Annotated in this window: 194 protein-coding genes, 2 tRNA genes, 1 other RNA gene, 1 pseudogene and 2 riboswitches (2 of these 200 running past the window's edge); of the genes and pseudogenes, 86 read left to right on the top strand and 112 right to left on the bottom strand. The window is 37.5% G+C overall.

Translation table 11 applies throughout. The annotated features are described in order from the left end of the window. Both ACZZZW_RS16355 and ACZZZW_RS16350 read left to right on the top strand, forming a co-directional pair. Positions 1–138 carry the 3' end of a hypothetical protein gene (locus tag ACZZZW_RS16355; protein ID WP_463494984.1) on the top strand. Its footprint begins 471 nt before the window's first position, so 138 of the gene's 609 nt are visible here — the last part of the coding sequence; the start codon falls outside the window, past its left edge; its stop codon occupies positions 136–138. A 63-nt stretch (positions 139–201) separates the two neighbouring features. Further along, positions 202–900, top strand: a complete 699-nt coding sequence (locus tag ACZZZW_RS16350; protein ID WP_463494982.1) for an endonuclease V — start codon at positions 202–204, stop codon at positions 898–900. A 2-nt stretch (positions 901–902) separates the two neighbouring features. On the opposite strand, the gene hemF is transcribed toward ACZZZW_RS16350, so the two are convergent. The 3 genes from hemF to ACZZZW_RS16335 form a co-directional block, all read right to left on the bottom strand. After that, positions 903–1,817: an oxygen-dependent coproporphyrinogen oxidase gene (gene hemF, locus ACZZZW_RS16345; RefSeq protein ID WP_463494980.1), complete on the bottom strand. Its 915-nt coding sequence runs from the start codon at positions 1,815–1,817 to the stop codon at positions 903–905. 81 nt (positions 1,818–1,898) lie between these two features. Then, on the bottom strand, positions 1,899–3,131 hold the full coding sequence (locus ACZZZW_RS16340) for an MFS transporter (protein ID WP_463494978.1): 1,233 nt from the start codon (positions 3,129–3,131) through the stop codon (positions 1,899–1,901). Positions 3,132–3,234: 103 nt separating this feature from the next. Next, a complete protein-coding gene (locus ACZZZW_RS16335) occupies positions 3,235–3,459 on the bottom strand; it encodes a coproporphyrinogen III oxidase (RefSeq protein WP_463494976.1) in 225 nt (74 codons plus the stop codon). 217 nt (positions 3,460–3,676) lie between these two features. Here ACZZZW_RS16335 and ACZZZW_RS16330 point away from each other — a divergent pair, with 217 nt between their 5' ends. The 3 genes from ACZZZW_RS16330 (at position 3,677) to ACZZZW_RS16320 (ending at position 7,097) form a co-directional block, all read left to right on the top strand. Beyond that, positions 3,677–4,162, top strand: coding sequence for a DUF4442 domain-containing protein (locus ACZZZW_RS16330; protein ID WP_463494974.1), 486 nt, complete (start codon positions 3,677–3,679; stop codon positions 4,160–4,162). A gap of 10 nt (positions 4,163–4,172) precedes the next feature. Continuing rightward, entirely contained in the window at positions 4,173–4,802 is a 630-nt protein-coding gene (locus ACZZZW_RS16325) for an AlbA family DNA-binding domain-containing protein (RefSeq protein WP_055913705.1), read from the top strand. 933 nt (positions 4,803–5,735) lie between these two features. Next, positions 5,736–7,097 carry an MATE family efflux transporter gene (locus tag ACZZZW_RS16320; RefSeq protein ID WP_463494972.1) on the top strand — a complete coding sequence of 454 codons (1,362 nt, stop codon included), beginning with the start codon at positions 5,736–5,738 and terminating at the stop codon, positions 7,095–7,097. Positions 7,098–7,296: 199 nt separating this feature from the next. Here the strand turns inward: ACZZZW_RS16320 and ACZZZW_RS16315 are convergent, their stop codons facing one another. The 8 genes from ACZZZW_RS16315 to ACZZZW_RS16280 form a co-directional block, all read right to left on the bottom strand. Beyond that, on the bottom strand, positions 7,297–8,031 hold the full coding sequence (locus ACZZZW_RS16315) for a hypothetical protein (protein WP_463494970.1): 735 nt from the start codon (positions 8,029–8,031) through the stop codon (positions 7,297–7,299). A 38-nt stretch (positions 8,032–8,069) separates the two neighbouring features. Further along, positions 8,070–8,753: a pseudouridine synthase gene (locus tag ACZZZW_RS16310; RefSeq protein WP_463494968.1), complete on the bottom strand. Its 684-nt coding sequence runs from the start codon at positions 8,751–8,753 to the stop codon at positions 8,070–8,072. 42 nt (positions 8,754–8,795) lie between these two features. Continuing rightward, on the bottom strand, positions 8,796–9,698 hold the full coding sequence (locus ACZZZW_RS16305; protein ID WP_463494966.1) for a histone deacetylase family protein: 903 nt from the start codon (positions 9,696–9,698) through the stop codon (positions 8,796–8,798). Further along, positions 9,698–10,558 (bottom strand): bestrophin family protein, encoded by an 861-nt coding sequence (locus ACZZZW_RS16300; RefSeq protein ID WP_463494964.1) that lies wholly within the window; start codon positions 10,556–10,558, stop codon positions 9,698–9,700. The genes ACZZZW_RS16305 and ACZZZW_RS16300 overlap by 1 nt, the downstream gene beginning before the upstream one ends. A 3-nt stretch (positions 10,559–10,561) precedes the next feature. Then, the gene (kynU, locus tag ACZZZW_RS16295; protein ID WP_463494962.1) at positions 10,562–11,860 is read right to left on the bottom strand and encodes a kynureninase; all 1,299 of its coding nucleotides are present in this window, start codon (positions 11,858–11,860) and stop codon (positions 10,562–10,564) included. Between the two features lie 66 nt (positions 11,861–11,926). Next, positions 11,927–12,415 carry a pyridoxamine 5'-phosphate oxidase family protein gene (locus ACZZZW_RS16290; RefSeq protein ID WP_463494960.1) on the bottom strand — a complete coding sequence of 163 codons (489 nt, stop codon included), beginning with the start codon at positions 12,413–12,415 and terminating at the stop codon, positions 11,927–11,929. 54 nt (positions 12,416–12,469) lie between these two features. Beyond that, a complete protein-coding gene (locus tag ACZZZW_RS16285) occupies positions 12,470–13,075 on the bottom strand; it encodes a DNA-3-methyladenine glycosylase (RefSeq protein WP_463494958.1) in 606 nt (201 codons plus the stop codon). Positions 13,076–13,086: 11 nt separating this feature from the next. After that, the gene (locus tag ACZZZW_RS16280; RefSeq protein ID WP_463494956.1) at positions 13,087–13,566 is read right to left on the bottom strand and encodes a GAF domain-containing protein; all 480 of its coding nucleotides are present in this window, start codon (positions 13,564–13,566) and stop codon (positions 13,087–13,089) included. 128 nt (positions 13,567–13,694) lie between these two features. Between ACZZZW_RS16280 and ACZZZW_RS16275 the strand changes: the two genes are divergently transcribed. Next, positions 13,695–14,384 carry a DUF3291 domain-containing protein gene (locus ACZZZW_RS16275; protein ID WP_463494955.1) on the top strand — a complete coding sequence of 230 codons (690 nt, stop codon included), beginning with the start codon at positions 13,695–13,697 and terminating at the stop codon, positions 14,382–14,384. 21 nt (positions 14,385–14,405) lie between these two features. Then, complete coding sequence (locus ACZZZW_RS16270; RefSeq protein ID WP_463494953.1) at positions 14,406–14,657, top strand: hypothetical protein; 252 nt, start codon at positions 14,406–14,408, stop codon at positions 14,655–14,657. A 584-nt stretch (positions 14,658–15,241) separates the two neighbouring features. Here the strand turns inward: ACZZZW_RS16270 and ACZZZW_RS16265 are convergent. The 11 genes from ACZZZW_RS16265 to ACZZZW_RS16215 all read right to left on the bottom strand — a co-directional run bounded on the left by ACZZZW_RS16265 (position 15,242) and on the right by ACZZZW_RS16215 (position 27,132). Beyond that, the gene (locus ACZZZW_RS16265) at positions 15,242–15,607 is read right to left on the bottom strand and encodes a Dabb family protein (RefSeq protein WP_463494952.1); all 366 of its coding nucleotides are present in this window, start codon (positions 15,605–15,607) and stop codon (positions 15,242–15,244) included. A gap of 63 nt (positions 15,608–15,670) precedes the next feature. Then, a complete protein-coding gene (locus ACZZZW_RS16260; RefSeq protein ID WP_055913742.1) occupies positions 15,671–16,171 on the bottom strand; it encodes a YMGG-like glycine zipper-containing protein in 501 nt (166 codons plus the stop codon). Between the two features lie 131 nt (positions 16,172–16,302). Beyond that, the gene (locus ACZZZW_RS16255; RefSeq protein WP_463494950.1) at positions 16,303–17,028 is read right to left on the bottom strand and encodes a Dph6-related ATP pyrophosphatase; all 726 of its coding nucleotides are present in this window, start codon (positions 17,026–17,028) and stop codon (positions 16,303–16,305) included. Next, positions 17,018–17,704 carry an SIR2 family NAD-dependent protein deacylase gene (locus ACZZZW_RS16250; protein ID WP_463494948.1) on the bottom strand — a complete coding sequence of 229 codons (687 nt, stop codon included), beginning with the start codon at positions 17,702–17,704 and terminating at the stop codon, positions 17,018–17,020. The genes ACZZZW_RS16255 and ACZZZW_RS16250 overlap by 11 nt, the downstream gene beginning before the upstream one ends. A gap of 26 nt (positions 17,705–17,730) precedes the next feature. Beyond that, positions 17,731–18,672: an ABC transporter substrate-binding protein gene (locus tag ACZZZW_RS16245; protein WP_463494946.1), complete on the bottom strand. Its 942-nt coding sequence runs from the start codon at positions 18,670–18,672 to the stop codon at positions 17,731–17,733. Between the two features lie 199 nt (positions 18,673–18,871). Further along, positions 18,872–19,462, bottom strand: coding sequence for a DUF6580 family putative transport protein (locus ACZZZW_RS16240; RefSeq protein ID WP_055913755.1), 591 nt, complete (start codon positions 19,460–19,462; stop codon positions 18,872–18,874). 40 nt (positions 19,463–19,502) lie between these two features. Then, positions 19,503–21,371: a TonB-dependent receptor plug domain-containing protein gene (locus tag ACZZZW_RS16235; protein ID WP_463494944.1), complete on the bottom strand. Its 1,869-nt coding sequence runs from the start codon at positions 21,369–21,371 to the stop codon at positions 19,503–19,505. 98 nt (positions 21,372–21,469) lie between these two features. After that, positions 21,470–21,661: riboswitch (cobalamin riboswitch) on the bottom strand. A 212-nt stretch (positions 21,662–21,873) separates the two neighbouring features. Then, on the bottom strand, positions 21,874–22,977 hold the full coding sequence (locus ACZZZW_RS16230; protein WP_463494942.1) for a DUF5074 domain-containing protein: 1,104 nt from the start codon (positions 22,975–22,977) through the stop codon (positions 21,874–21,876). Positions 22,978–22,995: 18 nt separating this feature from the next. Then, positions 22,996–23,928, bottom strand: a complete 933-nt coding sequence (locus ACZZZW_RS16225; RefSeq protein ID WP_463494940.1) for a PKD domain-containing protein — start codon at positions 23,926–23,928, stop codon at positions 22,996–22,998. Positions 23,929–23,971: 43 nt separating this feature from the next. Next, positions 23,972–25,099, bottom strand: a complete 1,128-nt coding sequence (locus tag ACZZZW_RS16220) for a YncE family protein (protein ID WP_463494938.1) — start codon at positions 25,097–25,099, stop codon at positions 23,972–23,974. Further along, complete coding sequence (locus ACZZZW_RS16215) at positions 25,096–27,132, bottom strand: TonB-dependent receptor (protein ID WP_463494936.1); 2,037 nt, start codon at positions 27,130–27,132, stop codon at positions 25,096–25,098. Before ACZZZW_RS16215 ends, ACZZZW_RS16220 begins: the two co-directional genes overlap by 4 nt. Positions 27,133–27,229: 97 nt before the next feature. After that, a riboswitch (cobalamin riboswitch) is annotated at positions 27,230–27,424 on the bottom strand. Positions 27,425–27,647: 223 nt separating this feature from the next. Between ACZZZW_RS16215 and ACZZZW_RS16210 the strand changes: the two genes are divergently transcribed. Together ACZZZW_RS16210 and ACZZZW_RS16205 are read left to right on the top strand one after the other, a co-directional pair. Next, positions 27,648–28,847 carry a serine hydrolase gene (locus ACZZZW_RS16210; RefSeq protein ID WP_463494934.1) on the top strand — a complete coding sequence of 400 codons (1,200 nt, stop codon included), beginning with the start codon at positions 27,648–27,650 and terminating at the stop codon, positions 28,845–28,847. A gap of 103 nt (positions 28,848–28,950) precedes the next feature. Then, positions 28,951–30,354: a sigma-54-dependent transcriptional regulator gene (locus tag ACZZZW_RS16205; RefSeq protein ID WP_055913782.1), complete on the top strand. Its 1,404-nt coding sequence runs from the start codon at positions 28,951–28,953 to the stop codon at positions 30,352–30,354. A gap of 475 nt (positions 30,355–30,829) precedes the next feature. Here the strand turns inward: ACZZZW_RS16205 and ACZZZW_RS16200 are convergent, their stop codons facing one another. The 5 genes from ACZZZW_RS16200 to gatB all read right to left on the bottom strand — a co-directional run bounded on the left by ACZZZW_RS16200 (position 30,830) and on the right by gatB (position 37,031). After that, positions 30,830–32,620, bottom strand: a complete 1,791-nt coding sequence (locus ACZZZW_RS16200) for a chloride channel protein (protein ID WP_463494932.1) — start codon at positions 32,618–32,620, stop codon at positions 30,830–30,832. A 76-nt stretch (positions 32,621–32,696) separates the two neighbouring features. Beyond that, positions 32,697–33,419, bottom strand: a complete 723-nt coding sequence (locus ACZZZW_RS16195; protein ID WP_463494930.1) for an RluA family pseudouridine synthase — start codon at positions 33,417–33,419, stop codon at positions 32,697–32,699. Positions 33,420–33,662: 243 nt separating this feature from the next. Next, on the bottom strand, positions 33,663–34,352 hold the full coding sequence (locus ACZZZW_RS16190) for a response regulator transcription factor (RefSeq protein WP_055913791.1): 690 nt from the start codon (positions 34,350–34,352) through the stop codon (positions 33,663–33,665). Positions 34,353–34,455: 103 nt separating this feature from the next. Continuing rightward, the gene (locus ACZZZW_RS16185) at positions 34,456–35,568 is read right to left on the bottom strand and encodes a TlpA disulfide reductase family protein (RefSeq protein WP_055913794.1); all 1,113 of its coding nucleotides are present in this window, start codon (positions 35,566–35,568) and stop codon (positions 34,456–34,458) included. Beyond that, positions 35,568–37,031, bottom strand: coding sequence for an Asp-tRNA(Asn)/Glu-tRNA(Gln) amidotransferase subunit GatB (gene gatB / locus ACZZZW_RS16180; protein WP_463494927.1), 1,464 nt, complete (start codon positions 37,029–37,031; stop codon positions 35,568–35,570). The genes ACZZZW_RS16185 and gatB overlap by 1 nt, the downstream gene beginning before the upstream one ends. A 319-nt stretch (positions 37,032–37,350) precedes the next feature. On the opposite strand from gatB, the gene ACZZZW_RS16175 reads away from it, so the two are divergent. The 3 genes from ACZZZW_RS16175 (at position 37,351) to ACZZZW_RS16165 (ending at position 39,271) form a co-directional block, all read left to right on the top strand. Beyond that, positions 37,351–38,031, top strand: coding sequence for a hypothetical protein (locus ACZZZW_RS16175; protein WP_463494925.1), 681 nt, complete (start codon positions 37,351–37,353; stop codon positions 38,029–38,031). Between the two features lie 107 nt (positions 38,032–38,138). Then, on the top strand, positions 38,139–38,636 hold the full coding sequence (locus ACZZZW_RS16170) for a hypothetical protein (protein ID WP_157255500.1): 498 nt from the start codon (positions 38,139–38,141) through the stop codon (positions 38,634–38,636). Between the two features lie 128 nt (positions 38,637–38,764). Continuing rightward, entirely contained in the window at positions 38,765–39,271 is a 507-nt protein-coding gene (locus ACZZZW_RS16165) for a hypothetical protein (RefSeq protein WP_463494923.1), read from the top strand. 82 nt (positions 39,272–39,353) lie between these two features. Here ACZZZW_RS16165 and alaS read toward each other — a convergent pair whose 3' ends face one another. After that, the gene (gene alaS / locus ACZZZW_RS16160) at positions 39,354–41,972 is read right to left on the bottom strand and encodes an alanine--tRNA ligase (RefSeq protein ID WP_463494921.1); all 2,619 of its coding nucleotides are present in this window, start codon (positions 41,970–41,972) and stop codon (positions 39,354–39,356) included. Positions 41,973–42,088: 116 nt separating this feature from the next. Between alaS and ACZZZW_RS16155 the strand changes: the two genes are divergently transcribed. From ACZZZW_RS16155 to ACZZZW_RS16130, 6 genes are all read left to right on the top strand, one after another. Beyond that, positions 42,089–42,424 (top strand): MerR family transcriptional regulator, encoded by a 336-nt coding sequence (locus tag ACZZZW_RS16155; RefSeq protein WP_463494919.1) that lies wholly within the window; start codon positions 42,089–42,091, stop codon positions 42,422–42,424. Positions 42,425–42,732: 308 nt separating this feature from the next. Beyond that, positions 42,733–44,754 carry a helix-hairpin-helix domain-containing protein gene (locus tag ACZZZW_RS16150; protein WP_463494917.1) on the top strand — a complete coding sequence of 674 codons (2,022 nt, stop codon included), beginning with the start codon at positions 42,733–42,735 and terminating at the stop codon, positions 44,752–44,754. A 100-nt stretch (positions 44,755–44,854) separates the two neighbouring features. Then, a complete protein-coding gene (locus ACZZZW_RS16145; RefSeq protein WP_463494915.1) occupies positions 44,855–46,843 on the top strand; it encodes a ComEC/Rec2 family competence protein in 1,989 nt (662 codons plus the stop codon). Position 46,844: 1 nt separating this feature from the next. Continuing rightward, complete coding sequence (locus ACZZZW_RS16140) at positions 46,845–47,621, top strand: enoyl-CoA hydratase/isomerase family protein (RefSeq protein ID WP_463494913.1); 777 nt, start codon at positions 46,845–46,847, stop codon at positions 47,619–47,621. Between the two features lie 21 nt (positions 47,622–47,642). Continuing rightward, positions 47,643–48,326, top strand: a complete 684-nt coding sequence (locus ACZZZW_RS16135; RefSeq protein ID WP_463494911.1) for a DUF4412 domain-containing protein — start codon at positions 47,643–47,645, stop codon at positions 48,324–48,326. 98 nt (positions 48,327–48,424) lie between these two features. Beyond that, complete coding sequence (locus ACZZZW_RS16130) at positions 48,425–50,593, top strand: S9 family peptidase (protein ID WP_463494909.1); 2,169 nt, start codon at positions 48,425–48,427, stop codon at positions 50,591–50,593. Positions 50,594–50,626: 33 nt separating this feature from the next. Here the strand turns inward: ACZZZW_RS16130 and ACZZZW_RS16125 are convergent, their stop codons facing one another. Both ACZZZW_RS16125 and ACZZZW_RS16120 read right to left on the bottom strand, forming a co-directional pair. Further along, on the bottom strand, positions 50,627–51,337 hold the full coding sequence (locus ACZZZW_RS16125) for a DUF3307 domain-containing protein (RefSeq protein WP_463494907.1): 711 nt from the start codon (positions 51,335–51,337) through the stop codon (positions 50,627–50,629). Beyond that, complete coding sequence (locus ACZZZW_RS16120) at positions 51,337–51,948, bottom strand: SatD family protein (protein WP_463494905.1); 612 nt, start codon at positions 51,946–51,948, stop codon at positions 51,337–51,339. The genes ACZZZW_RS16125 and ACZZZW_RS16120 overlap by 1 nt, the downstream gene beginning before the upstream one ends. A gap of 155 nt (positions 51,949–52,103) precedes the next feature. On the opposite strand from ACZZZW_RS16120, the gene ACZZZW_RS16115 reads away from it, so the two are divergent. From ACZZZW_RS16115 to pdeM, 4 genes are all read left to right on the top strand, one after another. Then, positions 52,104–53,132, top strand: coding sequence for a ligase-associated DNA damage response exonuclease (locus ACZZZW_RS16115; protein WP_463494903.1), 1,029 nt, complete (start codon positions 52,104–52,106; stop codon positions 53,130–53,132). Between the two features lie 2 nt (positions 53,133–53,134). Further along, positions 53,135–54,724: an ATP-dependent DNA ligase gene (locus tag ACZZZW_RS16110; RefSeq protein ID WP_463494901.1), complete on the top strand. Its 1,590-nt coding sequence runs from the start codon at positions 53,135–53,137 to the stop codon at positions 54,722–54,724. A gap of 398 nt (positions 54,725–55,122) precedes the next feature. Further along, positions 55,123–57,600 carry a ligase-associated DNA damage response DEXH box helicase gene (locus ACZZZW_RS16105; protein ID WP_463494899.1) on the top strand — a complete coding sequence of 826 codons (2,478 nt, stop codon included), beginning with the start codon at positions 55,123–55,125 and terminating at the stop codon, positions 57,598–57,600. Between the two features lie 59 nt (positions 57,601–57,659). Further along, a complete protein-coding gene (gene pdeM / locus ACZZZW_RS16100; protein ID WP_463494897.1) occupies positions 57,660–58,298 on the top strand; it encodes a ligase-associated DNA damage response endonuclease PdeM in 639 nt (212 codons plus the stop codon). On the opposite strand, the gene trxA is transcribed toward pdeM, so the two are convergent. From trxA to ACZZZW_RS16075, 5 genes are all read right to left on the bottom strand, one after another. Further along, entirely contained in the window at positions 58,295–58,591 is a 297-nt protein-coding gene (trxA, locus tag ACZZZW_RS16095; protein ID WP_463494895.1) for a thioredoxin, read from the bottom strand. The two genes, pdeM and trxA, sit on opposite strands and share 4 nt — an antisense overlap. Before the next feature lie 95 nt (positions 58,592–58,686). Continuing rightward, on the bottom strand, positions 58,687–59,301 hold the full coding sequence (locus ACZZZW_RS16090) for a hypothetical protein (RefSeq protein WP_463494893.1): 615 nt from the start codon (positions 59,299–59,301) through the stop codon (positions 58,687–58,689). Between the two features lie 73 nt (positions 59,302–59,374). Next, on the bottom strand, positions 59,375–60,733 hold the full coding sequence (locus ACZZZW_RS16085; RefSeq protein WP_463494891.1) for a dihydrolipoamide acetyltransferase family protein: 1,359 nt from the start codon (positions 60,731–60,733) through the stop codon (positions 59,375–59,377). 56 nt (positions 60,734–60,789) lie between these two features. Then, complete coding sequence (locus ACZZZW_RS16080) at positions 60,790–62,034, bottom strand: competence/damage-inducible protein A (protein WP_463494889.1); 1,245 nt, start codon at positions 62,032–62,034, stop codon at positions 60,790–60,792. 3 nt (positions 62,035–62,037) lie between these two features. Continuing rightward, positions 62,038–64,698 (bottom strand): putative LPS assembly protein LptD, encoded by a 2,661-nt coding sequence (locus ACZZZW_RS16075; protein ID WP_463494887.1) that lies wholly within the window; start codon positions 64,696–64,698, stop codon positions 62,038–62,040. 74 nt (positions 64,699–64,772) lie between these two features. On the opposite strand from ACZZZW_RS16075, the gene ACZZZW_RS16070 reads away from it, so the two are divergent. The 3 genes from ACZZZW_RS16070 to ACZZZW_RS16060 all read left to right on the top strand — a co-directional run bounded on the left by ACZZZW_RS16070 (position 64,773) and on the right by ACZZZW_RS16060 (position 67,543). Further along, the gene (locus tag ACZZZW_RS16070; RefSeq protein ID WP_055914027.1) at positions 64,773–65,636 is read left to right on the top strand and encodes an N-acetylmuramoyl-L-alanine amidase family protein; all 864 of its coding nucleotides are present in this window, start codon (positions 64,773–64,775) and stop codon (positions 65,634–65,636) included. A 10-nt stretch (positions 65,637–65,646) separates the two neighbouring features. Next, positions 65,647–66,423, top strand: a complete 777-nt coding sequence (locus ACZZZW_RS16065) for an N-acetylmuramoyl-L-alanine amidase family protein (RefSeq protein ID WP_463494885.1) — start codon at positions 65,647–65,649, stop codon at positions 66,421–66,423. Positions 66,424–66,589: 166 nt separating this feature from the next. Continuing rightward, entirely contained in the window at positions 66,590–67,543 is a 954-nt protein-coding gene (locus tag ACZZZW_RS16060; protein WP_463494883.1) for an MlaD family protein, read from the top strand. A gap of 885 nt (positions 67,544–68,428) precedes the next feature. Here ACZZZW_RS16060 and ACZZZW_RS16055 read toward each other — a convergent pair. From ACZZZW_RS16055 to ACZZZW_RS16040, 4 genes are all read right to left on the bottom strand, one after another. Next, positions 68,429–69,334, bottom strand: coding sequence for a ribonuclease Z (locus ACZZZW_RS16055; protein WP_463497770.1), 906 nt, complete (start codon positions 69,332–69,334; stop codon positions 68,429–68,431). Positions 69,335–69,403: 69 nt separating this feature from the next. Beyond that, positions 69,404–69,781 (bottom strand): STAS domain-containing protein, encoded by a 378-nt coding sequence (locus tag ACZZZW_RS16050; protein WP_055913865.1) that lies wholly within the window; start codon positions 69,779–69,781, stop codon positions 69,404–69,406. Positions 69,782–69,824: 43 nt separating this feature from the next. Further along, positions 69,825–70,769 carry a phosphoribosylaminoimidazolesuccinocarboxamide synthase gene (locus ACZZZW_RS16045; RefSeq protein ID WP_463494881.1) on the bottom strand — a complete coding sequence of 315 codons (945 nt, stop codon included), beginning with the start codon at positions 70,767–70,769 and terminating at the stop codon, positions 69,825–69,827. Positions 70,770–70,912: 143 nt separating this feature from the next. Next, positions 70,913–71,872, bottom strand: a complete 960-nt coding sequence (locus ACZZZW_RS16040) for a PhoH family protein (RefSeq protein ID WP_029275135.1) — start codon at positions 71,870–71,872, stop codon at positions 70,913–70,915. 103 nt (positions 71,873–71,975) lie between these two features. Here ACZZZW_RS16040 and ACZZZW_RS16035 point away from each other — a divergent pair, with 103 nt between their 5' ends. Next, positions 71,976–72,755: an SAM hydrolase/SAM-dependent halogenase family protein gene (locus tag ACZZZW_RS16035; protein ID WP_055913876.1), complete on the top strand. Its 780-nt coding sequence runs from the start codon at positions 71,976–71,978 to the stop codon at positions 72,753–72,755. Between the two features lie 224 nt (positions 72,756–72,979). Further along, positions 72,980–73,498, top strand: a complete 519-nt coding sequence (locus ACZZZW_RS16030; RefSeq protein WP_463494878.1) for a hypothetical protein — start codon at positions 72,980–72,982, stop codon at positions 73,496–73,498. 227 nt (positions 73,499–73,725) lie between these two features. Here the strand turns inward: ACZZZW_RS16030 and ACZZZW_RS16025 are convergent, their stop codons facing one another. The 7 genes from ACZZZW_RS16025 to ACZZZW_RS15995 all read right to left on the bottom strand — a co-directional run bounded on the left by ACZZZW_RS16025 (position 73,726) and on the right by ACZZZW_RS15995 (position 82,605). Beyond that, the gene (locus tag ACZZZW_RS16025; RefSeq protein ID WP_200912343.1) at positions 73,726–74,676 is read right to left on the bottom strand and encodes a D-2-hydroxyacid dehydrogenase; all 951 of its coding nucleotides are present in this window, start codon (positions 74,674–74,676) and stop codon (positions 73,726–73,728) included. A 77-nt stretch (positions 74,677–74,753) separates the two neighbouring features. Continuing rightward, positions 74,754–75,827 (bottom strand): 3-phosphoserine/phosphohydroxythreonine transaminase, encoded by a 1,074-nt coding sequence (serC, locus tag ACZZZW_RS16020; protein ID WP_463494876.1) that lies wholly within the window; start codon positions 75,825–75,827, stop codon positions 74,754–74,756. A gap of 278 nt (positions 75,828–76,105) precedes the next feature. Continuing rightward, positions 76,106–78,532: a TonB-dependent receptor gene (locus tag ACZZZW_RS16015; protein ID WP_463494874.1), complete on the bottom strand. Its 2,427-nt coding sequence runs from the start codon at positions 78,530–78,532 to the stop codon at positions 76,106–76,108. A gap of 135 nt (positions 78,533–78,667) precedes the next feature. Continuing rightward, on the bottom strand, positions 78,668–79,339 hold the full coding sequence (gene rpe, locus ACZZZW_RS16010; protein WP_463494873.1) for a ribulose-phosphate 3-epimerase: 672 nt from the start codon (positions 79,337–79,339) through the stop codon (positions 78,668–78,670). A gap of 292 nt (positions 79,340–79,631) precedes the next feature. Then, positions 79,632–81,767, bottom strand: a complete 2,136-nt coding sequence (gene pnp / locus ACZZZW_RS16005; protein WP_463494871.1) for a polyribonucleotide nucleotidyltransferase — start codon at positions 81,765–81,767, stop codon at positions 79,632–79,634. A 177-nt stretch (positions 81,768–81,944) separates the two neighbouring features. Continuing rightward, positions 81,945–82,229 carry a 30S ribosomal protein S15 gene (rpsO, locus tag ACZZZW_RS16000; RefSeq protein WP_055913898.1) on the bottom strand — a complete coding sequence of 95 codons (285 nt, stop codon included), beginning with the start codon at positions 82,227–82,229 and terminating at the stop codon, positions 81,945–81,947. Between the two features lie 172 nt (positions 82,230–82,401). Next, entirely contained in the window at positions 82,402–82,605 is a 204-nt protein-coding gene (locus tag ACZZZW_RS15995; protein WP_463494869.1) for a hypothetical protein, read from the bottom strand. Positions 82,606–82,703: 98 nt separating this feature from the next. Here ACZZZW_RS15995 and ACZZZW_RS15990 point away from each other — a divergent pair, with 98 nt between their 5' ends. From ACZZZW_RS15990 to ACZZZW_RS15965, 6 genes are all read left to right on the top strand, one after another. After that, positions 82,704–83,123, top strand: coding sequence for an acyl-CoA thioesterase (locus ACZZZW_RS15990; RefSeq protein ID WP_463494867.1), 420 nt, complete (start codon positions 82,704–82,706; stop codon positions 83,121–83,123). Between the two features lie 272 nt (positions 83,124–83,395). Beyond that, entirely contained in the window at positions 83,396–84,820 is a 1,425-nt protein-coding gene (locus ACZZZW_RS15985; RefSeq protein WP_463494865.1) for an MATE family efflux transporter, read from the top strand. Positions 84,821–85,044: 224 nt separating this feature from the next. Then, positions 85,045–86,832 (top strand): translation elongation factor 4, encoded by a 1,788-nt coding sequence (lepA, locus tag ACZZZW_RS15980; protein WP_463494863.1) that lies wholly within the window; start codon positions 85,045–85,047, stop codon positions 86,830–86,832. Positions 86,833–86,916: 84 nt separating this feature from the next. Beyond that, the gene (locus ACZZZW_RS15975; protein ID WP_463494861.1) at positions 86,917–87,837 is read left to right on the top strand and encodes a bifunctional 5,10-methylenetetrahydrofolate dehydrogenase/5,10-methenyltetrahydrofolate cyclohydrolase; all 921 of its coding nucleotides are present in this window, start codon (positions 86,917–86,919) and stop codon (positions 87,835–87,837) included. Positions 87,838–87,977: 140 nt separating this feature from the next. Further along, positions 87,978–88,238 carry a DUF6364 family protein gene (locus ACZZZW_RS15970; protein ID WP_463494859.1) on the top strand — a complete coding sequence of 87 codons (261 nt, stop codon included), beginning with the start codon at positions 87,978–87,980 and terminating at the stop codon, positions 88,236–88,238. Between the two features lie 3 nt (positions 88,239–88,241). Continuing rightward, the gene (locus ACZZZW_RS15965) at positions 88,242–88,661 is read left to right on the top strand and encodes a type II toxin-antitoxin system VapC family toxin (protein ID WP_463494857.1); all 420 of its coding nucleotides are present in this window, start codon (positions 88,242–88,244) and stop codon (positions 88,659–88,661) included. A gap of 40 nt (positions 88,662–88,701) precedes the next feature. Here the strand turns inward: ACZZZW_RS15965 and ACZZZW_RS15960 are convergent, their stop codons facing one another. After that, on the bottom strand, positions 88,702–89,037 hold the full coding sequence (locus ACZZZW_RS15960) for a Rieske (2Fe-2S) protein (RefSeq protein WP_463494855.1): 336 nt from the start codon (positions 89,035–89,037) through the stop codon (positions 88,702–88,704). A gap of 107 nt (positions 89,038–89,144) precedes the next feature. Between ACZZZW_RS15960 and ACZZZW_RS15955 the strand changes: the two genes are divergently transcribed. The 3 genes from ACZZZW_RS15955 (at position 89,145) to ACZZZW_RS15945 (ending at position 92,211) form a co-directional block, all read left to right on the top strand. Next, positions 89,145–89,768 (top strand): 7-carboxy-7-deazaguanine synthase QueE, encoded by a 624-nt coding sequence (locus tag ACZZZW_RS15955; RefSeq protein ID WP_463494853.1) that lies wholly within the window; start codon positions 89,145–89,147, stop codon positions 89,766–89,768. A gap of 70 nt (positions 89,769–89,838) precedes the next feature. Beyond that, complete coding sequence (locus ACZZZW_RS15950) at positions 89,839–91,692, top strand: OmpA family protein (protein ID WP_463494851.1); 1,854 nt, start codon at positions 89,839–89,841, stop codon at positions 91,690–91,692. Positions 91,693–91,794: 102 nt separating this feature from the next. Further along, positions 91,795–92,211, top strand: a complete 417-nt coding sequence (locus tag ACZZZW_RS15945) for a DUF6526 family protein (protein WP_463494849.1) — start codon at positions 91,795–91,797, stop codon at positions 92,209–92,211. Positions 92,212–92,266: 55 nt separating this feature from the next. Here the strand turns inward: ACZZZW_RS15945 and ACZZZW_RS15940 are convergent, their stop codons facing one another. From ACZZZW_RS15940 to recQ, 3 genes are read right to left on the bottom strand one after another with little or no spacing between them, the layout of a single operon-like run. Further along, positions 92,267–92,983, bottom strand: a complete 717-nt coding sequence (locus ACZZZW_RS15940) for a YqjF family protein (protein ID WP_463494847.1) — start codon at positions 92,981–92,983, stop codon at positions 92,267–92,269. 2 nt (positions 92,984–92,985) lie between these two features. Continuing rightward, a complete protein-coding gene (gene kdsA, locus ACZZZW_RS15935; RefSeq protein ID WP_463494846.1) occupies positions 92,986–93,798 on the bottom strand; it encodes a 3-deoxy-8-phosphooctulonate synthase in 813 nt (270 codons plus the stop codon). 54 nt (positions 93,799–93,852) lie between these two features. Continuing rightward, positions 93,853–96,042, bottom strand: coding sequence for a DNA helicase RecQ (gene recQ / locus ACZZZW_RS15930; protein WP_055913931.1), 2,190 nt, complete (start codon positions 96,040–96,042; stop codon positions 93,853–93,855). Positions 96,043–96,133: 91 nt separating this feature from the next. On the opposite strand from recQ, the gene ACZZZW_RS15925 reads away from it, so the two are divergent. Together ACZZZW_RS15925 and ACZZZW_RS15920 are read left to right on the top strand one after the other, a co-directional pair. Further along, positions 96,134–97,102 carry a KpsF/GutQ family sugar-phosphate isomerase gene (locus tag ACZZZW_RS15925; RefSeq protein WP_463494844.1) on the top strand — a complete coding sequence of 323 codons (969 nt, stop codon included), beginning with the start codon at positions 96,134–96,136 and terminating at the stop codon, positions 97,100–97,102. A 14-nt stretch (positions 97,103–97,116) separates the two neighbouring features. Next, the gene (locus ACZZZW_RS15920) at positions 97,117–98,208 is read left to right on the top strand and encodes a mannose-1-phosphate guanylyltransferase (protein ID WP_055913938.1); all 1,092 of its coding nucleotides are present in this window, start codon (positions 97,117–97,119) and stop codon (positions 98,206–98,208) included. 238 nt (positions 98,209–98,446) lie between these two features. Here the strand turns inward: ACZZZW_RS15920 and rlmB are convergent, their stop codons facing one another. Then, a complete protein-coding gene (rlmB, locus tag ACZZZW_RS15915; RefSeq protein ID WP_463494842.1) occupies positions 98,447–99,214 on the bottom strand; it encodes a 23S rRNA (guanosine(2251)-2'-O)-methyltransferase RlmB in 768 nt (255 codons plus the stop codon). Positions 99,215–99,414: 200 nt separating this feature from the next. Between rlmB and dnaB the strand changes: the two genes are divergently transcribed. Then, a complete protein-coding gene (dnaB, locus tag ACZZZW_RS15910; protein WP_055913943.1) occupies positions 99,415–100,977 on the top strand; it encodes a replicative DNA helicase in 1,563 nt (520 codons plus the stop codon). 440 nt (positions 100,978–101,417) lie between these two features. Here dnaB and chrA read toward each other — a convergent pair whose 3' ends face one another. Continuing rightward, on the bottom strand, positions 101,418–102,635 hold the full coding sequence (gene chrA / locus ACZZZW_RS15905; protein ID WP_463494839.1) for a chromate efflux transporter: 1,218 nt from the start codon (positions 102,633–102,635) through the stop codon (positions 101,418–101,420). A gap of 35 nt (positions 102,636–102,670) precedes the next feature. Next, positions 102,671–103,006: a tetratricopeptide repeat protein gene (locus ACZZZW_RS15900; RefSeq protein ID WP_463494837.1), complete on the bottom strand. Its 336-nt coding sequence runs from the start codon at positions 103,004–103,006 to the stop codon at positions 102,671–102,673. A 131-nt stretch (positions 103,007–103,137) separates the two neighbouring features. On the opposite strand from ACZZZW_RS15900, the gene ACZZZW_RS15895 reads away from it, so the two are divergent. From ACZZZW_RS15895 to ACZZZW_RS15875, 5 genes are all read left to right on the top strand, one after another. Then, complete coding sequence (locus tag ACZZZW_RS15895; protein ID WP_055913952.1) at positions 103,138–103,875, top strand: electron transfer flavoprotein subunit beta/FixA family protein; 738 nt, start codon at positions 103,138–103,140, stop codon at positions 103,873–103,875. A gap of 93 nt (positions 103,876–103,968) precedes the next feature. Next, positions 103,969–104,937 (top strand): electron transfer flavoprotein subunit alpha/FixB family protein, encoded by a 969-nt coding sequence (locus ACZZZW_RS15890; RefSeq protein WP_463494835.1) that lies wholly within the window; start codon positions 103,969–103,971, stop codon positions 104,935–104,937. A 106-nt stretch (positions 104,938–105,043) separates the two neighbouring features. After that, a complete protein-coding gene (locus tag ACZZZW_RS15885; protein WP_055913958.1) occupies positions 105,044–105,658 on the top strand; it encodes a bifunctional nuclease family protein in 615 nt (204 codons plus the stop codon). 182 nt (positions 105,659–105,840) lie between these two features. Further along, on the top strand, positions 105,841–107,220 hold the full coding sequence (locus ACZZZW_RS15880) for a nucleoside permease (protein WP_463494833.1): 1,380 nt from the start codon (positions 105,841–105,843) through the stop codon (positions 107,218–107,220). A 14-nt stretch (positions 107,221–107,234) separates the two neighbouring features. Further along, a complete protein-coding gene (locus ACZZZW_RS15875; RefSeq protein WP_463494831.1) occupies positions 107,235–108,356 on the top strand; it encodes a DUF3667 domain-containing protein in 1,122 nt (373 codons plus the stop codon). 155 nt (positions 108,357–108,511) lie between these two features. Here ACZZZW_RS15875 and ACZZZW_RS15870 read toward each other — a convergent pair whose 3' ends face one another. The 8 genes from ACZZZW_RS15870 to ACZZZW_RS15835 all read right to left on the bottom strand — a co-directional run bounded on the left by ACZZZW_RS15870 (position 108,512) and on the right by ACZZZW_RS15835 (position 115,141). Then, the gene (locus ACZZZW_RS15870; protein WP_055913968.1) at positions 108,512–109,801 is read right to left on the bottom strand and encodes a citrate synthase; all 1,290 of its coding nucleotides are present in this window, start codon (positions 109,799–109,801) and stop codon (positions 108,512–108,514) included. A 241-nt stretch (positions 109,802–110,042) separates the two neighbouring features. Beyond that, entirely contained in the window at positions 110,043–110,447 is a 405-nt protein-coding gene (locus ACZZZW_RS15865) for a DUF3347 domain-containing protein (protein WP_463494828.1), read from the bottom strand. A gap of 96 nt (positions 110,448–110,543) precedes the next feature. Continuing rightward, a complete protein-coding gene (locus tag ACZZZW_RS15860; protein WP_055913976.1) occupies positions 110,544–111,095 on the bottom strand; it encodes a hypothetical protein in 552 nt (183 codons plus the stop codon). Between the two features lie 152 nt (positions 111,096–111,247). Beyond that, a complete protein-coding gene (locus tag ACZZZW_RS15855) occupies positions 111,248–111,748 on the bottom strand; it encodes a hypothetical protein (protein WP_055913979.1) in 501 nt (166 codons plus the stop codon). A gap of 134 nt (positions 111,749–111,882) precedes the next feature. Further along, on the bottom strand, positions 111,883–112,797 hold the full coding sequence (gene miaA, locus ACZZZW_RS15850; RefSeq protein WP_463494826.1) for a tRNA (adenosine(37)-N6)-dimethylallyltransferase MiaA: 915 nt from the start codon (positions 112,795–112,797) through the stop codon (positions 111,883–111,885). Continuing rightward, the gene (locus ACZZZW_RS15845) at positions 112,797–113,579 is read right to left on the bottom strand and encodes a hypothetical protein (protein ID WP_463494824.1); all 783 of its coding nucleotides are present in this window, start codon (positions 113,577–113,579) and stop codon (positions 112,797–112,799) included. The genes miaA and ACZZZW_RS15845 overlap by 1 nt, the downstream gene beginning before the upstream one ends. Positions 113,580–113,631: 52 nt before the next feature. Then, positions 113,632–113,994 carry a hypothetical protein gene (locus ACZZZW_RS15840; RefSeq protein ID WP_055913987.1) on the bottom strand — a complete coding sequence of 121 codons (363 nt, stop codon included), beginning with the start codon at positions 113,992–113,994 and terminating at the stop codon, positions 113,632–113,634. Between the two features lie 52 nt (positions 113,995–114,046). After that, positions 114,047–115,141 carry an MBL fold metallo-hydrolase gene (locus ACZZZW_RS15835; RefSeq protein ID WP_463494822.1) on the bottom strand — a complete coding sequence of 365 codons (1,095 nt, stop codon included), beginning with the start codon at positions 115,139–115,141 and terminating at the stop codon, positions 114,047–114,049. A 551-nt stretch (positions 115,142–115,692) separates the two neighbouring features. Between ACZZZW_RS15835 and ACZZZW_RS15830 the strand changes: the two genes are divergently transcribed. Further along, the gene (locus tag ACZZZW_RS15830; RefSeq protein ID WP_055913993.1) at positions 115,693–116,709 is read left to right on the top strand and encodes a LacI family DNA-binding transcriptional regulator; all 1,017 of its coding nucleotides are present in this window, start codon (positions 115,693–115,695) and stop codon (positions 116,707–116,709) included. 25 nt (positions 116,710–116,734) lie between these two features. On the opposite strand, the gene ACZZZW_RS15825 is transcribed toward ACZZZW_RS15830, so the two are convergent. Continuing rightward, positions 116,735–117,670, bottom strand: a complete 936-nt coding sequence (locus tag ACZZZW_RS15825) for a helix-turn-helix transcriptional regulator (RefSeq protein WP_463494820.1) — start codon at positions 117,668–117,670, stop codon at positions 116,735–116,737. 103 nt (positions 117,671–117,773) lie between these two features. On the opposite strand from ACZZZW_RS15825, the gene ACZZZW_RS15820 reads away from it, so the two are divergent. After that, on the top strand, positions 117,774–119,855 hold the full coding sequence (locus ACZZZW_RS15820) for a TonB-dependent receptor plug domain-containing protein (protein ID WP_463494818.1): 2,082 nt from the start codon (positions 117,774–117,776) through the stop codon (positions 119,853–119,855). A 19-nt stretch (positions 119,856–119,874) separates the two neighbouring features. Next, complete coding sequence (locus ACZZZW_RS15815) at positions 119,875–120,963, top strand: HmuY family protein (RefSeq protein WP_463494816.1); 1,089 nt, start codon at positions 119,875–119,877, stop codon at positions 120,961–120,963. 366 nt (positions 120,964–121,329) lie between these two features. Here ACZZZW_RS15815 and ACZZZW_RS15810 read toward each other — a convergent pair whose 3' ends face one another. The 4 genes from ACZZZW_RS15810 to ACZZZW_RS15795 form a co-directional block, all read right to left on the bottom strand. Continuing rightward, positions 121,330–121,509 carry a hypothetical protein gene (locus ACZZZW_RS15810; protein ID WP_010602585.1) on the bottom strand — a complete coding sequence of 60 codons (180 nt, stop codon included), beginning with the start codon at positions 121,507–121,509 and terminating at the stop codon, positions 121,330–121,332. 183 nt (positions 121,510–121,692) lie between these two features. Continuing rightward, positions 121,693–122,277, bottom strand: a complete 585-nt coding sequence (locus tag ACZZZW_RS15805; protein ID WP_055906665.1) for a biliverdin-producing heme oxygenase — start codon at positions 122,275–122,277, stop codon at positions 121,693–121,695. An 81-nt stretch (positions 122,278–122,358) separates the two neighbouring features. Beyond that, a complete protein-coding gene (locus ACZZZW_RS15800; RefSeq protein WP_055906668.1) occupies positions 122,359–122,778 on the bottom strand; it encodes a response regulator in 420 nt (139 codons plus the stop codon). A gap of 2 nt (positions 122,779–122,780) precedes the next feature. After that, complete coding sequence (locus tag ACZZZW_RS15795) at positions 122,781–124,994, bottom strand: ATP-binding protein (RefSeq protein WP_463494814.1); 2,214 nt, start codon at positions 124,992–124,994, stop codon at positions 122,781–122,783. Between the two features lie 145 nt (positions 124,995–125,139). On the opposite strand from ACZZZW_RS15795, the gene ACZZZW_RS15790 reads away from it, so the two are divergent. Further along, positions 125,140–125,508, top strand: a complete 369-nt coding sequence (locus ACZZZW_RS15790; RefSeq protein WP_055906907.1) for a response regulator transcription factor — start codon at positions 125,140–125,142, stop codon at positions 125,506–125,508. Positions 125,509–125,512: 4 nt separating this feature from the next. Here ACZZZW_RS15790 and ACZZZW_RS15785 read toward each other — a convergent pair whose 3' ends face one another. From ACZZZW_RS15785 to ACZZZW_RS15775, 3 genes are read right to left on the bottom strand one after another with little or no spacing between them, the layout of a single operon-like run. Further along, complete coding sequence (locus ACZZZW_RS15785) at positions 125,513–126,319, bottom strand: mechanosensitive ion channel family protein (protein ID WP_055906674.1); 807 nt, start codon at positions 126,317–126,319, stop codon at positions 125,513–125,515. Positions 126,320–126,340: 21 nt separating this feature from the next. After that, a complete protein-coding gene (locus ACZZZW_RS15780; RefSeq protein WP_463494811.1) occupies positions 126,341–126,493 on the bottom strand; it encodes a hypothetical protein in 153 nt (50 codons plus the stop codon). 14 nt (positions 126,494–126,507) lie between these two features. Then, complete coding sequence (locus ACZZZW_RS15775; protein ID WP_055906680.1) at positions 126,508–126,876, bottom strand: SpoIIAA family protein; 369 nt, start codon at positions 126,874–126,876, stop codon at positions 126,508–126,510. A gap of 145 nt (positions 126,877–127,021) precedes the next feature. Here ACZZZW_RS15775 and ACZZZW_RS15770 point away from each other — a divergent pair, with 145 nt between their 5' ends. Then, the gene (locus tag ACZZZW_RS15770; protein WP_463494809.1) at positions 127,022–128,140 is read left to right on the top strand and encodes an alpha/beta hydrolase; all 1,119 of its coding nucleotides are present in this window, start codon (positions 127,022–127,024) and stop codon (positions 128,138–128,140) included. 97 nt (positions 128,141–128,237) lie between these two features. Here ACZZZW_RS15770 and ku read toward each other — a convergent pair whose 3' ends face one another. Next, positions 128,238–129,008 carry a non-homologous end joining protein Ku gene (gene ku / locus ACZZZW_RS15765; protein ID WP_463494807.1) on the bottom strand — a complete coding sequence of 257 codons (771 nt, stop codon included), beginning with the start codon at positions 129,006–129,008 and terminating at the stop codon, positions 128,238–128,240. Between the two features lie 129 nt (positions 129,009–129,137). On the opposite strand from ku, the gene ACZZZW_RS15760 reads away from it, so the two are divergent. After that, positions 129,138–131,408 (top strand): glycosyltransferase family 4 protein, encoded by a 2,271-nt coding sequence (locus tag ACZZZW_RS15760; RefSeq protein WP_463494805.1) that lies wholly within the window; start codon positions 129,138–129,140, stop codon positions 131,406–131,408. Between the two features lie 1,501 nt (positions 131,409–132,909). On the opposite strand, the gene ACZZZW_RS15755 is transcribed toward ACZZZW_RS15760, so the two are convergent. Next, a complete protein-coding gene (locus ACZZZW_RS15755) occupies positions 132,910–134,376 on the bottom strand; it encodes a glycoside hydrolase family 130 protein (protein ID WP_463494803.1) in 1,467 nt (488 codons plus the stop codon). A gap of 154 nt (positions 134,377–134,530) precedes the next feature. Here ACZZZW_RS15755 and ACZZZW_RS15750 point away from each other — a divergent pair, with 154 nt between their 5' ends. Next, entirely contained in the window at positions 134,531–135,607 is a 1,077-nt protein-coding gene (locus ACZZZW_RS15750) for a sensor histidine kinase (RefSeq protein ID WP_463494801.1), read from the top strand. Here the strand turns inward: ACZZZW_RS15750 and ACZZZW_RS15745 are convergent. After that, entirely contained in the window at positions 135,593–136,696 is a 1,104-nt protein-coding gene (locus tag ACZZZW_RS15745) for a metallophosphoesterase (protein WP_055906698.1), read from the bottom strand. The two genes, ACZZZW_RS15750 and ACZZZW_RS15745, sit on opposite strands and share 15 nt — an antisense overlap. 263 nt (positions 136,697–136,959) lie before the next feature. Here ACZZZW_RS15745 and ACZZZW_RS15740 point away from each other — a divergent pair, with 263 nt between their 5' ends. Then, on the top strand, positions 136,960–138,162 hold the full coding sequence (locus ACZZZW_RS15740) for a DUF763 domain-containing protein (protein WP_463494799.1): 1,203 nt from the start codon (positions 136,960–136,962) through the stop codon (positions 138,160–138,162). A 512-nt stretch (positions 138,163–138,674) separates the two neighbouring features. Here ACZZZW_RS15740 and ACZZZW_RS15735 read toward each other — a convergent pair. Both ACZZZW_RS15735 and gltB read right to left on the bottom strand, forming a co-directional pair. After that, entirely contained in the window at positions 138,675–140,141 is a 1,467-nt protein-coding gene (locus ACZZZW_RS15735) for a glutamate synthase subunit beta (RefSeq protein ID WP_463494797.1), read from the bottom strand. A 3-nt stretch (positions 140,142–140,144) separates the two neighbouring features. Beyond that, positions 140,145–144,644, bottom strand: coding sequence for a glutamate synthase large subunit (gene gltB / locus ACZZZW_RS15730; protein ID WP_463494795.1), 4,500 nt, complete (start codon positions 144,642–144,644; stop codon positions 140,145–140,147). 422 nt (positions 144,645–145,066) lie between these two features. Between gltB and ffs the strand changes: the two genes are divergently transcribed. Then, an RNA gene (gene ffs, locus ACZZZW_RS15725) (signal recognition particle sRNA small type) lies at positions 145,067–145,166 on the top strand. 91 nt (positions 145,167–145,257) lie between these two features. Further along, entirely contained in the window at positions 145,258–145,917 is a 660-nt protein-coding gene (gene fsa / locus ACZZZW_RS15720; RefSeq protein ID WP_010602758.1) for a fructose-6-phosphate aldolase, read from the top strand. A 332-nt stretch (positions 145,918–146,249) separates the two neighbouring features. Here fsa and ACZZZW_RS15715 read toward each other — a convergent pair whose 3' ends face one another. The 3 genes from ACZZZW_RS15715 to ACZZZW_RS15705 form a co-directional block, all read right to left on the bottom strand. After that, a complete protein-coding gene (locus tag ACZZZW_RS15715; protein WP_463494793.1) occupies positions 146,250–146,756 on the bottom strand; it encodes a D-glycero-alpha-D-manno-heptose-1,7-bisphosphate 7-phosphatase in 507 nt (168 codons plus the stop codon). Between the two features lie 250 nt (positions 146,757–147,006). Further along, positions 147,007–148,293 carry a sugar MFS transporter gene (locus tag ACZZZW_RS15710; RefSeq protein ID WP_463494791.1) on the bottom strand — a complete coding sequence of 429 codons (1,287 nt, stop codon included), beginning with the start codon at positions 148,291–148,293 and terminating at the stop codon, positions 147,007–147,009. Positions 148,294–148,397: 104 nt separating this feature from the next. Further along, positions 148,398–149,480: a formylglycine-generating enzyme family protein gene (locus tag ACZZZW_RS15705; RefSeq protein ID WP_463494789.1), complete on the bottom strand. Its 1,083-nt coding sequence runs from the start codon at positions 149,478–149,480 to the stop codon at positions 148,398–148,400. A gap of 220 nt (positions 149,481–149,700) precedes the next feature. Here ACZZZW_RS15705 and ACZZZW_RS15700 point away from each other — a divergent pair. The 3 genes from ACZZZW_RS15700 (at position 149,701) to ACZZZW_RS15690 (ending at position 151,794) form a co-directional block, all read left to right on the top strand. Beyond that, positions 149,701–149,773 (top strand) — tRNA-Lys (locus ACZZZW_RS15700). A gap of 256 nt (positions 149,774–150,029) precedes the next feature. Next, positions 150,030–151,268 carry a site-specific integrase gene (locus tag ACZZZW_RS15695; protein ID WP_463494787.1) on the top strand — a complete coding sequence of 413 codons (1,239 nt, stop codon included), beginning with the start codon at positions 150,030–150,032 and terminating at the stop codon, positions 151,266–151,268. Next, positions 151,261–151,794 (top strand): ORF6N domain-containing protein, encoded by a 534-nt coding sequence (locus tag ACZZZW_RS15690; protein ID WP_463494785.1) that lies wholly within the window; start codon positions 151,261–151,263, stop codon positions 151,792–151,794. The genes ACZZZW_RS15695 and ACZZZW_RS15690 overlap by 8 nt, the downstream gene beginning before the upstream one ends. Before the next feature lie 99 nt (positions 151,795–151,893). On the opposite strand, the gene ACZZZW_RS15685 is transcribed toward ACZZZW_RS15690, so the two are convergent. Further along, the gene (locus ACZZZW_RS15685; RefSeq protein ID WP_463494783.1) at positions 151,894–152,295 is read right to left on the bottom strand and encodes a helix-turn-helix domain-containing protein; all 402 of its coding nucleotides are present in this window, start codon (positions 152,293–152,295) and stop codon (positions 151,894–151,896) included. A gap of 405 nt (positions 152,296–152,700) precedes the next feature. Here ACZZZW_RS15685 and ACZZZW_RS15680 point away from each other — a divergent pair, with 405 nt between their 5' ends. Beyond that, on the top strand, positions 152,701–153,327 hold the full coding sequence (locus ACZZZW_RS15680; RefSeq protein WP_463494781.1) for a HEPN domain-containing protein: 627 nt from the start codon (positions 152,701–152,703) through the stop codon (positions 153,325–153,327). Positions 153,328–153,485: 158 nt separating this feature from the next. Beyond that, entirely contained in the window at positions 153,486–154,073 is a 588-nt protein-coding gene (locus ACZZZW_RS15675) for a hypothetical protein (RefSeq protein WP_463494779.1), read from the top strand. Positions 154,074–154,378: 305 nt separating this feature from the next. Here the strand turns inward: ACZZZW_RS15675 and ACZZZW_RS15670 are convergent, their stop codons facing one another. The 8 genes from ACZZZW_RS15670 to ACZZZW_RS15635 form a co-directional block, all read right to left on the bottom strand. Next, positions 154,379–154,990, bottom strand: a complete 612-nt coding sequence (locus tag ACZZZW_RS15670) for a hypothetical protein (RefSeq protein ID WP_463494777.1) — start codon at positions 154,988–154,990, stop codon at positions 154,379–154,381. Positions 154,991–155,002: 12 nt separating this feature from the next. Continuing rightward, on the bottom strand, positions 155,003–155,956 hold the full coding sequence (locus tag ACZZZW_RS15665; protein ID WP_463494775.1) for a relaxase/mobilization nuclease domain-containing protein: 954 nt from the start codon (positions 155,954–155,956) through the stop codon (positions 155,003–155,005). Continuing rightward, positions 155,946–156,320, bottom strand: coding sequence for a plasmid mobilization protein (locus ACZZZW_RS15660; protein WP_463494773.1), 375 nt, complete (start codon positions 156,318–156,320; stop codon positions 155,946–155,948). Before ACZZZW_RS15660 ends, ACZZZW_RS15665 begins: the two co-directional genes overlap by 11 nt. 152 nt (positions 156,321–156,472) lie before the next feature. Then, entirely contained in the window at positions 156,473–156,784 is a 312-nt protein-coding gene (locus tag ACZZZW_RS15655; RefSeq protein ID WP_463494771.1) for a hypothetical protein, read from the bottom strand. Continuing rightward, on the bottom strand, positions 156,777–157,043 hold the full coding sequence (locus ACZZZW_RS15650) for a helix-turn-helix domain-containing protein (protein WP_463494769.1): 267 nt from the start codon (positions 157,041–157,043) through the stop codon (positions 156,777–156,779). The genes ACZZZW_RS15655 and ACZZZW_RS15650 overlap by 8 nt, the downstream gene beginning before the upstream one ends. An 11-nt stretch (positions 157,044–157,054) precedes the next feature. Continuing rightward, the gene (locus ACZZZW_RS15645; protein WP_463494767.1) at positions 157,055–157,321 is read right to left on the bottom strand and encodes a helix-turn-helix transcriptional regulator; all 267 of its coding nucleotides are present in this window, start codon (positions 157,319–157,321) and stop codon (positions 157,055–157,057) included. A 155-nt stretch (positions 157,322–157,476) separates the two neighbouring features. Further along, entirely contained in the window at positions 157,477–158,247 is a 771-nt protein-coding gene (locus ACZZZW_RS15640; RefSeq protein ID WP_463494765.1) for a hypothetical protein, read from the bottom strand. 500 nt (positions 158,248–158,747) lie between these two features. After that, positions 158,748–158,948, bottom strand: a complete 201-nt coding sequence (locus ACZZZW_RS15635; RefSeq protein WP_463497765.1) for an AIPR family protein — start codon at positions 158,946–158,948, stop codon at positions 158,748–158,750. 337 nt (positions 158,949–159,285) lie between these two features. Here ACZZZW_RS15635 and ACZZZW_RS15630 point away from each other — a divergent pair, with 337 nt between their 5' ends. The 6 genes from ACZZZW_RS15630 (at position 159,286) to ACZZZW_RS15605 (ending at position 164,030) form a co-directional block, all read left to right on the top strand. Then, positions 159,286–159,495 (top strand): hypothetical protein, encoded by a 210-nt coding sequence (locus ACZZZW_RS15630; protein ID WP_463494763.1) that lies wholly within the window; start codon positions 159,286–159,288, stop codon positions 159,493–159,495. 310 nt (positions 159,496–159,805) lie between these two features. Further along, on the top strand, positions 159,806–160,519 hold the full coding sequence (locus ACZZZW_RS15625) for a hypothetical protein (RefSeq protein ID WP_463494761.1): 714 nt from the start codon (positions 159,806–159,808) through the stop codon (positions 160,517–160,519). Next, complete coding sequence (locus ACZZZW_RS15620) at positions 160,498–160,782, top strand: hypothetical protein (protein ID WP_463494759.1); 285 nt, start codon at positions 160,498–160,500, stop codon at positions 160,780–160,782. Before ACZZZW_RS15625 ends, ACZZZW_RS15620 begins: the two co-directional genes overlap by 22 nt. Further along, the gene (locus ACZZZW_RS15615; RefSeq protein WP_463494757.1) at positions 160,779–161,411 is read left to right on the top strand and encodes a hypothetical protein; all 633 of its coding nucleotides are present in this window, start codon (positions 160,779–160,781) and stop codon (positions 161,409–161,411) included. The genes ACZZZW_RS15620 and ACZZZW_RS15615 overlap by 4 nt, the downstream gene beginning before the upstream one ends. Positions 161,412–161,774: 363 nt before the next feature. Then, complete coding sequence (locus tag ACZZZW_RS15610; protein WP_463494755.1) at positions 161,775–163,250, top strand: AAA family ATPase; 1,476 nt, start codon at positions 161,775–161,777, stop codon at positions 163,248–163,250. Continuing rightward, entirely contained in the window at positions 163,251–164,030 is a 780-nt protein-coding gene (locus tag ACZZZW_RS15605) for an HNH endonuclease (protein ID WP_463494753.1), read from the top strand. A 231-nt stretch (positions 164,031–164,261) separates the two neighbouring features. On the opposite strand, the gene ACZZZW_RS15600 is transcribed toward ACZZZW_RS15605, so the two are convergent. The 6 genes from ACZZZW_RS15600 to ACZZZW_RS15575 all read right to left on the bottom strand — a co-directional run bounded on the left by ACZZZW_RS15600 (position 164,262) and on the right by ACZZZW_RS15575 (position 175,137). Beyond that, a complete protein-coding gene (locus ACZZZW_RS15600; protein ID WP_463494751.1) occupies positions 164,262–169,607 on the bottom strand; it encodes a reverse transcriptase domain-containing protein in 5,346 nt (1,781 codons plus the stop codon). 521 nt (positions 169,608–170,128) lie between these two features. Further along, positions 170,129–170,914, bottom strand: coding sequence for a hypothetical protein (locus ACZZZW_RS15595; RefSeq protein WP_463494749.1), 786 nt, complete (start codon positions 170,912–170,914; stop codon positions 170,129–170,131). Positions 170,915–170,948: 34 nt separating this feature from the next. Beyond that, positions 170,949–172,406: a protein NO VEIN domain-containing protein gene (locus tag ACZZZW_RS15590; RefSeq protein ID WP_463494747.1), complete on the bottom strand. Its 1,458-nt coding sequence runs from the start codon at positions 172,404–172,406 to the stop codon at positions 170,949–170,951. A 68-nt stretch (positions 172,407–172,474) separates the two neighbouring features. Beyond that, a complete protein-coding gene (locus tag ACZZZW_RS15585; RefSeq protein ID WP_463494745.1) occupies positions 172,475–172,801 on the bottom strand; it encodes a hypothetical protein in 327 nt (108 codons plus the stop codon). A gap of 302 nt (positions 172,802–173,103) precedes the next feature. Continuing rightward, the gene (locus ACZZZW_RS15580) at positions 173,104–174,303 is read right to left on the bottom strand and encodes a hypothetical protein (RefSeq protein ID WP_463494743.1); all 1,200 of its coding nucleotides are present in this window, start codon (positions 174,301–174,303) and stop codon (positions 173,104–173,106) included. 192 nt (positions 174,304–174,495) lie between these two features. Then, on the bottom strand, positions 174,496–175,137 hold the full coding sequence (locus ACZZZW_RS15575; protein ID WP_463494741.1) for a hypothetical protein: 642 nt from the start codon (positions 175,135–175,137) through the stop codon (positions 174,496–174,498). An 82-nt stretch (positions 175,138–175,219) separates the two neighbouring features. On the opposite strand from ACZZZW_RS15575, the gene ACZZZW_RS15570 reads away from it, so the two are divergent. From ACZZZW_RS15570 to ACZZZW_RS15515, 12 genes are all read left to right on the top strand, one after another. Next, positions 175,220–175,303: transfer RNA gene (locus tag ACZZZW_RS15570), tRNA-Leu, on the top strand. Positions 175,304–175,697: 394 nt separating this feature from the next. Next, complete coding sequence (locus ACZZZW_RS15565) at positions 175,698–176,831, top strand: hypothetical protein (RefSeq protein ID WP_463494740.1); 1,134 nt, start codon at positions 175,698–175,700, stop codon at positions 176,829–176,831. 88 nt (positions 176,832–176,919) lie between these two features. Then, complete coding sequence (locus ACZZZW_RS15560) at positions 176,920–177,990, top strand: ComEC/Rec2 family competence protein (RefSeq protein WP_463494738.1); 1,071 nt, start codon at positions 176,920–176,922, stop codon at positions 177,988–177,990. Beyond that, positions 177,987–182,888, top strand: a complete 4,902-nt coding sequence (locus ACZZZW_RS15555) for an NACHT domain-containing protein (RefSeq protein WP_463494736.1) — start codon at positions 177,987–177,989, stop codon at positions 182,886–182,888. Before ACZZZW_RS15560 ends, ACZZZW_RS15555 begins: the two co-directional genes overlap by 4 nt. A gap of 4 nt (positions 182,889–182,892) precedes the next feature. After that, entirely contained in the window at positions 182,893–183,927 is a 1,035-nt protein-coding gene (locus tag ACZZZW_RS15550) for a DUF2971 domain-containing protein (RefSeq protein WP_463494734.1), read from the top strand. 48 nt (positions 183,928–183,975) lie between these two features. Then, a complete protein-coding gene (locus ACZZZW_RS15545; RefSeq protein WP_463494732.1) occupies positions 183,976–184,581 on the top strand; it encodes a hypothetical protein in 606 nt (201 codons plus the stop codon). 15 nt (positions 184,582–184,596) lie between these two features. Next, positions 184,597–184,854, top strand: a complete 258-nt coding sequence (locus ACZZZW_RS15540) for an RloB domain-containing protein (protein ID WP_463494730.1) — start codon at positions 184,597–184,599, stop codon at positions 184,852–184,854. Positions 184,855–184,865: 11 nt separating this feature from the next. Beyond that, the gene (locus ACZZZW_RS15535) at positions 184,866–186,128 is read left to right on the top strand and encodes a GTPase-associated system all-helical protein GASH (RefSeq protein ID WP_463494728.1); all 1,263 of its coding nucleotides are present in this window, start codon (positions 184,866–184,868) and stop codon (positions 186,126–186,128) included. 2 nt (positions 186,129–186,130) lie between these two features. Beyond that, entirely contained in the window at positions 186,131–187,096 is a 966-nt protein-coding gene (locus ACZZZW_RS15530) for a TRAFAC clade GTPase domain-containing protein (RefSeq protein ID WP_463494726.1), read from the top strand. Between the two features lies 1 nt (position 187,097). Further along, positions 187,098–187,949 carry a TRAFAC clade GTPase domain-containing protein gene (locus tag ACZZZW_RS15525; protein ID WP_463494724.1) on the top strand — a complete coding sequence of 284 codons (852 nt, stop codon included), beginning with the start codon at positions 187,098–187,100 and terminating at the stop codon, positions 187,947–187,949. Then, a complete protein-coding gene (locus tag ACZZZW_RS15520) occupies positions 187,939–190,473 on the top strand; it encodes a GAP1-N1 domain-containing protein (RefSeq protein ID WP_463494722.1) in 2,535 nt (844 codons plus the stop codon). The genes ACZZZW_RS15525 and ACZZZW_RS15520 overlap by 11 nt, the downstream gene beginning before the upstream one ends. Positions 190,474–190,475: 2 nt before the next feature. Continuing rightward, positions 190,476–191,495, top strand: coding sequence for a phosphorylase family protein (locus tag ACZZZW_RS15515; RefSeq protein WP_463494720.1), 1,020 nt, complete (start codon positions 190,476–190,478; stop codon positions 191,493–191,495). A gap of 116 nt (positions 191,496–191,611) precedes the next feature. Here ACZZZW_RS15515 and ACZZZW_RS15510 read toward each other — a convergent pair whose 3' ends face one another. Together ACZZZW_RS15510 and ACZZZW_RS15505 are read right to left on the bottom strand one after the other, a co-directional pair. Continuing rightward, positions 191,612–191,662: an SEC-C metal-binding domain-containing protein gene (locus tag ACZZZW_RS15510; protein WP_463497762.1), complete on the bottom strand. Its 51-nt coding sequence runs from the start codon at positions 191,660–191,662 to the stop codon at positions 191,612–191,614. Positions 191,663–191,689: 27 nt separating this feature from the next. Then, positions 191,690–192,703 (bottom strand): RES domain-containing protein, encoded by a 1,014-nt coding sequence (locus tag ACZZZW_RS15505; RefSeq protein WP_463494718.1) that lies wholly within the window; start codon positions 192,701–192,703, stop codon positions 191,690–191,692. Positions 192,704–193,130: 427 nt separating this feature from the next. Here ACZZZW_RS15505 and ACZZZW_RS15500 point away from each other — a divergent pair, with 427 nt between their 5' ends. Further along, positions 193,131–193,376 (top strand): recombinase family protein, encoded by a 246-nt coding sequence (locus tag ACZZZW_RS15500; RefSeq protein WP_463494716.1) that lies wholly within the window; start codon positions 193,131–193,133, stop codon positions 193,374–193,376. Positions 193,377–193,450: 74 nt separating this feature from the next. Here ACZZZW_RS15500 and istB read toward each other — a convergent pair whose 3' ends face one another. Further along, a complete protein-coding gene (gene istB, locus ACZZZW_RS15495) occupies positions 193,451–194,182 on the bottom strand; it encodes an IS21-like element helper ATPase IstB (RefSeq protein ID WP_055903061.1) in 732 nt (243 codons plus the stop codon). Between the two features lie 11 nt (positions 194,183–194,193). After that, positions 194,194–195,768 (bottom strand): IS21 family transposase, encoded by a 1,575-nt coding sequence (gene istA / locus ACZZZW_RS15490; protein WP_463492071.1) that lies wholly within the window; start codon positions 195,766–195,768, stop codon positions 194,194–194,196. A 268-nt stretch (positions 195,769–196,036) separates the two neighbouring features. Between istA and ACZZZW_RS15485 the strand changes: the two are divergent. From ACZZZW_RS15485 to ACZZZW_RS15450, 8 genes and pseudogenes are all read left to right on the top strand, one after another. Beyond that, positions 196,037–196,271, top strand: a pseudogene (locus ACZZZW_RS15485) (recombinase family protein); the annotation flags it as partial. A 626-nt stretch (positions 196,272–196,897) separates the two neighbouring features. Beyond that, on the top strand, positions 196,898–197,629 hold the full coding sequence (locus tag ACZZZW_RS15480; protein WP_463494714.1) for a helix-turn-helix transcriptional regulator: 732 nt from the start codon (positions 196,898–196,900) through the stop codon (positions 197,627–197,629). Positions 197,630–197,687: 58 nt separating this feature from the next. Continuing rightward, positions 197,688–198,092: a VOC family protein gene (locus tag ACZZZW_RS15475; protein ID WP_463494712.1), complete on the top strand. Its 405-nt coding sequence runs from the start codon at positions 197,688–197,690 to the stop codon at positions 198,090–198,092. Positions 198,093–198,553: 461 nt separating this feature from the next. Continuing rightward, positions 198,554–199,636 (top strand): family 16 glycosylhydrolase, encoded by a 1,083-nt coding sequence (locus ACZZZW_RS15470; protein ID WP_463494710.1) that lies wholly within the window; start codon positions 198,554–198,556, stop codon positions 199,634–199,636. Positions 199,637–199,950: 314 nt separating this feature from the next. After that, positions 199,951–201,651, top strand: coding sequence for a ribulokinase (locus tag ACZZZW_RS15465; protein ID WP_463494708.1), 1,701 nt, complete (start codon positions 199,951–199,953; stop codon positions 201,649–201,651). Then, positions 201,648–202,349 carry an L-ribulose-5-phosphate 4-epimerase gene (locus ACZZZW_RS15460; RefSeq protein WP_463494706.1) on the top strand — a complete coding sequence of 234 codons (702 nt, stop codon included), beginning with the start codon at positions 201,648–201,650 and terminating at the stop codon, positions 202,347–202,349. Before ACZZZW_RS15465 ends, ACZZZW_RS15460 begins: the two co-directional genes overlap by 4 nt. 422 nt (positions 202,350–202,771) lie before the next feature. Then, a complete protein-coding gene (araA, locus tag ACZZZW_RS15455) occupies positions 202,772–204,262 on the top strand; it encodes an L-arabinose isomerase (protein WP_463494704.1) in 1,491 nt (496 codons plus the stop codon). Positions 204,263–204,364: 102 nt separating this feature from the next. Next, a protein-coding gene (locus ACZZZW_RS15450; RefSeq protein ID WP_463494702.1) for an IS3 family transposase occupies positions 204,365–205,602 on the top strand; the annotation gives its coding sequence in 2 pieces (ribosomal slippage) (positions 204,365–204,707 and positions 204,707–205,602; 1,239 coding nt in all). 642 nt (positions 205,603–206,244) lie between these two features. Here the strand turns inward: ACZZZW_RS15450 and ACZZZW_RS15445 are convergent. The 16 genes from ACZZZW_RS15445 to ACZZZW_RS15370 form a co-directional block, all read right to left on the bottom strand. After that, a complete protein-coding gene (locus ACZZZW_RS15445; RefSeq protein ID WP_463494700.1) occupies positions 206,245–207,261 on the bottom strand; it encodes a zinc-binding alcohol dehydrogenase family protein in 1,017 nt (338 codons plus the stop codon). 71 nt (positions 207,262–207,332) lie between these two features. Continuing rightward, complete coding sequence (locus ACZZZW_RS15440) at positions 207,333–208,121, bottom strand: L-fucose dehydrogenase (RefSeq protein WP_463494698.1); 789 nt, start codon at positions 208,119–208,121, stop codon at positions 207,333–207,335. A 94-nt stretch (positions 208,122–208,215) separates the two neighbouring features. Next, positions 208,216–210,372 carry a DUF5703 domain-containing protein gene (locus ACZZZW_RS15435; RefSeq protein ID WP_463494696.1) on the bottom strand — a complete coding sequence of 719 codons (2,157 nt, stop codon included), beginning with the start codon at positions 210,370–210,372 and terminating at the stop codon, positions 208,216–208,218. Between the two features lie 214 nt (positions 210,373–210,586). Continuing rightward, positions 210,587–212,014: a sialate O-acetylesterase gene (locus ACZZZW_RS15430; protein ID WP_463494694.1), complete on the bottom strand. Its 1,428-nt coding sequence runs from the start codon at positions 212,012–212,014 to the stop codon at positions 210,587–210,589. Positions 212,015–212,112: 98 nt separating this feature from the next. Next, positions 212,113–214,137, bottom strand: a complete 2,025-nt coding sequence (locus ACZZZW_RS15425) for an aceric acid hydrolase (RefSeq protein WP_463494692.1) — start codon at positions 214,135–214,137, stop codon at positions 212,113–212,115. A gap of 3 nt (positions 214,138–214,140) precedes the next feature. Beyond that, positions 214,141–217,512, bottom strand: a complete 3,372-nt coding sequence (locus tag ACZZZW_RS15420; RefSeq protein WP_463497759.1) for a glycosyl hydrolase — start codon at positions 217,510–217,512, stop codon at positions 214,141–214,143. 128 nt (positions 217,513–217,640) lie between these two features. After that, a complete protein-coding gene (gene fucP, locus ACZZZW_RS15415; RefSeq protein WP_463494690.1) occupies positions 217,641–218,933 on the bottom strand; it encodes an L-fucose:H+ symporter permease in 1,293 nt (430 codons plus the stop codon). Between the two features lie 70 nt (positions 218,934–219,003). Continuing rightward, entirely contained in the window at positions 219,004–219,444 is a 441-nt protein-coding gene (locus tag ACZZZW_RS15410; RefSeq protein ID WP_463494688.1) for a MaoC/PaaZ C-terminal domain-containing protein, read from the bottom strand. A gap of 58 nt (positions 219,445–219,502) precedes the next feature. Continuing rightward, positions 219,503–220,585: a Gfo/Idh/MocA family protein gene (locus tag ACZZZW_RS15405; RefSeq protein ID WP_463494686.1), complete on the bottom strand. Its 1,083-nt coding sequence runs from the start codon at positions 220,583–220,585 to the stop codon at positions 219,503–219,505. Next, positions 220,582–221,820, bottom strand: coding sequence for an extracellular solute-binding protein (locus ACZZZW_RS15400; RefSeq protein WP_463494684.1), 1,239 nt, complete (start codon positions 221,818–221,820; stop codon positions 220,582–220,584). Before ACZZZW_RS15400 ends, ACZZZW_RS15405 begins: the two co-directional genes overlap by 4 nt. Then, complete coding sequence (locus tag ACZZZW_RS15395) at positions 221,813–222,976, bottom strand: CaiB/BaiF CoA transferase family protein (RefSeq protein ID WP_463494682.1); 1,164 nt, start codon at positions 222,974–222,976, stop codon at positions 221,813–221,815. The genes ACZZZW_RS15400 and ACZZZW_RS15395 overlap by 8 nt, the downstream gene beginning before the upstream one ends. Before the next feature lie 97 nt (positions 222,977–223,073). Then, positions 223,074–224,225 (bottom strand): CaiB/BaiF CoA transferase family protein, encoded by a 1,152-nt coding sequence (locus ACZZZW_RS15390; RefSeq protein WP_463494680.1) that lies wholly within the window; start codon positions 224,223–224,225, stop codon positions 223,074–223,076. Continuing rightward, complete coding sequence (locus ACZZZW_RS15385) at positions 224,222–225,382, bottom strand: ABC transporter substrate-binding protein (RefSeq protein WP_463494678.1); 1,161 nt, start codon at positions 225,380–225,382, stop codon at positions 224,222–224,224. The genes ACZZZW_RS15390 and ACZZZW_RS15385 overlap by 4 nt, the downstream gene beginning before the upstream one ends. Before the next feature lie 261 nt (positions 225,383–225,643). Then, positions 225,644–228,226, bottom strand: a complete 2,583-nt coding sequence (locus ACZZZW_RS15380; protein ID WP_463494676.1) for a glycoside hydrolase family 2 TIM barrel-domain containing protein — start codon at positions 228,224–228,226, stop codon at positions 225,644–225,646. Between the two features lies 1 nt (position 228,227). Continuing rightward, the gene (locus ACZZZW_RS15375) at positions 228,228–229,340 is read right to left on the bottom strand and encodes a glycoside hydrolase family protein (protein ID WP_463494674.1); all 1,113 of its coding nucleotides are present in this window, start codon (positions 229,338–229,340) and stop codon (positions 228,228–228,230) included. Continuing rightward, a protein-coding gene (locus ACZZZW_RS15370; RefSeq protein WP_463494672.1) for a family 78 glycoside hydrolase catalytic domain crosses the window boundary here: on the bottom strand, positions 229,337–230,686 show its 3' portion. Its footprint extends 1,410 nt past the window's final position; only the last 1,350 of its 2,760 coding nucleotides appear in the window; the start codon falls outside the window, past its right edge — the gene reads right to left on this strand; the stop codon is at positions 229,337–229,339. The genes ACZZZW_RS15375 and ACZZZW_RS15370 overlap by 4 nt, the downstream gene beginning before the upstream one ends.

Below are 230,686 nucleotides of genomic sequence, written 5' to 3'. Positions count from 1 at the left end.
CCATTTTCAATAACCAATAAAAACGAATTAGAAAGACATTTCATAAATGGTGTTTTGAAGTTCCGATCTGATTTGAAAGTCTCACCAAGAGTTCTAGACCTATTAAATTTGAAGTATTCATCAGCTTTGCAGGACTAGATTTAACTAGATCAATATCTGTATATAACACAAACAATTTACAGCCAGCCTTGTACTAAAATCATGTACGATCACTATAGCTTTGAAGATGCTACCGCATATCAAAATGAATTAGCCAAACAGTTAAAGTTTCAGCCAATTAACAAAATAGAAACCATTGCCGGTGCAGATATTTCATTTAATAAAAACAGTACAACCATGTACGCTGGAATTGTGATCTTAACTTATCCAGGAATGGTTGTAAAATCATTTGCATTAGAAACTTACGAAACCAGTTTTCCCTATAAAGCAGGGTTTTTAGGATTTAAAGAAGTTCCGGCGCTATTAAAAGTTTGGACCTTGATAAATGATAAGCCCGATGTTGTTATATTGGATGGTAACGGAATTTTGCATCCACGCCGCATGGGTGTTGCTTCACATTTTGGAATTTTAGCAAACCAGGCTTCAATTGGTTGCGCTAAAAGCCTTTTGTGTAGCGAAAACCATGTTCCGGAAAATAAGAAATTAAGCACTGCTGAAATCATCAGTCATGGTGAAACCTTAGGTTTTGCATTGCGTACAAAAATTAATTGCGAATCCGTGTATGTTTCTGCCGGTCATTTAATTACGGCTGAACAAAGTTTGGAAATTATGAAAAATAGCGTTGGGAATTATCGAATTCCTGAGCCAACGCGTATGGCACACAACATTGTAAATGATTTTCGTATGGGGAAATTAAAACCTGGTTTTCATAAGGTATCGGCACCGCTTATTTTATTTTGATCCTAAATCCAATTAATTCCTTTTTTTAGCAGTTGCTGGGTTTTATATTCATCAGAATTGATCTCAGGCTGAACATTATAACCCCAATTGGCCTGCGGCGGTAAACTCATTAAAATAGATTCTATCCGGCCGTTGGTTTCTAATCCAAATTTGGTCCCCGAATCGTAAACTAAATTAAACTCAACATAACGGCTACGGCGTTGATATTGCCATTCTTTCTGAGCCTCGGTAAATTCTTTATCACGGTTCCGGTCAATCAGTTCTGTATAAATAGGTAGAAATGTTTCACCAATATTTGCAGAGAAATCTAAAATCTGTTCCCAGCTTAGGTTGGTATTTTCTGGTTTTAGTCGGTCGTAAAAAATCCCACCAATTCCACGGGTTTCTTCACGGTGTTTAATAAAGAAATAATCGTCGGCGTGCGTTTTAAATTTCGGATAAAAATCAGTGCTGAAATCGTCGCAAGCTTGCTTTAGTTTATGGTGAAAAAAGCGGGCATCATTTTCAAACACATAATGCGGCGTTAAATCTATTCCACCACCAAACCAACGTGTTTCTTCATTTAATTCGAAATAGCGGATGTTCATGTGAATAATCGGAACCAATGGATGATTCGGATGAATTACAATCGAAACACCAGTTGCAAAAAAATCATCTTCAGTAACATTAAAAGCTTTTTTTACTGATTCGGGCAGTTTACCATAAACGGCAGAAAAATTTACACCACCTTTTTCAATAATTGCTCCTTTTTGCATAATCCGCGTACGGCCGCCTCCCCCACCGGTTCGCTCCCAAAGTTCCTCTTCAAATTTTCCCTTGCCGTCGGCAATTTCCAATCCCCTACAAATTTCATCCTGTATTTGCTTATAACGCGCTGCTACTTCTTCTTTGAACATGATGGCTCCTTCTATTTCCATACAAATTTAAGGCTATTAAAGCAGCTATATTGATTTATGTTTAGATAGTACATTTTATTGACATTGGTTATGGCCGATCAATTATTCTTCTAAATAATTGAGATCTTTATTAAAGCTTTCTTTCAAATAAGAAACTGAAATCATAGCAACAACTGTTACAATACCCATTACGATAAATGCGGCTGGGACTATACTGTAATGGTGAACAAAAAATTCGAATACGAATGTGATTGGAATTAAGGCCCCGCGTACAAAGTTTGGAGCTGTTGTGGTTACGGTAGAACGGATATTTGTGCCAAACTGCTCAGCAGCGATGGTTACAAAAGTTGCCCAATAGCCAACGGCAAACCCCATAAACAAACAAATTAAGATAAATGTGCTTTCAGTTAAACCTGTGCTGGTAAGGTATATAATGACGGTAACCACAGAGAGACTTTGGAAAATTAATACCGTTTTTTTTCTTGATTTTAATACCTGTGCTAAAAAGCCACAAACCACATCACCAATGGCAATACCGAAATAGGTATACATAATACCCGTACCTGCATTAAGTAAATCTTTCGCCCCCAATGCTTTTCCAATTTCTGGTGATTGGGTTACTAAAATGCCTACAATAAACCAAAGTGGAAGACCTAAGCAAATACAGGAGAGATATTTCAAAAACCGTTTTCGATCAGAAAAAAGCATAAAAAAATTACCTTTAGAAACTTCAGTACTTTGTTCGGCGTGTTTAAACATGCCCGATTCGAAGGTGCCTACACGCAAAAGCAATAATAAAAGGCCCATGCCCCCTCCCACAAAATAAGAGGTTTGCCAGGTGAAATGTTTGCCTATTGTAGCTGCTGCTGCTGCGCCTAACAAGCCAATCCCCGCAACAACCATTGTTCCGTAACCACGTTTTTCTTTATCCATAGTTTCGGTAACCAGTGTAATTCCAGCACCTAGCTCTCCTGCAAGGCCAATACCAGCTATAAGTCTGATAATGGCGTAAGTATGAACATCAGTTGCGAAACCATTGGCAATATTAGCAACAGAATACATTAAAATTGAACCAAACAGCACTTTAATTCTTCCAAATTTATCGCCAATAATGCCCCATATTAATCCTCCGATCAATAATCCGAACATTTGCATGTTGATTACATATTCGCCTTCAGTACGCATGTGTTCTGCGGAAACACCGATATCTGTAAAGCTTTTTAAACGTACAACAGAGAATAAAACGAGGTCGTAAATGTCAACGAAATAACCCAGAGCGGCTACAATGACTAAGAAAATTACATTACGGTTGTTGGTTTTGGCTTGAGAATCCATTTAATATTTGGTTTAAAGGCTGAAAGTACACAATAACCCAAATATTTGAAATAGATTTTATAAAAATAAAAGCCACTCTATTTCTGGAGTGGCTTTTATCATCCTACATTGGAGGATTTTTTTTAGTAGTATCAGGTGGCATTTTTGTTGTGGTATCAGGCATTTTTTTCGATGCTGTGTCAGTCATCGTCTTTGTGCTGTCCATTACTTTTGTAGAATCCGTCATTGTACTGTCTGAAGAACCAGCCATATTTTTTGACGAATTGCATGCTGAAGTGGCTATCATAAGAGAACCCGCGAAAGCAAGACTTAAGATTATTTTTTTCATAGTTTTTTATTGTTATCTATCAACCAAACAACAATGCAATCATTTGGTTTTAATTTTTTTACTTCTTGTTGACTATTTTAATTCTACATCGCTCGTTGATAAGTTCGCGAAGGTGAATGCCAGCTATAATAACATTCAACGCTTAATTACCAAAATATTACCAAATCAAGCGGTGTAAGACTTTAAAAGGTGGCAAAACTTTCTGATATTAGTATGTATGATTATTTCTCAAAATACCCTGAAATGGGTAATGCGCCTTTACCCTCCATTGTTTTTTCAGCGCATTTGGGTTCAGAAATTTGAAAATGAATTTAGAAGCTGCACAGTTAAGCTGAGTAAAAGTTTTTTAAATAAGAATTATAACGGATCTATTTTTGGTGGAACTATTTATGCCGCAACCGATCCGTTTTACGCCCTATTATTCGATCAGTTGATGCAAAGGCGGGGTTTTAAAGTCCGTGTTTGGCTAAAAAGTGCTTCTATACAATATTTAAAGCCGGGCCGTTCTACTTTGTATTTTACCATTACTGTAAGTGATGAGATGTTGAATGAAGCAGAACACGCATTAAAAACCGTTGGAAAATTTGTAAAAGCTTATCCAATGGAAATTACCAATAAAAACGGTGAGCTTTGCGCCACTGTTATGAATGAAGTATATATCCGAAACTTACATCAGGGCGAAGCGCCCAGAGTTGCTTACTAATTTTTAGATTATGCCGAGTATTAAGAGTTTAATTTTGCAGGGCGAAGGTGTGATGCTCGATTTTAAGAAAACCATTACCAGTACCGAAAAAATAGCGAAAAGTTTAGTGGCCTTTGCCAATAATAAAGGTGGTAAATTATTAATTGGTGTGGCCGATGATGGATCTATAAAAGGTGTAAAATCAGAAGAAGAAGAAAAATACATGATTTTAACTTCTGCACACCAGTTTTGCAAGCCAGCTATAGAGCCTTATTTTGAAGAAATTTATGTAGATGATAAATTGGTGCTTGTTGTAAATATTCCTGAAAGTGATACAAAGCCACATTACGCGCTTGATGACCAGAAAAAGTGGTGGGCATATATCCGTATTGATGATAAAAGTGTTTTGGCCAGTAGAATAATTATTGAAGTGCTTAAACAGGAATATAAAAGCAATGGTGTACTGATTTCTTATTCAGAAAATGAGAAAAAACTACTCGAATACCTGGAACAGAATCAAAAAATCACATTAAAAGAATTTAGTAAGCTGTTACGAAGTTCTTACCGGAAGGCACAAAAAGTATTGGTTAATTTAATTCTGACCAATGTGATCAAATCGCACACCTCAGAAAAAGAGGAATATTTTACTGCTGTAAGGTAAATATTTACTAAAATATTTTTATAAATCGTCTTCCTGAACTCGTTTCAGGATATTCAATAACAAAATTTCTTTTAGTAAAATCGTCTTCCTGAACTCGTTTCAGGATCTTTAAATCGATTTGTTCTTTTGAAATAGATGCTGAAATAAATTCAGCAAGACGCATACGTTGAAAACTAAGAATGGAAGATAAAATCGTTTTCCTGAACTTGTTTCAGGATCTTTAATAACAAAATTTCTTTTAGTAAAATCGTCTTCCTGAACTCGTTTCAGGATCTTAAAATCGATTTGTTCTTTTGAAATAGATGCTGAAATAAATTCAGCAAAACGCATACTTTGAAAACTAAGAATAGAAGATATAATCGTCTTCCTGAACTCGTTTCAGGATCTTTAAATTGCTTTGTTCTTTTGAAATAGATGCTGAAATAAATTCAACAAGACGTCTACTTTGAAAACTAAGAATGGAAGATATAATAATCGTCTTCCTGAACTCGTTTCAGGATCTTTAAATTGATTTGTTCTTTTGAAATAGATGCTGAAATAAATTCAGCAAGACGCATATTTGGAAAACTAAGAATAGAAGACATAATAATCGTCCTCCTGAACTCGTTTCAGGATCTTTAATAACAAAATTTCTTTCAGTAAAATCGTCTTCCTGAACTTGTTTCAGGATCTTTAAATTGATTTGTTCCGTTGAAATAAATGCTGAAATTAATACAGCAAGACGCATACTTGGAAAACTAAGAATGGAAGATATAATCGTCTTCCTGAACTCGTTTCAGGATCTTTAAATCGATTTGTTCCGTTGAAATAAATGCTGAAATAAATTCAGCAAGACGCATACTTTGAAAACGAAGAATGGAACTCCACCCCTTCTATATTAACTTTTCTACATAGCTGTAATTTCAACATTAAAAACGCGACCTTTGCAATCTTATGTTTTCTAAAATTTACACCAAGTATAAACCTTATTATAAAGAAAACCTTCATTTGGCCTTACCAATTGTAGGATCTCAGGTTGGCCATACGCTGGTACACATGGCCGATAGTATTATTGTAGGTCATTTCACTGATACCATTCAATTGGCAGCTGTATCGTTGGTTAATAGTATTTTCATGCTCATTTTAGTAATTGGGCTGGGTATCTCCTATGGATTAACACCGCTTATCGCACAAGAAAACGGACGGCAGAACTATGATGAATGCGGAAAACTTTTATCCAACAGTTTAATCATTAATATCTGTGTAGGCATATTTCTGTATATTTTGGTTCAATTGGGTATATTTTTCGTGATCGATCGCCTTGATCAAACTCCAGAAGTTGTACGTTACGCAAAACCCTACTTAAATCTTTTATCAATTTCAATTATCCCATTGTTGATTTTTCAGACTTTTAAACAGTTTGCAGAAGGATTAGGCTTTACCAAACAAGCCATGTTCGTTTCCATCTGGGGAAATGCGCTCAACATTATCCTGGGAATTATTTTCGTAAAAGGAATTTTCGGGATTAAATCTATGGGGGTTAGCGGCGTAGGGTTAAGTACATTAATCGACAGGGTTTTAATGGCAACAGTAATGTGTTTTTATGTATTACGCTCTAAGCATTTTAAAAAATACCTCATCAGTTTTAAAGCTACTTTTATTGATAGGCTAAGGGCTATCAAAATTGCAAAAATCGGAATGCCTGTTGCGATGCAATATTCTTTCGAAATTAGTGCTTTTAGTGGTGCAGCAGTATTAATTGGCACAATTGGAGCTGTAGAGCAGGCTGCGCATCAAATTGCCATTAGTTTAGCCGCTATGACCTATATGATTGCCAGTGGGGTGGCATCGGCCGCTACCATTAAAACAGGTAATAACTTTGGAAAGAAAAATTTTGATGATTTACGTAAATCTGCAATTGCCAGTTATCATGTTATTTTATTGTTCATGTGCTGTACAGCGGTAATTTTTGTTTTAGCAAACAATATTATGCCATTCATTTATACAGAAGATGCTGCCGTTATTCCAATAGCAGCGCAGTTATTAATTATTGCGGGCTTTTTTCAATTGTTTGATGGTACCCAAGTAGTAGGTTTAGGCGTACTGCGTGGTATCGGTGATGTAAATATTCCTACTTTTATAACATTTCTGGCTTACTGGGTAGTAGGAATTCCTATCGGATATGTACTCGGATTTAAGTTTGATTTAGGTGTTAATGGCATTTGGTACGGATTAACCCTGGGTTTGTTAACAGCTTCTATCCTATTGTTTTTAAGGTTTCAGAACAAGACGAGGGCACTGAAGGTTGATCTTTAATTTATTTAATAGCAAATGAGTTTTTAAGCGTTGATCATTATCGAGTGATCGTCATTCCAAACATGATTCGTAATGCAATAAGCTTAAAGATTTCCTCCTGCGCGGGAAAGATGATAGTTCTTTGCAATCTGTATGTGATGGTCTATAAAAAAAGCCTTTACTCATCGTCTCTTTATAACATTCAGTATGACAGCAGCTATTACTTTCCACCAACATTAACCACAACACCAATAGTAAAGATCGAATTTCCTGCAGACATGTATTTACGGTTTTTCAAACCGATATTACTACTCGTGGTATATTGTAATTGAAAGGTTTTACTCAGCGCCATGCGGGTAAAGAAAACTGGCTCAAAGAAAATATTATCTTCTTTTGGCTGAACAACGCCATTTAAAAAGAACCTATCCATTTTAACATGGCTAATTCTTAGTGCAGTACCATAATTGATCGGGAAATCTGTGCCAAATAAACGAAGGTTGTTTTTCTTTTTCGAGCTGTAGTTTACCTGTAAAAATGTTTTTCTGTAATCTACTTCCTGTAATTCGCTGCTAATCAGTACATCATTTTTATAATCGCGGAAGGTAATGTCACTCCATCCTTTTCCTACACCTGCATAAACCTCAATAATCCGATTGTTATCCGGACCAAAAGTATCGAAATATCCGCCGCCAATCTCAATTAGTTTGTGTCCGAAATCTTTACTTTTTCTTTCACTGTTCATTCTTGAGCCGCTAAAAAGCACACCAATATGATCGGAAACGGCATAAGCACCATTAACACTGGCATTGCCTTTTAAAGAGATGTGTGCACCACCACTAAATTCACCCTGTTTGCTTAACATTGGTGTATTTGGAACGTTTGGCATATAAACTGAAGAACAACTTGCTGCAAAAAGCGCTAAAACTGGAAGTGTAAAACGTAAGTATTTAATCATAGATGTTATATAAACAGATTTTAAGGGTAAAAATTGTGTTAGTAAGCCATTTTCATGAAATCCATTACCCGCTTAAATTCATCGTGTATAGTGGCTTTTAAATAGATTCTTTCTTTGGTAACCGGATGCGCAAACTCCAATTCAGATGCGTGTAACAACATGGTGGTCATTTCCCACTGATCTTTAAAAAATTTATTCTGCTTGTTGCAGCCATGTGTCCTGTCGCCTATAATTGGATGCAGAATATGACTGAAATGCCTTCTTAATTGGTGCATCCTGCCTGTTTTTGGTGTGGCTTCTATCAATGAGTATCTTGAGGTTGGATGTTTGCCAAAAGCTACTGGGATTTCTGCTCGTTGTAGGGTAATAAATGAAGTGAAAGCATCCTGCATGGTGCCATTTTCTTTTGCAAGAGGATAATCGATATCCATAGCATCAGGTGCAAAACCGCGTAAAATAGCTAGGTATTTTTTATTTGTTTCAGTATTCATAAATTGCTGATGCATAGCAATTTCAGATGGCTTATCGAAAGCAAATAACAATATTCCGCTAGTCTTTCTGTCAAGACGATGAACCGGACTCACATGTTTACCAACCTGATCTCTTAACAACTGAAGGGCAAATTCTGTTGCATCTCTGGCAATTGGTGATTGATGCACCAACAATCCATGAGGTTTGTTAATCGCAATTAAATGCTCATCCTGATAAATAATCTCCAACATATTGCCGCGAAGATAAGGATATTATGGTTTTTGCGTCATTGCCTAAGTAAATAAATCAAAAGCCAGGCGATAGGTGTTGCAATGTGCATCTACAATATCCTTAATTTCTGTAGAATAACCACCGCCCATACTTACCTCAACCGGCAAATTTTTATCCTTACATGCTTGTAAAACTAACCTATCACGTTCTTTACAGGCAGCCTTGCTTAATGCGAGCTTACCCAACTTATCTGTAGAAAGAACATCCACTCCTGATAAATAAAACACAAAATCTGGTTTGGCACGTTCAAAGGCCTTTTTGAGGTTTACTTTTAAAATGGCAAGGTATTCATCATCCTGCACACCATCGTTTAAAGCAACGTCGAGACTGGAAATTTCTTTCCTAAAAGGAAAATTTTTATCTCCATGCATCGAAAAAGTAAATACTTTAGGCTCTGATTGAAAAATTTCTGCTGTTCCATTTCCCTGATGTACATCTAAATCTATGATTAAGATCCGATTTGATAAACCATTATTTAATAAATAGTTAGCTGCTATTGCCTGATCATTTAACATGCAGAAGCCTTCGCCCCAATCGCTACCCGCATGATGCGTACCTCCTGCCACATTAAAGGCAATTCCATTGTTTAATGCATAATGTGCAGCATCAATTGTACCTTGTGTAATCCTTAATTCCCGTTCCAATAATTGCGCATTAAGAGGGAAACCGATCCTTCTTTGATCTTTTGCTGAAAGTGTCAAGTCTCTTAACTGCTCCCAATAGGCTTTTTGATGCGTCAATAGAATGATATCTTCCGTAACTGGCTCAGAGCTGAATAAATTGTGCTCATCTATCGTACCTTCATGCAAAAGCTGTTCAGGTATCAATTCGTATTTCAACATTGGGAAACGATGGCCTTCAGGTAGCGGATGTGCATATAACGGATGCCAGGCAATTTTAATCATCAGCCCAAAATCTCCCCTACATGTTTTTCAATATTCGTGCAGATCTGATCCACTGGAAGATCGTTTGCATCGTAGCCGAATGGGTTTTCTATTTCTTCAGCTATCAGCTCCAAACTTGCTAATACATAGAGAATAAAGGGAACAATTGGTATAACGAAATAGCCTAAACTGTATACCCATCCAAATGGTAGCGTAACCACATAAATGAAAATAAATTTTTTGATGAAAGCACTGTACGAAAATGGAATTGGTGTATTTTTAATCCGTTCACAAGCACCGCAAATATCCGTAAACTGGTTAAAATCGCTTGATAGCACGATGAATTGTTCTTGTGAAATTGCACCCTTTTCCAATAAACCATATAGTCTGTTAATCAGGCTTCCGGCAATTTGGTTTGGGATATGTTTTCCTTCTTCAACTTCGATTAAAAGACTGTTTTTTCCGAAATATACTTTTCCACGCAGGTGCTCTTTTAAACCGAAAGCATATTTAGGAATACCATATTCGAAAAATTTAACATCCTCATCTGTTAATTTAAGTGCCTTAATCTTCATTGCAAGGTTACGGCTTACATTGGTTAAAGATCCGAGCAACTTTCTACCTTCCCACCATCTGTCGTAAGCTGTATTTGTTCTAAAAACCAGTAGCAATGACAACACGAAGCCCAATAAACTATGCATCATTCCAACATTGGTTACATAGCTGCTTTTGGAAAGTTGGAAAAAACTCAATTCGGCAAAAGCAACCAATCCCGAAAAAATAGCTACAGCAAGCATCAATGGCCATAGTTTTCTGAACGTATCGCTTTTGTGAATATGAAAAATGAATGTACTCCAGTCTTTAGGGTTGTAGTTGATCATTTTTTAAATTTTTATTTTCAAAATATCTAAACTGACTTTCAACAGTGCTTGGCCTGCCAGAAAAACATCTTCAAATGAATTATATAAAGGCACGGCACTTAATCGGATTACATTTGGTTCGCGCCAGTCGCCAAGTACATGATTTGCCATCAGGCCATCGAAAATCAGTTTACCTTCTTGCTGTGCGATAATTGAAAGTTGAGCACCCCGATCTTCTGGTGTTTTAGGGGTAATAATTTTATATTGCGCAACTCCTAATATTTTATTTACTTTATTAATAATGAATTCAAGGTATTTGGTTAAAGTTATACTTTTGATCCTTAAAGGCTCAATAAATCCAGCTTGTTCAAAGAGTTGAAGTGAGGCATGGTATAAAGCCATGGGCATTACCTGCGTGCAGCTCACTTGCCAACCATCTGCCCCAGGTTCAGGAATAAAGCCTTTTTCCATCTTAAAGCGTTTGTTCTCCTGGTAGCCCCACCATCCTGCAAAGCGATTTAAATTGTTATTGTTAAAATGCTTTTCATGAACAAAGATACCACTTATGCCCCCCGGACCTGAATTTTGGTATTTGTACGAACACCAGCATGCAAAATCTACATCCCAATCGTGCAATTTCACAGGTACATTTCCAGCCGCATGTGCTAAATCCCACCCCACAATGGCACCTATTTCATGGCCGGCTTTGGTAATGGTTTTCATGTCGTACCACTGGCCCGTATAATAATTTATTCCGCCAAATAGCACAAGAGCTATATCATCGGCATTTTCTTTGATTTTAGCTAAAATGTCATCAGTATGGAGTATTTCTTCGCCTTCCTTAGGGAAAACCTCTATAATCGCTTCTTTTGGGTCGAAACCATGAAATCTCACCTGGCTTTCTATCGCATACTGATCTGAAGGGAACGCGCCCCCCTCCATAATAATTTTAAAACGTTTTCCTTTTGGTTGATAAAAGCTTACCATCAACAGGTGAAGATTAACCGTTAAGGTATTCATTGGGCAAACTTCAGCCGGTAATGCACCCACAATAGGTGCCATTAATTTTTTTAATTCCTTATGGTAGAACATCCATGGCTCATTTCCATCAAACCAGCCTTCTACGGCATAGTTGGCCCAGTTATCAAGCTGCCCTTTTAAGACATCAGCTGCAACTTTAGGTTGTAGCCCTAAAGAATTGCCACACAGGTAAATAAAATCTTTATTATTATGCTTTGGAAATATAAATTGAGACCTGAAATGACGGAGCTGATCAGCTTCATCAAGTGTTTGCGCGAATGATAAGTTATTTTCGAAATTCATTGGCTCAAAACTACAAAAAAAGCAGGCATTGTTTCCAATCCTGCTTTTCTATTTATTTAATGATTATTAAAATTTAATTGTATCGTGTTTGCCTAAATCTGGCGTATCGCCGGTAACAACTGCTTTTAATATACTGAATAATACCACAATTTTTGAAGATGAAGCATCCCAGTATTCGGCCTCTTCTGGTGTAACTTTTATCAGGATTAACCTTGGGTCTTCAACTCCATCAGGAAACCATGCCTTAACAAATGGAGAGAAATATGCTTCTTTCCTAACCTGATCATCAACTAGCTCAGCTTTTCCTTTAACAGTAAGGTATGTATTATTCGATGGATCGCTGTAAGCCAACAGCACGTTATTTTCTTTTGAAATTTCTTTTGATTTAGGCGAATATTCGTTCGTGTAAAACCACAAACTGCCATCGTCTTCAATTTTTGCAGTTCCCATTGGTCTGCTACCCAATTCATCTGATGAAGAAAATGTGGTAAACATACATGTTCTCACACTTTCGGCCATTTCTTTAAGGATTGCTATGTTTTTCTCGTTTTTCATCTTTATTTTAGTTTTATAAAGACAACAGGAAGTGTGCAAAAATGTTTCTGTAAATTAAGCCTTATTTGGTTTACTTACATATTTATTACCTTTAACATAAAACCGCCATGGCAGCAAAGCGTGTTCTTTGGCATATGCAATTCCAACGCGTGGGCTTGCAACGATATCTTCTTCTTTATAATTTATGGAATGGTCTTCTATCCAGATCTCATCCCCATTAAGGTCTTTTGTGTTAAATGTCCTGTCAATTCCCAATGCTTTTGCAGCTGAGCCGGGCCCGGCAGAAATAGCACCTTTTGTGTACGGCATATTCCTTCTTTCCTCAATAATAGCTATGCCAATTAAAGGTTCAATTCCTCTAATAAGTACTGCATGGGGATCATTTTCCTTTGAACTTACAATGTTGAAAAGGTTGTGCATGCCATAGCAAAGGTATACATAAGCAATTCCGCCCTTGCTGTACATGGTTTCAGTGCGGTTTGTGCGTCGGCCACCATAAGCATGAGATGCTTTATCTTGTATTCCAAAATAAGCTTCGGTTTCTACAATAATTCCGGCAGTTATTTCATTATCTATTTTAGTGTACAAAACCTTTCCGAGCAGATCTTTGGCCAAGCCAACAACATCTTCATTGTGGTAATATTCAGGGTTTAACTTCAAAATAATATTAACTATCTGTTTAATATAATTGACATAACTTGCTCTAAATAAGCTCTATCCGTATCATTGAATTTATTTAGTACTTCACTATCCACATCTAAAACGCCAATAACTTCGCCATTTACAATGAGTGGCAAAACAATTTCTGATTTCGAAGCAGATGCACAAGCAATATGTCCAGGAAACGCATCAACATCAGGCACAATAATGGTTGCTGCCTGCGCCCACGAAGTTCCGCATACACCTTTTCCTTTTTTAATGCGTGTACAGGCCACCGGACCTTGAAACGGACCCAATACGAGTTCATCATGTTTTACCAGGTAAAAGCCTACCCAAAACCAATTAAATTGTTCTTTTAGCGCAGCAGCAACATTTGCCAGGTTTGCAATAAAATCTGTTTCGCCATACAGCAGTGCTTCAATTTGAGGGATGATGGACTGGTATTGTTCTTCTTTTGATGTGTTCCGGGTAATGGTTAAATCTTCTGCCATATTTAATGCGTTTAAGTCAAAGTTAATCATGATTTGCAAAATGCATGCTTAAAGGTGATTTAATGACGAAAATTTGAACGACAATCTATTTTTAAAATTATTAGTTTTGAGCCTTATCAATTCAATTAATGATTGTAGCCCTAACCATCACGAAATTTCATCGCTTAACCATTCCTTTTGCATTTATCGGCATGGCTGTTTTAAGGTTGCCTTTATGGCTGACAAAAACATGTAGATTTTGGAAATTAATGGGGAGTGGAAAAGATGCCCAGGTTGATCTTGCGCCAGATTATAAACATTGGGCGGTACTCACTACCTGGGACAATAGAGCCGATTGCGATCATTTTTACCGTAATTCTTTTGTAGTGAAGTGGTTCAGGTTTTTTGGAATAGAGCATTTTACAATGTTATTAGATCCTTTAGCTAGTCACGGCTTATGGTCAGGTAAACAGCCATTTATTATTTCAAAAAATAAAAGCCAACATCAGGGTAAAATAGCAGTGATTACCCGTGCTGCCATTAAATTTAATAAGTTAAAAGAGTTTAGGCAAAACATAAAACGTGCAGCAAATGCGATGAGAAATGCTCCGGGATTTGTGCTCTCTGCCGGAATTGGTGAAAACCCATTTTTTGATCAGGCTACATTTTCCATCTGGACAGATGCAGATAGCATGAAAAATTATGCTTATAAATCATTTGATCACTCGGATGTGATTAAACTCACCAGGGAACGCCAATGGTACAAAGAAGAACTGTTTGCCCGTTTTGCTATTATAGATAGCTGGGGAACATTAAACGGGGTTTCTATCGATATATAAAAAAAATTAAATCATAATACAATGAGAGTAGTAGCGGAGCTTCCACACCCGGAATGTAAGATTACCATTTTTTCAATGAACCAGAAATTCATCATCAAGTTTGAGCAGGGTACTTTTGAGCAAAGTTATAAACTGGCCGAACTAGACTTGAGTGGAGGGGGCGTTAATGATGTTTTCGAAATTATTGACGAAGCGTTTATACAAACAGTAGTGTCTAAGTTTAAACTCATGCGCGCTGATTTTACTGCTGCGTATAACAGGCATCAATACTAATGGATTAGCGTGTAAGTTATTGATTTATAGCGTCTTTTGTGTTGTATCAGAATTAAATTCTGACTTTTAGCCTTATTCTATGTTAATATTTGACTTGTAAGGTCTAAATTTGTTTAATTGAACGAATTTAACTGATTGATATAATGATCATTATTTTATCTAACAGAATATAATTTTCTAATGCATTTTTGCCAAATAAATGGGAAGTTTAGAGGATTTTGGACTTGAATGGTAAGTTTTATTTGTATTTCAGTCTTCAACCTAATTTTGAAAGATTTTAGGCCAATTAAATGATTTCTCCGCTACGGTTAAATGACGATTCGATCGAAATAAAATTTTCTCAAATAGTGATTTAGAATAAATAGTTTTAGTATAGTTAAAGATTTCTCCGCTACGGTCGAAATGACGGATTTGTCGATATTATATTATTCTTAATGGTAATTGAGTTTAGTTTAAAGATTTCTCATCTATGGTTGAAATGACGGATTTATTGATGGTTTTACAAATCTGTAAGTCAATTATATAATACAAAAAATGCGCATAAATAAATCTGTGTTTATCTGTGCGCATCTGTGGTTAAAAGATTAAGAAAGCACAGTATCGTGCACCACCACTCTATACCAGTTTTTAGAGAACTTCTCTACAGCGTCTAAATGTGTTTTATCTTCCTGATAGGCATTATGATCTGCAATATTGGCAAAGGTTATGGTAAGTGAATAGGTAAATGAGTTATCGGTAACCGGGCGTACAGGTGTATTGGCTGCCAAGCCGTAACTTATGGTTTTAATGTATTTAATTGGTTTCAAACTTTCGAAGAAATGGGCGAAATCTGCAATTTCAGTTTTAGTGAGTTGAGGTTTTAGCCAGAACATTACGAAGTGTTGGATCTGACCTTTATCAATGGTAGGGATTTCTGTCATGCTTTTTTTTTCTTTAAATATATCAATCATTTTTTATTGGGCATAAAAAAAGTCCTGATGTAAATCAGGACTTTTAATATCTTTTAAAAAAGATTAGTTTTTAGGTTGTACCCTACCAGATTTTCTGTCTTCACCTCTACCGATTAAATAACCGCCACCAGCTCCAACTAATCCACCTATAATAGCACCTCTACCTTTTTTCTTATCAATTAATGCACCACCAACTGCACCACCAACACCACCAATTACAGCACCTTTAGCTGCATCGCTCCATCCTTTTTTCTTAGCTGTTGGTTGTGTACCACCATATGCAGCACTTGAGCTACCACCTGAACTTGCATAAGATCTTGATGAATTTGCACCTGCTCTTCTTGCTGCTGCTAATTCTGCCTGATGCTTAGCTTCTTTTTCTTGTTCTACTTTAGCTACTTCTGCTTTTTTAAAGCTATCTAACCTTAAACTGTCTTTTACTGCTTTAACTGCTAATTCCTTTTCGGCCTGTTGTTGCTTTAATGCAGCTTCTTCTTTTGCCTTGTTGTTACAAGCAAATAAAACTGAAGAACTTAATGCGATTACTACCAATATCTTTTTCATAACTTTTAATTTTTTAAATGACACTTGTTCAGCTACCTAACCTCGCTAAACAGGTTTCAATTGGATGTGTGATTTAGTTAATTACTTGTACTAAAGAAAAAATGATGCCAAAATGTTTTGGAAATGGAAAATTATTCCTCAAGGTCGATATACCAAAAGCCAGAAAGTGCTGTGGTTGAGCATGGTGAATCTTCATTTTCTTCTTTTTTTGCTGGTGTATTATAAGTCCTAAATACCTTCTCACCTATTGTAAAATCGATTTTATTCCTGAAAATTGGTCCCTCAAAGGCAAAAGTATGAAATTCTCCGTTTTCTCCGCAGGGGTCAATTTCGGCGGGCAATTGATTAATTAAATCTAGGCTGATTACTTTTCCACAAAAGTTTTCGAGATTTTGCTGGGTGCAAACAATGATGGTTTTATAGCTCAGGTTTAAGAATTCTACAATTAATTGTTTGGTATCTTTTTGCCACAAAGGGAGAATTGCGGTCATTCCTATTTCTGCCAATTTATTTTCACGGTATGTACGTAAATCTTCCAGAAAAATATCACCAAAAATGGAATGCGTAATGCCTTCTTCTTTAAACCTTGTGAGGTGATGCTTCATTGTACTATCATAGGTTTCCATATCAGGCATTTCGCCCAAGCGGATCTGGTACAACGGAATACCTATGCTTTCAGCCTGTTTAATCAGCAGGGCTTCTCTAACACCGTGCATGGAAACCCTGTTGTATTTTTCGGTAACCGTTGTAATGAGGTAACGGATTTCTATAGTTGGATCTTGCAGGGCATAATGAAGTGCCAAAGTACTGTCTTTACCTCCGCTCCAGTTAAAAATGCAAATCTTTTTACCTGGCATCTGATAAGATATCTTTTAGTTCTGCAACGCCTTCTACTGCGTTTTTTTCGATATTAATTACGTTTTTATAACGTTTTACATCTGGTGTTTTCGGATCAATGATGTATTTATCTATAACAGAAGGTACAAAATCTATCAGGCCTGCTGCCGGATAAACGGCCAATGAAGTACCTATAATTACAAATATATCGGCCTGTTTGCAAAGTTTGGCTGCTACTTCGATCATTGGAACGGCTTCGCCAAACCAAACTACATGGGGCCTTAGCTGCGAACCAAGTTCGCACAGTTCGCCCATTTTAATTTCAGCTCCCTCAATGGGATATACTAATTCAGATTTGATATCGGATTGCGATTTGGTAATTACACCATGAAGGTGGGTAACTTTGGTTGAACCTGCCCTTTCGTGCAAATCATCAATATTTTGAGTAATAATTTCAACATCAAAATCTTTTTCCAGTTCAGCCAGCAGATAATGTGCATGATTGGGTATTGCCGCTAAAACCTGACTCCTTCTTTCATTATAAAACTGCTGAACGAGTATTGGGTTTCTTTCCCAGGCTTCTGGCGTAGCCACATCGTATACATTATAACCTTCCCAAAGGCCATCAGCATCCCTAAAAGTTTTTAACCCACTTTCGGCACTGATCCCTGCTCCTGTTAAAACAACTAATTTCATAAATGTGATTGCTGTAATTTATATGGTTACACTATTTTTAGTGTTTTAACTGATTGATTGTAATTGATGAATTTTTTGGATAGGTGTTTGTCCGCCTTAAAAATTTCGGGGTGAAACATGCATGCAAGTGCTTCAATACCTTCTACCAATGTACCTATGCTCGGTTGAGTAAACATATCAAAATCGGCAATGTATACCTGCTTGTTTTTTACAGCTTCAAGATTATCCCAGCCAGCTTTCGAAGTCAACAATTGCACTTCTTCCAAACTCCTGATCTGATCGAAACCGCAAGGGGCAATTACCAAAACTTCCGGGTTGTATCTTACTACTTTATCCCATTGGGTAACGATAGAGTCTCCTGCGGGATTGGAAAGCATATCTACCCCACCGGCTGCAGCAATCTGAAATGGAATCCAGTGGCCGCAATTATAAATCGGTTCAATCCACTCCATCAGCATAATTCTTTTTAAAGGTGCGCGGTTGGCCCTAAGCTGGTCTAATATGTAATCGGTTTTAGTTTGTAGGCCTGCAAGGTATTTTAATGCTACTTCTTCTTTCCCCAGTGCTTTGGCAATGGTTATGGCACATTCGAAAACATCTTTTAGGTTGTTAGGTGATAATGGTACCAGTGTAGGCTGCTTACTGAGCTTCATCACTGCAGTTTCTGTACAAACGGTATCAATATTACATACCTCGCAGATATCCTGTGTAAATACCACATCAGGTGCAATGCTTTCCAGTAATTCGTCATCAACCCAATACAAGCTTTTACCCTGTGCTTTTGAAGCTGAAAATATCCGATCGATCTCGATACTCGAATAGTTTTTACCTTCGAGTATGCAACGTACTACCTTTGGCTGATCTGCAGCCTCTTTAGGGCATTCGAATGTTACGCCATGCAAATATTCCTGCAGACCCATATCGTAGATCATTTTTGTAGCGGCCGGTAAGAAGGAAACAACTTTCATATCAATATTTTTTTTGCGTTATCCTGTTTTTGTTTAACATCAGGATCAGAAACCTATAGTCTTTATAAAATGCTGATCCGGATTGTTCAGAAGAGCGCGACGAAAGTTCTAAGTTAAAAAAAATCCTCTTTTGAATCGAATCAAAAGAGGATTTCTATGTTGTTTTTTAATATTTAGTTATACCAAATATTGAATATTTCTACAATTCTTGTGTTTGTAATTTCAATACCGGGTACTTTGCCTTTAGCACTTCAAAAGCACCGAAAAGCAATGCGCCATAAATAACTGTTCCTTCAAGGAATCTGATTTCGAAAGGAATTGCCTTTACCAAACATGCCCAAAAACCAGCTACATCTTGCGTGTATGCAGGATTGTTATACCAAACACCGATATCGCTTACAATCCAGTGGATAAAAACAATAACCAGGGTTGAGGCCAGCAGATTTACAACAGTAACATTTTTTAACATTGTTCTACCTACCAACACCATTAAGGCAAAGGCAAGATAAGTCCAATACCAGCCTTCATAAAGAAAACCACTGCTGTATTTGCTGAATATAGTGGCCGATAAAATAAAATCACTTAAGAATAAGCTTAATAAAGGAAAGGCAAATGCTTTTAAATTATCTTTAAAATAGGCTCCTCCAAATAAAGCTACAGCTCCTATTGATGAGAAATTAGCAAATTTTAATTCATCTGAATTGAATGTTACCAATAAACGGAATGCCGTTATGGCCAATATCATCAACAGCAAAATTAAGGTGCGTGGATTAAATTTTAAATGAGACATTTTATTTTGGTTAATATTTATAGTGCAAAGTTAATTCTTATTAGTGTATATTAAAAATTACACCGGTATTAAAGTTGAAACCTAAACTATTGTAGCCAATAATTTCGTTATATTTTTCGTTAAGAATGTTCTTCGCATCAAAAAATAACTTCACTCGTTTTTTAGCCAATGCATATTCTGCGTAAGCATTAAATAGCTTGTAACCCGCTAAATCATCAACGGTATAGGTTACAAAATTTCCATCTTTACGTTTACCAAAATAACGGAAGTTGGCACTCACAAATAAGTTGCTGGTGGCTTGTGCCCCTGCAGTGATACCAAAAGTATGCTTTGGTCTGCGGAAAAGATAGTTGGCAACAGCATTATCTACAAAGTTAAACTCATTACCTTCTACATATGCGTAATAACCGTTAATTGTAAATACACTAAATTTAGTTGCTGGTTCTACTTCAAAACCTTTGGTTTTCTGACTCACCTGATTGATGTATCCATTTGGAAAAGCATAAAGAATTGCATCCGTTAAATCGCGTTTGTAACCTGCCAGGCGCAAGCTAAACTGATCATCAGCAAAACTAAAGTTAACTCCTGCCTCGTAATTTTGTGATTTCTCCGGCTTTAAATCAAGGTTGGCTCCAAACTGACCAAAAAGCATATTTAGTGTAGGCACTTTAAATGCAGTTGAAACTGTTCCGAATAATTTTATCTCTTTAATAATATTAATGCTTGGGGTAATTGAGTAGGTATAGTTTTCGCCATATTGTTTGTGTTTATTGTAACGTCCGCCAATTTCAAGATTAAAAACACTTAAATCATGTAAAAATAATGATCCGTATGCGGCAAAAATATTAGTTTCGGGCTTGTTTGCTGCTGATGATAATTTCATCACGCGATTATCAATCCCTACTAATAAATCGAGTTTATTGTTTATTTTTTGGTTATAAAATAAATCCAGCAATGATACCCTTCCCTCATTAAGGCTCGAAAACTGACTATGTGCATCGTTTCTTGTACTCTCAAAACTATAATTTAATGTTACTTTACCTGTAGCAAATTTGTACTTTGCATTTGTACCTGCGGCAAAGTTTTTAAGGATAGAATAGTTGTTTGCATCGGTAAATGCACCACCATCAAACTTATAATCGCCATAATAATAACGTACAAAAGGATTTACGGAAAAATGGTTATCTAATTTAATTCCAAAATTTGCGTTTAAGGCATCGGTTTTAAAACCGTCTTTATCAAATGCAGCATTACTTGTTGCAGGTGTTGCCGCTTCAGAAATTCCATCTGTTTTTGCGTGGGTATAGTTGATGTTATAAGTAAATCCGTCAACACCACCGTTTAAACCAATTGTTCCTTTATAAGTTTCGTAACTGCCAGCACTGGCTACGCCGTAAATGGTATTTCCTTTCGGACCAGCTTTTTTTGTAATGATATTGATTACACCTGCAACAGCATCAGAACCATAAATGGTAGATTGGCCACCTCTTAAAATTTCGATATGGTCAATCTGATCGATGGAAATCAACCTTAAATCGAAAGCGCCTCCGTTGCCTGATGGATCGTTTTGTACAATACCATCAATTAACACTACAGCATAAGCACTTCCTGCACCCCTGAAAAATACTGATTTGTTTAAACCTGGATTGCTGCTTGCACCCGCAACAATAATTCCGGCTTGTTCGCTAATTAGTTCCGGCAATGATTTACCATTGCTGCGTTCCAATACCTCGCGACTGATAATGGTAACAACTTTACCTGTTTGAGATTGTTTCTGATCGTTTTTAGTTGCAGAAATTACAACATCTTTAAGTTGCAAACTATCTTGAGTTTGCGCATTAGCCACCTGGCTAATCATTAACTGTGCAAAGCCTAAACCGGCTACAGTTAGCATTGTTTGTTTGTTCATTTGATTGTGGTTTTGCCCACAGCCAACAGATTAGAAAAGGAAATGAAAATACGAAAAACGTTAAGTACCTCAATCCTAGCTTCAATCCCCGAAAGCTATGAAATTAAACGCTAAAGGCAGGTCTTCTGACTTACTCCCGGTTTTCTGTCTTCCCGTAACGGATACCGAAACAGTGACTTATAGATTGAAAAACGTTATAGAGCTTACAGCTGCGGGACAGTTACAGATTTACACTGTATTCCCTTTTAATTCCGGGTGTAATGCCGGAAACCAAAAGCAGCGCAAATGTAGTAAAAAAAGTATAGAGCAAAGCGTAAAAAACATGGACTAGCTTTGTTGGCATTTAAATCTCTTAGGATACTGTAGCTCCGATGAAAAAAATCGGAAGCTGCCGCTACTATCGGGTTTATATAGGAGGGCTTGCAGTATTAAAATCCAGCATCATAAAAAAGGCCTGCAATGATGATTTTGCAGACCTTTAAGATTGAGGCATTATAATTTTTTAGTGGAAGATAGCCAAATCATTAAAAAATATCTTTGTAAAATCGGTAGTAACGCCATCACCACCATATTTAATTCTTTTTACCAACGCACCTGTAGAGGCATTGTAAATCAGTAAGTAGTTTACGGTAGCGGCTGCGCCATAATTTTGGATTCCATTAATTACGATATAATCTTTATTTCTATCGTAACGGATCGCTCCGTAAACCATAAAAGGATCTTCAGTAATATTGATAAACGGTTGCGATAACGATGTTTTATCACCATCAACGTATTTATAAATAGCCTTTCCTGAATGGTAGAAAACCGCATTTTCTTTTGTTGAAGCGGTAATGCGTGTTGGTGCATCCAGCCCAAAGGTTCCTATAGACACTGGTAAAGCCACTCCTGTAGTATCAAGGTTATTATCTATAGCGATTAACCTGCTACCTGTAGAAGCCCAAACTTTGCCATTTGGTGTTTGTGCAAACCCACGGTTAATATTAGAGAAACTTTTTACCAGTGAATAATTATTAGCGGATACAATTTTTGCACCATTGCTCTGTAAAAGATACACATAATCGCCTTTTTTCCACATATCACCGGTATTTACAGCACCAACAGAAGTCAGTTTATTTTGTACTGCCAATGTATTTAAATCAATCTGGTAAACACCATCATTGGCACTTACCAATCCCCTGTTTCCATCAACCTTTATAATGCTTCTCCAGTTACTGGCTTCCTGTACATATCTGGCCTCTTCTTTTAAAGTGTATTCGTTTATTTTTACAATTGGGCCATTCACCTTGCACATTAAATAAATGCTTCCGTTTATTACCGATGCAAACTGCAATGTACTCGTTTTGGCTGCATTTGATAACAGCTTACCCGGGTTTTCCTTCTCGTATGCCCTAATGTTAAGGGTATCATCACCGTAACGGTAAAAGCTTACTGCGCCTGCGTTTTGTCCGTAAGATCCTTCCCCAATTACAAAAAAGCCATTGTCGTATTTACCTGCAACCGGATCTATTTGTATGTTTTCTACAGTGTCCTTTTTACAAGCGTATAAACCTGTGGTTAAAATTAATGCCCCGATCAGAAGCTGTTTAAAGTTTAATTGTTTCATTATAATATATTGTGTTATTTATTTTTTTAAAATTTTAAGATCAACTGCCCCACCAAATTCTGTTGAGATTTCTCCCAAATAGCGCGACCGTTCATTGTCATTATCAGGGCTAAAAGGATTCCCATTATTATTTTGTGCAGTGTATACCTTTACAAAATCGACTGAGCTAAGGCTTACTTTTTTACCTGCATTATCTACCGCCCAATCAATATCAAAGGTGTTATATCCCCTTCCTAATGATTCCTGCAAAGTAATGTACTCGCTCGATCCGTTATCTGAATAGCCAAAAGCAAAAGGTTTATTGGTTATGATATCTCCGGGATTTAATGTGTTTTTAAGTAAAGTTCCGGTGAAAGAAATTTCGTTTTTAGTAGCCCATGAAGGGAAATAATCTTGCGTATGGAACTGGTTTTTCAATATAAATCCCTCCTTACCCTGATTATCTGCCCAACGGATATCATCTATTAATTTCGCAGGTTTATAATAGGTAATTTTATAATTTTTGAGGGTGGTTGGGGCATTGTATTCACTTCCCGCAAGTTCATACCAAACATCATCCGGAATTCCATTTTTGTTTACATCCTGCATTACAGACACAATGCCTGGTTCAGAAAATTCCATATCCACTCCAATTAATGGATTACCGTAAATGCCCAGATCGGCTCCAGCTGAATTGGTTACGCTATGATCAAAACCAAATACGATAAAACCCCCATAACCACCAAGTGAAATAAGACCATTGCCAGCACTACCAATTAAGATGTCGGTTTTAACCAGATCATTTGTAAACTGCCCTGGAGCTTGTTTAAATTCGTATATTTTACTTAAATAAGGAGATTGATTAGCAACGGGTTTATCGCCTCCGTTATCTTTTTCTACCGCGCTTTCCTTTTTACAGGAAAATAACACAGCTGATAAAAGTGTTAAGATTATTGTAAATTTTGTATTCATATTCAGTTAATTAGGTTTTTAAAAAATTCTTCATGGTATATATTTAATTTATAAATGCAATGTGGGCTGGGATATCGCCAGTAGTAACCGACCATTTTAAGCGACCTTCTGAGCTGTAACAGTGTAATTTTCCGGGGGTAACATAATCTTTAGCGTCGGTTACATATACATCTTTACTGGTAGGGTTAACCGCAATTCCGTAAGGGATTTTAATGTCCTTTTCAGTACCATCCGTAATAAATTTGCGATCCATTATTGTTTCGTCCTTTACGTTGATCATGTTGTAGCTAATTTTGTTTTTACCCGCTATATAGTTCCATTCTGTGCTGTAGATATAAGCGTAATCATCATCAATAACCAGGTTACCAGCGGCAATATTGAATACCTTTTTAATTTGGTCGGTTTGGGTATCAATTACAAAAAGCTTTGATGGGATGCTATAATAATCTCCACGTGAAGTCACATACAAATCACCATAACGATCAGCTTTAACGCGATGCAGATTTATAGCAACCTCGATGCGCTTGATTTCTTTAAAACTGGGCAGATCAATCACTGACAGGGTATGCTCATAATCGGGCGGACTATAACCACCTGAATTTGCTACATATAATTTACTGCCGATAATGGCCATTTCTTCTGGCTGTCGGCCAACCTCAACTGTACGGTTTATGCTAAGTGCCGCAGTGTCTATCTCGGCCACAATTCCATTAGGTGCCTTCGGATCGCCTACTTTGCCTAAATAAGCACATATATAAGCTTTCCCTCTATTGAATGTGATATAGCGGCAATTGGTGATGTTGATCTGTCCGATTTTCTTTCCTGTTTTTACATTCAACACTTCAACCTTATTTGATACGTTAACCACTACGTAAAGCTTGCTACCATAACGGCCAATATCATTACCTACATCTCCCAAACCTTTGGTAACCTCTGGGTTGACCTGATTGTATAGATTACGGGTATAAATGCCATTAACCAGGTCCATATAATCCAACGAGGCCTTATTCATGTTCATATTACCTTCGTTAACCAGGTAAAACCCTTTCACAGCAGAAGTTGGATCTGGTTCTAACCTGCTAATTTCTGAAGGCAAAGGCTTGGGGTCTTTTCTACAGGAGGCCAAAACCACCAAAAACAATATGTTTATCGTAAATTTTAAATGCTTCATAGTTTATAATTTAACGTTAGCCTGTAATTTCTACCTGGCATAGGGAAATTTGGAATAAGGTCGTAATATTGGTTTAGCAGGTTATTTACTTCTCCGTTGATATTTATACTTCCGTTTTTCAGCTTAAATTCATAACCAATGGCCGCATCATGCGTGTACCAGGGTTCCATATAATTATAAATGTTGTTCGCTTTTTGATTGTAACGGAAGCCGGTATAGATAAAACCGTAGTTGGCGTGCCAGTTATGGTAATCTATCCGGGCTAAAAATGAACCACTGTTTTTTGGGATGTAAGGAATCTGATCTCGATAAGTTTCCTCCTGTTTTGAAGTCACATCAACCGCCTTTTGATATGTATAATTTAGCCCTATATTAACCAGTAATGCAGTACAAGGCTCAAATGCGGTTTTGGCATTAATTTCCAAACCATGGATGTTTACCAAACCTATATTGTACATTATCCAGCGGTACAGGTTTGCACCCGGCTGTGCCACAATTTTATCTTTTATCCGGTTGTAGTAAACATCAGTTTGGAAATCGATAAATTTTATTCGCTTATCATTAAAATTTTTAAAATATGTTATGCCAACATCATATTGTTTGGTGTATTCAGGATTTAAAAGCGTATTGCCAATGAAAGTATAAAACAAGTCGTTAAAAGTAGGCATCCGGAAAATGTCTTTATAAAATGCCCTTATTCTGATGTCTTGATTATTTAACAACTTCCACGAAAGCATAACTGTTGGACTGAAAACTTGCTTATTACCCGCCGAAGAATATAATTTTACCTTCTCAATTACAGTGGTGCTCAATACATTTGCCTGGATAGTGAGCTTTTTTAACGTTAGTGATGAGCTTAACACATTTAAAAAGGTATTCCTGTTTGGATAAGGAAAACGGTAAATATTGGCATCTAAAGTTTGATAGCTATAATCAGCTGCATAAGCTGCTTCCCAAACCGAATTGATTTTATATTTCCCCGAAAAAGATAAGTAAGCTTCCTGCTCTTTAAATCGGTTATCTAAAAAGCCAGTGGTGGTTACATAATCCGGGTCTAAATAACGCTGATAAACGTAACCATATTTTCCATTTATAAGAATACTGAATCCATCGGATAGTTTTTTCTCCATACTCCCCTGGATAAAGAAATCGCGGTCCCATATTCTTTGCGTAAACTCAAACCTATTGGATACAATTGCACCGGGTAATCCCCTATCTGATAAAAAGGAATACGCTTGCGCATGCCATTTTCCGTTTTTAAATTTGCCAAACAATGCAGCCTGTAACCGAAAACGTTCTACATCGCCATTATTTCTTACCGCAGTGGTATCAAAAACTCCGTTGGTGTACCTGAATTTATATTTCCCATCAGCATGGATATATTCAGTATTTATACTTGCACTTAAATTCTCGCTAACCTTATAGCGGTAAATTAAAGAAGGATTGATCAATCCAAACGAACCGCTTTTTAAAGTTAGCTCAACCTGTTTGCGCTGGTTTTCTTCAAAATCAGGTGCTTTGGTTTTTAAATAAATGCTACTTGCAGAAGCATATCCCTTAGCCGGAATAAGCAATTCTGGCTTTTGTCCGCTATATAAGGCAATTTCATCGAGATTACTGAGTGAGAATTTCCCCAAATCTACCTGTCCGTTTTGGGCGTTGCCAATCTGAATGCCATCTAAAAAAACTGCGGTATGGTTAGTGCCCAAGCTTCGTACATTTACTGTTTTCAAACCACCTATGCCACCATAATCTTTTAATTGTACACCCGAAAAGTAACGGATAGCATCAGCAACGGATAAACTGTTAATTCTTTTCAGATCTTCGGATGATAAGATCTGAAGCGGTGTTGGCGATTTGCTTTGCTCCGTTAATCGGTACTCCCTGATCTGAACCTCTTTCAGCTGGGTTGCTTTTTTTGTACTGTCAGTTTGTGCCCAGGTATTTAAAGGCCATAAAAATCCTGTCCATAAAATGGAAGAACATAGAAAAAACAGCATTGTGCCCGCATAGGCAGAATGTTTTTGTGTCATTTTGATTGTGAGTTTAACCCACAGCCAACAGATGGAAAAGAAATGAAAATACGAAAACCGTAAGTACCTCACTCCTTAGCTTCAATCCCCGAAAGCTATGAAATATATTGCTAAGGCAGGTCTTCTGACTTACTCCCGGCTTTCCTGCCTTCCCATCCCGAGGTATCAGAACAGTGGCAAATTGATTGGAAATCCGTTAAGGAGCTTACAGCTGCGGGACAGTTACAGATTTACACTGTATTCCCTTTTAATTCCGGTTGTAAGGCCGGAAACCAAAAGCAGCGCAAATGTAGTAAAAAGAGCGGATAGCAGAAATTTTGTTGTTTAATTGCGATGAATATTGAAAATAGGGTAAGATATACAACATCCAAGTTATCGTCAATTAGAACGGGTTATAATGTAAAATGCATGATGGAAAATGGTGCTATTAACAGAAAAACCTAAATTAGGAATCAAAATTTACATACATGAGCAGGATTTTAACCCTAATATTTTCGTTATTCAGCTTGAACACTATGGCACAAAAAACCGATACCGTTTTTCTGAAAAAGTTAATGGAAAGCAAACCAGAACTATTTTCTGCCATTCTTCAACATCCAGATCATAACCAGATCCAGGTATTATATACCCAGATTAACCGCGATGTAAAGAATACTGCTACGTTTAAAACCTTTAGCTACAATTTAAATCCGCACCATTACTTTTATCCCGCCAGTACCGTTAAACTCGCCGCTGTAATTTTCGCTTTAGAAAAAGTGAACCGATTGAAAAGTACAGGACTAACGCTTAACAGTACAATGATTACGGATAGCGGCTATAAAAATCAAACAAAGGTTTTAGCAGATACGAGTGCGAAAAACAAACTTCCCTCAATAGCGCATTATATTAAAAAGATTTTGCTTACCAGTGATAATGATGCCTTTAACCGGTTATTCGAATTTATTGGCCGTGCCGAAATTAACGAAAAACTCAAAGCAAATGGATTTAACGATAGCCGTATTCTTAACCGTTTGGCCATTGGCGATGCAGGAGAATCGGCTAAGCATACCAACCCAATTAAATTTTATAACGGGCAGCAATTGGTGTACAATCAGCCTGCGCAATACGACCCTAAAGAATATGAACTTAAACTAAATAATTTGGTTATGGGTACGGGTTACCTGGACAGTACAGATAAACTGGTTAATAAACCTTTTAGTTTAGCAGGCAAAAATGCTTTCGCCATTAACGACCAGCAAAAATTAATGCAAAAATTGATTTTTCCGGAAGCTTTTCCAACTAAAGAAAGATTTAAACTTACCGCAGAAGATTATAAACTCATTTATACTTATATGAGTAAATATCCAACAGAAAGCGATTTCCCTAAATATGATGCTAAAGAATTTTGGCCAACTTATGCTAAAATGCTGTATTACGGAAGAGCGCAGGTTAAACCTGATGCTGATATTAGAATTTTTAATAAATATGGCGACAGTTACGGTTTCATTATAGATAATGCTTACTTCGTCGATTTTAAAAACGGAATTGAATATTTCCTTACAGCCGTGGTTCAAAGTAATGAAGACGGTATTTATAACGATAATAAGTACGAATATGATACCGTGTGCTTTCCGTTTATGAAGAATTTAGGACGAACAATTTATGATCTTGAATTAAAAAGAAATAAAAAGTTTAAACCTGATTTAACTAAATTCAAAATGGATTACACTTATTAAAACCTTTAAGGTGTTTTAGGGTTTATAGCCTATAATTGTATAAAAAACTATACATTAATTAAAAAATAATATATTCGCATCTGAAATATAGAATACATCTCTAATGGCTAAATTATTAATAATTGACGATGAGCGTGCGATAAGGAGTACCTTACGCGAAATTTTGGAGTACGAAAATTACGATGTTGAAGATACTGATAACGGTATCGATGGACTCGAAATGATTAAAAAAGGGAATTTCGATCTGGTACTTTGCGATATCAAGATGAATAAAATGGACGGTATGGAAGTGCTCGAGCAGGCACAGATCATTAAACCCGATCTCCCTTTTATTATGATATCCGGGCATGGAACAGTAGAAACTGCCATTGAGGCCAGTAAAAAAGGAGCTTTTGATTTTATTTCCAAACCACCAGATTTAAACCGTTTATTAATTACTGTTCGTAATGGTTTAGACCGTGGAAACTTAGTTACCGAAACCAAAGTATTAAAACGCAAAGCGAGTAAAACCCGCGAAATATTAGGTGAATCGGATAGTATTTCTAAAATTAAAGAAACTATTGAACGTGTTGCACCAACCGAAGCCAGGGTATTAATTACCGGGGCAAATGGTAGTGGTAAAGAACTGGTTGCACGTTGGCTACACGAAAAATCCAACCGTGCTGATAGTCCTCTAATTGAAGTAAATTGTGCTGCTATTCCTTCAGAATTAATTGAAAGTGAATTATTTGGCCACGAAAAAGGTTCATTTACCTCTGCTGTAAAGCAGCGTATCGGTAAATTTGAACTGGCCAACGGTGGTACATTATTTTTAGATGAGATTGGTGACATGAGCCTATCTGCACAGGCAAAGGTTTTGCGTGCTTTGCAGGAACACAAAATTTCGCGTGTTGGTGGCGAAAAGGAAATAGAAGTTAACGTACGTGTTTTAGCGGCAACCAATAAAGATCTGTTAAAAGAAATCGAAGATGGTAATTTCCGTATGGATTTGTACCACAGGTTGAATGTAATTAATATCCATGTGCCACATTTAACAGAACGTACCGATGATATTCCTGTTATTGCACAAAACTTTTTAGAAAGCATTTGCAGTGATTACGGTATGCCTGTTAAAAAGATAAACGAAGGTGGTATGGCAGCTTTGCAGGCTTTACCATGGACAGGTAATGTACGTGAGTTGCACAACATGATTGAGCGTTTAATTATTTTGAGTGATAAAGTAATTACAGAAAACGATGTTCGGGCATTTGCCAACCCAGGCGGTGGAACAAATATTGGCGCGGCAAGCAGTGCTCAAATTGCAGGTGCGGGCGGTTCAGCCCTAGCTTCTTCTTTCGATTCATTTAATAACTTCCAGGATTATAAAGATCACGCTGAACGTGAGTTTATAAAATTTAAATTGGAAAAAAATAACTGGAACGTATCAAAAACTGCTGATGAAATTGATATTCAAAGAAGTCATTTATACAGCAAAATTGAAAAATTTGGCTTAAAAAGAGCTGAGTAAGAATATAATAAGATTGGAACAGAACTACAGCAAAGAAGTCAAGTTTTTAAAACTTGACTTCTTTTATAATGATTAGATGGAATAACTATTTAAATAATTCATCTATATAGCAAAATCGAAAAGTTTGGCTTAAAAAGATTGGAATAGAACTATAGCAAAGAAGTCAAGTTTTTAAAACTTGACTTCTTTTTTTTAAAGATTAGATGAAATAAATATTTAAATAATTCATCTATATAGCAAATTGAAAAATTGAGCTTAAAAAGATTGGAATTGAACTACAGCAAAGAAGTCAAGTTTTTAAAACTTGACTTCTTTTATAAATATTAGATGAAACGAATATTTAAATAATTCATTTATATAGCAAATTGAAAAATTGAGCTTAAAAAGATTGGAATAGAACTACAGTAAAGAAGTCAAGTTTTTAAAACTTGACTTCTTTTATTAATGACATTTCTCCTCTATTTATGGATCACAATTAGCCCATGTAATCATTCTGTCTCATCAGCAATGCGCGGTATTTGTTAAAAATTGCTGTTTTAGATACAAAACCTAAATATTGGTTTTGCACATTTAACACTGGCAAAATCCAAACATTATTTTGTTCCATTTTTTCAAGAACCATTTTCAGGTCATCATTTTCATTAATGGTATTTGGTGCCGGCTGAACCAATTGCGAAGCCATTAAATGCGCTTTATCAGGGTGGTTAATCATCTCGTTAAATAACTCTTCGATATAAATTACACCTTTAAAGTCGCCCAACTCATCAGTTACTGCACAAATGTTTTTATGCGACTGCAGAATTTCATTCATCTTAATCGAAATCAAATCGTTCATCTGTAACTGAGGATAACTTTTCTCAATCAGATACCTTAATTTCATTTGGTTCAAAACTGTAGTATCTTTATCCTCGTGTGATAAGAGCTCGCCCTTATCTGCCAATGCTTTAGTATAAATAGAATGTTTTTGCGAGCTGCGGTTAATCGCATAAGAAATTGCTGTGGTAATCATTAATGGAACCATTAATATATAGCCACCCGTAATTTCTGCAATAAGAAAAATGCCCGTTAAAGGCGCATGCATAATTGAGCCTAATGCAGCCGCCATACCAGCAACGATAAAGTTAGAGACATTTAATTGTGCCAGGCCCGATAAATTAACAATATAAGCGAAAATAAATCCGATTAAGCCGCCCATAATTAAACTTGGTGCAAACGTACCACCATTACCCCCTGCACCTAAAGTTACCAGGGTGGCTATCGATTTCATAAAAATGGTTACCACCGTAAATAACACAACCAATGCCGGGATGTTATTGTAATCAGCAAAGATACTGTTGTTTATAACCGTTTGATAATCACCCTTTAATAAACCTTTAATGGTAATGTAGCCTTCGCCATATAGCGTTGGAAAGAGGAATACCAATGCCCCAAGCATTAAACCGCCCACCACAACTTTGGTATAAGGATGTTTAATTTTATAAAATAACCCTTTAACAGCGTAATTGGCTTTTGTAAAATAGATAGAGAATAAGCCAATAAAACAAGCGAGTATTACATAATAAAATAATGCATTTACCTTCCACCCTTCTGTAACCAAAAAGAAAAGTTGTTGAGTATAAAATAACCTTGCCACCACAGCTGCGGTTGCTGCTGAAAGCAATAAAGGAATAAATGCAGGGATGGTAAATTCAGGCAATAGAATTTCAATAGCAAAAACAATTCCCGCAACAGGACTATTAAAAGCCCCTGCTATACCTGCAGCAGCACCACAGGCCACCAACATGGTAATTTCCCGGTAAGATAACCCCAATAAACGTGCTAAATTAGAACCAATTGCCGACCCGCTGGTAACAATTGGAGCTTCCAAGCCTGTTGAGCCACCAAAGCCTACTGTTATGGCTGCGGTAATAATCTGCGAATAAATATTGTGTGCTTCTACCTTGCTCGATTTTTTTGAAATTGCATAAAGCAAAGGTGTTAAACCCGTTTCGAACTTTGATTTGCGAATAAAATATTTAATGTAAAGTACGGTTAAGAAAATACCGATCATCGGAAAAATAAAATACAGGTAGTATTTATATTTCCAGTGCCAATCTGATTGAAGAAATTCTTCGATATGATGGGTTAAACTTTTTAATGCGGCGGCTGCGAGGCCAGCTAAAATCCCAACAATTACAGCTAAGATAATTAAGAAATTACGGTTTGATATTTTAGATTTTCGGTATAGGTTAATCTGATCAAGGTAATTTACAAATCTAATGTACATTCTATTGTTTTTTAATAGATAGCGAATAAGCCAAAAGTAACAAAAACAACGAAAAGAGCCAATTTAAAGGCTTGTTTTATGCATCAAATTTATCTAACAGCTTTATTAGTGTAGCAAAATCTTTTGGGTATGGTGCATCAATTACAATATCCTGATCATTTAATCCCTTAAAAACCAGGTGTCTGGCATGTAAGGCAAAACGTTTCATGATGGGTTGCTCCTCTTCGCCTTTGGCTAATTTATAGCCCCTCTTAATTGAAGAAAGAAAAACGGGTTTCCCTTTATACATGTCATCACCCACAATAGCAGCCCTTTGTGTGGCCAGGTGGATGCGGATTTGGTGCATCCGGCCAGTTATTGGTCTACACTCTACCAAAGTATAATGTTTGTAGTATTTTAACGAATCAAAAATGGTTTCGGCCCTCTTGCCTTCAGCCCGATCGATGGTTACATTTTTATTTCCATCGTTTAAGATTGGTAAATCAACCGTAAGCTGATCAAAAATTACATGTCCATCAACGACGGCATGATAGGTTTTATTTACCTTTCTCCTTTCAAACTGCATGGAAGCGTGGCGGTAACCTTCTGGGTTTTTTGCAACAATTAAAGCTCCTGATGTTTCTTTATCTAAACGGTGACAAACCTGTGCATCATCGCTATACTGTTTAGCAAGGCGTAATACATTGGTTTCTCCAGATCCGCCACGCTCATCAAGTGAGGCTAAAAAAGGAGGTTTATTGATAACTATGAAATCGTTGTCTTCGAAAAGAATAAGATCTTTAAAATTTGGAAACTTCAAACTGTGCTGTAATTAATGAAGCGCAAAAATACGATTTTATTTTTTTAAGCTGGTCGTCACACTGAATTTATTTCAGGGCCTTGCTTGAGAAAGTCAGTAAAATGAATTCAGCTGGACAAATTTGTTACCGGTATCATACTCCTAAATTTGTTTCAGAATCTAATTAACGAAAGCAAAAAAAACACAGATTAATCACCAGAAAAGATCTGTGTTAATCTGTGTTTATTGGTAATGAAAAATTATTTAAGATAGCTCAAACTTATAACCTACTCCTTTTACGGTTGATACATAAGTTTCACCTAATTTTTCTCTTAATTTACGGATATGTACATCAATAGTTCTGTTGGTTACTACTACCGAGTCTTCCCAGATGTTTTTAAGAATGGATTCACGGGTGTAAACTTTTCCAGGTTTCGAAGCCAGTAAGTATAAAAGCTCAAATTCTTTTTTAGCCAAGACCACTTTATTTCCACCTTGAAAAACCAAATAAGCTTCACGGTCGATCACTAAATCGCCAATCTCTAATTTGTTTTCAGATATTTCTTCCGTTCCGGTGTTTCTCCTCAAAATTGCATTGATTCGGCTAACAAGTGCACGTGGTTTTATCGGCTTTGCAATGTAGTCATCAGCACCAACGTTAAAACCTGCAATTTCAGAGTATTCCTCACTTCTGGCGGTTAAGAATACCATAAATGTATTTTTGAACTCGGGTATTGCACGCATTAAGCGGCAAGCCTCTATCCCATCCATTTTAGGCATCATAATATCCAGTATAATTAAATCCGGATGTACCTTTTTCGCAACTGTAATTCCTTCCTGGCCATTGGTTGCTGTGAAAACCTGATAACCCTCTTTTTTAAGGTTATATTCAATAAGCTCCAGAATATCTGGTTCATCATCAACAATTAATATTTTCTGACCTGCGTTGTTCATAGTTAAATATTTGTTACGAAAGTAGTGTCTATGATGCAATATATAGTTAAGCCTAAGTTAAGAAATTGTTAATTACTTAAATTAGTTTAACATGGAATTTGTTTTAACGTAACGTTTTAGCTAAAAATGCCTCCAGTTCATCGCCACGCAGGTTTTTAGCAACGATTTTTCCGGCAGGATCAACAAGATAAGAAGTTGGTATGGCTTGCACCTGGTATTTTTTAACCGTTTCGCCATTAAAATCTTTCAATTCCGAAACATGTGTCCAGGTTAGTCCGTCAGCTTTTATTGCACCTAACCAGGCTGCTTTATCTGTATCTAAAGAAATACCGATAATGTCGAAGTTCTTTTCTTTGTATTTATTGTAAACTTTAACCACATTAGGGTTTTCCTGGCGACAAGGCTGACACCATGATGCCCAAAAATCAATTAATACGTATTTACCTTTATAATCAGATAAATTTACGGGTTTATTGTCTGCCGTATTGATTGTAAATGCAGGCGCAACCTGGCCTACCTGTACAGCCTTTAATAAGGCCATTTGCTTAACAAAAGCGTCTACTGTAGCATTTCCTTTAATTTCTTCTTTAACTTCATCAGCAAATTTTACCAATTCAGCTTCATATTCCTGCGGACTTAAAGTGTTCATTGCATAGAAACTAGCAAGCGTTCCTTTGTTATCTTTAGCAAATTTAATAATCTCTGTATTCAACTGGTTAATATACGATTCATACTGTGGCTTCATCGATTCAAGCACAGCAGCCCTGTTCTCCGGCTGTTTTGATACTTTGGCTTCAAAATCAGCCTGCAGTTTTTCTACTTGTTTTGCAAAATTGTTTCTAATGGCATTTAACTCTGATAATTTATCTACTTCATTTGCGCCCGAAATTTTATATGCCATAGTTTTATCAGCCAAATCAGCTTCCAATTTAATGTCATCGCCATTTTTTGCAATCAGCATAAATTCGTGGTTACCAACTGATACCCTGAAGAAATCGACAGATGGTGTTTTACGGATAAATTTGAATTCTCCTTTTTCTGATAAATTGGTCGAATCAATTGCAACCATATTACTGTTCTGCATGCCGTATAAAAAAACTTTCTTTTCCGTTCCGGGATTCTGAAAAGTTCCATCAATGGTAAAGCTATCTTTAGGTTTACATGCAGTAAAAGCAATAGCGATCAGCATGATAATGCTCAATTGTTTTAGTCTCATTATTTCAATTTTTCAAGTATTAATTCATTTAATTTTTTGGCGTCTGCTTTACCTTTGGCGAGTTTCATTACCTCACCAACAAACAAACCTAAAACGCCCTTTTTACCTTTCTTGTACGCTTCTACCTGTTGCGGGTATTTATTTAACACTTCATCAATAAAAGTGCTTAATTCATCTCCATTTTCGGTAATAAGGAGATTTAATGACTGCGCCAAGTCTGCCACTTTTGTATTTTCATGCAATTCAATAGCAGGTAACAACTGTTGAATGGCAATTTGTTGTGTTATTTTTTTATCATCAACCAAATTAATGGCTTCTGCCAATTGCGGCGGATTTACCTTAAAATCTGTTATGGTGATTCCTTTTTCATTTAGCACAGCTCTTATCGGGCCAATTAGCCAATTGATCAGACTTTTTTTATGGTTAACAAGGGGTTGTGCCTGATTGAAATAATTTAAAAGTTCTAAATCCTCAGCAAAAAGTGCTGCATCTGCCTTACTTATTCCAAATTCTGAGATCATTTGTTTAGAAATTTCATTTGGTAATGCAGGCATCAACGATTTAATTTCTGCTAACCAGGTATCAGAAATATAAATCGGTTGTAAATCCGGATCTGAGAAATAACGGTAATCGTTAGCTTCCTCTTTTGTACGCATTGGTGAAGTGGTGCCTTTATCAGCATCAAAATTCAATGTGCTCTGAATAATCCGGCCTCCATTGCTAATCACTTCTACCTGACGGCCAAATTCAAAATCCATGGCTCTACGTACGTTACGCATTGAGTTTAGGTTTTTTACTTCACATCGTGTACCAAATGTTGTAGTACCCTTGGCACGGATAGAAATATTGGCATCGCAACGCAAACTGCCCTCTTCCATGTTGCCATCACTTACGTTTAAGTGTCTTACCAGTTTTCTGATTTCACTCAGCAAAACTGAAGCTTCTTCCGAACTGCGGATATCAGGCTCGGTAACAATCTCAATTAACGGAACCCCGGCACGGTTTAAATCAACTAGAGAGTAATTTTCATCCTGATCGTGGATACTTTTTCCTGCATCTTCTTCCAGGTGAATGCGGTTGATCCCTATTTTTTTTGTAGAACCATCTGCCAATTGAAGTTCCAGAAAACCATTTATACAGATAGGTTGATTATCTTGTGTAATCTGATATCCTTTAGGCAGATCAGCATAGAAATAATTTTTTCGGTCGAAATGATTAACCTGGTTAATTGTACAGTTTAAAGCCAAGCCGATACGGATAGCTTTTGCCACTACCTCTTTGTTCAATTTAGGCAATGCACCTGGCAGGGCCAGCGAAACAGTAGATATATTTTGATTAGGCAAAGCCCCGAAAGATGCACTATCAGCTGAAAATATTTTTGTATTTGTATTTAACTGAACATGAATTTCCAGTCCTGAAACGAGTTCGAAAGTATTTTGGGGGCTTGTTTCTTGTAAAGGCATTTAAAGCTTCGTGATGTTATAAGTTTAATCACCACAGTTTTCAATCTGTGGTGAATATTAATGTGTCAAATATAGTTATTATTTAGTCTTTCGTTAAAAAAGGCTTGAAGGAGAAATTTTTAAAAATTCATGCCATGGCAATTACTCAATTTATTGAGTAAATGAAAATAATCATAAATTTTAGTGATTAATTGTTAAAAGCAGCAAATTAAAAGAATTTGTAGTATAAATTATTTAATAAACCGCTGTAAATATGGTTTTTACAGTTGTTTCTGCATTTTACTCAATGGGTTAGGCAATCGTTAAAGAATGTTAAATTATGATGCTACAATTAAACTTGGTTATGTCTGTTTTGTCTATCTCAGCAAATACACACAAAGAAACCTTTAATTTAAATGTTATGAAAAAGTTAGTTTTATTTGCTGCAGTTTTGATGGTTTCATTATTCAGCATAAACAATGCAAAAGCACAAGTTAGCTTAAATATCAATATCGGTTCTCAACCAGTTTGGGGTCCTACAGGATATGACCATGTAGACTACTATTATTTTCCTGATATAAATGCATATTACTATGTACCATCCGGCCAGTATATTTATGCTAACGGTAGCCGTTGGATTTCAGCCAACAACTTACCACCTCAATATGGAAACTTTGATCTATATCGTGCCTATAAAGTGGTAATTAATGAGCCAAAACCATATTTAAGAAACAATGTTTATGCAGCGCGGTATAGCAAATACAAAAACTATAGTGGCCGTCAAACTATTATAAGAGATAGTCGCGATGCTAAGTACTATGTGGTTAAAGGCCATCTAAACTACAATCAACGGCCAAATAATAATGTTGTTGTAGTTAGAAATAATAACCGTTCTACCCGAATTGTAGAAAGAAATGTTACAAGGCCAGCACAAAACAACGCCCGTCCGCAACGAAACAATAATGGCAATAGTCGCTCAGAGGGAAATCGTAATGATAATAGAGGTAATGATCGTCATTAAAAATAATATCTAATTGTGAAAAGGGAGTTTCGGGAGAAGCTCCCTTTTTATTTAATATTTTTTGGCACGTGTTTAGTACTAAACAAAAACACACAAATTAAATTTTTATGAAAAGATTATTTTTAATTGCTGTAGTAATGATGGTTTCATTGCTAAGTACTCAAGTAAAAGCACAGTTAAATGTAAATGTTAACATTGGCTCACAACCATTATGGGGCCCTACCGGGTATGATCATGTAGATTATTATTACCTTCCGGATGTAGAAAGTTACTACAGTGTTCCGCGCAAACAATTTGTTTACTTAAATGGAAATGATTGGGTTTTTTCAAATTCTTTACCGGGCAGATATGGTAATTATGATTTATATAATGGATACAAAGTTGTTGTTAATTCGCCAAAGCCTTACCTGAATTTTAAAAATGATAAGGTAAAATATGCGAAGTACAAAGGCAATAAAGGTCAGTTAATTATTAGAGATAGTGATGACAGTAGATATTACGTTGTTAAAGGCCACCCTCATGGTATGCCTCCCGGACAAGCAAAAAAAATCTACGGGAAAGAAAATAAGGGACATGGCCATGGAAAAGGTAAAGACAAACATTAGGCTACTGTTTATAGGTTAAAAGGTAAAGGAGTTTCGTTAGGGAGCTCCTTTTTTTATATCTCTGTTACAATAGAAATTTTGGCACAGCGTTTGAATTACTGAAGTACACACAAATTAAATAGATTATTATGAAAAAGTTATTTCTCATCTCCGCGATTGTAGGTATCGTGGCTTTAACATCTAATCAATCTAACGCTCAGGTAAGTATTAATGTAAATATTGGTGCTCAACCTGCCTGGGTTCCGGCGGGTTATCAAGATGTTAATTATTACTATCTCCCAGAAGTTCAATCTTATTATTACGTTCCACAAAGGCAATTTGTTTATTTAAATGGAAACAGATGGACCAGATCGAGGTATTTGCCAGCCAGATATAGAGGATATGATCTGCATAGAGGTAGAAAGGTAGTGGTATATGGAAATAATCCTTATCGCAATTACAATTCTCATCGGGTAACTTATTCTCATCATAACAATTATTACCGTTCATCGTACGGTGGCGGTGGTAATAGAGTCAGATACAGTTCGCCAAGAAATAATTATAGATCATACCGCGTAGATAACAGGTATCATGACAGAAGAGTAAATTCCAGTTTATTCTCTAGAGGACACCGTGAAAAACATGGTAGACATTAAAATAAAAAAGAGGCTTTAGGGCCTCTTTTTTATTGCTGTATCATTGTGCTGAACTTATTCTAACACTTTAATGTTTATTAGGTTAGTGGTGAGGAATAAAACGCTCCGCTTTTTCCAAAACTATCGGTAAACCTGCTGGGTTTTTACCTCCGGCTGTAGCATAAAACGGCTGACCGCCTCCACCTCCCTGAATTTCTTTCCCAAGTTCGCGAACAATATTTGATGCATTTAATCCTTTTTTAACCAGATGATCAGAAAGCATTACCGTTATTCCTGGTTTGCCATCAATTTCTGTGGTAAAAACCAGGAAAAGATTATCGATCATATCTTTAAGAGAGAACGCTAAGTTTTTAACTGCGTCAGCACTTTGTAAATCGATGTGTTTCGCTATCAAATTAATACCGTGAATGCCTCTAACATGGTGTACAATTTCGTGTTTTAAAGTATTAACACGCTCTAAAGTAGATTTTTCTATTTCTTTTTTCAGTTTTGCATTTTCGTCCAATATAGCCTGAACAGATGCTGATAAATCTTTACTTCCGTTTAATAAAGCTTTTAAATGTCCAAGTTCTTTTCTTTGATCCAAGAAATATTGCTCCGCTTTATCGGCAGTAATGGCTTCGATACGGCGAACACCAGCAGCAACTGCACTTTCAGAAATAATTTTGAAAGATCCGATTTGTCCGGTTGCTTTTACGTGGGTACCACCGCAAAGTTCTTTTGAAAAATGATCGTCAAATGTAATCATCCTTACAAAATCACCATATTTTTCGCCAAATAAAGCGGTTACGCCACTTTCTATTGCATCCTGATAAGGAACATTGCGTTGTTCTTTTAATTTGATATTTTGTCTAATCTTTTGATTTACAATTACCTCAATCTGCGCCAATTCTTCGTCAGTTACTTTAGCAAAGTGAGAAAAATCGAAACGTAGGTAATCTGCATTAACCAATGAGCCTTTCTGGTTTACATGTTTACCCAAAACCTGCTTTAAAGCAGCATGGAGTAAATGTGTTGCAGAATGGTTATCTTCTGTTAACACACGTTTATCTTCGTCTACAACAGCCCAAAATTTACCTTCCAAATTATCGGGTAATATATCTGCAAAATGTACAGTTAGTCCATTTTCCTTTTTTGTATCGGTAATATCAACCCAAAACTGGCGGCTGTGATCTTCCAAACGGCCTGTATCTCCAACCTGGCCACCGCTTTCTGCGTAAAAAGGTGTTTGGCGTAAAACAATCTGATATTGCTCTTTTCCTTTGGCTTTTACTTTACGGTATTTTAAAATCTCCGTTTCTACTTCCAGATCATCATAACCCACAAATTCACTCTGATCTTCTGTATTCACAACAATCCAATCACCAGTATCAATTGCGGTTGCAGCACGGCTATCGTCTTTTTGTTTTTTCAAAGCTTGATCATAGCCAGCTAAATCGACACTCCAACCCTTTTCTCTGGCCATTAATTCTGTTAAATCGATCGGAAAACCAAAGGTATCTGATAACTCAAAAGCAAAATTACCTTCAACAAGATTATTAGCAGCCTGATATTTTTCGAAACGCTGAATTCCTGTTGATAAAGTTCTTAAAAACGAAACTTCTTCTTCCAGAACTACTTTCTGTACAAAATCCTGTTGCGAAATCAATTCATCGAAAACGCCTTTAAATTGTTCAGCCAATAAAGGTACCAACTGATTTAAAAAAGGCTCCTTGAAGTTTAAGAAGGTATAAGCATAACGAACAGCGCGACGCAAAATCCTGCGGATAACGTAACCAGCTTTGTTATTTGAGGGTAACTGACCATCGGCAATAACGAATGATATGGCACGAATGTGATCGGCCATTACACGCATTGCGATATCTGTTTTCTCATCAGCACCATAGTGAATTCCAGATTTTTCTGCGATAAACTGAATCATCGGTTGAAAAACATCGGTGTCGTAATTAGAGGTTTTTTCCTGTAAAACACGTACCAAACGCTCAAATCCCATTCCTGTATCTACATGTTTAGCAGGCAAACTTTGCAGCGAGCCATCCTTTAAACGGTTAAACTGCATAAATACATTGTTCCAGATTTCGATAACCTGAGGATGATCGGCATTTACAAGTGTAGCACCATTAACGGTAGCCTTTTCCTCGTCGGTACGGCAATCTACATGGATTTCAGAACATGGTCCGCATGGTCCTGTATCGCCCATTTCCCAAAAATTATCTTTTTTATTTCCTGGTAAAATGTGGCTTTCGTCAACATACTGTTTCCATAGATCGTAAGCTTCTTGATCTTTTTCCAATCCCTCTTTTTCATCACCTTCAAAATAGGTAACATATAACTTATCTTTTGGAATTTTATAAACTTCAGTTAATAATTCCCAGCTCCAGGCAATGGCTTCTTTTTTGAAATAATTGCCAAAACTCCAATTGCCCAGCATTTCGAACATGGTGTGGTGATAAGTATCAATACCTACTTCTTCCAAGTCATTATGTTTACCCGAAACCCGTAAACAACGTTGAGTATCAACCACCCGGGCATATTTTATAGCAGCTTCTCCAAGAAACAAATCTTTAAACTGGTTCATCCCTGCGTTGGTAAACATTAATGTTGGGTCGTTTTTAACCACAATCGGTGCGGAAGGAACAACATGATGTTGTTTCGATTCAAAAAAACTAAGGAATGCCTGTCTAATCTCTTTTGCTGTCATTTCAATAATATTGGAGGGAACAAAATTAAAATTTTATTGCGTTAATAAGGAAAATTCGAGCTACATTTGAATACTTTAATTAATCGATATAAGACACTCATAATCAAGCACAAAATATGCCGTATAAAGAAAGAGACATTAATAAGATGTATTATACCATGGGCGAAGTGACTGAAATGTTTAATGTAAACGCATCCCAAATCCGTTTTTACGAAAAAGAATTCGATATTCTTCAGCCTAAAAAAAACAAAAAAGGCAACCGTCTATTCACTCCTGAAGATATCGAGAATTTAAAAATTATCTTCAATTTGGTAGATGAAAAAGGCTTTACTTTAAAAGGTGCCAAAGATTACCTTAAAAATAATAAGACAGGCGTACGCGAAAATCAAAAAATTATTGACTCGTTAGAAAAGCTGAAAGGTTTCCTGGTAAATCTAGCTGATGAGCTTTAAACCATCCGCTGCTTTATACTACAATAAATAATATTCAAAAATACTTATATTGTAGTTTAGTAATTATTTTCTGTATACTTGCACAAGTAATACAATAATCTCCCCCATTTTCTTTAATAGTTTAATTACTGCTTATGAAAATATGGTATTTATTGTTGCTTGTCTTTTTTTTCCTGTTATTAACTACTCTAAATAACCTGATTTATCGTTTAATGCGATGGATTGGTGAAATCTCCCGGTTATCAAAACCAGGATATTCCTGGAAAATCTTCTTAAAAACATCATGGTTAAAATTACGGCCTAAACTAATGGTTGTTGTTTTTGTAATTGCTGGCTCCAATTTAACTTATGCGCAGAGTAATGGACAGGAAAATGATATCCGCGATATATTGGAGAGTATGGCTGAAAATCTTCCTGAAGATTACGACATGAGCGAGCTGATTGATGTTATGACGAAGTATCGTAAACATCCCATTAATTTAAACCGCACATCTCCCGAAGAGTTAAAAACGTTTATTTTTCTATCACCACTGCAAATCAGTAATTTTTTCTCTTATGTAAAAGAAAACGGTCAATTTGTTGATGTATTGGAATTACAAAGTATAGATGGCTTTGATGCCAAAACTGTTCAAAGTTTATTGCCTTTCGTAACCTTAACAAATAACAGTGAATATGAGCAAATCACCTTAAAAAACGTTTTCAGAGATAGTGAACATGATTTCATGATGCGCTTTGCTCAAAACCTCCAAAAACAAAAAGGCTTTACCGATTTACCCGGGAACAGATATTTGGGTTCACCCGAGAGGTTTCAGGCCCGTTATAGGTACAATTATAGCACAATTTTATCAGCAGCAATTACCTTGGATAAAGATGCTGGAGAGAAATTTGGAGGCAAGCCTTTTGATTTTTACTCAGGAAATTTGGCTTTGTTCAAATTAGGTAAGTTAAAAAAACTTATCCTGGGCGATTATACTTTGCAATTTGGACAGGGTTTAACATTATGGTCTGGCTTTTCTTTTGGAAAGGGCCCTGATGTGACGAGTGTGGCTAAAAAAGATTTGGGCTTAAGACCTTATAACTCTACAAATGAATATTCATTTTTTAGGGGAGCCTCCGCAACAATAAACCTGTTTAAAAATATCGACATTACCCCTTTCCTTTCTTTTAGAAATCTCGATGCCAGTCAAAAGAAGATAGACGGGCAAGGTGATTTGGTTCAGTCAACAATTAATCAAACCGGGTTGCACCGAACGCCGTCTGAAATTAAAAATAAGAATGTGCTTTCGCAAAGAATTTATGGCGCAGTAGTACAATATGCTCAAAACGAATTTGCAATCGGTGCAATTGCATATCGAAGTAATTATGGAAATAGTTTCATTACGCAAACAGCTGCCTATGATCGATATAGTTTTACCGGTAAATCATTAACAAATTTGGGTTTGTTTTACAACTACACGTATAAAAACCTGTACCTCTACGGTGAAGGTGCGAAAGGTTTAGGTGGTGGTTTTGCATACGTTAGTGGTGTACTTATCAGTTTGTCAAGGTCCTTTTCTGCTGCTTTAACTTACCGTAATTATGCTAAAGATTATCACAGCTTCTTTAATCAAGCCGTATCCGAATCCAGCGAAGCGATAAATGAAAAGGGCTTGTATGCCGGTTTAAATTTTAACCCGAATCAACACTTCGCGTTTTCATTTTACGGCGATTATTTTCGGTTTCCGTGGTTAAAATACCGTGTTGATGAACCTTCAAAAGGTTATGAAATACTCGGACAGGCAGTATATATGCCATCTAAAGGTTTTAAGGCTCTGGTTAGATTTAAAACTGAGCGAAAACAACAAAATACCGATTTAGATGTGCCTGTAAATTTTCTGGATAATGTAATTAGGACTGGATACCGGGCCGAAATAAACTGGCAATTGAACAAAAGCTGGAGTTTCCAGAACCGTGCTGAGCTTTCACAATTTAAAAAAGGGAATACTAAAGGCGAGTTTGGTTACCTGATTTATCAGGATGTTGATTATTCTCCCATGTTTTCTAAACTCACTGGGAATATACGGCTGGCATATTTCAACACAGCGAGCTACAATAGCCGAATTTACGCCTATGAAGATGATGTTTTATATAGTTTTAGTTTCGGAATGTATAGTGGAAAAGGATACAGAACTTATTTAAACCTAAAATATAATGTGGCCAAAAAATTAAATATCTGGCTTCGTTACGGCTTGTTTATTTACAAAGATGTAGAAACCGTTGGCACCTACCTTGATGAAATTAAGGGCAATAAAAAATCAGAATTAAAAATGCAGTTGCGGTACCAGTTTTAGCATGTTAAAGGCTGAATATGTTTTTGTAAGAATTCTATTGCCGTTTGTAACTGGAATTGTTGTATGCTACTTTTTTGCGACAAAAAGTTGTTTGCAGTTTTTGCAGATTATTACAGCATTATGCTTTGCAAGCATTATAATCATAAATTCTACCTACAAAAAGTTTAAAGCATATCAGTATAAAGGAACAATTGGTATTTTATTTTTTGTGTTTTTTTTCAACCTTGGAGGATTACTCTGCTTGCATAATAATGAAACGCTAAAGGATAATTACTTTGCAAATAAAAAATATACCAATTTAAGGGTATGGGTTAAAGATGAGCCCCAGATAAGCAATCATATTTTAAGATTTAAGGCAGAAGTAATATCAGGATACCAAAATGAGCAACACATTAAACTGTCAGGCCATTTGCTTTTTGCAGTAAGATTAGACAGTGTAACTCCCCTCACGATAAATTACGGTGATGAAATTATGGTTTCGACCCAATATGCTGAAGTTGAGCCACCTTATAATCCGGCAGAATTTAACTTTAAAGCCTGGTTAGCCAATCAAAACATTTACCATCAGGCATTTATAGATGATAGCCATTTGATAAAAACAGGTAAAAACAAAGGTAATGTGCTTATAGCATTTGCATTGAAGCTAAGAGAAAAACAAGTTAGAAAATATCGAAAATTAATTAAGAGCGATGAAGCATTTGCAGTAGCCTCTACGTTAATATTGGGGTATCGAGCAGATTTAAATAAAGAAACCCTTTCTGCTTATAGCAAAACAGGAACAATCCATGCACTTTCTGTATCGGGCGCACATGTTGCAATTATTTACGTTGTATTAGATTTTCTATTTCTTTTCATGAATAGGAAACGCCCTTTAAAAATTCTGAAATTAATATTAATCTGTACATTAATCTGGGGATATGCTTTGTTAACGGGCTTATCTCCTTCTGTTGTTCGATCGACAATTATGATCAGCATTTTAATTACAGCAAAAGTTTTATCCAAAAACACAAATAGTTATAATATTTTGGCTTTCTCCGCTTTTTGCCAACTGATTTATAATCCATTTCTAATTTGGGATGTAGGATTTCAGCTTTCTTATCTCGCGGTTTTTGGATTGATTTATTTGCAACCTAAGATATACAACCTGATTTACGTTAAAAATAAATGGGTAGATAAATTGTGGAATTTTACAGCCATGTCATTATCTGCACAATTGGTTACATTTCCATTAAGCATTTACTATTTTCATCAATTTCCTGTTTATTTTCTTTTTGGAAATCTTTTTATCACCATTCCCCTCGTATTAATGATGTATTTGGGAATTGCGATACTGGTACCATGGCTTAGCTTTTTAGCGCCAATTTTCGAATGGATAATCAATTTTACAAACTCAGTACTCAGGTGGATCGCTGAACTCCCCTACGCAACCTTTTCATCAATATGGATTGATCTCCCTGAATTTATATTGCTGAGTTTAGCTTTAGGTTTATTTATTTATGGTCTGGCAAAATTTAACAAACAGTTTATATTTTCATCACTATTCTTTTTTGTCTGCTATCAAACCTTAATTATAAACGATGATTTGAAGACTTATCATCAGCAAAAGATCATTTTCTTTTCACTCAGAAAAAATTATGCAGCTGCATTCATTAACGGAAGAAATTGTGTTTTGGTTACAGATTTAAATGAGGCTGACAAAAACTATGATTTTTTTGTTAAACCAGCATTGTCGCAACTACAGATTGATAAGATTTCTTTAATTGATTTAAAAAGAGATACCATTCAGGGCAATTTTATATTAAAAAATAATCAAATTGTATTTGCTGATTATAGAATATTAATAATAAATGATGCATTAAATTATAAAAAATTAGAGGGGAATGGAGATTTTTCTACCCTGTGGATCAGTGGAAATACAAAATTTAAGCTGGCAACATTAAGTACCAGCATAAAGTATAAAAATGTTTTAATTGATGCCACTAACAAAGATTATAAGATTGAAATTTTTAAAAAAGTTGTGAAAAATAATCATTTGGGTGCCTATGTTTTAAAGAAAAATAAAGCATATTTGGTGCAACTAACTCAATAACATGGAAAATCTGGTTTTATATCATGTTGCAGATAGAATTGCAACAATAACCATAAATAGACCTGAAAAAAGAAACGCCCTAAATCCTCAGCTCATTGCTGCACTAACGGAAGCCTTAATCATTGCATCAGAAGATGACTTTGTTAAAGTTGTTGTATTAAATGCCAATGGAGATTCGTTTAGTGCCGGCGCAGATTTAGCTTACCTGCAACAGTTGCAACACAATACCTTCGAAGAAAATGTTGCTGATTCCAATCACTTAAAAAAACTCTTTACAACCATTTATTATTTGCCTAAAGTTGTTATTGCTCAGGTAGAAGGGCATGCTATTGCCGGCGGTTGCGGTTTGGCCACAATATGCGATATTGTTTTTGCAACTCCTGAAAGTAATTTTGGCTATACCGAAGTTAAAATTGGTTTTGTTCCGGCTATTGTATCTTGCTTTTTAAAACAGAAAGTCAGCGAATCTGTGGCTAAAGAAATATTGCTTACCGGAAAAACCTTTTCTGCCGAACAGGCATTAAAATATAATTTGATCAATTTTGTAACAAATTCCTCCGAAATTCATCAAAAAGTAAGAGAATTTGCACTAAGTTTGTGTAACGGAAGCTCTAGTAATTCGTTAATGATTACTAAACAGCTCATTACGCAAACGGCCAATCCGCTTTTGGAAAAATGCCTTGAAACTGCAGTGCAAATTAATGCCCGTGTTAGGGAAAGTGACGATTTTAAGAAAGGGATCTCTGCCTTTTTAAATAAAGAGAAAATTAACTGGTAAATAACTAAACAGAAATAAAAAATGTTCAAATCAATCAAAACAAGCGTTGTTGCTTTAATCCTGGTAAGTAGTGCAATCATCGCCCATGCGCAAAAGAAAATGACTGAAGGTACAATTACCTACGGCCTGACTTACAAATTAACAGAAGAACAAAAATCAGCAATGGGCGGACAAGAACCACCTGCTGAACTGAAAATGAAATTTAACAATGGTTTAACCAAAATTGAAATGGAACAAGGTCCGGCTTTAATTGGGATCGTTTCTGATAACAATGAAAAAACTGGCTTACTTTTAATTGATGTGCCAGTTGCTCAAAAGCAATTTGCCGTTAAACAAACTAAAGCTGATATTGAAAAAGCAATGGGTGCTATCCCGAAATATTCTGATTTTAAAGCTACTGGCGAAAAACAGACTATTGGTGGTTTTAGCGCAGAAAAATATACTTTTAAAGATGAAAAAGGTACTGCACTTGAACTTTGGGCTACAAAAGATGTCGAATTACCAAATGTAGGTTCTCAAAACTATTTCCCTGGTTTAGCTGCTTTTCCAGTAAAATATACTTTGGTTCAAAGAGGTGTAGAAACCACTACAACATTAAAATCTGTTGTCGAAGGTAAAGTTGGTGTAATTTCTAAAGAAGTACCAACAGGTTACGAAGTGGTAACAATGGAAGATCTAGCAAAAATGCAGGGTGGCGGTGAATAATTAACCAATTACTGCTAATTATTAGCTTTTTAACTGCAGGCTTTTTATTTAAATTAGCCCGAAAGTTGAAAAGCTTTTTTTATGTCCAAAACTTATATATGATTAAAAATTTATTATTCAGATTATCAGTTATTTGCATGGTTTTTTGTGCATTAACTGATGCAAAGGCTCAAAGTATCAACTGGGCTAAAGACGGTAACGCTTACTATCAGATTGCAAGTGGAGAAATTGTTTCGGTAACACTTCCTAAAAGCGATCGGAAAACTATTATATCAAGAGCATTATTAACACCCGCAGGCAAGGATAATGCAATTGCGGTAAGAAGTTTTCAGCTCTCAGATGATGGCACCAAAGCTTTGATTTATACCAATAGCAAAAAAGTTTGGCGTTACGATACCCGCGGTGATTATTGGTTGGCAGATTTAACAGCCAATAAAATTACCCAGATTGGAAAAGATAAGCCGGCCTCTTCACTAATGTTCGCAAAATTATCTCCGGATGGAAGTAAAGTGGCTTACGTTAGCAAACACAATTTGTATGTAGAAAATATTGATGGGTCAGGCTCCAAAGCCCTAACTACAGATGGTACCGACCGCATGATTAACGGTACTTTCGATTGGGTTTATGAAGAAGAATTTGATTGCCGTGATGGTTTTAGATGGAGCCCTGACGGAAAATCGATTGCTTATTGGCAAATTGATGCAACAAAAATCAAAAACTTTTTAATGATCAATAATACTGATTCTATTTATCCATACACCATTCCTGTTGAGTATCCAAAAGTTGGCGAAAATCCATCTGCTTGTAAGGTTGGTGTAGTTGATGTAGCAACCGCCAAAACAAACTGGCTGGCTGTTCCTGGTGATAATATTCAGCATTACATCCCGCGTATGCAATGGGTACCAAGTAGTAATGAAATTATTTTGCAACAGCTAAACCGAGAGCAGAATGAAAGTACAGTTTTTATCTGTAATGCAGCTAGCGGCAGCGCAAAAGCAATTTATACTGAAAAGGCCAAAGCTTGGATCGATCCGCAAGATGAATGGAAATGGTTAAACGACAATAAAGAGTTTACAATTGTATCTGATAAAGACGGCTGGAACCACCTTTACAGAATCAGTATTGACGGAAAAAAAGAAACATTAGTTACAAAAGGAAACTATGATGTAACTGATGTAAAACTGATTGATGTTAAAAATAACATGGTTTATTTTCTTGCCTCACCAACAAACGCAACCCAGAAATATCTTTTTAAAACCAAGTTAGATGGAAAAGGAAAATTAGAGCAGGTTACCCCTTCTATTTTACCAGGTACACACAGTTACGATATTTCTCCAAATGCCGCTTTTGCCCGCCACACTTATAATAGTTCTATTGTTAAACCGATTACAGAATGGATGAACTTTACAACTGGTAATCCATTTACTATGGACGGAAGCATTACTACTCAATTGGCCAAACAAGAAGCAGCTAAAAATAAGGTTGAGTTTTTTAAAGTAACTACTGAAGATGGCATTGAAATGGACGGTTGGATGAAAAAACCTGATAATTTTAATCCTGATAAGAAATATCCGGTTGTATTTTATGTTTATGGTGAACCTGCTTCGGCAACAGCATCTGATACCTATGGTGCAGGAAGAAATTTCCTTTATGCAGGTGATATGGCAAAAGATGGTTATATCTATATCTCGATGGATAACAGAGGTGCACCGGTTCCGAAAGGCAGTACCTGGCGTAAAAGCATCTATAAAAATATTGGTGTAATCAATATCCGCGATCAGGCCATGGCCGCTAAAAAATTATTGGCTACCAATGCTTTTATGGATAAAGACCGTGTAGCTGTTTGGGGCTGGAGCGGTGGAGGTTCTTCAACTTTAAACCTGATGTTTCAATATCCTGAAATTTACAAAACAGGTATTGCAATTGCAGCAGTTGGCAACCAGTTAACTTACGATAATATTTATCAGGAACGTTATATGGGTACACCTTTTCCAAGTAAAGAAGCTTATGTAAAAGGCTCTCCTGTTACTTATGCTAAAAACTTAAAGGGTAATTTATTGTACATCCATGGTACTGGCGATGATAATGTGCACTATCAAAATGCCGAAATGTTAATTAATGAATTGATTAAAAACAGAAAAGTTTTTCAATTGATGAGTTACCCAAACCGTACCCACAGTATCTCTGAAGGAGAAGGAACAAGCGAGCATTTATCCTTAACTTATACCAAGTTTTTAAAGGAAAACTGTCCTCCGGGAGCAAGATAAAAATTTTGAAAAGCAGCTTTCGGGCTGCTTTTTTTATGCAATAAACATTTGAATAAGCATGGCAGTTACAATTGCAATTCCAAAGCTTAACAAAGTTCCAATCAATACATATTCTGTTAATTTGAGGTCGTGTGCTTCTTTCAGATCTCCAAATCTAAAAATTGATTTAGCTGCAAGTAAAAAACCGACAGCCTCAAAATGGTTGGTAAGAATAAAAAGAAAAATAAGTACCCGTTCTAATATTCCAATGTACTTACCTGCATTCTGTAACGATTTTGGGCTATCTGGCTGATTATCCGGAATCCATTTATCGATAATCACTTTCATAATGATTGAGGTGGGCATGGTTAAAAACATTGCACCCGAAATTAAAGCCCATGTGCGGGTTTCATTTAAAAAACTGATATCTAAACTTCCTTTGTAAAAAATATGCCATACCGCTACTATGGAGGTAAAATGTAAAACCTGGTCAATAAAAAACAGTATTTGTGCATTTTTCTTCGTCTGAAAAATTGATTTTAGCGCATCGATAAGCAAATGGATAACTCCGATCAATAAAGCAACTTTCCATACGCCAAAACTCAAGAAAATAAGAAATATCAAAATTACATGGATGGCCACATGCAGGTATAATTTTGTTGATTTCAATTTCTTGCTTTCCTTATCTTTTACCCAAGTGCTGGGCTGCAAAAAGAAATCTCCAATTAAATGGGCAATAATCAGTTTAATCAAATATATATCCATTATTTTAAAATCATTTGTTTCAATTTTTTACGGTAAAGCCTATCCATATCCATAATTTCGATATAACGTGCTCGTTTAAGTGCTTCACTTACTGATGATTGTGTTCTTCCAGAAATAGCTGCTAATTCACTTTGTAACAGATTTTCATTTTCCAGGGCAAGTTTTACCATTTCTGCAGCTACCACTCCCCAGTTATCCATTGCAATTAACGACAGTTTAATCATTATATTAATCTCTTCATCAAAATCAGGAAAATCTGTTTTAATGGCTAAGTTAGTTTTCGCCTGTTTCAAACTGTCGAATGCCGCTCCTGAGTTAATAAAAGCCTCTCCACTGGATTCTGAAAGCTTTTTCCTTTTATTTTTGATGCCTCCTATACCTATTCCCATTCTTACATCCGCAGGTTTATTTGTCCTGACACATGCTTTTAAATAAGCAACAGTTATAATTGCATCTTCTGGGAGAACCTCAACCTGGAAACTATCCCCACGAAAGATTTCCCACTTGCCATGCTGCCCCGAAACTACTTTTAAAGCATTTTTTAAACTCAATAACCAGCTATCTTTAATCTTTCTTGAGCCTATTATATCGCCTGTTATAATACAAATCATGATACAATATCGTGCTAATTATTCATATTTCAAAGTTCATATCGGGTAATTAGCCGATATTCCGTTTTATCGGGTAATTAGCCGATATTTTAAATTATCGGGTATTTAGCCGATATTGATTTAAAACTAATCAACAAATTTATTGTTTAGTACCTATGGCATTAATCGAATTTACTAAAAGAGGCATTTATTGTAAACAAGGTGATTTTTATGTAGACCCTTGGTGGCCTGTAGATTATGCTGTAACTACCCACGGACATAGCGATCATGTTCGCTTTGGTAATAAATATTACCTCTGCCACACTTTAACCAAACCTATAATTAAACGCAGGATAAGTGAAGATTTAAACGTAGAAACTTTAGAATACGGTGAAAATATAATTAGAAACGGCGTTAATATTTCATTTTTTCCTGCCGGACATATCATTGGATCAGCACAGGTTCGTTTGGAATATAAAGGAGAAATTTGTGTGATCTCTGGTGATTATAAAATTGAAGATGATGGCATTACTACGCCCTTTGAGCCAGTTAAGTGCCATTCTTTTGTATCCGAAAGTACTTTTGGCCTTCCTGTTTACAAATGGCAAAAGCAGGAAATGGTATTTAATGGTATAAAAAGTTGGGTAAATGATAACATTACTCAGCAGAAAACAAGCGTATTAATTGCTTATAGCTTGGGCAAAGCGCAACGTTTAATCAAAAACCTGGCTGGCGATATACCAATTTATGTACACAATAGTATTGCGAATTTAAATGAAGTAATTATTGCTGCCGGTGTTAATCTTCCTCAAACCATTAGGATTACACCAGAAACCACAAAAGATGAATTGCAGAAAGGCATTGTAATTGTGCCACCTGCCATGCGCGATAGCCGATGGATTAAAAATTTATCACATCCGGTTACCGGTATATGCTCTGGCTGGATGCAGGTAAGAGCACACCGCCGTTGGCAAAGTGCCGATGCAGGTTTTGCGCTAAGCGACCACGCAGATTGGCCTGGCCTAATGGAAGCCATTACTGCAACCGGAGCCGAAAAAGTATATGTTACCCATGGTTTTACAGCTGCATTTAGTCGGTTTTTAAATGATGAGGGCATAGAAGCTGCTGAAGTATTAACCAAATTTGGGCAGGAAGACGATGAAGAAAATAAAGTGGATTTAGCCGATCAAAACGAAAGTAAATAACTATGAAACGTTTTGCAAAACTGATCCAACAGCTCGAACTGAGTAATAAAACCAACGATAAAATCGCAGCATTGGTTGATTATTTCAATTATGCCGATGATAAAGATAAAGTATGGGTAATTGCCTTATTTACTGGTAAAAAACCCAAAAGGCCAATTAAATCGGCATTACTTAAGTATTGGGCGATAGATATAACCGAAACTCCGGAATGGTTATTCGCCGAAAGTTATTCGAATGTTGGCGATTTAAGTGAAACCATTGCATTGTTGTTGCCACCAGCCGAAAACACCTCAGATTTTCAGCTGCATAAATGGATAGAAGATCTGCACAATCTGGAAGGTAAAGACGACGAAACAAAAAAAGATTTTATTTTAAATGCCTGGAACAAACTCGAAACCCAGGAACGTTTCATCTTTAATAAATTAATCTCCGGTAATTTCAGAATTGGTGTTTCCAATAAAATGTTGGTAAATGCATTAGCCAAGCAAAGCAGTTTAGATAGCGCGCAGATTATGCACAGCATCATGGGAAAATGGAATCCTTACGAAATTACCTTTAATGAACTGATAAACGGCATTCATGTAAATACCGATAACTCCTGGCCTTACCCCTTTTGCCTGGCTTATGCTTTAGAGCAAGAACCGGAAAAGCTGGGGGATGTTTCAGAATGGCAGGCCGAATGGAAATGGGACGGCATCCGGGGGCAAATTGTAAAAAGAAACGGCGAACTTTTTATTTGGAGCCGTGGCGAAGAACTGGTTACCGAACAGTTTCCTGAACTGCATTTTATGATTGATGTTTTGCCGGATGGAGTGGTTTTAGATGGGGAAATATTGGCTGTACAAGATAAACAGGTTTTATCATTCAGCACTTTACAACAACGTTTAAACCGTAAAACAATTAGTAAAAAACAACTGGAAGATGCACCTATTGGATTTTTTGTTTATGATATTTTAGAATATGAAGCCAAAGATGCCAGAGAGGAACCTTTGAGTGAAAGACGGAAAATACTTGAAAAGTTAATTGGTGGCTTAGCTGAAAGCCCCGTAATAATATCTCCTGTAATTAAATGCAGTTCGTGGAAAGAACTTGCCGAATTAAGGCAAACTTCGAGATCAATCAACAGTGAAGGGATTATGCTTAAAAAGCTAACTTCTCATTATCATAGTGGTAGAAAACGTGGTGATTGGTGGAAATGGAAGATTAATCCATATACGGTTGATGCCGTAATGATATACGCACAAAAAGGAAGTGGCAGAAGGGCAAATTTCTTTACTGATTATACTTTTGCGGTTCGTGATGGCGAAAACCTCGTGACGATTGCTAAAGCTTACTCAGGTTTAACAGATAAAGAAATTAAAGAAGTAAATTCGTTCGTAACCCGAAATGCAATTGAAAAATTTGGACCTGTACGCACAGTAAAACCCGAATTGGTTTTCGAAATTGCATTTGAAGGAATTGCTGAAAGTAAAAGGCATAAAGCAGGTTTGGCTTTGCGCTTTCCACGTATATTGCGGTGGAGAAAAGATAAAAAAGCCGATGAAATTAATACTTTGGAAGATTTAAGGCAGTTGCTGCAATCTACTTTATAATGCGATTCCATGGTTTGTGTCTATACGGACCTATTAGTCGAAAATTGAAAATTTCGGTCTTTGGGGACACAGACCGAGGAAATAGGTATTTTTAAACCTGCGAGGTTTTGATAACACAGACTGAGGGGGTGGTTTAGCTTGAACAGCTTGCCTCGCGATTTTAAACCCGATAGTAGCGATACCCTTTTTTGCTGGAATATAGTTGATGTTAAAAGAAAAATCACAAAAAAGGTAAAGCGTATGGCGGGGCTGCTGTAACCGAAGGACTACTATTATTGCTTTTCAAAAAAAAATAAGCCATGCTTTGTGTCTGTACAGACTATTATTTATAATTTGAGAATTTTCGGTCTGTGATTACCCAGACCGAGGAATATAACTATAAGAAACAGTATTTAATCATGGACCAAACCAAAACCAAAGGTTATAAAAAGATAAAAACCTGGCTAAAGACTAAAAAACGTAAGCCATTTCAGTTTCAGGAAGATGCCTGGCAATATTATCTTAATGGTTATAGTGGTTTGGTAAATGCACCTACAGGTTTCGGTAAAACCTTTTCTTTATTTTTGGCAGTGGTTATTGAAGCTTTAAACGCATCAGAAGCGAATAATAAAAAAGCGAAAGACCGTTTACAGTTAATTTGGATTACCCCTCTCCGCTCATTAGCAAAAGACATTGCAAGGGTAATGCGCGAAACCTTATTGGAGTTGGAACTGGATTGGCATGTTGGTGTACGTAATGGCGATACTTCTCAGGCAGAAAAATTACAGCAGAAAAAGTCGATGCCGGAAATTTTGTTGATTACCCCCGAAAGCATGCATTTATTACTCGCACAAAAAGGTTCATCAACTTTGTTCAGAAACCTTAAATGTATTGTAGCTGATGAATGGCATGAACTTTTAGGGAGTAAACGCGGCGTACTGGTAGAACTTGCGGTATCTCGGATAAAAGGGTTACAAAAACTAGAAAAAAATCAGTTTTTAAGAATATGGGGCATTTCTGCCACTATTGGTAACATTGATGAGGCTCTGGATGTATTAGAACCCAATTTAGAGGCTAAACGCATCATTGTAAAGGCCGATTTAGAAAAGAAAATTGTAATTAAATCAATTTTACCTGATGATATTGAAACATTGCCATGGGCAGGCCATTTAGGTTTAAAACTCGCTTACAAACTCCTGCCTATCATTGAGAAAAGTAAAACTACCCTAATTTTTATCAATACCCGTGGACAATCAGAAATGTGGTATCAACATTTGTTGAATATCGAACCTGAACTGGCCGGACGGATTGCCATACACCATGGATCTATTGATTTTGAGCTTCGAAACTGGATTGAGGATGCGCTACATACAGGGCAGCTTAAAGCGGTTATCGCAACCTCATCGTTAGATTTAGGTGTAGATTTTAAGCCTGTTGATACTGTTGTTCAGGTGGGTTCGCCGAAAGGGGTTGCCCGTTTTTTGCAAAGGGCTGGCCGCTCTGGTCACTCCCCGCATGAAACTTCGAAAATATATTTTCTACCTACTCATGCTTTGGAATTGGTAGAAGCTGCTGCGATTAAAGAAGCGGCCAAAACAAACAATATAGAGAGTCGTGAGCCCTTTATTATGGTTTTTGATACCCTGGTTCAATATCTGGTTACATTAGCCATAGGTGATGGATTTGATGATAAAATTATATTTGAAGAAATTAAAAATACACACGCTTTCAAACTTATCTTACCAGAAGAATGGACCTGGGTAATGCAATTTATTACCTCGGGTGGTGAAAGCTTAAGTGCCTATACGGAATTTAAAAAGGTAGTAAAAGACGAAGATGGGCTTTGGAAAGTCAAAAGCAGGCAGTTGGCTATGCGGCACAGGTTGCATATTGGCACAATTGTAAGTGATGCAATGCTGAAAGTTAAATTCATTTCTGGCGGTTACATTGGCATGGTGGAAGAATATTTTGTTACCCGTTTAAAAGCCGGGGATAATTTCCGTTTGGCTGGCAGGGTTTTAGAATTTATCCAGGTTAAAGATATGACAGTTGTGGTGAGGGTGAGCAAGCAAAAAAATGCAGTTTCGCCAAGCTGGAATGGTGGCCGTTTGCCTTTATCCTCTAACCTGGGATCGGTTTTGCGGAAAAAATACAATGAAGCACTGGATAAAACGCACCAGGATGAAGAGTTGGATGTTATTTACCCTTTGTTTCTTCTACAGGAGGAACGCTCGCATGTACCCAGAAACGATGAGTTGTTAATTGAGCTGATTAATAACAAAGAAGGTTTTCACTTATTTGCTTATCCTTTTGAAGGCCGGTTGGTACACGAGGTTTTAGCAGCATTAGTAGCCTATCGTTTAAGTAAACTTTTACCAATCAGTTTTTCAATTGCCATGAACGACTATGGTTTTGAACTACTTAGCGAGACAGAAATCCCTATGGATGAATCAATTGCGTATGAAGTTTTTTCGCCAAAAAACTTAACTGAAGACATTACTTTAAGTATAAATTCTACTGAAATGGCCCGACGTAAATTCAGGGATATTGCTTGTATTTCCGGACTTGTGTTTCAGGGTTATCCTGGTAAATATGTCGCAAATAAACATCTCCAGTCATCGGCAGGTTTGTTTTTTAATGTTTTTAGCGATTATGATAAACAAAATTTACTTTTGCGTCAAGCTTACGATGAGGTATTTTATCAGCAGCTGGAAGAGCCAAGGTTGGCAGCAGCGTTAAACCGGATACAGGATGGTGCGATTGTGATTACCAACCCAAAAAGTTTTACACCATTATCGTTTCCAATTAAAGTAGATAGCTTACGTGAAAACATGAGTTCGGAAGAATTGGAACAACGGATTGCCAGGATGAAAGCCGAATCTGAAAAATTTAAATAGAGATTTGAAGCTTTCGAATAAATATTTCGAAAAGCTCAAAAAAACAATAATTACAATAAATGACCATTACAAGCCAGGGTGAAGAATTGATTTTAGATAAAGAAAGGGCTTTGTTTTTACCAAAACATCAACTTTTAGCCATAAGTGACCTTCATTTAGGGAAATCGGCTCATTTCCGTCAGGCGGGATTACAAGTACCGGCCACCATTGCCCAAACTGATCTACAACGTTTAAGTTTGTTGATTAAACATTACAAGCCTAAAACATTGTTAATCAATGGCGACATGTTTCACCATGGACTTAATACGGATATTGATGAATTTTCTGCCTGGAGAAAGCAATACCAGGAGCTTAATTTTTTATTGGTAAAAGGCAATCATGATCGACTTTCGGATGCAAATTATGCTGCAATGAATATCGAAATACACGAACCAAGTTTTTGTTTAGGTCCGTTTTGTTTTATCCACGATGCACCTAACTGTACTGAAGAAGAATTATACCCAATTAGTGGACACATACACCCCGGAGTTACTATTGTTGGAAAAGCAAAACAACGGTTAAAATTTCCATGTTTTTATTTCGGTAAAGAATATGCTGTTTTGCCGGCGTTTAGCTTATTTACCGGACTTTATAACATTTACCCAAAAACTAGTGAACGTATTTTTGCGGTAACGCCCAAAAGTGTTTTAGAAGTTTAGGAATGGTTATCAATTACCTGTTTTAACTGTGCAGCTTGCAAAACACCGCTTTGCCTCCACACTTGTTTACCTTTTTTGAAAAGAATTAAGGTGGGAACGCTCTGAACATTAAATGAAGATGCAGCTGGCTGATTTTTATCGATATCTACTTTAATAATAGAAACTGAATCACCCACCTGCGATTTTAATTGTTCCAAAATTGGTTTCATCATTTTACAGGGACCACACCATTCAGCAAAAAAATCGACCAAAACAGTTTTATCGCCGTTAATTAATTCTGAAAATTTAGCCATGATATTTGTGTTTATATAGAAACAACAAAGAATTAGATTGGTTTAACTAAAATTAGTCTGCTAAAAAACCTTCTCGTAATAACGACTATGAGAGATTAAGCACTCACAGGCAATTCAGCAGCTAAGGAAGTAACCCAATCCTCAAACAATGCTTTTTCGATTTTTATCACCTCGGCCGCATGATTTTCCCAATCGTCAGAAAAACTTACCAATTGGTTCATCATTTCTTCCAAATGGCCCTCTTCTTCAAGGATAATCGACTTTACATTCACCTTGCTTTTTGCTTCATCCAAAGCAGCCTGATAAATTGGATACAATTCATCAGCACGAACTTCAATGGCATAAGTAACAAATAGATAGGCTGCGAATTTTAATTCGTAACCAGATAGATTAAATTCAGCTTTTAAATAACGGCAAACTGCAATATCTAAAGCATGCAGATAATATTTTGTATGGTTTGGAGATAATAATTCGGCATTGGTATAAGTTTTACAAAGTGCCTCATCAATTTTCGAAATCTGCTTTTTTAAATAATATGCATGGCGATGCTCTTCAGCAGCATGTTTAAGAATAATCAGATTTACATTCTCTTTGTGCTCTGAAGCTGAAATCTTCTTTGCACCTGCATTTTCCATATAAGACAATGTATTTAACCATTTGGCGTGCAATACATTATCTGAAACTATTGATTTTAAATTTGAAGCTAACATTCTTAATTATTAAACTTGTAAATTGTTTAATTGTTGGCATTAATCCAACTTAAAACTTTTAATTGCAAACAGACTAGATTTCCCTGTTCAGGTCCCAACCTTCTAAATAATCTGCAACTCTACGCACAAACATCCCACCTAATGAACCATCCACTACCCTATGATCGTAAGATAAGGACAAAAACATCATGTGCCTGATCGCAATCACATCGCCATGTTCGGTTTCTAAAACAGCTGGTTTCTTTTTAATGGCACCAACTGCTAAAATAGCCACCTGTGGTTGATTAATAATAGGTGTACCCATTACATTTCCAAAGCTACCCACGTTGGTTAACGTAAAAGTACCACCTTGCGTTTCATCTGGTTTTAACTTGGAGTTTCTAGCTCTGCCTGCCAAATCGTTAACCGCTTTTGTTAAACCAACCAGATTTAACTGATCGGCATTTCTTATTACCGGAACGATTAAATTTCCGCTAGGTAAAGCCGCGGCCATACCGATATTGATATTCCCTTTTTTGATAATCTGCGTTCCGTTTACAGAAACGTTAATCATCGGAAAATCCTTTATTGCTTTGGCAACTGCTTCCACAAATATTGGGGTAAAAGTTATCTTTTCGTTTTCGCGTTTTTCAAAGCTGTTTTTAACCTTATTGCGCCACAATACCATATTGGTAACATCGGCCTCTACAAACGAAGTTACATGGGGAGAAGTTGTTTTACTCATTACCATATGATCGGCAATAAGTTTACGCATTCTATCCATCTCTATAATTTCGTCAGCGCCATTAACGCTTGTTGTAGATGGTTTATTTGCAATCGGAGCCTGGTTGGTTGCTTCTGTTTTATGTGCTGCAACTTCGTTAACCGGCGGAACGGGTGGCGTTATTACAACTGTGGCCGTTTTTACCACGTCGCCATTTTTCCTGGCAATATAATCCAACAGATCATCTTTATTTAAGCGCCCATCCGTACCAGAACCTTTAATTGTATCCAGCTCAGCAAGTGAAATATTTTCCTGTGCGGCTATACTTTTAACCAATGGAGAATAAAAGCGCTCAGAGGTACTGAAATCAGTTGTTGCTGCAGGTTTGTTTGCTATTGGAAGTTGTTCAATTCCAGGTATTGTTTCAGTTTTTTCTTCTGCTACTGGCTTTTCTGCAACCGGAGTTTCATCTGTTGTGGTATCTCCACCTTCAGTTTCTATAATTGCTATTACATCGCCAACCTGGGCAACCTCATCGGCTGCGAATAACTGTTTTACCAATTTACCAGCAACAGGAGAAGGCACTTCAGAATCTACCTTATCGGTGGCGATTTCTAAAATGGTATCATCTAACTCAATAGAATCACCAGGTTGTTTTACCCATTTAATCACTGTTGCTTCCGCAACACTTTCACCCATTTTTGGTAACAATAGTTCGTATTGAGCCATATTAAATTACAGTATTTTATCTTGGTAACGCCACAAAAATACAGTTTTTATTCTTTCTAAACTGTTTCTTTAAGTAGATTTAACAACAAGGTTAATGCCGAGGCTGCCGACCGTTCGATGTTTTGAATGCGTTTGTTGCTGAAATTAAACACCTTAGCCACTGTTTTATCTTTAGAAGATATGGCTATCCACACTGTGCCCACTGGTTTATCTTCCGTTCCACCATCAGGACCAGCTATTCCGCTTACCGCAATTGCATAATCTGTTTTAAAGTGTTTTATTGCACCTTCGGCCATTTCAGTCACGGTTTGTTCACTTACAGCACCAAAGGTAGATAAGGTATTTTCTTTTACGCCGAGGATTGATTCCTTTAATTCGTAAGCATAGGCTACAGCCCCGCCCCAATATACCGAAGAACAACCAGGATGCTGAGTAATAAGATGGGCAATGTAGCCTCCTGTACAACTTTCGCCTGTAGATAAAGTTAAGCCTCTGGCTTTCATGATATTCAGTATTGCTTTTTCCAGCGGAATATCTTCATCAATTACCACAAAATTATTAACTTTTGAAATAATCTGTTGTGCGTAAGTCTCCACTTCTGCCTTTAAAGCGGCTTCATTGTCGCCCTTAGCTGATAAACGCAATCTTACCTGACCTAGCTTTGGTAAATAGGCTAATTTGATGTGTGGTGGCAAACTATCTTCAATCTCTTCAATTTCCTTTGCCAGAAATGATTCTCCAATGTTGGCCGTAAGAATGGTTTTATGTACAATTGAGGGTAACTTAAATCTGCCGGTTATTCTCGGTAAAATTTCGTCGTCCATGAGGTACATCATCTCGTAAGGAACACCAGGCATCGAAACAAAAATCTTCTCATTTTGCTCGAACCACATGCAAGGAGCAGTTCCATTTTTATTTACAATTACTTCGCAACCATCAGGAACATCTGCTTGCTGAATATTGATATCCAACAACGGGCGTTTGTATTTTTCGAAAATCTGGCGGACCATCGCGAGTGCACCGGCATCATTTCGGAAACCCATGTTGAAATATTTCGCCAAGGTTTTTTTGGTGATGTCGTCTTTCGTTGGGCCTAAGCCACCTGTAATTAAAATAATATCTGCACGTTTTTCTGCCTCACTAAGCGCTTGGATAATGTGTTGTTCATCATCCGAAACAGAAGTAATTTGTTTAACTGAAACACCAATTAGATTTAACTGTTTGGCCATCCAGGCTGAGTTGGTATCAACGATCTGGCCAATGAGAATCTCATCGCCAATGGTAATAATTTCGGCTAGCATAATTTATTGGTATGTGCTGTAAAAACCTTGTCTTTTACTCAATTTCAAATCCTGTAATATCGATGCTTTAACTTTAATGGTTACAGAGTAACTTTTGTAAGCACCGTACGGCACCCAGTTTACACTCATATCCCAACAGTGCAAATCGCGATAAATTGCCAGATTCATTGGTGTTAAACCGTTATTTTTAAAATCATAACCTGAGTTAAAAGTAACCTTCCATTTTGGGGTTAAATTAACATCGCCATTAAAGTTTAAAGTATTTGAAGTTGTTGTGGTATTTCCATCGTTCGTATATTGAAAACTATAAGAAAATGAGAAATTCCACGGAATATTAAAATCGACAAATGCATTTGGATCGCGGCTGATTGCTGCCAGTTGTTCGGATTGAATATCGGTTAAACCTTTTTTATTGGCTGCTTCGCCCAGTTTATCATTGGCTTCGTTCTTACGTTTTAAAGCTTCTGGATTTAAACTATAATCAAATGAGAATCCAAAATTGGCCAGGCGGGGTAAAAATTTACCACTTTGCCAAAAATAACGGTCCTGCCTGATCCTTCTTGTAGAACCCGGTATCGTATCGGCAGCAAGAGAATAAGGATCTAATGTTCCATTATAGTTTATACCCAGTTTGTCGGTAAATTGTGATCGTCCGCTAAAGCCAATGGTTGATAGTTTATAAGATGTTGCCAGGAAATTATAAGATCCACTAAAGCTCAAGCCTTGAATAATCGGGATTTTTTTTGAACCCGTTCCTGTGGTGTCGTTTTTATTCCTCACTTTTAATTCGACGGTATTGTCTAATCCAAAGCCAATCGAAGCATTTGGCCCACCAAAAGAGCCTGGTTGAGCCATACCGTCAAAAATGGAATATTTAAGCGGTAATCCATTGGTTAAAATCGGATCTCCATTTTGGTTTATTGCCGGTCTGTAAGGCCCTGACCCCGCTTTGGTAAAATCTGGTGAGTAAGAGAATGAAACATTGGGTGTCATTACGTGCCTCAATGCCTGAATTTTCCCCTGTGGATTGAAATCTCTTCTTCCGTATATTTTTGTCGATAAACTGGTTGATAAGCTATAACTACCAGCCCTTTTGAAACCGCTTAAGGTATCTTCTCTAAAGCTAAAAGTATTATCAGCATATTCAGTATATCTTCTATTTACACTCTGGAAATTCCAAACCTCGTTGTAAGTACCACCTACACTGAAATTTAGGTACTTTAAGGCGGTAAATGACATATTTACAGGTATACTATGAGAAAAACCACTTCTTAAGCGCTTTAAACCATCATTTTGGAACAATAAACTATCAAAAGTATCAATCCGGTTTGTTCCTTGTAAGCTGTAACCAACGGTAATTTTTTGATACCACTTTTGATCCCCCACTGCATCTTTTGCTTTAAACGGATTAAATGTAGGCACATTAAAAGTCATCTCTGGCAACCTGAGCGATATTGCCCTGGTACTTAAAGTTTGGTCACTTGATGCCGCCAAAGAGAAGTTCATTCCATTGGAATAGGATTTGGCATAACTTATACTACTACTTGTTGAGTTGGTTGCAATGGTATTAATATCATAAGTAGTACCAGCTGCTGTATTTTTGTAGTAGCCCTTGCTTGCGGTTGATACCAATCTGACGCTTGCACTAAAGGTAGTTCCGGGGTTGGCATTGGCATTTTGGCTATGGCTCCAGTTAATACTAAAGTTTTTTGTAGGGTTAGCGAATGCTTGGGTACCTTCCAAACCATCTTTAAAGCTAGAATAAGCTAAATTGATGTTACCATTATATTTGTATCGTTTGGTGTAGTTACTTAATACACTCGTTTCATACGAGCCATTGGTATAAATAGATCCCATCAATTTGGCGTCCCAATAATCGTTCAAACCGAGATAATAACCACCATTCTGAAGAAAAAATCCCCTGGTGGCATCCTCACCGGGAGTTGGTAAAATTACACCTGATGTTCTTTTATTCGGCTTTGGAAAAAATGCAAATGGAAGCCCGAAAATTGTAGGTACATCCTCAATAATCATGTAAACCGGACCTGTAATAATCTGTTTTTCGGTCACCACTCCTTTTGATATCATTAATCCAAAGTGCGGATGAGGAAGATTACAGGTGCTGTACATTACATTTTTGATGTGCAGCTCATCATCTATTTGCTTTTTACTTTGTCCACCGGAAAAGAATCCTCCCTCTTGTTCAGAAAAAACGCCATAAACTTTCGCACGGGTTGTTTCAGAATTGTAAAAAATCGAATCTGCAATTGCGGTACCATCTGTTCCTGATTTAAAAATCGGCCTGCCAGTGTATCTTCCTGTTTTAGGATCTTTTATTCCTCTTGCAAATATGGTATTTTGCTTTTTATCATACTTAATATAACTTGCATCTAGCTCAAAATCACCATAGGTAACTCTGGCATTGCCATATAAATAAACAATGCTTTTATCGGCACTCATTTTAACGGAGTCGTCCGCTTTGTACTCAACTTTCTGATCAATGCTACTATTATTTTTACCTGTCTTTTTAGTAGTATCCTTTTTGGTTGTGTCTTGCTGAATGATTTGTTGCAATGAAAAATGAGAAAATGCGTTAGCTTTACCAACAACAAGTGTTAATAAAATGACAGAAATTAGTAAAATAGAGCTCTTAAGAAGTTTCAAATTCGTATTTGAATGTTATTTTTGCACAAATGTTTAATCAAAAACGTTCAAAATTAGTGAAAAATATACCATTGATGTATCTTAAATCCATTTTAACATTTATTATTTATCTAGTACTGTCAAATTCAGTTGATAATCAGGTGTTTGCGCAAGAATATAAAATCAAAACAATTGTGATCGATGCTGGTCACGGTGGTAAAGATGGTGCAACACATGGCGTGTATTCCAAAGAAAAAGATGTAGCCTTAAAAACTGCTTTAAATTTGGGCCGCGCACTTCAAGACAGCTTAAAAGACATAAAAGTGATTTTCACCAGGCAAACTGATGTTTTTATCCCTCTATATGAACGTATAAATATTGCAAATAACGCCAAAGCGGATTTATTTATCTCTATCCACTTAAATGATATGCCGGTTCGTGTTTCGAGAGTGGTTGATTATTATAAAAAAGTTCGCGGACGGAAAGTTCCTGTTTATAGAACGGTTACTTCAAAAAGTACATCAACAAGAGGAACTGAAACCTTTGTATCAGGAACAGGCCGCTTGGGTGAACAGGATGAGGTAATTAAAAGGGAAAATGCTTCGATGTTTTTGGAGGATAATTATCAGAAAAATTATGAAGGTTTTATCGCAAATACGCCTGAAAGCGATATTATGTTGTCGTTAATGAAACAAACCAATAGAGATAGGAGTTTAAAGTTTGCTTCTATGTTGCAACAAGAATATGTAAATGCCGGGCGGACTAATCGTGGCGTACAGGAAAAAAGCCTTGCGGTATTGGCGCGTGCAGCCATGCCGGCAGTATTAACTGAAATTGGTTTTGTAAGTAATCCTGAAGACGAAGATTATATGAATTCGGAAGATGGGCAAAAAGAAATTGTGAACGGCATCATTAAGGCAATTAAAAATTACAGGCGCATTGCCGAAACCTCATTTTAATATTTTATAAATGAAGATTAAACTTCTGATTATACTGATTTTATTTTCATTAACCATTGTCAATCAATCGTTTGCCCAGGGATACAAAATTAAAACCATAGTAATTGATCCAGGTCACGGTGGTAGAAAACCAGGTGCTTCCGGCAGCTTTTCAAAAGAAAAAGATATATCATTAAAAGTTGCATTAAAACTTGGTGAAATTATCAAAGAAGAATTGCCGGATATTAAAGTAATTTTTACGCGTAAAACTGATATTGATGTTGATTTATACAGACGGGCAGAAATAGCCAATGATGCCAATGCAGATCTTTTTATATCTGTACACTGCAATTCTATGCCGCCCGGAAATAAACACATTAAAGGTGTAGAAACTCTGGTTGCTGGCTCCCATCGGTTAAAAGAGCAGGATGCAGCCATCAGGGAGAATGCCGATATTAAATTAGAAAAGAATTACAAAAGCAAATACGATGGTTACGACCCCAATAACCCCAGTAGTTTCATTCTTTTATCATTGCTAAAAAATACCTTTCGGGATAAAAGCATTAAATTCGCGAAATTAATTCAGAACAGCTATGTTAACAGAGACGATAGATTTAGTCGTGGAGTTAAAGAACAGGGGGTTTTGGTATTGCAAAGATGTGGTATGCCTGCTGTATTAACAGAAGTTGGTTTTATATCAAATACTGACGAAGAAAAGTATATTAATTCGCAAAAAGGACAACGTGAGATTGCGAATTCTATTTTTGAAGCAATAAAAACGTATAAAAAAAATATTGAGGTTAAATAAGTGGCATTATAAATGATAGTTATTTTACCTTTACAGAAAATATAAAACAGATACCAAACAATTGATGTAAGCTTTGTGTATTTATAAAGTTTAACATTGAAAAAGAATTACGCTCTAGCAGGTTTTAAAAATGCTTTAAAATCTGCAGCCATAAAATAAAACACTCATGAAGATTAAGAACGAAACCAAAGTAGGTATTTTAGCTGCATTTGCCATTGCTTTATTGATTATTGGATATAATTTTTTAAAAGGGAACTCCATTTTTTCAAGCGAAACAACATTATATGCAAAATATACCCGTGTTGATGGTTTAACAGTATCAAAACCTATACTTATTAACGGTTACCAGATTGGCCGTGTTGCAAAACTGGAATTACAACAGGACGGTACGGTAATTGCAACTTTAAGTGTAAACAGTAAATACGAAATTCCGGAAAATAGTATTGCCCGTTTAGAAGGTACTGATCTTTTAGGAAGCAAAGCCATTGTAATGTCGTTAGGCGATTCAAAAAAAATGGCTGAAGATGGTTATACCTTAAATGCCAACGTTGAAAAAGGATTAATGGAACAGGTTCAGCCAGTTCAAAAGAAAGCTGAATTAATTATTGGTAAAATGGACTCTATTTTAAGCAGTGTGAATTCCATTCTTAATCCTAATTTCCAGAAAAATGTAGATAAAAGTTTTAACAGTATCGCGGGTACACTGGCTTCATTAGAAACCACTTCGAAAAAAGTTGATGGTTTGGTTGGTTCAGAAAGTAAACGTATAGAAGCTATTTTTAGAAATGTTGAAGGGATAACTGCCAACTTAAACAATAATAATCAGAAAATAAGCGATATTTTAACTAATATTAATACGGTTACCGATAAATTTGCAGCAGCCAATTTTAAACAAACTTTGGATAACGCGAACAATGCAATTGCTGATTTGCAAAGTGTAATTTCGGGTATTAAAGATGGAAAAGGAAGTTTAGGTTTATTGTTAAATGATGATAAAATGTATCAGAATTTAAACAACGCTTCAAAAAATCTTGATGAGTTGATGATTGATTTAAAAGCTAATCCTAAACGTTACGTTCACTTCTCTGTATTTGGTGGTGGAAATAAAAGAGATAAATAGTAAATTTTTAATTTATGAAAAAGCCTTACATTTTTAAATTGTAAGGCTTTTTTTATGCGCTTTTAATTTCGATGCGCTTCAGTCGAGAAGGACGGCAGTACTTAGAAATGTGGAATTCTCAAGTGCCATTTTGAGCGGAATTGAAGGATAATTATTGGAGAAAAGTATTATTCTAAACGCCAATTTATTTTATAAAAATCAAAAGCATTAGGATTCCCGCATGCGCGAGAATGACGATTTTGCTAAGTAAATTTGTTTATGATACTGAATGAAACGTAGTCGAGAAATGTGTTTAAATAAATCTCCCGCTTCGCTTAAGCAAATATAAGTTAAATCGTCATTGCGAGAAGGCTTTTTCAACCGACGAAGCAATCTTTATGGCAAGGCTCACTAGCATGAAAGATTGCTTCATACCTGGCACTGACGACCGCTTTACTCAAGCCTGTTAATGGTAGCGGAGTCGAAAGATAATTATTGGAGAAAAGTATTATTCTGAACGACAATTTATTTTATAAAAATCAAAAGCATTAAGATTCCCGCATGCGCGAGAATGACGACTTTGTTAGATAAATTTGTTGAAGATACTGAATGAAACGTAGTCGAGAAATGTGTTTAATAGATCTCTCCGTTTCGCTGCGCTTCAGTCGAGATGACGGCAATACTTAGAAATGTTTCATTCTCAAGTGTCATTTTGAGCAAGGTAGAAGGATAATTATTGGAGAAAAGTATTATTCTAACCGCCAATTTATTTTATAAAAATCAAAAGCATTAAGATTCCCGCATGCGCGAGAATGACGACTGTGTTAGGTCACGCAAAAAAATCAGTATGACGAATGGCCTTCCATCCTCTCTGTGCATTCCTCTGTAAACTTTGTGGTAAAAAAATTATAACTGGAAAGTCCTGCCTTCAACCGCCAACTCCGTATTTTCAAAAACATATTGTGCTTCTTCCAAGAGCATTTGTAAGGTTTTGTAACGCGAAGAAAAATGTCCGATGAGTAATTTCCTTACCCCGTTGATTTTAGCTACCTCTCCTGCCTGCAAAGCGGTAGTATGATGTGTTTCATTAGCTCGATCTAAAAGCTCGTGTAAAAACGTTGCTTCATGATATAACGTATCGCAGTTTTTTATAGAAGAAAAATAACTTTCGTCAAACAAAGTATCAGAACAGTAGGCATAACATCTCGGTGGATCAGCATCTGTGGTATAATCTGCACTTCGCAGGATCTCTCCATTTGGCAGTTCTACATCCACTCCTTTTTTTAAGGCCGTGTAATAAGCAACGGGTACATCGTTTGTTTTTTCTTTAATTAGCTTACGTTGACGTTTTTTTTGCTGAAAAATGAAGCCCGTGGTAGGGATACGATGATTTAAAACAATTGTTTTAACTGTTAAATCACTATTCTCGAAAATTTGTACCGGTTGATCTGCTTCGATTGGAAAAAACTCGATTGGATACCTCAATATGGTATCGGAATATTTGAATTGAACTTCAAGAATTTCCAACAACGGTTTAGGTCCAAATATCTGCATGGGCTTGGTCCGGCCGTTTAAATGCAGACTTGATAATAACCCGATTAATCCGAAATAATGGTCGCCATGTAAATGACTGATAAAAATATAGTCAATCCGGGTAGCCTTTAAGTTGTATTTGGTTAATTGTTGCTGTGTGCCTTCCCCACAATCAATCAGGTAATATTTTTCATTACAATTTAAAAGCTGTGCCGATGGGTTCCTGTTGAATACAGGTGTAGCAGAACTGCTTCCTAAAATTGTAACTTCAAATTTCATCATGGTAAGATATAAAAAGCCTCGTAGATTTTTATAAACTACGAGGCTAGAATGTTATGTAAATTATAGTTATTTAGCGCCTCTGAACTCTTTCTCCAACTCATCCATAAAAATGAAATCAGTTGCTTCCTCTAATGTATTAACAAACGTTACAGACTGGAATATGTTTGATAATTCTATAATTGAAGCAAGCTCGTCGTTAATTCCGGTTACAATAAATAAACCTCCGGCTGATTTACAAAGTCGATCACCCACCAATAAACAGCTTAAATCCTGCGCATCATTACACTCGGTAACATGACTTAAATCAACGATAATATTCTGAAATCCTTCTGCATTAAGTAAATAGAATTCGGATTTTAAGCCGGGTGCATTATCGTTTGTAAACTTAGTTTCTTCTAACTTTAAGGTTACATATTTATCGTGTTTATCTACTGAAAATTTCATCTCTCTGATCTTTATTTTACTAATGTATAAATTTCTTTCGAATTTAAAGTGTTTCTAAAGCCTTTAAAACATTCGCTTCAATACGACTTGAAATGGCATCAGCATCAGCTTTTATAAATGTTTCTCTAACAATTTGTTCGTAAAGTTCAATGTACCTTTCTGAAATTGAATTAACAATTTCTGGTGACATTTCTGGCACAACCTGACCATCTTTTCCCTGAAAACCATTTTCTATCAGCCATTTTCTTACAAATTCTTTCGAAAGTTGTTTCTGAGGCTCATTACTGTTTTGGCGATCCTGGTATCCTTCTTCATAAAAATACCGCGATGAATCCGGGGTATGAATCTCATCTATCAGGTAAATTACACCATCAGCAACTCCAAACTCATATTTTGTGTCTACCAATATCAATCCACTTTTTGCAGCAATCTCAGTTCCACGTTGATACAATGCATAGGTATAATCTTCTAATTTCTCGTAATCGGTAATAGAAACTATACCCTTTGCCAAAATATCTTCTTTTGAGATATCTTCATCATGCCCTACTGAAGCCTTTGTTGTTGGGGTAATAATAGGGTTAGGCAATCTGTCGTTTTCTTTTAAGCCATCTGGTAAGGCAACGCCGCAAACCGATCGTTTTCCAGCACTGTATTCTCTCCATGCATGTCCGGCTAAATAACCTCTGATAACCATTTCTACCTTAAATGGTTCGCAAATACGGCCAATGGTAACCATCGGATCTGGAACAGCTAAAACCCAGTTGGGAACGATATCTTGAGTGGCTGCTAAAAATTTAGCTGCAATTTGGTTTAATACCTGTCCTTTAAATGGAATGGCTTCGGGCAATACAACATCAAAAGCAGAAATGCGATCTGATACTACCATAACCATAAATTGATCGGCTATTGTATATACATCCCGAACTTTACCTTTGTAAAAATTACTTTGATTTGGGAAATTAAAATGGGTTTCTTTTAGTGCTTTCATGAGGGGATAAAAATAGGAAAAAAGTACGAAAGTCCGAAGAATGGAGTCAGATGATAAAAGGTGTAAAAAGCAAAAGTCCGAAGTCGACCTGTTACAAAACTTAAACTTCGGACCTCGGACTTTGCTGGCTGCTAACCTTTAGCTTACTGAATATCTCCGTAAGCTTTCAAAATATCTTTTACCAACTTATGTCTTACCACATCTTCCCCACTTAGGTAGATAATGTCAATTCCTTTAATATCCTCCAAAATTCTCAAGCCGTTAAATAAACCCGACATTTGTTTCTTAGGCAAATCAATCTGGGTAACATCTCCCGTTACAATAAACTTAGCGGTTGGGCCCATACGTGTTAAAAACATTTTTAACTGCATGTCTGTTGCGTTTTGGGCTTCATCTAAAATCACAAAGCAGTTATCTAAAGTACGGCCACGCATAAATGCCAATGGAGCAATTTCAATTGTACGGTTTTCGATATAGAATTTTAATTTTTCTGCAGGAATCATATCATCCAGCGCATCGTAAAGCGGGCGTAAATACGGATCAATTTTTTCCTTTAAATCACCAGGTAAAAAACCAAGGTTCTCTCCTGCTTCAACAGCCGGACGGGTTAAAATGATGCGTTTAATTTCCTTGTTTTTTAAAGCCCTCACGGCTAAAGCTACTGCGGTATATGTTTTTCCTGTTCCGGCAGGACCAATGGCAAATAAGATATCATTTTTGGCAATACTGCTCACCATTTTACGCTGATTTGCTGTTCTTGCCTTAACTAAAAGACCATTTGTACCAAAAACAATAACTTCTCCACCGCCTCCGGTAGGTTGTTCTACATCTTTTTTTACTACACCGGCTGCTTTTGCACCAAGTATAGATTCTACATCATTATTGGTAAGTGAGCTATATTTTTCGAGGTGTGCAATAAGCTGGTTAAACTTATCCTCGAAAGCCTTAAGTTCCTGTTCATCACCGAGAACCTTAACATCACTTCCTCTCGCTACCAGTTTCAACTTCGCGAAAGCACCTTTAATCATTTCGTAATTCTCGTTATTCGGGCCCCAAAAGTGAGCGGGATTTACGGTATCCAGGGTTAATTTTAATTCGTTCAAACTGTAGTATTTTAAAAAGTTATCGGGGTATATTAATTAAAATTTGAATATTTGCAGACGCTTAGGCCTGTACACAAGAATAAGCAATAATAATGAATTTTTAATGGGGATAATTACTTTAACAACAGATTTAGGTTCAAAAGATTTTTACCAGAGTGCCCTTAAAGGTAGTCTGTTGAGTCTTATGCCTAATGTTAATTTAGTTGATATTACCCATGAGGTTCCATCTTTCAATATTTCATACGCGGCATTCGTATTAAAAAACGCATATCCCTACTTTCCAAAAAATACGGTACATTTAATCGGTATCGATTCTGTTTACAGCGAAAACACTAAATATATTGCCGTAAAGCACCGGGATCATTATTTTGTAGGTGCCGATAATGGTATTTTTTCACTTCTTTTTGATGACATTCCAGAAGATGTAGTAGAGCTGAATATTATGCAGGATCTGAAATATTTACACTTTCCGTTGGTTGATATTTTCGTTAAAGCAGCCACACATCTTGCCAAAGGCGGGAAGCTGAAAGATATAGGTTTACCTGTAGCAGAGATTGAGCAGAAGATGCTTTTACATCCTGTTATTGAGCGTGATGTGATCCGTGGAAGTGTGGTTTATATAGATACTTTTTGCAACGTAATTACGAACATAACGAAAGATCTTTTTACTAAAATTCAAAAAAACAGGGATTTTACTTTGTACTTTAGAAAGAGTGAAACCATTACCCAGTTGAGCTGGCATTACAACGAAGTGCAGGAAGGTGAAAAACTTTGCCTTTTTGGTATAAGTAACCATTTGGAAATTGCCATTAACAAAGGAAAAGCCAGTGGATTATTGGGTTTACATTTAGGTGATATTGTACGGGTTGAGTTCCATCCTTAACAAGCTGAAAGCCCAAAGGTAAAAAACCAAAGAAAAAATTGAAAAAAGGAAATTTCTCCAATTGCCGTCATTTTGATTGGATGAAATAGCGATCTTGGCCAACAAAGTCGAGAATCTGTCTAAATAGATCTCTTCGTTCTGATATCGCTACCGTCCGAGACGATCATTTTTTTGAGCCAATTAACCAATAAAACAACTTCTACCCTTTTCGCGTTTATATCCACATGAAGAAATATTTTTATCTGCTCTCGGTTATCTTTTTTAGTTTTCAGGCTTTTGCACAGCAAGATACAGTTGCTTATGCAGCTCAACGCGCAAAAGTAAATTCTTTATTAACGGAAAGGAGTACAAGATTTGGACAATATGATGAAAGTTTAAATCAACGTACAGGCATATTTGGCTGGCAAACAAAAAGGGATATCAAAAATTCAAATGAGATCCTCCGTCAGGTAGTGTTAACCGATAATAATATTTTTAAGGAACTTAAGACCTTAATGGATTATAAGGATTTGCAAAATCAACAGAAAGTAGCGGTAGCTGATCATTCGCAAGAACGCATTGAACGTTATATGCAAACCATTAAAAAATTGCAGGATCAGAATGCACAGCTTAAAGAAGATTTAGAAAAAAAAAATAAAGGCGGCTTATCAACCTATATTATTGCTTTTTTAGTTTTAGTAATGGCAAGTGGGTTTTATTTTTTCAATAGAAAACTACAGAGGTATGAAAAAAGGACTGTTTAAAATCTTGGCAAAGATAAACAAGGCTGTTCTGCCAAGCTTGTATAAAAAAGACCCGAATAAGCTCACTACTTTTCAGAAAGCGATTTTAGGCTATCGGTATTGGGTTACAACAAACGCGTTAGACTAATTAAAAAACCCTCACAGGTTTAATTCGTAGGTATTTATGTTTTACAACGGCCTCATTAAGGGCTGTGCCGTTTTAAAACCTGTGAGGGGTTAAAATATTATTATTTCTTAAAATGCTCAATAATCAATGTAGCCAATTCCGTACCAATACGTTCTTGTGCTTCGTTGGTTGATGCACCAATATGGGGTGTCAATGAGATTTTAGGATGTGTTAAAATTTCTGCCAATGGAGTTGGTTCGTTATCGAAAACATCTAAGCCAGCAAAAGAAACTTTGCCAGAATTTAAAGCTTCGATTAAAGCAGGCTCATCAATCGTTCCTCCACGAGAACAGTTTACAATACCAACTCCGTTTTTCATTTTAGCAAATTCTTCTGCACCTAAAATTGGTTTATCCGCAAATGGGGTGTGCAAACTAAAGAAATCACTACCTGCAATTACCTCGTCTAACGAAACAGTTTTAATTGGAATACTTACTGATTTTCCGCCTTGAAACTCTAATGTAATTTCAGATTCTGAAGGATATAAATCGTAAGCCAACACATTCATGCCTAAGCCTAAAGCCACTTTAGCAGTAGCGCGACCGATACGACCGAAGCCGATAATACCAATGGTTTTACCACTTAGCTCAGTTCCTTTGGCATAGGCTTTTTTGAGGTTGTTAAATTGTGTTGAACCTTCTACAGGCATTTTACGGTTAGCATCCTGTAAGAATCTGATACCTGTAAACAAGTGTGAAAATACCAATTCAGCAACTGATAATGATGATGCAGCTGGCGTATTTACCACATTAACACCTTGACTGCGTGCATATTCCACATCGATATTATCCATACCAACTCCACCTCTTCCAATTAATTTGATATTTGGAACGGCATCAATTAACTCTTTCCTAACTTTTGTTGCACTACGAACAGTAATTGCATCGTAGTTTTTTAAAGCTTCTGCTAATTTATCTTGAGGAACGGTTTCAGTATCAACCTGAAAACCGGCTTTTTCTAATAATTCTTTTCCGATCGGATCAATCCCATCGTTTGCTAATATTTTAATCATTTTATCTATGATTGCACAGCGTTAGTTGATTACTTCGACTAAAAAATCGCAGTAATTATCTGTGGTTAAAATTTAAATTAATTTGCTTTTGCTTGTTGTTCTTCAAATAGTTGCATGGCATCAATTAATGCATGTACACTGGTAATCGGTAAAGCATTATACATAGATGCTCGGAAACCGCCAACACTTCTGTGTCCTTTAATACCCACTATACCTTGCTCTTCAGCATATTTTAAGAATGGTTTTTCTAATTCAGCATTTTCCATTACGAAACAAATATTCATTCTGGAACGGTTTTCAACTGCGCAAGTTCCTTTAAATAATGGATTGCGATCAATTTCTCTGTAAAGTGCTTCTGCTTTCTGTTTATTTTCTTTTTCAATTTCAGCAACACCACCTTTTGATTTTAACCAGCGAAGATTTAACAAAGCCACATAAATTGAAAAAACAGGAGGTGTATTGTACATTGAATCATTATCAATATGAGATTGATAGTTCAACATTGAAGGAATTTTACGGTCAATTTTACCTAAAGCATCATTTTTAACAATAACGATAGTTAAACCCGCCGGACCTACATTTTTTTGTGCTCCTGCATAGATTAAATCAAATTGGGAAACATCAATTACGCGGCTCATGATATCAGATGACATATCGCAAACAACAGGTATATCCGTTTTTGGTACTTCAAAAAGTTCAGTTCCATAAATGGTGTTATTCGAGGTATAGTGGAAATAAGCACTATCAGCCGGAATTTCGAAATCTTTTGGAATGAATGTGTAGTTTGCATCTTTTGAAGAAGCTACAACGTTTACATTGCCAACAAATTTAGCCTCTTTTAATGCTTTGGTTGCCCAAACACCAGAATCTAAGTAACTTGCTGTTTGTCCGTCTCCCAATAAATTCATCGGAACCATTGCAAACTGTAAACTTGCACCACCTTGTAAAAATAAAACGGAATAACCCGACGGCACATTTAATAATTCCTTTACCAACTTCTCAGCTTCAGCAACAACTGCCTCAAATTCGGTTGTTCTGTGCGAAATTTCTAAAATTGATAATCCATCGTTAAAATCTAAAACAGCCTGAGCTGCTTGTTTAAACACTTCTTGAGGTAAAATACAAGGGCCTGCGCCAAAATTATGCTTCATCTTATTATATAATGTTTTATGGCCGTAAATGTAAAATTTTTAAAGCAGTTATGCCTATAAAATCGTATCATAAAAAATTAAATTTTGTTAAAAAAAGCCCGGAATTCATAGGATTTATTGCAGTTTTTGCAATTAAAACGTTTAACTAGAAAACTTGCATTTCTTTTGATTTTTGGAAGGTTATAGCCCCGGCTTTATCGATTTACACATCCAAACTCATAGATTTTTTTGCCTGGATGGTTCGCAATAAAAGATCTTAAAAATTCAAAATCTAAAAACTACGGCTTGTTCTTCAACTTCACGATCAGTTTTAAGTTAAACTGCCTGCCTGTTAAATAATTAGGAATTGCATATTGTACGTTATCTACATCTTTTAGCCATAGATAAGAAACCGTATTGTCGATATTAAGCATGTTAAAAACTTCAATAAACAGAATAACCGAGCTGAAATTTTTATCTAAAAATTTAGGTTTATGCAATGCAGCATCATCCAGAAAATCTTTAGAAAAACCAATATCCACACGTTTATAAGAAGGAATAAAAAATTTGTCCAAATATCTTGGCGTTTGCGATGGCCCAATGGGTAATCTTGAACCATAAAGTGCATTGAGGTGTACTTTATAGGTTGGACTATTCAATAACCTATCCTGAAAAAATATTGAAAAATTTAAACGCTGATCAGTTGGTCTTTTTAAATATCCCGGATAAATTGTTGTGCCATTCTGAACATAGCTATCGCCGATAATATCCTCATTGGCATGCATTACCGACATTCTGAAATAAGATACCAAATCCTTAACAAACTCCCCTCCTATACTGAAATCCGCACCATAAGCATAACCTCTGGAAACTTCGTTAGCCAGATACTTAATTCTTAAATTATCGATTTTATAAGGAATTAAACGATCAGAATATTTAAAATAAGCCTCAGATGTGAATTTTAACCGCGTACCAAAAGCATCAAAAGCATACTCGTAACCCAAAGAGGTGTTGTAAGAACTTTGCGCTTTCTGATCGGTATTCAATATTCCAGAAAAATCTCGAATGGTGCGGTATGATGGTGGCTGTTTGTAAACGCCAGCTGAAAATCTCAATATTTTGTTGTTGGAGTTCGGCCTGTAGGCAATTAGCATCCTCGGACTGATTAATAACTGCTTACTTAATGAACTGTAAGTAGCACGAGCACCAAGCTGTAAATCAGCAGAATTTGAAAGGGAATAACTATCTTGTATGTAGGCACTAAAGTTTTTAATGTCTAAATTATTTTGGACATTAATTACATTTTGCAATGTGATATTTTTTGAATTGTTTGGAAGAATAAAACCGGCAGAATCCGTATAGTTATATTCATTCAACTGATCATTGTATTTGGAGTTGTCAAATTTTAAACCCCAGGAAAAAACATGGTTGTCGAAATTCTGATCTACCTTAATTTCTGAAGCAAAAATCTTCGTATCAAGGCTATTTCTTCCATAGTTATAATAGCTGCCAAGGCCCCTGTTTTTATTGATTACGCCAAAATTTTCTCCCGGAAAAGTATTATCTATTTCGTCAAAAATATAAGTGCCGTTGATATCGAACCGCTCTCTCTCAATAGTATTGAAATAACTGTTAATAAACTTAATTACGAGGTTTGGTTTGGGCGAATAGGTTGCTGTAACCGCACTTCCTAGCGTTTGGTAATCATCAATCTCCTGGCCAGTATAATCAACATTTAACCTTAGTGTAGTACTTAAAGTTCCGAACTGCGTTTCCCTGTTGGTGGGCACCAGCTTAAATTGACCGAGATTAAAACTGCCCAGGAAACTGATATTGAATTTTGAAGAAAAATCATATTGGTAAAGTAGTTGTGCATCGGCAAAATTTGGACTGTAACTGCCTTTCTCGTCTTGTTTGATTAATACGCTGGAATTGTTTTTATAGCGTAACCCAGCCAATAGAAAACTATTTTTAAATATTTTTTTGGTACTTAATGAAGTATTTAAGAGGCTTGTGCTGAAAATAGTTTGATTGCTATCCGGTTTGTCGTATTTAATATCTAAAATAGAAGAAAGTTTATCACCATATTTTGCCTCAAAACCTCCGGCAGAGAATTTAGCTTTACTCACCAGATCTGAATTGATGAAACTTAATCCCTCCTGCTGCCCATTGCGGATCAAAACCGGCCGATTGATTTCTACATCATTGATGTAAATTAAGTTTTCGTCGAAATTACCGCCTCTAACACTATATTGAGCACTTAATTCATTATTTGTAGATACCCCGGGAAGCGTTTTGAGCATGGTTTCAAAATTGCCAGAAACCATGGGCATTGCAGCAACATCAGCAATGTTAATCGTGGTGGTATTGCTTAACTGATTTTGTTTATTTGTAATATTTACTTGTTCTAGTTCGTTGATATTGGCTGTTAAATTTACTTGTTTGATAATTCTTGCCCCCGAACGTTCACTGAATTTCAACGTCTGCGGCTGATAGCCCAAGAGGGAATACTTAATGCTAAAATTTTTCGATTTGGAGTAAACAGTATAAACCCCGAATTCATCTGTTACAGTTGATTGTGCCTGCCCTAAAACAATTACCGTAACTTGTGCTAAGGGTAATTTTTCATCACTATAAACTATCCCCGAAACCCTAACTAATGGCTGAGCAACAGCAAAACTGCAACCGGCAATTAATAGGAACAGGATTAGCCGAAATTTGAGCATGGATTACGCGTAGAGATTTGGTTAATAAGCCACAGATAAACACAGTTATTTTACTTTAAAATATAGTAAAAGATTAATTTGAACCAAAATAAATGGCTTAAATCATACTTTAGCGCTAATATCTGTGTTTAAAATTTATGCGTTTACGCTTGTGGTAGTTAAGCTTTTCATTTTAGAAATGGTTTCCATTGGATTATCTGTTGCGAAAATTGCATTTCCAGCTACAAAAGCGTTAGCACCTGCGGATACTAATGTAGCAATATTTTGTAAACCAACACCACCATCAACCTCGATAATTAAGTTTTCGTTTACGCCTTGAATCAATGCTTTTAAATCCTTTATTTTTTTGTAAGTATTGTGGATGAATGCCTGGCCACCAAAACCTGGATTAACTGACATAATCAGTACCATGTCTAAATCTTCAATAACATCCTGCAGTAAAGTTACCGGAGTATGCGGATTTAGTGCTACACCCGCTTTGCATCCAGTTGCTTTGATTAACTGGATAGTTCTGTGCAGGTGAGTACAGGCCTCGTAATGCACGGTAATCCTATCCGCTCCTGCTTTGGCAAATTCATCTACGTATTTATCTGGCTCAACAATCATTAAATGAACATCCAGCGGTTTAATAGCATGTTTTTTTACAGCAGCCATTATAGGGAAACCGAAGGATATATTGGGAACAAAAACACCATCCATCACATCAACATGAAACCAATCGGCATCACTATGATTAATCATTTCAATATCGCGTTGTAAATTGCCAAAATCGGCAGAAAGTATGGATGGGGCAATGATGTATTTCATTTAATGATCTCTTAGTATTAAAGTAACATTTTAAAACGACCGTCACCCTGAATTCATTTCAGGGACTTATGATTGGGTAAGATGCTGAAATAAATCCGATAGCTATCAAATCAGCATAACAGTATGTTGCAAGTTACAAAAGAACTGTGAAAATTTTTAAATTAGAAACAAAGATGCTGAAATAAATTCGGCAAAATGAAGCACATTAATTCCATTTATAAATAAAAAACCCTTTCAGCTAAAAACTGAAAGGGTATAAATATCTAAAAGTCCCCTTTAGGGGATTTAGGGGTTACGCTTGCGGAGCAGCTGGTTTTTCTGGTCTTGGCAATAAAACTTTGCGCGAAAGTTTCATTTTACCTTGTTTATCGATGTCTAATAATTTAACCTCGATTTTATCACCTTCTTTTAGCACACCATCCATAGTCTCTAAACGTTCCCATGAAATTTCAGAGATGTGTAATAAACCATCTTTACCTGGCATAACTTCAACAAATGCGCCAAATGGCATAATTGATTTTACCTTACCTTGGTAAACTTCGCCAATTTCTGGCTTAGCTACGATGTTACGGATACGGGTAACTGCTGCATCAATAGCTGCTTTATTATCAGCAAATACTTCTACAATACCTTTGCCCTCAACTTCTTCGATAGAGATTGAAGCACCGGTTTCACGTTGCATTTCCTGAATAATTTTACCTCCAGGGCCGATAATTGCACCAATAAATTCTTTATCAATAGTTAAAGAAACAATACGTGGAGCATGCGGTTTGTAATCCTCATTAGGTGAACTGATCGTTTTCTTCATCTCGTTTAAGATGTGTAAACGACCTTCTTTAGCTTGTAACAAAGCTTTTGTTAAAACTTCGTAAGATAAACCATTGATTTTTAAGTCCATTTGACAAGCAACAATACCGTGTTCAGTACCAGTTACTTTAAAGTCCATATCACCCAAGTGATCTTCATCACCTAAAATATCAGATAGAATTGCATATTTACCAGTTTTCTCATCAGTAATTAAACCCATTGCAATCCCAGAAACTGGAGATTTGATTTTAATACCTGCGTCCATAAGTGCCAATGTACCAGCACAAACTGTTGCCATTGATGATGAACCGTTTGATTCCAAAATATCAGAAACGATACGGATTGTATATGGATTTGCTTCGCCCTGAGGCAATACTTTCTTAAGTGAACGTTGCGCTAAAGCACCGTGGCCAATTTCGCGACGGCCAGCACCTCTGTTTGGTCTAACCTCACCAGTTGAAAAACCAGGGAAATTATAGTGCAATAAGAATTTATTGTAACCATTGAAGAATGCACCATCAATCATTTGCTCATCATCTTTGCTACCTAAAGTAACTGATGTTAATGATTGTGTTTCTCCACGTGTAAATACAGCCGAACCGTGAGCAGCAGGTAAATAACCAACTTCACTCCAGATCGGACGGATTTCTGTTGTTTTACGGCCATCTAAACGGATACCTTCATCTAACAATAAGTTTCTGATGGCATCGTATTGAACATCATGGTAATAATGTTTAGCCATTGCTTTGGTTAAATCTGCAGTATCTTCTGGCATTGCCTCGAAGAATTCATTAATGATTGCAGTAAAACCTTCTTTACGAACATCTTTATTGCCACCAGCTTTAGCTACAGCATAAACTTTATCATAAGTATCAGCATAAACTTTAGCTTTCAAATCAGCATCGTGGTCTTCGTGGTTATATTCACGTTTAACGGTTTTGCCTGTAGCTTCAGTTAATTCAACCTGAATAGCACATTGAACTTTAATTGCATCGTGTGCAAATTTTAAAGCCTCAACCATTTCATCTTCCTGAATTTCATCACACTCACCTTCAACCATGCCTATATCATTTGCTGATCCGGCAACCATGAACTCTAAAGTTGCACGCTCTAATTGGCTAGCTAATGGATTGATTACCAATTTGCCATCAATTTTTGCAACACGTACTTCAGAAATCGGACCGTTGAAAGGAATATCAGATACTGATAATGCAGCTGAAGCTGCTAAACCTGCCAAACAATCTGGCATAATATCTTTATCAGCAGAGATTAAAGAAATCATCACCTGTGTATCAGAGTGATAATCACTTGGAAACATTGGACGTAAAGCTCTATCTACCAAACGTGAAATTAATACTTCGTAATCAGATAATCTAGCTTCACGGCGTAAAAAGCCACCTGGAATACGGCCAGTAGCCGCATATTTTTCCTGATAATCAACCGATAATGGTAAAAAATCAGTACCTGGTTTAGCACCAACAGTTGAAACTACAGTTGCAAGCAACATCGTATCACCCATTTTTACTACAACCGAACCATCAGCCTGTTTAGCCAATTTACCAGTTTCAATTTCTACAATTCTGCCATCGCCCAAATCGAACGATTTTTTTATTACATTCATTTAATTAGAATTATGGTGTGTTTTCCTCTTTCTACACACCGTTGTTTATATATGTTTTGTTTTTTGCAAACGAAGATAGTATTAAAAAAGCCTATCTATAATAAAACCCGTTAAAAAAATTAACAGGGAATTAAAAAGCCATTCCCTGAAGAATGGCTTTTAATGATAAACTTGCGCTTATTTTTGTTTGATGATATCACGAAGCGATAAAGCTTTGATGATAGCACGATAGCGCTCAATATCTTTTTTGTATAAGTATGCCAAAATACCGCGGCGTTTACCTACCAATTTTTGAAGTGACAACTGAGTAGAGAAATCTTTACGATTTTTCTTTAAGTGTTCTGTTAAGTGCGCAATACGGTATGTAAATAACGCTACTTGACCTTCTGCAGAACCCGTGTTGGTTTCTACCTCGCCGTGCTCTTTGAAGATTACAGCTTTTTTCTCTGGACTTAAATACATTCTTGAATAATATTAAAGCAATAAAAATTAATTAATTGTGGCGCAAAGATAAGGTTATTTTTAATTATAAGCAAGTGTTTAATTAACGATAAAATTAACGACATCAAATTGCTGAAACGTTTCCAATAACAAGAGCATCTCTGGATTTTCCTTATCGAACGACATATGAAAATTATCTGGTTGGCTTGCGTGTAATAATACCTTTTCCTTGTGGAGATTTTACAGGCTTACCACCATTCATGACAACGGAGATGTGGTTAAGTTGCAGAACATCGAAAAAGCGTTGCTCTGGCGTACGCCTTAAATAAACGTTTGCACGCTCCTCAATTATTGTTTCGCGTGGAAGTGTAATATCACATAAAGTGAGCTTTCCCATTTCATATCGAAAATACGAAAAATAGATGATATATCTTTACATCAATACATCTTTATATAAAGCCATCAAAAGCTTACTTTTGCACAAAACATTTAGACTTGGAAAAGAATCAATATAGCATTTTCGAAAGCGAATTACGTGTCCGTCCGGATGATATCGATATGTTTAACCATGTACATAATAGCAAATACCTGGATTATGTACTGGCTGCACGTTACGAACAAATGGAAAAGTTTTATGGCATGCCTTGGGAATATTTTACTAAACAAGGCTTAGGCTGGGTAGTAAGTCATGTCGATATTAACTTTAAACGACCACTTCTGATGAACGATTTAATGCTGATCAGGACCGGAATTTTAACAATGAATGATAAAGGTTGCGCTGTTCAATTCGAAATTATTAACCAAAAAACAGGCAAAGTGGCATCTGATGGTATTTTTGATTATGTTTTAATTGATTTGAATACAGGCCGTGGAACAAAGGTTTCAGAAGAAATGATTAAAGCCTACAGTATTTAATACTCATTAAGCAGATTATAATTCTGAGAATTCTGTGTTTCTGTGGCAAAAAGAAATCGCAAAATTTAATCAATCCTTTGAAAATTGGTCATCAAAACTTGACAATTCAAAATTTTAGCTATCTTTGTTACATCAAAAAGACCAGAGCCATGATAGTATCTGCAATCCGTTTTAGGTTCTAAACAACCGAGGATTTCCTTCCATTTCAATTTTAGGTATGTGCGCTTAATGCGTAACATTGGTTTTATACATTATACTTTATTATATATTATATGTCACAGTCTACAAAGACACAGGGCAAACTTTCGTCTTTTTTCGATATTCTCCTGCAATCTTTAAAAGGTCATGAGGTTGACTTAACTTCAATCAGTATTAAACGTGCAATTATTTTATTGGCCATTCCGATGATGTTGGAAATGGCTATGGAATCAGTTTTTGCCCTGGTCGATTTATATTTTGTTGGCCATTTAGAAAATAGCAGTTATGCAATACAAACCGTTGGCTTAACAGAATCGGTTTTGACTATTATTTACTCTCTTGCCATTGGTTTAAGTATGGCTGCAACCGCGGTGGTTGCCAGGAGAATTGGTGAAAAAAATCCAGAAGCGGCGTCAAAGGCTGGCATGCAGACGATTGTAATTGCGGTTTTCGTTAACATTATAATTAGTATTCTAGGCTTAATTTATGCAAAGGATATTTTACTGCTAATGGGCGCTTCAACTGAAACGGCGAATCATGGTACTACTTTCGTTCGGATAATGATGGGTGGAAGTATTATTATTGTACTTTTATTCCTAATCAACGGGATTTTTAGAGGTGCAGGCAACGCAGCAATTGCGATGCGGAGTTTATGGATTGCCAACATTGCAAATATCATCCTCTGCCCTATTTTTATTAACGGTTTCGGACCTATCCCGGCTTTTGGTTTAACAGGTGCTGCAATTGCCACCACAATCGGACGAGGTTTGGGTGTTATCTACCAGGTTTATAGTCTGTTCAGTGGAAAAAATGCATTAAAAATACGCATCAGTCATTTTGTACCTGATTTTACACAAATTAAAGCCATTATAAAGATTGCGGCCCCAGCTATTTTCCAGTTTGTGATTGCGAGTTGTAGCTGGGTATTTTTAGCGGAGCTGGTTGCTACTACAGGCGGTGACGAAGGTTCTGCAGGTTACCAAACTGCATTGCGCCTAATGATGTTTTTTATGTTGCCCGCATGGGGATTAAGTAACGCAGCTGCAACATTGGTAGGTCAGAATTTAGGTGCAGGCCATGTAGACCGTGCTGAAAAATCGGTTTTCCAAACCTTAGAGTATATTTTGATATTTATGGCAGTTGTAAGTGTAATTTTTCTTACCTGCGGACATCTTTTTGCTGCGTTTTTCACTTCCGATGAAAATGTAATTGCCATAGCAAGTAGAGCGTTAAAAATTTTAAGCATTGGTTTTGTAATTTACGGAGCCGCAATGGTATTTAGTAGCGCATTTAATGGTGCTGGTGATACCTGGACGCCCACTAAAATTAATATTTTTGCATTCTGGCTTTTCCAGATTCCATTGGCTTATTTTTTAGCTAAATTTTTAGATATGGGCCCAACAGGTGTTTTTATTGCCATTCCAACCGCCGAGGCAGGTATTGCAATAGCAGCTTTTATCCTGTTTAAAAAAGGTAAATGGAAGAAAACAATGGTTTAATTTTTTTATGGAATAAATAATAAAAAACTTCATAAAATTTCGCCATTGCGAGGCACGAAGCAATCTTAATGCACACGCAAGGGATGGTACTCACTCAAAATATATTTTACAAACCATCTCTTCGATAATAGAAAAGTCACTGTATTTGCTTTTCAAATCAAAGTGTTTTGTAGCAATATTTTCTAGATTAAAAATTACCTTAAAAAACATATCTTTGCGCAAAGATGAAGCATATACGTAATTTTTGCATTATTGCACATATCGACCATGGTAAAAGTACTTTGGCTGATAGGTTATTAGAATACACCGAGACAATTTCTAAGCGCGAAGCGCAGGCACAATTGCTCGATAACATGGATTTAGAGCGTGAGAGAGGTATAACGATTAAAAGTCATGCCATACAAATGAACTATAAAGTTGGTGATATTGAATACAATTTTAACCTTATTGATACACCCGGACACGTAGATTTTTCTTACGAAGTTTCGCGTTCGATTGCTGCCTGCGAAGGGGCATTGCTTATTGTTGATGCTTCGCAAGGTATTCAGGCACAAACGATTTCCAACTTATATTTAGCTTTAGAGCACGACCTTGAAATTATTCCGATTTTAAATAAAATGGATTTACCGGGGGCAATGCCAGAAGAAGTAAAAGACCAGATTATTGATTTGATCGGATGTAAACGGGAAGATATTATTCCAGCATCTGGTAAAACCGGATTGGGTATTCCTGATATTATCCAGGCCATTGTAGACCGCGTTCCTGCACCTATTGGCAATCCGGAAGCACCCTTACAAGCTTTGATTTTCGATTCAGTTTTTAACTCTTTCAGGGGGATTATTGCTTACTATAAGGTTGTTAATGGCGAGATTAAAAAAGGGGATAAAGTAAAATTCATCAACACAGGAAAAGAATATTTAGCTGATGAAGTAGGTATTTTGAAACTGGATATGGCACCACGTAATGTGGTTAAAACCGGAGATGTGGGTTACATTATTTCCGGGATTAAAGAAGCCAGAGAAGTAAAAGTTGGTGATACAATTACAACAACAGCAAGACCGTCACTGGATGCAATACAAGGATTTGAAGAGGTAAAACCAATGGTTTTTGCAGGTATTTATCCTGTTGATACTGATGAATTTGAAGAACTTCGCGAGGCAATGCACAAATTGCAACTCAATGATGCATCTATCGTTTTCGAACCTGAAAGCTCTGCAGCACTAGGTTTTGGTTTCCGTTGCGGATTCCTGGGCATGTTGCACATGGAGATTATTCAGGAACGTTTGGAGCGCGAATTCGACATGACGGTAATTACTACCGTTCCCAACGTATCTTACATTGCGCATACCACTAAAGGTGATGAAATTTTTGTAAATAATCCATCTGATTTACCTGATCCAAGTAAATTAGATTCTGTTGAAGAACCATTTATCAAAGCCAACATTATTACCAAAGCCGATTTTGTTGGCCCTGTAATGTCACTTTGTATTCAGAAAAGAGGAACAATTGTAAATCAATCCTATTTAACATCTGACCGTGTTGAATTGGTTTTTGAAATGCCAATGGGCGAAATTGTATTCGATTTTTATGATAAATTAAAAACGATTTCAAAAGGCTACGCATCTTTCGATTATCATCAGATTGGTTACCGTAAATCCGATTTGGTTCGTTTAGATATGTTAATAAATGATGAACCGGTTGATGCACTTTCCTCATTAATCCACAGAAGCAATGCTTACGATTTCGGAAAGAAAATTTGTGAAAAATTAAGAGAATTAATCCCTCGTCAACAGTTCGAGATTAAAATACAAGCCTCTATCGGTGCGAAAGTTATTGCGCGCGAAACATTAAGTGCCTTACGTAAAGATGTAACCGCCAAATGTTATGGAGGTGATATTTCACGTAAACGTAAATTACTGGAAAAGCAGAAAAAAGGTAAAAAACGTATGCGCCAGGTTGGAAATGTAGAAATTCCACAAAGTGCATTTATGGCGGTTTTAAAATTAGATTAACCCCCTAGCCCCCTGAAGGGGGAATTATTGGTGAGTTTTATTAAGTTAAATCTTAAATTATAAAATTATAACGAAGCAAGTTATATGAGCGATGCAAATTCAAAGTCCCCTTCAGGGGATTTAGGGGTATTATTAGACGGTAAATACGTATCAGAAAAAGTTAAAGTTCAGATTGCAGAAGAAGCTGCAGAATTTTTGAATAAAAGTGGTCGCAAACCACACCTAGTTGCCATTTTAGTGGGTAATGACGGTGGTAGTGAAACTTACGTAGCGAGTAAAATGAAAAACTGCGAAAAGGTTGGTTTTAAATCTTCATTGCACCGCTATGATAATTCGGTAACTGAAGCAGAATTGCTGGCAAAAATTGAAGAAATTAATCAGGATGATGATGTGGATGGCTTAATTGTTCAATTGCCTTTGCCAAAACATATTGATCCGGAGAAAGTAACCGAAACGATCGATCACCGAAAAGATGTGGATGGTTTCCACCCTGTAAATTTAGGTAGGATGATGCGCAATCTTCCATGCTTTATTCCGGCAACGCCCTATGGCATTTTACTGATGTTGCAAGAATATGGCATTGATACAATTGGAAAACATTGTGTTGTAGTGGGAAGAAGTAATATTGTTGGTAGCCCAATGAGTATTTTAATGGCTCGTAATGCTAATCCCGGCAATTGCACGGTAACACTCACCCACTCGCGTACAAGGGATTTGAAAGAGCAAATTCTTCAAGCTGATATTGTGATTGCAGCTATTGGTAAAAAGAATTTTGTTACTGCTGATATGGTTAAAACCGGGGCAATTATAATTGATGTAGGCATTAACCGTGAAACTTCTACCGAAACGAAATCTGGATTTAAGTTATATGGTGATGTAGATTTCGAAAACGTTGCACCTAAGGCTTCTTACATTACGCCTGTTCCTGGAGGAGTTGGTTTGATGACCATTGTTGGTTTATTGAAAAATACACTGGCATCTGCACGGAAAGAGATCTATTCTTAAATTAGAATCTTCAGGGCTTAAGGTTAAAGCCATAGCCCATAAAAATATTAAAGCGGTTCAATTAATTGAACCGCTTTTTTTACGTATGAAATTTTTTATTATCACGTATAATATTTATTTTTGAATAAATACATTATGATATGGATACCAAACTAACTTTAAGCTTTGATCAGGATGTTGTAGCAAAGGCAAAAAAATATGCTTCCGATAACAACATTAGTTTATCGCGTTTAATAGAGCATTTACTAACGCAGGTAACCGCCAAAGAATACAAATCTTTAGAGGATTATCCTATTGCAGATTGGGTAAGTATGGTTGCTGAAGGTGAAGTTGAGTATAAAAAATCACCAAAAAAAACTCGTCGGGATTCGAAAGATGAATTTTTTGCATCTAAAAAATAACATATGAAGATCTTTTTAGATGCTAATGTTTTAGTTTCAGTATTAAATAAGGAATATCCACTTTATACCTACTCCTCCAGAATTTTAAGTTTAGCATCTCACCCAAAATTTGAAGTATATACCTCTCCGCTTTGCTTAGCTATTGCATTTTATTTCGCAGAAAAGAAGCACAATGCACAACTTGCAAAACAGAAAATAGATTTACTCTGCCGATATATTAAAATTGCTCCCAACGCTTCTGAAGGGGTTTCAAATACCTTGAAAAATAAATCAATACATGATTTTGAGGATGGTTTAGGATATTATGCCGCTAAAACAGTTGGCAGTATGTGTATTGTAACTGAAGACATAAAGGATTTTTATTTTTCAGAAATAGAAGTTTTAAATTGTCAGGATTTTTTTAAAAGATTCTTGCTTAATTAGTTCTTCAGCATCTAATTAAATGTGAAATAGCTTTTTATATTTATCCCCACAGTTTACTCCACCAGCTTTCTTCAAAACCTATATATAATCCATCTTCGCGCAATTCTGTCGGGTAGATATTAATATAATCTCCTTGCCCTTCTGCACCCCTTCCTGTGCTTAAACTGTACTCGTACCGATGGATCGGGCAAACCAAATTTCCATTTTTGCACCAAGCACCACTAAAATGACCGCCTGCATGAGGACAATACGATTGTGTTGCAATAATCTTGTTTTCATTATTAATCAGACAGATCTGCTTCCCGGCAACTTCAATGGTTTTGATAGTCTCCAGATGGGGAATCTGATTATTATTTAGTGCCTTAAACCACTTCATGTTGCTAAAATACAGCAAATAAATATCACTCTTATTTCATCTTTACATTAAATTTCAAAAGAGAAACTGCTTCACCATATTTTTTTAAGATATTTGCATCCTCAAAAATGAAACAAGACATACCAGAAGACGGCACATTACTTCCTTTAATGGAAGAGTTTTACACCATACAAGGCGAAGGATTTAATACTGGTAAAGCAGCGTATTTTATCCGTTTAGGGGGCTGCGATGTAGGTTGCCACTGGTGCGATGTTAAAGAAAGCTGGGATGCTGAGATGCATCCGCTTACCCCATCAGATGTTATTGTGGAAAATGCAGATAAATTTCCGGGCAAAGCAGTTGTAATTACTGGCGGTGAACCTTTAATCTATAACCTGGATTATTTGACAAGTAAATTAAAAGAAAGAGGTATTTTAACTTTTATAGAAACTTCTGGAGCTTATCCGCTATCGGGCAATTGGGACTGGATCTGCTTATCTCCAAAGAAATTTAAAGCACCGAGACCAGATATTACGCCTTTTGCACACGAATTAAAGGTGATCGTTTTTAATAAAAGCGATTTTAAATGGGCAGAAGAATATGCAGCGATGGTTTCCCCTACCTGTAAACTCTATCTTCAGCCAGAGTGGTCTAAATCAAAAGAAATCACGCCTTTAATTATTGAATACGTAATGGCTCATCCTAAATGGGAAATTTCTTTACAAACGCATAAATTTTTAAATATTCCTTAAAAATAATACATTAGCTTTATAACCAAATGTTAATGTAATGAAATTTCGTCTCTTCCTCATCTTTAGCATAATGAGCTTTTATTGCTTTGGGCAAAGCTCATCCAATAAAAAAGCACAATCTTTTTTCGAAAAAGAAGGTCCGCTGATTGAAAAACTCGATTATGCAGCGGCAGAAATGGCATTAAAAAGTGCGGTTGAGGCCGATCCATTGTTTCAGGGCGCTTACATTGCACTTGCTAATGTTCAAAAAGCACAAAAGAAATATCCTGATGCTAAAGCTGCTTATGAAAAAGCAATTCTGATCAATAAATCTGTAACTCCCGCAGTAATTTATGGCCTTGCTGAAATGGAATTTGCCACTCAGGATTATACAAAAGCAAAGCAACATTTTGTAGAATTTTTATCGTTGGATGCGTCTTCAGAAAAGGCGAAAAAATCAAAAAAATATCTTTTGGATTGTGATTTTGCACTTCCGGCAATTGCAAAACCTGTCAAATACAGTCCTGTAAATTTAGGTGAAGGTGTGAATACGGCTGATGCAGAATATTTTCCTGCATTAACTGCTGATGGAGAAACAATGGTTTTTACCCGTCAGATAAATGGAAATGAAGATTTTTGGACGGCTCAGCTCAAAAATAATAAATGGGAAACTGCTACTCCTTTATCTACTAAAATAAATACAGCACGTTACAATGAAGGCGCACAAACAATTTCACCTGACGGAAAATATTTGTTTTTTACAGGTTGTAACCGTCCAGATGGTTTAGGGCGATGTGATATTTATGTTTCACATCGTGAAGGAAAAGACTGGGGCGAACCTTACAATGTTGGTAAACCCGTTAATTCCGAATTTTGGGAGTCGCAGCCTGCAATCAGTCCAGATGGAAGAACTTTATATTTTATCAGCAACAGGCCCGGCGGATCCGGAGGTTATGATATTTGGAAAAGCACCATTACAGATGATGCCAAATCGGGACCGGCAATTAATTTAGGACCGGATATTAATACCGCTTTCGATGAAAATACGCCATTTATGCATGCTGATGGCAGAACCTTGTATTTCTCGTCTGACGGTTGGCCAGGTTTCGGAAATAAAGACATTTATTATAGCAGGCAGGAAATTGATGGCAAATGGCAAAAACCTATCAATATGGGTTATCCGATAAATTCTTTTGAAGATGAAAGCGGTTTAGTGGTCAGTGCTGATGGAAATTATGGTCTTTTTTCTTCCAATTTAAAAGGTGGATTTGGCATGCAGGATATTTACAGTTTTGGCATACCTGAGGCGGCAAAGCCTATGAAAGTTTCATACGTGAAAGGAATTGTTAGGGATAAGGATAGTAAAAAAACGATTGAAAGTAATGTACAGGTAGTTGACTTAAAAACCAATAAAACAGTTTTCGACGATTATACTGATCCCGAAACAGGTCAATTTCTCGCTGTAATGCCCGTTGGAAGTAATTATTTGTTTAATGTTAATGCCGAAGGTTACATGTTCTATTCTGAAAATTTTGAACTTAAGGCAGGCGATATCAATAAACCTTATCAGGTAGAGGTTTACATCGAAAAAATTAAGCAGGGTGGTAATGTAACCTTAAGAAACATCTTTTTCGATACCAATAAATTTAACCTTTTACCAGCTTCAATACGCGAATTGGATTTGTTGATTGAATTTCTACATCAAAATGAAAACATTCAAATCGAAATTCAAGGCTATACTGATAACGTTGGAGACGATAAGCTGAATGAAAAGTTATCATTTAACCGTGCAAATGCAGTTTACGAATACCTGATTAAAAATAGTATTGATGGAAAAAGGCTAACGTTTAAAGGTTTTGGAGCCAGTAAACCAATTGCCGACAATAAAACTGAACTTGGAAGAAAAAACAACCGTAGAACATCATTTGTGATTACTAAAATATAACAAACATATTTAAAATCAGAATTGAAGGTTTCAAGTCGGATTGATTAGATTGACATCAAGACCTTACTAGAAAACTCATATTAAAGATTAATTAAAATAACAATGTCTCAAGATTATAAAAATCATAAAAGGTTTTATCCATTATTTCATTTCTTCACAATACCGTTGGCTTTTTTAGCCTTAATTTTTACACTTTATTTGTGTAAAACCACTCAAAATCCATTTTTGTGTTTAATTTTCTTTGCATTTCTATTAATAACCATCGTAGCAATTATGGCGAGAACATTCGCATTAAAAGCACAAGATAGGGCAATACGTGCTGAAGAAAGTCTTCGTTATTTTATCCTTGCTCAAAAATCATTTCCCATCAGTATCAAATTGAGTCAGATTTTAGCTTTACGTTTTGCAAGTGATGAAGAGTTTTTAGCTTTGACAGATAGAGCTGTTTCAGAAAATTTATCTTCCGACGAAATAAAAAAAGCCATTAAAAATTGGCGTGGAGATTACCATAGAATATAATTTTGCTCCTAAATGCCCTTTTATTTTTTAGAAGTAGGAAAAAAGGTTTACAATCTTAAAACTTCTTCCCTTTCAACACCCTTATTTCCGAACCTTCTGCCAGCATTACCGAATCTGGTTTTGCATGGTTGAGGAAAGTAAAATCAGCTCCGTAATTAACGCCAAAATCAACATTTATTGTGTAATCTCTCACCGGGTAAGCTTCCCAGCGTGGGTGCTCAACGCCATATTCAGAGGTGCGGTTTAAACCTATTTTTGTGTAACCCCAATAATGTTCGGTAATAAATTCTTCCTCACTGTCTATTAAAATTTCCTTTGCTTCTGGATCTGCCGTGACTGAAAAGTTATGCCAATTTTTATTTTTCCAATAATAATTTACCTCCAACTGATGCTCTTGTTCAACCCAGAGATGTTTCATTGGCAATGTTTGGTAATTTTCTTTATAAAGTGTATTGGCAACAAAAGTAATTGCAGGTTTAGGCACAATTTCTTTTATAAATACCACTCCACGCTTCCAGATATTTCCCTCTTTAAACTTTACATAAAACCTCAGATTCACCTCTTCAAAATTGGTATGAAAAGGGATATTAAAACCACGCAGTTTAACATCAAGAAACATAAACCCTACTAAGCTGACATAATATTTGCCCTGCCAATCGTCGAGAACTGTATTTGGAGGTAGGTATTTTGAAAGTATTTCTTGCGGTACAGCGTACTGTGCCAAAGCAAGTTTGCGCCATTCGGCTGTGAGAAACACTTTGGAGTTATTCAAAATTATAGTATTGCTTGTCTGATTCTGATCAGCTTGGTTAATGTTTCTTCCAGTAAATCTAAATGCAACATGTTAGCCCCATCTGATTTTGCATTTGCAGGGTCAGGGTGTGTTTCGATAAATAAGCCATCCGCTCCTACTGCAATCGCAGCTTTTGCAATGGTGGATATCAATTCAGGTTTGCCACCTGTAACGCCGCTGCTTTGATTGGGTTGCTGTAAAGAATGGGTACAATCCATTACTACCGGAACGCCAAAACTCTGCATTTCTGGTAAACCACGGTAATCAACAATTAAATCCTGGTAACCAAAAGTATTGCCGCGATCTGTTAAAATAACTTTATTGTTTCCGGCTTCTTTTACTTTTTCTACAGCAAATTTCATCGAACCTGCCGATAGAAATTGCCCTTTTTTAACATTCACCACTTTTCCGGTTTCTGCGGCAGCAATTAATAAATCTGTTTGCCGACATAAAAACGCAGGAATCTGCAACACGTCTACGTAAGCAGCAGCCATTGCAGCCTCGCCACTTTCGTGGATATCGGTTACCGTTGGTACGCCAAATTCTCTGCCTATCCGCTCCAGGATACGTAAAGCCTTCTCATCGCCAATGCCAGTAAAAGAACTTCCTTTACTCCTGTTTGCTTTACGGTACGAGCCTTTAAAAATATATGGAATTTGAAGTTTATCAGTTATGGTAATAATTTTTTCAGCAATTTTCATCGCAATGTCTTCGCCTTCAATCGCGCATGGACCTGCCATTAAAAAGAAATTTCCTGAATCTGTATTTTTTAATTTATCTAAGTAGTTTAACATAGTTGAGATTTGAGAGGAGAGATTTGAGTTTTTCTCATGTCTCTCATCTAATTTTTAATTTCCTAGTTCTGACATGAATTTAATCCGCATCAGTTGAATTTCTTCACGGGTATAGTCGGTTTCACCCAGTTCATTAAGTGCTTCATCAATAGAATCACTTTCTGCAGCCCTGAAATAGTCAAAAACTTCATCCTGACGATCGTCATCAATTACTTCATCGATAAAATAGTTAAGATTAAGCTTTGTGCCAGAGTTTACAATAGACTCTACTTCTTTCAGAATTTCCTCGTAAGTAATGCCTTTTGAATCTGCAATATCTTCCAAACCAATTTGTCTGTCTATATTTTGGATAATGGAAACTTTCATCTGCGATTTATTCGCCTGGGTTTTAATAATCAGGTCGATAGGACGTTCGATATCATTATCTTCAACATATTTTTTGATTAATTCAAGAAAGGGATTGCCGAATTTCATCGCTTTTCCAGAACCTACACCAGAAATCTGACGAAGTTCTTCCATAGTAATCGGGTAATGCGTACACATTTCCTCTAAAGATGGATCTTGAAATACCACAAATGGGGGTACACTTTTCTGTTTGGCGATTTTTTTACGCAGATCTTTAAGTAACGAGAGCAGATGCGTATCTAATGCACCTGTACCTTGTTTTACATCGTCATCATCATCATCAGTGCCGCTTTCTATCGGTTCATTTAAGATGAATTTAAGGCTGTAAGGATTAACGATAAAATCTCTGCCTTGCTTTGTTAACTTTAATAAGCCGTAATTATCAATATCTTTATACAGGTAATTATTTAAAACAGCCTGGCGGATAATTGATTTCCACATCAGTTCGCCTTCTTCTTTTCCAATTCCAAATTCAGGAATTTTACTATGTTCGTAGGCGATGGTTTGAGCGGTTTCTAAACCCAAGAAAACGTTAAGCAAGTGAGCATCATCAAACTTTTCGCCCGATTTTTCGATAAATTTTAAAACAGTTGATAACTGACTTTCTGCATCGAATTGTTTTTTAGGCTTTTTGCAATTATCGCACATGCAATTACAACCCGTCTCATTAAAATTCTCACCGAAATAATGAAGGATTTGCTTACGTCGGCAAACGCCGGATTCGGCGTAATCGATTACTTCTTTTAATATTTGCGTGCCAATTTCGCGTTCAGAAACTGGTTTATCTTTCATAAACTTTGCCAGCTTATCTACATCCTTTTGGGCGTAAAAAGCAATACAAACACCTTCGCCTCCATCACGGCCTGCCCTACCTGTTTCCTGGTAATAACCTTCCATGCTCTTCGGTACATCATGGTGAATAACGAAACGGACATCTGGTTTATCAATGCCCATACCAAAGGCTATAGTAGCCACTATAACCTCCGCATCCTCCATTAAGAACCTGTCTTGGGTTTCTGCCCTCACTTTTGGATCTAAACCGGCGTGATAGGGCAATGCACTAATTCCGTTAAGATTTAGTGCTTCTGCAACTTCCTCTACCTTTTTACGGCTCAAGCAATAAATAATACCCGATTTGCCCGGATTAGACTTAATATATTTAATGATTTCTTTAGTAATATCTCTTTTCGGGCGGATTTCATAAAACAGGTTTGGTCTGTTAAATGAAGATTTAAACAAAGTCGCTTCCGTCATTCCAAGATTTTTCATGATATCCTGCTGCACTTTTGGTGTAGCAGTTGCGGTTAAAGCAATAATTGGAATATTGTTGCCTAAACCAGCAATAACTTGTTTAATCTTACGGTATTCCGGTCTAAAATCATGTCCCCATTCCGAGATACAATGTGCTTCATCAACTGCAACGAAAGAGATTTTAATCAGATTTAAAAATTCAATATTGTCTTGCTTCGCCAAAGATTCGGGCGCAACATACAATAACTTAGTCTGTCCGCTTAACAGATCAGATTTTACTTGGGTAATTTCAGATTTATTTAGAGATGAATTTAGAAAATGAGCAATACTGTCATTTCCACCAAAAGCCCTTAATTGGTCTACCTGGTTTTTCATCAATGCAATTAACGGAGAAATTACAATTGCCGTTCCCTCGCTCATTAAAGCGGGCAACTGATAGCAAATAGACTTCCCTCCGCCTGTTGGCATAATAACAAAAGTGTTATTGCCTTCTAAAATATTTGTAATGATCGACTCCTGATCACCCTTGAAATTATCAAACCCGAAGAAATTTTGTAGGTTATCAAATAACGACTTTTTCACGTCCATTTTGTGTAATAAAATATGCGATGCTATTTTTGTATCCAAAATAACATAATTTTACAAGAATTTCAAGTATTAACAGACAATTATTTTCTCTTTGAAAAGTAAAAAATCAATTATCCAATCGGCTGTAAGCACATTAGAGCTTGAAGCAGCGGCAATATTAAATGTTGCGAAGAATATTAATTACGATTTTGAAAAAGTCGTATCGAGCATTTTACATGGCAATGGACGGGTAATAGTTACGGGCATTGGAAAAAGTGCCATAATTGCACAAAAAATTGTGGCCACTTTTAATTCTACAGGTACACCGGCAATTTTTATGCATGCTGCAGATGCCATTCATGGTGATTTAGGAATGATCCAGACGGATGATATTGTTATTTGCCTATCTAAAAGTGGAAACACGCCCGAAATTAAAGTGTTGGTTCCCCTATTAAAAACGGCCAACAATCTTTTAATCGGAATGGTTGGCGAATTAAATTCTTTTTTAGCAGAACAGGCTGACCTAATTTTAAATACATCTTTCGAAAAAGAGGCTTGTCCGCATAATTTAGCCCCTACTACAAGTACTACTGCACAATTGGCCATGGGCGATGCATTGGCGATCTGCTTACTTGAGTGCAGGGAATTTAACGAATCTGATTTTGCCAAATTTCATCCAGGTGGATCATTGGGTAAAAAACTTTATTTAAAAGCAAGAGATTTAGCGCTTTCTAACGAAAAGCCTTCCATTAGCCCCTCTGCTCCGGTAAAAGATGTATTGATAGAAATTAGTAAAAACCGTTTGGGTGCTGTGGTTGTTGTTGATAACGAAAATAAAGTATTGGGCATAATTACAGACGGCGATATTAGAAGAATGTTGGAAAACAATAATTCCATTTCTGATTTAAAAGCCGAAGATATAATGGGGAGAACACCAAAAAGCATACAGTTTGATGCCCTGGCAGTTGAAGCATTAGACATTATTAAACAAAATAACATTACACAGTTGTTAGTTCTAGAACAAAATACTTACTTTGGCATTATTCATTTACACGATCTCCTTAATGAAGGCATAGTGTAATTTTTAAAATAAAAATGAACAAAAATTATTATGCATTAATTATGGCTGGCGGCGTAGGTAGCCGCTTTTGGCCAGTAAGCAGAACAGAATACCCAAAACAATTTATTGACTTTTTTGGTGTTGGAAAAACGCTGATTCAAAGTACCTACGAAAGATTTTTAAACATCTGCCCTCCTGAAAACATATTTATCGTTACAAACGAGATATATTCAGATCTAATTAAAGAGCAATTACCCCAGTTAACAGATAATCAAATTCTGGCTGAACCTTTAATGAGGAACACAGCACCTTGTGTGGCTTACGGTAGTTTAAAAATTGCGGAGTTGAATCCAAATGCCACTATTGTGGTTGCACCATCTGACCATACTATTGCCAATATTGACGGTTTCGTAGAATCTATTCAACAATCTTTAGAGGCAGCATCTAAAAACGATTGTTTAATCACACTGGGGATCAAACCAAATCGTCCTGATACTGGCTATGGTTACATACAACATACCGATTATGTACTTAATACGGATACCGACCTGCATAAGGTTAAAACTTTTACAGAAAAACCAAACCTCGAACTGGCAAAATCATTTTTACAAAGTGGCGATTTCCTATGGAATGCCGGTATATTTATTTGGTCGGCAAAATCAATTTTAAATGCTTTTGAAAAACACCTGCCTGATATGTATGAAATATTTAATGTTGGTAGGTCTGAATTAAATAATGCAGGTGAAAAAGAATTCATCAATAATGCTTATTTCCAATGCACAAATATTTCCATCGATTTTGGAATTATGGAAAAAGCCGAAAATGTTTATGTTTTACCTTCCGATTTTGGCTGGTCTGATTTAGGTACCTGGGCTTCTATTTATGAAATGGCCGAGAAAGATTATGTTGGTAATGCGGTTATTCCATCAGAGCAGGTAATCATGTTCGATTCATCAAATTGCATGGTAAACGTACCAAAAGATAAACTTGTTATTCTCCAGGGGCTTCATGATTATATTGTAGTTGAAAATAACAATATGCTGATGATTTGTCCACGCGATGAAGAGCAAAAAGTTAAAGAATTTGTTGCAGAAGTTAAATCCAGATTTGGAAATAAGTTTATATAATGCAAATAATTTAGGAACAAAAATGGATGATTAAACCTTGTTTAATCATCCATTTTTGTTTTAGACTATTTTTTTAAGATCTCAAATTATTTATTTTTTTTAAAAGATCCTGAAACAAGTTCAGGAAGACGAGTTTTTTAGGGGATGAAATTTTTCTGGAAGCCGAGTTTTCTGGTCGGATGAAATTTCAGGAAGACGAATCTTCGTGTTTTTATCACAAAAACCTGTATTATTTACATTAAACAGTTCTTTGTCTAACTGCTTCGTATAAAATTACACCGGCAGCAACCGAAACATTTAACGACTCAATTTTACCTGCCATTGGTATTTTGGCCAAGTGATCTGCAACCCTTAAAAGATCGTTTGATATCCCTTCATCTTCCGATCCCATCACAATTGCGGTTGGCATGGTATAATCCGGAGCATAAATAAAGTCGCTTGTTTTTTCGGTGCAGGCAACAATCTGTAAACCACTCTCTTGTAAAAACAAACAGGTTTTATGCAGATTAGCATGTCTGCAGATTGGAATACTGAATAAAGCACCAGCCGAGGTTTTTATGGCATCAGCATTAATTTGTGCAGCATTTTTTAAGGGTACAACAATGGCATGAACGCCAACACAGGCCGCGGTGCGCGCAATGGCACCCATATTACGTACATCGGTTACGCTATCTAAAACCAAAATTAGGGGTACCTCTCCTTTTTCAAAAACAGCAGGAACAATATCTTCAATATTTTGATAAGTTATAGGTGAAATTACCGCAATTACACCTTGGTGGTTTTTTTGCGACATGCGGTTCAGCTTCTCAATCGGAACTGAATTTAAAGGAATTAAGGTATCTTTTAAAAGTGCCTTTAGTTCTAAAAATAATTCACCACCCAGACCGCGTTGCTGATAAATTGTTTCAATATCTCTGCCTGCTTTAACGGCTTCTATTACGGCTCTAATGCCAAATACAAACTCATTATTCTCTTTTGCGCGTTGCGGTCTTCTAAAATTATCCATGTTTTGAAATTGTTAGGCAAAAGTATTCAAATAAATGTTTTAGCCCTAATCTATATTGATCCTTATTAACATTTAATTGTTTAAAATTTTTTTGATATTTTAAAATCCTATAATATTTAATCTGATTATGCTTCAATTTGTTAACAAACAGCTAGTAACTAATTCAAACAACCACGTCAAAATTTAATTACTTTTGTAGCATGAGTAGCGATAATGAACAAGGCGGAAAGAACAGTATGACTGCTAGAAAAAGCAGATTAAGCAATACGATTAGTTCACAGGGTAAAATCCCACCTCAGGCTTTAGACCTTGAGGAAGCTGTTTTAGGTGCATTAATGCTCGAAAAAGATGCCCTTTCGGCCGTAATCGACGTTTTAAAACCAGAAGTTTTTTATAATATTGCCCACCAAAAAATTTTTGAAGCGATCCATATTTTATTTCAGAAATCAAGACCGGTTGATATTTTGACCGTAACAGCCGAGCTTCGTACCTTAGGTTCGCTGGAAATTGTTGGTGGTGCTTATTACATTACTAATTTAACAAACCGTGTTGCCTCTGCAGCCAATATTGAGTTTCACGCCCGTATTATTTCTCAGAAATATATTCAGCGTGAGTTAATTCGGATCTCAACCGAAATTATCACAAATGCCTACGAAGACACAACTGATATTTTTGATTTATTGGATCAGGCAGAAAAAGGTCTTTTCGAAATTGCCCAGAATAATTTGCGTAGAGATACACAAAAGATGGACGATATCATTAAGCAATCTTTAGCTACCCTCGAAGAACTTCGTACCAAAACAGATGGTTTAACAGGTGTACCAACAGGTTTTACTGGGTTGGATCGGATTACCGGTGGATGGCAAAAGCAGGATTTGGTAATTATTGCAGCTCGTCCGGCGATGGGAAAAACAGCATTCGTACTAACGTGTGCAAGAAATGCAACCGTAGATTTTGCTAAACCAACCGTAGTATTCTCACTGGAGATGTCATCTGTACAGTTGGTGAATCGTTTAATTTCCGGTGAAGCAGAAATTGAGCAGGAAAAAATTAGAAAAGGAAATTTACAGGAGTGGGAATGGCAACAATTACACAGTAAAATAGGCCGTTTAACCGAAGCTCCCCTATTAATTGATGATACGCCTGCACTAAATATATTCGAATTCAGGGCAAAATGCCGGAGATTAAAGTCTCAATACGATATACAACTTGTAATTGTCGATTACTTGCAGTTAATGCATGGGAAAGGCGAAGGAAAAGGTGGTGGTAACCGCGAGCAGGAAATTGGTAGTATTTCGAGGGCATTAAAATCCGTTGCGAAAGAACTTGATGTTCCTGTATTGGCCCTATCGCAGTTAAGTCGTGCGGTAGAGAGCAGGCCAGGTTTACAAGGGAAACGACCAATGTTATCCGATTTACGTGAATCGGGATCCATTGAGCAGGATGCGGATATGGTATTGTTCCTTTACCGCCCCGAATACTATGGTATTACAGAAGATGAACAAGGAAGATCGCAGGCCGGTATTGGTGAGGTTATTATTGCAAAACACCGTAATGGTGAAACCGGAATTGTACCACTTAAATTCGTTGGTAAATTTGTGAAATTCGTCGATTTGGAAGATGATTTTAATGCACCGCCGAATTCATTTGCTGCAGATCCATCAGCAGGAATGTATCCATCTCAAGATTTTGAAAAACAAAGTAACGTAATTATCCGTCCTTCAAAAATGGACGATTACAGCGATGATGATCCTCCTTTTTAGTAGTTATTGTTAAGTTTTAGCTTTTTTGCCCTTTAATAATCTACAACTATATATTCTAAAATTTAAGGATCGTCATCTCAATTGAAGTGCAACGGAATGGAAAGATCTTTGAAGTAAACTATTAAAATTGAATTACCATAGATATAATCCATTAGCAGGGTCGTCATTCCCGCGTAGGCGGGAATCTTAAAGCGTTTGATTTCCTAGCTTTTTTTCCATTCCACAAGCTACAACGACTTATTCTACAATAAAAGAATCGTCATCTCGACTGAAGTGCAACGGAATGGAGAGATCTTTAAAGCAAACTATTAAAATCACATTTAAAGATTTCTCCACTACGGTCGAAATGACGATATCTTCATCGGAAAAGCATTAATAGCTGACAATATTAATCTTATCTGCTTTCCTGATGATTCATATTGTTAATTTAAAAAGCAATACTAAAACAAATACCCAATCAAAATTCCAGCAAGTACAATAATTGGCGGACTTACCTTAGTGAAATTAAGCAATAAAAATGTTGCCAGCATAATGCCTAAAAATACCCAGTTAAAGCCCATGGGGATTAACAACAATACAAATGCAGCAATTATAAAACCAACACTAACTGCATTTATTCCCGAAAGACTATGACGGATTCTTGAAATCTTTTTAAGATCGTCCCAAAAAGGAACAATAAACAAAACGAGGATCAATCCTGGTAAATTAATGCCGATTACGCCAATTAATCCACCTAAAATCTGTCCCCACATCCCATAACCGAAATTTTTCATGCTCAACGCCCCTAAATAGCTGGTAAATGAAAACGTAGGTCCAGGCAAAGCTTGTTGCAGTGCGAAACCAGATAAAAAGCCTGATGAAGGTAAATAGTGTTTCATTTCTACAAACTCTGTAAACATCAGTGGTACAAGTACTTGTCCGCCTCCAAAAACAAGTATTCCGTTACGGTAAAAATTTTCGAGCAAACGGATAGGTAAGCTGAAAGGAGAAGTACGGTTAATAATTGCACCCACCAAAGCAAATAACAACAAGGCACCAATAAAGTAAATTAGTTTTTTAGGGTTGATGTTTGAAAAAAGTTTAACCCTTAATTCCGTTTCTTCTTTTGGTGTTTCTATGGCAGATGAAATCATACCCCCGATTAATATAGATAATGGAAATACATAAGCATTTCTCAACACCAAAGTGGCAATAACTGAAGCTATGGCTAAAAATATAGAAACCTGGGATGATAAAACCTTTTTGCCTAGTTTCCAGGCACCATAAGCCACAATGCCCAATGCAATTGGCTGGATATATTCTAAAATATCATTAAACTTTTGCTTCTGATCGAGCAATGCATAACTTATGGCCGCAAAAGTCATAACAGCTGCAGTAGGTAAAATCCAGATGAGGAAAGTAATAATGGCGAGTTTCAGTTTCCCTACTTTCCAGGCTATACCCACCAAAGTTTGTGTAGAGGCTGGCCCTGGCAGTACTTGTGCAAGGGCATTAAGTTCCAAAAGTTCTTCCTCAGAAATAAACTTAGTGTTATGAACAAAATATTTAAGCAACAAGGCTAAATGGGCCTGCGCACCGCCAAAAGAAGTAAAGGTAAAAAAGACTACGTTTCTAATAAACAGCCACTGTTTTTTAGCGGCAATGGGTTTGGTCTGCATGGGTTCAAACTGAAAATTGATAACTGCAAATGGAATTAATCATCTTCGTAATCCAATCCTGCGGCAGAATTGTATGCACCCTGCAATTCTGAAAATGCATGCATATCTCTTTTATTTCTGGCTACCTGCATTCCCTTTTGATAAATTTCGATTGCTTTCTCTTTTTGATCGTCTTTTTCCAATAATTTGCCAAAATGATAGTAAGTTCCAACATAATCTGGATGTTTATCAGTTAACTGAAGGTAAAAAGAATAGGCTTTTTCCTTATCATTTTGAGCGTTATACTCTGTAGCTAAGGCATATAGTATAAATGGATCGTTAGGATCACTCTCTAAAAATTCTAATAACTTACTTAAACGGGTGGATGACATTTTAATTCCTTGCTTTTTTAATTAAATTTGCAGAAAGACCTTATATAATAATGATATCATATATGAACCGATCAACAACTAAACAATTACAGTTCTAGATCGTTCATAGCAATAAAAACCACTATTAACATATGAAAATATTAGTTTGTATCAGTAACGTGCCAGACACGACGACAAAAATAACTTTTACTAATGATAATACCGAATTCAATACGTCAGGAGTGCAATATATTGTTAATCCATACGATGAAATCGCTTTATCACGTGCAATTGAGTTAACTGAAGGTGGTAAGGGAACGGTAACGGTAATTAATGTTGGCGAAGCGGCTAACGATCCAACCATCAGGAAGGCACTCGCAATTGGTGCCGATGATGCGGTAAGGGTAAATGCTGTACCTAGAGATGCTTATTTTGTAGCGAAACAAATTGCAGAATACGCAAAAGATAAAGATTTTGACCTGATTTTAACTGGTCGCGAATCTATTGATTATAATGGTAACCAGGTTGCGGCTATGGTTGGCGAATTCTTAGACATTCCATCGGTTTCAATCATTAAGAAACTAGAAATTGATGGTGATGTTGCAACAATAGAAAGAGAAATTGAAGGCGGTAAAGAAGTTTTAACTGTTTCTGGCAAATTTGTTGCCAGTTGTGCAGAAGGTGTAGCGGAGCCAAAAATTCCGAATATGCGCGGAATCATGAGTGCCAGAACAAAACCTTTAAACGTTGTAGAAGCAGTTTCTATAGAAGAAGTAACCAAGGTAACCAAGTATGAAACCCCTGCCCCACGCGGAACTGTTAAGCTTATTGCTGCCGATCAAACCGAACAGTTAGTCAGCTTATTACACAGCGAAGCCAAGGTAATTTAGTTGGCAGCCAGGAGTTTTCAGTTAAAAAAGAGATAGTTAATCGAATTAATTTAATGTAAATTCCCATATAAGGGAATCTAGGGAATAAAATATATGTCAGTATTAGTATATGTAGAACAAGCTGAGGGCAAATTTAAGAAATCTGTTTTCGAAGCAGTATCTTATGCCAAAGCCATTGCCGATCAGCAATCAACTCATTTAACCGCTATTTCTATTGGTGATGTTGCAGAAACAGAATTAAAAGAACTAGGTAAATATGGTGCATCAAACGTTTTAAATGTAAGTACCGAGCAATTAAAAACTTTTGTAAATCAAGCGTATGCAAGTGTTATTGCTTCAGCAGCTGAAAAAGAAGGTGCTGATATCGTTGTTTTATCTAATTCATTCTCTGGTAAAGGTTTAGCTCCACGCATTGCAGTAAAACTTAAAGCTGGTTTAGCCGATGGTGCAGTTGAGTTGCCTAGCAATGATGGTAAATTTTCAGTTAAGAAAACCGCATTTTCAGGTAAAGCATTTGCCATCACTGAATTAACCTCTGCAAATAAAGTTATTGCCTTAAACCCAAATGCTTTTGGCATTAAAGAAAATGCAACTGATGCAACAATAGAGAACTTTACAGCTGATATTAAACAATCAGATCTGGGTACTGTTATTAAAGATATTGTAAGAGCAGCTGATAAGGTATCGTTACCTGATGCAGAATTAGTTGTATCAGCAGGCAGAGGGCTTAAAGGACCGGAAAACTGGGGAATGATTGAAGAATTAGCAGGTTTATTGGGTGCAGCTACCGCTTGTTCAAAACCAGTTTCGGATGCTGATTGGAGACCACATTCAGAGCACGTAGGACAAACAGGTATTTCAATCAGTCCTAATTTGTATATCGCCATTGGTATTTCAGGAGCAATCCAGCATTTAGCGGGTGTAAGTTCATCAAAAGTTATTGTAGTGATCAATAAAGATCCGGAAGCACCTTTCTTTAAAGTGGCAGATTATGGTATTGTTGGTGATGCTTTTGAAGTTGTACCAAAATTAATTGAAGCATTAAAAGCGCATAAGGGATAAAAATAAACCTTTAAATCTCGCAGTTTTTAAAATGGCGATAGCCTTCAATGAGTTAGAAAAAAGACTTATTAACCAGAATTAAACCTGCGAGGTTTGAAAAACAGATATGAAAAAAGTAAAATTAGATATTGTAGGTTTATCTTACAGCCAGACTCAATCTGGTGCTTATGCCCTTGTTTTAGGAGAAGTAAATGGACGTCGCCGGTTGCCAATCATCATTGGAGCCTTTGAAGCACAGGCCATTGCTATAGAAATTGAGAAAATGACTCCAAGTAGGCCATTAACACATGATTTATTTAAATCTATGGCCGATACTTTTCATATCAATATTCAGGAAATTATTATCTACAACCTCGTTGATGGTGTGTTTTATGCCAAACTGATTTGTAGCGATGGTAAAAATACACATGAAGTTGATGCCCGGACATCTGATGCAATTGCTTTGGCAGTTCGCTTTAATGCCATGATTTATACCTACGAATTTATTTTGGCTTCCGCCGGAATCGTTATTGAAGGAAATGACTTTCTTTTTCTCGAAAATATGGATTCTATCGCCAAAGAGCCTGAAGCCGATAGTTTGCCAACCTCTACCAAACAACAAGGCTATGGTGACCTTACCTTAGAAGAACTTCAGCAAAAATTACAGGAAGCCATTGCTGATGAAGCTTATGAGAAAGCTGCACGCCTAAGAGATGAACTTAACAAACGCGGAACTTCTTAAACTGTCTAAAAAAGACATTTTCTACAAAATCCAATGAGATTTTTTCTAAAAATCACTAAATAAAAAGCCAAATCTCAAAATAGCCCAAATTGTTTAAAATAATTTGGGCTCATTTTGGATTATGATTCAAAATAGTTCTATATTCAGCTTTTACTTTCAATAAATCAAACTAAACTATTATTATGAACGTTAAGTTTCGCTTAACTATAATGAGTTTCATGCAATTCTTTGTGTGGGCTGCCTGGTTAATTACGATTGCAAATTACTGGTTTGGAACCAAACAATGGGATGGTGCAGATTTCGGAATCATCTTTTCTACAATGGGTATTGCTTCGTTATTTATGCCAACCATAACCGGTATTCTTGCCGATAAATGGATTAATGCAGAAAAACTTTACGCCATTTTACATATTCTATATGCTGCTACCATGTTTTATTTACCTCAGGTAGAAAATCCGCATACTTTCTTTTGGGTAATGCTGGTAGCCATGTGTTTCTATATGCCAACCATAGCATTAAGCAATTCGATTAGCTATACAACCTTAAAAAATGGCAATTTTGATGTAGTTAAGAACTTTCCTCCTATTCGCGTTTGGGGTACAGTAGGCTTTATTGCTGCCATGTGGCTTACCAATTTAACAGGAAATAAAGCAAGTGCAAATCAATTTTATATCGCCGGCATAAGTGCCTTATTTTTAGGTGTATATTCATTTACACTTCCGGCATGTAAGCCACTTAACTTAATTAGCGAGAAAAAAACATTTGCACAAAAACTCGGATTAGAATCTTTTAAATTATTTTCTGATTACAAAATGGCATTGTTTTTTATCTTTTCGATGTTTTTGGGTGCGGCTTTGCAATTAACCAATGCATATGGAGATGTATTTTTAGATGAATTTAAACTTTTTCCTGTTTTTGCAGAATCATTTGTAATTAAATATTCTACAATTATTTTATCCATCTCCCAGATCTCTGAGACATTGTTTATTCTGGCAATTCCATTTTTCTTAAAAAGATTTGGGATTAAATGGGTAATTGCAATCGCGATGTTTGCCTGGGTATTACGATTTGGCTTATTTGCATTAGGCGATCCTTCTACCAATTTATGGATGATCATTACTTCATGTATTGTATATGGTATGGCTTTCGATTTCTTTAATATTTCAGGTTCTTTGTTTGTAGAAACATCAACTACGCCTAAAAATCGATCATCAGCACAAGGTTTATTTATGATGATGACCAATGGTTTTGGTGCTGTATTTGGTAGCTTGGTATCTGGATGGATGATTAATAAATATTTCACCACCTATTACAGCAATATCGGTTCATTATCAAAATATGTTAAAAGCGAAGCAGACAATGTGCACCTGCTTAAATTTTTAAATAATAAAGGGATAAGTGTTTTACAAAATGGAGATTTAAGTCGCGCTTTGGACGTAAAAGACTGGCACAACATCTGGTTGTCTTTTACCATTTATGTACTGGTTATTGCAATAGTTTTTGTAATTATATTTAAACACAAACATACGCGAGCCGAAGTAGAAGCCATTAACCATTTATAAGATCGATTTATCCCATGTCAGCCGGTAAGTATAGAAAAGAACACAATTGCTTAAACTGCGGTTCGCACGTTGAGAAACATTATTGCAGTGATTGTGGCCAACCAAATTTAGAATTAAAAGAGAGTTTCTGGGGCTTTATAAGCCATAGTATTGCACATTATTTTCATTTCGACAATAAATTTTTTCAAACCCTCTCTCCTCTTTTAACTAAACCTGGGCAGGTTACACTTGATTACCTGGCTGGTAAAAGAGCCCGGTACATTAACCCGGTAAGCATGTATATTTTCGTATCGATTGTATACTTTCTCGTGGTTTATTCTCCAAAGCATGTAACAAAAGATTCTGATGAAAACCATGTCAATATTGTAAAGAAAAAAGACCGGAATGTTACCGATAGTGTAAAAAAAGCATTAAAACTGAGTGGAATCTCAAAAGAGATTGCTACTAAAGCAACAACTACAATAGATGAGGCCATTAAAAAGCAAGAATTTGTAAAGCTTGGTTTTGCTGATCAGGAAAAAGAACTGAGCAGATTACATGCAGAAAATGCAAAGTTAAAATCAGACTCACTTGCGGATATTATTGAAGAATACAATGATATCCATATCGAAAGGAATGATAGCACTTATGCTGCTTATTTATCCAGACAGAAGAAATTGCCGCTTTCTGAACAAGATGGTTGGTATGAGAAATTAATTAAAAAGAGAGCAATAACAATTGGCGAAAAATCGGAAGTAATTCAGGAAACTTTGGAACATAACCGGCCAAAACAATTTTTCTTGCTTATGCCATTATTGGCGTGGTTTATTATGCTCAATTTCAGGAAAAACCACATCTATTACCTTGATCACCTGATTTTTACCATTCATGGCATGATGGTTTACTTTATCGTGTCTATTTTTACTCAGCCCATCATGAAACATGTGTTTGGTGAAAGTTCTTTAATAAGTAATATTATTGAAATTGCAGTTACTGTATACTTATTCTGGTATATGTTTAAGGCACTTACAGTCTTCTACCAGCGTAAAACATGGAGTACAATTTTTAAAATATTCTGGATATTGATCCTTTATGCGGTTGCTTTCAAATTATCAGAAATGGTGATGATCAACCTGATTTATTATGTAGCTACATAAATTGTAATACTCATCAAATGTAACCATTGGATTTATTCAAGGCTCGATGAAGCAAGATGCTTAAATAAAATCAGCATGAGGATTGCTTGATAAAAAATAACACAAAAAAAACCACTCGAAATATCCGAGTGGTTTTTTTTATATGTTTTACAGTATTATTTTCTGTCTTTCAATTCAACAAATTCTCTATCCGTTTCGCCAACATAAATCTGACGGGGACGACCAATCGGTTCCTTGTTTTCATGCATTTCTTTCCATTGTGCAATCCATCCTGGTAAACGGCCTAGCGCAAAAAGAACAGTAAACATTTCTGAAGGGAAACCTAAAGCACGGTATATAATACCTGAATAGAAATCTACGTTTGGATATAATTTACGATCGATAAAATATTGATCAGTTAAAGCTGCTTCTTCTAATTTTTTAGCAATTTCTAAAATTGGATCATCGATACCTAAATTCTCTAAAATATCGTCACAAGCCTTTTTAATGATTTTTGCTCTTGGATCGAAGTTTTTGTAAACACGATGACCAAAGCCCATCATACGGAAAGGATCGTTTTTATCTTTTGCCTTTGCAATCCACTTTTCTGTATCACCACCGTCTGCTTTAATTAGTTCAAGCATATCGATAACAGCTTGGTTAGCACCGCCATGTAATGGCCCCCAAAGTGCAGCAATACCTGCAGCGATAGAAGCATATAAATTACAATCAGAAGAACCTACAATACGTACTGTAGAGGCTGAACAGTTTTGCTCGTGATCTGCATGCAGAATAAGCAATTTGTTCATCGCATTAACAACAATCGGATTTACATCATAATCCTCTGTACGTTGTCCAAATGTCATCCAAAGGAAATTGGTTACATAGTCATATTTATTTTTTGGATAAATAAGCGGATGACCTAATGATTTTTTATAAACAAAAGATACAATGGTAGGGAATTTAGCCAAAAGTTTAATAATGGTTAAATCCTGTTCTTCTGCAGTTTGATTTGGCTTTAAACACTCTGGATAAAAAGTAGATAAAGAGAAAATTAACGAGCCCAGTTGCCCCATTGGATGAGATCTTGATGGATAACCATCAAAAAATTTCTTCATATCCTCATGGATCAACGTATGCTTGCTGATATCAGCCTGTAAATCTTCCAATTGTTGTTGCGTAGGAAGATCACCATAAATGATCAGGTAAATTACTTCTAAGAAACTTGATTTTGCGGCAAGTTCTTCGATAGAATAACCTCTATATTTTAAAATGCCTTTTTCACCATCTAAAAAAGTGATTTTACTTTTTGTAGAACCAGTATTTTTAAAACCAGTATCTAAAGTTACAAAGCCCGTAAGATCTCTTAATTTTGAAATATCAATGGCTTTTTCATCTTCTGTTCCTGTTATTACTGGCAATTCTATTGTTTTACCATCAACTTTAATCTCTGCAATATCTGACATATTATTGTATTGTGTTTATAGCTTCTAAATTATATAAAAATTAATATACATGCATAACAAATCTGTTAAATTAATATGAATAATTGGTCAAAATGACGTAACAATCATGCTTAATTTAACGGCTTCTGCAATCTATTTTGACTTGATCTCTTCTGCAACCCTACCACACTCCAGCATTTCATTTCCGTAATAAGGATTTCTGATTTCCTTTTCTGTTGATAACCAGTCTCCTCCATCACCTTTATTTGCCATCGGGCAGTGTTGAACATAAATTGTGCCTCTTTTCGATTTCAGCATTTTTTAACAAAGCAATTAAATCGGCACTTAAAACGGTAAAATCTTTTCGTTGGGAACCAATGTTATTACTGGCTGCAATTTTACTGGCTACACCAGCAGTGGGTTCGCAACCTTTATATGCAGCCAAGCTGGTTTGTAACTGAGAAGCAGATTTTTGGGCAGCGGCAGAATCTGATTTCACCAATGCATCTTTTAAGGTTATATATTGGCTAAATATTTCAGATTTTTGTTTGTCTTTTATCGAAACCTCATTTTTAACAGTTAATGAATCTGTTTTTGTGGATTTTTTATCAACCTGATTGCAGGCCATTAAAACGGTGAGTATTGCTATTCCGAATATTCTTTTCATTGTATTTGGTTTTCGGCTCAAATTAGCAATTAAAATGGTAAATAAACAAAAAAGTCCCGATTTTCATCGAGACTTCAATATTATATGATCTTTTAATTATAATTTAAAATTATAAGCTAACCTCAGGTTAAATTGTCCTGTTTTCATGAAATAAAGATCTGAAGCGCTATTGTTTACATAACCTTCATATTTCACGCCAAGGTCTAAACCGTTTTTCCATTCGTAACCTAAACCACCTGTGTAGATAAAGTTCATGTTAGCACCGTCTTTAATTGCTAAACCAGAACCTAATTCAGTAGCAAGGTACATTCTTTCGATCGGGAATACCCTTACACCACCTAATAATGGAATAAATTCGAATTTAAGTGGACTTCCTTTCCATTTTAAGCGGGTATAACCACCAGATGCTGTAACAGCTACATAAGGGCTTAAATCATACTGAAGTTTAACATCAGCACCATAACCGTAATCCATTTCAGATTTATCAGGAAATATACCATAGTTTACACCTACACCAATTTTGAAAGCCATACCACTTCCTGTCGTCATAGGCTCGGTAGAACTCATTGTTTGTGCTTTTAAATTAGATGTGGTTAAAATTGCAAGAGCTGTTAATGTCGTTGCAAAAAGTTTAGTAACTGTTTTCATTTTAAGATATTTTAAGTTATTAATTAAGGGTTTGGGTTATATACGATAAAATATCTTAAACGGATTTTTAAATTTTCATTTTTTTCAGAATCTTATGAAATAAAAAAAGCCCCCTTAAAAAGGAGGCTTTTAACTATTTAGTGAGTAAGTGATTACAAGCTAAATCCGTAAGCTAAACGGATACCTGCAAAACCAATACTACCATTATTTGAATAACCTTCATATTTTGCTGCTAAATCTAAGCCGTTACTCCATGCATAACCAATAGCTGGAGAATAAACAAATGAAGTACCTGCACCTTTATTAGTGCCAAAACCTGCACCTAGTTCAGCTAAACCATAGGCACCTGCGCCAGAATCGTTAAAGAAATACTTAGCACCTGCTTTAACTGGAATAACTCCAAAGCTTCCACCTCCGTATGAATCTTTAATTGAAAAATTATTGTAGCCAGCTGTTACAGGTATAGATAGTTGCTTATCTACGTTAAACTGATATCTGATATCTCCACCAAGGACAAGACCATAGCCAGTTGAAGTACCTGCACCAACGTTTAGTCCGATTCCTAAATTACGAGATTGTGCATTAGCATTTGTAGAAAAGAAAAGTGCCACTACAGCTGCTGAAGTAGCAAGAATTTTAGTAATTGTTTTCATTTTTAAGGATGATTTAATGAGTTAAATATATTATGCCTCAACAATTACAAAGGCTGTGCCAAAAGCTAATTTACACAACAATTTAGGTGATAAACCAACGCTTAAATGACTAAAAACAGCTAAATTGTTTTTTATCAAACTTTTTCTATTACGAGGTGTTTTAGGTTGTTCGTTTGTGATGCCGCATCAAGCCAAATAACGTTTACACTGTCCTTTTCCATCTTCCTGAAAAAAGTATTTTGCCGTTTGGCATATTGGCAAATGGCTATGCCAAGTTTTAATTTTAACTCATCTAATGTATATAGGCCATCCAGATAGTTTACAATAAATTTATATTCTAACCCATAAAAAGTCAGAATTTCTTTGCTAATTCCATCTTTAAGCAGTTGTTCTACCTCCTCAATCAAACCAGAATTGAATCTTTGATCTAATCTCGCCAAAATTTTTGCCCGGGTGATTTCCACTTCATTTTTTAATCCAAAAACGATGGGTTTTAAAACCGGTCGGTCTATAATTTCGAGTTGATTGTATTTTAAGAAATCTGATATTTCCAGTGCCCTGATCACCCTCTTTTTTGATGATAAATCAACATGACCCAGGCTTTTGTGGTTATTGCTTTGCAATTGATCTATAAGTTCTTCTTTGGATAAAAGATTCAATTGATTTCTTAATTCTTCATTTACCGGAATGGCTGTAAAAGTTTGATTTTGCAAAAGACTATGGATGTACATGCCAGTACCTCCACAAAGAATTGGCATTTTATTTTGCTGTGTTATTGATTCGAAGGCTTTGTAAAAATCATTTTTAAAAGCATCAACATGATAGCGTTCACCTGGTTCCAAAATATCAATAAGATGATGGGGAATTGTTTTATGATGAATCTGATATTCCTGAAGATCTTTCCCGGTTCCAATATCCATGCGTTTAAAAACCTGTCGGCTATCGGCACTTATTATCTCCCCATCCAGTGCATCAGCAACCTGTACAGCAAGTTTGGTTTTACCTGATGCCGTTGCGCCTAAAATGATGACGAGATTTGCCTTTTCCATTAAAACCTGAGAATAAATTTTAAACTTCCTGTATTAAACACCTCTTGTCCAACTGTTTGATTATCCTTTTTTATTAACCGTTTCAAATTTTCATCCAATAAATAAACCATAGGTTCTAAAATATCAGTTTGTTCGAATCCCAATTTGGTATAGGCCTCTCCTGCCGACCAATCACGGTCTGCATAAGTCATTAAATCATTCGGTTTGTAGGTTTCTGAAAAATGGGATATTAATTTACTCAATCCACCGGTTATGGAATAACCCGCTTTAACACCAAATCTGATCAGTTCTGCTGAGCGGTAATTTTCGCTATGATTCATTTTTCTCAAAGCTGAAAAAGTGGCCACCGCAACCAACTCTTCCTTTTCGAATAAGCCAAGCTTATAACGGCTGCTTACAGAACCTTGCAAATGGTTTTGATTTAAAAACTCATCTGCTTCGGGCTTTGTTACTTTAAATATTTTTGTTTTTCTTCCGTGAATGCGTACGTTTTTTCCAAGTAAGGATTTAATGCGTGCCAACACTAAAATAGGCCTGGAGAGCCAGAGATCTTCCCAAAGATGCACAAGCTTAATATTATTGATGGCGTAAATTTCTTGTAATTGAATGAGTTTTTCTGCTGAAAACGGATTTTGCAAACTTACCAAATGAATAATAATGTGCTGGTTTAATTGCAAGAGTTGAAATCCATCTTTTAAAAAATAGCGGCACTCAATTTGGTTGTTGGCTAGTGCTATGCTTAAATGATGATGCCAGTTATCTTCAGCGTTTAAATTATTCAATCAGCAGCAGGTTATGGAGAAATTATTTGCCGCAAATTTAACGATCAAATCATTAAATCCATTGTTTTTCTTTAAAGTTAGTGTGGATAATTTCGATTAGCGTTTCTACTTCCTTTAACTTGTTATCATCAAGTGTAGTAATTTTTAAGCCAGCTGTATCGCCTCCAAAATCAACCAGCTGTTCATTTTTTGAAGTAAATTCTGACGTATTTATTTTTACTTCCACCTCGCTCCCGTTAATGTAAACGCCAGTAAAAAATCGTTCTGTGATTTTCTTACCATCCAGCTCGATATTTTTTTCACTATATAAATCGTAACCGGTTTCAGAATTTTCATGCACTGTATAACCCATAGCTGCGTAAGGTTGTATGCTTGCCCTAATGGTTTGAAAAATTTCTACAAGATCAGTTTTCATAATTCTATTCGATTTTAGAAATTAAACAGCGTACAGCCATTATTGTTTAGGTTTATTGTTCGAGCCACCAGTTTTCGGTAGGTAAATATTCATTTAGAATCACTGTTTCTCCTAATCTGGGGGTAACTAAAGGCAATTGTTTCAGTGAGGCGGCCTCTACAATTCTTTTTATTGGCTCGTTCCATGGGTGCATGGCCAGGCTAAATTTACCCCAGTGAACTGGCATTAAAACCTTTGCTTTTAAATCGATCGCCGCCTGAACGGTTTGTTCAGGAAACATATGGATGTATGGCCAATATTCGTGATATTGCCCACATTCCAATAAAGCGAGATCAAACGGACCAAATTCTTCTCCAATTTTGGCAAAATGTGTGTCATAACCCGAATCTCCACCTAAAAATAGTTTGTAGTTGGAAGTTTTTAGCACAAATGCAGACCATAGGGTTTGATTTCTTTTAAACTTCCTGCCTGTAAAATGCCTTGCAGGAACAGCCGTAAAATTAAGCTTGTTAAATAAAGTAATGGATTGATTCCAACCCAATTCGTTGATCTTTTCGGTTATAATGCCCCATTTTTCTAAATGTTCTCCTACACCAAGTGAAGTAACAATTGATTTTGCTTTAGGTGCGATTTTAAGGATACTTTGATAATCAAGATGATCGTAATGGTCATGTGTTATTAAAAGGATATCGATATTTTCAAATTGATCTGCATTTACCACATCTGTACCCAAAAAAGCTTTGCCACCGATAAAAGAAAACGGAGATGGCGTTTTACTAAAAATCGGATCAACCAGTATTCTAAATCCATCCACCTTAATCAGGTAAGATGAATGTCCGAACCAGATAATTTCAGGATTGTTGTTTTTGGTTTTTCCGGCAATATCGGGTGTAATAAATGGTAGTGCTTTATCTGGCGATTTTCCAGGGTTTTTCTGAAAAAAGAATGCTTTTAAAATTGTAAAAAAACTCACCCCTTCAGGCTGCATAGGTGTAATTGAAAGGTTTTGCAAAGCACCATCACGGTAATTAGGCATTTGATGGATTTTATTCATCCGTAAACCTTTAGGTAAGCGACCGAAAACCGGTAAATTTATGATGATGATAAAAAGCACTACTATGGAAAGTAGGATATATATAATAGCCATTTTGAAAATTAATGCAACCAAAGTAGCAATATGATTTCAGAAATAAAGCGTGGCGAGTATATATGACGTATGAATTACTTCTTCTTGAGTCAGAAATTCAAAATGTTTACACATTCAGGCATGATAATACCACAAATGGAGCTATTTTAAATAATCATTTAATTAAAAATGATTTTATACCTTTGAAACGGGTTAAACATATAGCTTAGATAACTTATTGTACCTGCATGCAGGAAAATAACCCAAATTGGCGAGGAGTGGTACGAACACTTCTCGTTTTTTGTTTAAATACCCCTCCCAACCGGAGGGGCATTTTGTTAATCATTGGGGTATGTTTTATCGTAATGTTAATTCAATTTTCGAGTGCTGGAATTAATTTATTTTTATAAAAATTCTAATCTAATTTTTCAGTCGTTAAGAATTGATTATTTGTCGAATGTATTGATATTTACATCATGAAGGAAAGAATCGACAAAAAAAAACAACGCAAACGTTTGATTAATTTTGTATTATTACATATTGAAGAAATTTAATGTAGTTTAGCAATTACAATGCAATCGAAACCAACAACCATTAAAGAAATAGCCAGAATTTTAAACATTTCTCCTTCCAGTGTTTCCAGGGGATTGCACGATCATCCCAGCATCGGAGCGGTAACAAGAGAGAAAATTAAACAACTGGCGAAGTCTCTAAACTATGAGCCAAATAACGCTGCGATCTTATTTCAAAAAGGAAAGACTTACACTATTGGCGTAATTTTACCTGAACTTTCTGAGCATTTTTTCTCTATTGCCATTTCTGCAATTGAGGATGAAGCAATTAAGAAAAACTATACGGTTATTTTTGCGCAATCGCATGATAACTATGACCAGGAGGTTAAACTCGTAGAAAAGATGAAAAATCAGCGGGTAGATGGTTTATTGGTTTCTATCAGTAAAGACACTTCAAAGTTCGATCACTTTGAAAAGTTAAATTCTTTCAATATCCCAGTAGTATTTTTTGATCGCATCCCTCCTTTTAAGAACGTTCATTATGTTGCTTGTAGTTTGGAAAGTGCAACCATTAAAGCAGTTAATTATTTGCTAAAAAAAGGACATAGAAGTATTGGGATGATTAATGGACCAACTACATTGTATGCCAGCGAGGAACGTAAGGATGGATACATGCAGGCCATTACTTTTAATCGCTTAAAGTTCGATCCTTCATTGGTTGTAAATTGCGATTTAACTGAACAAGGGACTATTGAAGCTGCCGACCATTTTTTAAACCATAAAAGAAAACCTACGGCGATTGTTACTTTTAACGATTATGTTGCGCTCTTTTTAATTAAGTATTTTAAAAAGCTTAATGTAATCAACGATTTTGATGTGGTGAGTTATGCAAACCTGCCCATTATCAGTTATTTAGATAACTCGCCTGTAGCATCGGTTGAGCAATATCCTTATCTCCAGGGACAAAAAGCCGCAAACATTTTGCTGGATCTTATTCATAGTCCGAATTCCGAAAATCAGGCTTATTACAATACAATTGTAGAATCTGACTTAATTGTGAATGAGGTTAAAGATTAGAGAAACAAACGTTTGCGCTAAGTTTTTAGTTTTTATTTAAAATTCCGGGTAAAATTTGATACTTTTTTTTGAAAGCTACTATAAAATGCTGTGCGTTTTTATAGCCTACAAGAAAGGCCACTTCGTTTACGGTTCTTTTTTCTTTTGCCAGCAGATCATGGGCTTTTTCCATCCTGATTTTATATAAATAACCAAAAACAGTATGTCCGGTTAATTCTTTAAAACCCTTTTTAAGTTTATAATCATTGATTCCGGCTTTGCGCGATAACTCCATTAATGAGTACGGCTTTTGTACATCCTGTTCTACCAGGTATTTAGCCAACATAATCTTATTCACATCTTCTTTTTTTAAGCTAAACTTAGGCTGCTCATGCTTTTGATTCATGTAAATGATCAACAGTTGAAATATTTTTGCTTCTATAAATAAGCGCTTTGCCCTTCCCTCGTGGTTATGGAACATCAAATCCTTTAGTAATAAAGCGATCTCTGGAGAAATTGATTGCTGTTTATGGAAAGATGTAATGTTATCGAATTGATAACCTGTTATTTGATTAAAATATGTTTTTGTAAATTGTAGATATAAATATTTGCTGTTTTCAGTCAGGCTAAAATTGATTGCAGAAATTTTGCCTCCATTGATATTTTGTTGATCCCTGGTGAGGGATAAAATACTATCTTCCTGATGGTTAAAATAATAATCGATTATACCATTTAGGCAGAATAAAAAGCCAACATTCGAATTGGAAGTTTCGAATAAAAAAGCTTCCTTCTTATTGGTTTCAACCTCCATTATACTCATGTGGACTCCATTAAACCACTTTTCTTTTAAATTTAATGCTGCATTTCCCGTGCGTAGGTCTGTTTCCTGCTCACCGATATCTTCATTACTATCAAAATTTTCAAGGTAGCTTTTTTGGTAAATAATATTTCCGTTTAAGCATGTTGAGAGTTTAAATTCCATAAATGATTTAATCCGTTTGGCGGTATTAATTATCCGTTTAGCGTTATCTGCTTTTTGTGATTATGTACAAATTTGCACAATTATTTATAATTAGTCTAAATAAATGAAAATATATTTATCAATTGCTTTATCGCTTTTTGGATTTGTAACTGTTGCTCAGGAAATTAAAGTTGATAGCACGAAGGCAAATGATTTAAAAGATGTTGTGGTTACGGGGCAGTACAACCCGCAAACATTAAAAAATTCGGTTTATAACATTAGAACGATCACTGCTGAGCGGATAAAACTTAGAGCTGCCAACAATGTGCAGCAGATATTAAATACTGAATTGGGTTTTCGCTTTAGTAATGATTTAACCTTAGGAACTACTGAAATACAGTTAATGGGGATGACGGGTAGAAATGTTAAAATCCTTTTGGATGGTATACCTATGGCCGATCGATCGGATACGCGTGAAAGTTTAAACCAGATTGACATCAATACGATTGAGCGGATTGAGATTGTGGAAGGACCGATGTCGGTAATATATGGAGCAGATGCACTGGCGGGAGTGATTAATATTATCACCAAAAATCCGGATAAAAAATCACTAAACCTTTCTGCAAGGATTCAGGAAGAAACCGCCGGCGAGGAATATGAAGCTTTAACAGGGAAAGGAAATCACACGCAAAATTTTAGCGCGAACTGGAAGAATAACCATTGGAGTGTGTTGGCCGGCTTTACGCATAACGATTTTGGCGGCTGGAATCTGGCAAGTAAAACAGCAACTATAGATGAAGTGAATGCTGTTACAAACCGGTGGAAGCCTAAGCAACAAGTATTAGCCAATACTAAAATTGGTTACCGGTATAATAATTTTAATATCTGGTACCGTTTAGATGGCCTAAAAGAAGATATTGATGTACGAAACGGGCTTAACCCAAACAATTACAAAGGTTTACTTCAAACATATACCACACATCGCTATACACAACAGCTTCAATCAGAATATAAAATTAGCAATAAGCTGTTTCTTTCTGCCGTTGCGGGTTTCACCAAACTTGATCGTGCAACTAAAACAGTTATTCATGATTATGCCAATAATACCGAAGAATTATCAAGTGGCGCCGGAGCGCAGGATGTTGCAAAATTTAATGCGACTAATTTCAGGGCAACTGCAATTTATAATTTAAGTCAATCAGTTTCATTTCAACCAGGCATCGAATATAGTAGAGATGCAGCAAGTGGGCAGAGAATTAAGGGTTCGCCTGTAATTAATGATTATGCGGCATTTTTTACTGCTGAAATTAAATTGGCTGAAGCGATAAATATCAGACCAGGAATAAGGTTGATCAAAAATTCAGTTTATGATGCTCCTCCTGTTATCCCATCACTTAACGCTAAAATCATCCTGACTAAAGATCTTGATTTTCGTTTAGCATATGCAAAAGGTTTTCGTTCACCTGCGCTAAGAGAATTATATTATGATTTTGTAGATGCCAGTCATAATATTTTAGGTAATCCAAATTTAAAAGCAGAAGAATCGAATAGTTTTAATGGCTCGCTTGTGTGGGTGGTTAATCACGACCGCGATATTGAGTTCCGTTCTTCTTTAACCGGTTTCTACAACCTGGTAAAAAACAGGATTGATTTTGGCCTGTCTCCAACAGATAATTCAATTACCACGTTAATTAATATTTCTAAATACAAAACCACTGGTGGTACTCTTGATAATGTTATCACTTATAAAAAGAATCTACAGGCTAGTTTAGGGCTATCTTACATTGGCAGGTATAACGATTTAAGCGGAAACAATACTATAGAAACTCCTCAATTTGCCTGGGCTACAGAAATAAATTCGAATATTACTTATACACTTGCCAAACTACGCGGAAGTATCAGTTTGTTTTACAAATACACAGGCGCACTGCCTAGTTACCAGCTTATTACCGAAAACAGTACCAGCACAGTTAAACTGGTAAAGATCAGCGGTTTCCATACAGCTGATTTAATGCTGAACAAAAATCTATTTAAATCTTTAACCATTAATGCTGGTGTTAAAAATCTATTTAATATAACACAATTAGCCAACAGCTCAACAGCAAGTGGCGGGGCACACAGTACTGGTGGTGCAACTGTACCTTATAGCTATGGCCGCACTTACGTTTTGGGCTTAAGTTATAACCTGGATATAATTAATTTATAATAACATAATCACAATAAACATGAACAAATTTAACTCAATGACCGCTATTGCTTTTTTAGCAATAACATTTACAGCTTGTAAAAAAGATTCGGATGAACCTATTATAGTTGTACCGCCATCTGATGGAAGTACTTTAACACTTAACGGATTAATTGGTGCTGAAGCAGGAAGTGCTGCTGGTAATAGTGTTTATGTTGATTTTAGTGCCGATAAACAAACTTCAGCAGCGAGAGCATCGTGGGATTTAGGCTTTTACAGCGGGGCCGATTTCAGGGTTATTTTGAACAATACTACTAGTGCAGGTGCAAAAGTAATTACTACTGCAAGTGCGAGCCTTGCCACAGTGGGCGAAGCAGATACATTAGGTTTAACCCTTGCCGTTAGTCAGGCAAATCCAATACCTGCACACTTTGCTTTTTTTGATGCCATTGACGGTAATCTTTCTAACACGGTAATTCCTGCTGTTTCAGCTACAGCTGCAGATAATAAGGTAATCATTTTAAACCGTGGTACAGGTGGTGCTACTCCGGCAAAATCATGGATAAAACTTAAAGTTACCAGAAATGCTTCAGGAGGTTATACTTTACAATATGGTAAAATCGAAGAAACCACCAATTTTACAACAGTTGATATTCCGAAAGACGGAAACTTTAACTTCAAATTTGTATCACTTACAAACGGCACTGTTGTAAATGTAGAGCCTGAAAAAGCAAACTGGGATCTGGTATGGACATATTCTGTTTATCAGACATTATTTGGCAGCGATCTTGTTCCATATAATTTTTCTGATTTAATATTCATTAACAAACTTGCTGGTGTTACCGCAGCTGTGGTAAATACCAAAACAACAACGAAAACTTACGCCGGTTTCACAGAGGCTGATATTGCAAGCGCTACTTTCTCTGCTGACAAGAACACAATCGGTTCAACATGGAGAACTTCTCCAAATCAGCAAGGTGTTGGAGGAGGCGTTAGCCCAGATTTTTTCTACTTAATTAAAGATGCTTCAGGTAATGTTTACAAATTGAAATTTGTAAGCTACATTTCTAGCGATGGTGGTACACGCGGTAAGCCGGTTATCGAATATAAATTGATTAAAAAGGGATAAATAAGATTACCGCTCACTGAATTTAAAAATATGTTTTGTTAGTTGGATAAAAGCTCTCCGCGATGGGGAGCTTTATCTTTTTGGGGCCAAGCTATAGACTTTAGAGGTTTGATATTCATGTTGCTTTTTAACCACAGTAAGTATGGCTCAAGATAGATACCAATGCATTAGAGCGCAAAAGTTTATATTCTGTTTAGCGTTAGCTAATTAAGATCCTGAAACAAGTTCAGGAAGACGATTGGTGGCTTCTTGAGATTTTGGAAATATAAATGGTACGGCTCTATCGACTTCATAAGTCAATTTTGCCCTAAACGCAAAAAGGGCCCTGGCATACCAGAACCCTTTTTGTTTCTTACTCGCGAAATATTATTTTCCAGAGTTTTTCTTGTCAGTTACTTCTGCACGGATTTCTTGTGCTAAAACTTTAAGATCTTGCATTGCTTTACGCACACGAGTACCAGCAGCTGCATTGCCAGCATTATAAAATTTTTCTACATCTGCTTCAATAGCAGCAACAGCAGCTTTAACTTTTGAGAATTTTTCCATCGCTAATTGATGTTTTTAAGGTTTAAAAAATTTATTTTTTTCAATAATACATATTTACCTTGAATTAACAACAGAAAGCAAATATTTATTTGAAAGAAGTTTTGCACATTTACACAATCAAAAAAATGCCCTGGAAGTATTATAGACGTATTTTTTTGAATTTCAACGATAAATTACAACAACTTAGTTGAGCTGTTTGGATAAGTTGATCAGGTTAGCGAAGGTTTGGTTTGCACTATTAACGCAACGTTCGTAATCTGCTTCTGGAACACGTTCGTTTATTACTGAAACAAATTTTTTCCATTTTGCGCTAAGTGCTTCACCATAAACCCCGTAATAATTTAAACCACTTTCATGGTCATTAAAATTTGGGTTGGCCAATATATGCTTCTTAATCACGTTTCCGCCCAGTGTTGCCCCTTCCAGCACATATAATGCACCCAGCACTTCTGCCGTATTCTTTTGAGGTACAAATAGTTCGAAATTTAAACCAGGTAATGTTAAACTATCGATTTCCCAATAATTGAGGTCGCTTTCCAATGCAGATAATTTTAACCTGCCGTTCATTTCCAGCTCTGCTGCAATTTCCGCATCGAGCATATTGGCGAGCATATTTTCTAATTTCTGGTGGATGATGTAATTGATGGTCAGGAGTTTTTTATATTGATCAACTGTTAATGAATTGTTCATAATCTCATTCACAAACATTAACGATTCTAAAGCTTTGTGGTTTTCGGCGGTTTCTGTTCTCAATAAATTGGCAATCATATCTTTCAATAGTATTATAATAAGTTTAAAAAGAAAAGATCCGGATAATGATACCCGAATCTTTCTATATTTTTTATAAATCTAGTTTAACCTTAAATGTTGATTAAACCAGAAATCGTGGACTGAATGTACACATTTTACGAGGTTTTCATATCCGGTAGGCTTGGTTAAATAAGCATTGGCACCAAATTCTATCGAGGCTTTAACATCATCCGGATTATCGGAAGTGGAAAATAAGATAACCGGAATTGTTTTAAGGTAAGGAATATCCTTAATGAATTTTAACAGATCTAAGCCTGATAAACCCGGCAGGTTAAGGTCGAGCATTATCAATTTCGGTTTTGTTTTAGTATCGGCAAAACTTTGAAGTTTTTGTAATGCTTCTGCCCCATCTTCAACAATAGTTAGGTTAAGCGTATCTTTTACTTCCTGCACGGCACTTTGCATAAAAAATGCATAGTCCACATCATCTTCAACATAAAATATATCCGGCGTTTTCATTTTTATCTATTTTTAAAAGCTACATAAAAGGTAGAACCGATGTTTAACGTACTTTCGAACCAAACTCTTCCGTTGTGTTTTTCTACAATCCTTTTTACTATAGCAAGCCCTACTCCTGTTCCCTCAATTTCTTTAACATTGTCCATACGTTTAAAAAGTTCAAAGACTCTGTCGTAATATCGGTTATCAATTCCTATACCATTATCTTTAACGGCATAAATAATCTCACCTTCATCAATATAACCAGAAACCTCAATCTGTGGTTTATCAACCTTTGCAGAGTACTTTACGGCGTTACCAATGAGGTTTGTAAATAATTGAGGAATCATTGTCTTATCACCTTTTAAGTTAGGTAATTGCCCTAAAATAAACTCAGAATTGTCTGCTTTAAAAGCCGTCCACACTTCTTTTTTTATTTCCTCTAACAAGGATGGCATATTAACAATTTCAAAATTAAGTTCTGAGCGGCCCACTCTGGCCAGGTTAAGAATTTCTTTGATTAAAAAATTCATTTTATCTGCCCCGGTTAAAATGCGCGATAACATTTTTTTACCGTTTTCATCAATGCTTTTATTTTTCAGCATCAATTCTGCATAGGTTTTAATAGATGTTAAAGGCGTTCTTAAGTCGTGAGAGATGGTATAACTAAAGGTATCCAATTCCTCGTATGCTGCGTGTAGTTTTTCGTTAAGCAACCTAATTTCGTTTGCTTTTTTATTGATATCGGTAATAATGATCTCCCTAATTCTTAAAACAGATGCAATTTCTTCGGGCATCCATTTATCGGAAGTATTATTTACCACTTCAGACCAGGTTTCGAAAGATTTTCTTGGTGATAAGTTTAATAATCCGTTTTCTGATGGTGTAGCCGGCTTTTCGGGGTTTCCTGCCCAGTTTACATTGCTGATCATTTCGGGTTTAAACCAAATAATCATTTCGCCAAGTTCTTTATTTAAGATACAGGAAAGTATTCCGGAAGCCGTTGATTTGTATTTTTTTGCCTGGGAGTGGATTTCTGGCAAACGGTGCGTATAATAGATGGATTCGTCGCTATTAATTTTAAGCCATTCGGTCAGTTCCCATATTTCATCTACCGTTGGAACATTTCCAAGGGTTTTAAGTTCGTTTTCAAAAATAACAGCTACACCTTCAGCCTTTGTTACATCTAAAATGCTGGTTTTATGCGTTGTTATGGCTTCCAGGAGGTATTTATCCCGTGTTAAATGATCCGTTAGTATATTTGCAGTATCCTTAAACTGTTCGATCACTTTGGCATCTTCTTCTTCTTCGCGGTATTCTAAGGCAGAAGAAAGTATCTGTCCGATTAATTTTGAACCTTCCCGGGCTTTATAATCTATAAATTTTGGACTATAGTTGTGGCAGGCAATCAACCCCCATAATTCGCCATGTGATATTAGTGAAATACTAAAGCTGGAATGCACGCCCATATTTTTAAGGTATTGTATATGGATGGGCGAAACTGCACGTAAGCCGCTATTTGTTAAATCGAGTGGTTCATTTTCTTTAAAGGTAATAATGGCCGAGTCTTCAGCATTAACATCAGCAATTAACCTGGTTAAGTTTAGTTTATAAAGTTCCCTGGCTTGTTTAGGAATATCGGATGCGGGGTAATGGAGTCCGAAAAATGGTTCTAAACGATCTTCTTTTTCTTCTGCTACAACTTCGCCATGTCCATCATCTAAAAATTTATAGATCATGATCCTATCGTAGTTGATCAGCTTTTTAACTTCCAATGCGGCACCGCTTAATAAAGCAGAAATGGTTTTGCCCTGCAGCATGGATGATGCCGAACGGCCTATCATACTTTGGATATCATATTGAAGGGTAACGGGTTCGAATTCCAGTAACCAATCATTTACAGCCGCGGAGATAATCAGATAAAAAGGTTTGCCATTTATCTCGATGGGATACGGACTGATGGCATCAAAGCTTTTCCGGATAATGCCAAGTTGCAGCAGATCTTCAATGTTAAATGCCACATCCTGCTGTTTAATTAAGCTGCTTAAATCGGTGAGGGTTTTATTTAAAAGATCTTTTGCCTGTTCTTTCAGAAAATCTCCTGTATTTTCACTAAGATAGGTAATTGAGAGGTCGGTTTTATCAACAGCGATAAGAAAACCATGTGATTGAATCTTACCAGGAATGTGGATGGGTTCTTTATCACAGTTGGTTAAATCTACAGAAAATTTGATCATATTAAATTTTGATATTGCAAAAGTATTAGATTTTAACGATAAACAAATATTGCGCCCATTTTAGAATGCCTCTAATTTGACAAATTCGGTTTATGAATTTACTTTTTATTCTATATTTGTTAGAAATTTAACAATTATCCCAAACTTGGCAAAGAAAAACATTTTGGTTATCGAAGATAATCATGCAATCCTAGATGTTATAACCCTTATTTTAGAAAGTGAAGCTTTTAATGTTGCCGGACTAAACAAAGGTGCAGAATTTATAAAACATGTACACGAGTTTAAACCAGACGTTATAATTATGGACATTATGCTGCCGGATACCGATGGAAGAACATTATTGAAAGAGCTTAAAGATACTGCTGCAACCCAACACATACCCGTTCTAATGATCTCGGCACGATATAATGCATCTAATTATTCATTAGATGGTGTTGAAGCTAACGACTTTATGTCTAAGCCGTTTAATATTGATGAATTAATGGATAAAATTTACGCACTGCTCAAAAATTGATTATTTAATCGGGCATTCCAGGTAATTTTATTCCTCCAAGCTTTAAGTTTTTCATTAATACTTCTAAAAACGACAGTTTAGTATCGGTAAAACCATGCGAATTTACCCAAACATTGAGGTTTACTTTAAATCCGCTGTCTTCTAAAGCGGATACTCCTACTCTTCTTTCAGGAGTTTTAAGGCAATCTTTAAACTCATCAACAGTTTTATTAAAAATACTTACAATTTGGTCGTAATCTATACCATAACTAAACTTCATTTCAATATCCAATCTTCTACTTCCTTCCCTGCTGATGTTGATGATTACCTCGTTGGATAGCTTACCATTGGGGATTACAACCGTTCTGTTATCGAAAGTTTGAACAATGGTATAAAATATCTGGATGGATTTTACGGTACCTTCCTGGCCTTGTGCAATAATATTATCACCAACCACAAAAGGTTTTAAAAGTAATATCAGTACTCCGCTGGCAAAGTTTTGTAAAGTGCCCGATAGTGCTAAGCCGGCTGCAACGCCAATACCGCCTATTAATACGGTTAAAAAGGTAAGCTGTATGCCGATTATTTGCATTACAGTGAGTACCAGTAAAATGCGTAAGGTAATAAGCATTAAACTTGTAAGAAAAGGCCTTAAAGATGGGTTTACATCTTTACGGTGCATTCCATTCTGCATCCACTTTCCTAACAATTTAATTAACCAAAGCCCTAAAATAAGTATCGCTATACCTAAAATTACAGCTGGTCCTTTATCAATTATCCAATCGTATGCTTTATTATAGAAATGATTAATATTACTGGCATCAGCTTTCATAAAACGGCAAATTTTTAACTTTTATGATTTTTTATGTTTAACGGGAGCATCTTTAGTTACATTTACTTTTTTTGCATCTTTTGCCGATGTTACATTATCATCAGCACCTTTTGCTTTTGTATTTTTTGGAGCGGTAGCCTTGCTACTTTCCTGTGGTGTTTTAGAACTTTTCATAATCAATTTTTGTTTTAGTCTTCGGTATTGAGCCATGCTTTGGCTTCTTCTATTTCTTCGGGTTTAAATCCTTTTGATTTACCCGGTGTGGCGATTGTAAAAACATCAGTAAACCACTCCACTCCTTTTTCTGCACTTACAACTGCAATTTTTTTCCATTTGGTAAAATTTTGTAAACCCGCTTTAGCATCCTGAACCCAGGCACCAGCAGTAAAATTTTTAACATCGGTTTCCAATACGAGTAGATATCGGATTTCTTTAAAACGTTGTGCTGTCCGTTTCAGGCCTGTTAACAATACATCTTTAATATCGTCGCTGGTTACTTCACCTGTAGCCCTTACGCCAAAAATATGGTCTGGCAGCCCTGTTATTTCTGTTAACATACTTAGTTGTTTATGTTAGAACATACTAAATCATAAAGATGTTTGCTGTTTCATTAAATTCTAAAAAGTTGTAGAGATGCAAAAACTGTATCTCACTGATACTGTTATAGAAGCATATCATTTAAAAAACAAAAAAAATAACCTTATGAAAACCAACTCATTAAAACTTGGTGCGCTCATTTGTGGTGTGGCAGTTTCGCTCGCTGCTTGTTCTGGTGGAACTAAAACCACTACCACAACGGATTCTACAATAACTGATTCTACTGCTGTAGCAGGATTAAAACCTGGTGGACCCGCACCAGAGTGGGGTAAAACCATCAAGCCAGAAATGCAAACGATAATCGAAAAATTGAGTACTTATGGTGATAAACCTATAGAAACTTTAAGTGCGACCGATGCCCGTAAAAACCATACACCAACTGATGCGGTGATGGATTTAGTAAAACAAAATAACATTAAGGTGCCAACACCAAAGGTGGATACAACCGGGAAAGATATTGATGTGAGTGGAGGCAAAATACATTTAAGGATTTATACACCAAAAGAAGGAAGCGGCCCCTATCCATTAATTGTTTATTATCATGGTGGCGGTTTTGTTATTGCTAATTTAGATGTTTACAATGCTTCTGCACAAGCGTTAGCCGAGCAGGTTGGTGCAATTGTTGTATCTGTAGCTTATCGTTTGGCTCCGGAAAATAAATTTCCGACAGCGCATAATGATGCATTTGCTGCTTATGAATGGGCTGTAAAAAATGCTGTAAGCTTAAAAGCTGATCCTGCTAAAATAGCGGTGGTGGGCGAAAGTGCCGGGGGAAATTTAGCTGCTAACGTATCGATTATGGCTAGAGATAAGCACATTATGATTCCGGTACATGAGGTTTTGGTTTATCCAATTGCTCAAGCCGATATGAATACAGCCTCGTATAAAATGTACGAAAAGGCGAAACCATTAAATAAAGCGATGATGGGTTGGTTTACTGAAAAGTATTTAAATACCATGATTGAGGCACAGAATCCTAAAATTTCATTGGTTAATGCTGATTTAAAAGGTTTACCCCCAACTACAATTATCACTGCAGAAATTGATCCTTTACATGATGATGGTGTAATGCTCGCTGATAAATTAAAAGCTGCCGGCGTAAAGGTAGACAGTAAAAATTACGAAGGTGTTACTCACGAGTTTTTTGGAATGGCTATCGTTGTACCCGAAGCGAAAGCTGCGCAGGCCTTTGCTGCAGATCAGTTGAAAGCTGCATTTAAATAGCAAAAAGGCATTGAAGTGGTAAACACTTCAATGCCTTTCCTGTATAACGTTTATTAGAACCTTTTTATCTCTGACTCAAACGCTCAACTCCAGCTGATTAAGCACCTTTTTTCGAGCTTAAACTTTGCATCAATTGATCGTATAAATCATCGCTGGTTGCTTTTTGAGGTTTCATCTTTTTAACGGTGGCTCGTTTTCCTTTGGCTTTTGCTTTAATTATTTTTAATAGTTCGGAACTATAATCATCTTTAAAAGCACTTAGATCGAATTTTGAACTGTATTGTTTAATAAGTGCCAAACCTACATCCATTTCTTTTTTTGTGATCGTAATATCATCTACCTTATTAATTTCGGACAAGCTCCTGATTTCTTGTTCAAATCTGATTTTAGTAATTACCAGAACATGTTCCATAGGATGGATTACACAAAGATTTTCAGTATTTCTTAATACAAATCTTGCTACCCCAGCTTTACCCGATTTTTCTAAAGCTTTTAATAATAATCCATAAGCTTTTTTGCCTTGTTTTTCGGGCTCGGTATAATACGAAGTTTCGTAATAAATAGGATTGATATCTTTTATGTCTACAAAATTTTCGAGTTCAATGATCTTTGTTTTCTCAGGTGCTGCTTCTTCAAAGTCGTGCTTATCCAAAACTACATACCTATCATTTAAAAAGTAGCCTTTAACTATTTTTTCATAGGGCACTTCTTTATGGGTATGTTCATTTACCCTTAAAAATTTAATTCTGGCCTGATCGCGTTCGTCAAGCATGTCCAGATCGAGATTACTGTTTTGGATACCAGAAAATAACTTAATTGGAATGTTTACCAAACCAAATCCAATCGAACCTTTCCATATTGATCTCATAGCTTAATTTTTACTTACTAACAAGCACCCAAATCAGAATGTTTTGGCTTTATTAACTGCAAATTAATGAAATCACAAACTATTTAGCTGATATAATGTTGTTCAAGTATCAACTCTATTGAAATACTTATGAAAATAGCTTATATTTCGACCTATCCCCCACGCGAATGCGGTTTAGCTACCTTTAATCAAAATTTGGTTAATGCTTTAAGTTTAAATCCAGATTATAATCCGAAAAATAGCTTTGTTGTTGCTTTAAATGAATCGGATGATATCAATGAGCATCAATACCCCGATGAGGTAAAATTTGTGATCAGCCAGCAAAACCAGCAAGATTATATCGAGGCGGCAGATTTTATTAACAACAGCGATGTAGACAGTGTAATTATTGAACATGAATTTGGTATTTATGGAGGCAATAGTGGCGTATTTTTACTTTCATTAATCAATAGATTAAAGAAACCATTTATCACCATTTTGCATACGGTTTTAAAGGAACCGAATTTTATGCAGCAAACTATTATTAAGGAAATTGCTGTAAAATCTGCCAAAATTGTGGTGATGAGTAAAAAAGCTGTGTTATTTTTAACCAGCATCTATCAGATTCCAAAAGCATCTATTCAATTGATAGAACATGGTGTGCCAGATTTGGAACCAGTTTTAAACAATGAAATTTCCCGTAGCGAACTTTTTAAAAACCGCAAGGTACTTTTTACTTTCGGTTTAATCAGCCGCAATAAAGGCTTAGAAACTGTAATTAATGCCTTGCCTAAAATTGTGGCGCAGCATTCCGATGTTTTATACGTGATTTTAGGGAATACACATCCAGGAGTTGTAAAACACAATGGAGAAGAATACCGCGACAGTTTAAAAGCACTAGCAAAAGAGCTAGGTGTAGAAAACAACATTGCTTTTGTTAATAAATTTGTTTCTGAAGGCGAACTTCATCAGTATTTAACTGCTTGTTCGTTATATATTACACCATATTTAAATGAGGCACAAATTACCAGTGGTACATTATCTTATGCGATTGGTGCAGGTGCAGCAGTAGTTTCAACTCCATATTGGCACGCACAAGAACTTTTAGCCGAAAACAGAGGTAAATTATTCGATTTTAAAAATGATGATCAGTTGGCAACAATTGTAAATGAGCTTTTAAACGATAATGATAAGTATCAAAAACTTAGACAAAATGCTTATGAATATGGCTTAAAGTTGCGTTGGCCAGCCATAGGTAGTGTTTATTTAAAGGTATTGAAAGATGCCGTAATTACAGGTAAAAAACCAGAAAGGGTTACTCCACCAATTATTGATGTTGAAAGTATGCCTGCTTTAAATTTAAATCATATTTCGTTATTAACAGATGATACCGGAATTATACAACATGCACGCTTTGGGATTCCAAATCTTAAAGAGGGTTATTGTATAGATGATAATGCCAGAGCATTGATCATGGCGTTAATGGCTACAGAAAGGGATAAAAATCCTAAAGCCTTAAAATTTATGCCTGTTTACCTTAGTTTTATACAGTACATGCAGACCGAGGATGGTAACTTCAGGAATTTTTTAAGTTTTAACCGTAATTATCTTGATGAAGTAGGTTCTGAAGATTCATTCGGAAGAACGATTTGGTCACTTGGTTATTTAATTAGTGCAGCACCAAACAATTCATACCGCGAATTTGGCCGCGAATTGTTTTCACATTCAATTCCACACTTCAAAGAATTAAAATATCTCCGTGGAAGGGCAAATACAATTATTGGTCTTTCTTATTTCTTATGCGCTCATCCTGGTGATGAGTTGATTGTTAAGGAAATTAATATGTTAGCCAACTCGTTGGTAGCCTCATACCAGGAAAACAAAGACGGCGATTGGCATTGGTTCGAGGATATTTTAACTTACGATAATGCAATATTACCGCTTGCTTTGCTTCATCATTATGAAGTTACCGGTAATGCTACCTCTTATAAAATAGCAATGGAAAGCGTTGCATTTTTAAATAGTTTTTCTTTTGAAAATGGTTACTTAAATCCAGTTGGCAATGCAGGCTGGATGAAAAAACATGGGAAAAATCCTATTTACGATCAGCAGGCTATAGAAACGATGGCCATGGTATTATTGTATGCCAAAGTTTTCGAAATTACGAAGGATAATCAGTATCTGAATTTAATGCATATCAGTTATGAATGGTTCCTTGGTAAAAATAGTCTGCATATTCCTTTGTACGACTTTGAAACCCATGGTTGTGCCGATGGGTTACAATTTAACAGTGTAAATAGAAACCAAGGTGCAGAAAGTACGTTGGCATACTTTATCTCCCACCTTGCTATTTTAAAGGCTGCCGAAGCTGAATATGAAACATTATCCTCCCCCTTAGTGGAAGCAGATAAATGTAGTTAAGAATTAATTTGTCTTGGAAATATTAAGGCTGTTTCAGAAATGAACCAGCCTTTTTTTGTGTTGTTATTGTGTGAGGTAAGATTTTATGCTATTCGTCACCCTGAATTTATTTCAGGGACTAAACTTAATTGCATTAGATGCTGAAATAAATTCAGCAGGATGACTCGATAAGTTCAACGCGGATAGTTTATACTATGCGTAACCCTGATTTATCTCAGGGACTATCTCATAATATTAAATGCTGAAATAAATTCAGCAGGACGACTCGATAGGATCAACGCGGAGACTTTATGCTATGCTTCACCCTGAATTTATTTCAGGGAATAAACTTAATTGCATTAGATACTGAAATAAATTTAGCAGGACGATTTACTATAACACATGTCATCCTGAATTTATTTCAGGGACTAAACTTTAGTTGCATTAGATGCTGAAATAAATTCAGCAGGACGACTCGATACGTTCAACGCGAGAGTTTATACTATCCGTCACCCTGAATTTATTTCAGGGACTAAACTTAATTACATTAGATGCTGAAATAAATTCAGCAGGACGACTCGATACGTTTAACGCGGAGATTTTATACTCCGCGTCACCCTGAATTTATTTCAGGGACTGAACTTTATTTGCATTAGATGCTGAAATAAATTCAGCAGGACGACTCGATAAGTTCAACGCGGAGCGTTTATACTATGCGTCACCCTGAATTTATTTCGGGGACTAAACTTAATTGCATTAGATACTGAAATAAATTCAGCAGGACGATTTACTATAACACACGTCACCCTTAATTTATATCAGTGCGTTAACTTTAATTGCATTAGATGCTGAAATAAATTCAGCAAGACGACTCGATAAGTTCAACGCGGAGATTTTATACTATGCGTAACCCTGAATTTATTGCTGGGTCTAAATTTAATTGCATTAGATGCTGAAATAAATTCAGCAGGACGACTCGATAAGTTCAACGCGGAGAATTTTTACTATGCGTCACCCTGAATTTATTTCAGGGCCTAAACTTTAATTGCATTAGATGCTGAAATAAATTCAGCAGGACGACTCGATAAGTTCAACGCGGAGCGTTTATACTATGCGTCACCCTAAATTTATTTCTGGGTCTAAATTTAATTGCATTAGATGCTGAAATAAATTCAGCAGGACGACTCGATAAGTTTAACGCGGAGATTTTATACTCCGCGTCACCCTGAATTTATTTCAGGGCCTAAACTTTAATTGCATTAGATGCTGAAATAAATTCAGCAGGACGACTCGATAAGTTCAACGCGGAGCGTTTATACTACGCGTCACCCTGAATTTATTTCAGGGCCTAAACTTTAATTGCATTAGATGCTGAAATAAATTCAGCAGGACGACTCGATAAGTTCAACGCGGAGCGTTTATACTATGCGTCATCCTGAATTTATTTCAGGGACTAAACTTTAGTTGCATTAGATGCTGAAATAAATTCAGCAGGACGATTCATACGTTAAAACACGAATGATTATTTATTATCCAATAACCTATCTAACAGCAATTCTAAATTAACAGTTGCGAATGAAGAACTATAATCAGATAGGCCGTAAGGAATAATCAATTCGCCATTGCTGATGATTGATCCGCAGGAGTAAACCACGTTCGGTACATAACCTTCACGTTCTTCGTTGTTTGGCATAATTAGTGGCTCTTTTAAGTGACCGATCTCTTTGCTTGGGTCGTCGAGATCTAATAAACTCACGCCAATACAATATTTGCGCATAGGCCCCACGCCGTGTGTAATTACTAGCCAGCCTTTCTCGGTTTCTATTGGTGATCCGCAATTGCCAATCTGCACGAGTTCCCAATCATATCGTGGTTGTTTCAGTAAGATGGGATTTTCCCAAACGTTCACTTTGTCAGAGAACATGAGGTAATTGTTCCAGCCATCAATCCTGCTCATCATAACATATTTGCCATTAATTTTCCGCGGAAACAAAGCCAGGTTCTTATTCTGGGCACCATCGCCATAAAGTGGAATAACTTTAAATTCGTAAAAATCTTCGGTTTGTACCAGTTTCGGTATAATTAATGAACCATCAAATGCAGTATATGTGGCATAATACAATATTTTGCCATCATCTTTGATGAATTTCACAAAGCGGGCATCCTCAATCCCCTTACGTTCAAATTCTGAAATTGGGAAAATTACGCGGTCAGAAATATCAGTATCTTTAGAAAAAGTGATCGTATGGTAAGTATCAGATAACCAAAGCACTTTATCATATTCAATTAAACGTGCGGGATTTTCTTTATTCAGTACTTTGGAATCTTTAATGATATTACTCAAACTTGTATATTCAAATTTGTCATCCAGTTTCGACTCAATTTCTTCCAGTACTGAGGTATCAATCTGTGCGTAGGCAGCTTTTTTTAAAAATAATTTTTTTACGTAAATGGCATTCTTAACTACCTCTGCCTCATCTACATAATTGCCTACAGGTAAAACCTGGATGTTGTTGTTTTTATCAATAAGTGCCCGCCTGAAAACGATTGATGAAATATGGCCCTCGCCTACCGCCCTAAAGCTAATAATTACACGTTTTTCTCCCTCAACAAGGTCAGACTGGTCTGGATCATCAACGATACTTGGATTAAAAAATGCTGCTGATTCTATTGAATATTCGTGAGTAAAATAGGCACCGATTAGTAAACGAGTATATTCGTCGAGATCTTCAAATTCGGTTCCAAGGGCAATAAACTGTTTTTTTAATTTTTTGCAGTGGCGGGTTAGTATTTTGGTAATATTTCTATGCCGTTTAGAATATTCTTGTAAGATGGGTGATATCAGTGAAAATACTTTGTCATCAGAAAACTCTAAAACCTTTTTTATTACTTCTAATGCGCGCTCCTCCCCGTTAAAAAAAAAACGGGCAATAACTCTTTTCGTATCTGGGTTTACCTTAACAGGTTTACGTTCTATATATAATCTCATTATTTAAGTTATTTGGGTGATAATTTTAACGCTTATCCTCAATCGCCTACAAAATATACTAACGGAATTTACGGTTGAATTGTTTATATTATTTACTTATTAATCATAATCTTTACCTTTAGTGTTTCATTGCCACCGAATAAATATATAGTAAATGCAGATTAAAAAAGCCGAACCGATTAAGCATACAGATAAAGATATGCTTTTTACCAAATTAGCATCCTACGAAATTCTGAATACCCCGGCTGAAAGTGCTTTTGATCGGATAACACAGCTTGCTGCTCAAATATTTGATGTGGCGCATGCAGGAATAGGCTTTATGGCAGTAGAACAGATGTTTGTGAAATCACAATATGGTTTACCTGCAAACCATGCATCCGCTTTTTACAAATCATCGCCAATTGTTACCGCAGATGGTTATGCTATCGGGTTAATATATGTGGCTTCCGATTCGGCCCAAAATGCTGATGAGAAACAATTGGAGATGTTAGGTACTTTGGCCGATATGGTAATGGAGAAGCTTGAATCCAGAATCGCAATCAGAAAAACGTTCAGGGCTTATGATGACCGCCTGCATGTATTGGTTCATGATCTTAAAAATCCTATGACTACAATTTCATTACAATCGGAACTGCTGGGAAGAATACCCGGTATTGATGAGCGCGCAGCGGTAGTTGCAGGTAAAATCAATATGCAATCGAAGCGGATGATTGATAATTTAAATGGAATTTTAAGCAATGCACGTAAAGAAAGTCATTCTTTTAAACCGCAAAAAGCAAAGGTAGATTTAAAAGCAATTATCGAACAGGCAATTGATGATCTGAGATTAAAACTCAACCATAAAAACCAGAAAGTATTGATCGGTATTGAAAATTCTTTGGAAGTTTTTGCAGATGCTGATAAAGTAAAAGTTGTTTTTGAGCATATTATCGATAATGCAGTTAAGTTTTCTCCTCAGGGGACTGAAATTGTTATTTCTCATCAAATCCATGAAAATGAAATAACCGTTGCGATAAAAGATAGTGGTGTGGGTTTAACTGAAGAAGATCTTGATAAAATTTTCTTAAAATTTGCGCCATTGAGTGCTAAAGCGACCAATAATGAAAATAATTACGGCTTAGGATTGATTGCCGTAAATGCAATAATTGATATACATAAAGGAAAACTGTGGGCAGAAAGTAGTGGAAAAGATTTAGGTACAACTTTTTATGTTACGTTACCCATTAAATAACTTTAAATCAGATAAATCACTGAGTTTCATTTCTTCAAGTAATATTCTTTTTGGGATATCATTTTCATGGTACGACCACTTTATCAGCCTGATCATACCAGATTCGATTTCAATTCCGGTAATATCTCCATCGTTAAAACAACAACAGCCGCTGTTAAAGTAGCTGGGCTGGTACTTCCCTAAACGTGGTGCTTTATCGCCTTCTTTAATGCGTTTATGAAGTTCTACTTCCAAAAACTCGAGATCTTTTACGTTTTTCTCTTTTTGAGCCCGATCTAATTTTACATAAATCCGCTCCAGGTGCGTTAAAGATGCAAATACTGGCTGGTGGGTATGTCCGGTAATCAATGCCATATTCTCCTGTTCAGCAATCCAGCTGTACATCATGGTATTGTGCACCGTTTTAAGCTGATTATCGTAAGCGGGTGTATTTGGGTTAATTTGTAGGTAGGCTTGCAGTGGTGCCCAAATGGTACTTACAAACCATTTACTAAACCAATTACCATCGCTTTGCAAATCACCCTGATGACCGTGTGTAAGGAAAATATCCAGTTTGTTTTCTCCAATTTGCGCCCGGAGGATTGCGCCTTCATAAATGCGGATTTTTTTTCCATAAATTCTGTTCAGGTTAAATCCTGCCAGTGGATCATTGTCCCAATATAAATCGTGATTGCCGAATATTTTTGTGAAACGGTTTTTATTAATAAATAATTTTTCTGCTTCAAAAGTATCTTTATTGTGTTTGATTACCGATTCCATTAAATTTTCCCAAAGCTCTTCACTATCGCCAAGGTTTATATAATGGAAATCCTTTTCGTTGTAATATTGGAGTGCTTTTAAGTAATTTTTTTCTGATAATGAAAAATCGTCAGCGTAATCACGGGCACCTTTATGTTGGTCGGACAAAATGATAAATTTATCTTCATTGGTGATTTCAAAAATAAGTCCTCGTTTACCAGGGTCCTGATTAATGGTTTTGTATAATTTGCTTAGGGCTTCATGAATACGTTTGCGATCTGGTCTTGAACCGAATCTATTCGACATGCGGATGATCCAGGCACTCAGTAAACGTTGTAAGAGTTTTCGCATGTATAATTGGGAACTCGCTTTAATATTGGGTTGTGTATCAAAGTAACAAAAAATATTGTTAATCGTTTTATTTCATTGTAACTGTGGTTCCAAAAGATAATTAGGGCAGAAAACCAAAAGAATTTGTAGGGTAAAAATCTTTTCAAAGATTAGCAACCATTTTACAATATTCCATTTACACAACTAAAACATTTTCTGTAATAGAGAATTAGCTGATTAAAATTCTATAAATAGTTAAAAATATTTTACTAAATTTGTTAGTATTGAAAAGATCAGGAAGTGCAGATTTACCCTTACACTATGGCCATGTACCACCATGGTTGGCTCAACGCATGGCTACACTCGGCCTGGCCATTACTGAAGCGATATTGTTAGAGTATGGCAAGGCAGAAGTTATCCGCCGTTTAAGCAGTCCGTTTTGGTTTCAAAGCCTCGGGGCTGTTATGGGTATGGATTGGCATTCATCTGGCATTACCACATCGGTAATGGGTGCTTTAAAAAAATCAATCAATCCGTTATCTAAAGAATTGGGCATCTATATTTGTGGTGGCAAAGGGAAATACAGCAGGGAAACGCCAAATGAGCTATTAAAAATAGCCGATAAAACAGGTTTAAACGGAACAGAATTGGTACGGGCGAGCAAACTCAGTGCTAAGGTAGATAATACTGCCATACAAGATGGATTCCAGTTGTACCTTCACAGTTTTGCTTTAAGCAATGAAGGCGATTGGGCTGTGGTGCAGCAAGGCATGAGCAATAGCAGTTCTACTGCAAGAAGATACCACTGGCATTCTGAAAACCTGAAATCTTTTGTGGAGGAACCGCACACCGGAATTTGCGGAATAAACCAGGGCCAGATATTAAATCTGACTTCAAATGATGCAGGTAAAACAAGGCAGAGCATGATGGATATCACGGCTGAATCGCCCAACAGGATGCTTGCCGAAATACAAAAACTGGTCATGCCGAATCACCATGATGTAAAATCGAAAGATGTAGATTTAAAACGTTTAGGAAGTATTTTGTGGCTGGCGCAAGAAAAAAAGCCGAGTGATTTTGAAGAATTGTTGTTATTAGAAGGTATGGGCCCTCGAACCTTGCAATCAATGGCTTTGGTGAGCGAAGTAATTTATGGCACGCCATCACGTTTTACTGATCCTGCACGTTATTCTTTTGCACATGGAGGTAAAGATGGACACCCCTTCCCAGTTCCTGTAAATGTATTTGACGAAACAATAAGCGTTTTGCAAAAGGCAATTGATAAAGCTAAAATTGGAAACTCAGATAAACAACAGGCAATAAAGTCATTGCATCAAATTGCACGCAATGCAGAAAATGATTTTATTCCCAATATGGATTTTGATAAGGTAATTCAGAAGGAGCGTAACGAAAGCTGGAAATATGGTGGCAGAACGGTTTTTGGAAAAGAGCAACCACCAAGAGACGAGCAGTTGAAGTTGTTTTAGTATTGTTTTTTAGACTCAGAGGCACGGGATTTTATTAAAAATCTTACAGGAAGCATAATTGATGAGTTTTAGGGGCGATACAATCGCGTTTCTCGTTCATCCTCGTTACAAACGAGGACGATAGACCAGTAGATACTGAAACAAGTTCAGTATGACGACTTATATATATTGAAAAAAAAATAATTCCGTGTTTTCAGTGTTTCCGTGGCAAAAAAGTCAATAGATAATGATCTATTTAGATAGCTGCTGAAATAAGTTCAGCATGACGACCTGCTCACATACGGATCGCTACAACAGAATTCAAATCCGTGATTTCAGTGTTTCCGTGGCAAAAAAATTAATAGATAATAATCTAGTTAGATAGATACTGAAACAAGTTCAGCATGACGACCTGCTCACATACGGATCGCTACAACAGAATTCAACTCCGTAATTTCCGTGTAAAGACTGCATGAAAACAAAAAAGGTCGTGATTTGCACCACGACCTAAAAAATATAGAATTTAAACTTAATTAAGCATAAGCGACAGCATCTTTCGATGCCAGTTTGGTTGTTCCCATTAAGTATTCGTCTACCTTGCGGGCAGCCTCTCTACCTTCAGATATGGCCCAAACCACTAATGATTGTCCACGGCGAACATCACCTGCTGCAAAAATCTTTGCAATATTTGTTTGATAAGTATGTTCTGAAGCCTTTACGTTTCCGCGGTTATCAAGCTCCACCCCTAACTTTTCAATTAAACCTTCTTTTTGAGGATGTAAGAAACCCATTGCTAAAAGCACCAGTTCGCAAGGAAGATCTCTTTCGGTACCTGCAACTTCTTTAAAAGTAACCGGCCGTCCGTTAGCATCAATTTCCCATTCAACATCCACCACTTTTAAAGCCTTAAGATTTCCATTTTCATCAGCAATGAAGTTTTTCGTATTTACCGACCATGCCCTTTGTGCACCTTCTTCATGTGAGGAAGTATTTTTTAGCAACATCGGGTAATTTGGCCAAGGCATATTTTCATTACGTGTTTGAGGAGGCATTGGCATAATTTCAAACTGTGTAACAGATTTCGCACCGTGACGGTTTGAAGTACCAATACAGTCTGATCCGGTATCACCACCACCAATTACAATTACATTTTTACCTGTAGCCATAATCTCTTCCACTTCGACAGCCCTGCTTGCAACGCGTTTATTTTGCTGTTTTAAGAAGTCCATAGCATAATGCACTCCTTTAGCCGAACGGCCAGGGATTGATAGATCGCGAGGAATTGTAGAACCACCAGCTAATACGACGGCATTAAAATCTCTAAGCAAAGTGCCTATTTCAACATTTTCGCCAACGTTAGCATTACATCTGAAGATAATTCCTTCTTCTTTCATCAAATCGATTCGGCGGTCTACCACATTTTTCTGCAATTTAAAATCCGGAATACCGTATCTCAATAAACCACCTGGTGCATCATCACGTTCGAAAACGGTTACTTCATGCCCAACTTTATTTAACTGAGCAGCAGCAGCCATACCTGCAGGGCCTGAACCGATAACAGCTACTTTTTTACCGGTTCTGATTAATGGTGCTTTAGCCTTTATAAAACCTTTTTCAAAGGCAATTTCAATTATGTGTTTCTCAATCTCCTCGATTGAAACAGGCGGACGGTTAATGCCTAACACGCAGGCAGATTCGCAAGGTGCAGGACAGATCCTTCCTGTAAACTCAGGAAAATTATTGGTACTTAATAAAATATTTGCTGCCAATTCCCATTGACCCTGATAAACGGCATCGTTAAATTCTGGAATTACATTGCCTAATGGGCAACCTGACTGACAGAATGGAACGCCGCAATCCATGCAACGTGCAGCTTGATTATTTAATTCTTGTGTGGGCAATTCATTTAAAAATTCCCCATAGTGTTTTACACGAGTTGCAGCCTCTTCTCTAGTGGGCGCAACTCTATCGTATTCTTGAAATCCTGTTACTTTTCCCATGGCTTAGTGTGTTTTTACTTGTTGATTACGTTTGCTTAAAACTGCTTTGTATTCTTTAGGGAATACTTTAACAAAATGTGCAGATTGAGATTTCCAATCACTTAAGATAAACTCTGCTACTCTACTATCTGTTAAGCGAATATGTGTTTTAAGTAAAGCTAAAATACGTTCTTCATCTTCAGCCTGTAGTGGATCAAGATCTACCATTTCCTTATTGCATTTGCGTGCAAAAGTTCCATTGGCATCATAAATCCAGGCCACACCGCCACTCATACCTGCTGCAAAATTACTTCCGGTATCGCCAAGGATCAGCACTTCACCACCTGTCATGTATTCGCAACCGTGATCGCCCACTCCTTCTACAACAGCTGTTGCGCCAGAGTTACGAACAGCAAAACGTTCACCTGCCTTACCGCGTGCAAATAATTCGCCCGAAGTTGCACCATAAAGTGCCACGTTACCAATAATAATATTTTGCTCTGGAACAAAAGTAGAATTAGCAAAAGGATAAATCGCCAATCTGGCACCTGATAAGCCTTTACCTACATAATCATTAGCTTCACCTTCTAATGATAGCGTAACTCCACGGGTATTGAAAGCCCCGAAACTTTGTCCGGCTGAACCTACAAACTTAAAGTTGATGGTATCCGGAGGTAAACCTGCACCTAAATGAACTTTCGAAATTTCATTCGATAACATCGTTCCTAAAGCGCGATCGGTGTTTTTAACTTCGAAACTCGCAAATACAGGCTCATTATTAGCTATGGCTGGTTGTGCCGCTGCTATTAATTTATGATCTAAAACATGATCCAAACCATGATCCTGACCTTCTGTATTAAATAAAGGCAGGCCATTGTCTTCAGCTTTATATAATATTGCTGATAAATCAAGGTGTTTCAATTTCCAGTCTTCAATAGGCAATTCTCTTACTTTTAAAATATCGGCCTGGCCAATCATTTCGTGGATGGTTCTGAAACCCAATTCAGCCATAATCTCACGCAATTCTTCAGCAAGGAAATAAAATAAGTTAACCACATGATCGGCATCACCGGTAAATAATTTTCTCAATTCAGGATCTTGCGTTGCAACGCCAACCGGGCAAGTATTTAAATGGCATTTACGCATCATGATACATCCTGAAGTTACCAAGGCAGCTGTTGCAACCCCCCATTCTTCGGCGCCCAATAATGCAGCGATAGCAATATCTTTACCAGTTTTAAGCTGTCCATCAGTTTGTAACACAATGCGGTTACGCAATTTATTTTTCACCAATGTTTGATGCGCTTCTGCTAAACCAAGTTCCCATGGTAAGCCTGCGTGTTGAATTGATGTTAAAGGAGAAGCTCCTGTTCCACCATCAAATCCCGAAACCAAAATTACATCGGCATGTGCTTTAGCCACACCAGCTGCGATTGTGCCAACTCCTGCTTTTGAAACCAGTTTTACATTAATTCTGGCAGCACGGTTCGCATTTTTTAAGTCGAAAATCAGCTGTGCTAAATCCTCGATAGAATAAATATCATGGTGAGGTGGAGGAGAAATTAAACCAACTCCTGGTGTAGAGTGACGAACTTTTGCAATCCAATCATCTACTTTATGCCCCGGCAACTGGCCACCTTCTCCTGGTTTAGCACCTTGAGCCATTTTAATCTGTAACTCGTCAGCGTTGGTTAAATAATAACTGGTTACACCAAAACGTGCTGATGCTACCTGTTTAATCGCTGAGCGCATACTGTCGCCATTTGGCAATTTAGTATAACGCATTTCATCTTCACCACCTTCACCGGTATTGCTCTTTCCGCCGATGCGGTTCATTGCAATGGCTAAAGTAGAGTGTGCCTCGTGAGAGATTGAACCGAAAGACATAGCCCCTGTTGCAAATCTTTTCAGAATTGATTCAGTGGATTCAACTTCGTTTAGCGGTACCGACGGACGGCTATAGTTAAATTCAAACAATCCGCGGATGGTATAAGCTTGTTGCGTTTGCTCATTAACCAGTTTAGAGTATTGTTTAAAGATATTGTAATCGTTTTTGCGGGTTGCATTTTGAAGCAAGTGGATGGTTTGCGGATTAAACAAATGCGCCTCACCTTTACGACGGAATTTATAAGTTCCTCCGGCAGGCAATAAATGCTCTGTTTCAGTCAGCGGACCAAAACTGCGGTGGTGTTTGATTAATGTTTCTTTAGCAATTTCATCCAGACCTAAGCCACCGATACGGGAAACTGCGCCAGTGAAATAAGTGTTTACCACCTGTTTATTTAAACCTAAAATCTCAAAAATCTGCGCTCCCTGGTAAGATTGCAGGGTAGAAATACCCATTTTAGAAAAGATTTTAAGCAAACCACTGTTTACGGCGTAAATGTAGTTTTTTGTTAATTGCTCTGCTGATAAACCAGATTCTTTTTGAAAACCGTTTATGGTTTCTAAAGCTAAATATGGGTTAATTGCAGTTACACCAAAACCTAATAAAGTAGCAAAATGGTGTACCTCCCAGATGTCGCCCGCTTCAATTACAATACCTACAGCACCACGATACCCTTTGCGGATTAAATGGTGGTGTACTGCAGAAACCGCCAATAATGATGGCATAGCAGCATGTTCTGAATCGATTGCCCTATCTGTTAATACAATTACCTGGAAACCATCTTCCACGGCATCAACAGCGTAACGGCACAAACGGTCTAAAGCTTTTGCCATTGCACCTGGTTTGCCATCAGCCCTAAAATAAGTCTGTAAAGTTTTCGCCTGGAAAACTCCGGTATCAATACTTCTTAACTTTTCAAGCTCCTGATTGGTTAAAATTGGGTGTTTAATGGCTACGCAATGCGATTGTAATGGATTTTCTTCTAAAAGATTTCCGTTACTGCCCATAAAACTTGCCAAACTCATTACCACTTTCTCGCGGATAGGATCAATAGGCGGATTGGTAACCTGTGCAAATAACTGCTTAAAATAAGAGGATAAGTGCTGAGGACGCTTAGATAAAATGGCCAGAGGGGTATCAGTTCCCATTGAACCAATTGGCTCTTTGGCTTCTATAGCCATTGGTTTAAGCAAAAGATCAACGTCTTCCCTGCTGTAACCAAAAACCTGTTGATATTTAAAGATAGATTCTTCAGATAAGCCGGTAAACATTACACGTGGCTCAGGCAATTCTTCCAAACGGATCTGGTACTGATTAATCCAGTCAGCATATGGGCTTTTACCACAAACCTGTTGTTTAATTTCGTTATCGCTTATAATTCTACCCTGCTCCATGTCTACTACGAACATTTTGCCAGGCGTTAAACGGCCTTTTTCTATTACTGTACTTTGATCTATCGCAAGTGCACCAGCTTCTGAACCCATGATTACACGGTCATCAGAGGTGATGGCGTAACGCGATGGACGCAGACCGTTACGATCTAAAGTAGCACCAATTAATTTTCCATCTGTAAATGCAATTGCCGCTGGTCCATCCCATGGTTCCATTAAAGTAGCATGAAACTCATAGAATGCCCTTTTAACAGGATCCATGTCTTCATTGCCATCCCACGCTTCCGGAACCAGCATCATTAGTACGTGTGGTAAAGTTCTGCCTGCATGAAGCAACAATTCAATAACGTTATCTAAACATCCTGAATCTGAGTTGGTTTCATCGATAACTGGCAATAACATATCAAGTTCTTCCGGAGTAAAATATGCCGAAGCAAAAGATTTAACACCAGCCCTGAACCAGTTTAAATTTCCCTGTAAAGTATTAATTTCACCATTGTGGGCAATAAAGCGGAATGGCTGGGCCAATCTCCACGAAGGGAATGTATTTGTGGCAAAACGTGAATGTACCAAACCTAAAGCAGAAACCATTCGCTTATCGGAAAGATCGGTAAAATAAGTACGAACCTGCAATGAAGTAAGCTGACCTTTATATATAATGGTTTGCGCAGAAAGCGAAACAATATAAAAATCTTTACCGCCATGAACGGTATTGACGATTAGCTTAATGAGGTAGTTTTTAAAAATATAAAGTTTTCGTTCGAAATCTGCTCCTGGAGCAACTGTATAAGGGCGGGCAATAAATACCTGCTCAATTTCGGGTTCTACAGAAAGTGCCATATTGCCAATATCTGTTGTATCAACATCAACTTTTCTGAAGCCTAAAATTTCAAGGCCAAGTTTTTCGGCGGCACGGTAAATTAATTCTCTGCACTCTTCTCTGGATCTGATATCCTTTGGCATAAATAACATACCTACACCATAATTATTGGTTTCAGGTAAGCTAAAGCCAGCTTTTAAACATTCATCATAAAAAAATTCATGGGGAATCTGAATCATTATACCAGCACCATCGCCAGTATTCGGTTCTGCTCCACATGCCCCTCTATGATCTAGATTTTCTAAAATAGTAAGTGCATCGGAGATGATTTGATGCGATTTTCGCCCTTTCACATGTGCAACGAACCCAATACCGCAGGCATCGTGTTCAAATTGCGCATCGTACAATCCACTGTTTGGTTCCATTCTTTGCTCGTTAGTTGTTAGTGTATAGGAAACACTAAGATACGAAAAACAATCTTTAAATTACAGAGTTGACATGTTTTTTAGAAAAATTTTAGCCCTTATGTAATTTAAAGTCTTAAAATTAAAATAATACTAATATAAGCTCAATATAATTATCATATTAATAATGGTAAGATTATACAATAAATTCAATTTTAAACGCAAAAATCAGCCTAAAACGTTTTATTTAAGTATTTACATATAAACAAACTATTTATAAATGAAAATATTAAACCTGCCTGCTTAGACATCTATATTTTTAGTGCATTTTAAATTTACACATTTAAATTTTATTAATTTACTAATCAACAAGATAGCGCATTTGATAAAAAAAATAGAAAAATGCATTTCGGGAAACAACTTCTTTTTCTACCTTTGTGGCCGGGCAAGTCTTTTACGACCAGCTCCCTTTGAACTCCCCCAGGGTGGGAACACAGCAAGGGTAGAAGGTTGTAGCGGTGCGATAGAAGGTGCTTGCCCTTTTTTTTACCCCCTTACCCCCTGAAGGGGGGATATTAAATTCTTCAGGGGTTCTTGTAACAGAACCTAGTAATCATTTTAAGAATTTATAAGCATGAAATTTTTTATTGACACAGCAAATCTTGATCAAATCAAAGAAGCGCAAGATCTTGGCATTTTAGATGGAGTAACCACTAATCCTAGCTTAATGGCTAAAGAAGGTATTACCGGCGAAGAAAATGTAATCAATCATTATAAAGCCATCTGCGATATCGTTGATGATAACGTTAGTGCTGAAGTAATTTCTACAACTTTCGATGAGATTGTTAAGGAAGGTGAAGCTTTAGCAGCTTTAAATCCAAAAATCGTTGTTAAAGTTCCGATGATTAAAGATGGTGTGAAGGCCATTAAATATTTTTCATCTAAAGGAATTAAAACCAACTGTACTCTAATTTTCTCTGCGGGCCAGGCTTTATTGGCTGCAAAAGCTGGAGCTACCTATGTTTCTCCGTTTTTAGGTCGTTTAGATGATATTTCAAGTGATGGTTTGGTTTTAATCGAAGATATCAGAACTATTTTTGATAATTACGGTTACGAAACTCAAATTTTAGCAGCATCAATCCGCGGACCATTGCACATTGTAAACTGTGCTAAATTGGGAGCTGATGTTATTACTGCACCATTGGCAGCGATAGTTGGTTTATTGAAACACCCATTAACCGATAGCGGTTTGGCTACATTCTTAGCTGACCATGCTAAAGCAGCTGGTAAATAAGTTTGGAGATTTTAGTTTGGAATGTTGAGTTCCAAATGTATAAAAAAGACCTAAGTTAGTATTTAACTTAGGTCTTTTTTTGTGTTATAGAAAGTGTAACTGGACAGGTACTTAATGTGTTTTATTGCGTTTGCCACGGAAACACAGAATTCACGGAAATTTATTATGTTTTCTAAACGCGTTACTCAATTTGGTGATTTCATCCTAAGCCCTCACGCGTCTTCCTGAACTTGTTTCAGGATCTTAATCATAAGTTGACCACAGTTACTCATTAAGAAGTTAAGATCATATGGCAGTTTGCTTATTCCAAACTCCAAGCCCTAACCTCCAAACTAAACTAAAGATTCCCGGCTTAAAGCTTCCTTAATCTTTTCATAACTAATATGCTCATCCGGCGCTATCAAAATTCCCTTCACTCCTGCCCCGTTTGCGGCTTCAACATCTCTAGGTTTATCGCCAATCATGATAGATTGTGCAGGGTCGATATCGTACATTTCAATTGCATCCAAAATCATACCTGAAGCTGGTTTTCTGCATTTGCATTCGCCGCCTACTGTTGGGTGATGTGGACAGTAATAAAACGCTGCAATATCTGCCCCTTTTGCTAAAAAAGCATTTCTAAGCATTTGATGCATTACCCCTAATTCCTGTTCTGTATAACGTTTTAAGGCGATACCACCCTGATTTGTAATTACAATGAGGAGATAACCTTCATCGAATAGCTTTTTTAGTACTGGTATCTGATAGTTTAATATTTCGAAATCTTCTACGCGGCAGATGTAATCATATATTTCGTGGTTGAGTACGCCATCGCGATCGAGAAAAATAGCTTTATTCATTATTGTGGTTTGAGATAAGAGTATTGTGATTAGAGCATGTATCATAAAGGTAGAATTGTCACCCGCCCTATCAATGACCTGTTTAAATGCCTATCAGCATTTAGACATGCTCGACGTGACATAATTTGAATGGAATTGCTACAAATGATACATTTTCTTTATAATCGCCAAAATAAGGAAAAATTAAGGACAAAAGAAAGCCCAATCTTTTTAGAGACCGGGCTTAATCATATAATTTATTTGGTTGGGTTTATTTTAAATTCAATCCGGCTTTGTGTCCTTTTATGGCGAAAAACAAGATATATAAATAACAAGGCAATACGGTTAGCAAATAAGCCAACTGGAAGTTTACATGGAGTTTTTCATTTAGAAATGCATATAATAACGGCATAATTGCACCGCCGGCAATACCCATTACCATAATAGCTGAACCGATTTTAGTAAATTTACCTAAATGGCTGATGCCGAGTGGAAAAATCGCAGGCCACATTAATGAATTCGCCAATCCTAATAAAGCCACAAAAATTACAGCGAACCAGCTCGAAATCGCAAAAGATAATACCGTGAATATGATACCTAATATTGCACAGATCCTCAATGCTTTTTGTTGTGAAATGTATTTTGGAATGGTAATTATACCAACAATATAACCAATTAACATACTAAATAGCGTAATTGAGGTTAATTTCCCACTAATTTCGGTACTTATTCCCAATTCGCGACCATAAATACCAATAATATCACCTGCCATAACCTCAGCACCTACATATACAAAAATACAGAGTGCGCCTAAAAATAAATGCGGAAACTGAAATATGCTTTGGTGTTTAACAATGGCTCCTTTACTTTCGTCAACAATATCTTCTTCTACCTCAACTTCCGGTAAATCAGTAAATTTGATAAAAATGGCGAATAGCGAAAAAACTATGGCTAAAACAATATATGGCATGTTTACACGGCCTAAAACGTCGTTTAATAAGTGCTCGTGCACAGCACCGGTAGCTGCCTTAATTTTCTTTTCTACTTCAGATGCATTTTTCAAGAACAGGCTTCCCATAATTAAAGGCACAATCATTCCTGCAAATTTGTTGCAGATACCGGCTATGCTGATGCGTTTTGCCGCACTTTCTATGGGGCCAATAATTGTTAAATATGGATTTGAAGCGGTTTGAAGCAAGGCCAATGCAGCACCCTGAACAAAAATCCCTGTTAAAAATAAACCAAATGTTCTGGTTTGTGCAGCCGGAATAAAAATAAGCGAACCTACACCCAAAATTACCAAGCCTAACACGATACCATTTTTAAATCCCACTTTTTTAAGTATCCATGATGATGGTAATGCCAAAAAAAAGTAAGCCATATATGAAGCAAACGTTACAAAAAATGCCTGTAAGTTTGATAAGCCAAAAGATAATTTAAAGAAAGGAATTAATGTTCCATTTGCCCAGGTTACAAAGCCAAAAATAAAAAATAGGGCACAAATAATTAGGAGTGGTTTAGGGCCCTGTGCTTGACCCGATTTTGTTGTTTGTTGCATAAAATTTGGTTCGGTTTAAGTTGTAGCGACCAAACTAAACAATAATATTAAATAATGTGTAGGGCAAACGTTTGCGTGATTTCATCTTTGATTGATAAATAAACTTAATTGGTGCTTACGCATCTGAAACCAGTATGTTCAAGGCCGGTATCTGCTGAGGTTTTCATTCTTGAAGTTACACGATATCCTTTACAATAAGAGGCATTACACATAAAAGAACCGCCCCTTACAACCCTTTTGGGTATAGTAGGCTCCATAGGATCGTAGCTATCTTTTGGCCCTTTTGGATTGTTGGTTAAGCCGGTAAGCGTTCCGTAATAATCAGGACGATACCAATCACTGCACCATTCCCAAACATTACCTGCCATATCAAATAATCCGTAACCATTCGATTTAAACTGTTTTACAGCTGCTAAACCATTGTATCCGTCCCAATCCGTATTTTTAACCGGGAAATTACCTTGCCAAGTATTGGCTTTCGCATTACCTTTTTCTATATCTTCATTTCCCCATGGATACTTTTCGTTTTTCAAAGCACCTCTTGCTGCATATTCCCACTCTGCTTCTGTTGGTAAACGTTTTCCAGACCATTTGCAATAAGCCATCGCATCATCCCAAGAAACATGTACCACAGGATAATTTTCTTTTCCTTTAATATTACTTTTAGGTCCGTGAGGATGTTTCCAGTCTGCTCCTTTTACCCAGCGCCACCATTGCGAAGCATCGTTTAATGAAGTAATGCTTTTTGGTTGGTAAAAAACCAGAGATGCAGCAACAAAAACACTATCTGGTGGTTTTGGCGTGCCTGCAGGAAGCTGTTTTTTCATTTCTTCCCAGTCTGGTTTGCGTTCGGCAGTGGTTTTATATCCGGTTGCATCAACAAATTTTTTGAAACTTGCATTGGTTACTTCAGTTACATCAATCCAAAACGAAGCAAGTTTTACCTGATGTTGCGGATATTCATCATCTCTACCCTCTTTATCGGATGCACCCATGGCAAATTCTCCGGCAGGGATTAAAACCATCCCTTCATGACTAACCTCATTCGAAGCAAAACTCGAAGAATCTTTTACTGCACCAAAACGGCTTGGCATATTTTTTTCGCAGGATGCTAATGAATCTTGTTTGTGCTTCGCCTGTTCTTCTTCTTTAACTTTATTGGATTGGCAGGAAAATATAGTGAGCATCGGCAAAAAAAGTAAGACGGCAAGAGATCTACGCATAGGATAATATTAAATTATGAGCCATAAAAATATCAATTCTAATTAAAAAAGAGAAGGTAAATAATTAATTCGCCTATAAATCAATACACTAACGCATTTGATGATTTTTTATTTGCAGGAAACACTCCATAACCCTATATTTGCACCACTTTAAATGAAACGGATAACGTTTTTAAACAAAGTAGATTCCGTAGCTCAGCTGGTAGAGCATTACACTTTTAATGTAGTGGTCCTGGGTTCGAATCCCAGCGGGATCACAAAGTCAATGTCAAAAACGCTAAAAACCTGCAAATCAAACATTTGCAGGTTTTTGTTTTTTACGGAAATGTCATTTTATGCATCGTTTATGCGTGTTTTGGCATAGTCTGGTGAGTAATCTGGTGAGTTGAGCTAAATTTCAAATTTACTCACCAAAACGGCTTAACGAATTGAATTACAAGCCGTTCAACTCCCGCACATCTTGTAAAGGTCTTACTGCAATGCTAATTTTGTTTCACTCTTAATGTTATCATTATGAAAACCAATTTTAGTGTGCTTTTCTATCTGAAAAGACAAAAAAACTATGAAGGTGATGTAGCACCGATTTACATCCGACTCACACTCAACGGTAAACGGGCAGAGATTTCTACTGCACGTTCCTGTCATCCTAGCCTGTGGAACTCGTTTTCCGGTAGAGCCAGTGGTAAAAAAGAAGAATCAACGACTCTGAATTTTCAGTTAGACCAGCTGCAACGAAAGGTCTACGATGCATACAAGTCGCTGTTAAATGCAAATGAAGAAATTTCAATTGCTTCAATCAAAGCAAAATTCCAGGGCAAGGAGATTAATATGTTGTCCATCCTTGACGTTATCGATGAACACAATGATGAAATGAGGTCTCTGGTTGGAAAAGATTATGCGCCAGGTACGCTCAAACGTTTTCTAGTCCTTAGAAAACATGTTCAAGAATTCATTCAAAGAAAATACAAACTGGATGATCTTGATCTGAAAAAGGTAGATCAGAAATTTATAAGTGATTTTGATTTTTACATCCGCTCGGTAAAAAAGTGCTCGAACAATTATACTGTTAAAGTATTAAAAAGCGTCGGCAAGATCATCAACATAAGCCACCACAATAAACTAATTGAAAATAATCCATTTGTAGGATATAAAGGCAAAACAAAGAAGACCGACAGATTTTTCATGGACGAGGACGAACTTCAAAGAATTACTGAAAAGGAATTTTCAACTCAAAGACTTGGCACGGTTCGCGATGTATTTTTATTCTGCTGCTATACTGGTCTGGCGTATACAGACGTCAAAAACTTAAGAAAAAACCATATCAATAAAGGTATTGACGGTGAGCAGTGGATAGTCAAGGTAAGGCAAAAAACTAATACTCGTTCTGCAATACCGATTCTCCCGCAAGCACAAGTCCTGATAGACAAATATGCTGATCATCCCATGTGCGATGGGAATATGCTACTACCGGTTCTCAGTAACCAAAAAATGAATGAGTATCTGCACGAAATAGCGACGATATGCGGGATAAATAAAAACCTAACCACTCATATTGCCCGCCATACCTTTGCAACAACTGTAACGCTGTTAAATGGGGTCCCAATTGAAAGCGTGTCCCAGATGCTGGGCCATACCAATATCAGAACCACTCAGCAATATGCGAAAGTTGTGGACATCAAGGTTGGTGCCGACATGGCCAAACTAAGAGAAAAATTATCTCAAAAATTAAATAAGAAAAGATCAGATGGATAATCACATAATTACTGATGAATTGGTGCTTAACCGGATTTATCTTATTAGAGGTTACAAGGTAATGATTGATTCAGACCTTGCTAACCTTTATGGCGTAGAAAATAAACAGCTTAAAAGACAGGTTAGAAGAAACATTGAACGTTTTCCTGATGATTTTATGTTTGAAATCACGGCTGAAGAGTATTATAATGCAAGGTGCCAATCTGGCACCTTGGAATCTGGGACTAATCTGAAGTACCTACCTATGGCCTTTACAGAGCAAGGCGTCTCAATGCTTTCGAGCGTATTATCAAGTACAAGAGCGGTACAAATGAATATTCAGATTATCCGAATTTTCACAAGGGTCAGAAACGTATTACATGATAACATCGAAATTAAACTCGAAATCGAAAAGATAAAGAAGAAGTTGGATAATCAGGATAAGAATATGGAGATAGTATTTAAATATCTTGATGAATTATTGGATAAGCCAGAATTACCGAAACCAGTCAGGAAGCGAATAGGATTCAAACCAGATGATTTATAAAATTCACCTAATTTTTAACGGCCAAAAGTCTATGTCAAAAAAAGCAAAAGGGCTTATCACAATTTGTGATAAGCCCTTTTGCTTTCTAGTTTAAAAACGTTAAGACTTCTTTAGAAGATCGATCTTTTCACGCTCGCTTGCTAATAATCTTTCATATAATTCGACGATTTTCTCTATAGTATTAAAAGTAGGCTGATAATTCAGAGAGCTAGCAATTAGGGTTGAGTTGTCACTGCTCGTGTTATGGAAAGTGTTAGATATAACATTGAATACTGCTTCATCAGAATATTGTTTAATTCCCTCGGCAGTTACACCCAAAACTTTAGCGACTTTATCTAATGTCGAATCTTCAATATCTTCACTCTGTTCAAGTTTACTTATAGCTTGTTGACTAACCCCCAATTCATTGGCAAGCGCTTCCTGTTTCATACCACGTAATTCACGTATACGAGAAATTTTACGTCCTAGGTGCATTCGAGTGTTTTTTTCAGATGTTTCCATAACCAAATATACCTATTTTTTTCTGACCGTTAAAAACAACTCGTTTTTCGTATTTAACAACCCACTTGTGGTTCGGCACACTTGGATTGATTTGCAAATTCGATGCAACTTAAAAGTCGTATAGTAATGAAAACAAATCAATCTACACCTACCCATCGAGTTGACAGCATCATGGATATTGTAAAATTACTGGTTGAAAAATTCAAGCCAATGTATATTTACTGTTTTTGCAGGATTACCAAAAGCGCTACCAAATCCGGATGTTTTGGTTCCAACTATATTGTAACTGAACACCATTACTTTCTCCTAATGGTTATGGAAAGTAAAACAAGAAACGAGCATGAAGCGCAGGATTTTTGCAATACAAGATTTTATTCTGGAAAAACCACAATATTATCGCATAGCATGGAAACCATTCAGGAATGCATTTCAAAAAACAACCGTTTTTTCATTTCCATTATAAATAACTCACAGCAATTGTATAGCGCTAATGGTATTTTCAATATAGCCGAAAAAATTAATTTTGATCCATCTAAAGATTTGGAAAAGGCAACTAAGCATTATGCCCACAGAATTAAACTGGCTTCTGGTTTTTTGGAAGGCGCAGCAGACTGTTACAGCAATGAACATTTTGCGGTCTCACTCTTTATGGCGCATCAGGTAATAGAGCAATGCACTATAGCATTATTACGCATTCATCTATCGTACCGCTCAGACATCCACCATCTTGGACGACAGCTTGACTTATGCTTGAGCTTTTCATCATTACCCTACGAAATGTTTAAATCAACCGCTGAAGATCGAAGACTATTCGAAATTTTGCTTAAAAGTTATTCTCAGGCCCGATATAATGATACGTTTAAAGTCGAACAGGATGATGCTGATAAAATTCTATCTAAAGCTTACGCTTTTGAAAAATTGACAAGAAGTCTGTGCGAGGAAAAGATAGCAGAATTTGAAAGACAAGAAAACATTGTAAATGAAATTGATTTTAGCAATAACGTTCAGATGCATGAATTTCAGAGCACTTAAATATTTATTAAATGAATTTTTATTTATTCCAATTAAACCAATAACTCTTCATTTGATTAAAAAAACCTTCCTAAATGATCTGAGTAAATCAACTATTCTTCATATAACAGCTTACGAACAATGGCTTTGATGATAGAACCACAATAAAAAACATCACTATGAAAACTAAGATAAAACAAAAATGTAAGAACCGGATTAATTTCCTTGAAGATAAAGAAATAGACATGCCAATGAACCCCATAACAGCTTTCTTCGATGCCGCATGGTTGCCTCAACATTTGGAAATGTTAAGGGATTGGCGAGATGATGTTTCATTTGAATCAAGTCATCCGATCAAAAGTAGTCCGTCAGACAGGTTATATGATCATGAACTTACCATGAAGCTTATTGAAGCTGCCTGGTTAATTCGAAAAAAAACAATTGGAAAACTTGATATTGAGAATGATGAAGATAATGTGATTAAAGAATGGTGCATAAAAAATGAAAGGAAACAATTACGGGATTACCCAAGCCATCTGGAGGCAGATGAAATTATAAATCCTTCTACGGTGATTAAAAAGTTTTTTAAAACCAATAAACTGCGCCACTACAAATCTATTCTGAGAGACTGGCTATATGATGCTTTAAGTCATAATTATATGGAGGAAAGTCTATCCAAAGAACAAATTATTCCCATTTACGAAAACCTAGTTTGCCTGTTTGAAGCAATGTGGTTAATTAGTGAACGAAACAAAATACGTTCTTAAAATTTGTTCGATTGCTCTCGGCGAGCTTTGTAAGCGGGGTATTGTTGAGGATATTCATTTAAAATCCTTACTAGCTATGTATTATTTTTCAATAACGTTATTTATTGAGCAATCACGGTAGTAGAAAACACACTAACAATATGTGGACAATACTTTCTGTTTTAGTAAATATGATGGCTTGCAGAAAGATTTAAGTTGTGAAATTGTTTATTTTTTCTGACTACAGTAGTAAAAGCAATTTTGGGGAATATAGAACTAATATCAAAAGAGCCAATCGATGGCCCAAATTTGTTTGATTCAGGAACCTATCTTCTCTTCTTAATATTATTTGGCTTTAGAGCTTTGGTTTCAGCTTTGGCTTTCTGATAGGCAGACTTTGCATTCCGTTCTTTTTCGAAAGCTAGTATTGCCTGCTTATGCATTAAAATTTGCTTATCAGCTTCTTTCATAATGTTATCTCGATCAATCAGATATAGTGAATCAATTATCGCAGCTAATCCAGGTTCACTACCTCTTATCACTTTAAACTTATCAGCCTCAGCTGAGATATTCCAGTTTTGAGAAAACATATAGAGAGCGAAACCAAATGAAAAAATGGAAGCAATTATGATAATCGCTAAACCGGTAAAATAAGGTTTTGATCTGAAATCAAAATTATGATAGTGCCTGACTGGAATTACTGCCGGCACCGAAGCTGATTTGTTAATTAAAACTTCCATGCGGTGATTTAAAACAGAGAAGTCCCCTTCATGTTTCTGCTGTAGCAAAATCTCTATGATCTTTGAAAAAGATTTTTCGTAGTTGACCGGCTCATTGTTAATAAGCACATCCAATTTTTCTTCGTAGATTTTTTGTTTACTGATGAAAAGCTCAATCAGCTGCTCTATGTTTTCTAATTTTTCTTCAGTATTCTCCATAAGTTTATTTTTCTAGCGACCTCTTGCCTGACTTTGTTCTTCTTCCTCTTCACCATCGTAAATTCCTTTTTTTCCTTTACCTCTTGGGTCTGCTTCAGGTTCATTAGCAGCTACTGGAAATGCCGAAGGAGAAAAAAGGATATTAACTGCTTTAAGCAATCCCATCGGCTTAGGCAAGGAATTTATTTCAGGCGAATAGCCAGATTGCTTCCCTCTGGTTTTTGCACTCCTAAGTATATTGGATTTTGATATAAAGTGGTCTGAGAGCTTACCAAAGCTCAGTGACCTGTCGATTTGGGAGCCTTTAAATGTATAATTTCCAGACTTGAAGGATATTCCCTGAATTTCTGCGCTGTAAGCTTTATATTTAAAAACCACATCAATACCTGAATTTGATAAACCCAAAACAAAGTCGTGCCAATCCTTACTTCTTTTTTGCGCTTCCTTTATCGAATCAAAAAGTTCATATTTTATTTTATCGCTTCCCTGCAAGGCCTTGCGATTGACCATATTTCTATTATTTGCTACAAATAAACCGTGGTTTAAAGTTATGCTCCTGCACGCCGCTACGTTTTTTTTAAATTGAAACTGATCCGAAATCACCTTACCTTCATTACTAATCCTATTGTAGATAATATGTAAATGAGGATGATGGTTATCATGATGCCGAACTATTAAGATTTGTGTATTTCTAATCCCCATCAGCGCCAGATACTCTTTTGCCATTACCAGCATATTCTCATTATTCAGTTTATCCGAATCCTCTTCACTCCAACTAAGGGAAATATGGCCAACTGCTTTTGAAAGCCCTGGATTCATTTGCCGCTGCAAATCAAAATCCTTGACAATCAAGGATGGATCAGCTAACCTTATTCCATCCCCATAAAGTAACTGTGCATCCTTTTTATTGACCACATAACGAACGCAGCCTCCAAAACTTTTCCCAATAACCACCTTACCGATCATTTTTAAAAAGTTTAGCTATTATTTCATTTATCTCATCAATAAGTACTCTGCACTTTTTCTGAAACAGCAACAGACCCTGCTCATGAGATAACTTAGTTAACTGATTAAGATTATTAGCCATACCGGCTAGTATCCTGAAGATTTTGAGTTCTTCGGGATTCAGTCTAGGAGAAACCTTGGCCGATTTTGCTGCTTGGCGAAACCAATCGCTGATTCTCATACCGGCCTGTTTTGATTTCTGCTCAATCATAAAATACTCTGTTTTACTTAACCTCACTCTTACTCCTGAATCTTTTTTTACTTTCTTTACCGGCCTACCGCCTTTGGATCTTAGAGATCTTTCTGATGTATCTAACTCTTTCATACGCTTTGTTCTTCCTACTTTTTGCGACCATCGGGAGTAAAAAGACAAGTTCTTTTTCGCTCATAGCGGAAAAGGTTTTTGTGTAACAAAAACACAAACTTGCTCCCTCATAGTTTTAAAAAAACTACAGTCTCCTAGTTCAGCAAAAAATATCAATTTTTACTCCGATTACCCCACGTCACAAGACTACCTTTTCTAGGATGAAAAGACGGCTGATAAATAATATAGCCAAGCTGATCTAATTCTTTAATGCATTTGTGATATGTAGCAATTGAAGAAATTTTGGAAAATGACATTAATATTTTCCGGGTTATTGAAAACGTATTTTTTTGTCCTTCTTGAGTCCAACAAATAATTAAGCCGGCAAATAAAGCTAGGTGGGGCATCTTAATCTTATCATCCCTACTGATACGTTTTATTAAAAAATCATGATCTGCTCTGATCTCAGGTTTAGAATTATTCATTTTTCTCTCCTTCCATTATGGCATTAATGTCGTCCAATCTGTAATAAAAAATACTGCCCACTTTTGTAAAAGCGAGTACCCCGTTAATTCGCAGGTTTTGTAAAGTCCCTGGCGAAATCTTCAACATCTTTCTGACCTCTGCACTTCTTAGCCATTTCTTTTGCTGTGTACTGCCGCCCTTTAATAATTGTTCAATTGCATTTATCATATCCACTTTGAATTCTGATAAATCTTCTTTTGTAATAAGGTCTAATCTCATTTTTTAAAAATCTAAAGTTTGATTTCTTGCTGCATCGCATTAACTATTTCGCTGCGTTTAAAATAAATTCTTTTATGGAGCCTCAAAAAAGGAAGACCTTTCTTCATCCAGAGATTTAGCGTTACCAGCGAGATACCCAGTTCGTCTGCCAGGTCAGTCTTAGATAAAAGCCTTTCTGAAATTTGAATATCAATGTTTTTTGTAAAGTGTTCGTGTAGTTCTGTGCGTACCGCGTCACGTATACATGCACTGAGATTTTTTTGATTGATAATTTCCATATGATTTGATTTTTGAATCAAAAGTGTGGTTTATGGAAATTTAAAGATTACCATACGGAATCGCATGGTAAGAATGGTGCCTTATGTAATAAGAAAATTTAGTTAGCCACATTAACGAAATAACATAACTGACCACGAGAATGAAAAGATAGACCTTAGGACCGTTTATTGGAAAGGCTTATCTGAAATACTCTATGTTTACCAGGAATAGATGCTGAACGCCTGCTAGGATCGCTTCTATTGGCGGGGAAATACCTTCGAACGGTATCGAAATTTATTTCTTTATGATTATGTCGGAAATATTTACAAATCATCTTTACCCAGACAATCTGGGTTTGGGAAAATACTAGCTCTTTATCTCCATCAATTTTGATATCCTGTATCTTATGAAAAAGATCCAAAAGTTTGAGTAAGTGGCCATCAGAGATGTTAACGTAATCTCCAGTCTCATGCCTTCGAGCTTGATCAAGTTGTAATTTTAACTCAATCAGATTCTTTTTAAGGGATTCTATTTCTAAAGTTTGCCTTGAAATTACCTCGTCTTTTGCCTCAAATGCTTGGTCGTCATAAAAACTGTTATCTAGATAATCAAGGAAAGCACGTAGTTTAATTTTACTTTCATTTATCTTACCATGCCTATTAAAAAAAGACCCCGGTTTATCATTCTTTAACAGGTCTGTGATACCATCTTTAATCAAATCCCTCACATGCTTATAGAATTCAGAATCGTTTGAACCTCCATTCACCAATCTGAAGTATTCCAAATGATAACTATAAAGAGCATCGAATTCGTGGTTTTCAGTATCGTAAACGACGTTTAAAAAATGTTTATCATAGTGGGTTTTGTACCAAGAATATGAATTTCCGATATCATACGGATGCTCTCTTTTTCTAAATGGCTGAACAGGTTTAAAGTATTCCTTCATAAGATAAGTTTTGTAAAAATAAAGTAGATGCTTAAGAATTAGACTTCCATAGTATACATTCGTTACAACACTCGTATTCAGCTAATGTAGTCGATAAGACGTTGATGCATTTTTGGAACAAAATAGCCTGGATTTAAGTTTATGGGAGTAAACCAATGATGTCACGAAAAATAGGAAAAATATTAACTGTTTTGACAAACAGCTTTGAGATAACAATTTGCAAGGTTAATGTTAACTGTGTCTCGAGGCGCGGGAATCTGCCGAAATTCTCCAAAATCGACGTTTGGTGCAGTGACTGTATAAACCGTAGCCCTGAAATAAAGACGACCCGGCAACTTTTTTGAAAAATCCTTCTCCACAGAAAGCATGAACTTGGGATAGTTCTTTTCAGCCCCAAGGAAACAAAATAAGGTAGATGCCTCCATGTGTTCAGATATTTGCACATCTCCGATTTGACGAACTTTTGGTACAGCGGATACTTAAATTTAAAGGCATCCTGGCTAATTAGTAGACTCCTTGGTGAAAAGCTCTCGATACTGGCCCTTCACTCGTTCAAAAAACCAAATCGTTTGCTTGTTGTGATCACAAGGATGACTAGCATAGGTAGTCCTCGAAAGCTGCTCTATACGCTGCAAAAATGGATGATTGGAAGAATGATCAAGATCGGAAACCCTGTTCTGGGTGTTAGAAAATCTTGAGATATTAGGAACCTAGTTTACCCTTTCAGTGCGATCAATTTCAAAAATTTATCGCCAATGTGCCACAAATATAATTCGGGAAACAAAAGTTCCAAAGATCCCATTGAGCATATCAATGGCAGAAAATTGGCTTTTTATCCTTACGTGAGCCAGCACCCGGAAATCGAATTCAGTTTCAAACTCACTATACCAAGGATTGTTGGCAAACTCTCCCCTTCAGATTATCAGCTTGTGATAACCTGAGCGGCGGGCAGTGAAGAACTTGAGTCATGGAAACGGCTTTTCAAAATCGAAACCGGCTATAAAAAAGATGGTTCTATTGATTTTTATAGACGTTACGATGAATTTTTTTTGCAATAAACACAATGCCAAGGAGTGGTTTGAGGATATTTATGAATATTTTGGAAATGCCAGTATGCTCGAAGGGATCGAGCAGGCAGAGCAATATTTCAAAAAGGTGCTACGGGCGACCACAAGGAATCCCCGCTCGCCAAAGGATATCCTGAAAAGAAAGTTCCTGGAAGAATGCCGTTCAGCGGGTTTACTTTAAGGATCGGCTGAGGGGATTTCAACGGACTGTTACCACAGCGTCTTGTTGAACAATGCGTTGCCGCAAACGCAAATGACGCAGGCCGGCGGCCTTTTTACACAGCCTTTCATGCGGTTTCCCAATTTGTTGTTGTGCTTTCTCCCTGGCTTGGAAAACATTCAGGTTTTACTTACAGTAATACAGTTCCCGATAGGCAATTCTTGGAGTCCTGTGCTGATCCAAAGGGCCACAAACGGCTCAAAAAACAAATCTTGGATAAACTCACCGAAAACTTCTATCTTGTTGCTTAAAACCAAATTAACCTCTCTTTATGCAAAATCAAGAACAAAATGCCAGTGTTAACTTAAATATCTATGTGATCCGCTTTAAAGCCAAGGGTAGTTCAGATAAGGAGCTGCTAAAAATCAACGATGTCCTGGGCGATAAAACCTTTGGTCAAAAAATGCAGGACCTGATCCGTCATTTTGATACGCCATACGTTTCCAGTGGGAACGAGCGTATGCTTTACTTCCAACAACTGGATCCGGACTACAAGAAGAACACCCTTTATGGACTGATGCGCAAGGGCATCAGCAGTGAGGAAAGATATGTGGAAGAGGTGAAAATGGTGGGCCGGATAAGGAAGGCTGCTCAGGTTGCGGTAATTAGCACTGATCAATATACCTCGAGCCATTTTTTCTTTAGTCTGTGCCAACCTGAAAAGGATTCCAAAGGAATCCTGCTGATCGCGCAAAGTTTTAAACAATACGGCTTCAAGGAGATTTTTGAAGAATCTTTCAAGGATTATGTTGCCAGATTCAATCCCGATGTGAGGTGTTTCATTACCCAACTATCGATTCCGGCGCTCTATGACAAGATCATTGATGAAAGCACAATCAAAAAACTGACTTTTAAACGCCATGGCCTCTCGCCTGAATTTGAGGACTCCTTTATCACCAAGGCTGCAGAACCGGGGAAGAATTTGAGGTCAGTCTATCCGTTCAGGCAAAAAAAGGTGGATTCATGGGCTTCAAAAAAACCCTGAAAACATTCAAGGATAGCGATACCACTTTCATGGAAATTTTTCCGCTGGAAAAATTCGATTACCATGACCTGAGCGCCGAGGTTTTTCTCGGCGGTAAGAAACGTGTCCTGAACATGAGCCGGCCGCAGGACCTGGGCACTTATTATGACATTACAGCGGATATCGAATTTGATGATAAAACCAAACATCCCGTTTATGCCAGCATCAAGGATCAGGCGAAAGCGATCATGAACGATGACATCCTGCCCAATGTTAAATTATGATGAAATTCATTAAATCAGTCTTCAGCAGGGTGAATGTTTGGCCTATCGTATCCGACCACCTGAGCGCCTTTTATGATCATAACATTTTGATCAATCAGAACCGCAAGGTGATTCCGCGGACGGATATTTTCCTGTTTCTGATCCTGCCCGGGCTTTTAGCCGGTGCATTGATCGGATTGTTCCATATTTCTTTCGATAAAGATGTGATTAATATCCTCATCACCTCGCTATCTATCTTTCTGGGATTATTGCTGAGTTTGCTTGTGCTGGTATTCGATCTTGGCAGAAAGGAAAATGAGCAGCTCAACACTGCCGATCCAGAGAAGATCAATCTGGTAGGCAAGATCAAGGATAAGATCAAGCTGGTAAGGGAGATTTTCTCTAATGTACTTTTTACCATCCTACTGGCAAGTGTTGCAATAATCAGTGCTCTGGGTACCCAACTGATCACCCTGGATTCGTACATTGTGCTGCCGGCATCCAAAATATTGGACGGGATTACGCTTGTCTATTTTTATCTGTCACATTTTATAGCGCTGTTTCTGATTATTGAGTTCATGATTTCATTGCTGATGATTTTAAAGCGTTTTAAAATTCTCTTTGAGATTGAGTTTAAGTCGATGGACTGACCTTGTTTGCGAAAAAAAAGCCTGGTCCATTCGTCAAAATTAGAAGTCTGAATTTCTCCTTTTTAATGATCTAAGTTTGCAAACTGCGAAATGAAAACAAACCGTATAAGGGGAATTCCAATGGGTTGCGGCCATTGATCAGGGGCTGATTGGGATAAAAAGCAGTGTGTAGGATTTGGCGCCTGAGTGGAATTCAAAATGTGGGCCAACTCAGGAATTCTGTAATTTTTTAGTTAATATTGTCGTTGAACTTAAATCGGGCTTACTTACATCTAAATCTCGTATAAGACCAGCAAGTAATCTTGAATAGGCTCCCCCTTGGGATCGCGTTGCGCACTTGAATTTATTTAATTTTAACAAACGATGAACTTACTAGAGACACATTTTAACAATTTCCGCTGTTTTACCGATTACTCTATTCAATATGGCAGTAAAACCACTGTTATTATCGGGAAGAACGGCACGGGGAAGTCCAGCATCCTCTCTGCCATCAGAAGGGGGATGAGTTTCATGTTTGCAAAGCCAAAGGCCCTGAAACTGAACCTTGCTACATCCAACGGTGCATCGGTTAAATCGTTTACTGAAATTGAGGCGAACTACGACCCATTGTCAAGATCCTATAACTATCCAATTAGAAACGATTTCCGGGCAATCTTTAACGATGGCGAAATCGAATGGTCTATGGCAAAGTTGAGTATGAATGGTGGGCTGGCTACGAGCCAGTATGCTCAGGCATTGAACACGATATTAGAGCAGTACAACAGCGATTTTACGATGCCTCTGCCCGTTTTGATGGTGATAGCAGACTCCTTTCCGCACCGAGAAGCCCTGGCTGGTTCAAGGATAAAAGAAATATTTGGCTTGGATTCCCCGCCACGGGATCTGGGCTATTATGCCTGGGACGCTCGTAAGGATTGCAGTGAGCTGTGGATCGACCGGCTTTTTAAGATCAGTGATTTTGAAAGGGGACTTAAAGATGACATCGACCAGGTAGAGGAACAGATCGCTTTCTATCAGGCACAGCTCAACGATAGCAAGAGCGTTAATACACATAAAATAGCTGAATGGTATGATAGTATTGATGAACTTTCAGCAAATCTGGAGCGATTGCGCAGTGACCAAAGACTGGAAAATTTTTCAAAGGAAAAGGATTTTGTGTTTCAAAAACTGATTAATTTTACCAAGCCTCTGAGAAAAGAATACGATTTTATCAATGAGAATTTTGAACTTTTCAGGGTAAACATTGCCCGGCCGGATCAGAAAGAATACAGTCTGCAGTTTTCTTTCAACGATGGCCGCTCGATTGCCTATAATGGGCTGCCGATGGGCTACAAAAGAGTGTTCTCTATGGTCCTGGATATTGCTTATCGTAGTTATGTATTAAATGGGGAGAACCAGAGTTCAGGGATTGTGATGATTGACGAAATAGAACTTCACTTACATCCAAGTCTGCAGCAGGAGATTCTGCAGCGGCTTAGAAAGAGTTTCCCCAAAATCCAGTTCATCATTACCACCCACTCTCCCCTGGTGGTTTCCAATTACAAAGTAGACCGGGAAAACGTGCTGCTTAATCTGGAGAATAGCGGAAATAAATATTCAAATGAAAGGGTTGAAAATGTTTTTGGCTTAGATTATTCAACCAACCTGACCGAGGTAATGGAGGTGTCCTCCCGTCCCTCGACTATCGATAAATACATCAATGGATATCTATTTTTGTTCGGCAAGGGCAAAAACAAAGAGGCAGATGAAATACTGCAAAAGCTGGAAGCTTATGTTGGTGGTGAGCTTCCCCCGGCTTTATTAAAGGAAATTGAAGAGAAAAAGCAAGAGTACCTTTAAATGAATTACATTAACAAAAAAATGCACCATGCGCAAGGCAATCAGGTCATTGATGAGTTGCTGGAACATTGTTGGATTGACGCTCAGGGACAATATCTAAATGCTAATTATGATGACGGTCTATGCGATAGCCGCGAGACATTCCGCCAACGGCTAACTGAGGTTCTTTTGGAAAACCAAGGATCCTTATGCTGCTATTGCATGAAATTGATTTCCCCGCAGGACGCCACCCTGGAGCACATCATTCCGCATAAAACCAAATCTCAGTCAGAATTTGACACCTATCTGATTTGTGATGAACTTCAGCAAAACGTCGTTTTTGCCAGAACATTCGATAAGCTGATCAAGATCATTCCACCCAGTAAATATTCGCATGAGATTGCCTACTACAATCTGGTGGCGTCCTGTGCAAAAAATGCACATTGCAACCATTACCGGGGAAATAGCTATATCAGACCATTATTCTATGACCTTGATATCAATATCCTTGTGGAATACGATAAGACAGGCCGAACCTACTCTGCGGCTTATGAAGATGAACTTCAAGTGCTTGGTATTTCGGGCAATGCTGACCTCATGTTATACCGAAGAATCTGGAAGGAACTGGCCCTGAAATTCGCAGCCGTGGAGGAAATTACGGTTGAAGTTCTCAAAGAACTTGTTTTGTCAGCAACCTTTGGGACAAACTTTGAGAAACAACTCAATAATTTTATTGATAGCCCGAAAGTGGATGATTTCTTTGAGTATCGTTGGTTTTTTGACTACTATAAATCGATGTAAACCGAATCTGACACTGATAGCTTAATGCAAAATTCGCATTAGGTTCACAACAGTCAGAAAATCCATTCCACTTTAGCCATCAACCGCCGATTTGCAATTTTGAAGGCTCCCACAGGCCCTAGGCACGGCAAGTCCGATTTGATATTAGTCATTTTGTTAAAACCAAGTTGGTTTCACGCCAGATATATGGCGTGAAACTTTTTGTTTGATTTGCACGTTTCCAAACAGTATCTACCTGGTCAGCGAATCCGAAACCCAGTCCAATGTTTTCGAGTATGCACGCAGCCGTTTAAAGGTGATGGAGACATACAGGCAAAAGGTGGTGAATGCAGCAGCGTAGATGGCCAGATTTAACGAGGCCTGTTTCCAGGCAGACTTATCATCCAGCACCCATGCGTATGCTAGCCCGCTAAAAAGCATAGCGACCAGCAGCCAAATGATGTGCGCATCTAAAAACGCTGATGCAACAGGATTTTTGCGCTGAAACAAAACGCCATGATAACCCAGAAGGTGTTGTTTTTTATGTTCCAGTTTAGGGTGTAGCTGCTGTTCAATATCATTATAGGTCAGGATTGGAAACGTTGCCGTCAGGGCCTTTAGTTTTCCGTTGGAACGTTGCATATCGATACTGAATGGACAATCTTTGGTGTGAAAGCCATCAAAGTCGTTATGCACCTTTTCGATAACCAACTTACCGCGAAGTTCTATGTTCACTTTGTGGTGTCTGATACGGAGCTTGACCGATTGTGAGAACCTGATTTTGCCAGTAATGCTTAGGTGCAGCTGGTCGTGACTTCTATACATTCCACGTACGATATGAAGACTCGTCTCATTGATACCCGCCATCAGGCTTGACTTATATCCCAGGCCAAAACCCTCATCGGAATGATCAGAGTTTGAATGTTCAGACCGGTACAGTGCCAGAATTTTATACAGACACTGGTTAACCTTCGAGGAGTTGAAAAGTTTCCTTCTTGCTTCTATTACATATTCCCCGCCTGTTTTGGAAATTGCCCGCAAACCATAAAATTTTGCCAACACGACAAATTGAATGACCAGAAGATCATTCTTCCAGTCAGCGGGCTGAAACTCATTTTCAGACAGCCATATTTTTAACTGGTTGCAAACCAAAACGAGCGTCTGCTGGATAAGCGTACATATCTCATCAATAAACGGGTCCGCTTTTTTGATGTAGGATAAATCAATTCCGGATGTTTCGTTGTTCTCAACTAAAGTGATAAATCTATTCAGCTCAAGCTCGATTGAGGATTCTTTGATAAGCACCTGACAGGATCTTCTCAAAGCCTCAAGCTCAATGCCGGCTGCTGAGATGACTAACCATCTGGTAAAGGAAATCTCACGCTTCAGTGATAAGGCAGACTTCAATGCCGCCACTCGGTGATCAATTGCCCGGGCGATATTGATGGCCTGGGTTGCAGCCACATGCCTGTCGTATAATTCCCCCCACGATATCTCTTTCCAGTAGTCCATCAAAAAAGGCTCCAGGTACAATTCACTATCTTTCAATTGCCTGACGACTTGGTGATGCAGCATTCCGAATGCAAAGTCGATTAGCGCTTCGCTGCCGGTAAAGTTTTTCGCCAGATAACGCTGGATTTTGAGGTCAATGCTCCACAGGATATTAAGGACTCGCTTTTCGGGGTTGCTGATTGCAGGATGCAGGTTTATGGCAGCTTGCAATTTCGCCCATTCGTGTATCTCCTCCAACTGATATTTGGTTAATGCGTAACGCAAAGCGGGTACCGGGCGGGTGGATTTCAAAAGAATGTCCGATAGAACACGTCCCTGAGCAATACCAATAGCCTCTATACCTTTTGGAGAAGATGTCCTGATCTGAATAAATTCTTGGACCGCACATCCTTTTGACTGTAGTTCGAAGAGAAGCAGCCCCAGGGTTTCAATGAGCCATGCATCGGCCTGCAGGGTATGGTAAGCGCCAGAGCGTCCGACAAATCGCCTTTCGGAACCAATGGAAAGGCCTGTGAGTCCAGAGCGGAGATTCCCCTGGGGATCGATAAAAATGGTATGGAGCGTGGGAACCGGGATCAAAATATGCTCACTAATTTTTCTCAGCACCCTTCGCATCGAATCCACATGGGCGGAGATCTGGACCAGGAGTTGATAAACAGTGTCCGGCTCATTGACCCCTTCGGTCATAAAATCAAAAAGACTTTTTGTTCCCTCAGGCAAAATGGTCTTGATCAAGAGTTTTCCCTCACCAGCCCGGAGTTCGGTTTTAGCCTCTATCAAAAGATCAGCCCTTATAAGTTCATTAAAGGCTATTAAATAGGAATTGATGTTCCTTCCCGACTTTGCCAGTTCCTGCTCTTTAACGAGTTCGTGAAAACAGGCGGTGCCGGTAGCGGTTTCCCTGGCTTTCTGTACAAAGCGGTTGGATTCGAATAACGGTCCCAAAATCTCCACGCCGGAAATAACAGGCTCCGAAAATCCTGCATAGTCCTTTTCGTTGCCCGTTTTCTGGAATTCCAAAAATTCATCGTTATCCTTTAGCCATTTCGAATATTTGGCAAACTGATACAGCTCAAAGGCAATGGTGACTTCTCCGGTCTCTTTGAGAAAATCAAGCAGGGTGATGATACTGACGCCGATGCTTTCATCCGTGACGAGATCCGAGATGAGCTTATCGGCAATGTAGTTGGCAAGGGTTCGCTGATCTTTTTGAGCATTGAGCTGCGCAAACAACTGCGTGCCCTGCCTGTCGCGGAGCAATATCCCCTTTCTGACCAATAACGGCAGGCAAAGCTGAAAGGTGGGCTTGCTATGGGTTAAACGAACCAGTTCACTGAAAAGTCCGTGTGAGGATTCGCTGATCAAATTTCCGTAAACCTCCAACTCAAACAGCGTTTTCACGCTGATTCTTGCCAGTGAACTCTCATCGATCTCCTGAAGGTGAAATAGCAGCGCAATCACCCGAGGTGCCAGCATTTCAAAAGTCCCGAAGCCTATCCCTTTTAAAGTGCTCACATCCAGTCTTTTCAAGGCATGCGGTTCTATGACCAACAACGTATCTATGGCAGCGGCTGCTGCAACGGGGCGTTCATAATCGAGCGCAATGCCGCAGAGTTCGTCAACAATTTCCGCCCTAAGGGTAAGTCCCTGGGCGGTTTGCAGCAATGCGGCACATTCCTGAGCAAAAACAATCTGAATATAATCATCCCCCCTGCTTTGCATCAAGGATTTAAAGGAGGGCCAGTTGCTCCCTTGGGGTTCATTACTGGCCTTTATCAGGGCCCGGACGGCTATGCACGTCGCGTTATGCCTAGGACGGTCTTCTTCCAACAGGTACTCGGCAACCTTATGTACGGTATTGGTCAGTTCCGTGCTTGCTAGGTGCTCGGAAAAGCGTACATAGAATCCAAGGGACTTGGTCAGTTTCTTCGTATCCTCGTCAATATTGCCTGCGACCTTGGTTAACGTTTCAAATAACTCCTGCTTTTGGGTCTCCGTGATGTTCGAAGTATTGCTTACCCCGGAGCGAACGAAGTCATATTTCACCCGGTCCAGCCATGTACTGAGTTTTTCATTATCGGTTATGCGCAGTGGGCCAACAGTTTTTTCGGTATTCAGGCTAAGCCCATATTCCAGAGAAAGCATTTCTTCAAGTTCGTGGAGTACAAGGTCTGCAGTCTGTTTGTCCTCGAAAAGTATGGCCAGATCGTCAACATACCTGACAAAATCGATACAGCGCTCATCAAGCCAATGATCGACCTGGTTTAGGTAAAGATTGGCAAGTAGTGCGGATAATGCCGGCCCCTGGGGAATGCCCATTGTTTTCTTTTGACCTTCATATTCACTCGTGGTGCGTTCCCATGGCGCCTTGATGTACTGTTCGATAATCTCCAAAATAAACTGGTCATCGACGAACTGACTGATTTGGAGCAAAAGCTTTGCGTGTTTGATAAATTCATAAAACTTTCTAATATCGAGTAGCACATAATGGTTATGCGGCTCATATTCGGAAAAACTGGCTTTTTTGAATTCCCGGATCGCATTTTGTTTGCGCCAGTCCTGAAAGATCTGATCATCGGTCTTGGGCGATATCGCCAGTCGGTTACCGAGCGAACGCCGGTGAAAACGGGAATCGATTTTTGGGCCGATGACATTCATGACCGCCAGTTGCACGACGGATTCTCTTGCGCTCACCGAACAGAAGGGCCGCATGGAACCTGTTGCTTTATCCTTTGGAATTTTAATGGACAGGAAATTGTTATGTTTCCACCTTCGCTCGCTCAACTGAAGACCCAGCATTGCCAGATTGTTCCAGATATCCCGCCCAAAAAGCTCAAAGCCCATTTTATCATGAAATACATCGCGGTCCAGCGCCTGTTGCTGAGCTTTCTTCCAGGCGTTCGAAAGGTTTGCGATGGAGGCTACCTGAAAGATATCTTCTTGCACGTCGTCCAACGGGATTTCTTCTCTGGTTTTGTGCAGATCGGCAAACCACACAGGGCTTGGCTGTCTCCCATTTTCCGCGCTTTGTTTAAATTTCGTGTTGCACCAGCCCTTGCAAATGCCGTATGAGGGGCTTTGCAGTTTTCTACAGGACAGCGCGCAGCCCTTGATTGTGCCAATCTGATAGCTGGAGCGTTCCAGGTCGTAATTATCGCAGTTGGAGAGTATCTGATGTAATAGCGGCTCTCCGTCTTGAAAGTTTTTTAGTATCGCGGCAAGTGCAAATCGTTCGTGATGCTTGAGGTTGCCCTCTTGCCTGGCCTTATCTTCAAGATGCAAGAGTGCGGGACACCTGGAGATCAGCTCTCCAACTTCCCCAAGGTTTACCACGGGCGAATGGGTAGTAGAAGATCGCTTTTCTCCTGCCAGTCTAGCCGAGTGCTCAGCCTTGCTGGTAATTAAACTATTATATCTGCCCTCTGCGATATCAAGCACTTCCATCGGCAAATATTTCAACGCCGCAAGTTCCGCAGGAAGATCCTCCAGGGGTATCGGCTCAAAGCTATGGGGATCAATAAACTCACTCCTGGCGTTGCCATAAGCCCGGTGCAAACCCAGCGGGAGACGCACCAATGACTTACTAAAGCCTTTATTCCCCTGATTGAACGCTGGCGGAAATATTTCCAGTTCTGGGAAACCACAGTTGAGCTTTACATCATTCAGAAATGTTACACACCTTTCTCCATCCACCGGCTGTGAAAAGAATGCCCAGATGTGGTATCCACGTCCGCCGGTGTCCTCTATGAGCAAATGCTCGGAAGAGAGCTTATAAATATCCCTTAGATAACTGGTGATTTTGTTCACTTCGGGCAGGAAGCTCTCGACCTTTACCTGTTGTCTCTGGATTTGGTTATTGGGTATTTCAATTTTGGGGATATCGATATCAAAACAGATCGTCGAGCAATACTGGGCCTGGTCCAGCAAATAGATGGCATTGCTCCTGGTTCCATTTAGATGATCGACGATATCCTGTTGGGACAGTGGTCCCATATGACTGGTGCCATACCCTTTTGAGCGTTGCTGCATTACTTTTCTGTTATCTCCCAGAAAAAGAGTTAACATTTTGGAGGACAATTCGAGCATTAAGTTGGATTTTAAGGTCTAAAAATAGCTTTTTCTTTTTTAAAAATCCCAATGTACAGCAGGCTGCTGGGCAGAATATGATCGCGTGTAGGATGGTTAAACGACGCCTGCTTGGGTAAGATAATGAAGATTTTGGATCCTGTTGTGATATCAGGACTCCCCTTGGGCAGCAGCGATTATGGGGGAAGTACCTATTTCAGTGCTGGTAATTTTTCGCACAGGATCGTTATTCCGCTACGATGGCGACTATTGTCGGTGAGGAAGCAAACGACTTCCTCACATCAGTCCGTAGATCTTTATGGTTCGGCAGCGATAATTGATTTCAGAACATTACAAAACCTGTCAATCTCTTGCACATTGCAGATAAGGGGTTCCGTGAAACTTTCTGCCTTTTACTTTGGGATCTTTGCCGTAGGTCATAAGAATGATTTTTGGTACGAGTCAAAGTTGGAAAGGTTAAAAATGAGTTTATGTCTAATAGATATTAATAAATAATGAAATTACGGATATAATAGTTTTCATCATTGATCTAAATTCACAAATCCAACTGAGTCTATTTGATACTTTGCACCATATTGAATCAACGACATGTTGTTGCCGTCTTTACCCTGAAGACCTTCAGCAGTCAATATCGTATCTTTGACAAACTCACCTGATTCGATTTCTGCATTTGCATATGGGTGTGCATACGTTTGTCCCAGGGTACAGTTTAAAATTGCCTGAATCAAATTTCCGATGGAATACCGTCCTGGCATTTTCGTCTTCAGCCATTCGAATAAAGCGACCAAATCGCTATGTCCCCATTTGATCATAGTTTCCCTAGAGGTGGCTTTAATAAAGTCATCAATTTGATCCAAAGTACAAACACTGCTGAGCTCATCTTCAAAAGGTGAGGTTGACCACTTATGAAAAAACATCTCAAAGCATACAACACCTTTATGGCGTCGGCGTAACTCACGTTGCTTTTCTAATTGCACTATAAATCGTCCGTTATCAAAACCTTTTTTTTCAATCTTACACTCAAGGAAAGCAATCTTGTATTGGTTATCATACTTAAAAACTAATACAGCATCCACACCATTTCTTCTTTCGACACGATCTGTAACGCATTGTGCCATAAAAAGCCCTTCACATCTTTTGCCTCGAGTTTGAGTTGGGTAATTTACCAATGTAAGAAACCTACTTTGGTAATCTCTTTCATTTACAACCCTTGAATGTTCAAAGTCTTCTCTTGTACGCTTATCGGCGCTGAGAAATATTTTCCTGATTTTATTTATTTTTATTTTTGGAACCCATGAAGACCTCATTGACATTACAGTTAGGTTGAAAATTAGTGACTATTTATTTTTCGGGGATACGAATATATGCTTTGTAAACAACTGGTTGAAGAAGCAGCTTGATCAAGGGGTTATCCAGAATGTAAAAATCTGCCGTATTGGTTTCCTCATCGAAACCATAAAGTCGGTAGATGGCATAACTATACGGATTTCTTTCTGCATATAAATACTCATTAAGCGTATAATAAAATGGGCTCAAAGCGCCGCCAGCAGTAGTTTTGACTTCTATGTGCTTTGGAGCACCTTCCGGAGAATAGGATAATATATCATATCCTTCGCCGTCCTTTACAAAATCAACTTTTGATGCCAAATCCTGCCTTCCAGCTGCAATAAGAAATTTCTTTTCATATTCCTTGACAAGTTCTTCCCCTGCATCTCCAACCTCTCTATTTTCAATTCCTTCTTTTACATAATCAGTTTCGGTTCCCGTAAAACTCGGAGAGAGTGGAGGAAGCATGCCAAATCCTCCAAGAGGTACTTCCCTTTTACGCAAGGCATTATTGAAGACCTGCTCAGGTTGCGCTTTGCCCCATGCCAGGCTAATTAATCTATCATAAGTATCGGTATGCTCCGCAATAAAATTACGGGTCAGTTCGATCAGCTTTGCCCAGTCGTAATTACCAAATTCCGACAACGGAATGGCTACCTTTCGGAGTTCTTGGGGAATGTTTTTGTTAATGATTTCTTTTTGTGCCGCAGATAAATTTGAATTGGCTTCAAAATAATAATCGAGTTTATAAACAAGTTCTTTATAATAACCATCAAGACCAACAGTAAAAAATATATCCCGATCTCCATCACCTGTTTTGTAAATCCTTGCCCAAGTATATCGCTTAAATCTTGCCACTTGTTTATTCCCTTGCACAGTCTTTTCCCACCCTTTCTGACTCCACATACGCCAGTTGAACGTTTCAAAGCCAGGTAGCAACCTGATCAGTGCTTTTGACCAAAATACCGTTTTGCTTCCGGCGCCATTCATGATATAGTTTTTAGCTGCCACGTGTTCAGCATTTTCTTTATCATATACCATGCCTCCCCAGCTATGTAAAAAATCAGTTTCAGCAACGTTGAAGAATGGGTAATCATAACTTACAGTTGGTAACAGACCATAATAGCGCTGATAATTATCGTCCTTTAACCAGAAATCTTGGCATTTGTTCATTTCCTGGAAAGCGAACAGGCTTTCAGTGAGTGATTTCTTATCTCCGAAACCAAAATCTTCTGCCAATTCGTAAAATCCAGGACCATGATCAGCTAGCCCGGAATACATAGCCATTGAACTTAGTAAAGGTCTCCCGTGACTATGCTCAAAGTTTGAAATAGCATAGAGTTCATTACTAAGATTATTTCTGTGATCAATATTGCCATGGTCTAGTCCCAGCCTTTTCATCACACCCCCGTAGGTGATTGGCATTCTTTTGCGTGCTTGATCAATAAGTAGCGTCCTGATTTGATTATTCATTAAATGGGAGGTTTAGTAAAAGACAGATGGAACTTTAAAAAATTGAGCATCCAGCGGGATACCAAAAACTATGCTAGATCAATGGCCTCATATTCACAGCCCCCATAGCTAGCCTCACAAAAGTAATCAGTAAACAGAAAATGTTGTCCTACAAATGCACCACAATTGGGACAGGTATTTGCATGATAGCTTTCCTGTCTAGTTGCTGAAAATTGTTCCTTGATAAGAACGCCATGCTCTTCGGCCAGTCTCATTTCTTCTTTGGTGAATTCCTCTGGCCCGTAAATCTGCCCAGTGCCCACTTCCTCATTTACTAATGCAACATTGAACATTTCCTTGCATTTATAACAAGATGATTTGACAATAAACATCTGTTTTTGAATTTGCTTACCCATGAGCGTGAATATTTAATTACTTAACTAAGGTAGAAAATAGCTGTCAGAAAATCTAACAATTAGAACTCATTCTTGCCAGAATTAAATCTCATCTACTAGTCATAAAAGATTAATCCGGATAAAATATTTATGCCTACTAGGGTAAAAGAAATTTGGAGATGCACCATGTTTGCAGGGACATAATTAAAATCCCATGGTACCTCAATACAGAAACGAAAAGCGCAACTTCACACCGTAAAGGCCCGGTGCATGCTCGCAGAATATGATACGTAAATCCGTGAAATAGTCCCCAGTTTGTTTTGTTAGCTAGTTTGGGCAATCGCAATGGAATTTGCAGAAATAACATCACCGTAAATCCGGTCGAGCTTTCTCATCAGGTTACAGGTGGCGATTACAGCAGCCAGATAGCTGTTGCTTTTCCATTTTTTATTGTAGGACTCATAGCCGCCATGGATCATTTCATTGCGGTCATCCTTGAACCTGCGGACCAAAAACTGCAGCTCAACTTTGATGGATACGTAAATAGGCTGTTTTTCAAAACCCACCCATGACGTAATATTCTCAAGGGCCGAATTGGTAATTTTCATTGCGCGGTCCTGTTTGTCCTGATCGGTTAAAGTTGGATCTGCTAATACCTCAGCCACACGGGCCGAGCGGCTTAGGATTTCCTTTTGAAACTTTTCTGCCGCTCTTAGTGTTGCTTTGGCCTGGTCCAGTTGGGGATCGTCAGTATGTTTGGCGAGATTGATTGCGGCAAAAAAATCGTATTGGATATCGTTTTTCCAGTTTGGCTTGATGATCAGGGATTCCATGGACTGGTATTTCCTGACAAATTTTGTGGACTCTTGTTGAGTAGCTGTTGGGTTCTGCCGGAGGTAAAGCTTAGCGCACATGGCCCGCAACATGCCCTCAATGACCACCATAAGAAGGATGTTGCTGTTTGCAGGCTGCTGCTGATCAAAGTTTATCAAAACACTCTCCAGCAAATCTACATTGTAGTCTAGGCAATCTTTAAGGTATGGAAGGACAGTTTCCTTTATATTGGCGATCTTTTCGCTGCAATACACCCCAAAGGTTTCGGGATCTCGGATGCCCAAGGCAACTTCGTAGTGATCCCCTATTGTGCCGTCTTTGGTCCAATAAAAATCGTTTTCAATCGAATAGTTCAGTGAATATCTGGCGATTTCATACAGCACCATATTTTCAGTGAAATTTTTAAGCAGGTTAGCACCGATGGATTTTTTTTTGGCCTTTTTGTGGGACATTAGCTCAACCAAGGCCTCTTGAACGTGATCTTTGATGACCTTTTCGCTGAGTTCTTTATTTAGGCCGGTAATAATTTCCTTTAGGTGGACTATGTTGCTTTCCACCCGCTCCTGCTCCCATTTAACAGTCAGTTGCGTTTTTATGGATATATTTTCTTCGAGAAGACGGTTGGCCATTGCCTTTCTTTCTCTGAGCTTTTTTTTCCTTTCGTAAAATAGCGTTGTATTTAGATCCATAGGAACTAAAATAACAAGTTAAATCCATAGATAAAAACAAGCTACAGCGCAAATGGTATTATTTTACGCCAGAGCCTTTTAATCTTAGTTATTCTTGTTGGATTAAAAACTAAATCTATCGAGATATTCCTTGCTCAGCGAAAAACCCTGGGCAAGATCCACGGAAGGCTCAAAAGAAATTTTAAGTATACTTTAAAATTGACGTTTGTACACTTGGCCATTCTTTTCTTTATAAAAAGAAAAAAGAATACCATCAACGAACTTAAAATACTTTACTGAATCCTTCTGTGCTTGAAAATCTTGAAATAGAGATTGTAGCGGCAAATAACTGCCAACTTGGATATCTATCACTTCCTGATTGATGCCTTTTGAAAAACTACCTGTCAAAGTTTTTACTGGTTTCACATTCTTCAGAATTTGAAATGAAGACCCATGGCTATATGGATTTCTTATGTTCAGTATATAATCCTTAATTTGCTTGTGCTGATCTTCAGAAATTATCTTTAATTTGAGTGCCTCGTCGTTAAGGTTATCCAATTTACTACCATTTCGTTTTTTGTAAGCCGCTTTGATTTTACTCTGGTTTTCAGGGATCATTGTTTTAATTCCAGATTCTTCTATCACAATCACATCTCTAAGAAATTTTTCGAGCAAATGATTGGTTAGCATAATTGCAGCCTGGTAAAGTTCGTTGACTATACAAACAGCGATTTCCTGCCTAATAGAATCCATTTGGTTTTCAAAAACGATAGAGTAGTTTTCAAATATTTCATCAAAATTCTTCTTCGATGGTTTACGTAAAGTATTGAAGGCCTTGTTAATCTCGTGTTCCATATACTCAAATATACCCTTTCCGATATCAACACAAAAATCCTATGCTTGTAATCCACCCTCGAATATTAATTAAAAATATTCGAGGGTGGTAGAGTGGCTGAATACGACAGACTTAAACTCCGTTAGTTCCTTTGGGAGCTCGGGGGTTCGAATCCCCCTCCTTCCACTTGAAGGGTGTTTTCGTTAGAAAACCTCTTTTTATTATAAATAAACAGCTGGTTACTACTCATTTTCAAATAGTTACACGATGTTACACCCCTCATTGTCGGAGTTCGACAAATACCCCCGTCAGGGAACAAATAGCTATCGAACCCAATTCTAATGAATTGTTGTTTGTCTAATTTACCAGCATATTGGTATACATAATTGATATCTGTGAACTTGTGTATATTACGGTCGAGTGTATTGAACTATCTTCTTTGGATAACCGTTGAATAGCGCCTGTATCCTCAAAGCCATCCATTATTAAATAATCTGTAACTTTAAAAAAATAAGGGTAATGAAATAACCTTTAATCTAGCACTAAGTAAACATTTTTAGGCTAAGCATAAAATAATGGTATGATATTCAATCCTAACACTCTGCTTTCTAGCGATGCCAAACAAGTGCAGGAATCTTCATTTAAATTTCTTGAAAGGTCGGCCTGGAATCGTTGTAAATTGGCAAGAGACATTATTACTTCTTGGGCTGAAGCTATAACCCCTGATGATGAGTTTATTAGCAAAATAAAATCAAAAAATGACAAGCAACATTACGCTGCAATTTTTGAGTTGATCGTTTTTACCTTTCTCAAGAAAGTAGGATTCGAGGTAGAGAAACATCCAGTGCTAACAAAAGCAACGACTCCTGATTTTATGGCTGTTATTAATACGATAGCAGTTTATTTTGAATGTACTCTTTCTGGCAATTCCTTCGAATCATCGGAAGAGGAAAAGCGAAAAGGGGCTGTAGAAGATATAATCCGAAAAATTCATTATTACCCTTACTTCATTAATCTTGATTTTAAAAAGCTCTCTGCCATAAGCGTTTCCCCAAGAAAGCTAAAAATATTTATAGATCAGGTCAAGGAACTAAGCGAAGGGTTTGAAAACGAAGAGCTGTTTCATCGTCGGTTTCTATATCAAGAAAATGAATGGGAAATTGAAATTAGCTTATTAAGAAAATCCAAAGAAGGTATAAAAACTAGCTTAGGTGCGATCTCACAAGACGCAAAAATAATTGACAGCAAAAAAGCCATTCTTACTGCGTTAAATGACAAAAGACCATCTAAATATGGTATAGAGGATAAACCATATGTAATTTGCATTTGCAACAATGATATGTTTTTTCATACGGACGAAATGTATAGTGTCTTATTTGGGACTGATAGCGGCACATATATAAATTTATCTTACCCTGGTAATGGAGGTTTTTTTTACCATAATCAGCCGGTAAACACTTCAGTATCTGCTATTTTTCTATTTAAGAGTACAGATATTTTAACTATCGGTAGCTCGGAATGGAGTATCTGGCATAATCCCTTTGCAAAATGCCCTCTCGACTTGAATCGGTTCCCGATAAGTGAATATTACTTTCACATCGAAAATGATAGGCTCTATAAAAAGGACTTGCATAAAAGTTTGGACATTTTCGATTTACTAGGAATTGATGAGGTTGCTTATCATACAAATCCAAAAGATAACGACGATTCCTGATTAAATACAATAGCAAATGCCATCGTGTCAGTAAATTAGTTAGGGCACAATTAGTGTTATTTAAATCTTACGACCAATCTTTTCTTGTATGATTTTAGACACTCATGAACTTACAATCCATTTTTTTGATGCTAGCGGCGGGGATGCCATTTGGATACGTTATTACGGAGACGACGATCTTTGGCACAATATTTTAATCGACGGTGGTTTTATAGGCTCTTACAATTCTATTTTCCAACCTGTACTGAAATCAATTGTTGTTGCCGAGGAAAAGGTAGATTTATGGGTAATCACACATATTGACCTTGATCATATTGGTGCCGTTACCAGTTTTATTAAAGACGACACTATTAGGGAAAAAGACAAACTGGTAAAAGCTTATTGGTTTAACCATTCTGTTTTTAAACTTCCTGGAGAAGATGATAAGATAGGCTTCAAGCAAGGAATTGATCTTAGAACTTACCTTGAAAAATTTAATAGCCTGACCATAGAGAATATTACCAATAAATCTGGTCAAAAAAACTTTCATGGCCTAAAGCTTACCATATTATCTCCAACCGAGGAAAAAATGGAAGCAGCTGATCTTGATTGGTTAGAAAAAGAGAGAAAACAGGCGGCAAAAATTGGACGTACGGAAAGTGATCATAATAAAAAAATTGAGGATTTCAGGTATAATCGCTTTGAGGAAGATGATGATACAACAAATGGTAGTTCCATTACATTTCTTTTAGAGTACAAGAGAATTAAAGGCTTATTCCTTGCAGACAGCCACCCCACCGACATAACTGATTCTTTGAAATCCTTAAGTTACAGTGAACAATGTCCTTTAAGACTTAGCTTTCTCAAAGTTGCCCATCATGGGAGCAAGAAAAACACCAGCGCCGAACTATTAAAACTAATTAGCACCAGGGTTTATGTGTTTTCTGCAAATGGAATTACTAATAAGCATCCTGACAAGGAAACTTTGTCTAGGATTTTAACACATCACCTTTCAATCGGTCAGCCACTAAAAGTACTCTTTGCATCAAACACTACACAAATCAAGTCGCTATTTAATGTAGATGGAAATGCGGAAGAAAGATATAATTTTATTCAGGAGTTTGTGAAGGATGATCAATCACAAATCACATTAGCTTACCTCCCAATCCCTGTAAAATGACCAGTGACCATATATTTCAATATGCAACCGTTAAAATAAAGTGTAAAAATGAAACGGGGACAGCTTTATTATATTCGCCTGGTGAATCGTTTGATTATATATATATCCTTACTGCCAAGCATTGTCTGGCGGGGAAACATTTTGATCAGGAGTTTGTAAACACAGATATTAGCATCGAAAAAATATTTAATCCTACTTCCAATACTTGGCATTCATGCAGTATAACTGCAACAGATAAGGTTATTTGTACGGAAAGTAATCAGTTAGATCTTGCATTAATTATTATTCCAAAAGCACGTATCGAAGAACTATCTGGGATATCTTATTCATTTCAAGTTGTTGATGAACCCGGCATCAAAGGTGAATGTTTAATTAGAGGTTTTGCGGATTTCAATAGTGGAGAAGAAGACCGCCCTTATGAACTGAATTTTGCAGAAAATGTCAAGGACAAGCCAGAAATTCTTACTCTTAGTTTCGATGGTTCGCTTGACACTCGTTACCAATCTGCTGTAGCCAATGTTCAGGGATTATCAGGAAGTGGATTATTTACTATCATAAAAGGAGTTTCATTTTTACTGGGCTGTATACATACCTATGAAGAAAAAAGTAGATTCTTTGCCACTAAAATCACTACGTTTAATTACTTGGTTCCCCAGGGTCATGTCGGTTTTTTTCCTGTTCGACCAGAGGAAAATGACGATGTCATTAATACTTTTAGTTTGATTGACATTAACAAAAATGCAATTAAAGTCAGAACTAGAGATAAAGTTGGAGATGTTCATATTCCCAGGCAAATCGGCGATGCAAAAACGATGTTGGAACGTGAACGAATGATTGTTTTTCACGGTAAGGCGGGTGTAGGAAAATCGGCCCTGGCAAAAGCCCTAGTTGAAGATATAGAAGCGAATTCTGATAATACTGTGATTACTTTCACAGCTGAGCAATTATTTCATCCTACCTTAAATGGTGCTTTAAAGAACGCAAATTATACCGTCGACGTTCATCAGATAATTAACAGTCCTCTTTCTAGAAAAAAGATTGTTTTTTGGGTGGAAAGTTTTGAAAAATTGGTCGAAGCCGGATTCGGAGGAGCCTTTACAGAGCTGCTCGCTTTAATAAAAGCTAATCAACGATTATATCTGGTGGTCACGATAAGAGGTTTTTTCTTGCAAAAATTCAAGATATTCTTTCAGTATGAATTGCCATCATTAGATGTTTTCTATGGGGTTCAAGAATTTAGCGACGCTGAAATTCTATCAATCAAAGAACAAATCCCTGATATAGCGCCTTTGCTTGATAATTCAAAATTGAGTCATCTACTTCACACGCCATACTATCTCGATAAAGCAGTACGTATATATCCACAACTCTTAAAAGTTGACAATCTTGATGAAGCTGAATTTAAGAGATTAATGTGGGAGGAAATTGTTGAATCAGGAGATAGAAACCGCGGTATCACATTTTCTAAAATTGCCTTACAACGTGCAAGAGCGATGGAGCTCTTTACTCAATATGAACCGGATTCGACAACAGACGTATTGGTCAGTAATAATATACTTCAGGTTGAACAAAGTGAATTAAGAAACAGGTTTTCACCAGCCCACGATATCCTCGAGGACTGGGCGCTCATTCGATATATAACGCAACAACGTCAGGAAGTGGAAACACCTCAATTATTACTGGAAAGACTAGACAAAAGCCCTGCGATACGACGAGCATTCAGATTGTGGCTTGATGATTATTATAGGCAATACCCGACAGCAGCTGACGATTTTAGCAGCGAAATATTGCTAAGCTCGACGGTTGATCAGTCCTGGAAGGATGAACTTGTTGTATTTATACTCAATTCGGAGAACGCATATCCACTCTTCTTGTCACTAAAGGATCGCCTATTAGAGAATAATGCGGCATTGTTATCAAGATTTATTCATTTGTTACAAACATGCTGCAAGGCATTGAAAAATGGAGCATTGGATTTTGAAGAACTAGTTTCAACAGGTTCTGGTTGGGATGCCCTCATAGATTTTCTTGCGAAAAATAAAGCTGTAATAGAAAAAATACCGGAGCTGGAATATAGGGTCATATCTGTTGTATTCGACTGGAGTAAACAATTGCCTGAATTTAATGCTGAAGTTTTGCCTGCTGCTGCTCGCAGTGCAGCTTTACTTCTAATTGACCATGTTGCTAAGTATCAATCGCAATTTAAAACCTATCGAAGAGGAATCAACACTCTTGACACCTGGAACGAAGCACTAAAACTTATATTCACGCTGACTTCGGTTGTAAAGGAGGAAGTAAAAAAAATGTTGGAAGCAGCGATTGCGTTCCAAACCCAAACTGACGATCTTTGGATCGACAAAAATCTACTTCTATCTGTACGTAATTATCTTGTTGATGGTGTTGTTGCAGATCAAATATGCAAATATTTTCCAGATGTCGTGATTGCCCTGGCAAAGGATAAATGGCTGGAAAAACCTAAGTCTGAAGGTAGTTTATTTAAATCGATGACTGTTCAACACGGCCCGGATTATTGGGGACTTGATGACAGCTTGGATCATTATTATGAGGCCGCCAGCGCTTATCAAACTTTTTTCTACTGGTTGTTTCTTTATCATCCAGAAAAGGCCGTCTCATTTTTGACTTCCTTTTTAAATTTGTCTTTTGAAAAAAATCAAAAAGGACGTCCCCGTGGCGACGATCAGTGGCAGGATATCATTTTGCATTTCGAAGTTGCTGGCGATGTGAAATACTTTGGAAGTCAAGATTATTGGAACCTGTTCCGTGGCCAAAGTGCATTTCATGCAGTAATTCAGTCTTTGTTAATGGCACTTGAAAAAGGATTATTGGATTTGACCGAAAAGGGAGAAGAAAATCATTCGCAGGTTAGCAACTTGATAAAAGATTTACTTTATAATTCAAATAACGTTTCTGTTTTAGCTGTGATCGTAAGCGTTATACAAGCTTATCCTAAGTTGTTAGATGATACAACTGTCGTTATTTTAGGCAACAGGCCGTTATTTGAATGGGATGGGACAAGATTTAGCAACGATATGTTGCCTCTCGGATATTACGGTACAAACAAATTTTTAGCAAAGGAGAGGATTCAGTCCGATAAACTTAAACATCGCTTAGCCTATTTCCGAGGGCTGATTGGTTTTGTAAGTAACTATATGTTCTCTTACCAGACGCTTAACCAAAAGCTATTTGAACAAATAGATGCCATGTGGGAACAGGCAAAGGCAAAAGATACCTATTGGCGTAAGGCACTATTCGATATGGATGCACGTAAGTGGGATTGGAAAGCAATAGATGTACCTGGGTATGAAAATTATGTTCAGATAGCACCACATTATGACAATGATGTTGCAGAAGCAGTGAATTCATATCAAAGTGAAGAATTGCCGAGTGTCGGCCTTGTATGGGCATCAAATATTTTTGAAGGAAAACCGGAAAAGGATCAGTCATATGATACCTGGAAAAAGGGATTCGAGCAACTTCAGAAGCCAGCAGGCGGCTTAGGGTTTATGCATGCTCCCGGAATAATGGCATGCATTGGACTTCGGGATTATTTTGATCAGTTATCGCAAGACGAAAAGGATTGGTGCCGGGATCAGATTATTGGTCAGGCTGATGAAATGCTAAATTCCGATCCCCGTGATATTTTTTCGATTGGAGGCAGTTCGCATTTTGATAAAAACGCTGTCCTATATGGTTTGCCTTTAATACTTAAGTTATCATGCGACACATTTTCGGAAAAGAATGTTAAATCCTTGATTATAAAATTGCTGCTTTCTAAAGCCGATGATGAACCAAGAAAATATTTACTTCTGAGCATATCTGAAAACCTGTGGAATTCAAACCCAGATTTTGCCTTGAACTGTTGGTTGGCTTTGTTTAAACAAATAGAAAACAAGCGTTTGAGAAATCCCGATTACAACAGCATCGATTTTAATGATGATGATTGGGAAGATAAACAGGAATCGCCTCTTCTTAACGAACATGAATGGGAAGATACGCTGATTAAAGAATTGACATCAGAAAATATTATTCAGGTCGAAACATCAAACCCTCGTCTGGAATATCTTACTCATTGGTTATTGGACGATGCCATAAGGATGCTTCCAATCGATGCAAAACACATACTTCACATAAATTTTATTGGGCAAATCCTTGAAGAACATTTCAAAAATTTAGGTGGCTTAAAAGAGTATGACAGAGATGATTTTCAGGAAAGTCGTGATCTCTTCAAATTTTTCTATGCAAGGTATTTACTTAGTTGTGAAAGAGAGGTTGCCGAAAAATTACTGAAGCAGTTACTTGATCGTACTTCGGTAATTATTGAACTCGTAAACAATAGTAAAATCCTGAGCTTCATTTATGCGATAATCAAACAAATAATATCAGCTATAAACAATTGGCAATCAGATTCAAAAAAAGTGAAGAGGTTTTGGTCATTGTGGACAATCCTTAAAGATTGGATTATTGAGACGAAAAGGGCATATCTTATACCCTTATTATTACTAGAACTTGGCTGGAACGAAACAGCCGAAGACTGGCAGGTACTTGAAGGGAAGAAACACTTTTATAAAGAGTTTATATTAAATTATGGATTTAATCATATCAACGTTGCCATTGACTTAATTTCAGGGATTGGTTTAAAAACCTTTATGCCGGAAAGTATAAAATGGGTTGCATCTATGTTAAAGTCTAATTTAGCTTACAAGACTCAATCGACACGTTTGGAAAAATTTGTTCACCGTGCATTTTTTCAATATGGTAAGGAGATAAAAAGTGATAAATCTTTAACTCAAGATTTTCTATTCATTCTTGATTTTCTAATCGAGCGAGGGTCGCCAAAAGCGTACATGCTTAAAGAAGAAATGATTCAATATAAATAATACTATGATTGATGGCATTCCGTTGCATTTGTATAAATATCGTGGTGGTAGCGAGGTTGTATTTGAGCGTGATCTCAGGTCTCTTATCGAAAGTTACTATTGGGCTGCAGCAATTCCAACGCTGAATGACCCTTGTGAAGCTCTGATTAATACTGACAATTATTTTAGGGATTTAGATGGATTTGAACAAGTTGTCAATTCGCTAGTGGACAAAAATATTGATGTATCAACAATCAGAAATGCCACCAAACAACTTCTAGATAAAGTGTTGACGACAGGAATTTTTTCTTTAAGCAAAAACCACGATGATGAATTAATGTGGTCACATTATGGGGCTGCTCATCATGGTTTTTGTGTCGGATATAATATGCGCCATTTGCAAAAAAATCTAAAACCTTACTTCTATAATGTTATGGAAGTACGCTACGAGGATTCACCGCCTGAAATGAGTCTAATGGAGCAGGTGATTTCTAAAGAAAAGGAGGTCGCAATACTGCAACTTATCGGAACCAAATCAACAAAATGGGCGAATGAACAGGAAGTACGCATTGTCGCTGATGAACCTGGAACGAAACAACATGATTTCAGGGCAATTGATGAGATATATTTCGGTTTGAGAATGTCTCAGGATCATAAGGATCGGTTGATGTTTGAGCTAAAAGGTAGGAAGATTAAATATTTTCAAATGGAAATGGCTAAGGGAGCCTACAAGTTCGATGCTTTTCCGATTCCTGATAAGTATGAAAGCGCTCCTGCATACCTATATAAAATATCGCCAGTGATGGACGGAGCAGTTGATGAAAAGAGTGTACAGCCTAGGTTTAAGCATCTGACTGCTTATCTGCAAAAAGCCATCGAAGTTGCGCGACGTGAACCCTATTGTATAGAGGTCGTGATGGCAGATTTTAGCTATTCTTGTCCAGATGATGCACCGTTTATTTTCGTCCACTGCAACCGTACTGATTACGAATACATGAATTTCGAATATTCTTTGGCAGAAATTGATTCCATATACAATACGATAAGAGATTTTGATTGATTCATCCAAGTCGTTTAACAATGTTATATTCGTTAAAAGAAAATTAAAATGACTGAAGCGATTTTTGGCTTAATCGGTGTGTTGATTGGCTCTAGTATATCTTGGCTACAAACTTATTGGGCAAGTAGGCGACATGAAATTAAGAATGCAAAGTATTTGGCAATACGGGTGGTTTGCGTACTTGATAAATATCTCGAGGATTGTGTAGATGTTGTTAAAGATGACGGACTCTCTGAAGGCCAACGCGATAGCGAAGGGTGTTTGCGACCACAAGTTAAATCTCCCGGAGCTCCTATTTTTCCGGGAGATGTGGATTGGAGGAGTATTGATCATGATTCAATGTACCAACTGTTGTCATTTCCATCCGAAGTTGAAGCAGCAGACAGAATGATTAGTTTTTCTACAGAGATTGCGGTTCCGCCTGATTATGATGAATGGTTTGACGAAAGGAAATTTTATTACAGTCAATTTGGTTTAACAGCTTACAAATTGTCGACGGAACTGTCTGAAAAGTATAATATTAAAAAGAAGATATATAATAATTGGAGCCCGGTTACAGATTTGCAACAAGAATTAAATGCAGTCTTATTGAAACGACAAAAAAGCTTTGAAAGTCACCAAAATTTTGTTCAACAGGTATTAGGGGGAAGATAATATTATAACAATGGAATGAACAGAAGGGAATATCAACGACTGATAGAAGAAAATCTGAAACCGGTGGTTAGAGAGGGTTATCGGTATCAAAAGAACAGTACAGAAATGTACATTCTTTTGAAGGAACGGGGAAGTATTGAAAATGTGATCAGAAATACCAATAGGCTTGCAAATAATTATCCGGGTAGGGAAGATTATGCCAACCATAATCCAGGCACGATGGTACACAAATTAGTAGAAGAGTTATTAACCTTAAAGGAACAGGGACATTAATAAAAAACAATATGGAAAAAAATTTTTTACAACAATTTCTTGAAACAGGCCTATTTGATGTAGGTGATAGCGATTCGCGTTTGGCTAATTTAGAGTCATCCATATCGGATATCGAAAAGAACTTAACAGCTAACATCAAGCTAATTCCAGTTTACACCCTGGTAGCCCTCGATCCATCCATCAATGAAGACGATCAGGTGCTTATTGATACAGAGACGGTGGTCACCACCCATTGGCGAGCGCTCAGAACTAAATATGCGGACCGACCTGTTCCGTTACTCAGGGGCGTTATTTTAAATGCACTTTACAACTTAGGAACCAGTAATACGAAACACGCAACTATCATCAGCCTTACCGCATCGAACTTCTATCCTTTTGCAAAACTGAACAGGGAAGCCACAATGGTCCAAAAGTTATTGACAGAACTGACCGATTCAGCCGAGAAGCACGCAATTGAAACTTGGGCGCTGGCAAAGGAAGAACCAAACATTAAGTTACCAACCTTGAAAATTGCTGGATTGAAGTTTGGCGAGGTCAAGATAAATAGGGAAGCACTTGACGCTGGAATGCTTGCGGCTGCACAAACCGATCCTAACACAGGCCATGGACCTCAACATGGTAGTCAACACTGGTCACCCCATTTTGGGCGTACTTCGGCAGAAACGATCTTTAACACACTAACTGAAGCTTTCAAAGCCTTTGGCACTACCCTTTCACCAGAAACACTGGAAACGCCAATCAACAAGTTTTTTACCGATTTCAAAAAATCTTTGGATGTAACACTTAAGTCCTCATTCAATTCGATCAATGCGGTTGAACAACGAAGCAAGTTATTATGGTGGAAAGAAACATTGTATTCCGCTTCGCTTAAAAAGGGCTACAGAGATATAGATACAATATCTCAGCCGTTAATGATAGCCTATGACCTTTTTATGTTGCTGCCAAGTTATGCGCCAATAAGCGTTGATTATTTGCTGAAAGATACACTTCATTTAGTTGCTGGCCAGAGTGAAGGAGAAGCGGAATTTAGCAAAATACTAACGACAATAACCCAGGCACCTTCCAAAGATCTGCTAAAGACATATTTCGCAGATAAACCAGAGCTTACAGGCAGGGTAACGGTCACTGATTTTTTAAGACTGCTAATCAACAACCGAGTAAAAGTCACCGATTTTACGCTCTGCACCGGAATAAACTCAAAGCAAAAGGTAGACTTGAGCTATTTCGCTGTAGCAACATTACACGACAGGATGGTTGAACACTTAATAAAATAGTTATGGCAGGAAAATGTTCACAGGATAGTTGTTTCCCTGACGAAACAGGTTGCAATGTAGAAGGATGTTTGAGGGTAAAGGAATGTAAATATTACAATAGTGCTGAAGAGGAGCCTGAAATAGCAAGTCAACCTTCTGAAGATGACGAATTGCTCCACATACCCTGGACCGGCAGCGCTATGGGATTGGAAGATTTAAAATTCCTTACGGCCAGTTCCTCCCCTGTCCTGATCGGGATAACGGGGGTGGCTAGTGCAGGCAAGACGACTTTTTTGGCCCTGCTATATTCCCTTTTGCGCCATGGCTTTAAAATCGGGGACTATTCATTTTGCGGTTCAAAAACACTTATAGGCTGGGAAAACATCGCCTGGTACCTAAGCTGGAAAAGGGATAACGATATTCAGTTCCCGCCTCATACCAGCAGCAACGCAGGGCGTGTCCCAGGCCTGCTGCATATCGCGCTGAGAAATAGTGCAGGTGTAAAGAAAGATTTGATATTGACTGATGCACCCGGAGAATGGTTTGATAAGTGGTCTTACAATAAAGACGACAGCAATGCTATAGGGGCAAATTGGATACACCAAAACGCAGATGCGTTTTTACTTTTTGCAGACTGCGATCAACTTTCGGGAGAAGAACAGGGTGCCTCTAGACGGCAAATCAAGTTGGTTGCCGATCGGCTGTCCGATAACTTGGGAAGTCGACCATTGGGTTTGGTCTGGTCAAAATCTGACATCCAGATGGATGCAGACATGAAAAATCAGATCTCAAATTATATGCAGCGTTTTGGAAATGCCAACTATGGAGAATTTATGGTTAGCGTTAAAGAAGGCAATTCAAAAATGTACCATCTTGACATTTGCCAAAGCATTTCGTGGATACTGGACGTATTAGAAAACAGAATCAACATTCCTATAACGGTTAAGGTGTATGATGATGATGACCTGTTTCTATCTAAAAGAAATTAAAATGGATCAAAACAAAAACACTCAAATACTTGTAATTGGAGGACCAAATGCCGGAAAGACCCATTATGGCGGACAGCTTTATGGTCGTCTAATGGATAGATCGGGCCATTATAGTATCACTACCCCACCAAACGACCTTACCATATTTCGAGAGGTGCTGGAATGTTTGAACGATGGCAAGTCTGCGGGTCATACAAGCGTTGGTTCCAATACAAGATTGGAGCTTGCACTTGAAGACAAACAGAAAAACAAAATAGTCTTTTCTTTCCCCGATTACGGAGGTGAACAGGTACTGAAAATTGTGAATGATCGTAAAATCACATCAACCTGGCAGCATGATATTGACAATTGTGATTCCTGGATGCTGTTTGTCAGATTGGATGAGATATTGCCTGTGGAAGATATAACCAATCGTCTACCTGATGAGGCCATCTTAAAATCTAGAACCAAGGGAGAAGTTGCCTTTGCGCTCTCAGAGCAGGCTTTTTTTGTCGACCTGCTCCAGATTTTGATGCAAGTCAAAGTGGTATCGACACATATGCACGTCCAAAGCCCAAGACTCACCATAGTGCTGTCATGTTGGGACCTATTGCAAGATACCGAGAAAAAACTACTACCTGAAGAGGTTCTTATACTGAGGATGCCGATGCTCCATAGTTACCTTGTCAACACCTGGGCGGTTTCGTCGTTAAATGTGATCGGACTTTCATCCACAGGCAGAACACTTTCTGCTGAGATCGGAGACAAGGAATATATTAAAAAAGGTCCTGAGGCCTTTGGATTTTTGATCACACCTGATGGCAAAGAAGAAACCGACTTGACCATCACAATCGCACAAGCCATTGGAAAATAGTAAGGATATCCAAATCCAGCAAGCTTATTTTGGCGAGTTCAGCAGATCTCATGGTTGTCTTTTTGCAACCCTGAAAGATGATAAGCTGAACGCCTATTTGACCGCATTTTCAGATAAACCCTACCCCATTCCGATGGGTATTATGCTTAACACATATTTTGCCTCAACAGTATTCAGTGATTGGTTCATTTTCACAAAGACAATTCCAGATGTTGCTGCCTCCAGAGCAGGAATGGTTTTTACGCATGCATTGATCATAAAATTAGCTGATGTTGAAAAAATCACTGACCTGAAACTACTATTTTCATATTTCAAAGATGCAATACCCAACAAATCGTTGACCCTAAATCCAATCTTATATACAAGTAGGGGCCAAACACATTTGCCAATCAGGGAATCATATCCAACTTATGTACAAAATACTGTTGGACAGATGATTAAGGGTAAAAAGGTGGCGTTCTTTGGGGAATTGGACAACTTTACTGACACCTTGTTCGTCATTTGGAATGGATTACCAGCTCAATTAAGAAAATCGATGACTTTCAACGTCGGTTTTAGCCTTGGCGACATCGAAAATAAGAAGGATCCCATCTTATATTTTCAAAAACGACTTAGTGCCAAAATTGCTTTTTCTGGGTCTATCAACGACGACTCATCTGAGGAAATAGTGGTTACTGATAGCGTTAAAAAGCTTATACTTGGTGACGGTCAACTTAACGACTTTGAGCATTTTTTAAATAATCTAAACTGTAAGCTCACAGATTTCAATCAGCTGACTGTTGCTGAAAAGGCATATCGTTTGCACAGGCAGTTAGAAACGCTGGCACCTGATGAACTTAGGCAATTATTGAGATTGATTGCAAAAATATCACCCCAGGCACAAAGTGGTATTGATATAAAAAAGACCGTGCTGGAGAAACTCTGCAACTTGATAGACCAGGGAAAAGATTATAAAATCAAGGCGCTAAGAAATCTAGACCTAGAAGGCTTTCCAAACGCTGAAGCTTCACTGTCATCCTGCACCAGCTCATTTGTTAGCAACCAATTTTTAAGGATCATACCTTTTGACACTGTAGCTATAAATGGGCTACTAGAGTTAACAGCAGAATCTGAAGGTTCGAATTGGTGGACAAAAAGTATCAAAAAGGGATTGGATCATTCAATCGCGGACCCAAGATCAATTGAATCCATCTGGGAACTGCTCAAATCGGCTACAACAAAGTTAGCTGCTTTGTTTGCACTGTTTAAAAGCGACCCAAAACTAGAGCACAAACTGACTGCATCTATTCCCCAGCAATTAGACACATCGGTAATATTGAATCTCAAACCCTTTGTAAAAGAAAAAAAATGGAATACACTATACGCCACCGTTAGCTTATCTCACCTTCAACCTCAGGCTGCCCTGAAAGAACAGCTTGAGGTGGAAAAGGATCTGACCCTAAAACAATCTTTTGGGACGTTGCTAATCGCTCCAAAGATTTCTGACGAAAAACTATTGGGACTGAGCTTAGCGAATCCAGACGCCAGATTACTTGAGCTGATTACGCCAAGAATAATCAAGCAACCCCTATTGATGAAGAGTTTGGATGTTTCTGATGGCCGCTGGATTGAGATTTGGAATGCTACATTACAACAAAGTAAAAAACTTGAATTCGGAGTAACAGATATCGCAGCTAAAGCAGAACAACTTTACGATCTTATTCTACAGAAGACATTTTTGCCTGACCAACTAATGACCCTTTTCAGTCAATCCGCTTATTCAGATATTACCGATTATGCTAACCGGACAGAATTTTGGAAAGCCGTGCCATTGCCTTACAGACCATTTTTTCTTCAAGCTACCGCACTCGGTATGGCAGAAAAGATTGCAACTAAATCATCTTTCGCAGAACGGATTGAGCCAGAACTTCTATCAGTAATGTCTTCAGATGGATTCGTAACCACGTACCTTTCTAAATATAGGGCAGACTTGAATGCAGGAATTAACTATTTTGAGATCATTCCAAATCTTAAAGACCAATTCCTTGCAGACTATATTAATTACTACGTAGGCAGCATTGCAGAAATAACATCTGCAAGATTAGGAAATATGGTATCATCTAGAAATTATGCCAAAGCCGCAGAAGCTATTTTCCAAAAAAGCAAGGGAAATTCTTCATTCAAAATCGCATTGAATAAAGTTCAGGGAATTTTACACCTGAATATTTTTGACAAGCTTTTGCACGGGCATCTTTTTGGAGATAACATAACCGATGATACTGCATACACTGCATTGTTTGAGACTGTGAAAAACTTATATAAGAAAGGGCCTGAAGATGAGGAAATATGGGAGCGTGCGGGCGGTGATACAAGCAAACTGGTCAATCAGAACAGTAGAGAAGAAAATTGGCGACGTGCAATACACTTATTAAGATATGGCGGTGGCGGCAAGAATATTAACGTCAAAAAACTGATTAAGGAAATCAATGACGAATTTCCTGGAAATTCAATTGTTAAAGAACTACAGAATTATTTTAAAAACTGATCATGAAAATATTAATCATAACAGCATTAAGCCTTGAATTTCAAGCGGTAGAAAAATACCTGAAAGAGACGGACGTCGATACCCATCCGTTAACGGGCTCCAAATATAAAAAAGGACAGTATCTCAACGAAGGTCACCCATTCGATGTCATGATTGTTGAGGCAGGAGCAGGAAACAACCGGGCCGCGGAGGAAACTGGAAGGGCCATAGCACATTTCAAACCAGATTTCACCTTTTTTGTTGGTGTGGCGGGAGGGATAAAAGATGTGGAAATAGGTGATGTAGTCGCCTCAACCAAAGTAATTGGCTTTGAGGTAGGCAAAGCTAAAGACGAGTTTATGCCAAGATTTGATACTATGCCAGCATCCTATAGATTGGAACAGATCGCAAAACATCTGAAGCGTGAAGGCTCCTGGGCAAAAAAACTGGATACAAGTGCAAATAGAGTTCCAAATGCATTTGTCCAACCCATCGCCGCTGGAGAGAAAGTAATTTCATCAACCCGATCGGAAACCTTCAATATCATATCGAAATATTGCAGTGAGGCAATAGCTGTAGATATGGAGGGAATTGGTTTTCTGGTAGCAGCCAGGCCCTATACCGTGAATGCGATAGAAATAAGAGGCATATCAGACCTGTTGGACAAAAAAGAAGACGCTGATGCGACCGGCTCACAGCCAATCGCCGCAGCCCATGCAGCTGCATTCACCTTCTCGATGCTTGACGAGTTGATGGTAGATATGCCCGCTAATAAAAACATATATACTACCGAATTTAAAAAACAGCTTGTTAATACTTTGGGAGAACTGTACCCACAGGGACCCGATCAGGACGATATTTGGAAACGCGCAGGCGGTGATCCAAGCATACTTGTAAACGCAAATTCACGAAAGTCCCAATGGTATAATGCAATCGACAAGTTAGCCTTGGGGGGCGGAGGAAAAAATATAAGTATGGAATCGCTGATCAATGAAATAAAAGAAGATTTTCCATCCAACGTGGACGCCATATTTAACCAATAACAGCATGAAAACGGGGAATTTAGCCAATGCTTAGGGGTAATTGTTAGTTCTAAAAGCCATGATGAATGTTTACCTATCTTCAAACCGATAAAAAAGTAATGAGAGTCTTGGGTATTCTATGTAAAATATACATCACTACCGCAGATGCAAGGTTCATTTCTATTTATTTTTGTCGTGCGAATTCATTGGATGTTTCAATGCTGGTGTCCCCTATTCTTAAGTTGATCCGCCGTATAAGTTTCACCAGTTTGTGCCGCTTCCCTTCTCCCTGCCCAAGCTTTTAAGGCCTCGTTGTTGCCTAAAAAGTATTGCTCGATGACCTCTTGATCCGCACCCTCTACTTTTCCATAGCTAAAAGATTCCTGACCTGGCCTTAATAACCCTGTCCGAAAATGCTGATTGATAAAGGTCTTACCATTGCGAATGTCGACTGAAAGTATCAGCGCTTCCTCCAGTTCCAAACAAGTATCGACAGCTTCGGGAGTAAGTGCGACGTTTGTCCCCTCAAATTCTGTTTGCACACTTGGGTAGATAACACCTTGAATACCCTTGATTTTACATATCTGATCCGTAAATGCTGCACTAATCTTATAATCCTGATGATTATCTGATCGTTTCGCGAACTGTTCTGAATAAAATTCAAGCAGCGTAACCAACTGTTTCAATTGAAATTCAGTGTGATTTTTTGCCAGATTTTCAAGTTGCGTCTCATATGCCATCTTGGTATCATCAGATATGGTCGCCGCTTGTCTATTGAATACCAACTCTGCTAAAATCAAATCCTTTTTTACCTTCCATTTGCCAAGCGTGATCAGCATTTTCTTAGTGGACACTCCTTTATTTATTCCCTGAAGTTCAGTCACGGTTTCTGCAAGTGCGGGAATCATCGGCAAACTAACCCTGCTACTCATCACCGAACCGTAAAACATTGACATTCCGGGTGCATTCGCCCTTCCGAAAGTTTTGATTAACGCAGGATCATTGATATAAGATATCTCATCCTTCCTGGTAAAAGCTTTAGGCTCAGAATTTATCCTGATTCGCTCCACATATTGGCCGGAATGAATTTGCGCTATTGTCACCGGCAACAAAAAATCCTTACGTACTATATCCAGAACTTTTGAATAGGGCGTCATGGCGAGGTTCAACTTTGAGAACGCTTTTAATTTTCTTTGGAGTTCACGCTGACTTAAGAAATATAGGCTCATATAATAATGTGTTAATCTCCAAATCTCATTTACTTGAATTTAAATGCAAGCAAAAACTAATAATGTTAGATTTTGATAAAGTTAATACATTTTTAAAAACAACATCTCGGATACTGTATTACGTTAGCAGTCGTATTTTTTATTTTGGAAAAACATCGCTATCCATTTAAAGTCATTTGAAGATAAAAGCAATGATAAACAAGGCTTTAACAGGATTCGAAATTGGCTAAGCTACCTAAAACCTAACACTTCCACCTCTTGTAAGTTTTCAAATTTTGGTCTTTGTCCTTAATATTCGCGTATACAACTACTGCTTAATCTCTTTAATTATTTATCTCTACTAGAGTATTTCCCAATCTACTATAATGTAACCTTGCCAAGATTTGGTAAATGCATTTCGCTGTGTAATCATTGCAAGAAAATTAATATGAAAACAGCAATTTTATACCTCTGTGTAAGTACAGATGAACAAGCATTAAGGGGTTATTCATTAAGAGCTCAGCAGGAGATGCTAACTAACTACTGCAAACTGCATGACATTAGCATTTTAAAAATTTTCACAGAAGACCATTCTGCGAAATCTTTCAAACGACCAGAATGGATTAAGCTTACCACCTATTTGCGTAAACACCGTGATTATTCCGAACAAAGTACACCACATTCCGAGGCATAGTGCACCAGTTTGGTTCTGGCTTTAGCACTAACTTTAAACCATATCACTTTTGGACAAAGCGATATTCTGTAAACTTAATGATTTTTTTTATTTCTCATGGATTTGCCCGTAAGTGCAATTCTGTGAGCAGATGCTGACAGCCTGTCCATAATTGCATCTGCAAGTGTGGGTTCATCTATAAAGTTATACCAGTTATCCACTGGCAGCTGCGAGGTTATTATTGTCGCACCGTTGCCATATCTATCCTCCAGAATATCAAGTATTGCAATCCTGGCATCATTGCTCAGGGGCTTAAGCCCGAAGTCGTCTAATATCAGTAGCCTGTTTGAGGATATCCCCTTAATCCATCGGAGGTAAGTTCCATCGAGCCTTGCCTGGGCAAGAGCATCCAGAAACTTATTCATACTGAAATATAGCGTACGGAATCCAAGTAGGCAGGAACTGCGTCCCAGTGCACAGGCGAGGAAACTTTTGCCGCACCCGGTAGCGCCCGTAATGAGCACATTTTCACCACGTTCAATAAAAGTGCCGTCCGATAGTCTTAGTACCTGTTCACGGGTAATGCCACGCTCGGAGGTACAGAGTATATCTTCGGGAAGTGCATGATATCTAAGTTTACTGAACCTGAGATATTTTTCTGTTCTTGCATGCTCACGGTACTCGATTTCTGCCTGGACAAGCATGGCAAGCATTGAATGTGGGTCTTGGATTTCGTGTACTGGCAATTGTAGTGTTGCCTCATAGCGCCTGGCCATTCCGCTGAGCCTTAGGCTTTTCATCTGATCTGCTGTGTTCTGTGTATTCATATTGATCTTTATTAGTTGGTTTTGTATGCTTCGGCTCCTCTCACGTTCTGGTGTAGTGGTGTCTTATATTCTTTCTGTTCTGTTTCCTTGACCATGTCCATATTATTGTCAAGGATGTTTTTTATTACAGTGTATTTAAACCTGTGCCCGGTGAGTGCTCTTTTGCAGGCAGCTTCCATTCTTGCCGCCCCGTAGGCTTTCAAGAGCCGCATCAGTCCAGCGCAGCCAGCATATGATTGATGGATGACGGGATTGCTCTGCATCAGCTTCTGAATAAAGTCATAAGTGTTCTGACCTGCTTTTTCAGCCTGTTTCAGATAATATTCAGGATCCCATCCCTTTTCATCCGAAAAGGATTGATGAGCTTCAGGCATATGTTCCCTTACCGTGGTGAAATGGTGTTTTCTGAAACTCCGGACGTGTATGGCAATCCGCGTGCAATTATGAAAGATCTCAACGCTGTCCATACAATATGATATCCTGACCTCTTTGCCAATATATCTAAAGGGAACGCTGTAATAGTGCCAGTCCTCACCAATAACCACATGGTAATTCTTCTGAACTTTTGCCCTGGTGTAGTGCTGGATAAAGAAAGGTGATTCGGGAAGTGGCTGCAAAAGTGCGGACTCATTATTATGGAAGAGCTCATAGCGGCTGAAACTTTTGCGCTGGAAGCTAAGCTGGTGATGTTCATTCAGCTTAATCATGATCGCTGCATTCAATTCCTTAAGGCTGTAGAAGGTCTGGTTCCTAAGTTTCGCATAGATGCGCATGTAGGCTATCCTCACAAAGTTCTCTACGCTTGGCTTGTCCTTTGGCTTATACGGGCGTGCAGCAAAAAGCGCAATCTTGTTATGATTGGCCCATTGCTCCAGCATCTCGGTAAAGACAGGTTCATACTTTGAGCTTTTGGATACCCACTGCCTCATATTATCCGATTTTACGCCTTTGGGTACACCACCAATATAGATGAGTGCTTTGTTCAATGCTGATACAACCTGGGGTAACTTCGCATCTACAAGTGCTTCCACATAACCGTAACCGCTAAAGGGAAGAATGGCAAGAAACACCGGACAGCTAACGAGTTCTCCTGTAGAAGTATCCAGATAATGCAATGGCGCACCGGCAAAATCTACCTGCATCATCTCAGCTGGCTTATGCTCAAAATGCATAACGGCCTTCGAGGCCCGGTTATGTTCCTGCAGCAGATCACAGAATCTGGAATATTGAAACCCTTCCGGATAATTGGTAATATACTCTTCCCACAGCAATAACCTGGTTACGCCTTCTTTGGAGGCGAGCTGTTCATTGTGATATTCCAAATGTTCAAGGAAATGAACCCGCCTGGGGTCAGCATCCTCCATTACCTCTTCCTTTACAAGGCCAAGAATCTCATCGATATCCCTATCAGATAGCTTTAGCAAGCCATTAAAGGTCAAACCTGTCGATCTGAACTTTTCCAGGTAACTCGCGATCGTACGCCTGTTGACCCGGACCTCTTTTTCTATTTTCCGTTGGGAGACGCCCTGATCGAGGAAAATGAGTATCTGTCTAATCTTATTCATGCTGAGCAGTTTGTTCGCCATATCTACAGGGGTAAGCTTGATGCTTACCAAACCTATATAATTGACGGGTTAAACTATGCCCAATTGCATGATATGGTTAAATATAGTGGTGCAGTATGTGTCGGAATGGCAGAGAAAAATAATCCTGAAATGAACCAAAAATGGTGCACTTTGCCTCGGAATATTTTATTACCTCAAACAAAAACTGGTGTACTTTGGCTCGGAATGACTGGTGCACTATGCCTCGGAATGGGTGGTGTAGTATGGGTCGGAATATCCACACCGGTCGGATTTCCTCCTTTTTACCAAATCGGACAGATTTAGCCGCAACACCTGTGATGCTTATCAGATGATGGCAAACTTAAAAAGGATGGGAACTAACCCACAGGCGGTAGAGCAGCCTTTAGACTTAAATGTCCCTGAGAACAAATTAATGTTTGCGTTGTACTTGGCCTATACCGGAAATAGAAAATGATCGACGAAGCATGAATACCCAAATGGGTATGAGGCGAGCTAAAAAGGAAGTGTTAATTTACGACAAAGATGGGTATCGAACCATGTAAGATTATTTACTAACAAATATTGAATACCTGAATAATTATGCAGCAAAGACAGCTGGTGTCTAGAGAAATTGAACTACTAAATCCTAAAAATCCCAGAGATTGATCTTAGATGAATTTTAAAATATTGCTTTAAGATTCAAAAATAAAAATTACTTTTATACTAAAGTATTTGCAGTAAAAAAAGAAACAAAAAGCGGTGAGTCATTAGGTGAGTATCGAACCTAAAGACCAATAAATATTGATTAAACGCATGCTTTCGGACTATGTTCGAATCCCAGCGGGATCACAGAAAAAGGAAGATCAATTTGATCTTCCTTTTGTTTTTAAAACAAATTTTCTCACCATATCTTAGAATAATTTCAATCCCATCGAAAAAATCCTAACATTGAGTTTTAACTCTGTAAGCTACATCATAAATGAAATCCAATATCGGATGTTGAATTTCCTCTACAAACTTTAGCTATAATTACAACAATTATTAAAACTACCATTTTGATAATTTGATGTTGATGATCAATTTTCTTGACGGTCTTATGTATCTTTAAAGCGTTAAATCTTAATCCAATTTCACTTAAAAGCCTTAAAAAATGAAAGATGCTGATATCAAGCGAATATCAAGGCTTACGGCAATTATCACACAAATGCAGAGCAAACGATTGTTGACCGCCAGCGAGCTTGCCGACAGGTTTGATGTAAGTGTCAGAACTATTTATCGTGATGTAAAAGCGTTGGAACAAGCAGGTATTCCCATTAATAAGGAGGAGGGCAAAGGCTATAGTCTAATGGATGGATATAGGGTTCCACCTATAATGTTCACAGAAAATGAAGCCAGTGCTTTAATCACTGCTGAACAGATTCTATTTAAAGGTTCCGACACATCACTAAGCAGAGAATACCAGGCAGCGATCAGCAAAATAAAATCTGTACTCCAACATTTAACAAAAGAAAAAGTGACATTGCTATCTGATAGAATAGCGATTAGTCCAGCAATTTTTCATAATCATCAAAGTAATTCACTGACATTGATTCAAAATGCGCTCACCTCTTTTAGTCTGCTCGAAATCACATACCGATCAAATCTTAAAGGGGAGCTTACTCAACGCGAAATTGAGCCATTTGCGCTGTATTTCAGCCTAAAAGAAAGTTGGCTGTTGATTGCTTTTTGTAGGTTGAGAAAAGATTTTAGAATGTTTAGCCTAGAGAGAATTCAAAAAATTAAAAAGCTTGATTCGAGTTTTCAACCACACAAACTAACCCTGGCAGAGTACTTAGAAGAAAAGAAAAAAAACTTTGATACCCCTGACACACTGTTGTCTTAACCCTAATTTATCTTTGCAATGGCGAAGGCCAATACACGATTACACAAAAATTAGGATTATGAATTTAGTTTCGATTAGAATTATTACTGAAGACGTCAAATTGCTAGTTAACTTTTATGAGCGATTGACAAAGATGCCGGTATTACAACACACTGATGATTTTGCAGAGATAAAAACCAAGGCAGCAACACTTGCGATAGGAAGTACAAGAACCTTACAGTTTTTTGGAGGTGAGGAAGTTGCAAAAGCTGCCCAAAATAGAACGGCAATCATAGAATTTATGGTTGAGGATGTAGATAGTGAATATCATAGGCTAGCCGACTTTCTTCAACCTTACATTGTGCAAATGCCTACAATAATGCCCTGGGGAAATAAATCCCTATTGTTACGTGACCCGGACGGTAACCTCGTAAATTTTTTCACTCCTGTTTCTACCGAAGCAATTAAAAGATTCAAGAATTAGTAGCATATGCCAATAACTTATTCTGTTTTATATTTTAACTTTTGAGATAGTGGTTCCTTAAATACCTCGAAAATTCGAATATTGGTTGTTATTAAGGGAAGCTTAAATTGTTTAACATCAATTGTTTGTACATTTTTAAGTGCCCCACATTAGGTGCAAATCCTAGCTGGATTATAGAAAAAGGGAGATCAATTGATCTTCCTTTTTGTTTTAAAAACAGTTTTTTTTCTCCCTATTATAAGTCATAGTATTCATTTCTTATTCGGTACGGAAAAAAGCAACTTGTATTTAATGTACACTTAAGTATTTCCAACACGGTTTTTTCAATTTTTATTAAAATGGATGGGCATCCGATAAAAGTTACTATTTAGAAAAATCCCCCTATTCCTTTATAATATTACCCCTACTGTAAATTTTATGTTCGGTAGATTTGGATAACCACTTATAAATCAATTACCAATATGAAAAAAATTCTATCAACACTCCTTATCGGAGCATGTTTGTTCAGTTGTAAAAAGAGCAATCAGGAAAAAACCATTTCAACCAAAGAAAAGATTTCGGCAAAGGCACAAACCGAATTGACTGCCAGCTCCGTTAACCTTGATGATTACACGTTAACATTGGAAGATAATTTTGATGGCGTTGGTCCACTTAATGCCCGCTGGAACTACAGGGCCGAAAATACGGTTAGAGGATATGCAACAATTCTGCGTTCAAATGTATCGTATGCAGTAAGTGGGGCCGGCATTTTAAGGTTAGCGGCAAAAAGAAACGGTGATAGCTTTACCGCGAGTCAGATTTCGACTCAAAACTCGTTTTTACAGAAATACGGTTATTTTGAATGCCGTGTGCTTGTAAATCGAACAGTTGGTCCGCATTGTTCTTTCTGGATACAATCACCCACCTATGGTAATACAAATGATCCAGGTGTTTCTGGAACTGAAATTGATGTTTTTGAGCACCATATGGCTAATGGAGCTAATATTGCCCGCCACAACCTACATTGGAATGGTTATGGTGCTGATCATCAAACTATTGGATCATTGGAAACCATAAGCGGACTTCAATATGGCTTTCATACTTTTGGTGTGGAATGGACATCTTCGGCTTATATATTTTATGTTGATGGCGTGGAGAGATGGCGCACCAGTACTGCTATTTCTCATACGAGCGAATACCTTATTTTTAGTCAGGAAATTACCGGATTTGGTGGAGATCGTTTTACAGGAACCTACCCTGATTTTATGGATATTGACTGGGTAAGGGTTTACAAAACCAGAAAAGCATCCGTATTTCAAGAATGCCAGTATAAAGGCTGGGCAAAACAACTCCCGATAGGAAATTATACCACAGCACAGTTGGCTGCTCTTGGTGTAACAAACGATGCCATATCTTCTATTTCAGTTCCTTCGGGTATTAAAATACAGCTTTATCAGGGCGACAATTTTACAGGGCCATCAATAACACTTACGGCCGATAACACTTGCTTATCAGATGAAAACTTTGATGATAATATTTCTTCGATAAAGGTGAGCGCAAATTAAGTTAGTACATATTAAGATGCGGCACGGAACATTTCAGTGCCGCATCTTTCTCTATGGCTATTATTTGGGCTGTAATTTACTTCGCAAAATTCCATTTACTGCTAGTATTTATATAACAATTACTTATAATTCTTTAAGATCAGCAAACTTGGTCACATTCTTCTCGAAAAAACACATCCATACTATATAATGATGAATATATAAATCAAACTTATATATGCTATATCCACTTACAATCAAGCTTTCGGATTAAAAAATCAATTAAATTTTTTAATTCAAATAAATAAACGTTAATTAGACATTTATTTATTGTTATGAGCACAGCAAATTATGTAATTGGAGTAGATTACGGGACGGATTCTGTCCGGTCTGTTCTAGTCGATACCGCAAACGGAAAAGAGATTGCCTCATCTGTTTTCCTCTATCCACGATGGCAGAAAGGTTTATATTGTAAGCCCGCTGTAAATCAGTTTCGCCAGCACCCCTTAGATTATATTGAAGGTTTAACCCACACGATAAAAGATTGCCTTGAAAAAGCCGGTGGAGCAGAAATTGCACACCTGGTAAAAGGAATTTCAGTTGATACAACAGGTTCTAGTCCTGTGGCAGTTGATGCAACAGGTACTCCCCTTGCATTGACTAAAGATTTTGAAGAGAATCCAAATGCTATGTTTGTGCTTTGGAAAGATCATACATCGGTTAAAGAAGCAGCCGAGATTAATGAACATGCTACAAAGTTCAGCACCAATTACCTTAAATACGTGGGCGGAATTTACTCGTCTGAATGGTTTTGGGCTAAATTATTACACATTTTAAGGATAGATTCTACTATTAAAAAAGGTGCAGCATCATGGGTTGAGCATTGCGACTGGATCCCATTTTTACTTTGTGGTGGAAACGACATTAAGGAAATGAAACGCAGCCGTTGTGCCGCTGGGCATAAAGCCTTATGGGCCGAAGAATTTGACGGTTTACCTCCAGAAGATTTTTTTAGCAGCCTTGATCCGCTTTTAGCTGGATTTAGAGAAAAATTATTTAACGATACTTATACTTCTGATATTGCTGCTGGTACCTTAAGCGAAGAATGGGCAACAAAACTCGGCTTAAGTAAAGATGTTATAGTTGGCGTTGGTGCATTTGATGCACATATGGGGGCTGTTGGCGGGCAAATTGAGCCCTATTACCTCAGTAAGGTAATGGGTACAAGTACCTGCGATATCCTGTTGGCACCGAACCAGGATTTACACGGAAAATTAATCAATGGTATCTGCGGGCAGGTAAATGGATCTGTAATACCAGGTATGGCTGGTTTAGAAGCTGGTCAATCTGCTTTTGGTGATGTTTATGCATGGTTTAAGAATTTAATCAGTTGGCCTCTAAATCATTTACTTGCCGAATCTGAAGTGATTGATGAAGCTACTGCTCATGCATTAAAGGCAGAATTGGAAGGGAAAATAATTGCAAAGTTAAGTACCCAAGCTGCTGCCTTACCCGATGGCGATTATGCTGAGCTGGCAATAGACTGGTTAAACGGTCGCAGAACACCAGATGCAAACCAGGAACTTAAAGGCGCAATTACGGGTTTGGGTTTAGGAACCGACGCTCCACGTTTCTTTCGTGCATTGGCTGCCGCAACATGTTTTGGTGCCAAAGCTATTGTAGATCGTTTTAAAGAGCAAGGTGTGCCTGTTAAAGGCATTATTGGTATTGGTGGTGTAGCTAAAAAATCGGCCTATATTATGCAAATGATGGCTGATGTATTGGAAATGCCAATCAGAATTCACCGTTTTGAGCATACCTGTGCCTTAGGTGCAGCGATGTTTGCAGCGGTAGCAGCCGGTGTGTATCCAAACATTGAAGCAGCAATGGCGGCCATGGGAACTGGATTTGAGAAAGAATATAAGCCTAATATTAAAAAGCAGAAACTTTACCGCCAGCATTACCAACAATATTTGGGATTAGGCAGATACCTGGAAAAATACAATAAAAAAGATGTAAAACCTTATCTATCATGAGCAACTATCAGGATATAAAAGAACAGGCTTACCAGGCCAATATGCAGTTGCCAAAATTGGGCTTGGTACTTTTTACCTTCGGAAATGTGAGTGCTGCAGATCGGTCGAAAGGTGTTTTTGCCATTAAACCTAGTGGTGTACCTTATGAGGATTTATCGCCAGAGAAAATGGTCATTGTAGATTTTGACGGAAATACCATGGAAGGAAGTTTACGCCCATCATCAGATACTAAAACCCATGCCGTTTTATATAAACATTGGGAAGAAATTGGTGGAATTGTGCATACACATTCTACTTACGGTACAGCATGGGCACAGGCACAAAGGGCAATTCCAATATTTGGAACAACCCATGCCGACCATTTAACAGTTGATATTCCATGTGCACCACCAATGGCTGATGAAATGATCAAAGGAAATTACGAGTACGAAACGGGTTTCCAAATTATGAACCATTTTGAAAGTTTAGGTTTAAGTTATCAAGAAGTGGAAATGATTTTGGTGGGGAACCACGCTCCTTTTACCTGGGGAAAAACGGCCGAGAAAGCGGTTTACAATAGTGCTGTTTTGGAAACTGTAGCGCAAATGGCTTTGTTAACCGAACAGATCAATCCGAAGGCACCGAAGCTGAAAGATTCGCTGATTGAAAAACACTATGAGCGAAAACATGGTGATAGTGCTTATTATGGACAGCGTTGAGGTAGTTTTTAGTCACGAGTCTAAAGTCTTTAGTCTTGGGTGCAGAAATAGCGTTGCATAATAAGTTTTGGAAAGCAGGTACAGTAGTGCTTGGGGAACGAAAGCCCCGCCATTCGCTATAGTCCCGATAAAGAATCGGGAGCTGCCGCTGCTGTCGGGTTTAACAGGGTAAGGTTTACCTAAGTAACCTAAACCTGATTGGAGTGAGCATGAACCCAACCGCAGGTGGGTGAATAAAACGGAAAGCAGGACTACCCTAACCGATGAAATACAGAACCTTGCTTTTCAAAAAAAGAATATGAATAATGGTCTTTAAGGATACAGACCGAGGAAGAAGAGTGGTAGGCTTTAAAAGATATACATAATGGTCTGTGAGGACACAGACCATGGCATTGAATAAATTAAAAATAACATAAATAGTAATGATTGATTTAAAAAAATTACAAGTTTGGTTTATTACAGGTACTCAACATTTGTACGGTGAAGAAACCTTAAAACAAGTAGCAGAACACGCACAACAAGTGGCCGATTCGTTAAACCAGAATGGAAAAATTTCTGTTTCGGTAGTGTACAAGCCAATTGTAAAAACAACCGAAGAGATTTTCGAAACCTTGCAACAAGCCAATATTGATGAAAATTGTATTGGGGTAATTACCTGGATGCACACCTTCTCTCCTGCTAAAATGTGGATCAGGGGTTTAAATGTTTTGCAAAAACCATTATTGCACTTACATACGCAATTTAACCGTGATATTCCATGGAATACCATTGATATGGATTTCATGAACCTGAACCAAAGTGCGCATGGCGACCGTGAGTTTGGTTTTATGGTTTCGCGTATGCGTAAAGATCGAAAAGTGGTTGTAGGCCATTGGCAGGATGAAGAAGTAGCTAAACAGATTGATACCTGGTGCAGGGCCGCTGCTGGCTGGCACGATTGGCAAGGGGCTAAATTTGCCCGTTTTGGCGATAATATGCGTTATGTTGCCGTTACAGATGGAGATAAAGTAGAAGCTGAAATGAAATTTGGTTTTGCCGTAAATACTTATGGGATAGGTGATTTAGTAGCCGTTATTAATGGAATAAGTGAAGATTCGATTCAAACATTAGTAAAAGAATATGAAGCTACTTACGAAATGGCCGACGATTTAAAAGTTGGCGGTGCCAGACATTCATCTGTTTACGAGGCCGCGAAAATTGAATTGGGTTTAAGAAAATTCTTGACAGATGGAGGCTTTAAGGGTTTCTCTGATACGTTTGAAGATTTACATGGTATGATTCAATTACCTGGGATTGCAGCACAGCGTTTAATGGCCGATGGTTATGGTTTTGCAGGTGAAGGCGATTGGAAAACTGCAGCTTTAGTACGTGCCTGTAAGGTAATGGGCGCAGGTTTAGCAGGCGGCAATGCATTTATGGAAGATTATACTTATCATTTCGATCCGGCAAATTCGATGGTTTTAGGTTCGCATATGCTCGAGGTTGATGCTTCATTGGCGAGTGGAAAAGCAAGTTTAGAGGTACATCCATTGGGTATTGGAGGAAAGGCAGATCCTGCACGTTTAGTTTTTAATGTTGCTGGTGGCGATGCATTAAACGCATCTTTAATTGATATGGGCAACCGTTTCCGTTTATTGGTAAATGAAGTAAAAGCTGTTGAGGCTGAACATGATTTACCAAACTTACCGGTAGCCCGTGTATTGTGGAAACCACTCCCTGATATGAAAACCGGTTGTGCCGCATGGATTTATGCTGGTGGTGCACATCATACTGCTTATAGTCAGAATTTAACTACTGAACATTTATTGGATTTTGCCAATATTGCTGGTTTAGAATATGTAAATATTGGAGCTGATACCAAGATCAATCAATTCAGGAATGAATTGCATTGGAACGAGGTTTTTTATAAATAGTTTTAACGATGTTCGATAAAAAAGCCGGTAATTAAACGATTATCGGCTTTTTTATTACATATGTCCCGTCCTAAAATAAGTTGACACACAAGTTGACTTATTATGAAAAAACACAGCAAAAAGATCATCAGGCGCAGTCAGCGCGATTACAGCCTTGCCTTTAAATTGCAGGTTGTTCAACAGGTTGAAAAAGGCGAGCTCACTTATAAAAAAGCCCAGCAACATTACGGTATCCAGGGGCGGAGCACTGTTTTGGTTTGGTTAAGAAAACATGGTAACTTAGATTGGACCCTTCCAAAACAGTATAGCATGGATAAGGATAAAGAACTTACCCCGGAGCAACGAATCAAGCAACTTGAAACAGCTTTAAAAAATGAACAGGACCGAAACCTGATCTATACAACCATGTTTGATATCCTGCAAAAGGAACACGGCATCCCTTTGCCAAAAAAGCCTTTACCCAAGCAGTCCAAAGGCTCAAAAGCCAAGGAAAAGTAAGCCTTTTAAAGGCCTGCAGATTGTTTGGGATCAGTCGCCAGGGATATTATCAGCGGGAACAGCGTGCCAACATAAGGCTTAAGAAACTGCAACAAGTTAAACTTGCTGTTGTGCAAGAACGCATGAGTTTACCCAGACTAGGCACTAGAAAACTGTACCATCAGCTTAAGGGGGTATTTGTTGATAAAGGGATTAAGATAGGTAGGGATGGGTTGTTCGCCTTTCTGCGTTCGGAGCATTTGCTGATTAAGCCGAGGCGTTCCTATCAAAAGACAACAAACTCAAAACATTGGTTACATAAACACCCTAACTTATATAAAAACCGCAAGGCCGTTCGTGCAGATGAATTCTGGGTTAGTGATATAACCTACATCGATACGGCAGAAAAAACGGGCTACTTAAGCTTGGTTACAGATGCATTCTCCAGAAAGATAGTTGGTTATCACCTGCATGAAAGCCTCCATACCGACGGGGTGTCGGTAGCATTGAAGATGGCAATAAAAGGACGTACAACTACTCAGGAACTGATTCACCATTCTGATCGGGGACTACAGTATTGTTCTTCGCAATATCAGGAGATACTATCCAGCAACGGAATCCTTCCATCCATGACCGATGGATACGATTGCTATCAAAATGCTTTGGCAGAACGGATAAACGGGATTCTCAAGTATGAGTTCATTATCGTCAAACCCAAAAACATTGATCAGGCCAGGACATTAATCCGAGAAGCAATAGGTCTTTACAATAGCAGAAGGCCACACCTCTCATTAGGTTACAAAACACCCGATCAGGTATACAAAAAATCCTTGCCGATATTACTCAACAAGGATTATATTTGACCTTAAATAAGTGTCAACCTATTTTAGGATTAGTCAATATCCTCATTATTGATCGTATTCCCTGTGATCGTTCTACCTTTTGATCGTCATTCGCTGCGATAGTCCTCGCCTTTGATCTTCCTCGCCTTTGATTCCTTCCCTGCGATCGTCCTCCTGAACTTGTTTCAGGATTTTACTTTACATAAAATAACTTATTCATTATTAAGTATTTGTACAAATCATAAAGTTAAATTGCTGAAGGCGATACAATCGCCATTTTCGTGCATCCTCGTTACAAACGAGGACGATTACTTTTTATGCAATCGTCTTCCTGAACTTGTTTTAGGATCTTACTTTACATATAATAACTTATTCATTATTAAGTATTTGTATAAATCATAAAGCTAAATTGCTTTAGGCGATACAATCGCCATTTTCATGCATCCTCGTTACAAACGAGGACGATTACTTTTTATGCATCGTCTTCCTGAACTTGTTTCAGGATCTTTTTAGGAGTGCCTAACAGGATAGATCCTGAAACAAGTTTAGGTGCACGCGTAACTAAAATATCACTTACATGTATTTAGTTGATAAAGTCGGCAAGTGCTTTAAAATTTCCGCCTGCGCGGGAATGAAGACCGTGTTAGAATTAGATAGATCATGTCAGTTCATACTAACCACTGTTTTAATCACACCATTTTTTGGATCTAACCAGCTTTCAAACTTATCTTTCACTTCTTCAAATTTTACCTGGTGCGTAATGTAATTGGTGGGATTAACCAAACCAGCTTTCATCGATTTAATTACATGCTCGAAATCTTCAATGGTAGCATTCCTGCTGCTCATTAATGTCGATTCCCGCTTATGAAACTCAGGATGATTAAAAATTAAATCCCCTTTCTGAAGTCCGATTAAAACAAACCGTGCGCCATGAGCCATGTAATTTATGGCGTTATTGATTGCTTTTTGATTACCTGTAGCATCAATTACTACCGTTGGCATATCGCCATTGGTAATGTTGCTAAGTTGTTGTGTTACGTCAGGTGATAATGCATTAACTACATGTGCAACTTTTAATTTATCTTTACAGAATGCCAAACGGTCTTCATTAATATCCAAAGCGATTACATTTGCTCCTGCAATTCGGGCGAATTCCATCGTACCTAAACCAATTGGCCCGGCACCGATAACCAGTACAAATTCTCCAGGTTGTACATCTGCCCTGCGAACACCATGCGCCCCGATGGCTAAAGGTTCTACTAAAGCCAGTTCATCATAACTCAAGCCTTCGCCATGTAAAAGTGTTTTTGATGGAACCTGTAAATATTCGCGCATACCACCATCTACATGTACCCCGCAAACCTGCATTTTAACACAGCAGTTGGGTTTATTAATCCGGCAGGCAATACATTCGCCACAATTAAAGTATGGAATAAAGGTAACAGACTCTCCTATTTTGAAACCTGTGGCTCCATCGGCTTCAACCAATTCGCCAGATAACTCGTGACCTAATACTCTTGGGTAATTAAAGAAAGGTTGGGTACCTTCAAAAGCATGTAAATCGGTTCCGCAAATGCCGATTCTTTTAATTTTTATAATCGCATGGTCCTTTTTAAGCTCAGGTTTTGCTGTTTCTGAATATTCGAAAGTTCCGGGTGTTGTACAGGTAAGGGTTTTCATTTTAATGAAGGTTAATTGTATAAATTAATTTATCGGTTAACTGTAATTGGGAACTGTTAACTGAAAACTCGCTATGCGTTTGCCAAAGCTCGGTCTAAATGTACATAACCGCCATCAACATGAATAATCTGTCCGGTGGTATGGCTTGATTTATTCGACATTAAAAAGGCCGTCATATTTGCAATTTCCTCAGCGGTTGTCATTCTATTTTCCAATGGAATTTTAGAAGTAATTTCTTTTAGTTTCTCTTCCGCGTTATCCAAAGTTTCAATCCAGGTTTCGTAAGCGGGTGTCCAACATTCGGCAACCACCACTGCATTTACACGAATGCCATATTTAAGCAACTCTACGGCCCATTCTCTTGTTAAGGCATTTCTACCTCCATTTGCAGCAGCATAGGCCGAGGTATTTCCTTGTCCGGTTTCTGCAGTTTTAGAAGTGATGTTTACAATTGCACCTTTGCTTTTAATTAATTCTGGCAGTGCATGGTGTGCCATCAAATAATAATGCACTACATTTTTATGTAATGAGGCCATAAAATCTTTATAATTTCCACTTTCTAAGCCCACGCCATCATTAACGCCTGCGTTATTCACTAAACCGTCGATTTTGCCAAATTTGGCCATGATATTTTTCACAACTGATTCGCAATCGTCAGGGTTTGAAAGCTCCGCTACAAATTGCGCTGCTTTTCCTCCATTTGCGGCAATTGCATCAACTACTTTTTGATTGTCTTCTGCTTTTCTACCTACGATTACTGCAATTGCATTTTCCTTTGCAAAAACTTCTGCAATACTTCTACCAATACCCTTTGCAGCACCAGTGATGATGATCACTTTTTCTTTTAATTGTAAATCCATTTTTTTATTTTTTATTGTGTCGTATCCCTAAATTCATAAAAGCGTTTTTCATGCTGATTAAGTCCTGAAAAAAGTTCAGGGATGAGGATACCGATTAGTTAATCATATTTATTATATCCGCTTTCCTTGATGCCGGCAATACTTTTAAATCTATCAATTTTCCATTCTTTAAGCTGCCTTCAACGGTGGTTTGATATGGCGCATAAAGTTTGAAATGAACATCCCAATCTTTTGGCCATGCTGGAAACAGATATATTTTCTTTCCATCAACCTGCATCAGCATTTCCTGTATACCGATCATGCCTGATCCGCCCCAATTGTGGTCTGGAGTCCAGTCGAAACCTGGCCCCCAAAATGCAGGAAACCTTCTCCCTGAATCTTTTAGTTTAGCAGTAGTTAATTTTGCAGCATCTTCTGTTAAACCGAGCCTTGCCGCAAATATATTATCCTGTTTCCATCCAACATGACTTCGGAATTTAAGCACATCGGTATCATATTTAAAAGTATTAATTGCAGTATCTAAACCAGGCTTCCGTATCCCATACATGCCCCAAGGAAATACAGGGTATAATTGCGGACTTTCAGTATTATTAATGCGTTCCCAAAGTTTTGCTGGAGAAATGGTGGTATGTCCGTCGAATGCCCTGAAACTTATTGGCGGAATGGTTTTCAGCATGGCTTTCCACTCCGTTTTCTTAGCTTCAGATAAAGAAGGTTGTTCTATCACTCTTTCTAAAACCGTTTTCAAAGCCGCAACTGTAGAGGTAGAATTGTAAGCCATTTTATAAGTTTCGGCCCCTGAACCAGGGTATAAAACCAAATGACCATCTGCATCTAAAGCTTTTGCCCCTCTTTGCTTGGCCAAATAAGTATAATGTTCTTTAAAAAAAGTAAGTGAGCTTTCAATTAAAGGGAGGTATTTATCAATATTTTTGCCGCCATAGCTTTCGGTTTCCAAAATCATCATACAAAACTCCAAAACGGTATCCCACTCGTATTCTAACCAGGCATTGTATTCCACGCCTTTATTAAAATCGGCAGGGCGTTTCCAACCATACTCAGCAGGGTTTGGTAAGCCGAAATTTTCTAATTGCTCGGTAAAACTTGCGCCTTTGTGCCCCCAGGCAGCTTCTGTTCTGATTTCTGCATTTTTTAATAAATTCAAATAAAAATCGAATTGAGGCTTCATCAGGTCGATATCCCCGCTCTTTAACATAGGCCAATATACCAGGCGTTGGTTTTGAGCGGTATGCGTTCCACCGCCCCAGTTTCTAAAATCGGGCGTATATTTTAACGTTGTGTCGGTTAACTGAGGGTCGAAAGTGAAAAGGCCACCATTAAACTTTGTTGGGTATTTGCCAAAAGCGTTGCAGCCTAACATATAGCGGAACAATTGATAGTTTTTTGCTGCTTGATTTGCTGTTTCATCTTTAGCATTGATGTAAATGAAACTCTTTTTAAAGTAATCATTCCACCATTTTATACTGGCTTTTTGGTCATTTTTGTAATTTACAGCATTCAAGCCCTTTTTCCATTCAGCAATTGATGGCGTGTTTAAAGTATTGAGTGTAATTGCAATCTGATTTGAAGTTGAAGGTGTTTTACTTCTTAATTTCCAGGCTTTAAAAGGTGTATTTAAGTATATTCCGGTATAGTTTCCGGCGGGTAACATATTCTGGCCTTCCATTAAGCCTCCGAAGATTAAATTTTTCAAAGGATTAAATAATTCAGCCTTTCTTTCTTCCAACCCTTGTTGCTTTACAACAATATCAAATACTGTTTCAGGTTTATTTTGGTGATAGAATTGAATCGTATTGTTTTTAAAGGCTATTTCATCTTTATATGTTTTTACAATGCCTTGAGGTGCCCATTTATACGAATTTTGGTTATTTTCTTTGCCTTTTGTGATGCGGTCTTCAAAACGCCAGCTTTCATAACTTGCTTCGGTTGTAATTTTTTGATTGCATTTAACATTAAGGTGGATTACCGGATTAAAAACATCAACCCAGACTTTAATTTGAGCGTTTAATTTTCCATTTTCGCCTGAAATCTGCGCATAACCATCTTTTAAAATCAATTCTTGTTTGAATGATTTTCCTTCGAATGGATTTGGAATTAAATTTAGTTTTACGCGCCCCAGTTTAAGCAAAGTATTGTTTTCGTCGAATGTTCCGCTGCGCGATAAGAAGAGGTATACTTCACCCTTTTCTACCCAGAGATTTAAGCCAATATCGCCACCTCCTACGGGCATTGATTCGGAGGAGTTATTACTTTGGGAAACCCAGATTACGTTGTCTTTTACTTGTGAAAAAGCATTTGGGGTTATGAACCATAAAGACACAAATAATACCAGAAAAATGGCTGATTTTTTTAAGTTAATGTTATTTGTCCAATTAATACCTGTAAGAACATTAAAGTGCTTAGCCAAAAAACTTGTTATTTGCACCTTGTTGGTTAAAATCATATTAGTTATTCCAATTATCAGTACGAAAAGAAGAAACTGGTAGGCCATCGTTTCCAAATAAGTCGCCGATTACAAAATCTTTAAATGCGTAGCGAACCGCAACAGGAACTTTAACTTCGGGGGCCGAAACCACTATACTACTTCCTTTTATAGCTGCTTTTGCAGGGTAAAATTTTTGATCGATACCTGCAATTTCGAATAAAGACAGTTCTTTACCAAATGAAGTTAAGCCATTCGGCACATTTTGAAATTTGACTACAGCTGTATTCTTTTCAATTGTTAAAGATTCGTAATTTGGACTTGCAAAACCAAAACCTTTAATGCCATAAGTTTGTGCCAAAGCAAGGTAAGCCAGTCTTTCTCCGCCTTGTTTTTTATTTGCTGGATGGATTGATTTTTCTTCGCCGATATCCAATAAAACAGCCATTCCGGAATTCGGTATTTTAGTTAAGGATTTACGTTGGGCATCTCTCAGGTATGCAGAATTATTATTTTTACTTCCTTTGGCCAATGATGAGAAATTGTAATTATAAGCTGCAATTTGGGCATAATAAAAAGGAAATTCGCCATTTTCCCAGTTTTTTCGCCATGAGGAAACCATCGCTGGAAATAAATCTTCGTAACGATCAGGACGGTCGAAATTTGATTCCCCCTGGTACCAGATCGCCCCTTTTATGCCATAACCAATAACCGGGTAAAGCATACCATTGTATAGCGTGGTTGGTGTACGGCTCACTTCTTTTATACTGTCTCCTTTTATTGGAATTTTGATTTCAGTATAAGGTTTTAAATCTTCCGGCGACATCCATGCCTCAATAGTTGAACCGCCGTAACTGTCGTTAATGATTCCGATAGGCACATTTAACATTTCGCTCAATAATGAACCGAAATAATAGGCTGTAGCGCTAAAATTAGAAACAGTTTCTGGCGCAGCCAATTTCCAATCTGATGGCTTGCTATTTTCTTGTCGTTCGATAATTGAAGAACGAGGAACCGTATATAGCCTGATATTTTTATTTGATGATTTTAGGATTGCCTCATTTGAACCAATAATTGGCTGGCTTTTAAAACCTTTCATGGGCATTTCCATGTTTGATTGCCCGCCACAAAACCAAACTTCTCCAATCAGGATATCGGTTAAAACAAGTTTTTCACCATCATTTAATTCAATTTCATAAGGGCCTCCAGCTGATGGCGTTGAAACTTTCACTTTCCATTTACCACTCTGGTCAGCGGTAACGGTATAACTTTGTTTATTCCAGGAGGTATTAATTTTTACTTTACCCGAGGCTTTTGCCCATCCCCAAATGGCTACGTTGCTTTTTTGTTGCAACACCATGTGGTTGGTAAAAATTGATGCGGGTTTAACCGTTGCAGATGCAACAAGGCCGCATGTTAAGTTTAAAAATATGAGGAGTTTTAGTTTCATTTTTGTTTTTTTAGTAGCCGTCAGCATGAATTTATTTCAGGGTCTAAATACACAAATAAGACCCTGAAATAAATTCAAAGTGACGATCGCGTTTAATGTTATCTACTTACAGGCAACCATACCGACATTTCTGAATGTCCTCTATTGCCCCAGGCAAAATACGGCACCAGTTTAATTGTTGTTTCTTCATTTTTACGATTGATTGGGAGGTAAAGTACATTGTTCCAGCTGTTCGGCTCTACTATCTTTGCTTTACCGATCAGGCTCATCATTTCAGCTCCATCAATATTGATAGTTTTAGCCTCGAATTTCGTTGAAGTGGGTATAAATGCATTAAAAATTCGTTTTCCGGGTAGATCGGTCGATTCCAGACAATATACAATCGGTCCACGTTTTACAGCTACCTGATTTCTGTTTTCTTCTACCAAAGGATTTGCCTCAATCAATGTTGCCTCCATCGGAAGGTTTAATTCTATTACATCTCCCTTTTTCCAAACACGATTAATTTCTGCATAGGTACCAGAATTAGCTATAATATTTTCAGTTTTCCCATTAATCGTAATTTTTGCATCATGTGTCCATGAGGGAATCCTTAAAAACATCGAATAAGCTTTATTAGCGGTCTCTTTTATGGTGATTGTTATCTTTCCATCCCAAGGATAATTTGTTTGTTCTGTTAAAGAAATTTTGCTGCCATCAGCTAATTGAGTACTTAACTTATTTCCACCATACAAATTAAACCACAGCCCCTTATCAGAAACACTGTAAGCATAATCGCTTACTTCGGCAATAGTGCGTACCACATTCGGCGGACAGCAGTTTGATAATGCAATATAGGGCACTCTATCTTTCGACCATCGCTGTTTGAAAGGCAAATCATTTGATTGCGCCAGTGGATTGGTATATAAAAAATTCTTACCATCCAAACTTATCCCAGATAAAACGCTATTGTGCAAAGCCAATTCCATTACATCGGCATATTTTGCATTACCAGTAATTTGTAACATGCGCCAGTTCCAAAGTACGTTACCAATGTTGGCGCAAGTTTCATTATGAGCAGTGAAATTGGGCAGCTGGTAATCGCGACCAAAGGCCTGATGGATTTTCTGTACATCTGCAGGATTGTAAGAAGTCCCATCTGGTGAAGTACCGTCATAAAGTGAGCCACAACCACCTGTAATGTACATTTTGTGCTGATTTACATCATCCCACATTAAATTTAAAGTATTTAACAAGGAGTCTTTCCCGGTTTCGGCATAAAGATCGGCCACACCAGCGTATAGATAATTGGCTCTTACGGCATGCCCCATGGCTTTGGTTTGCTGCAAAAACGGAATCCGATCCTGGTTATCATCTGTTCCATCGTCGATTTTGCCTTTAATCGCAATTAAATGTTTCGCAAGTTCTAAATATCTGGGATCTTTTGTGGTGCGGTACATTTCTATCACGCCCATATAATGGGATGGACAAATGGCATTACGTGCCAAGGTTGGTGAGGCCGATTTATAAAAGTTGTATAAATAATCGGTTGCTTTTTTAGCGATGTTAAGTAAAGTGGTTTTACCTGTAGCGCGGTAATGGATGCAACCGGCTGTCATTAAATGGCCAATATTGTATGATTCGAAGCTTAGGCGATCCTGAAATTGATTTTTTGAACCGGTTTTCCGTTGCTCAATCATCGCTTTGGTGTAAATGTATCCATCCTCACGCTGCGATTTACCGATTACTGAAATAGCCTGGTCCATCATTTCGTTCAACTTTGGATTTTTAGTTGAAGCATATAAAACAGCGACAGCTTCTAAAGTCTTGTAATAATCGCCATCATGAAAGGACGGCCCTGAATGAGACCCGGTATCTAATCCTGCAGCTATTCTGAAATTCTCGAAAGCATGGCTAATTTTTGGATCGTTATAAATGGCCCACATATTGGGCACCATCGTTTCTGTAGCTACCTTGAAACGATCGGCCCAAAAACCGTTTGTCCAGGTTACATCAGCCATATTGATACTATGCAATTTGGCATATGGTGATTTTGATGTATTTACCAAAGCTTTATCCTGTGCATTAACACAGAACGAAACTATAGAAAATAGAATTAATAAATTAATTTTTAAAATGCTCATATCTTATTTCTTCTCCACTTGTATTACTACCGGTCCAAGCAATCCCGCAGGATTTAAATGTTTGCCTTCTAATCGGAAAGGTGCAGTTGTTTTGGTAATTCTTTTATTTTCTGGCAGTTTGCTGTCACCAATTAAACGGTTGGCCCAGGTATTGGTTACTTCAATGGTAATTTGATTTTCTCCATTTTTTAATGCTTTGGTAATTTCCAGGCGATGCGGGGCTGTCCACAAAGTGCCACAATTTACACCGTTGATTTTAACATCTGCAATACTGGAAAATCCTCCTAAATCAAGCCAGATTTTAGCTTTAAGATCTCCGTTAAAGGTGAAGTTTTTATTATATGTAGCTGTGCCTGAATAATATTTTACCAGGCTATCGGCATTAAGCGTCCAATCGGTTAATTCATTAAAAACGACAGGTTTTGACGGCCCGGCATAAGCCGTATCGAATTTCACTTGCCATGATTTGGAAATATCCTGAATGGTTTTAAAGTTAGACAAGTTAATTCCACTGTTAGAATTAGTTTTAAGAGTTTCCTTTTCGAAAAGAAAAAACAAACTTTGATTAGCAGCGATTTTATAAGTAAAGCCTGTTCGCCCCCGTAGACTTGACCAACCATTAATATCAGTTAACTTATCCGCAACGGCATCATAAACTTGTGGTATTTTATTGGCTACACGAAATGAAAAATATAGGTCTCTTTCCTTATTTTCTTGATTTGAAATAAAGTAAATTTCTTTTTTTTCACTCACTCTGTGTGTATAGGCAATATTATTTGCAGGTTGAATTTCAACATCCTCGATTGGCACAATGTCATATATCTCAATATCTTTTTTAACTCCTATTTTATCGAAATTCTCACCATAATAAGGAGCTTTAATAACCGTACCTAAAGCAATCTTTTTGATAAAATTAACCGCACTATTTTTATCCCAAATTTGATTTACAATAGCTTTAAACTCGGAATCAGTAACTCTTTGTAAACCAATTTGATACAAAGGCTTATCTCCAACAATTATTTTAGCTCCAGCTTTAATTAATTCCAGCAGTTTTTTAACAGTTCCATAACTCATATACTGATAATTCGGATTCATTTTCATGTTGCCTGGGATTACCAAAATTTTATAAGATGCACCACTTTCGAAAACAACATTACCATTTTTAACGCTTGCTGTTTTCAATACATCAGGATTAAAACTATCGTAAGCATAGCCCCGTAACGGATTTACCCAATTTTCAGGGTCGGCCATGTTTGCTGAATGGGTTACACCGGATGGGATTTGCCGTAAAGGTTCACCAACATTTGCGAGGCGTTTCTTTTCAGCTGCCACTACATCTGCACCAAAGATTCCGGGCAAGGTTTCGACCAAACGATCTGGTAAAACAGAACGGCGGGGTAATTCTTCACCGGTAAAAACGGCTATATCTACAACTGGTTTTCCTTGTTGTAGTAAATTTTGAGTACGTTCTGCATATTCTATCCATGCTTTTCCTGGCTTCCACCAGGTTTGGTCGCGTTGGAAGTATAAGCCAACACCATCTAAGGTCATCCCAGGTTTCCGATCTGTCCAGGGGTTATGGGTAAAAACGTGATATACCAATTTATTGATTCCGAGGGCATAATTACGATCCTGTAAGGTTTTCATATTGGCTGGACTTTCGTTCCAATCCATACGGACGGTAGTAAAAGCTTCGGCCTGAATTATGTTTTTCCCATAAATATGTGCGCCAGAAATGGCATCTAACATATCGTTCGGTTTATCATGTGTAGGGCTGTTTAACCAAAACTCACCCATGGGAATGTCGACAGTTTTGTAATGCATTAAACCATCACTAATCATGGTTGGTGCAATACTTTCGGCCGTAAATATTACACCTTTTTCTTTGGCCAATTGCGCCAAAGTTTTATAAAACTGATCAACCACCAATTCTGAAATGGTTTTTCTTACATCGTAAAGGAAATTTTCAGAAACTGCGGCACTTTCTACCGGTAACCCGGTCATAATGGGTAAATAAGGCGTTAAATCGTAACCTCTACGTTTTAAAAATTCAGCATTAAACACTGGCGACCAATTCTGACTGCCACACTCCCAACTGTCTACATGGAAAACACTCAAAACTTTTTTAGCGATTTCGGGTCCGCCATGCTTTAAAGCTTCACCATACCAGTTATCGAATTGTAATTTTACTGCATCTGGATTAAATTTATCACATTCCAATCCTTTTCCACCGCCACCGGTTGCGTTGGTATGTCCGGTTGAAGTATGGCCAATTCTCAAAATTGTCCAGCTGCCTTTCGGTGCTTTCCAGTTTAAAGTCCCGTCTTTATTTAATTTACGGGTAAGATTAATAATTTTATTCAACGGCACGCATAAATTCCTGGCAATTTCAGCGTCGGTACTTCTTTTGCTTACCCGCCAAACTGATCCGTTTTTACCTTCAAACTGGTTGATTTTCGCTTCTGATGATAGCTCCAGATTGACCAGTTTTAATGATGGCTTCCATTTAGCCGCATCCAGATCTTCTGAACCTGGTTCTGATCCTTTTTTATCATAAATAAAACGGAAAAATTTGGCTGTAGTTGGCTTGATGGAGTGTGTTACATCTTCATCGGTGTCTTGCCAGCCATGACGAGGTGGTTCTAACCTCCCAATCGAACGGAAAACTTTGCCGTCATTACTTACTTCGATGGCTAAACGCTGTGCCTGATAATTGTTGCCACTAACTTTGATGGTTATCGTTTTGCAAGTAAAAGGCTTGGCAAATTCATATTGGATGTAGCATGGTTCATTTGAACCAAAGTTTTTCTTATTTCCGGGTTGAACCAAACCAGTGGCATCAGCACCATTGCTTGCTGTAATTTTTGGGATAACCGTTCTGGTAGAAATATTTTCCCCTACGGGAGATGGATACGCATAAACCGCTATATCCTTGTAATAATTTTCTTTTGATTCAGGTTGAGGTAAAATGATTTTAGTATTTGAATTATTGATAGTTATCTTCGACCATACCATCTTCTGCATGGAAAGTTCTGGTGTAATCCAAGGTCCACCGGCCAGGGCGAAACCATCACTCACATGCATACCTAATTTCAGATCTAACCTTTTCGCCTCACTCATGGCAAACTCAACCATTTTCCACCATTCGGGTGTGAGTTGTACGGCTGGCGGCGAATAAACAGGCATTTTATCGGGTCCCTGGATGCTCATTAAATAAGCACCCGCGAAACCGTTTGATTTCATAGCTTCAAGATCGGCTGTTATGCCGGCTTTTGAAACCGCACCTTTAACCCAATACCAAAATACCCAGGGTTTAGCATTTTCATTCTGTTGCGCATGAACATTTGCAGCCAAAAAAAAGTTCGACAACAGCATGAATATTAAAATCTTGCTAAACCTAAATTTCATTTTTAATTTTCTTTTAAATACCAAGGTGCTTTTAACCCTCGAAATAATCTTTATTAGAGAACAGATTGCTTTTAGCTTCTCATGCAATGATGATATTATCTGTGCGCTATTTTATACCTTCTTAAACCGAAATAAAGAATAATCACAAAACACACCAGTGGAATGCTGTAACCGATCTGAATATTATCTCCATACATATCGATTAAACTTCCCATTCCAAAGGGTAAAATAGCCCCACCCACAATAGACATAATTAACCATGACGAACCTGGTTTGGTATCGTCTCCAATACCCTCAATTCCTAATGCGAAAATGGTTGGAAACATAATCGACATAAAAAAGCCTATCGCACCCAAGGCATAAACCACATATGAACCTTTGCCTAATATGGCCACTAAACACAATAAAATTGAGATAACGGCATAAATGGTGAGCAATTTATGAGAAGATATAAATTGCAAAAGCGCTGTACCGGCAAAACGGCCTGCGGTAAATAGAAATCCATAAACTACCAAATATGATGCAGCGGTTTTTTCATCAAAACCTCCTCCCTGTTGCGCCATTCTAATAAAGAAACTGGTTACGCAAACCTGTGCGCCTACATAGAAAAACTGTGCTATAACAGCCCATCTTAAATGTTTGTGGCGTAACGAACCGAAAAAGCTTCCCTTTGCCTCACCATCAATGCTTTTCGTTTTAATTTCGGGAAGATTTATAAAGTAGAATATCGCGGCGATAACCAATAGCACTATTCCTAGTGTTATATAAGGCGTTTTCACCGATGCAGCCTCTTCCAAGAAGTAGTTATTTCGACTAACGTCGGTCATAGCAGCCAGTTCATCTTTTGTGTGAGATTTACCCGAGAGGATAAATAAACCACCAATCATTGGGGCAACCATTGCTGCCAATCCGTTAAAAGATGCAGCTAAATTTAATCTGCTTGTTGCCTTTGCAGGATCGCCCAATACGGCTGCATAAGGATTTGCTGAAGTTTCGAGCATGGTTAAGCCACAACCAATAATAAAAAGTGCTATCAAAAATGTTATGTAAGATAAATTATTTGCAGCAGGCACAAATAGGAATGCACCGAAAGCAAATGCCAATAAACCAGCAATCATAGTGGCTTTATATCCCCATTTTTTTAAAATCATTCCGGCTGGAATAGCCATTAGAAAATAAGCGAAGAAAACAGAGGTATCAATTAGGGTTGATTGTTTATTATTTAAATTACAGGCTTTTTTTAGGTGTGGAATCAGAATTGAATCGAGGTTATGTGCCATTCCCCAAAGGAAAAACAAGCTGATTACAAGTATAAATGGCAATAAATACTTCTTCCTTGATGAGGAATCGCCTTCGGTTATAATTTCTGGTTGTGTGCTGTGGTTCATTATATTTGGTTTTTTGATGAATTGACAAAAAAGATTGCCGCGTCGTTCCTGCTCGCAATGACGATTTATCTTACTTTTTCTTCACTACTAAAAGGTGGTCGCATACAAGTACCACTTCTCCGTGTTGGTTGATGATTTCAACGTGCTCGGTTACGGTGCCATATTCTGGCCTTTTGCTATCTCCTTTTTCAGAAATGGTTATTTCGGAGTGAATGGTATCGCCAATAAAAACTGGCTTTACAAAACGTAGTTTATCATATCCTTTGCTCATTGCCTCCGGATTGATTTCTGAAGCTGTTAAACCGATTCCGATGCTAAAAATCATGGTTCCATGTGCGATTCTTTGCTTAAAGGGCTGTGTAGCACACCATTCTGCGTCCATGTGGTGCGGAAAAAAATCGCCGGTATGGCCTGCATGCACAACAAAATCGGTTTCAGTTATGGTACGACCTAAGGTTACGCGCTTATCCTGTAATTGGTATTCTTCAAAAAATGTTGATTTGAAATACATAGTTTTAATCTTTTTTACGAAACCTCGCAGGTTTTAAAAACCTGCGAGGTTTAAGCATTTAGTTTTTTAACTGCTCTTTAACTTTAACCCCACCAATATCACTCGATTTATATGCACTTTCTACAACTGCCATGGTTTGAATTACATCTTCTACACTGGTATGCAACACATCAGTTGAACCTTCATTGTACCGCATTAAATTGGCCATTGTGCCGATAAAAGCTTCAGGAAACCAGGAACCTTCCAGTTTAACGGTTTGCCATTCTGCTTGTTTTCCATTCTCTACAATGCAATATTCAAAAACATCAGGCACACCATGCGGATAATCCATCAGCAAGCCAATTTTAGCTACGATTGCCCCCTTTGTTCCCTCCCATTTAATATAACTTTCCTGGTGATTTGGGCCGAAATCGTGATCATGATTGGTGTTGATTACGGCATGCATGGTATCGCCATAATCGAATAAAATGGTAGAACGTGATGATGACAAACTTTTAGCCGGATGTTTAAGGGTTTTAGCCAGAATACTTTCCGGATTACCCAAAAACGAGCGGATTAAATCTACATAGTGAATGCTATGGTACTGGATTTCTAACCGGGGGTGAATAATTACGTGAGGGAAAATCTCCCAGGGCGTTTTAATCGTTACACGAACTTCCATATCATATAACTCACCTATTAATCCTTTATCGATCAGGTATTTTGCAGCACTTACAAATGGGGCAAATCGCAATTGAAAATTTATAGCTGCTTTTAAGTTTTTGGATCTGCACAGTTCGAGGATTTCCTTTGCCTGAGTAAAATCATCACCCATGGGTTTTTGGATCAGTACAGCACTGCCATCAGGCAACTGTTTTAGCGTTTCAATATATTGTTCGGGCATGATGGTTAAATCGTACACAGCGTTTGCAGGTGCAAGCCTTACCGCTTCATCAACCGAATTGTACACATTTGGAATATCAAAGGCATCTGCAAGTTTCTGCGCCCTTTCTTTGGTTCTGTTTACAATGCCGTGAACCTCAAAACCTGCAATTTTATAGGCAGGGAGATGTGCATCGGCCACAATGCCGCCAGCACCAATAATAATAATCGGTTGTTTGGTTTTCGGTAATTCTGGTTTATATTTGATATCAATGCTCATTTGTCAATTTCATTAATCTGGTTTTGTGCAAGCTGAATCAATTCTTTGGTAGTTTGATCGGTATTTATGGCCTGCAGAACCATCTGATCGATTATAGCCGCTATTGCAGCCCAGTTTGTTTTTTGAGGCAACATGTTGGCCACCTCATGTAAAGCTTCTAATTTGTGGTAATATGGAATAACTTGATTGATTTGCTCATCTTTCCAGGTTGATATCCGGCAACCGATTCCGCCTTCTAAGGTGAACTGTTTGTCTTGTTCTTTATCTAATGCAAAACGAAGAAAATCGTAAGCAATATCTTTGTTTTTACTTCCCTTCGCAATAGTGTAAAGCCAGTATACATTTAAAGAAGCTGATTTTTGATTAACAGCTGAAGGTAAAAGTTCAACATCAATTTTGCCTTTTACTTTTGAATTTGCATCTACTTCGCACATGGCCGCAAAACCAAACCAATTAATCATCATGGCAGCTTCACCTTGTGAAAAGGCTATCCCTGCAGCAACAGATTCAAATTGTGCAGATTTTGGATGAACAGCAGTTTTGTCGTTCACTATCTTGCGGTAAAAGTTAAGCCCATCAATCGCCGCTTGTGTATTGATGTCAATGCGGTTATTTTTATCAACCAGGCTTCCTCCTCTAGTCCACAATTGTAAGCAAAAGTCGAAAACGGTATTGTGGCCATCAGGATAACAAGCGAAGATACTTCCGTAAAGGTTATCTTGTGGACGGTTAAAGAACCTGGCGATCTGATGAAAATCTTCCCAGGTTTTCGGTACTTCCAATGCTTTACCGTATTGTGCTAAATAATTGGCTTTTTCGGTATCATTTTCAAACAGATCTTTGCGGTAAATGAAACATTCGGGCCCATCATGAAAAGGCAGACCAACTACTTCCCAGCCAAAACGCTGTAAACTTAATAGCGACTTGCTCCAGCCTCTCGGAAAATCGTCGGGTTTATTTTTATTGATGTAAGGATTTAAAACTTCAAAATCATGATCGGTATAACCTTCTAAAACCCAATCGGTGCTGATTTGCGCAATATCGAAATCACCTTTGGCTAAACCTTTTTGAGCAATGGTACTGTTGTAAAGCTCGTGTAAATCCATCACTACCATTTCCAACTTCATTTTACAACCTGAAACCATACAATATTGATCCCAGAATTTCTGCATGGCAGATTCAAAAGGCGCAAATTTACGAACGGCTATTCTGAAAGTTTCTATCTGGTTATGCATTTGCAGTGGTATGCTGTGTTATAAATTCTTTGATAATTTTTTCATTATCCTGTCCTAATTTAGGCGATCCTTTTGATGAAATAAGCAACTCGCCATCAATACGGATCGGGCACCTGGTGGTTTGATATTTGTAACCATCTACCATTTCCACCTCCTGGATCATGTTCAAAACTTTAAATCCGTCGTGTGCCATCAACGCATTCCAGTTTAGCACATCAGCGCACCAAATATCGGCTGGCTCGAGTATAGAAAGCCACTTTTCGGTAGTTGCGGAGAGAAGATGATTGGCTAAAATAGCTTTAATCTCATCCCGTTTATCAAATGCTTCGCTCACTTCAACGTAATTTTCCAGTTGCTCGCAAATTAGTAAATTGCCTAACTGTGGAATTGAACCCATTGCCAAAGCTAAATATCCGTTTTCTGTTTGATAAATCCCATAAGGAGCGCCTAAATATGCATTTGCATTGTTCTTTTTTGAACGCTCGGGTAAGCTTCCTCCATCATTCATAAAAGTGGTAATGGTTTCAAACTGAAAATCGTAGGCCGATTCCATCATGCTTACCTGCACAAATCCACCTTCATTTTTGATGGCTTTCCGATATAAACACGCTAAAAGTCCTTGCGCTAAATGTGCCCCAGCCAACATGTCTACAATTGATAAACCCATGGCAACAGGACCACTATCGGCATTCCCAGTTAAAAAAGTTAGGCCGGTAACTGATTGTAATAGTAGATCCTGGCCTGGCTTATTTTTCCATTCAGTAGCGGTTCCATAACCTGATATTTCGCCATAAATAATTGAAGGATTTAAAGTGGTTACCGACTGATAATCGAAACCCAGGCGTTCCATCACACCGGGTCGGAAGTTATGAATCATTACATCTGCCTTTTTTAGCAGTTCGCGGACCATTTCGCAATCTTCTTCGCTTTTTAAATCTACTTCAAAGCTTTCCTTATTCCTGTTAATGGCATGAAAAACTGATGATTCGCCATTCATAATCAGGTTTGAGGTGTATAGTGTACGGCAGATATCGCCAACACCCAATCGCTCAATTTTGATTACGCGCGCACCCATATCGGCAAGGCGTAAACCTGCCGATGGGCCAGAAAGAAACTGGCTGAAATCGATAACTAAATAATCTTCAAGCGGTAGCATAATTTTATTTTTTTATTCTTGACTCGTCATGCTGAATTATTTCAGCATCTTTACTAATAAGACCCTGAAATAAATTCAGGGTGACGAATTGATATAATTAATTTAATTCAAACTCCTTATTAATTTCTACAGTATTCTCACCAAGTTTTGGTGCTGCTTTACTGGCAAATAACTTTTCGTTATCCAACCTAATCGGGCTAACGGTTGTCTTTATTTTTTTACCTTCATCTAAAACCAATTCCTGTTCAATCTGTAGGTCTTTATAAGTGCTTAAAGCTGTTGCCTTTTGATAGTTCAGTACCTCAGCGCACCAAATACCATGATTTTCTAACAGTTCGACCCAGGTTTTGGTATTCTCATTTTTAAAAGTTGCTGCCAAGCGAACAATCAACTTATCGCGATTTTCGAAGGCTGATCCTGCTTCTACGTATAAATCGGTAATATCACAATTAATAATGGCGCAGATATTTGGAAGATTGCCCATTGCCATCGCAATATAACCATCTGCGGTTTCATACATGCCATAAGGCGCACTTAAGTAGGCGTGTGCACTTCCCTTCGCCCCGCTTCTATCAGGTAATTTTCCACCATCATTTAGGTAAGTGGTTAATACTTCAAATTGTACATCTAAAATTGATTCCAATAAGCTTACTTCCACTAAAACACTTTTGTTGGTTTTTGCTTTTTTGATTAAAGCTGCCATAATTCCCTGCACCAAATGGTTACCACACATGATATCAGAAACGGAAAGACCAAATGGAACGGGTCCATCTACATCAACTCCTGATAGAAAAGTTAGACCTGATACAGATTGAACCAATAAATCTTGCCCGGGTTTGTTTTTCCAGGGGCCTTCGTTGCCATAACCAGTTACCATACCATAAATAATTTTAGGATTTACCCTTTGAACTGTTTCATAATCCAGGCCAATTTTTTCCATTACCCCCGGACGGAAATTATGCGTCATTACATCGGCCTTGCTGATTAGTTTTTTTAATCTTTCTAAATCGCCAGGATTCTTTAAATCGGCCGCATAACTTTCTTTATTGCGGTTTATCGTATGAAAAAGTAAGCTATCTTCATCTATAAAAAGGTTTTTGATGGATAGTTGCCTGCAAGCATCTCCCGTTTTTGGACGTTCAATTTTGATTACACGTGCGCCTAAATCTGCCAGTTTTAAACCAGCCGATGGTCCAGCCAGAAACTGGCAAAACTCCAAAACCAAAAGTCCTTCTAACGGCCTGTTCATGATAATACTAAACTTTTAGATTTTTGATATAATTTATTCATTGCTTTTAAAACCTGTATTTCATCTCCACCATTCATTAAATAATCGCGAACAACATCACCTGCATGGTCTTGAAAATACATGGAGCCATGGTAGCGTGGACGAAGAAAAGCTCTTTGTAGAGCCAGTAAGGTATTTGAAAAATAATTTTGACTCTGACGGTTTACTTCTTCGTTTTTCCAGGCTGCCAGATGCCCAGGCTGCCCACCACTTTCAAAGAACAAGGTTGATTGACAAGCTGGTGAGCCAACAAACGCTACATATTTAGCGGCCATATCGAGTGCTTCGCATTTAGCAGAAATGGCTAAACCAGTTCCGCCTAATGTGCTTCTCAGGTTGGTTATTCCATTTATAGAAATCATATCGTGAAAATGTATGGTTTTGCGTGCGTAACCGTTACGCGAGTAGTTTGAATAACCATAAGCGAAAGGACAATAAGCAATTTCATCGTTTAAAGTCATTGCTTCATATAATTGAATGGGGTTCCTGTTAAAATTGGCCTGATCCATTTTTGAAGCCAATTCACGGTACATTTTCAAAACCTTTACTCCTGTTTCAATGGAAACCACTTCTTCATCATTTTGGCAAGGATCTTCTCCTACGGAACAGCAAAGCGTATAAAAATTCATTAAAACATCAATTTGAATACCAGCAAAGGCCACTAAACCTTTATCTGCAAGTGCCAATAAATCATCAAAAGACTGAGGTAGTTGCAGTCCTTTTTCATCAAGTATATCAGGCCTTGAAGCAGCCACAGGTGTTGCCGCATCTATTGGTAAGGCCCATAAATGGTCATCATAGAAGTAACTCTCGTAAGATTGCCCAACAGAATTTTCTTTTTGATCTTTTAAATATTCTGGAGATAGGTAAAAATCCAAAGGCACTATTGATTTTGTTTTTGCGGCAAAACCTGCCCAGGGATGATCAATTACCAAAAGATCAAATCGCTCGGCCAATTCCTGGATTGAAAAATCTGCAAATTGCTGTAAACTTCTTTTCTCCCAAGTGATGTTCACGTTTGGGTGCAATTCAGAAAATCGCTGTGCCGTGGCCACCATCGGCAAAAGCCCACGACTGTGGTTCCAGGTTATTCCTTTTAAATTAATCGTCTTTTCCACTTTATTTATCTTCTAATGGTTGGTGTCTCCATCGACCATGGTTTTATTTTACCTATTTTCGGTCGGTGAGACACCAACCGATAGAATAATTTTAAATTGATCGTCTTCTCCACTTATCTTATTTTAATTATTCTTCTAATGGTTGGTGTCTCCACCGGCCATGGTTTTATTTTACATATTTTCGGTCGGTGAGACACCAACCGATAGAATAAAAGCTTAGTGTTCTTCGTGTCTTTGTGGTTAAAAATTTGTACGTGCTCATTATTTTCCAGTGTTAATTGTGAATGACGAGGAAACTAAGCCAGCTGATGATGCTGTCAAGTTAATCGTTCCGGTTTTTTCTGTTGACTGTACAATGGCTAAGCATAAACCATGAAAAGCTTTGCGGTAATTGGCTTTAAAAGGTTCTAAACTTGCCTGAAACCCATTATCAACGCCAGCAATGAAGCCAACCCCATCTACTTTAAAATTTACCAGGTTATCAGCATTCGGCACTACATTTCCGGCAGCATCTAAAATGCGTACGGTTACAAACGAAAGATCTTTACCATCAGCTTTAATACTTTTCCGATCAGCTATTAATTCGATTTTTGCCGGTTCTCCTGCGGTTTTAACCTCTCGTACTAAAATATCTTTCCCGTTTTTGCGTGATACCGCTTTTAATGTTCCAGGCTCAAAAGCCACATTCCAAAGCACATGTAAATCATCATTATGCTTTGATCTTTTACCTAAAGATTTCCCGTTCAGGTAAAGTTCTACTTCATCAGCATTATTGTAATAAGCCCATACCTCAACTGATTTTCCTTGCTTCCAGTTCCAATGAGGCAAAATATGTAATACGGGCTCATTGGTCCACTCGCTTTGGTACATATAATAGGAATCTTTTGGGAAACCCGCTAAATCGACGATGCCGAAATAAGAACTTCTGGCCGGCCACGGATATGGCAGCGGTTCGCCAAGGTAATCGAAGCCAGTCCAAACAAACAAACCAGATACATGATCGTATTTTTTAGCTGCTGCCCAGGTTTCTTCGTGTGTAGAACCCCAATATGCCGAAACATTATCGTAAGCAGATGCCGACCATTCCTTATTTCCTTCAGTAAATTTAGTTTTACCATCCTTTGGCCAGCGGCGAATGGTATCGGCTGTATCATAAAAACCCCTGGTTTGTAGCGCAGAAGTAGTTTCTGTAGCCAAAAATTTAACACCAGGATAATTATTAGGGAAATCTTTATACAGCTTATGGTTATAGTTTAATCCATAAATATCAAGCGCATTGGCCTGGTAGATAAAATTCTTTTCGGCTTTTGTTTCGGTCAATGCTGAAATTACGGGGCGGGATTTGTCGAGATTTTTAACAATACCCACTAATTCTTTTGTAATGGTTACACCTGTACTATCGAATTGCTCACGGATTTCATTACCGATACTCCATAGAATAATGGATGGGTGGTTGCGATCGCGTTTAATCATTTCTTCTAGATCTCTTTTGTGCCACTCCGGAAAATCGAGGTGATAGTCATTTTTGGTTTTCTTTTTAACCCACATATCAAAGGCTTCATCCATAACGAGGAAACCCATTTTGTCGCATAAATCTAAAAACTCAGGAGCAGGTGGATTATGGGCAGTACGGATGGCGTTTACTCCCATTGCTTTCATAATTTCCAGCTGCCGCTCCATTGCCCGAACATTCACAGCAGCTCCCAGGGCACCTAAATCGTGGTGCAGGCAAACACCTAAAATTTTCATTGATTTTCCGTTTAAAGAAAACCCTTTAGTTGCATCGAAATTGAATTCACGAACCCCAAAAAGTGTGGTATAAAGGTCGATAATTTTTCCATCGGCTTGCATCACTTCTGTAACTAACTTATACATCACCGGCCGTTCAACCGACCATAATTTGGGGTTTGCAATGCTTAACCCATTTATGACTAATTTTGAATTGGCTTGATTAATAGCCATTGGCCATTGCTTTTGTTGAAGTATCTTTCCTCTGTCATCGAAAATGGTAGTCAGGATTTTATAATTTCCCGCTGTTTTGAATTTATTTTCAAGTTCGATATCAACAGCTATTGATGCCAGGCTTTCACCAGGAGATAAAATCCGGTTTTCAATGCTTTGACCTTTATCGCCATTTATAACATCAGTTTTAACAAAAACACCATTTCTTTTAACTGAAACTGCTGCAGCCGAGGTTAACCACACATTTCTATAAATTCCTGAGCCGGAATACCAGCGAGAATCGGGCTGTGCTGAATTATCCACCTTAACCGCGATACTATTTTTTCCGGATTTTAAAAATTTGCTGATCTCGTAAGAAAATGAGCTGTAGCCGTAAGGTCTTTTGCCCAGATAGTGTCCGTTGATCCAAACTTCACTATTTTTATATACACCATCGAATTCGATGCTAATCAACCTGTTTTTAAAATTGGCAGGGGCAATAAATTCCTTTCTATACCAGCCTATGCCCGTGGGTAAACCACCACCTTCTGGTTTTGCGGGATTTTTCTCGTCGAATTTCCCTTCAATGCTCCAATCGTGCGGTAAAGTGAGTTTTCTCCAATCCAAATCGTTAAATGAAGATGATTTGGCATTTGGTTCGTCCCCTAAAAAGAATTTCCAATCTTTGTTAAAGCTGGTTCTAGTGCGGGGTTCCGGCCTAATCTTATCTTGATTGGTCGTCATTGCGAGGCACGAAGCAATCTTACTACTATGGGTTGGCCGTTCTTTCGCATTAGGATTGCATTCCCGAAAAGTCGGGACAGGCAGTGCCTCGCAATGACGTGATGCCCACAAACCGAATGTCAGAAAAATTACAACTTTAAAATTAGGTAGCCTTTTCATCTTAGTTCTTCGTTTCACTTACAAAATTCAAATTACTTTTACCTAAATCTCTGGAAGTAGCCACGGCAATGCCACGCTGATCTTGCTTGTTAACAGCGCAGTAAAAATGATAAACAATGCCTTTGTACTTTAAAACAAAAGATTTATGGGCATACAACTCATCATACTTTTCTGATGACTCAATCAGGTTTTCACCTGTCCAATCGGTCCAGTTTACCAGGTCATTAGAGGCAGCAAAGCGGTTAAATGAACCCTTTCTATCTTGCCAAAAGGCACCAAAGTAAAACATGACCCAGGTATTGTTAATCTTCTGGATAACAGCATCTCCGGTAATACCAACTGGATGATGAACTACAGGATTTTTATCAAAACGCCGCCAATGAATCATATCGTCAGAAACGGCCATTCCAATTCGCTCGTACCAGCGTGTTTTTTTGTTATTCACCAGCGAATCGCCAACAGCATTGTAGTACATCACAAATTGATGTCCCGTTAACTTTTGTTTATCCTCAATTACGGTGCTTTTAAAAAGTTTGTTACGGTTTTCCCACCAGCGTACATCAGCATCGCCCGAAGCTAAAACAGGTTTATCTAACCGGCTCCACTCCTGAATTTTGGATGGATCTTGTTGAGTATAGGCCATGCCGATGGATAAAGGCTCCACTTCATATCCTTTTTCCTTACCACCGAAATAAGATATCCAGTACTTGCCATCGAACTTATTTACACCATAACTGCCACCCCATTTGGTATCCAATAAAGCATTATAACCTGCTTTTTGATTATCATCCCAATGGCCTGCATCGCCAAACGACATGAGTTTGCCTTGATTTTCCCAATGCAGTAAGTCTCTACTTTTTGCTAACCAGGTTTCGTAACCGCGACCGCTAAAAATCAGGTAAGTCATGTACCAATATTTACCCTTTTTAAAAATAGTCGGGCAATCCATTTTATGGTCTTTATCTGTTGGCACCATCACCAAACCATATTTATAAGGGGTTTTAACTTCCTGATAAATTTTTTCCATCGTTTCTGCTGAAACAGGATTTAGGGTTTGGGCATTCAAATTCAATGCACTAACAAAAAGAAAGAATACGAGGATTATCTTTTTCATTTGTACGTTAAATTAAATTTATAGTAACCAGAACCGATAGCTATCTTGTTCTTGCCATTTTCTTTTCCTGCTTCCTTAAATGATGATTTAAATTCTTCTGAGATAGCATAATTCGGTGAAACAGGTAAATAAACGGTAGCTTTTGAGTTTACAGGAATGTTAACTTCTAAAGTAAAATTTTTAGCGGTTTTAGTCCATTTGCTCGATATTTCTCCATAAGGGCCATTATAGCTTACCTTAGCTGATGTTAAATCGCCAACTACTTCCGGTTCGATTTTAATGTGGTTAAATGCAATTGAATTTTCTTCCTGGCGGATGCCACCTACGCCACTGTACAGCCATTCCATTAAGTGGCCCAGCATAAAATGATTATTGGATACGGTTGGTAAGGCTGCCCACGATTCGGTTAAGGCTGTTGCGCCTTTAGCCAACTGCATGCCATAGCCAGGTACATCAGAACGACTGTTCATGTCGAAAATCAAGTCCGATTTCCCCGCATCTTCTAAAACGCGTAACACATATCGGTAACCAATATCCCCTGCTGTTAAGCTGTTTTTACGATTTCTTATGTCATTAACCAAATTCTCAATTACTGAAGTTTTATCTTTTTCTTCAACCAAACCCATATAAACTGCCATCGCATTCGCTGCTTGCGAACCTGTTGCGTATTGCTTGGTTTTGGCATCAAAGAACTTGTTATTGAAAGAATTTCTCACTTCTACAGCGAGTTTTGCATAAGCAAGTGCATCAGCTTTTTTACCTAAAAGCGTGGCAATATTTTCCATGATATTTAAATCATAATAATAAATGGCTGTTCCGGTAACGCCCATTGGGGTTAATTGGGAAACACCAGGTGGATTCGGGCCTAAATCATACCAATCACCTAAACCTTGTGATAAGATGTGATTATTGGCCTTATTATCAAGGTATTTAATGTAGCGCTGCATCATCGGGTAATAATCATGCATCGCCTGTTGATCACCATACCACTGATATAAATACCATGGCATCAAAATCCCGCTACTGCCCCATTCAGGAGAATCGCGGAACATATCGCCCCCATATTCGAACTTTACGTATTCTGGGGAAATTTCAGGGATTAATCCGTTAGCCAGTTGGGAGTTTTTCATATCCTGCAAGGCTTTTTTAAACAGCGGTGCGGCGTTGTAATTGTAGCGTACAGAACTGCCCATTAAATGCAGTTCTTCTAACCAACCAAGTTTTTCGCGGTGCGGGCAATCGGTAAATACGCTTACCATATTGCTTTTTATCGCCCAATTGATCAGGCTAAAAGTTTTATTAAATAATTCGTTTGAGGAGGAAAATTTACCCACTTGCTCAGCTGC

It is taken from the genome of Pedobacter sp. AC379 (genome assembly GCF_979258145.1).
This window is presented reverse-complemented; position numbering and strand designations above follow the sequence as displayed.

Bases quoted from the DNA above. Each gene is read 5' to 3' on its own strand.
- ACZZZW_RS16350 (WP_463494982.1), top strand. From the start codon at position 202: ATGTACGATCACTATAGCTTTGAAGATGCTACCGCATATCAAAATGAA.
- hemF (WP_463494980.1), bottom strand. From the start codon at position 1,817: ATGGAAATAGAAGGAGCCATCATGTTCAAAGAAGAAGTAGCAGCGCGT.
- ACZZZW_RS16340 (WP_463494978.1), bottom strand. From the start codon at position 3,131: ATGGATTCTCAAGCCAAAACCAACAACCGTAATGTAATTTTCTTAGTC.
- ACZZZW_RS16335 (WP_463494976.1), bottom strand. From the start codon at position 3,459: ATGAAAAAAATAATCTTAAGTCTTGCTTTCGCGGGTTCTCTTATGATA.
- ACZZZW_RS16330 (WP_463494974.1), top strand. From the start codon at position 3,677: ATGATTATTTCTCAAAATACCCTGAAATGGGTAATGCGCCTTTACCCT.
- ACZZZW_RS16325 (WP_055913705.1), top strand. From the start codon at position 4,173: ATGCCGAGTATTAAGAGTTTAATTTTGCAGGGCGAAGGTGTGATGCTC.
- ACZZZW_RS16320 (WP_463494972.1), top strand. From the start codon at position 5,736: ATGTTTTCTAAAATTTACACCAAGTATAAACCTTATTATAAAGAAAAC.
- ACZZZW_RS16315 (WP_463494970.1), bottom strand. From the start codon at position 8,031: ATGATTAAATACTTACGTTTTACACTTCCAGTTTTAGCGCTTTTTGCA.
- ACZZZW_RS16310 (WP_463494968.1), bottom strand. From the start codon at position 8,753: ATGTTGGAGATTATTTATCAGGATGAGCATTTAATTGCGATTAACAAA.
- ACZZZW_RS16305 (WP_463494966.1), bottom strand. From the start codon at position 9,698: ATGATTAAAATTGCCTGGCATCCGTTATATGCACATCCGCTACCTGAA.
- ACZZZW_RS16300 (WP_463494964.1), bottom strand. From the start codon at position 10,558: ATGATCAACTACAACCCTAAAGACTGGAGTACATTCATTTTTCATATT.
- kynU (WP_463494962.1), bottom strand. From the start codon at position 11,860: ATGAATTTCGAAAATAACTTATCATTCGCGCAAACACTTGATGAAGCT.
- ACZZZW_RS16290 (WP_463494960.1), bottom strand. From the start codon at position 12,415: ATGAAAAACGAGAAAAACATAGCAATCCTTAAAGAAATGGCCGAAAGT.
- ACZZZW_RS16280 (WP_463494956.1), bottom strand. From the start codon at position 13,566: ATGGCAGAAGATTTAACCATTACCCGGAACACATCAAAAGAAGAACAA.
- ACZZZW_RS16275 (WP_463494955.1), top strand. From the start codon at position 13,695: ATGATTGTAGCCCTAACCATCACGAAATTTCATCGCTTAACCATTCCT.
- ACZZZW_RS16270 (WP_463494953.1), top strand. From the start codon at position 14,406: ATGAGAGTAGTAGCGGAGCTTCCACACCCGGAATGTAAGATTACCATT.
- ACZZZW_RS16265 (WP_463494952.1), bottom strand. From the start codon at position 15,607: ATGATTGATATATTTAAAGAAAAAAAAAGCATGACAGAAATCCCTACC.
- ACZZZW_RS16260 (WP_055913742.1), bottom strand. From the start codon at position 16,171: ATGAAAAAGATATTGGTAGTAATCGCATTAAGTTCTTCAGTTTTATTT.
- ACZZZW_RS16255 (WP_463494950.1), bottom strand. From the start codon at position 17,028: ATGCCAGGTAAAAAGATTTGCATTTTTAACTGGAGCGGAGGTAAAGAC.
- ACZZZW_RS16250 (WP_463494948.1), bottom strand. From the start codon at position 17,704: ATGAAATTAGTTGTTTTAACAGGAGCAGGGATCAGTGCCGAAAGTGGG.
- ACZZZW_RS16245 (WP_463494946.1), bottom strand. From the start codon at position 18,672: ATGAAAGTTGTTTCCTTCTTACCGGCCGCTACAAAAATGATCTACGAT.
- ACZZZW_RS16240 (WP_055913755.1), bottom strand. From the start codon at position 19,462: ATGTCTCATTTAAAATTTAATCCACGCACCTTAATTTTGCTGTTGATG.
- ACZZZW_RS16235 (WP_463494944.1), bottom strand. From the start codon at position 21,371: ATGAACAAACAAACAATGCTAACTGTAGCCGGTTTAGGCTTTGCACAG.
- ACZZZW_RS16230 (WP_463494942.1), bottom strand. From the start codon at position 22,977: ATGAAACAATTAAACTTTAAACAGCTTCTGATCGGGGCATTAATTTTA.
- ACZZZW_RS16225 (WP_463494940.1), bottom strand. From the start codon at position 23,928: ATGAATACAAAATTTACAATAATCTTAACACTTTTATCAGCTGTGTTA.
- ACZZZW_RS16220 (WP_463494938.1), bottom strand. From the start codon at position 25,099: ATGAAGCATTTAAAATTTACGATAAACATATTGTTTTTGGTGGTTTTG.
- ACZZZW_RS16215 (WP_463494936.1), bottom strand. From the start codon at position 27,132: ATGACACAAAAACATTCTGCCTATGCGGGCACAATGCTGTTTTTTCTA.
- ACZZZW_RS16210 (WP_463494934.1), top strand. From the start codon at position 27,648: ATGGCACAAAAAACCGATACCGTTTTTCTGAAAAAGTTAATGGAAAGC.
- ACZZZW_RS16205 (WP_055913782.1), top strand. From the start codon at position 28,951: ATGGCTAAATTATTAATAATTGACGATGAGCGTGCGATAAGGAGTACC.
- ACZZZW_RS16200 (WP_463494932.1), bottom strand. From the start codon at position 32,620: ATGTACATTAGATTTGTAAATTACCTTGATCAGATTAACCTATACCGA.
- ACZZZW_RS16190 (WP_055913791.1), bottom strand. From the start codon at position 34,352: ATGAACAACGCAGGTCAGAAAATATTAATTGTTGATGATGAACCAGAT.
- ACZZZW_RS16185 (WP_055913794.1), bottom strand. From the start codon at position 35,568: ATGAGACTAAAACAATTGAGCATTATCATGCTGATCGCTATTGCTTTT.
- gatB (WP_463494927.1), bottom strand. From the start codon at position 37,031: ATGCCTTTACAAGAAACAAGCCCCCAAAATACTTTCGAACTCGTTTCA.
- ACZZZW_RS16175 (WP_463494925.1), top strand. From the start codon at position 37,351: ATGATGCTACAATTAAACTTGGTTATGTCTGTTTTGTCTATCTCAGCA.
- ACZZZW_RS16170 (WP_157255500.1), top strand. From the start codon at position 38,139: ATGAAAAGATTATTTTTAATTGCTGTAGTAATGATGGTTTCATTGCTA.
- ACZZZW_RS16165 (WP_463494923.1), top strand. From the start codon at position 38,765: ATGAAAAAGTTATTTCTCATCTCCGCGATTGTAGGTATCGTGGCTTTA.
- alaS (WP_463494921.1), bottom strand. From the start codon at position 41,972: ATGACAGCAAAAGAGATTAGACAGGCATTCCTTAGTTTTTTTGAATCG.
- ACZZZW_RS16155 (WP_463494919.1), top strand. From the start codon at position 42,089: ATGCCGTATAAAGAAAGAGACATTAATAAGATGTATTATACCATGGGC.
- ACZZZW_RS16150 (WP_463494917.1), top strand. From the start codon at position 42,733: ATGGTTGTTGTTTTTGTAATTGCTGGCTCCAATTTAACTTATGCGCAG.
- ACZZZW_RS16140 (WP_463494913.1), top strand. From the start codon at position 46,845: ATGGAAAATCTGGTTTTATATCATGTTGCAGATAGAATTGCAACAATA.
- ACZZZW_RS16135 (WP_463494911.1), top strand. From the start codon at position 47,643: ATGTTCAAATCAATCAAAACAAGCGTTGTTGCTTTAATCCTGGTAAGT.
- ACZZZW_RS16130 (WP_463494909.1), top strand. From the start codon at position 48,425: ATGATTAAAAATTTATTATTCAGATTATCAGTTATTTGCATGGTTTTT.
- ACZZZW_RS16125 (WP_463494907.1), bottom strand. From the start codon at position 51,337: ATGGATATATATTTGATTAAACTGATTATTGCCCATTTAATTGGAGAT.
- ACZZZW_RS16120 (WP_463494905.1), bottom strand. From the start codon at position 51,948: ATGATTTGTATTATAACAGGCGATATAATAGGCTCAAGAAAGATTAAA.
- ACZZZW_RS16115 (WP_463494903.1), top strand. From the start codon at position 52,104: ATGGCATTAATCGAATTTACTAAAAGAGGCATTTATTGTAAACAAGGT.
- ACZZZW_RS16110 (WP_463494901.1), top strand. From the start codon at position 53,135: ATGAAACGTTTTGCAAAACTGATCCAACAGCTCGAACTGAGTAATAAA.
- ACZZZW_RS16105 (WP_463494899.1), top strand. From the start codon at position 55,123: ATGGACCAAACCAAAACCAAAGGTTATAAAAAGATAAAAACCTGGCTA.
- pdeM (WP_463494897.1), top strand. From the start codon at position 57,660: ATGACCATTACAAGCCAGGGTGAAGAATTGATTTTAGATAAAGAAAGG.
- trxA (WP_463494895.1), bottom strand. From the start codon at position 58,591: ATGGCTAAATTTTCAGAATTAATTAACGGCGATAAAACTGTTTTGGTC.
- ACZZZW_RS16090 (WP_463494893.1), bottom strand. From the start codon at position 59,301: ATGTTAGCTTCAAATTTAAAATCAATAGTTTCAGATAATGTATTGCAC.
- ACZZZW_RS16085 (WP_463494891.1), bottom strand. From the start codon at position 60,733: ATGGCTCAATACGAACTATTGTTACCAAAAATGGGTGAAAGTGTTGCG.
- ACZZZW_RS16080 (WP_463494889.1), bottom strand. From the start codon at position 62,034: ATGCTAGCCGAAATTATTACCATTGGCGATGAGATTCTCATTGGCCAG.
- ACZZZW_RS16070 (WP_055914027.1), top strand. From the start codon at position 64,773: ATGTATCTTAAATCCATTTTAACATTTATTATTTATCTAGTACTGTCA.
- ACZZZW_RS16065 (WP_463494885.1), top strand. From the start codon at position 65,647: ATGAAGATTAAACTTCTGATTATACTGATTTTATTTTCATTAACCATT.
- ACZZZW_RS16060 (WP_463494883.1), top strand. From the start codon at position 66,590: ATGAAGATTAAGAACGAAACCAAAGTAGGTATTTTAGCTGCATTTGCC.
- ACZZZW_RS16055 (WP_463497770.1), bottom strand. From the start codon at position 69,334: ATGAAATTTGAAGTTACAATTTTAGGAAGCAGTTCTGCTACACCTGTA.
- ACZZZW_RS16050 (WP_055913865.1), bottom strand. From the start codon at position 69,781: ATGAAATTTTCAGTAGATAAACACGATAAATATGTAACCTTAAAGTTA.
- ACZZZW_RS16045 (WP_463494881.1), bottom strand. From the start codon at position 70,769: ATGAAAGCACTAAAAGAAACCCATTTTAATTTCCCAAATCAAAGTAAT.
- ACZZZW_RS16035 (WP_055913876.1), top strand. From the start codon at position 71,976: ATGGGGATAATTACTTTAACAACAGATTTAGGTTCAAAAGATTTTTAC.
- ACZZZW_RS16030 (WP_463494878.1), top strand. From the start codon at position 72,980: ATGAAGAAATATTTTTATCTGCTCTCGGTTATCTTTTTTAGTTTTCAG.
- ACZZZW_RS16025 (WP_200912343.1), bottom strand. From the start codon at position 74,676: ATGATTAAAATATTAGCAAACGATGGGATTGATCCGATCGGAAAAGAA.
- serC (WP_463494876.1), bottom strand. From the start codon at position 75,827: ATGAAGCATAATTTTGGCGCAGGCCCTTGTATTTTACCTCAAGAAGTG.
- ACZZZW_RS16015 (WP_463494874.1), bottom strand. From the start codon at position 78,532: ATGCTCAAATTTCGGCTAATCCTGTTCCTATTAATTGCCGGTTGCAGT.
- rpe (WP_463494873.1), bottom strand. From the start codon at position 79,339: ATGAAATACATCATTGCCCCATCCATACTTTCTGCCGATTTTGGCAAT.
- pnp (WP_463494871.1), bottom strand. From the start codon at position 81,767: ATGAATGTAATAAAAAAATCGTTCGATTTGGGCGATGGCAGAATTGTA.
- rpsO (WP_055913898.1), bottom strand. From the start codon at position 82,229: ATGTATTTAAGTCCAGAGAAAAAAGCTGTAATCTTCAAAGAGCACGGC.
- ACZZZW_RS15995 (WP_463494869.1), bottom strand. From the start codon at position 82,605: ATGGGAAAGCTCACTTTATGTGATATTACACTTCCACGCGAAACAATA.
- ACZZZW_RS15985 (WP_463494865.1), top strand. From the start codon at position 83,396: ATGTCACAGTCTACAAAGACACAGGGCAAACTTTCGTCTTTTTTCGAT.
- lepA (WP_463494863.1), top strand. From the start codon at position 85,045: ATGAAGCATATACGTAATTTTTGCATTATTGCACATATCGACCATGGT.
- ACZZZW_RS15975 (WP_463494861.1), top strand. From the start codon at position 86,917: ATGAGCGATGCAAATTCAAAGTCCCCTTCAGGGGATTTAGGGGTATTA.
- ACZZZW_RS15970 (WP_463494859.1), top strand. From the start codon at position 87,978: ATGGATACCAAACTAACTTTAAGCTTTGATCAGGATGTTGTAGCAAAG.
- ACZZZW_RS15965 (WP_463494857.1), top strand. From the start codon at position 88,242: ATGAAGATCTTTTTAGATGCTAATGTTTTAGTTTCAGTATTAAATAAG.
- ACZZZW_RS15960 (WP_463494855.1), bottom strand. From the start codon at position 89,037: ATGAAGTGGTTTAAGGCACTAAATAATAATCAGATTCCCCATCTGGAG.
- ACZZZW_RS15955 (WP_463494853.1), top strand. From the start codon at position 89,145: ATGAAACAAGACATACCAGAAGACGGCACATTACTTCCTTTAATGGAA.
- ACZZZW_RS15950 (WP_463494851.1), top strand. From the start codon at position 89,839: ATGAGCTTTTATTGCTTTGGGCAAAGCTCATCCAATAAAAAAGCACAA.
- ACZZZW_RS15945 (WP_463494849.1), top strand. From the start codon at position 91,795: ATGTCTCAAGATTATAAAAATCATAAAAGGTTTTATCCATTATTTCAT.
- kdsA (WP_463494846.1), bottom strand. From the start codon at position 93,798: ATGTTAAACTACTTAGATAAATTAAAAAATACAGATTCAGGAAATTTC.
- recQ (WP_055913931.1), bottom strand. From the start codon at position 96,042: ATGGACGTGAAAAAGTCGTTATTTGATAACCTACAAAATTTCTTCGGG.
- ACZZZW_RS15920 (WP_055913938.1), top strand. From the start codon at position 97,117: ATGAACAAAAATTATTATGCATTAATTATGGCTGGCGGCGTAGGTAGC.
- rlmB (WP_463494842.1), bottom strand. From the start codon at position 99,214: ATGGATAATTTTAGAAGACCGCAACGCGCAAAAGAGAATAATGAGTTT.
- dnaB (WP_055913943.1), top strand. From the start codon at position 99,415: ATGAGTAGCGATAATGAACAAGGCGGAAAGAACAGTATGACTGCTAGA.
- chrA (WP_463494839.1), bottom strand. From the start codon at position 102,635: ATGCAGACCAAACCCATTGCCGCTAAAAAACAGTGGCTGTTTATTAGA.
- ACZZZW_RS15900 (WP_463494837.1), bottom strand. From the start codon at position 103,006: ATGTCATCCACCCGTTTAAGTAAGTTATTAGAATTTTTAGAGAGTGAT.
- ACZZZW_RS15895 (WP_055913952.1), top strand. From the start codon at position 103,138: ATGAAAATATTAGTTTGTATCAGTAACGTGCCAGACACGACGACAAAA.
- ACZZZW_RS15890 (WP_463494835.1), top strand. From the start codon at position 103,969: ATGTCAGTATTAGTATATGTAGAACAAGCTGAGGGCAAATTTAAGAAA.
- ACZZZW_RS15885 (WP_055913958.1), top strand. From the start codon at position 105,044: ATGAAAAAAGTAAAATTAGATATTGTAGGTTTATCTTACAGCCAGACT.
- ACZZZW_RS15880 (WP_463494833.1), top strand. From the start codon at position 105,841: ATGAACGTTAAGTTTCGCTTAACTATAATGAGTTTCATGCAATTCTTT.
- ACZZZW_RS15875 (WP_463494831.1), top strand. From the start codon at position 107,235: ATGTCAGCCGGTAAGTATAGAAAAGAACACAATTGCTTAAACTGCGGT.
- ACZZZW_RS15870 (WP_055913968.1), bottom strand. From the start codon at position 109,801: ATGTCAGATATTGCAGAGATTAAAGTTGATGGTAAAACAATAGAATTG.
- ACZZZW_RS15865 (WP_463494828.1), bottom strand. From the start codon at position 110,447: ATGAAAAGAATATTCGGAATAGCAATACTCACCGTTTTAATGGCCTGC.
- ACZZZW_RS15860 (WP_055913976.1), bottom strand. From the start codon at position 111,095: ATGAAAACAGTTACTAAACTTTTTGCAACGACATTAACAGCTCTTGCA.
- ACZZZW_RS15855 (WP_055913979.1), bottom strand. From the start codon at position 111,748: ATGAAAACAATTACTAAAATTCTTGCTACTTCAGCAGCTGTAGTGGCA.
- miaA (WP_463494826.1), bottom strand. From the start codon at position 112,797: ATGGAAAAGGCAAATCTCGTCATCATTTTAGGCGCAACGGCATCAGGT.
- ACZZZW_RS15840 (WP_055913987.1), bottom strand. From the start codon at position 113,994: ATGAAAACTGATCTTGTAGAAATTTTTCAAACCATTAGGGCAAGCATA.
- ACZZZW_RS15835 (WP_463494822.1), bottom strand. From the start codon at position 115,141: ATGGCTATTATATATATCCTACTTTCCATAGTAGTGCTTTTTATCATC.
- ACZZZW_RS15830 (WP_055913993.1), top strand. From the start codon at position 115,693: ATGCAATCGAAACCAACAACCATTAAAGAAATAGCCAGAATTTTAAAC.
- ACZZZW_RS15825 (WP_463494820.1), bottom strand. From the start codon at position 117,670: ATGGAATTTAAACTCTCAACATGCTTAAACGGAAATATTATTTACCAA.
- ACZZZW_RS15820 (WP_463494818.1), top strand. From the start codon at position 117,774: ATGAAAATATATTTATCAATTGCTTTATCGCTTTTTGGATTTGTAACT.
- ACZZZW_RS15815 (WP_463494816.1), top strand. From the start codon at position 119,875: ATGAACAAATTTAACTCAATGACCGCTATTGCTTTTTTAGCAATAACA.
- ACZZZW_RS15810 (WP_010602585.1), bottom strand. From the start codon at position 121,509: ATGGAAAAATTCTCAAAAGTTAAAGCTGCTGTTGCTGCTATTGAAGCA.
- ACZZZW_RS15805 (WP_055906665.1), bottom strand. From the start codon at position 122,277: ATGATTGCCAATTTATTGAGAACAGAAACCGCCGAAAACCACAAAGCT.
- ACZZZW_RS15800 (WP_055906668.1), bottom strand. From the start codon at position 122,778: ATGAAAACGCCGGATATATTTTATGTTGAAGATGATGTGGACTATGCA.
- ACZZZW_RS15795 (WP_463494814.1), bottom strand. From the start codon at position 124,994: ATGATCAAATTTTCTGTAGATTTAACCAACTGTGATAAAGAACCCATC.
- ACZZZW_RS15785 (WP_055906674.1), bottom strand. From the start codon at position 126,319: ATGAAAGCTGATGCCAGTAATATTAATCATTTCTATAATAAAGCATAC.
- ACZZZW_RS15780 (WP_463494811.1), bottom strand. From the start codon at position 126,493: ATGAAAAGTTCTAAAACACCACAGGAAAGTAGCAAGGCTACCGCTCCA.
- ACZZZW_RS15775 (WP_055906680.1), bottom strand. From the start codon at position 126,876: ATGTTAACAGAAATAACAGGGCTGCCAGACCATATTTTTGGCGTAAGG.
- ACZZZW_RS15770 (WP_463494809.1), top strand. From the start codon at position 127,022: ATGAAAACCAACTCATTAAAACTTGGTGCGCTCATTTGTGGTGTGGCA.
- ku (WP_463494807.1), bottom strand. From the start codon at position 129,008: ATGAGATCAATATGGAAAGGTTCGATTGGATTTGGTTTGGTAAACATT.
- ACZZZW_RS15760 (WP_463494805.1), top strand. From the start codon at position 129,138: ATGAAAATAGCTTATATTTCGACCTATCCCCCACGCGAATGCGGTTTA.
- ACZZZW_RS15755 (WP_463494803.1), bottom strand. From the start codon at position 134,376: ATGAGATTATATATAGAACGTAAACCTGTTAAGGTAAACCCAGATACG.
- ACZZZW_RS15750 (WP_463494801.1), top strand. From the start codon at position 134,531: ATGCAGATTAAAAAAGCCGAACCGATTAAGCATACAGATAAAGATATG.
- ACZZZW_RS15745 (WP_055906698.1), bottom strand. From the start codon at position 136,696: ATGCGAAAACTCTTACAACGTTTACTGAGTGCCTGGATCATCCGCATG.
- ACZZZW_RS15735 (WP_463494797.1), bottom strand. From the start codon at position 140,141: ATGGGAAAAGTAACAGGATTTCAAGAATACGATAGAGTTGCGCCCACT.
- gltB (WP_463494795.1), bottom strand. From the start codon at position 144,644: ATGGAACCAAACAGTGGATTGTACGATGCGCAATTTGAACACGATGCC.
- fsa (WP_010602758.1), top strand. From the start codon at position 145,258: ATGAAATTTTTTATTGACACAGCAAATCTTGATCAAATCAAAGAAGCG.
- ACZZZW_RS15715 (WP_463494793.1), bottom strand. From the start codon at position 146,756: ATGAATAAAGCTATTTTTCTCGATCGCGATGGCGTACTCAACCACGAA.
- ACZZZW_RS15710 (WP_463494791.1), bottom strand. From the start codon at position 148,293: ATGCAACAAACAACAAAATCGGGTCAAGCACAGGGCCCTAAACCACTC.
- ACZZZW_RS15705 (WP_463494789.1), bottom strand. From the start codon at position 149,480: ATGCTCACTATATTTTCCTGCCAATCCAATAAAGTTAAAGAAGAAGAA.
- ACZZZW_RS15695 (WP_463494787.1), top strand. From the start codon at position 150,030: ATGAAAACCAATTTTAGTGTGCTTTTCTATCTGAAAAGACAAAAAAAC.
- ACZZZW_RS15690 (WP_463494785.1), top strand. From the start codon at position 151,261: ATGGATAATCACATAATTACTGATGAATTGGTGCTTAACCGGATTTAT.
- ACZZZW_RS15685 (WP_463494783.1), bottom strand. From the start codon at position 152,295: ATGGAAACATCTGAAAAAAACACTCGAATGCACCTAGGACGTAAAATT.
- ACZZZW_RS15680 (WP_463494781.1), top strand. From the start codon at position 152,701: ATGGAAACCATTCAGGAATGCATTTCAAAAAACAACCGTTTTTTCATT.
- ACZZZW_RS15675 (WP_463494779.1), top strand. From the start codon at position 153,486: ATGAAAACTAAGATAAAACAAAAATGTAAGAACCGGATTAATTTCCTT.
- ACZZZW_RS15670 (WP_463494777.1), bottom strand. From the start codon at position 154,990: ATGGAGAATACTGAAGAAAAATTAGAAAACATAGAGCAGCTGATTGAG.
- ACZZZW_RS15665 (WP_463494775.1), bottom strand. From the start codon at position 155,956: ATGATCGGTAAGGTGGTTATTGGGAAAAGTTTTGGAGGCTGCGTTCGT.
- ACZZZW_RS15660 (WP_463494773.1), bottom strand. From the start codon at position 156,320: ATGAAAGAGTTAGATACATCAGAAAGATCTCTAAGATCCAAAGGCGGT.
- ACZZZW_RS15655 (WP_463494771.1), bottom strand. From the start codon at position 156,784: ATGAATAATTCTAAACCTGAGATCAGAGCAGATCATGATTTTTTAATA.
- ACZZZW_RS15650 (WP_463494769.1), bottom strand. From the start codon at position 157,043: ATGAGATTAGACCTTATTACAAAAGAAGATTTATCAGAATTCAAAGTG.
- ACZZZW_RS15645 (WP_463494767.1), bottom strand. From the start codon at position 157,321: ATGGAAATTATCAATCAAAAAAATCTCAGTGCATGTATACGTGACGCG.
- ACZZZW_RS15640 (WP_463494765.1), bottom strand. From the start codon at position 158,247: ATGAAGGAATACTTTAAACCTGTTCAGCCATTTAGAAAAAGAGAGCAT.
- ACZZZW_RS15630 (WP_463494763.1), top strand. From the start codon at position 159,286: ATGAATTTTTTTTGCAATAAACACAATGCCAAGGAGTGGTTTGAGGAT.
- ACZZZW_RS15625 (WP_463494761.1), top strand. From the start codon at position 159,806: ATGCAAAATCAAGAACAAAATGCCAGTGTTAACTTAAATATCTATGTG.
- ACZZZW_RS15620 (WP_463494759.1), top strand. From the start codon at position 160,498: ATGGGCTTCAAAAAAACCCTGAAAACATTCAAGGATAGCGATACCACT.
- ACZZZW_RS15615 (WP_463494757.1), top strand. From the start codon at position 160,779: ATGATGAAATTCATTAAATCAGTCTTCAGCAGGGTGAATGTTTGGCCT.
- ACZZZW_RS15610 (WP_463494755.1), top strand. From the start codon at position 161,775: ATGAACTTACTAGAGACACATTTTAACAATTTCCGCTGTTTTACCGAT.
- ACZZZW_RS15605 (WP_463494753.1), top strand. From the start codon at position 163,251: ATGAATTACATTAACAAAAAAATGCACCATGCGCAAGGCAATCAGGTC.
- ACZZZW_RS15600 (WP_463494751.1), bottom strand. From the start codon at position 169,607: ATGCTCGAATTGTCCTCCAAAATGTTAACTCTTTTTCTGGGAGATAAC.
- ACZZZW_RS15595 (WP_463494749.1), bottom strand. From the start codon at position 170,914: ATGAGGTCTTCATGGGTTCCAAAAATAAAAATAAATAAAATCAGGAAA.
- ACZZZW_RS15590 (WP_463494747.1), bottom strand. From the start codon at position 172,406: ATGAATAATCAAATCAGGACGCTACTTATTGATCAAGCACGCAAAAGA.
- ACZZZW_RS15585 (WP_463494745.1), bottom strand. From the start codon at position 172,801: ATGGGTAAGCAAATTCAAAAACAGATGTTTATTGTCAAATCATCTTGT.
- ACZZZW_RS15580 (WP_463494743.1), bottom strand. From the start codon at position 174,303: ATGGATCTAAATACAACGCTATTTTACGAAAGGAAAAAAAAGCTCAGA.
- ACZZZW_RS15575 (WP_463494741.1), bottom strand. From the start codon at position 175,137: ATGGAACACGAGATTAACAAGGCCTTCAATACTTTACGTAAACCATCG.
- ACZZZW_RS15565 (WP_463494740.1), top strand. From the start codon at position 175,698: ATGATATTCAATCCTAACACTCTGCTTTCTAGCGATGCCAAACAAGTG.
- ACZZZW_RS15560 (WP_463494738.1), top strand. From the start codon at position 176,920: ATGATTTTAGACACTCATGAACTTACAATCCATTTTTTTGATGCTAGC.
- ACZZZW_RS15555 (WP_463494736.1), top strand. From the start codon at position 177,987: ATGACCAGTGACCATATATTTCAATATGCAACCGTTAAAATAAAGTGT.
- ACZZZW_RS15550 (WP_463494734.1), top strand. From the start codon at position 182,893: ATGATTGATGGCATTCCGTTGCATTTGTATAAATATCGTGGTGGTAGC.
- ACZZZW_RS15545 (WP_463494732.1), top strand. From the start codon at position 183,976: ATGACTGAAGCGATTTTTGGCTTAATCGGTGTGTTGATTGGCTCTAGT.
- ACZZZW_RS15540 (WP_463494730.1), top strand. From the start codon at position 184,597: ATGAACAGAAGGGAATATCAACGACTGATAGAAGAAAATCTGAAACCG.
- ACZZZW_RS15535 (WP_463494728.1), top strand. From the start codon at position 184,866: ATGGAAAAAAATTTTTTACAACAATTTCTTGAAACAGGCCTATTTGAT.
- ACZZZW_RS15530 (WP_463494726.1), top strand. From the start codon at position 186,131: ATGGCAGGAAAATGTTCACAGGATAGTTGTTTCCCTGACGAAACAGGT.
- ACZZZW_RS15525 (WP_463494724.1), top strand. From the start codon at position 187,098: ATGGATCAAAACAAAAACACTCAAATACTTGTAATTGGAGGACCAAAT.
- ACZZZW_RS15515 (WP_463494720.1), top strand. From the start codon at position 190,476: ATGAAAATATTAATCATAACAGCATTAAGCCTTGAATTTCAAGCGGTA.
- ACZZZW_RS15505 (WP_463494718.1), bottom strand. From the start codon at position 192,703: ATGAGCCTATATTTCTTAAGTCAGCGTGAACTCCAAAGAAAATTAAAA.
- ACZZZW_RS15500 (WP_463494716.1), top strand. From the start codon at position 193,131: ATGAAAACAGCAATTTTATACCTCTGTGTAAGTACAGATGAACAAGCA.
- istB (WP_055903061.1), bottom strand. From the start codon at position 194,182: ATGAATACACAGAACACAGCAGATCAGATGAAAAGCCTAAGGCTCAGC.
- istA (WP_463492071.1), bottom strand. From the start codon at position 195,768: ATGGCGAACAAACTGCTCAGCATGAATAAGATTAGACAGATACTCATT.
- ACZZZW_RS15480 (WP_463494714.1), top strand. From the start codon at position 196,898: ATGAAAGATGCTGATATCAAGCGAATATCAAGGCTTACGGCAATTATC.
- ACZZZW_RS15475 (WP_463494712.1), top strand. From the start codon at position 197,688: ATGAATTTAGTTTCGATTAGAATTATTACTGAAGACGTCAAATTGCTA.
- ACZZZW_RS15470 (WP_463494710.1), top strand. From the start codon at position 198,554: ATGAAAAAAATTCTATCAACACTCCTTATCGGAGCATGTTTGTTCAGT.
- ACZZZW_RS15465 (WP_463494708.1), top strand. From the start codon at position 199,951: ATGAGCACAGCAAATTATGTAATTGGAGTAGATTACGGGACGGATTCT.
- ACZZZW_RS15460 (WP_463494706.1), top strand. From the start codon at position 201,648: ATGAGCAACTATCAGGATATAAAAGAACAGGCTTACCAGGCCAATATG.
- araA (WP_463494704.1), top strand. From the start codon at position 202,772: ATGATTGATTTAAAAAAATTACAAGTTTGGTTTATTACAGGTACTCAA.
- ACZZZW_RS15445 (WP_463494700.1), bottom strand. From the start codon at position 207,261: ATGAAAACCCTTACCTGTACAACACCCGGAACTTTCGAATATTCAGAA.
- ACZZZW_RS15440 (WP_463494698.1), bottom strand. From the start codon at position 208,121: ATGGATTTACAATTAAAAGAAAAAGTGATCATCATCACTGGTGCTGCA.
- ACZZZW_RS15435 (WP_463494696.1), bottom strand. From the start codon at position 210,372: ATGCCCGTAGGAGGTGGCGATATTGGCTTAAATCTCTGGGTAGAAAAG.
- ACZZZW_RS15430 (WP_463494694.1), bottom strand. From the start codon at position 212,014: ATGAAACTAAAACTCCTCATATTTTTAAACTTAACATGCGGCCTTGTT.
- ACZZZW_RS15425 (WP_463494692.1), bottom strand. From the start codon at position 214,137: ATGAGCATTTTAAAAATTAATTTATTAATTCTATTTTCTATAGTTTCG.
- ACZZZW_RS15420 (WP_463497759.1), bottom strand. From the start codon at position 217,512: ATGCTGTTGTCGAACTTTTTTTTGGCTGCAAATGTTCATGCGCAACAG.
- fucP (WP_463494690.1), bottom strand. From the start codon at position 218,933: ATGAACCACAGCACACAACCAGAAATTATAACCGAAGGCGATTCCTCA.
- ACZZZW_RS15410 (WP_463494688.1), bottom strand. From the start codon at position 219,444: ATGTATTTCAAATCAACATTTTTTGAAGAATACCAATTACAGGATAAG.
- ACZZZW_RS15405 (WP_463494686.1), bottom strand. From the start codon at position 220,585: ATGAGCATTGATATCAAATATAAACCAGAATTACCGAAAACCAAACAA.
- ACZZZW_RS15400 (WP_463494684.1), bottom strand. From the start codon at position 221,820: ATGCATAACCAGATAGAAACTTTCAGAATAGCCGTTCGTAAATTTGCG.
- ACZZZW_RS15395 (WP_463494682.1), bottom strand. From the start codon at position 222,976: ATGCTACCGCTTGAAGATTATTTAGTTATCGATTTCAGCCAGTTTCTT.
- ACZZZW_RS15390 (WP_463494680.1), bottom strand. From the start codon at position 224,225: ATGAACAGGCCGTTAGAAGGACTTTTGGTTTTGGAGTTTTGCCAGTTT.
- ACZZZW_RS15380 (WP_463494676.1), bottom strand. From the start codon at position 228,226: ATGAAAAGGCTACCTAATTTTAAAGTTGTAATTTTTCTGACATTCGGT.
- ACZZZW_RS15375 (WP_463494674.1), bottom strand. From the start codon at position 229,340: ATGAAAAAGATAATCCTCGTATTCTTTCTTTTTGTTAGTGCATTGAAT.